Raw genomic sequence first — 230,686 nt, 5'->3', positions numbered from 1 at the left:
CCGCTTCAAACGATTCATCATTGGGAGTAAGAATGGGCTCGGGAAGCCATTGTCCGAAATACAGTTCCCGCCGTTTACGCGCCGATTTGAATAAATCCCGACAGCGATTAGTCACCATTTTGCACAGATATGCTTTCGGTTCAACCAAACTCGCCAGATCTACGTCATTTATCTTCAGGAATACGTCCTGCACAACATCCTCCGCATCGGAAGCCGACCCGGTCAGTTGGTAGGCAAGCGTAAACAGCAGCCCTTTATACTGCTCATATAACTCTTCCATCTTGCCACTTCCATCCTTATCCTCTAATAATTCTCTGTTTGCATTATTTTTTCAGACTTGCAGAGTCCCATGTGAACTTTCTCATTCTCCAACCCAGCTTTCCTGTAAAAATAATATCTAAACCCCATTGACGTGTCCATATCATTCCCTTCCCCGGACCTAAGCCAAAGCAGAATAAGTCAATAAACCCCTTATGTGAGGGTGCCGGACGCCCTGCAATATCCGCCGACAAAATCTTTCCAAGCCTTGCCGCTTGAGCGGTCGCTTCCTTACACGTCTTCCCGTCTGCCCGTCCGCTAGCAGGATCTACGATTCGCGCGCAGTCGCCGATACTGTATACACACTGAGCCCCTTGAACCCGATAACTTGCATCAACGATCACGTATCCTTCTGGAGTGACCGGCAACCCGATGCTTTGCAGCATTGGATTGGGTAACAGCCCCAGCGTCCAGACACATAGGCCGACGGACATCGTTTCGCCGCTAGATAAGGTTAGCGTCCCCTCTTTCTCCTGTAACACCCTGCTCCCATGTAAGATAGTTACTCCACAAGCGTTAAGTGAACGTTCCAGTTTAAGTCCTACCTTAGCCGGGCCTTCCGAAAAAAGCCCCTTGTTCGCGTTAAATAATTTTATCCTCACAGCACCCGGATCAAGTCCCAATTGCTGCGCATCTTCTCGAACGAAATGAGCCAGTTCGGCAGATGTCTCAATGCCGCTTATGCCCGCTCCCGCAACGGCAATGGTCATTAATCTCTGACGCTCTTTCGCGTTTGTTTCCTTAGCAGCCTTCTTTATATTTGCTCGCCACGCCTCTCGGATCTTCCACGCAGCGTCTAAACTCGCTAATGCCATACCTCCTTGATCAGGGTCGGGTTGCCGCACGACGCTGCCCACCGCCAAAACGAGGAAATCATAATTTATCGAATTCTTATTTCCTTCAGCATCCTGACAAAGTAGCCTTCTTTCCCCTGATTCGATTTTCGTTACAGTAGCCTGAACGAATTCAACCCCCTCGGGAAATAACCTAGTCAGAGGGATAGTAATCTCTTCATCACCGACCGCGGGCTTAAAAAGCAATACTTTGCGAAAGTGATAAGGGTTCTTATCGATTAAAATAAGTCGCAGTGTTCGTTTACTTGCTTGACCCTTAAATGTTTTCCGAATCGCTTTAACGGCATTAATGCCCGCATATCCTCCGCCAATGACGATGCATGTCAATTCTTTCAACACAACCACCCCTTATTCTATTTGCATATAAAACGAGATAAGGGATCGTTTTGTGACAACAACGTTATGTTGACGACTGCCGATTATTTGTGCTCGAAAAATTTAGCCGTCACTTGTGGCACGGTCCACTGCTTTGTAGCTTGAGCAATACTGTCACATCTCATCAATTCATTCAGAACCATCAATATTAAGCACTCCACATGCGTGGAGTGCCGAGCGTTGCATAATTTCCCAAAAATAAAACCGCCAAACGGTCGGCATAACCTTACATGGATTACCATCAAACGAGCAGTCCGAGAATTTCTGACGTACCCGCAAAACGATAGTAAAACTTAACCGTGCGCTATCCCTCGACACCACGATCTTCTCAATAAACCCATACTGTACAACTTCATATTACGCGGAAACTCGTTGGCAAATGGTACCAGGGAACTGGAAATATCAGTTCAAAGACTCTGTCGAAATCGTCTTACATCCGTTGAATAATGAAAAATTTTGGAAACATTTATCTAAGGCTGTTCGCATTTGCCTTGTTGGCTTTATGCCGCACTCGTACCAGATGTTTTTAACAACAAGTGTCCCGGTTTTTCGCTCCGCGATTACCTCAGCTCGTCCAATGAGGCTTTCTCCGTATAATAGAGGCAGCACATAATAGCCGAACTTCCGTTTGATTGCAGGCGTATAAATCTCCCAAGTGTAGTCGAATCCAAACAACTCGTTGATCAGTTTTCTATCCCATATGAAATTATCTAGCGGGGCAATCAGCTCGCAGCGCAATTTCGGCGCCGGATTTTGCAGGACGACTTCAATAAGCGGCAAATCCTCCGCGCGGCAGTACAGTGTATCCTTCATTTGTTCCACGGCAACAGCAACAATGCGAGCTTCGTGCAACAGCTGGCGGAAAACCTCGTTGCGCTGCTCCGCTCTCAATCCCCATATGTTCAGCCAGGCATCGGATGCGCGATTCCATAAAAGGCCAACAGCGCCGATTCGACGCAGTACCCTCCACTTATGATGCTCAAGCTCGTCCTTCAACGGCTCCGGCGCATTCAGCAGATTTGGCTGTATGTACTTCCCGGCGATATCGTAATATTTACGCGTTCCTTTTTTGTGATGGATAATCAACTCGCCTGTCGAGTACATCTGCTCCAGCACCGACCGGGATGAATTGTTTCCGCTGCTCCAGTGGATGACCGATTGCCAATTGAAATTTCCATCCAATTTTAGATCATTCGAACTTAGCACACCGTGATTTTGGATTTGAGCCAGCACTTGCTCTGCCAACGCTTCCATTTCGGGATAGCGCTTGGCATGTTGTCTGGCAGCCTGCCTGTACCGCTCAAAGTACGGCCAGTCCTCGACAGGGATAATAGCCAGATTCTTGTCGGGATAATCAACCAGGAATCTATCTTTATACAGCAACTCGTCGAGCATGTTCTTGGTAAATCCTTTTATTCGAGACTGCAGCACTAGTTCGGCGTTTTTTCCGCAAACATCGATGGGATCGTATTGAATACAACCAACCTGCCGCACAAAATCCAATACTCCCTGTTTTCCGGTAAATTGATATTTGCCCAACAGCCCGTGCTTCAATAACATAAACTGCCGTGCCTGGCGGTTCGTCAATTGGATCATGTACGTATCAGCTCCTTAACGAAACAAACGGAAGCCACTTGCACATGAAAATGGATGGCGAGGTTGATTATCTCAATAAAGTTACTGATAGTTCCTTGCCATAATGGTCGTATCCATTGGGGATCTTCATCAGCAAACCCCTTTCCTAATTTTCCAATAACCGAACTTTGCTCTTTTTCAACAATTCCAACCACGCCTCTTCCCCCTATCCTTTGGAAAATACATACACAATAAATTAAAAAAACAAACACATGTTCCCGTATGATTTTACCATTGTCCTGAGCATAAAAACAAGAGATATTGAAATGCTGCCCGTGTCCTAAGTGTACGCAATCTTTAAATCAATGTAATTGAGCGAATCTGTCACATCTCATTTATTAATTAAGATCATCAATATTACACACTCCACATGTGTAGTATGGGAAGACAAGAGTATCGCTCTTTCTTACCGTCAAAAAAAAACTACAGTTTCAGGATAGGACTCTCCACTCCTATCCAAAACCTTAGCTTTCTTTTTTTACATATTGCCGGTCAACCGGTTCTGGTATCTGGAAAGGAATAAAACGAGACTGGCCGCTATAACAACCATGAGTGCGATGAATTGTGAGGTCGAAAGTAAACCAACTTGGCCTCGAATGATATCCCCTCTGTAAAACTCAATAACAAATCTGCCCAGACTGTAAAGGATCAGATAGACGGCGGCAACGAGTCCATCTTTATTGATTCTTTTGGCCAAAAGAATCAATACGAGACAGAGGGCAAAGCTAAACAAGCTCTCCATAATTTGTGTAGGTACCAGTGCTACATCATTCGGGGCAATATCGGAGTGGTGGAATGTAATTCCGAACCAGCCGTGTGCTTCTTCGCCATAACAGCAGCCTGCGAGCAGACAGCCAATTCTTCCAAACCCTTGCGCTAACGCAAGAGAGGGTACAAATAGATCAAGGTGTTTCAGGAAATTTATTTTCTTAATCCTGCAATAAACTAAACCAGCCGCAATTCCGCCTATGATTCCGCCGTACACAACAAACCCACTAGAAAGGTTGAGTAGGATGCCCGGATTACTCATAATATTTTGGATTTCGATCATCCAATACAAAAGTTTTGCTCCAATAAATCCGCCCACCAGGCCCCAAGCGGTCAGAGAGAAAACATGAGACAATTCGAACTGGCGATTTGTGGCTCGGTAATCAACGAGCCGGTAAGCTAATAAAACACCAAGCGCGATCATTAATCCATACCCGTAAATGGTTACTGGTCCGATCTTGAACAGCTCATTGTACATATTTTATCCCCCTAGAACGATTTCATTTTCGAGTGTGACTCGTTGCTTCATAGCTCCGACTCATTCCACTCCAAACAAACCGTAAACAGGGGTGCATGATATTCTGCATGAACGCGATAGCCCATTTGCTGCATTAATCCCTTCACGACCGCCAGTCCCAATCCGGTGTTGCGCTCCGTCCGCGCCCGATTTGCGGTGAAGCTTCGTTGAAACAAATGCGGGAGATCTTCTTCCATCAAGGATGATGTTTCATTCGAAATCACTGTCACAAGCTTTCCATCCTTTACTCCTTGAAACAAGTGTAGAGTACGTTGTCCGTGATTCAGAACATTTTGCAGTACATTCAAATAAATGCGCATCACACTTTCCTCATCCGCTATCACAAAGCAATTCTCATCCGAAAGCTCAAGAACGACCTCGAAGCCTGCTGCAGAAATTTCAGGATAATGATCAGCCAATGCCCGTTTCAACAGAACCTGCAGATCAATTTTTTGTAGCACTATGAGATTATCGCCAGCTTCAATCAGGGATAAATCATAAAAACTGCTGATTAGCGAACGCAAGGCCTTCGCACGCCTCTCGACAACTAGCAAATATTCCGCAGCTTCTTCACTAGAGATATGTTCCTCTTGCAACAGTTCGATATAGCCCAGCATCGAAGTGAGTGGGGTGCGCAAATCATGTGAAATGTTGGCAATCTGCTTACGAATTTGTCCTTCCTTCCTCTCATGAAGAATTCGTTCAGCCTGTTGAGCGGATAACATATGATTCACTTCGACCAATAGAGCTTCTAACTGCCTGTCAGGCGAATGAAAGTGAATGTGTCGGTTGGTATGTCGATCCATTAGGACTTGTTTCATTTCATCAGTCGCCAATCTTACGGATCTGCGGAGCAGCCAATAGAGCGCAGCAAAAAGGATCGTCGCACCTGCAAGCACAAACGTTACCATTTTATCACGCTCCCTTAGTCTTATTTGAATTCTTTCACCATTACCCGCTTGGTGCTGACCAGAAAAGCAAGGAGTACATAAGATGCTCCAATTATCCAGCAGAGCAGCAATCCGTTCGGGTTCTTCCAAAATAAATCATGTGCCGCAGCATAAGGGAACAACGGTAGTGTCTCCACAACTTCTTTTAATGCGGGTACCCCATGCGCAAACCTGAAATACAGTTCGGGCAGGACAATAATAATAACAACATAGGAAACCAGATGGGACAACGACTTTTCCGTCAAAAAACAAAGACAATGTGAAACAGTTAAAGCCGCGAGTACAAGCGGCAATACACCTAAGATTGCATATGTAAAATCCAGGAAATAAGATATTCCGGTATTGGGCAACATTAGGAATACACTAGCTGTCAGTGAAATATACGTTACCATCCAAGAAACGATCAATAATAACAGCTCTATGATCCATTTTCCATAGAATAAAGTGTTGCGGGATATGCCATAGGCAACGGTATTTTTGAATGTTCCATCTGTAAAATCATCAGACACCAGCAAACTGACTAAAATCGGAACAATAAAAAAAAGCAAGCTCCACATCCTCAACGCAGCCTTAAAGGCAAACTCCGTGTTCGCATATAACTCGCCTCCCGTAGATGCTGTCAATACTGTTATGAAGAACGGTCCGAGAATGCAGAGTGCCAGAAAGAAAGAAACCGCCTTTTTGCGAACAAGTCGGTAGAGCTCGCTTTTCAAATAATTAGGCATCTTTTGTCCCTCCTACTAAGGATAAAAAATAATCCTCAAGATTCGTTCCTCGCGTCTCCATTTTAGAAAGCCGAATGTTGTTCTCCACTAGTATTCGATTCACTTCATCCGCCATTCCTAAGAAATCATAAATATGGATAGACTTGTCTGGCTGGATGCTGTAGTGAATGTGCGGGAAATGTCTTTCCAGTAGAGCCGCTGCTGCAGCTTCACGATCTACGACTATCCTGAGATATTGTTCGCAGCTTTCCTCAATTTGCTGGGCTGTCATCGTTTTGATCAATTTCCCACGCTCGATAAACACAAACACAGATGCCAAACTCTGCAGTTCCGACAGCACATGTCCAGAAATGAGCATTGTGATCTGTTTCTCACGGTTCAAGGTCAACAACAATTCTCGAATTTCCACAATACCCAATGGATCAAGACCGTTAATCGGTTCATCTAATACAAGAAAATCAGGATGATTCATTAGCGCAAGGGCAAGTCCCAACCGTTGCTTCATCCCTAGGGAAAAGTCCTTGAACTTTTTCCCGCCTGTATCGGTCAAACCCACATCTTCCAAAGCTTCATTCACACTTTCTTTACCGGGAATTCCACGTTGAATCCTGTAGTACTCCAAATTTTGCTTGGCCGTCATATCACGGTAAAAGCAAGGTGTCTCCACGACTGCACCCATCCGCTTTCTTCCCTGCTGTAGCCCATCCGGAGTCATCGTCGAAAACAATTGCAGTTCCCCGCTCGTAGGTAGAGACTGTCCCGTAATTAGCTTCAACAGTGTTGTCTTACCGGCACCGTTTTTGCCAACCAGTCCAAGAATCTCTCCCTTGGCTATAGACAGGGTAGTGGGATAAAGAGCAGTAAAGGTACCGTACTTTTTCATCAATGATTTTGCCGCCATAATGTCGTTCTTTTGCATAATTATGTTCACCTCGTACCTTCACTCTACCTAATCAGCCAGCCTAAAGTCCTTAACAAAGCATAAATAAACATAAAGAATTCATAAAGTCAGATCAATTTAAACCCAATACCCCACACCGTTTCGATATAGGTTTGATCCAGAATTTTTTTAGAGAGCTTGCTTCTCAGGTTGCTCATATGAACGTTAATCGTGTTATCTTCGATCGCATACTTTTCATGCCACACAGCTTGATACAGATCCTCTCTGGTAAACACTTTGCCGGGGGATCGTACCAATATAGCCAACAGTTCAAATTCTTTGGATGTGAGCGATAAGGGCATGCCCGCAACTTGAACTGTTCTTGAATAGATATCCATAATAAGGTGCTGATAAACCAGTCGTTCAGACGTTTGCTCAGGAGTAATGAAATTTTTATAGCGCCGCAGTTGCGCCTCAACCCGGGCCAGGACCTCTTCTTTATCAAAAGGTTTCGTTATATAATCATCCGCACCACCTTTAAGCGTGTCGATTTTGTCTTTCATACGCCCCTTGGCTGAAATGACGATGATCGGCACATAAGAGTGGCTGCGGAGTTCTTTGATTAATTCTTCTCCGGACATGCCTGGCAGCATCAGGTCCAGCAATATCAAATCATAACTCCGCATGGATGAAAGCAGCTTTGCTTCACTTCCGGAAAACGCCGGTTCTGTCAGATACCCCTTTTTACCAAGGAGAGTGCATAGCAATCGATTAATGTCTGCATCATCCTCAACTACCAGTATGCTGAATGACATTGTTTCCCCCCTCTTTCAAGAAATATAGATTTTTGCGATTCTGCCGCAAACAAAATGCATCTTCTTTAAATACTTCATCCCATCTTTTATTCCTGCTAGATACATCCATTATTTTCACGCTGCTCTTGAGTCGTTGTTGCGTTGCCATGATCGAGGTTAAGCTTGCAGTAATATCTTGCAGTTTCTACTTGGGGAAATGGCGCGGTTATTAACGAGGCAGTTAGAGAAAGTATTGAAGAATTACGTCCGTGGATGCCATGCGCGCACAACAATCCAACTATCGAAGAATCCTAAGCAGGAATACGGCGTTCTAGATTACAATTTATTGAGCGAATAGACCTGAGACTACTTTTAGTACACAAAACGACAGGTCAGTTAGTAGGTAACAGTGGTCTTCATCGAATTGATTGGCAGGCACGTAAGTTTGAAATTGGATATTGGGTGCGTACCTCTTTTGAAAAACAAGGATACGTGACCGAAGCAGTAAATACTATTAAGCGGAACGCTCGGGAATCACATTAGAAGGTATTCTTCGCAACGATAAGTGCAATGTGAATGGTTCGCTGAGGAATACAATGATATTTTCTAAAGTTCGCGGTGTTGAATATTAATAATTGCAATCATCAATCAATTAATCAGAAAAGCAAAAATATTAGGAGCTCGCTCCCCCTCTTTGCTAATTCCTCCAATACATCTCCGATTTAATTGTCATTCCGCACAAGAAAGCTTCTGACTAATGGCAATTGAGGTTTATATAATTCTGACTATATTTTTTGAAATCGCAGAATGTTCTTCAAATATTTTCAAATCATGAAACGGTAAGGGGATTAATTCTTGTTTATGAGCATTTGATAAAAACTTCTCATTGTTTTCTGTATCAGAATAAATCCCAATTGGTCTATTACTTATTAAATTATCACACCAATAACACTCATCACCAGTGATTACGTAGTCTTTGTTATCATTTGTAAAATAGATAACAGAGGAACCATTGCTATGACCACTAATGACTTTAAACCTAAAAAGATTTTCGTAAAAATATTCATCTTCAACGGTTACTACATTACATTGTAAAAGTTTTTCTTTAATAGAATGAGAGCAATTGTTAATTGCAAAATCGTAGTCAATTTTAGAAATAATAATAGTAGGGTTATCCAATAGATCCAAATTTTCAATATGGTCAAAATGGCTATGTGTGATAATGACAACATCAGCAGATACTTTATTGTTTAATATCATTCCTAATTCATTTTCGACGTCTGTAAATGTAATCCCCCACTTAGATGCAGTTGTCGCATCTCTAAACCCTGTATCAATAAGTATAATTTTATCATTATACTTTGCTATATAATAAGACCACGAAATAGTTGTTACCCTTTCTGAATTACCCATATCACGATAAATATACTTATAGTAAAATGGCGATTCTCCGAATTTAACAGCATAAAGTTCCATTAATTCTGTTATCCCCTTTAGAATTCTTATTTTTAGTATTCGATAATCTTTTTAGTAATCCTTAATAAATCTTTATTCAGCTATGAAAGGCTATTTGTTATTCGAGAATTTCATCAATAAAACGTTTTATTTGTATCCAATTAACTGTCTCTTCCTCATCATATCACGCTATGTAAAAGAAAGGTTTATTTTCTAGTTAAAAGGACTAATAACCTTGAGACCCAAGGTCCCAGAGGCGCATCAAATCCTTTAAATCACACTATCATGTACATTCCCTAGGCATACCAACACCTAGTATTTTTCGCCGTCACTTATGATAAGGTTCACCGCGATTTACCTTAACTGCTAGTTAGTCTAATAATACACCTAAGTGTACAGAGACATTAAAATCAATGCATTTGAACGATACTGTCACATCTCATTTTCGAACCATCAATATTAAGCACTCCACATGTGTGGTGTGCTGCAACAAAATCAAATCAATACAAAAAAACGGCATCTCTGCCGTTTATGTTTAAAGTGTTTGTGGAGAATAGGGGGATCAAACCCCTGACCTCATCGCTGCCAGCGAAGCGCTCTCCCAGACTAAGCTAAGCCCCCACGAAAAATCAACTTGCAATTTCCAAGGTAGTGTAACCAACCATACTTGGACTCTCAACTGAGCTTCTTCAACTCTTAATAGATTTTTTTGAGCAATACTGTCACATATTGTATATTCGTTTCGAACCATCAAATATTTCTGATTCCACATGTGTCGAGTTTCATACCGACATTTAGCATCCAAACCCCTACACTTAACACATATCTCTGCTTTACCACTACTCATGATACGGTTCGGCGTAACATAAATAGGACGTAATCGAAGAGCACCCGCTATCTTACTCTCTAGTTATACCTCTTTTTACGTTGATACGTGGATAATACAACTCCGCCTACAATGAACATGGACCCTAACATTTCTACTCCAGCAATTGGTTTGTATAGTAATATTAACCCCATAATCATTGCTACAAAAGGCTCTAAATTAGATAAAATGGATGCCTTCGAAGCATCAACATGTCGTATATTGTTATTCCAAATAAGTGCAGCAATACCATGTACAACAACGGCTGTTCCAATTAACAAAGCCCAATCAAAAATATCAGTACTTATTCGTAAAGGATTGTCTAGTGTAAAAGCAAATGGTATTGATACAATAAATCCCACTACATTTGAATATAAAGTAATCGTGAGCGCATCGATTCTTCGCGAGAGTACCCGAGTCATAACAATCATAATCGCGAATGTTATCATCGTTACAACAATCCATAATAAGCCCTTATCAAAATGTACAGCTGATAAACTGCCTTTCGCTACAACAAAATAAATGCCTAAAATGGCAACAATGGACCCTAGCAACATGCGTATCGTTAATTTTTCTTTTAAAAAAACAGCGGCTAAAAAGCCCGTTAAAATAGGAGTCATTGCTAAAATTAACGCAGATGTCGTTGGATCGGTAGTTTGTAAACCAGCAAAAAAAGACCATTGATTTATAAAAACGCCAATAACACCTAGCATAATAATTGAAAATAAGTCTGTTTTATTCACTCGTTTGAAATGTTTCTTATAAGCTGATAAGCCAACTAATAAGATTACAATAAATAAAAGTCTTAACGATGTTAACAGGGATGGTGAGAAATCTTGGACTAACATCTTTCCAAATACAAAATTGCTCCCCCAAACCACTACACAAATAATGAGCCATATATAAGCCTTTAGCATCTATAATTACCCTCCTTAAAAAAGGATGGTTGTACTCTTCCGTTAGCTTCAAAACCACAAGAAAGACCGCCCCTTGCACCAAGGTACGCGGTCTATATTTGATCGTGTTTCCTTTTGCTTCTTACTTTGAAGTGTTTGAAACGTCTATTGTGCTGTGGGTCGATAACCATCCAGTATGCTATTATAACTTCATTCCCTCATACATGCAAAAAGAAGAGCGGCCTGAAAAGGCAAAATTGCCAATTCCAGACGCCGCGCCCCCGACTGGTCTAACACCTAGACACCTTTCAACATACAATAGAATCATTTTCAATCTGCGAAAAAACAAAATAAGCTTAAGCACATTTCTCTGCTTAAGCTTAATAATTAATCATGCAGATGAGCTATTTATTCTACGCATCCTTACTAGTTGTTCATTTTCATAACGTACTAAGTCGCAATTCATAAAAGTACTGCACAATCGGATGCTTCAACTTCATCTTCTCTCTCATGTTTAAAATTCGCTTTTTTCCAACTCGTCTATCTACTAATGCTAGAATATTCAATAAGATATCATTACTCTCTATGCTATCCTCTATTGATAGGGATAAAAACCTATTAGCTTCAACAATAAAGTTTGATTTACTTAATGATGACTGTGCTGACAAAAGCTCCCTTGCAAATCCCGATATTTTTCTACCTCTTGCAATGACTTTTAGACGATCCTCCGGAACTACTCCCTTGGTATCTTTTCTGACCTCTTCAATTTCTTCATTGCTGATAGGAATTTGGATATCTGAATCATTCTTAATTTCCAGCTCCGTCTGATACCATCTGATTAAGGTAGTTGTATCACTCATATTGAGTACATTCTTTTTATCAACTGCAATATAACAAATTCCTGCTTTATCAGGTAAATAACGATAGCCAGTTGCACGGTATTCGACCCTTCCATATAACGCAGGACAGAGAAAACTCTCAAGTTGTTGCTTCAATTTGCTCCAGGACATGTAATCCTCCCTTTTCTAAAATCATCACTGCCGACTTATCTTTGCCTATTATACTTGAACTTAAATCATCAATGTAACGAAATTTTACATGTCTGGATTCTAGTAATAAAAACCAACACAAAAAAACGACATTGCTGTCGTTTTAATGTTTCCTTCAACAAGTTGTTGACTACTCCAACTTAACGGCTAACCGATAAAACACCCGATTCTTCACGCAGCTCAACAGGAGCATTCATTTTTTTCGCTTCACGCAGCATCAGTAATCCGATTAATAAGGACGTAATGCCAATAATGACTATCAGTGCCCCGATCTCCATACTGTAGGCTGTAAGCGATCCATGCCGAAATGCCATTCCACGGATTAAACGGTTAAGCCAGTTCATCGGCAATGCCCCTGCAATGACCTGAAAAAACATTGGAAAAGCAAGCGGGGTCAACTGAATCCCCGTAGCCAGAAATGACGGATATAAGATTAGACTTGTCCGCGTACCTACTTTCGATACATCTTTGGCTGTATAACCAATCAATATCCCCATAAGAGATAATGCAAAAGAATAAACGAGCAATGGGATAATAAAAAGATAAATTTCCGTTTCAAACCGCATATTTCCTACTTGCTTTAGGAGTCCATAGCTTAGGATTAAAGAGAATGTACTCAGAATAGCGTAAGGTACGCTGCGAACCCAAAGCTGGACAGGTGATACCCCATTTGCAAGAAGCTTCCCTTCTTTGCGTAGACGAGGTGCGATAGACCCGGTTGCGCTAGTTGTTATCATTAGCACGATAATATTCACAAATCCAAGAACCATAAAACCGACATAGCTTGTCGTCGGATTAAACAACAATCGCTGTTGGAGAGATAAGGGAGTAATAAGTCCTTTGACCATTTCCGCATCCATCCCGCTCTGCACCAGACGTGTCATGGAAAGAGATATATTTTCCGTTGTGATAATCTCTTGTATGGCGGTTCGGATACCCATCAGACCTGAAGGCATTGTGTTATCCATTAGAATCCCGATATTCGAAGACTTCCCTTGCAGCTTTAGCTGCTCCAGTTGATTAGGAAGCATAATAACTGCTACTGCCTGCTCATTTGCAAGCAAGGTTTCGGGGTCCATGCGGCTCGCAAATACATTCGTTACTTTCATATATTGAGACGCATTCAATTTCGAAATCAATTGTCGTGAATAAGCACTGTGGTCCTCGTCAATAACAATTACCGGTGATTTGCTAATTTGATTTTTCGAAAACATCAGCCCAAAAAACAAGGCTGCAATCAGTGGGCCAATAAAAATCATAAGAAGGAACTTGCTTCCCGCTGCGTACCTCCACTCCTCAATCAGCGATTTCATCAAGGTCCACCTCCGCAGTCATACCCGGAAGAAGTTCGGTGTTTGAATTTACGAATATTCTGACTAGAAACATACTTAAATCCGCTTGCCCTTTCTCGCGAGACATGCGCAAGTTAGCAAATTGAGGAGCAGCCGAGATTGAAGTGACAACGCCATCGACCTGGGAAGAACGCTTCAAATATGGAAAATGAATTTGGACGCTTTTATTGACCTCAAGCTTCTGAATCTCCTCTTCTTGCACATAGAGGTCCGTATAATAAGTGGTCTTTTGTACAACTGCAACCGGCATACCTTGCTCGAGCTGATCTCCCTGCTTTATTATGATTTTGCTAATCAATCCTTCATCAGGAGAAGACACATCTAATTCGGCTCCTTCAGCTGATTTCACCTTGAATAGAGTGTCCCCCTGTTTGATGGAATCGCCTGCAGCTGCGCTAATTTCAACGATTGTACCCGGACTGTTTTCATATACGATCATCCTTTGCTCCGCTTCAAGCAAGCCTTGTTTTCTGCTTTGTGCCTGACTAACTGCATCTTTGCCTTTAGCGGCAAGAAGCGCACCTCCTGCAATAACCACAACGGCAATTCCGATATACAAACCTACTTTAAGTTTCATTGTTTGATCTCTCCCTCTCCCTGAATACTTCTAAACGAGCAGCTCTTTATTTCTATTCATTCTGATTTTTCGAACGGCGTTCTCGGCAGCCTCCATGATCACCTCTCCCAATGTGGGATGGGGATGAATCGTCATAGCCAAGTCCTCCACGGTCGCTCCCATTTCGATAGCCAAAGCAAGCTCCGATATGAGCGTTGACGCCTCAATGCCAACGACTTGCGCGCCTATTACGATTCCCGAATCTTGATCCGCAATTAATTTGACAAAGCCTTCCGCTGCTTGAAGTGCCAATGCTCTTCCGTTAATACCAAAGGAGGATTTGCCAATCACAACTGGAATAGCTTTTGCCTTTGCTTCCGCTTCGCTTAAACCAACGCTTGCAAGTTCAGGCTCGGAAAAAACAACCAGCGGGATCGCTTTGTAATCCACGATAGATGGTTTATCTGCAATGGCTTCTACTGCAACTTTTGCTTCATAGGAAGCTTTATGAGCAAGCGATGGTCCCTGCGTAATATCACCAATTGCGAATATATGCGGAATTGTCGTTCTGCACTGTTCGTCTGTTTCAATCAGACCTCTGCTCGTTACAGGCAGATCGATGCGCTCAAGTCCTAAGTTCCCGTCTGTATTAGGTTTTCTTCCAACAGTCACTAACGCATACTCCGCTTTAACCAGATGCTGCTCTTGATTTTTCAAATAATGAAGGGTTATGGCTTCGACATCCTGCTCTGCTTTTACGGCTGTTGCCCCCGTTATGATGGTTATGCCGTCGTCTTTCAATTGCCGAATTACAGGTGCCGCAAGCTCCGCCTCGAATCCTGGCAACACTTGTCCCCCTCCCTCCAGTATCGTTACATCTGTTCCGAATTTCGCATACATCTGCCCAAGCTCTACCCCTATGTATCCACCCCCTATAATAATCATGCTGGCTGGAATGTGAGAAAGCGATAACGCTTCTGTGGAGGACAAAATACGTCCGCCAAACGGCAATGCCGGCAGCTCAATTGGACGTGAACCCGTCGCCAGTATCGCGTGCTTAAAAGAAATAAATTGATCTGCTCCTGTTTGCTTGACGACAACGGTATGCTCATCGATAAAGCTGGCCTCTCCCTCCAGAATCGACACTCCGGCGGTTTTTAACAAATACTGAACGCCTCCGGACTGTTTCTTCACGACCTCTTGTTTGAAAGCCTGAGCATTCCTAAAGAATGCAGAGCCATCAGACTGATTCCACTGCCTGTGTAAGTCATAGCGATGTGCTTCTGCAATCAATGCTTTAGAAGGAATACAGCCTACATGGGTACAGACTCCGCCAAGCTGGGAACGTTCAACAACTAACGTCTTCAACCCAAGCTGCGAGGATCGCTGCCCCGCTACATATCCTCCCGGGCCCGATCCAATAACCAATATGTCAACCGTTTCAAGCTGACTCATACCATGACACCTCCAAATAAACTGTCTCACCAAAATATGATGATCGTAATATATTATAGTCATCATATTTTAACCGCGTCAATAGCTTCGTTTATTCTTCTTGTATAGCTAAAGGCAGCCATAAGAAATATTGACACGCTTTATTATGATGACTATAATATTTTAAAGTAGATTTTTTATTATCGGAGTGATTGATATGCCTTATCCTGAAGGCCATAAGTTGAAAATTAGGGGCAAGATCATCGAAAGTGCCGCTCAAGCCTTTCGTACGAATGGAATTCGCGACATAAGCGTCCCTTTCATTATGAAAGGAGCCGGACTGACTCATGGAGGGTTCTACGCGCACTTCGACAACAAAGAACAACTGGTCGCCGAAGCCTGTCAGTATGCCATCAGCGATACAATTACACTATTGCAAAAAGCCGCTGACCAGGAAAAGCAAGAACCAAAAATCAATGCCATCATTGATTATTATTTAAGCCCGCATCACCGTGACAGAACAGAGATGGGCTGCATCCTGCCTGCCCTTTCCAGTGAAATTTCCCGATCCTCGGATGAGGTTCGGCAGGTGTTCACTCATGAGTTGGAACGAATGATTGACTTTATTTCCAATACTGCAGAGGTAGACACAGCCACAGGCAGCGTACTGCTTAGTATGATGGTTGGAACGCTAGTACTGGCACGGTCTGTTAATGATATTAAACTCAGTGACAGCCTTCTCATGACAAGCAGGCATCATGCCAAAGAGATCATTAAACCTCATGTTGCAACCGAGCTTTGAGGAGCAAGCCCTAAAAAGCGTGAAATCTTCCGCTTACAACAAAAAAAGCACAAGTATTGTACCCACTTGTGCTTTTTCACGTTTTATTATCAGTACATATAATCCAAATCACTGGCTGCTACTTACTAAATACTGGGGCTGGATGATTGTTTCCTATATTCACCCGGTGTCACCCCGACGACCTTTTTGAATACCCGATTAAATGAAAAATAATGTAGATACCCTACTTGTAACGAGATATTTTGAATCAGATCATCCGTCGTCTTTAATAGATGCTTGGCATGTGCAATCCGTATGCGAGTCAAGTAATCAACGAAATTCTCACTGAATTCATCCTTGAATAACCGACTAAAATAGCTTTGATTGATGTTATATCGATCGCTAAGCAACTGTAAGGATAATTCCGGATCATTAAAATTTTGTTCGATATATACTTTGGTTTCATGTATTAACTCTTGGCTGATACGACCGATCCGAAGCTTCTCCATTTGCTCAGTTGCTAAGCATAACAAAACAATAAAAGCTTCACGCAAGTCATCAACAGAGTCAAACGATTTTAATTCACGGTTCAATTCTATCATTGTACGATCCCAAATCTCTTGATAGGGAGTCGGAAGCTCCGAGATCTCCTTGGAAATATGGAAAATCATAAAGTTCAGTAGGTTAACGATATCTTGGAGAAGATAATACTTGCTCTGTACAAGCTCCATTAATTGTACAAAGCTAGTCTTCCATGCTACGTTACGATGTTTGAATGACTCCGCAATATCTCGTATTAGCTGAAGATGCTCGAACATCCCCGACATAACATTTCCTTCTAGCTCCCAATAAGGAATAACTCTATTACCTCCAACTGAGGTTTTATAGGCTAACGCTTCTTCCGCTTCATTGAAAGATTGCGCTACATCCATCAACTCGCTCACTACCGAGCCAATTCCAATTGAAACCGAATAGTCAAGATTCTCCTTAATCCATATTCTAATCTTGTTACCTATTTCACTTATACTCGAGTTATTCAGCTCATGTTCACCGTTCATCTGGATCAACATGGTCAGTCGACCATTCTCCAGCCACTCTGCCCATATATGGACTTTGCTGGATTCAGCAATTTCCTCCACTACATTAGACATCACATATTTAATTAGATACTGATCACGCGAGCTATAAACACTGCAGAAATCACTATATTTATCGATTTCAATTATACCTATGAGGAAATTCTGATCATGCACAAACTTATTGTAAATAAGAAATTGCTTCTCACTCCGTTCCGAATTCATCGGTTGTTCACCAGTAATAAGGTCGATAAAAAACTGTTTCCTTCGATGCAAAGTATTCTCTTTATTTACATCACTATATTGATTGGCCAGTTCAATTAGATGATTGACTGCCTTATCAATAAAATGCGGATTATCGTTAAGTATATCGGGAAGTTCACCCGATTTTGATTTTATGTATTGCGTAATCCCAATCATCATACTGTCGATGGGAGAAGTATACTTTCTGGCCAAATATATAATAATTAACGTTGCAAATAATATGGAGATAACTCCCAATGCTACCCAACCATAATACAGATTTGTTACAATACCATAATTGAATTTATCCTTTATCCCGTTACGAATTTCCCAATTCATATATTCGGAACGAATAAAAGATATTCGATCGCTCTTATCTCCAGCAACATCAACAATCGCATGACCTTCCTGATCATACACAGTCGTATAGCTGACGTTAAGCGTGTTCATATCCTGTACCATCTTTTTAATAGCATTCGTAGATACATTCACAACAAGAAAGCCGCTAGGATTGGAAAACAGCGGTATTTGCTTTACTAAAGAAACAACAGGATAAGAAGCTGTTTGATCTAAAAATAATTGGTAGGGTCTACTCCCCGTCCATTTATGAGGTATATTCCCCACTAGCAATTGTTCAACGAATGCTTGATCACCGAAGCTCTCCAAGGAAATTGAGGCACTAGTGCTCAGCACTTTCTGATCAACCGTACGAACCATATAAATAGAAGATATCAACGGGAAATCGATCATAAAGCTATTAAACTTATCGGATAATCGTTTTTCAATTATATAAGGATTACTATTCTCTTCATCATTTAATTGATACAAAAACCTTTTCAGATCTTTATTATTATTCATTTCTGCAATCATCAGTCGCTCAATATTTTGAAGGGATGATTCGAGTTGCTGTGTCACATACTTTCCATAATTTTCACTCGTGTTGACCATTTGGCGGTCCATCATCTGGCTAATCGTCATAAAGAATAGAAATATAAGAAAACCGACTACTAGATAAAAAACAGGCAGATAAGTGAAGAGCAATCGTTTGAACCATGATCTAGATTTCATATTCCTTACTTTACCCCCCAAAAAAGAGAAAACGTTTACAAATAAACAATGATTCTATCGGCAGCCAAGCTCCGCTACCGATAGAATCCATCTATTTATATTTTAGAAATCCATATCGTACAAATCTTTTGTAAAGACCCATGTATCCTTATTCTCTTTGTACCAATCTTTATAGAATTGCTCGACCTTTTGACCATCGGATTTTTTCCAGATCGATTTCGCATCCTCTACAGCTTTCTCCACGGTCACCTTGCTGCCGCCAACAACCGCTCTACTCCATACATCTGAGATCGGTTCATTTGCATTCGACAAGATAAACTGAATATCCTCTGGAAGACCTGGCATGTATTTAGTGATTTCGGGCAATGGTCGTTCCTTACTAATATAAAGCTTGTAGGCTTGCTCCAGTATAGCATATACTTCCTTGTCGAATGGATTCGATTGATCCAAATCGTCCATATACTTAGTGAATTCATTAATAATATGCTGTGATCCCAGCATACGGAAATCACCGAGCCAGCTCACTTCCTTCTCATACTTTTCCTGATCAATCGTCACTTCTTTTCCGTCTTCCATTTTATAATGGACGCCTTCTTGACCATATTTCAACGTGTGAGCCATTTTCTCGCTGCTTAAATAATCTACGTACTTCATGATCGACTGAGGATCGTCGGCCTTGATATTAACAACACCTGTCATTTGGACCGGATCATTAAAGAATGGACTGAACTGACCAAACTCACTGCTCGGCAAAGCAATAACTGCCAGCTTAGCATTAGGATTATTTTTCTTCAATGTTTCATAATTGTTGTAAACCTGCAAAGCGTTACCCATAAACCCAAACATCATCGTCTTGCCCTGCAAGAAATCCTGCAGTGCCTTCTCGCCATTCTTGTCCGTTAAGAAATCCTTATCGACTAAACCTTCGTCAAACAGCCTCTTCTTATAGCTCGTTACGGCTGCGATGCGATCCCAGTCCCTAATGATTTCATCATTTTCAACAACCCAGGTAGTATTCTGAAATGCTGTATCCATCCAGTTGTAACCGCTTAAGTTTGTAGCGTAGTTGCCTTTATTTTCACTGACAAACTCCTTCATGACTTCATATGCATCTTCCATGGTTTCAGGAACTGGCATTCCTAGCGTATCAAGCTGATCCTGACGAATAAATAGATAGGCACCAGGTATATAACCAAGCAATCTTCCGAATTCATACAGTTTGCCATCAGCCTTCGTACCCAGTTGTCTTAGAAGCGGAAATTCATTCATTAACTCCTTATAGTCTGTACTATACTGCTCGATCATGTCGTCAAGCGGCATAAGCTGCTTTTGCAAGTACAACTGGTTGCGATAGCCGCCGTCATAATCCAAGATAAGGTCCGGGCCATCCCCTGCTGCAAGCAGCGCATTCAGTTTCTGAACAGATTCCCAGCGTGGAACTGGGACGTAATTAACCATAACGGTTTGGTTGATAAATTCAGTCCATAGATTTTTTTCTACCGTTCCTATTTCCGGAGGAATATTGCCTCGGTCATACATCGATACCGTGATCGGCTTCGTTTGTTTCGCTGGTGTAATCTCTTTATCACCATTATTTACAACCGGTTCACTATTTTTATTATTGTTAGTAGAACAACCTGCGAGCACTAACGTGAATACGAGCATTATACTCATGAACATAACTAATGCATTTTTATGAGTCTTCAATATGAGTACCTCCCTATTTTTTCAATTATTTCATAATAAATCAACCTTTAATAGCTCCAATCAACATTCCTTTAATAAAGTACTTCTGCATAAATGGATAAACAATTAACATCGGTAGGATCATTACTATGATGCCGGCCGCCTTTATAGATTCGGGTGTAATCGTATTAAAGTCATCTGGCGAAAAGTTTCCAATCTCTTGCAGTATAGATTGACTTTGAATCATTTGCTGCACCATCACAGCTAAATTTTGCTTGTCAGCGGAATTAATAAAGATCAGCATATTAAAGAAAGAATTCCAATGACCTACCCCATAGAACAATCCCAGCGCAACGATAACAGGTATGGATAATGGTAAGAAAATCCGGAATAATATCGTCCATTCTCCGCCCCCATCCATCCGCGCTGACTCTACCAGCTCCTCGGGGATGTTCGTGAAGAATGTGCGCATAACTAACATGTTATAAACACTCACAAGACCAGGGAGCCAGATCGCGCCATATGTATCAATGAGTCCCAATGATTTCACCAATAAGTAACCAGGGATTAATCCACCGGAGAACAGCATCGTAAATACGATTGCCAGGGTAAAGAAGCGTCTCCCGTACATATAATTACGTGATAATGGGAATGCGCATATAATAGTGAATATTAAATTAAGACTAACACCCACCAGCGTGATCAAAATACTGTTTTTCATGGCTGATACAATTCTAGTACCGACTATCAACTTGTCATAGGCTTGATCGGTAAATCCAACGGGCCAAAGACTTACAGCGCCAGAAATAATGGCTGACTGATCGCTGAACGATAGGGCGAGGAGATGAATCATCGGTAGAATGCAACTAGCCGCGAAAAAAAACAACAGGATGTTATTTAGGCTGCCCCATACTTTATCTGCAAAAGAATCTTTCAAGCTCTTTCACCCCTACCATAATCCATTGTTATATTTCCTTGCGATTCCGTTGGCTGTAATGACCAGAACAAGTCCCACTATTGATTCAAAAAAGCCAAGTGCAGTAGCTAGGCCGAATCGTCCGCCATTAATCCCAACCTTATAGTTCCAGGTGGAGATAACCTCGGAAATATTAGATACTACTGGGTTCTGCAAGATATACACCTGATCAAAGCCAACCTCCATAATGTTGCCGATTGATAAGATGAGAACGATAAAGATGACTGGCTGGATAGATGGAAGTGATATATGCCATAATTGTTTGAATCGGGATGCCCCATCCAAGCCGGCAGCTTCATACAGGGACTGATCAACTGCAGAAAGTGCTGCCAAATAAATAATCGCGCCCCAACCCGCTCCTTTCCAAATACCAGAACTGATAAAGATCGCAATCCACGATCCTGCATTATAAAGAAACGGGAAGCTATCTCCGAATATTAGTTTCACCACATGATTGATAATCCCGTTCTCTTGCGAAAAAATAGTCATTATAATGCCGCCGACGATGACCCAGTTTAGAAAATGCGGTAGGAATACAGCGGTCTGAACTCCTTTCTTAAACCAACCGTTTCTAATTTCATTTATCATAAGTGCTACAATAATTGGAAATGGAAAACCAATCACAAGCTGTAAGATGCTAAGCATCAGCGTGTTTCGCAATATGTTTAACATATTAGGGTTCGTAAATAACAGCTTGAAATTATCAAATCCGATCCACGCACTTCCCCAGATTCCATCGGTGAAATTATAATTTTTGAAAGCGATGATGAGTCCGACCATCGGTGAGTATTTGAATACTAGGAAGTATACAATGATCGGAGTAAACATGATGAACAAAGGGATATTAAGCTTAAATCTCCGATTGTAAAGGTTCATTTATAACCCCTTTCATAATCTTCATATGGCTGCAGCCAAATCTAATTATTGGGAAAAACACGATAATGATCAAGTAGCACATTTTTTTCGAACCACACTTTTTAACTAATGGCTGCGTTTTTATAGATTTTGCTCTCTAGTTAAAAATTGTCACCCTCGAAAAAAAGGTGATATTCGCCTTTCGGGGAACAATTTGCCCGTTATACAGTCAGGGGCAACAACGCTTTACCTTAACCCCTTATACATCAAAATAAAAAGAAGGAATCTATCTCCTAATACGGAGACAGATTCCTTCATCGGTCGCTGCTTATTTAAATTGAACTAGCTAGCAGGCTTATTCAGCCAACAGCTTACCAAGCCGATCAAGGTTCTGTTCATTAGCTTCTTTGCAGATCGACTTAACTTTTTCAAACTCCTCTTTTTCCTTGAAAAGTTGACGGAATGTAACCCTAGTGCTACCCTCAAAGTCCTCTAAGGTAGCCGTTATCCGAAATTCGTGGCCGGATAGATGATCAAGCACGATCCGCTCTGGCGATACGATTTCAACAAAGACGTTATGGTTAGGATAATCCACGCCATCCGGTCCGTGCATAGTGAACAGCCACGTACCTCCCGGCCTTATATCACACTCGTGAAACGTATTTGTAAAACCATCCGGCCCCCACCATTGGACTAACAGATCAGGAGTTGTCCAGGCACGAAACACGAGCTCCCGCGGGATATCGTACTCGCGCATAGCAATAAGTTCATTATCGCCTATAGTCATGTTCCAAACTCCCCTTCTACTACCTTACCCAGTGCATCCAACATAACATTTGTACCATGTTCCCGTATTTCTGGTGTATCATGTCCATCAAAGAACACACCTTGCTCCGTAAAAATCAACTTCGTACCTTCTTCTAACTTAATAAGCTCGACCGTTGTGATCGAGACGGAGATGCGTATGCCGTCAGAATCCAGGGTGTACGTATAGACAATGCGCTGCTCTGGAACAAGCTCTTGGTAATTGGCGTCAAAGGTAAAGATCGGCCCTTCCGGCGGCCCGCCGCTGCTGTACTCACGCCCGCCAACCTGGAAATCGAAGATATCTGGCTTCGAAAACCACTTGGCTTTGGCAATCGGGTCGGCCCATGCATGATAAACCCTCTCCGGTGAAGCGGCATAAGTCCGCTCGACGACGAAGGTTCCATGCTTGACGAATCGTTCATTCATTGATTTTCCTCCTTATTTTTCGTAACTCCGCTCTCTTCGGCAAGAAAGTCCCCCAACAGGTCCAAATGACGCTCCCAACTCGTTTGCCGCTCAATGATCGGTTTCTCAAATCCCATTTTCATCGCTTGCAGAAGACTCGTGAAATCCTCAACCGTTAATTCAGCTTTGCCCTGCATAAGCTTAGATACATGTCTGAGCTGCTCCAATAATTTCTGTTGCAGTTTAATCTGTTCCTTTATTTGGTTTATCTGTAAATTGACGATCTCAAGCGGACTGATCTGCCCGCCAATTAAGGTCAACTTAATCTCCTCGAGAGATAACCCCAGCTCCTTAAGCGATAATATTTGGTGCAATCGCGACAAGTCCAAATCATTGTACAGCCTGTGACCGGATTGCGTATGTCCCGACGGAGAAAATAACCCGATTTGATCATAAAACCGCAAGGTCCGTATGGTAAGTCCTGTAAGCTTGGCGAGATCTCCGACCTTCCAAAGTTTATTCATGAACCATCTCCACTCTTTGGTGCTAGCTATGTACCGGTAGCTCTATTGTAAAACATTACGTTACGTAAGGTGCAAGCAAAAGCGTGAAACTTTACAAGAATTTTTTCCGCTTCTGATTTTGAATACAAGCTATTATGTCTAACGACAAAACTACATCGCGGCGCTCATTAATGCTATTTCTTATGAAATATTCGTTTGAAAATCCCAAGTTTCTATTCGAATATTTTTGAAAATTTCGCCGTCAATTAATGATAAGGCTCGGAGTATCATTTTTAAGCACAAAGTACGATTTGATCATAACATTCACGTCTTTATAAAAAAAGAAGCCATTCCAAACAAATGGAGTAGCTTCTTTGAGCAGATCTCTCTTTATTTAACCCTCGTGTCCAGTTAACTCAAGGCAGAAAATCAAATCAATCTGATATTAATTTAGAATAAATATTAAGATCGTTAAACTTTCCTTCTACTTTTTCATATTGTCTAAGTGTTCCTTCAAACGTAAAGTTGAGCTTTTGCAAAAGCTTTATAGAATTCGCATTTTCGGGATCAACCTTTGCTTCGATTCGATTCAGCTTTAAAGTTGAGAATGCGTAATCTAACAAAGAACAGATAGCCTCTGAAGCATATCCTCTTCCCCAAAATGATTTAGCCATGTCATATCCAATTTCTGCTTTTTCATTTTCATAATCAATGGAATTAAACCCACAAGAACCTATAATTTCACTGGGCTCTTTTTTAATGATGGAGAAACGAATTGCCTTACTGTCACGAGAAAGATCATCAAGAATATTAATCATCTCTTTGGCTTGATCTTCATCAGTAAAACAACTAACATTCATAAATTTAGTAACATCTGGATCAGACCAAATTTTAAACAAGCTAGATGAATCTGAAATCTTCATTTTTCTTAGATGTAAACGTTCTGTATGTAACTCTGTAATCAATACTTTTACCTCCATTATATTTTAATAGTTAGGTTTAAAATATTGACATCTGCGCATAGTTCAGTCCCTTCATTTTTGAAGTCAGTATCATTATACAAGAGCATAAAGGATTTCTCTACGCTAACCCGATATTGTTTCATCTGATAGTTTTGTTATTTATTAGGAATGATATAAAGCGTTCCATCTTCTTTATATTCGGCATAGGCAATATCCTCAATACGGTCATACCCCTGCTCCCTGATCCATTCCTGAATCTGCTCCTTTTTCATCGGCCTGCCACGCATGGACTCTTCCAGCAGCCTGCCCTTATCTATAACTGTAATGGAAAAAGCAGAATGATCCTCTGATTGCTCATGTTCGGACTTGCGCATGACCGACAGAGAACCGTTCGTCTCCAACAGAGCGTACTGCACTTCGCTGAGAGAGAAGATATTTTGTTGGCGCAACATGAAAAGCAGTTGAGTATACTCAATATCGTATTTTTCCATTAGACCTTGATTCACCTTGCCTCGGTCAATAAGCAATACAGTCCGGCCTTCCGCCATATTCCCGAATTTCACAAAATGAATAGTCGCTTTTTCAAACAAAAAGGATAAAACACACCAGATGAAAAGAGCAAACAGCAGATGCCAGATCTTTATCTCGCTATCGTATATCGTATTGCCGACAATTTCACTTAATATCAAAGAAGTTAGAAAATCGAGCGGTGTCAATTGGCTGAGCGTCTTGCGGCCTGTTATAAAGGTAATGATCCACAAAGCAAAAAAGCTGATGATTAGCTTGACGCCTATAGTAACAAATATCTCCATAGCTGTACCTCCTGATGGAAACTGAGTGAGATTGGGCAAGTTTTTCGCGAAACCCTTTCTTGAATAGTTATTACACGTACCTGCTTCTGAATAAACAGTTGAAGCTAAAATTACGATTATCGACAAGCGGAGCTACACATGCCCAGAATAAATGACTGTCAATTCTCTCCACGTATAGAGCTATGAACCTTTTGGTGTTTCATTTAATCATAGAAAAAACTGCACCTTCAATTGTTAGTTCGTATCTAACAATTGGGGTGCAGTTCAGATAAGGCGGTTTGGTTCCACTCGATAATCTTAAATAATCCTTCGCTCCTATTCGATTGACTGAATAGATATATTTATTAATAGTTGTGATTCAACCCATTACTAGATCGCTTTCATACGATTATTTCTTGGATTATGCTCTACTTCCGCAAGACCCAGCTCTTCCATCAACGGCGGGATGTACATTCCAAATCGTCCACGAAGTCCTTTCTTTAAGCCATACCAACCACCAACAGGATTCTCGGACGAACGCCCCCATGCTTCTACTGTATCTTCTTTTGCTTGTTTCTGTTCATCAGCGCTGCCTAATACCATCCAATCACCATGTTTTGTAAGCATGGCATGTAAATCCTCAATACAGCGGTAATCATAATGTAAAACCGTTTTTCCTACTGTGCAAACTATAATCTCATTGCCGTCTTTTTCGTCCTTATACATCTCATATGCGGAAGTACCCGGTGGTGTCTTTAATTGCCATGGATTTTCCTTTGTACCTTTACTAGCAGACATAAATTCAACCCCAACATTTTATTTTTAATTGAATAAGCTCTACTATTCTAGAACCCTGTTCATTTAATAACTCCATTCAAGGTTATCATATCTCCTCATAAAGGAAAAACACATTTCAATAAGATCATTATCAAATGAGCTATTTATTAGCAATCATTATCATGAAGAAACACTTAGAAAGTAATGCAAATTTTTCCGAAATATGAGCCGGTATCCATGAAATGCAGCGCATCTACAGCTTTCTCAAAAGGAAAGACACAATCAATAACAGGTCTAAGCTTGTTCTGCTCAATAGCATGATTCATCTGCTCAAACATGTCTCGACTGCCAACGTTTATTGCTTGAAGCTTAGCTTTCCTTAAAATAGCAGGAATGATATCAAAACCCTCTACATGGAACCCCGAGAGTCCACCGATTAAACTGATTCGTCCACCGACACGAAGGGCTGAAATCGAGCGGTTCAACGTAGCTGCTCCCCCAAGATCAACGATATGATCTGCTCCGCTGCCATTCGTAAGTTCAAGAACCTTTTTATCCCATTCAGGTGTATGCTTGTAATTTATTCCGAAATCCGCTCCGAGACGCTTGGCCTGTTCCAGTTTCTCGTCACTACTAGATGTAATAATCACAGTTGCACCATGAAGCTTAGCGAATTGCAGTGCGAATAGAGATACACCACCGGTTCCTTGAACAACAACGACCTCACCTGCTCTAACTTTGTCTTCCTCTACGATAGCATGCCAAGCTGTTACACCTGCACATGGCAATGTAGCAGCTTCTTCATCTGTCAAATGATCTGGAACATGTACTAATCCATTCTCGGGAAGAAGGACATATTCTGCAAGCAGTCCTTGCAAGGGGAACCCTAGTGTGCTGACCCAATTTTCTTTCGTTGGCAAACCGCTAATCCAGCTCTGAGTAAAAATACCACTCACTCGTTCACCTAATTTGAATCTTGTCACTTGGTTTCCAATAGAAACAACTTCACCTACACCATCAGAAATCGGTACAAATGGCTCTGAAAAATGCGAGTTATAAAATCCATTAATTACGCCTAAATCTCTAGAGTTAAGCGATACTGCTCGAATTTTGATCAGTATTTCATTAGGACCCGGTACGGGCATAGGGCGTTGGACTTCTTGAAGGTGAGCAATTCCAAGTCCACCTTGTAATGTATATACTTTCATGAAGAATCTCTCCTTTTTGAATGGTATAGACATACAATAATACATGAACTAAAATCAGGTAAGTAGGCACTTTGTAGTGTCCAGAGAACCAAAAAGTGCATAGGAGGAACAAACTAATGACATCTCCTGCTAATAACATAAAGCCCGATATCTCTATATCTGCTTGCTCATATAGCAAAGTACTCGAAATCATATCCAATAAATGGTCGGCGCTAGTCATCTACGCATTGGAAGACGGAAGTATCCGATATGGAGAAATGGGAAGACGCATCGAGGGTATTTCAAAGAAAATGCTGACCCAAACCGTACGACAATTGGAAAGAGACGGACTAGTCTTGCGTGTTTTAACTCCAACTATCCCTCCGATCGTTGAGTATTCACTCACACCTCTCGGTGAAAGCTTGCTCCAACCGTTGCGGCAGCTTAAGCTATGGACTACAGCTCATTACTCACTTGTCCAAGAGGCAAGATCAGCATATGATCAACTGAATGATAAAGATCCCATCACATAAAAAGAATGACTTCACTTAAACTGAAAAGAGAACGCACCTTAGTTCGTCTTTATAAGCAAATCAAAAAAAAGCCTCTCATATAGACGAGGCTTTCCTCTTATTAGACTAAATATTTACTCACTCTTATAATTGTTCATCTGCAAATGTGCCTTAAACATTTCCATAGTAACCGGCAACTTTTCTTTTGACGGCCATTCCTCATGTTTCCATATTCCCGCTTGCTTAAAGGCTCTTGGACAATGAATAAAACATTCCTCTACCTCAATAATGACAGCAATTCCAGTTGTTTTCCCTTCACTTTGCAGTTCATGAATGAATGTTTCATTTCGAGTTAGAGTTGCTCGTCCATTAATGCGAAGAACTTCTTCTAATGGTGGAATCACAAAAATCATGCCTACTTGTGGATTCTCAAGCATATTGAGCATAGAATCGATACGCCGGTTACCTGGTCGATCAACGAAAGCGATTCTTTTATTATCCAACACTTTTACGAACCCTGCCCGATCCCCTCTTGGTGATACATCTGCTCTACCGTTCGCAGCAGAAGTAGAAAGAAAAAACAGTGGTGATTGGGCGATAAAATTTTCTATGTGTGAATCAACTTGGCTGACTGTCTTCTTAACTACCGCCTCATGAGGCGCTCCTATCATTTCCTTCAATTCATCAGCTGATCGTATTATATCGTCTTTCCATAATTCATTCATCGGATTATCCTTTCCATCGGCGCTACGTTTTCATAAATCATGATTTTTATTTCTATCTTTATTTTTATTTTAACAGATTGAAGTCGAACTATGAATTCCACATCGAACTTAATGAAAAAATAACCACATAGGGTCAGAGAAATGAATCCTTGTATTTTCCCAATTCAGTTAAAATACCGATAAAACGTCAATATATTTTTTAGTATTTCTATAACAATAAAGAGGAAAACCTTATTCATTTTATTCTAGTTTTTTTCATATGCAACTATTCAATCGTGATTGTAACTATGCTATAATGACGCTTATTCAAATTGAAGTGAATTAGAATAAGTTTCAAAAGCATATAGCGATTAAAGGAGCTTGATGATGATGGTACATACAACAAAGGGATCGTATTATGCAGTTATTTTTTCGAGTAAACGCACTACTGGTGATAACGGATATGGCAATATGGCTGATAAAATGGAGCAGCTCGCAGCTGAACAGCCTGGTTTTATAGGAGTGGAAGGTGTTCGAGATTCTTCAGGATCTGGCATTACCGTTTCTTATTGGGAGAGCCTAGAGGCGATAAGCAACTGGAAACAGAATGAAGCCCACAAAATTGCTCAAGAAAAAGGTATGCAAGAATGGTACCAAAACTATCATATCAAGATTTGTAAAGTTGAACGAGAGTATTCCAGCTAAATTCATTCCATTACTTGAAAAGTTGTTGAAGCCATTGGGAGCCCTATAAACCTGCAATAGCTCTCGGCAGCAGCTAATATGCTTTCTTTTCTGTCAGCTTTGGCTTCAAATACTATGAACTCGATATCTATGCCTTTACTTTTAATCGTTCGTTTCCATATGCCGACAATTTGCCCATTGATGATAATGGTCGGCATAAATACGCCGTTATTACCAGGGACAACTCTCGGTGCGTATTCCGCTCTTAATACGGAACTTCGGTCCTTATAGCCGAGCATATGCTCGTCAAATCCTGGTAGCAAGTAAACGGTCGACTCAGCATCTGACGGCCCGCGTTGGATACGCTTAATCTCCCAGTACACCCCGTTCCCAATTTTCTCTGAGACTAGCTGGGATTCAATACCTTCCATTCCTTTTCTAGCATCCGAGAGCGTAATGCCTCCCCACCATGCAAAATCATGAACAGTAGCTGGTCCATGACTTGTAAAATAACGTTGTGCCAACTTAACATGTGATTCGTTTAAAGATAATTCTTTGGTGTATGGCACCCATTCATCCAACAATACAAAGGTCTGCTGTTTACCTTGCTTCGGTCCTATACAAATGAAGCCTGTCCGAGCCAAGTACCATAATATAAAATAACCACGTTGATTATACGTGCTGATACCCGATTCTTCCAACAATTGCATAAGTTCATCCCGTGATATTCGCTTATGGCCATGTAGTACGTTATAAAAGATCTGTTTGCAGCGATCTATAATTCCTTGATTGAGCTCTAATTGCTCCATCCTGCGGTTATCTTGCGTCTGAGTACGCGTAGCGGAAAGCTTAATCATCCACCTAACATCCTCCGGGGATACAAAATGGATGGTTCCGCGAATTGGCCAAGTTAGTATGAGCTTACCTTGCTCAATGGATTGCTCAATATCCGCTAAGGTCCCAGCGTTTGTTCGCAAACCAACTGCCCATACCGCTTGATGATAATCTTGAGCTTGCATACACCCTAGCTGCTTCACGACTTGTTCAGGCGTATCAAGCCTCCCTCCACTTATGTGAAGATTGTACAAGCGTCTATAAGGAATCATTTGATCATTCATCTTTAAAGCCTCCCAGCTCTATCTGACACAATTATCTTTTAAAAAAATATTATGATAGACGATATGGAAAAGCAAATATTTGGAACATGTATTGGAAAAATGCTAACAGATCATTTGTAGTCATCTTTTGCTTAGCCGATAATGATATATGGCTCTCAGATTTCAATCCATCTGAATGTATCCGTAAGTATACAGGAGATTTGATTTATAGATGCAAACAATGGTTAGAGATTTAGAGCAAAAGCAGCCCATCTACATAAGAGATAGAGCTGCTTTTGTTTATTTATAAAGAACCGCTTACCATTCGCCCTTTGTAGCATACCATCTGCCGCTTAGCTCTTCTTGCCACCGTTTCTGCTGAACAGCTAGCATGAACCAATACGAAGCTTGCTTCATCTCCTGCCTTTGGCCACAATTGATCACCCTGATGACTCAGCGGCGTTAGGCCTCCTGTAATAAAACTGAGAGACTGAGACAATGATTTTTCGTCATTACAACCATACAATTCTGCAAATCGTCCTACCTTCTCCAATTGATCCCCATTGCCAAAAGGAGACCAGTGGTCTGTTAGACTGTCTGTCGCAAGCTTCACTTTAACCCCTTTTTTGTGCAGCATAGGCAGCGGCATCATCGTTCTGCCAATCGGTACGGTCGATGCAATTGACATTCCCAGCAAAGCCATTCGTTCAGCTATTCTCTCCGATTCTTGCTGCTCTGCGCTTGCAAACCAGAAGGCATGACTAACCGTCACTTTATTTTGAAGTCCAGCTTCCTCAGTCAGATCAGCTAACCGTGTTAGCGTTTGTTTTCCTGCTTGTCCGCCTTCATGCAAGTGAATATCTATGCCTGCATGATTCATCACCGCAAGCTCTACCATTGTCTGAAGTGACTTCTCGATATCACCATCAATCGTGTGAGGATCAACGCCTCCTACATGAGTTGCGCCTTCTTGCAGCGATTGCTTCATAAGCTGGGCAGAATCAGAACGAAGAAGTCCATGCTGCGGAAAAGCTACAATCTCATGAGAAATTTTACCCGAAAACGTGTCCAATGCTTGCTTTGTTGCTTCTAAACGACGCAGCCCGCTTACAGGCTCAATATTACAATGACTTCGAACATGTGTAGAGCCAAATTGTTGAATAAGCGTCAATATACTCTCAGCCTGTTGTTTCGCCGTAGGCAAGAGCTTAGGCAGTAATACCTTCTCTTCCTCAATTCGCTCGAAGATGCTTGAGATAGGTTTCACAGCTTTCCATGGCGCATTAAAATACGTTTTATCTAAATGTATATGCGCTTCTTCAAATGAAGGCAGCATTAGTAACTCTTTACAATCGTATTTTGGAAGGTTGCTAAGGTGCTCCGTCATGTTCGCACTTATTTCTGCGATAACACCATCCTCAATTCGAATATGACAAATCTTCGTTTGAGTGCCAGTAACCTGCCCATCTTCCATGACATAACCATGCTCTAATTTTACGTTCGTTAGCCAATATGAAGCACTCAACATGTTATCCCATCCTTTTCCATCGTACTTGCTTTTAATATTCCTTACTCCTATAACCAAGTATGATAGCTTTGGATCATGCTGTCCAATCAAAATTATTTAATCTTCACTGACAACTACATGATAGCTTCTAAATCTCTTCCCTGTTCAAATCATCAATCGGCATTGCCAGTTCTCTCCAGCACAACGGTACACTTGCACAATCTTTTACGTAAATCGATCGTAAATATTTTGATACGCTGCTAACTTCATCTTCTACGAGTATCTCTTTTATTTCAGACACTTTTGTAGGTACTGTATTATTTAATTGGATCTTAAACAAAGCTAATGGCAAAAACATTTCTGGACTCTTCCTATATGAACAAAGATGAGGAAACCGCGGTGAGCTGCCTGAGTCATATTTCGTTAGTTTGACTGCTGAATCATGTTCAGATAATAATGAATAGGCATCGAAGGCCAAAACAGCAAAACCTTCCTCCGGTTCTCTACGTGCGTAAGTATTCATCATTTTCTGACAATCCTTTAATGTAGGCCAAAAAAACACATGTCTATCTAGACATGATCGAAATATTTCCTGTGTGGTCTCACTATCTATCATCCCATCAGGGATCCTGAGATGAGCATTTATTGTAATGGAATATTGAAAATCCAAAACATCCACAGCAACTAATCGCCGATCTCCAATAGAAGATGGGTTAATTTTTAAGCTGGACCATAATGCATTGTAATGTGCTATTGCCGCTAAATTGCTTACTCTTGTAAAATGATAAAGAAGCTTTCTATTCTTCCCTTTTGTTATTAAATGAATCGCTTCAACATTCATTTTTCCACGCCTTCGATTCGGTTTTGTTATCCATATGATTCCAATATCTAGAGGATTTCAAACATTCAAATGTTGAACGCTACTTATAAATTCGCTTCAACTTACTCCTAACTGCTTCCTTTCCTATTACTTTTGTCCTTCCTTCTGTCGCTAATTATGTCGATTTATGAGATTCCATTGTCATGATAGAGCATACACAAAGAGTCCAGAAACTGAATACTGCTGTTATACTTCAAAAAAAAAGAGGTGAACCAGAATGTAGCATTCTAGTTCACCTCTTTTTAACTGCATTCCTTAAAATGGCTTCATGCCTAATGTATCGATTTTCTCGCCAGTAATATCTACACCCATTCTTTCTGTAATATCGCGATAGTGACCAGCACGGCGCTTAACTGAGCTGCCTTCTGTCTCGCCTAGATTAGCTTCTAAGCCATTAAGAACCATGATCGTAATACCAAAGCCTGGCTTGCCAAGGCCCTTCGCAATATCTGCCTTCGAAGGCTTCCATTTATTAATAATAACATCATGAGCAGAAGGCTTCGGTGCTTGTGGTGTCATCCAGAATAGGATCGCTGTCATAAAGCCTACTTTTCCGTCTGCTGCAACGATTTCCGGTTTGCTTAGGAGTACATTTTTGTCTCCATAAATGATGGAGCTGAACAAGCCATAGTTGAAATTCCAACTCATCATGATAGGTCCGCGTCCATAGTAGCGTTTATCCTTCACACCTGGATAGAGCTCACTCGTTGCTGGATCTACAAAAGTGGATGTATTGACGCCCGTTCTGCCTGCAATATTCTCATTCCAGAACAGTCCCCATTTCAATTCACCACCCGGAGCAGTTGCCCACCCACCGCCGGTCTCATGTGCAAGATTCGCTAGAAATGCAGCAAGCTCACGCTTACGATCCTTCTTGAATCCTTCCTTCAAGAACGTGCCGAAATCAATGATAACGGTTTCAATTTCTTTCTTCTTATTTTCCGCTGAATTAAAGTCAGAGGAACGAGAAATCAGTGTCTCAATTCTTGCATCCTTATCAAATCTATGAATTTCCTGAGCGCTAGTACCTTTGCGAGTACTAACCTTTAGCTTTATATTGGATACTTCCGTTACAGCTGCAATAAGATTTTCATAAGAAAAATAATCCGTTTGATCTTCTTTATAATACTCCTTGCCTTTAGCTACTTTAAACCACTCGGGAGAACCTAGACGATTTGGAAATAATTCTTCGTATTCGTTTTTAGGGAGCACGGCTTTAACCGCATCAACGGCCTGGTCTGGTTTATATTCAGGATCAATACCATCCCAGATCTTCTCAATCTCCTTGAGAGTTAGAAAATGGTTTTCACCTACAGCAAGGACGCTTCCATTGTAAATCGTTTCATTTTTTACAACAGTCTGGCTTCCCCCACTCTTCTGCTCTGTTCCCGCTTTTGTTTCTGCGGCTGAGACTGAGAGAGGCACTGTCATCAATACAGCTCCCAGCGATAAACAGATCGTTCGATGAAGCACTTTTCCCGATAGAAAATAATTCCATTTAGACACGTGCATTCTCCTCTTTTATCTTGAATTGGATTTCAACAGTATAATATATTATCCATATTATCCTTTCATATAGTTCTAAATTACCAAAATAATGTTTTTGTATAATTTATTGAAACTTAATTAGTAAATAACACGTCATAAATATATCGGAATCCATATTAAGTAAATAACTTTGTTAGGGTCAATAAAACACTTTAAATAACAAGGAGAACTCGTGTTCATGAAAACAAAACAAATCATTTTCATTTTATCAAGCTTCATTCTAGTCGTAATTATCCTGTTCGGACTATGGGTATACGTTAATAAATCCTATTACCCAAACCTTCCTTTTGAAGAGGCTTCCAAGAAGATAGTGGTTGAGAAAATGAAAAAAAGTAATGATCAGCTTGTTGAATTAGCTAATAACAACGAGTATTACTGGTATGGGTTTAAAGGGAATCAAGGCGATGGAAAAGACAAAATCATTCAAGAAATGGAAAAGCAAGGTTTGAAATATGACTACTATGAAGGAGCCGGCATCTTTTTCAAAAATGAACATGAAGAACGAATCGTTGTAACGGGGACAATGTGGACTAGAAATTATGTTATGTATAAGGTTCCACAAGAAAAAGATGAAGCAGAATGACCTGCTTCATCTTTTTTTTGTAATCTTTATACGCCTAATCTCTAATCTAACTATTCCAAGCTTCATCCAGCAACTCCATATTTATAGCAACAGCAGCCAATGCCCCTAATGAAGCAGCAGTAATCGCCTGATATAGCTCAGATGCAGCATCACCAGCACTGTAGACTCCCGATACATTCGTTTTTCCAAAGCCATCGACGATAACCGTCCCGGCTTCCGACATTTGGCAGCCTAATGATTTTGGCAATTCTGATCCAGCAACAAGCTTCGGCGCAAAGAAAATCCCTGTGCATGGAATTTCATTGCCGTCCTCCAAAATAACTCGCTCTACCATGCCAGCATTAGATTCGATTCGCTGAATTGGTGAATCAAAGAATGAAACATTATGTTTCTTAAGTGTCTCGCGTTGTTCCTCCGTCCATTCATCAGGACCATTCGTACAAATGGTATATTGACTGCTCCAACCAGCAATTGTTTTCGCCAAGTGCATCGCTTGCGCACCTTTAACGATTAAGACAAGCGGTTGATCTCTTAATTCCCAGCCATCACAATAAGGACAGACAAAGGCGCTTTTACCATACACTTCAGTCAAACCGTCTATTTCCAGCGGCATGTCCTTCTTACCTACTGCAAAGAGTAGTTTTTTACTCTGATAAACCATACCCTTTGCAGTCGTAATCTGAAAATATCCATCGGTTCCCGTAATCGCTTCAGCAGCTTCCTCTACTACATGCACGGAGGGATAAGCTTTGATCTGCTCCTTCGCAATTCGCCGAAATTCACTTGGACTAGTACCATCTCTCGTAAGAAAGTTATGGGTTTCACGAGTAACTCGATTACGCGGTCTACCTTCATCGATAATTACCACACTTTTTCTTGCTCTTCCTAGTACAAGGGCTGCGTTCATTCCTGCTGGTCCGCCGCCAATAATAGCTACATCAATACGTTTCTTCATTATAACCATCCTCCTGGATCTTTAATATCTATAATAAAGGCGCAAGAAGGTTAATCCTTCTTGGTTCTTACATCGTTGCGATCAAAAGCTGAAGAATCAAGAACCCACTGGAGTGTATGCTCCTGTAAATATTGATTCATATGCTGCTCGGCACCGGTCATTACCTTTTTCACTAAACATTCTTTGTTATCTAGATCATAAGTGGTATCAGATTCCAATGCTTCCGCATCAAAAAACAAATGGTGATGCTGCTCATCTATATTGAAGCAATCATATAGATTCTGCCGGCCTTCGATAACTTGAATAACATCAAGAAAAGTAATTTGATCAGCTGCTCTCGCTAGCTCGTAACCTCCACTTGCACCTGTCACAGCATGCACAATTCCATCCTGCCTCAGCTTAGACATGATTTTGGATAAATAACTCTCCGAAACGCCGAGTGAAGCAGATAATTCCTTTATCCCTACATTTTGACCACCCTTCTTATGGGCTAAATGAATTAAAGCATGCAGGGCATAACCAGTGCTTTTGGAAAATTGCATGAGAAACACCTCCATTTAATACAACCTTTAATCTATTATAGATCCGCAATGTCCATTATAGATCTTTCGGATTCATTATTCAAGTTATACGAGCAAATTGTCTGTTCACCTCTGTACTAATTTGATAGCTAGTAATTGAAGAGATAATAGTCCTCCTTTGTTTCATCTGATAAAAGTAAAAAAAAATATGGATTTTTTTGAAAGGAATCTGATATAATAGCAAAAATATGCAAAAAGGAGATCATCTGATGAATTCAGGACGTGTTTCATTTCAAGCTGTACAGCGTCGTCAAATCGTTGATGACGTTGTAGAACAGCTTCAGAACAAGATTTCACTTGGCGAACTACCTGTTGGCGCTCAAATTCCTACAGAGCCGGAATTGATGAACCAATTTGGTGTTGGTCGATCGACGATCCGTGAAGCAGTTCGGGTTCTTGTCCACGCAGGTTTATTGGTCAAACGTCAAGGTCATGGTACTTTCGTTATTGGTGCGACAGTCGAACAAGAGTCTCTCGATTACAGGTTGCGCCGAGCAGAGGTGCTAGATGTGTATGAGGTACGATTAATGCTGGAGACTGAAATTGCTAAACAAGCAGCTAAACGCAGGGATATGAATGATTTAAAGCTCATTCATGAACATCTAGAGCTTCGCAATAAACATTTGGCGGCAGGTGAATTTGCAAGCTATCATGATGAGGATATCGCTTTTCATCTGGCTATTGCAGCGGCAACGAAAAACCCCGTCACCGTTGACTTGTACCGAACGTTCTCGGAAGTATTGCGAATTGCAATTAGTAAGCATACTGAGGATCCAGAGCTTAATAATCATTACACGGAACAGCATGTTAGGCTGTATGAAGCAATTCGGGACCAAGATATGGATGCTGCTGTAGCAAGTACGTTGGAGCATTTGGAAGGATCGAAAAGAGAGCTTGAGCTATTACTTCGTTAAGCTTTTTTTCGCACTTAAACGTCTGATGATATGATGAATGATTTAGGAGAGATGAAAATGAATATTCAAACTGGTGCTCAAACGATAGAACGACAAGCGAACACGATGGCATTCTCGATCCTATTTGCAGTTAGCTTTGTCCATTTTTTGAATGATACGATTCAATCTGTTATCCCTTCGATGTTCCCTGTGCTGCATGAATCCTTGAACCTTACGTTTAGTCAAATTGGCTTGATCGGTTTTGCGTTAAACATTACCGCCTCCCTGCTTCAACCTCTGATTGGGATGTACACAGATTCTAAGCCTACACCTTATTTACTTCCAGCCGGCGTCGTTTTTTCAATGATAGGCGTTACTGGATTAGCTTATGCAAAAAGCTTCACCGTACTAATCTTGTTCGTCATTTTAATCGGCATAGGCTCCGCAGTGCTTCATCCTGAAGCATCACGAGTCGCGCACTTGGCTTCCGGAACTCGCAAAGGATTAGCTCAATCTATCTTTCAGCTGGGCGGAAATACAGGTCAGGCAATAGCGCCTGTATTAACAGCTGTTATTTTTGTGCAATATGGTCAAAAAAGCTTGATCTGGTTTAGTTTGTTTGCAGCAATAGCTGTAATAGTGCAGCTCCGTGTGGCGAGATGGTACCAGCAGGATTTGACGCATCGGAAAATGAAAACAAGCAGTAAATCTGTCATTACCAAAGAAAAGAGATTAGATAAAGGACTTATTGCCTTATCCGTATCGATATTGATTGTAATGCTATTTTCCAAATTTGTTTATCTAGCTAGTATGAACGGATATTATTCTTTTTTTCTCATCGAAAAGTTTGGATTAACAATAAAGGAATCACAGCTTTATTTATTCGTACTTTTGTTTGCTGGAATGGTTGGAACCTTTTTTGGAGGCCCGCTTGCAGATCGATTCGGCAAAAGAAATATAATATGGTTCTCCATTCTAGGGACGGCTCCCTTCTCCTTGCTCCTGCCTTATGCTAACCCTACTATAGCGATCATCCTGTTATCGTGTATCGGTTTGATTCTGATGTCTGGATTCTCGGTTATCATTGTGTATGCGCAGCAGTTGCTGCCAGGTCGAGTCGGAATGGTAGCTGGATTGTTCTTCGGATTAGCTTTTGGTCTAGGCGGGATTGGATCTGCTGTATTAGGATCAGTTGCGGATGCAACGAGTGTTGCTTATATCATTAAAATTTGTGCATATTTACCTCTCCTTGGATTGCTGGCGGTATTCCTGCCTTCCGATAAGAAGATAGCTGGAAAATGAAAAGTTTGAAATAGAGAGCTTGAAATGGAAAAGGAGTAGCCTTAATAGGCTTCTCCTTTTCTTCGTTTTCCTTTAGCACATCTTTTTTTCTAAATGTATGCAAAAGAGACGTCAGGTAGAAAACCCAACGTCTTCGGATATTTTTTTATTATTTTTGGTAAATAGCCATTAAGCACCCGTTGGTATATACACCATGCAATACTGTTCGAGTGAACTGTTTGGCAGCGGAATGACCTTCACCGTTCGGTAATGATAATGCTCATATATAGGCAAATTACTCAATGTTTGCGTCTCAAGCGTACAAACGAGATTTTTGGGGCGGCATTCAGCGAGCAGTGGTTTCATTACTTTCGATACATAACCTTGCCCACGATATTTTTCTTGTACAACAAGCATATCGAGATGCATATAGGACTGATCACCAAGCATCGTTAACCACGAGGAATTCATGTTTTTCAAAATGGTTATGCCTCTAACGAAACCGCGCAGCCCAATGATTCTACAAATCGGAGCTGATTTCATAACGGCAAGTAAAATCAGATTCATATACTTGACCTTGGATCGAAATGTACCTGCTTCACGATCTGAATGGAATACAAGTGCAACAGCCTCGTAGTTTTCAGATGTTGTCAGCAAATCGGAATAGGGATAAAGCATTTCGATATAGCGATGAAAAAAGATTTTCAATACGCGAAGCCTCGTGCTTTCATCCGGTAAAATATGCTCGTACAACGGATCATCCTTAGCGAACGCTTCAGCCATAACACTGGCGGCCTTTGGAATGTCTTCTCGTTCGATTTTCAACAATGTACTACAAATAGTTCCACCTCGTAACATTATTTATTCCCTACAAGCATAATTCATTACAGGGAAAGGGGCAAATGGAGACTATATGAAGGATGTATTTTTAGTTTATTTTGACAAGCATCTTCCCAATATTTTTACCTTCAAATAATTGAAGAAATGCTTGTGGAACCTGATCAAAGCCCTCTACGATTGTCTCTTCATACTTCAATCTGCCCTCAGTAAGCCATCTCCCCAGAGCCACAACCCCTTCGTTCGACCGATCCATATAATCACCAAGTACAAAGCCTTTGATGAGTGAACGGGTTTTTATAAGTTTCGTCTGAATACGTGGGCCAAGGTCTCCATCCGTGCTGTTATATGAGGATATGGCTCCGCATAGAGCGATTCTCGCATGAGTATTAAGCAAATTCATAACCCAATCAGAGATCGTTCCACCCACATTATCAAAGTAGACATCAACCCCATCGGGACAAGCCTTCTGAAGAGCCTGATCTAAATTTTCAACTGTTTTATAATTTATGGTCTCATCAAAGCCGATTTCCTGCTTCAAAAATTTAGTTTTTTCATCGGAGCCTGCAATACCAACAACACGAGCCCCTTTCAGCTTAGCAATCTGACCGACAATCATACCAACAGCACCTGCTGCGCCGGAAACGACAACCGTCTCTCCATCTTTCGGTTTTCCGATATCCAACAAACCAAAATATGCAGTAAGTCCCGTTAGTCCAAGCACACTCAAATAAGCAGACAGAGGTGCAAGCTTCTCATCAAGCTTACGCAGTAATTTTGCATCTACCACATTATACAAATGCCAGCCTAACATGCCCATAACCTTGTCACCCACAGCAAATTGATCGGAGTTGGATGCTGTAATTTCGCCAACAACTCCTCCAACGATTGGCTCACCAAGACGAAATGGTTCAATATACGATTTGGCGTCACTCATTCGGCCTCGCATGTATGGATCCACAGATAAATAGAGCGAGCGGACAACAACTTGTCCTTCTTCTGGTTCCCTAATTGGGGCATCCTTGAATTCAAAGGTTTGTTCTGTAGGCATACCTGTAGGACGTGAACGCAATACAATCGTACGGTTTATAGTTTGACTAGTCATTCGATTTCACTCTCTTCATCTGTTTTCTCCATAAGTTCCCCATTAGCATGCATGTATATCCACTTACTGACTATTGGATCATTCTAAATGAAAAGGTATTGAAATAAATGCAATTTTTTGGAAAGACTAAATGTAAAAAAGGAACAGGTGAGATAATGAAAAGCAAACTGCTTCTGTTTTTATTTTCATTCTTTTTTGTAAGCGCAACTCCGATACACGCTTATTGGTCACCTTCACATGAACCAGAGCCCTTTGAGAAAATGTTTATAAAGTACGGTTATCAGTCCATTGATGATGCTGTATGTCAATGTGAAAACTATTTTAAGAGAAACATCGAGCTCCCTGTCGTACTTCTGCCTGTGACTTTTACGCATGCCTTTGGTCAATGCAATATAGATAAAACCAATATTATTAATGATCATTTAAACATTGAATATCTTACTGATACTCGCATTATTCAAGAACCTAACCATTTTACAATTGATATTCGGCGGTACAAAGATGGAAGTGAAGATCATATTCAAAAAAATGATGTCATCCAAAAATACACATTAGAAACAGGAATGACTGCAGTATATGGCACAATGTTCAGAGGGCGTGTTAATGCACTTGTTTTTGAGAAAAATGGATGGCAATATTGTCTTTGGATTGATAAGAGAATGGAAAACAGAATTACACCGAATATGTTAGTCCAAGTTGCCAATTCGATCGGTTTATCAGCCCCTTAAGTTCTATATTGTTCTCATTCAAAATAGGTTTCAAGTGAGTCTATTTTTTAGCCATTTGAGTTTTATCATAATCATAGAGAAAGCAAGCAATGAAAATAAGATGCCACTCCAAATGAGCTGATGTATCCCCCATTGAGAGATAAACCAACCTCCAATCGATGCTCCTAACGTAATTCCAAGGTTTGAAAATGAGATAAACAAACTATTGCCGAATTCAGGAGCTTCTTGCGCCTCCATAGTAAGCCACGTTTGGCTTACAATTAACCCTCCAGAATGGACAGTTCCCCAAATCAGTATGATTATAATCATTGGAATGAAAGAAGATCCCAAATAATATACAAGTAAATAAGATACGATATAGGCTAAAGGAAAAATCATAACGGTTTTAATCATGCTCTTTTGCAAAAGAAATCCAAATAAATAGTTCCCTAAAATCATAACTAAACCAAATGCCATCAACAGGGCACTAATCCAGGAACTATCCATTTTTGTTACACGACCGAGATATTCGGCAAAATAACTGTACACAGAGAACATACCTGCAAAAGTAAACATGACTGTCGCAATATTTACCCATAATTGTGGTTTTCTTAATATACTCAGCTGCTCGCCATATGTCATTCTTTCCTTAACAGGCATAGAAGGAAGCCAAATGAATATCCCTACGAAAGCAATCAGGCTTACAATTGCGCTAAATAAAAATCCTGCTTCTAGGGAAATTTGTTCTGCAAGATAGGATGTCAGTGGCACTCCAAATGCAAATCCGACTGTAATGCCTGCAAAAACCTGCGTGATTGCTTTACCGCTTTTTTCTGGTGAGACAAGTTTACTAGCCGTAACGAGAGCTACAGAAAAGAAAACAGGATGAAAAATGGCAGGTATGATACGGAAAAGCAGCATCACATTGAATATTGTAGTATAGGCATAAACCAAATTTGATATTGCAAACATAAGTACTGCGATTAATAGAATGACTTTTCGATTTATTCCAGATACAACTAACGTTAGAAAGGGTCCTGAAATCGCAACGACGAGAGCAAACACACTTACTAATAATCCGGCTTCGGAAGTCGAGATATGAAATTTGCGAGAAACTTCAGGTAGAACACCTACGATTCCCATTTCCGTTGTAATGATGCCAAAGACACCTAAAGCTAGTATAAATATAAGGAATGGATTAACCTTCTTCAATGTAAATCAATCTCCGTTTCTGTTCGTGAATTATGATCTATATATTTGGATTTATAGATATTAAAACCATCAATGTTTGTAAAGCAACTAATCAATCACACTTGCAATGTGTAATTACTTGAGAGCACTAATGAAATCCATGATATGAACGAAAAAACGCCTTCTCTATCTTCCTACACTTTATCCTACATATCTGTATATTTAGATATGATTAAATAAAAAAAAGCTCCCTCCTCTCTACAATTCATTTCGAATATAATCGGAAAATTCTAGTACTGTTTTATCATTCCGGCGGTAATAGGTCCACTTCCCAATGCGCTCAGATTGAAGCAGCCCTGCTGTCTGCAGAGTTAACAAATAACTAGATATAACCGATTGCGCGAGTCCCGACTTAGCTTGAATATCTGCTACACATACGCCAACTTTGAATGAGATACCCTGTTCAGCATATTTCGCTTCATCAAAATACTCCTCTGGTTTCTTTAACCATAGCATAATTTGACGGCGTGTCTCATTCGACAGTGCTTTATAAATCAATGAAGGTTCCATACACAAAATTATATCTATAAATCTAGATTTGTAAACATATATTATTTAAAAATTTAACTCACAATCTTTATTCTCCCATACATCAAATAGGTTTCCATCCAAGTCTTCAAATACAAAAAACTTACCATATATACCTTCATCACTCATATTTCTAACCGTTACACCCTCTGAAGATAATCTCTTATGTAATGCTTTAATGTTATCCGTATAGAACGTAACAACCCATCTAGTCCGCCCATTGACTTCAAATACCGCTCTTGTGTCATTGTCTGATTCCGTTAAAACAATTATAGGTCGATCATCCTTGAATAAACTTAATTCAGTTCCTCTATCATTCCTAATATTGAAACCAAAATGTTTTGCAAACCATTCCCCGGATTTTTTGACATCCGCAACAGGAATCACATTGTATGCAATCTCCATAATTCTTCCACACTCCATTTTAACCACTCCTTATACTATGTTTTTTCATAATATACTAAAGTCATTTTGTCGTTAATAACTTTTGTCTTTCCCGTTTTTTTAAAACCTAGCTTTTCATATAAGTAACAGTTCCCTTGCTCCTGCAAGATCGTATCCAATTCCCACTTTTTCGCATCGTTATAGATCCCATCAACTAATTCAAAGACCTTTTGAGCAATTCCTCTACCCTGATATTCTGGTAAAATAAAAATCGGACTGACACGATAGCTTTTATTGTCCATTTTGACAATTCTAATCCCGCCAATAGATATATCTGAATATTTGATTATGTAGTAGTCTGTGAAAGATTGATTAATTCGATCAGCAATTCTTTCTACAGATTCATTTGCTGGGCTTGTTTCATAATCCAGATATTTTTCCAATAAGGGCATAAAAGATTTAACTTGTAATTCATGAATGGCAGATGCATCATCAATTCCTGCTTCATACAATGAAATCTCCATAAGTACCTCCAAACACATATCTATTAAAATATTTCCTATAATCATACCATATACTGGGATAATTTGACTTGAAGTATTAAACAAAAAAACTCTATAATGCAGTCGTTTTTCTCAATAAAAAAAGCAGGCTAATATTTAGCCCGCTCTCCATCATGAAGGTAAAACTGTGTCTAGTTTCATTTTTTACTCCAACTATCTTTTAACGGTACGATACGGTTAAATAGTAGTCGGTGATCAGAACTATACTTCTTGTCTACGCAAAAATAGCCATGACGAAAGAATTGGAATTTTTGTTCAAGTTGAGCATGCTCAACGTAAGGTTCCATTAAGACATCCTTTATAGTAAACAAAGAATTAGGGTTAATCACAGTCGTCCAATTCTCGATGTCCTTCGGAATTTCTTGATCAAGCAGCAGCTTCTCAAAGAGTTGAACATCAGCCTTAACGGCATGTTCTTCTGAGACCCAATGAATCGTACCTTTTACTTTACGTCCGGTAAACCCCGTGCCACTTCTCGTGAGCGGGTCATAGGTACAACGAAGCTCTATAATTTCACCATTAACTGGATTCTTGATTACTTCCTCGCATTTAATGAAATATGCCCCCTTCAGCCTCACCTCAGCATTCAGACTTAAGCGGTGAAAGCCTTTAGTCGGCTCCTCCATAAAATCATCACGCTCAATATAAATCGTTTTAGAAAATGGAACCTCTCTTTTCCCTAATATCTCGTTTTCGCTATTATTTCCAATCGTTAACAGCTCCACGGCATCCTCAGAATAGTTTGTAATGACGACCTTTAAAGGGTGTAAAACAGCCATGACACTAACCGTTTTCCCCTTTAGATCCTGCCTGAGACAATGATCCAATAGAGAGATATCTACGGTGCTTTGGGTTCGAATGCTGCCAATCTCCTCGATAAAGCTGCATATACTCTCTGGAGTGAAGCCTCTTCTTCTTAGCCCTCGAAGGGTCGGTAGTCTAGGGTCATCCCAACCATCTACGTATCCCCCTCTTACAAGTGATCTTAGAAACCGTTTACTCGTCACAACACCCGTTAAGTTCAGCCTGCCAAATTCCCTTTGTCGCGGAGGTTCTAAGAAACCAAGCTCATTTAATACCCATTCATACAACGGTCTATGGTCTTTGAATTCAATTGAGCATAAGGAATACGTGATACCTTCAATTGCATCTTGGATAGGATGAGCAAAATCATACATCGGATAGATGCACCAATCATTTCCCGTCCTATAGTGCTCAGCGTGAATGATACGATAAATAACGGGGTCACGCATATTTAAATTAGGCGAGCCCATATCTATTTTTGCACGAACAACCTTTGACGAAGTCGGGAAGTCACCATTTTTCATTTTCGCAAAAAGGATCAGGTTTTCCTCTACTGACCGATTTCTATAAGGACTATCCATCCCCTTCTCCGTCAGAGTTCCTCGATACTCCTTCACTTCTTCCGGCGTCAATTCACATACGTAGGCCTTCCCATGCTTAATCAATGTGACTGCCGCATTGTAAATATCGTCCGAGTAGTCCGAGCCGTAGTAGATATGATCTCCTGGATCGTATCCAAGCCATTTGATATCCTCAATAATCGCATTCACATATTCGATATCTTCCTTAAGGGGATTCGTATCGTCAAAACGCAAATGAAACGCTCCTTTAAACCTTTGAACCATAGAATAGTTGGTGTGAATGGCGTAGGCGCTTCCGATATGAAGGTAACCATTGGGCTCAGGAGGGAATCGGGTGCACATCTCTCTGCTAAATGGGCTTCTTTCAAGCTCCTCACTTATTAGCTTATATAGAAAATTTTCGTTTCGATACTCTTCAAGATTACTCATGGTCGGCTCCTCCTAATGAATGTGATTAATGTTATTCCGAAACAAAAAAAACTTCACCCCCAAGACATCATGTCTTGGGGGCGAAGTTTTCGCGGTGCCACCCCAGATTCATTAATATGTCGCCATATTAATCTCTTCAAGTACGGCATTCAATCCGATGCTTATACTCTAGCTCTATAACGGGAGCTCCCGTCATGCCATCCCCGCTGTGGGTTCCGACATACTGCTCAAAGACTTGTTTCGAGGAATAGCTCTTTGCTCCTTTTCAGCTTCCGGAGCTCTCTGTGCAAGAACCTTTTCCACTACTCTTCTCATCATCGCGTTTTAATTTGTTTATATAATAACAAATCATTTCCTTTTTTGTAAACAGATATTCTTGATTGCAACTTTACCAATTATATGGTATTACCAACTGAAGACTAAACCATTTTCTAATCTCCTTTTTATATAAATTTTTATTTTTCATTCCGTAATTCAAGAATGGAGTGCCCCGCTCTCATTTATCCACGAATTGAGGTAATCAATGAACTTTTTCGTAGCTGGAGCAAGGTTTTTAAAAGATGTAGCAGCGATTCCAATCGTACGATAATTCTCTTTTTCGAGGTTAAGAATACGGACGTTATTCGGCACTCGATATAAAGCCATTTCCGGAAGTATAGCGATCCCCATACCATGTTGAACCATTGAAAATATAGCTTGATCATCTGCGAGTTCAAATTTTATATGAGGTGTTATGTTGTTTTCTTGTAAAAGCCGCCTTAAATCATTATCACTTCCTTTCTTTGACATGATTAATGGCTCCTCTTTGAGCATTTCAAAACTAATCTCATTATGTTGAACAAGAGGGTGTTCTTCATAAAGGAGGCAAAGCATTTTATCTTCTTTCAGAGGGATCACTTCAAAGCTAGACATAGTTGGTAAAGACACAAAACCAAAATCAACAATACCGTTTGAAATCCAATACTCAATATCATCATAGTTACCTTCTAGCAATTTAATTTCAATAGAAGGGTAATATTCATTAAAGTTTTTCAGAATTTCAGGCAACCATTGAGCAGATACACTTGAAAATGTTCCAATACGTACTTTACCAACTGTCAGGCCATTGATATTAGCTATTTCTTGAAGCATTTCTTCATTCCATTTTAAAATTTCTCGAATGTATTTCAAGACATGCTCTCCGTTGCTTGTCAAATTAATACCTGATCGTCCTCTATTGAGTAGTGAAAATCCCCATTCCGATTCAAGACTGGCAATGGCATGACTGACTGCGGACTGAGTTAATCCAAGCCTTTCTCCAGCCTTAGTAAGGCTCCCTAATTCTACAACCGTTCTGAAAATTTCAAACTTAGCAAGAGACAATCTTCTCACTCCTTTAAATGAATTATTTTCATGTATGTACTTAAAAACATTCATTTTTGTTATTTAAATTTTACTTTTATACTAATTAATATTCAATACATAAGAACAGGTCAGGTGGAACAAAATGAACGGCTCAAAAATGTTCGATTTCACAAAGGGTATTGGTACAAATACACGACTAAAAGCAGATCTTCTTATGCTGCTAGTCACTATTTTTTGGGGCGCATCCTATTTATTTATGAAGATGGGACTTGAATCTATTCAAGCTTTTAACTTGATTGCATTGCGGTTTGGAATAGCCTCTATTTTAGCTGGTATTCTGTTTTACAAACGCTTCAAGCGGATGGATTTGCAAACGATCAAATATGGATTTTTATTAGGAACCATCTTATTCTCGGCAATGTCAGTTGTCACTATAGGTGTAAAATCTACGACTGCTTCAAATGCTGGATTTTTATTTAGTCTTACCATTGTATTTATACCTTTGTTCTTAGCTGTCTTCTTTCGAAAAAGGCCTGAAAAGAAAATCATTTTCGGTATAGGCTTCTCATTAACAGGTATCGCTCTATTAACTTTAACGAATGGGTTAAAAATAAGTTCTGGAGATTTCCTCATTATTATAGGTACATTGTTATATGCCACTTACATCATTCATACAGATAAGTTAACAAAAAACTCAGATTCTATTATGCTTGGCATTATACAACTTGGCGTTACCGGGGCATGGGGGCTGCTATTTTCATTCAGTTTTGAAAATCCACATCTTCCTAATACTACGGGATCTTGGGTTTCTATTTTGGCATTGGCTATACTTTGCAGTGCATTTGGGTTTATAGGTCAAACCGTAGCCCAAAAATACTCCACTCCAACGCATACAGGTCTCATATTTTCATTAGAGCCCGTTTTTTCAGCAATATTTGCTTTTATCTTTGCAGGTGAAATACTAACCACTCGAAGTTATCTAGGTGCGACAATTATCTTAATAGGTATCTTAGTTGCCAAGATAGATTTTACCAAAAACCCAAAAAAGATAACGATATTGCAAAGCAGTTGACGGATCTGAAACCTACATTATGTCACCACCCAAAGCTTTATCAACTTCATTTTACATTGTATTCAAGGTATCCGTTAATTGAATGAACGTTTCTGATTTTCGAAACCCACTGTTATTTCTCCTTCATGATAAAATTCAACAACAAATCTGGAAGGAGAAAATATAAATGTATCGGAACTTACTACCAATACATCATCAATTGCCTTTATCGCTTTATGAAGCTGCGTTTGTAATACAGGAAAATTTCCATAGCTCCAAAGAATAAATACTTCATCCTCAATTAGCAGCTGTTTTTTTGACAGTAACGTCATAAATTCACTTAAATTCTCTATTACTATCCTAGATTCAACTTCTCCCCAATCTATCCTGGAGTATGGGGAGAATGGATACGATTTTTGGAGATCATCATATATTTCCTCGCTTTTTCCTTCTGACAAAATGATGCTTCCCTCACCTAGCGCATCCAAACATTCGTTGAAAAATTCTCCATATTCATTTTTTTGCTTCATCTTTTGTTTGTGAAGCAATTGTTCGAGACGCCACTTTCTATCCATAACTTCCACCTCTTATTAGACCATTAGTGTTGTTGCACATAATGATATACATTTATTGTAAGTCAGTGAAATGGATAAGCTAACATGCCCGTAGCTTAATAATGAAAGGAAGCAGCTATCGCAGCAAACTTCTCCTTGTTTATTAAGCTATCGTTACCCGTTAGCAGAACAATATTTTTCCTTCAAAACACCCAAAAATTTAGTATCAATTCCAGTTATGTTAGATATAATTGTTATCTCAAGCCCCTCTTTAATTGCTGTTCGAGCAATTCTTAAAAAATGTTTTATCTCTAAAATTCTTTTTTCAAATAGAACATTATCGAAATCTAAATATTCGTCGTTAACCTCTCCATCTAAATTAAATTCAATGTCGTAAGTACCGATGTGAATTTCCAAATAAAATATATTAACGGAACAAAAAACAACTGCCTCACCAGCATTAAATCTATATTTCAAGTAAATTTCTCGTTCTTCTACACTTATAAATTCTGGATATAATTTTCCATGAAAAGTCTTGAGATAGTCCTCCCTATTCTCTTTAATCCATTTACTAAAACATCTCCAAAAACCATCAACTGTTCGTTTAATTGCATTATGTTTGGCTTCCCAATCAAGCAAATTTTTTTTGTTCACAGATTTTACTCCTCGCTGTGTTTTTCCTTGATTTCCATTATAGGTTCTTTCCTTATATTATATTACCCGGTAGCTTAATGAAGAAAGGAACAGCTGCCGTAGCAAACTGCTCATTATTTGTTGAACCATCGTTCCCAGTTTTGTCAATCCTATTAGACTCCATAGAACTCTTTTATCTTCATCCAAGACTCATACCAAAATGTTTTCGATTTATTTGGTTTCGTAATCTCTACCTGTTCATCCTTTTTTATTATAAAAACTGCATTTTCTTTTGTTTCCAATCTGTCTCCAAAACCAAATACGATATCTTGGCTGTCTTTTCTATAACGTTCTTCTCTTGTATCTGACCACTCCGCTTTAGCAATCGAGGACCTTTCTTTCATTTTTTTGTCCACTCCCACCCATTATGATTTGTCTTTAACTTTTCGTTATCGAGAGAAAAAATAACATTCCTATCTTCTAAGGAAGACAGTCATCCCCTAAATAAGAACGCTAGAAATATAGCCCATTAGTTGAGAAAAGGCTCCCGTGCAGCACCCTTGACGTTATTAAACTATCGTTACCCTTTAGCTGAATTCGATAACGGCTAAATGACTGACTTCTTCGCTAGTTTTAACCCAACAGTCAGGACCGCTGATCAACTGTCCCACTATATGGAAAAATCAGCCATATAAATGCGTACCCTCCTCATTTTCACAGTATTCAGAGACTTCACCTTCTTTGGTTGGGTCTATTCCTAGACTTCGAAAAGTGTCTAAAACTCGCTTAGGTAGTAGTTCAACTGAAATCACGAAATTTTTGCAGAAGATACAATCACATCCATCTGTAATTTGATGATATGCTTGGTAAAAATCTTTGGTTCTTTCAACATCTACTTCAAAAATCCAATCCCCAATATTCATCTGTTCCATGGAAATATCCCCTTTAAAGAGTTTTTATCACAATCATATACCACGGGTTCTGCTACTACACTATCCTGCCCGTTAACTTAATACTTGTCTAAGAATTGTGATGTTCATTGTGAAGAAAATCTATATACTCATCTTTTGTTAAACCGAACAAGATGGAATCATGATATCTTCCGTTTATGTAAAAAACTTGACGTCGGACTCCTTCTTGAACACATCCTACTTTTCTAAGCATAATAGCCGATGGTTCATTTCCTTCAAGAACATAATCATTGAATTTATTAAGTCTACGCTCGAAGAAAGCATATTTTAAGAGCATGTGTACTGCCCTGGTACCATATCCCTTACCTCGGTAGGGATTATCAATGACGATCCCTATACTGAATGTACCATTCCTCTCGTCAATGCTGTTTAAATTAATACCGCCTACACTTTCACCATTCAAGTCCTCAATGGTAAACATAATTCTACTGTTTGTTGATGAAAACTCCGCATTTGCCTCAACAAACTTTTTGGATTCTGAAATAGTAGGCGGCAATTCTATCGCACATTCTAACAACCGTCGCGCAGGAGTGTCATATGCACTTACGTAACAACTTTCCCAATCTTCTAGTGAAATCCCCCGTAATCTTATAGCCTCATCTTGCCAAAAGTAATTGCTGTAATCTATTTCTCGCACAGTTACACCTCCATTTAGTAAATAATTGTTATAATTATAATCAAAAAATTCTATGTGTGAATAATAATTTTTGATTATAAGTATTCTGCCCGGAAGCTTAACGAGTCTACCGTTTCATGCTGACTGGTTATAGTTAAGCAATAATTAATCATTAGTTCGATTGCGAACAAACTTGAACTCAAACATTTTCCATTCTTATAAAGGGAGCATCAACTCTATTAAAGGACTATAACACTCATATCCTTTTCTCAGGGCTAGAGAAGTTAACAGCAACATTTTCTGTTGAATACACAGATTCAAAGGGCGATAATTATCTTTCCGAGATTGAAGGGGTGATAGTAAAGTCTGGAGTTAATTGGAAGGTTACTACTCTCAAACAAAGCAAAAGAGACATGCTCCCACCTCATTGAAAACGCCCATCCGATAACCGGATGAGCGTTTTTACATACTACTTCTCCTGCTCCTTTATCACCTGCTCAATCCCCAACAGAATCAGCTTCAGGCCGAACTCAAACGCTCCGTCGGTCCCCATCATCTCAAACAGCCCGCTCTTGTACATTCTCCGGAACAGTCCCGCTTCCGTCTCGCTCATGGAGTCAAGAAGGTGGATCATCTCCACGCCTGGAAGCGCTCCCTGATCCTTATGGATAACGGAGATAGTGCGCTGATGCTGATAATCGTCCAGAACGAAGTAGAAAACATAGTTCACAAGCGTAAGAACCGCTTGCAATTTCTGCTCTTGCTCAAGTGGCGTTGATTCCATGCAGAGCAGCATACGGTTGGTGAAACGGATCATGTCCGGCTCGTGGGGCAGCGTCAGCATCATAAGCTGCGTGGAGCAGGGGTACCGGCGGAGCACACTCCGTACCGTTACCGCAAGCCCCGCCATCTGCTCCTTCCACTCCCCCTCGGAGTGGAACTCTTCAAGGATAATTTTCGATATCTGGTCGGCTAGACGCTGGTAGAGATTCTGCTTGCTCTTGAAGTACCAGTACAGAGAGGGAGCCTGAATCCCTAGCCGATCAGCCAAACGTCTCATGCTGAATTTCTCGATCCCCTCCTCCCCAAGAAGTTTCCATGAGGTTTCCAAAATCTTATCCTCCGAAATCTGAGGCTGTAGTTTTTTCATCGGTATCCGCCCTTTTATCTAACAGTGTAAGTTTATGCTTTACAGGTTCATAAGTTCATGATATCATCTAACACTGTAAGGCACAACCTAACACCGTTAGACTGGGAGTTGAATATATATTTCCGAATTCCAGGTAATTTCAAGAACAAAATAAATGAAGAAAGTAGTGACCCACATGGATGCAGAAAACCTCCATTATTTTGAAAGAGCACCAATCGCAAAAGCCGTAGCTCACTTCGCTGTACCTATGATGCTAGGCACGTCAATGAGTGTCATATATTCCATCTTGAATGCCTATTTCCTTGGTACACTGGGCAATACTTCCATGTTAACCGCACTCGCATTAACCTTGCCGTTATTCGCGGTGATTATGGCGCTAGGCAACTTGATTGGCATGGGTAGCGGTACATTCATCTCTCGTTTGCTAGGAGAAAAAAAATATGATGATCTAAAGCATGTATCTTCATTCGCTTTTTACAGCAGTTTAGTTCTCGGTCTTATCGTGATGGCCGTTGGCCTCCCGTTGATCGATCCAATCGTTCATGGCCTGGGGGCAACCCCTGAATCCTTCGGATTTACGAAGGACTATGTCACGATTATGCTTATTGGTTCACCATTCGTCATATTATTTTTCACGCTGGAGAATATCGTGCGCTCGGAGGGTGCAGCAATCACGTCGATGATCGGTATGATCCTCAGTGTTGTTGTAAATATTATTCTCGATGCTCTAGTCATCTACATCTTCCATTGGGACGTGATCGGCGTTGCGTCTGCTACGGTCATCTCTAACTTGGTAGCGAGTGCATTTTATGTCTTTCATATGGGATATAAGAGTCAGTTCTTAACCGTCTCCATAAAATGGTTCAAGGCTACCAAGGACATTCTGAGCAATGTATTCAAAATCGGAGTTCCTGTCTTTGTTATGAGTATCTTCTTGGGTGCAATGTCACTCATCTTTAACCATTTTCTTGTCGAATATGGGGATCAGGCCATAGCGGGGTACGGAATTTCATCACGTTTATTGCAATTTCCTGAGTTTATTCTGATGGGCTTATGCGAGGGAGTCGTACCGTTGATTGCCTTTTCTTTTACAGCGAATAAATTACGCATGAAGCAAACCATTGGATTCACGATCAAAGCGATTGTGGCATTAGCAGTCGTGTTCGGTGTTATCGTGTATCTGATTTCCGACCACTTAATTGGTTTATTTACGAATGACCCGCAATTAATTGAAATGGGCAGCTACATTCTTCATGTGACGTTCTTGTCCATGTTCATTACAGGAATGACCTCGTTGTTTATGGGGATCTTCCAAGCAACAGCGCAAGGAACCGCCGCGTTTATTATGTCAATCATTCAAGGAATTACTCTGATTCCTGTGTTGTATATCGCCAATCGAATGAACGGCTTCCATGGGGTGGTCTGGTCGCTAGTCATTTCGGATGCCGTCGCGTTCCTTGTTGGTGCCATCATGCTATATGTTCTGCAGACCAATTTGCAGCCTGATTTGGATAGTTTAGTACAGTAGAAAACATATAACACGCAAAAAGGCAGGATAATGGCACTCCCGATCCTGCCTTTTTAAAATACAAGGATAGGGAATAGGCTATGGCTATTGTCCCGTTTGCTCAATGTAAATTTTGCTAAGATGAGAACTATATCGTGCTTCCTCAAATGTCATTGTAGGGATCTTATCAAGCCAATCAACTTTCGTACCAAACCCTTCGCATCCCAGAAGCATATCTTCCCTTGTACTCATATCAATACCGACATGAGTCCAGGTAATATAACCATCTGCTTTAACTACATTTGCAACAATTACTGTACACCACAAATCGCAATCGTCTGGGCACATTAGTACTGGCAAAACAACCTCTTTGCTTGCTGAATTGAACCTTCCCTTAATACATTCTTTCTCTTTTGACTCGTTGACCCAATCAATAATAGTTGGGCTTATGCCCAGAAGGTTATATGAAGGATAATAATTGTGAAGCAATAAATCCAGAGGTTTTATAAGCCTCACTTTAATCAAATACCGTACAATATTAAATCACTATTTATTCTGCTATCCTCTTTGTTCAACGAGGCTCCGATTTATGCCGGCAGCCTCGTTCTGTTGATTATTGAGCTAACGTTACCTGATAATGGTTAACTACTTTTAAAGTTAACAGTTGTGCCTCCACCAATGGTATCTTATTGATCCAGTCGCAAAACAGTTGTTAGCTCGTTTTCTATGATCTCGCCGTTGTCACGGAAGCCGAAGCTTTCATAAAGCTTTTTGGCAGCCACGTTTTCATTCTTATAAGAAATCCAGCAGTATTGTGCAGGCCCTGCCGGTAAAGTACGGATAAATTCTAATATTTTTTTCATAGCTTCCCTACCATAGCCCCTGTTCTGGTGTTGCTTGTCAATCATCAGACGCAAGATGCAATAGCTGTCGTCTGCGATTGTTGGTAGTTCGTATCCGGTGATTTTATAAGTAATCATAACAAATCCGACCGGCTGTTCATCCTCGTAAATGGCAAATGGAAATGGATGTCCCCCATTGGTTGCAAGGACATAACACGAAGCTACGCTTGACAGATTGGACGCCACGAAGCGTCGTTGATCTTCTGAAACTTCCAGGTTAAATATAGCACGTCGGTTTTCCAACGTGATTTTTCTGAGTGTAATCATGTAGAGCTTCTCCCTTCAATCTCTATGGTAATTTACTTATTAATTCCCCTTCGTTTTTGCGCCGCGGTCGCTTAATTAACATACAATATATGCAAAAAAAGTAATAGACTTATGTTGGATTTTTTTATATACTATTATTTATCCATGGCTTTTTTAGGCTTAATCCTTGGTTAGTATTATTCGTTTACCGGCACATAAATGTGTCGGTTTTTTTGTTAACGTAAACTCCCCGTTTGCATAAGGAAATACGAGTGTCAAAAGCTGAGTCACATACTTTTCCACCCTTAAATCATTCAAACATGTAGTAGTTAGAACCAATACGCAACGCATCTCAAATTACTTAGTTCGGATATTGCTTTAAATAAAGGAAAGAAGCAGTTGCCTTAGCAAACTGCTCCTTATTTAATCAACTATCGTTACTCATTAGTGTGAATTGCTCTAATAAGTCATTGAACTCATCACGAACATTACAAGTTGTATCATCATCGAAAGCTCCAGATCCCCATGCCCTCATGATGTAACACTCCTTAAAATCAATTAGCTAATTATTAGCTTAGTAACCATCGGATCAAAGGCTTATCTTCCCATACTTGTACTTCTATGTATCTCTCTGGTCCATAATTCCCTCGGGGTTTCCACTCCTGAGGTAATCCGAATTCTTTTATAACTTCTGTAATCTCATTTAATGTATAAATTTTGACCTCGATATTTCTTTCCATCCTGGTATCTCATCGTTGGAAACAAATCTCCATAAGTAAAGCTGATGGATTTAGAATCGAATTCATTAATTGGTAAGTAAAGTTCCTCTTCCTTTATCAAACCACTCTAAGAGCCACGGACATTCTCCAAAAGTCGTCTTATTCAATCATACCACTAGATTGAACTATCTGAATAACCAACTAAATGATCTAATTCAATAATATGTTCAATTTTCATTTCTAATTTATCTTTTAAATTATAATACTTATTCAATAATTCTACTTCTTCTTCTAATTTATCTGAAATAATTCCAATGATTGAATCATCCTTGTCTTTGTTGCTCCAAACAAATAAATCTTTATAGATTTCAACTATAGATTCATTGTTAGTTAAAGCAAACCTAATTGGTTGATTAGTATATGTCAACTTGCATTCTAACAATTCAGATAATACATCCAAACGGTATGTGAGATCCTTTATTGAAATAACTTCATTTTGAAGTGTTTTTATCTCTTGAATTAATTCCCTAAAGGTTAAATCCACGTGCTGCATTGCAATGTATGACCAAATGCATGTACCAGTACCTCTTCCATGAGCTTCCCAATTCTCATTCCATAAAATATTCTTTATTATGTATTTATGTTCTATTCCATACAAAGCAATACCTAAGATTATTCCTGAAATACAATCAGTTGAAGCATTTTTATCTCCCCATTCAAATAACCTTGAAACCATACTGCTGCTTGAAATTTTATAACTTAGTGCTGGTACGAACTCCTCAAATAGACTCTTTCCAAATGAGCATTCTATTATGGATCTTATCTGATTTTCATAATCATTACATGGTAAATGTAATAATCCTAAAATTGCGTCTTTAGCTATGTGCCAGTTATCTGACGTAATTAGTGAAACAAGGTATTCTGTACACTTTGTATATCCAAGATATCCTAAAACATGTAAGACTTCGCATGGCATTCCTTCCCTTAGCTCGTTTTGATAAAAACAGTTATCATAAATTTCTTGTGCTAATTGTAAATCACCATGCTTCATTATAGGTTGTAAAAGCAAAATTCTATTGTAATCTAAGGGATCCTCAATAAATATCTTGAAGAGGCCGATGGCATCTTCGAGTTCACCGTACTTGCCTATCACATTTGTATACGAAGAAACAATACTCGAATCAATTCTGGGAGATGATTTAATTAATTCTATTAGTCTTTTAGTTGTTGGTATCAATACTGTCTTCTCTCCTTTTAAAGGTATTCATTTTCTGTTCACGATCTAATTTTCGTATAGCTTACAAAATATGCTGCTAACTGCAATCACATTGTTCTTCTATTAATTTATAGATCACAATTTGTTCATTATCAAAAGCAATAAACTCCTTAGATCTATGATGATAGTTATCTGGACTTATTTTCTCGTCTTCGAATAGTAAAATTCCACTATTATAATCATATATTTTAATTCCTGTTTCCTTTAGACAAGTAAACAAATATGTATCAATAAAAATATTGCCTGATGAAATTGGAAACTCCTTAACTAGATTCCCTGTTACTACATTCATCACTCTGAAGAGCCATCCACCTGATTGATCTTCTTCAAGAAAATCAGCGTTTACTCTACCTACTAATCCGATCTCATTATTACTAATCCAGTACAACGGATCGTTCCAATCCTCTTTTCCGTACCAAAGATCTTTTTTGGTCATTCCGTCTTCTGATTCCCATCGATTTTCTATCCATTCAATAATGCTCCAAGCCGTTACACATCCCATGGGGTGCCAAAGCCATCCGTTATCAACAATCCATTTATTATCAAAAGCAAATAGCTCTTTGAACACATTCTTATTTGTATCCAATTCGATAATTTTTCTGGTAGCTGTAAGAATCAGAAATTTGTTACATTCATTATTGATTGGTAGTACGTCAATAATAAGTTCTTCGTTTCCCTGTATTGTTTTCATTTCAAACTGAAATTTTTTGGTTGTCATTAAGATCCCTCTACTATTATTAATATGATTTCAATTAATGTCATATCATCAATACCTGACCATCTTGTTTACTTAATCATTTTCAGTGTTCCAGTCCTTTATCTCTATCCATGGAGACTGCAAACTTTCCCTTTCAAATGCAGAACCGACTTTGCTTTTCAAAGGCACTAATAATGTTGGGTCTTTTTCGAACAAATAGTAAACATTTACTATCGCTATATTTCTTGAATCGTTGTTGTATTCTTCATCTTCATCACCTGCAAATATTCTCCATCCACTGTCCTCTTCTCGATCTCCGATCTCTCGATACATCCAGCGAATTATTTTTCCTTCCTCTAAGCATTTCTTTGAGACTAATGCCATTTTCTCTCCAATATCCAACCATAAAGGATTATCTTCCTTAATTATCGTTCTTGCGATATGTCTAGGCTCAAATTCAATTGTAGTTCCCACATCCAACGTGTTTATATATAAAGGTTGATTAGTAAGTACCCCTGTGTATTTCTTACTGAGTAACCTTTTACCTGTTATCTCAACCCACATTCTTTCAGCCCTTGGACTGTCTTCTTTTGGATTTGTGAGAATGAAGTGTAACCTTACTAAGTCTCCTTTTTTTTGCCCTTTTCGTTCTGCTAGAGAAGGTATGAAAAATGAATCTGGAGCTAATTGATTAGCTTTCTCAACATCCTCTAATATCCATTCCATCGTGTATTCTCCTTAATTGTTTGTTATTTTGTTAAAAATCACTTCAAATTTACTTTGCTATAGTCCTGTCCATTAGCTTAGTGCCAGCATGAATCCAAAAACTGCTAATTCCCCAATATTGTAGTCTCCTCAATCTTTAAACTTTGTTGGAACACAATTACTCTCTCTGGACTTTAATCAAAAAATTCCACTAGTTTATTCACATCATATGTTAAAAATACTATTCCTTTATGATCGAAAACTAGCATAACCGGATATTTTTCAATACTTAGTTCCTTCTGATAATCAACGACGTAGTCCTCTGGGTAAGATACGAAGTTTATCGGGCTCTTGGAAAGAAGCCCCATCAGCACATTTTCCGTATCTGCTGACAACGTGTCGCCTTCTTTAGAAAATACAGTTGTTAGATATCTGTCCTTACTCCTGGATAATAATCGATCATATTTCTCCTTGTAGGTCATTTCAAGCAAAAGAATCTCCTTGGCTTCGTAATTGCTGCCCTTATCATTATTCGGTGGATTGACTAATACTTTTTGTCCGATTTTAATTTGATTTACGTCGGTTATGGTGCCATCCTCGTTCTTAATGACCAAATCATTTGTATTTTCAACTGAAATAGACACTCCGTAGTCTTCAATACCACCTCTAAGATCTCTTTTGTGCCATTCAGAAATATCCACTTCAAGTAAGTTGTTACCGGGTTCCACATGTCGTACTATTCCAATCATTTTATCATCTTCGTAATGTCCATAAGGTTTATAACCGCAAGCAGATAGTGCGAATAAGATGATGAATAAAAGCAAGAGCCTTGATAACTTATTAGCCATTTGTCTATCCCCCTTTTCGGAGTTCCTTTATATTCAAAGCTTAATAAAGAGAAAAGGCTACCGTAGTAACTGCTCAACAATATATGCTTCTCAACTATCGTTACCCTTTTGCGGAATGAACCTCCCATTAGAATAGGAGAATATCAAAGTCTTACTGAATTTAGAAATACCTTTGCTCGATCCACTGAACGATGAATGTAATCAATGATTTCATTGTTGTCATTATTAAACCATTCCAATGGTTCGTTCGTAAGTTCTTCATCCATTGAAAAATCCACTTGCAGGCAATCAAGTAAGATAGGTAAATAGCTGGTATTATATCCTTCAATATTTATATTTGGGATCACATGAGCCTGTAGCATCAGTGAATACTTCTTAATAATTCGTCCATTTAACCTCTCAAAATCACGATAAGCAACTTGTAATTTCCCATCTCTCTGATCGATTGGAACATATTCTAGTTTTTCGAAATAAATATCCAGCCAAAGATCATCTGAAATTAAATGGCATAGATAGCCCAGGTAAAAGGGTTCTTGAATTACAGGCTTATACATGTCGTAAAATCGGTTATAGTTAATAAAACCTCTCCCATTAGCATCTTTATCTTTAAAGTGTGTAACTCCTTTTGCTACACCCATAAGCCCATGAATATCGGGAGCTATCCCGCCGAGCATAAATTCATTTTTATTCTCGATACCAAGTGATTCTGACAAAAGTGATGAAATACAATAATGCATGACCCTTGAGCCCATTAGAGCACCTACTTCCAACAAAATAGTCAAGTCAGACACCAGAATCATTTGTCCATATTTTACCATAATTGTCCTAATAATAAATCTTTTTAAGTCACAAAACGTCTCCAAGGATATATAAAATAACACCATTTTAAGTCCATGCGAAAGTAAGTTTAAATATTGCACCCCTTATACGGTAGTCGGGAAGTGCAATGAGAATGCGGAAATTTATAATAATAGTCTATCTAGACCAATTGCACTAATTAATAGACGCTCTTTCCTGCTGCCTAACATAGTTTGAGTCCAATCTACAAAGCCACCATCACCAATGTAATACTCCGTTCCCCCTATAACTGTCTTTAAAGTGAATTGCAATCCTTTGTAATACTGGTTTTCCTTATTAGGCTCACCTGTACTCACCGACACATTCATTGACAGTTCATGCCCGTGATTTACGATTCTTGAGACAAGACCAGCAGTATCTTTGTAACCACTACGTTCGCTTAAGATAATTTCGATTTCTGAGTTAAAAAGAGTCTTGAAAATACTTTGGTAAACTTTTATATGTTCCCATAATGATTGTTTTTCAAAGCTGTATGATCCTTCATCTAAGCCAGCTGTCACCATACAAAATAAATGGAAATGTGGCAGCATCCCTGGAGAGTCACCAAAGAATTGCGCTCGAACATGCCTATGGGTTGTACAGAACCGAATATAATGATCTCTCTTATTCTCAGAATAATTTGTTTTAATGAATTCACTGATATGTAATGCTAAGAGATTAGTTGCATCTGATACAACTTCCGTTCCTCTAAGTGCTGAGATGGCTTTATTTTGATCAACCGTTCCTAGTACGGAAGCACAACCTAACGGTGCTACGGGAGATAATTGAATTGGCGAAATAGAATATTTTGAAGCAATATCCAAAACGTCCATCTCCAACTTCTTAAGCAGGATTACATCGACCTCAGCTGGATGTACAAAACGGTTTTCCCGATATCTTTTAAGTAGATCATTCGGAGAAGATGTTTTTGTTTTCTCGCTGAATACTTTTAAGAGAAGAGAATTCAAGTCGCTTGAGGATATCCTATCGACTAAAAGATTAATTAAATCAGCTTTTTCAAGTTTTCGCAGTATTCTTTCAAGATCGGCTGTGAGCGTAGGTTCCATAAATTTCTCCTTCCGTTACTAAATACATTTAAAAACCTCGAAATTTGAGGCGAATTATTCGCTTTGCCATCCAAATTGCCATTTACAACTAACGACGATCTACACAAGAAATAATGGATCTAAACCTATTCTTACCGGTTATTAATGGATAATAATATACTATGCCGTTTCTAGAATGTGGAAGCGTAGCAAGCTCAGAAGAGAAAAGTGGAAACCGCACGACTTGTAATCCGTACTAAAAACTAAAGCCAAAGGAGGAATGAAGAAATGATCAAGCGTTTTCTCCAAAAAATATTAGGCTCCGTCCAACATAATAAACATGGACGTCATCGCAACAGCTCCAGTAGTCGGAAACAAGTTTATGGTCGCCGGAATTCGTCCGACCAAGGTTACGGACACAAAAACCAAGGTCACGGCTACTACAAAAATAAATATAAAAGCTCTAGCTAATCAAAAAAGCCGCGTATAGCGGCTCTTTTTTTATATACTCATTGACTCAGCGAATGCTCCAAATCCCTTACAAACTGTTGTGTATTTATATAAGGAGGATCGATCTGGAGAAGCTTGCGAAGCATTTGCTTGGTCATCGGTGATACAGTCAGTTCGTCCTCCCATCCTGAATTTAGTTCAACTTCAAAAGTACTTGAATCATAACCGGAATACAGCATAAAGAGAATAAAATGTCCAACAGCATATAAATCATTGGGTGCCTCCACGGTTCTACTTAGCGTTGTCTCATCATCCGATCCGAGTTCTGTGCGAATCGGCTCCCCTAAGCGACAGGCCAATCCGAAATCAATGAGGTTGATCTGATCTCCATCCAATATAACGTTCGGTATACGGATATCAAGATGAGCGAATCCTTGTTCATGAACATAAGTTAAAACCTCCATCAATTTACGAACGAAACAAAGTGCCTCTTTTTCGGAAAAGACTACCCCTCGCTCGAAAATGAGATCTTCCACCGTCTGTCCTTTCACTCGTTCAGTTACCATATACAACTGATCTTTATACTCAAACGACGCTAAGCATCTCTGAATCGAAGGATGCCGCAGCTGCCCCAGAACATCAATCTCCCGGTACAATAAATCTCGACCAATCTTCCCCTTGCTTGGCTTAGCTTGCTTAAGAACTACCTCTTGGCCGGAATTCATATCTATGCATATATAGGTCAACCCGTAGCTGCCAATGCCAAGGAATCGTTGTATTCGGTATTTGTTAGTGATGACTGTGCCCTCTCCTTTGGGATAGTCGATCCAAGCTTCGTATACCCCTTTCAAATACTCGAACAGATCCATGCTTCCTCCTGAAAACTTGAATTTGTTGAATTCCATTAATTCAAAGCCTTCTTAGTCCCTTTTTGCAATTGGAAACTCCACAATTTGAATGTTAAACAGATCGAAAACCCCAATAATTGCTAACGCAAAACCGCTGTTCCATAAAGCATGAATCCAGTTTTCTTCAAACTTCTTCTTGCAATCGTTAATAAGAGTTTGATTGATAATAATAGGAGATGTTACGGCTATCTCTGAGTAGAGATGTTTTCTTAAATCCAACTTATCAACCACCCAATTCAACCCTGCTTGGATCCCCTTATCGGTTTCAATTGTTGCCTCCTGGTGTGAGGCTATCCAGTTAAGCAACTGATCTACTCGTTCCTGAGTCATCTCCACTGTAACAGTAAACATAAAATCACTCATTTATAGTTTAGTGTGAAACGCCATTAGACTTTATAACAATCGATGACGTTCTATTATTTTAAAAGCCTGATTTAAGCAACTTAGATTGTTTAGCTTTACATCCATCATATCATTGAACACTCTATATATTAGTTTTGCTAATTCTATTTCATTTGTACATGCTATAGACTTTTGTGCTATCTTAATTATCTCAATATTATATTCGTCTTTTGGGGCACCTCCAGCCAAAAGACCAACAGGATCCCAATCATTAATTACTTCAGTTAAAAGCTCGGTACTTAATTCCACCTTTTATCACACCTTATTGTGAGTATCTATTTAGTGAACATATTCTTTCATTTGCTCTACAATCCTGCTCGTGAGCATAATAAAATGAGCAGGTTCCCGCAGCGCCTGCTCAGCGATGAACGCGAACGTATTGTACAATCTAACATGAACAAAAAAAATAACCTTAGCCGACTAGCGGCCAAGGCTATTTGAATACGCGCGAATTGGAGCCGATTCGCGATTAGTGACCCATCGTCACCGCCGGGTCCGGGATCTCCCCAACGGCGGCTCGGTCTTCTTCCTGCTTCTTCGGTTTACGCAGAAGAAGCGACAGTGCGACACCCGCGGTCGCGAGGCACGCGGAAAGAAAGAATGTATCGCCGTAACCCGCAACGATTGCACTTAGCGGATTTGCGTCCGCTCCCGCGCGTGCGGTGTGAGCAGTGATTTGAGACGTCAGATAACCCGTCAGGCCGGCAACCGCGAAAGAGACGACGACTTGCTGAGCTGCAGTTGTCAGCGGTGTAACGCGGCTCACCAGACGGCGAGGCGCAGAATTAAGGACATGCGTGTTGAGCGGCATCATAGTGAAGCCCATGCCGAGACCCATGATGCTGATGCACAGGATGATAACCAATAGAGAGGTATCCACCGATATGCCGGACAAGATGAAAAGTGAAGTGGATACGACGGTAAGACCGGCAAAAGCAAGCGGACGCGCGCCGATCTTGTCGAACAACCGGCCGCTAATGGGCATGCCGATTGCCGCGCATAGCGCATAAGGCATCAGAATCCAGCCCGTTTCAAACGCGGTATAGTGCATGACGCCTTGTAGGTACAGCGGAACGATCAGCATCGCACCGTACATCGCGAGCTGAACGATCCACGTCATGATGATGCTGCGTGTAAAGTCGGACGACTTGAACACTTTCAGCTCAAGCAGCGGCTGCTTCTGTGCCAGTTCCACGAAAATGAAGAGTATGAGCGCAATGCCACCGACGGCCAAGCCCGTGATCGTCGAAGCCGAGGTCCAGTTAGAGCCGCCTTCGCTTACGCCGTACGCCAGCATGGAGAAAGCGATCGGCGCGAGACACATGCCGATGAGATCCAAATGCGGCGCCGCATGGCGATCGGATTTCGGTAAATATTTATACCCAAGAATGAAGGCGATAATGCCGATCGGCAGATTGATGATGAAAATCCAGTGCCAACTGACAGAATCGACCAGCCAGCCGGATAGCACCGGTCCGAACGCCGGCGCTATCAGCATTGGAATTCCGAGTAAGCCCATGATAGATCCGCGGCGCTCTGGAGGCGCGAGCTTGAATACCATGGTCATCCCGATCGGGGCTACCATTCCGCCGCCTAAGCCTTGTATGATGCGGAAAATGATCAATTGTTCCGGCGTTTGCGCGATGCCGCACAGCACGGAGCCGATCGTGAACAGAGCGATCGTAATCATGAAAATTTGCTTAGATCCGAATTTATCGGACATCCAGCCTGCAAGCGGGATAACGGCGGATAAGGCCAGCGTATAGCCGGTGACTGTCCATTGGATTGTCTTCAGATCAGTGTCAAAGTATTCAACGAGTTTCGGAATGGCATTATTGACGACGGTGCTGTCCAAAATAACCATGATCATGGCGACAATAATTGCCATGAGCGGCGGTAGAATGGCTTTCAACGAGAAGCCGTCCCCGCCGGCTGTCATCGGTTTAGTTTGCGTAGGAGCTGACATAAGTTCCTGCTTTCTGCTCATCGAGCTGTGAATGGATGAAAATCATGGTCGTAGAACAAACTGATCTGTTCTTCGCCGGACGCCGACACGTACCCTGATCCGTCAATATGACACTTTTTCGCACAAATTCGCAGGCAATACTTGCACGAACGGTGACCAATCGTCCGTCGTGTAAAGATTTAGCCGGTGCATGGCCCGCGTACACGCCGTATAAAGAAGCTTGCGTTCGTTGTCCCGGCCGTAAGCTTCTAGCGATGCATCATAGACCAAGACTGCATCAAACTCGACACCCTTGGCGAGATACACGGGAATGACCATTACTCCTTTTTCAAAGTGCAGCGTCTCCTTCGCGATGAGCTGCAGAGCTTCGCCTCCATGAATCCGTAACGATTCGTAGGCCTCACGGCTTTCGGCTGCGGTCTTCGTAATGACCGCGATAGAATCAAATCCATCAGCCATGAGTTCCGCGATGTCTGCCAGAATTTGTGTATCACGCTTCTCTCCGCCGTCCAGTCTCGTCAGTAGGGGCTTTTGTCCTCCCCTTTCAAAAGGTGCAATTTCTTCTCCGTCTGGTAGCATCGATTTCGTAAATTCAACTATCTCTTTAGTAGAACGATAACTACGTAAAAGACAGACAAGGCTTGTTTCAGCTTCACCGTAAAGACGGACCAGTGGCGAATCAGATGCGGCCAAACTAGTAGCTTGCATAAAGATTGCTTGCCCAAAATCACCGAGCACCGTCATCCGGGCACGTGGAAACAGCTTTTTTAGATATTCATATTGAAACGACGAATAATCCTGACCTTCATCAACGAAGACATACCGGATTTCCGTGTTCGTACGGACGCCTTCGATCAGTTCTTTTACATACAAATACGGAGTCGCATCCTCGTGGAACAATTTGTTCCGGAGCAGCGTTTCCTTGGTTTGCCTGCATACTTCAGACCACAGCGGTGGGATGACGGCCCCATTCGTTTTCTCCCGATAAGCGGTTTCGTCGATAAACAATTCGCCATATATGCCTTTGACATCAACAAACGAGAGCTTCTTCACACTTTTCCTTAGCGGTTTAAAGCTTTCTCTTACGATTCTTCGGCGGAGCAGCTCTTCCTCCCGCTGGACGAAGTCAAAGTCGCCTTCATCTTCCCGGCGCTTGTTGTTAATCTTCTCCCGAACTACGGCGTATTGTTCCGCAACATCGAATACTTCCTTCTCTTTATGCAGCATTCCGAAGACTTCCATGTATTCCTCGTTGTCGAGATAATTCAATTCTTCCTGTACCCAAGGCGCTTCCCGTTCCATGCGTTCCAGCGAAGCCAGCTCATTCAGCAGCCATTCCTTCAAGAGAACGATACGATTGAGCAACGGCAGGGAATGATCATAACCGTAGAATACCGATCTCATACGCTTCTCGGTAATCAAATCGCGATCCCGAATCCGAATACTGTTGAATCGCATACCTTCCCGTCCCAACCATATTCCATAGTTCTGTATGGCCTTCAGGAAAGCATCGGAAGTTTTATACTCAATTCCCTGAAGACGAGCCTCATAACCCGGCGCTCCATGTGCGGTCAGTACATATTCGATCTGATCAAAGTTATCCTCTGGACGTAACGAAGAACCTAACCAATAGTCGAGATATTCTTGAAAAGTCGTCTGCTGCATGTTCTCTTCACCGAGCTCTGGAAGTACGGTGGAGATATAACTGGTAAACATCGGATTCGGAGAGAAAAGAACGATCTGATCAGCCCTAATCGTCTGGCGGTGTTTGTACAGCAAGTACGCAACTCGCTGCAATGCCGCGGATGTCTTACCGCTTCCGGCCGCCCCTTGTACGATAAGCATCCGGCTTTTGTCATCACGGATAATGGCGTTTTGTTCCTTCTGGATAGTTGCTACGATACTCTTCATTTGAGAGTCCGCACCTGTACCAAGCACTTGCTGCAGCAATTCGTCTCCAATCGTTTCGCTCGCGTCAAACATGTTGCGAATTTGCCCGTTTTGAATCTGAAACTGCCGTTTGAGCTCCATCACCCCTTCGATTCGTCCAGCTGGCGTGACATAAGACGCCACGCCGGGGGAGTAATCGTAATACAGGCTAGCGATTGGCGAACGCCAGTCATAGATCAGAAATCTCAATCCATCTTCGTCAACGAAGGAAGATACGCCGATATAGATCTGCTCGCCGAAGTCCAGACCATCCTCCTGAAAGTCGATGCGACCGAAATATGGAGACGGGAGCAGACGGTTCATGCTCTTCCATTGCTGAGTCAACAGCTTGTGGCCGCGTTCCCGCTCGGCCAATACCGCGGACTGCTGGTTAATCGTGTAGAAGGTCTCTTCGAAATCTTCGTGCGTGCTTGTGTTAATCGTAACTTCTTCCCAAAACCGCTTACGGATGTCCGACGCCTGATCGCCTAGACCTGCAACCTCCGGCTCCAGGTCGGTGATTCTCGCCTGCAGCTTGTTCCTGACTTGTTCCAACCGCTCTTGTTCTTGCCACAAATCCCTCGTATTCATCTCTCCCTGAACACACTCCTTTTTCCATTTATTTGGAATTAAAAAAGAGCATTGACAAATCAAATTTCCAGATGTACAATTAAAGTAGGAATAAAATTAGATACATCTTTTATGTTAAAATGTCAATAACGCTATCGATTATATCATAGCGTTATTTTGAGTTCAATTTATTTTTCTGATCTTCGGCAGAACTAATCACTTCCCCTGATTGTGGAAAGTTTAAATAATCCATTGTAGTGATAAGCTGCCAGGAAATGACTCTTGAAGAATTCAAGAGTCATTTTTTTATGTCCACTTACTCTGAATTGTAATATGTCTGCATAACTTCCTCGAAATGAATAATTTCGCACAAAAAAAGGGTGATCTTTATTTGATAAAGACCACCCTTTTTACGCTAATGTTAAAATAATGAGCTGTCGGTTACTGGGAACTGATTCATGTTAATCCTCCCTACCCGTTTACCTGAGCGTGCTCAATTTGTTTTATTATTCTTGCAGGGCTTCCGCCTACAACAGTATGATCAGGCACATCTTTAGTTACAATTGCACCAGAGGCAATCACAACATTATTCCCGATTTTCACACCAGGATTAATGACAGCTCTTCCACCTATCCATACATTATCACCGATTGTAACCGGTATTCCGTACTCAACACCTGAAATTCTCTCTTCAGCATTAAGAGGGTGGGTCGCTGTATAGATATGAACGCCCGGCGCAATAAAACAATTATCTCCTATCCGAATTTCGCATACATCCAAAAATACACAATCAAAATTCGCATAGAAGTTTTCACCAACATGGATATTATATCCGTAATCACAACGGAATGTAGGTTCTACATATAAGCTCTTTCCAGTCGATCCAAACAGTTCTTTCAGTAATTCAATCCTCTGGCTATCATCCGTTTCTAGTGATTGATTAAATAATCGAGTTAGTCTTCGAGCATTTAGTCTGTCTTTTACTAATACCGGATCGCCTGCAAGATAGAGTTCACCATTCAACATTTTCTCTTTTTCTGTTTTCAATTTAAAAATCTCCTTTTCGCAATCGTACACATTTAATTAGCAGAAATATGGGTATTCTTGTCCCCACGGTGGAGCAGCTTCTTTTTCAAATAGACATTCAGTCTTTCTGTAAACAAGAACATAGCTGCGGCTAACACAATGATATAAAATGGCAAGACTCCCATTGTTGTATAAGCAGCAAGGAACCCTAGAATCGGAGGCATTAGTGTACTACCCGTATAAGCCATCGCCATTTGGTAACCCATAATGGTCTGGGAATGCTTATTACCAAAACGTATAGGTGTTTCATGCAGCATACATGGGAAAATGGGGGCTAATCCAAATCCAATGATTATAAAACCTGCAAGCGAAAACCCAATCGGTAATGGAAGGATTAGAAGTGCTGCACCAAGTAGAGCTATTATTTGACCACTTCGAATGAGATGACGGTTACTTATCTTAAATGTGATAAAGCCAGTTATGAACCTTCCAACTGTAATCCCTGCAAAATAGTAAGAAACCCATTTAGCAGCTGCTGCAGCGGGCAAATCCTTCATATCAACTAAAAAGCTGCTTCCCCACAAGCCTACGCTTGCTTCAATACCGCAATAGAACAAGAAGGATACCAAAGCTAACTTAACGCCTTTAATCTGCAACGGCTTTGTCGTTTTTGTGAGCTCATCCTCTGATCCAACGTTTAAATCTCTCAGTTCCTCGCTTGATTTGTTTTTGCTGATTTTTGCTACCCTAGCCCATAATGGGAGTGTAAAAAGAAGGATAAGTACTAATACAAACTGAATGCCAGCTACATTCAGATAACCTTGTCTCCAAATGTTTTCCTTAGAAATATACTGTGCCATAATGACAGGACCTAACGTAGCTCCAACTCCCCAAAAACAGTGCAACCAGCTCATATGATGTGCTTTGTAATGGGCAGCGACGTAATTGTTTAGACCCGCATCTACCGATCCTCCACCTAATCCAAGTGGAATCGCAAATAAAAACAACCACACAAGTGAGGGAGAAAAAGAGAATCCAAGCAAAGCTCCAGCTGTCATTAGGCAACTTATTAGAGTGACTTTTCCCGTTCCAAAACGCTTAATGACGGTTCCGCTTACCAAACTAGAAACAATGGTACTCGCTGCAATTATCATAAATAGTACACCTGCTGTCTCAGGAGGCGCGTCAACATCCAATTGCATGACTGGCCAAGCAGAACCTAGTAATGAATCAGGTAACCCTAAGCTAATAAAAGCCAAATAAATTATTAATAAAAAGAAAGTAGCCATCGTTTTCACCCATCCATTTTTTTTAGCTGCTCGTTTCAGAAATCATGAGGCCCAGCCCAAGCGTCTGTAATCCATATAAATAATCTTGCTTCCAGTCACTGATGGTAAGCTCTGGGATATGTGCTTCAGGGATATATGTAGCACTTTTTTTGGCAATACGACTTATCAAGGCTTCGTTCACTTCATCTGTACAAAATATAATGGTGTGAGGATTAATAATAGCAATAAATGATGTTAATAATCGGCTAATTGCATCAATTCCATCATCATTCATACGCTCTTTACCGCCCCCAGAAGCTGCATCCATAGCTTGATGAAAATTTCGATCATCATACTGAGGGACGAACGATACCTCACCCGAGAAGAAAGTACTTCCCCGCACAACATCACCATTGATCATGATGCCCGCTCCAGGTCCGTTTTGACCGAAATACAAATAGATTAGTGAGCGATTTTCATTACTTGGCCTGTTAAAGTTATATCCCAGTACTGCTGCATTCATATCATTCTCAACAATGACAGGGATAGATAACCTCTCTTCGAAGTATCCTTTCAAATCAAAATTATGAAATCGTTCATAGCTTGGAATATGAATAATTCGACCTTTGTTCACCGAGCCTGGCACTCCAATTGCCATTGAACTAATTTTGGGGTGCGTCTCAATAATCCCTTCAATTTGTTTCGTTAAGCTAACAACATCATCCATGAGAACACTTGAAGTTTTACCTTGCTCCTTCACTTCACCAAGACAATTAAAAACGATGTAATTCGTTTCATCTTTCTCTAAGAAAATAGCCAAACCGAGCATATACTCTGGATTATAAGCATATCTCTTCGCTCTTCTCCCGCCGCTTGAATCATCCATACCAGCTTGAACAATCTCCCCGTCCTTCTCCATTTGAGTTAGGAACTTGCTGATAGTCGGAAAGCTAATTCCTAATTTGTGACTCAGTTCAACTTTCGTTGCGCTTCCAAGCTCTAGTAGAACGGTTCGTATACCGCGAAGGATGACCTTTTTCATATCTTTTGGCGTTGTAAGTAAATCATTCACAATGTTCACCACCTTATTTCGACAACTTATTAAACATCTTTAATAAGTCTTCGTGATAATATCAGAAATATATCGTTAATGCAATAAGAAAAATATCTTAAATTATGGACTGCAATTCCGTTGTTGGCTTAATAAAATAAGCAGGCCGCCGAAGCGCCTGCTCATTAATTTTTTTATAAGACTAGGTCCCGCAAAAGGTCTGGTAAGGGATTGTTGTTTCCGCAGGCGCAGTGGCATACTCAGCCTGCTCAGGCTCATGCGCGTATGGTTTCGAAAGAACTTCAAGTAGTTGCTCCATTACGTTGTTGACCCCTCGTTTCACAACAGCTTCCAATGCTTCTTCTACCCTGTGATTACGAGGAATGACAGCAGGATTACTGCTTCGCATCAACTCATGTGAGGCTGCTTTTGTTTCCTGCTGCCTGCTTAATCTCGATTGCCATTGCGCATTCCACTCTACAAATTCAGGAGTTCCAAACAGAACCCTATCCTCTAACTTATCAAAAGTTAATGCGAGAAAGGTGTTCGTGTAATCCGCATGATACTTTTCCATCAAAGTAAGTAGACCTTTAATAAGGGATTCATCCTCTGGCTCATCGTTAAAAATGCCGAGTTTCCTCCTCATTCCGCTGAGCCAATTATTGTAGAACAGATCAATGAAATCTGAAATTGCTTTCTCTGCGAGTTTGACAGCTTCATCCTCGTTATCATGAAGCAACGGTAATAGCGTCTCAGCAAATCTCGCAAGATTCCATGCGGCAATATTAGGCTGATTGCCATAGGCATAACGACCATGAATGTCGATAGAACTGAACACCGTTGCTGGATCATATGTATCCATGAAAGCACAAGGACCATAATCAATAGTTTCTCCACTAATAGACATATTATCCGTATTCATCACCCCGTGAATAAAGCCTACGAGTTGCCAATTAGCAATCAACGCAGCTTGACGCTTTATTACTTCTTGAAGAAGTGAAAAATAACGGTTTTCATCAGCATAAACTTCCGGATAGTGTCTTTTTAATGTGTAATCAGCTAAATCCCGAAGATCCTGAACAGAGCCCCACTTTGCAACGTATTGAAAGGTTCCAACACGCAGATGACTTGCAGCTACACGGGTCAAGATTCCGCCAGGCAGCCCCGTTTCGCGCATTACGGTCTCACCGGTTGTCACCACTGCTAAGCTGCGTGTGGTTGGAATACCAAGCGCATACATCGCTTCGCTAATTATGTATTCACGTAGCATCGGACCAAGTGCCGCTCGACCATCTCCTCGACGTGAGTATGGTGTTGGACCTGAACCCTTAAGCTGAATATCAACCCGCTCACCTTTGGGCGTTATCTGTTCACTAAGCAACAAAGCTCGACCGTCTCCTAGCATATTAAAATGCCCGAATTGATGCCCTGCATATGCTTGTGCAAGCGGCAATGCTCCTTCAGGGATCTGATTGCCAGCGAGAATGGCTACGCCTTCTTCGCTTTGAAGCGCTTGAATACTCAACCCCAGTGATGTTGCCAATGTATCATTGAGAATGATCAACTTCGGTGATCGAACAGGGGTTGGGTTGAGTCTGGTAAACATGGATACCGGCAGACCTGAATAGCTGTTGTCTAAATTCCATCCTGTTTCAAATATTTCTTTTTTATATGTCATTTTTACTCCTTCATTCTTTATTTTATTTTCCTTCCACCTATAACAAAAAAATAGCATTATGATATTTTTAATTATCTACATACTATATCAAAACTTACTGTTTTAGGGTTTACTCCTGCCCATAAATTATACCCTTTTCACGCTTAGATAGTGCTTGTAAATACGTTATATATTTATACTTTAGCTAAAAACACTCGAACTTTACAAATCCATAACCTTTTCATTCTTTGATGCAGCCTCCATCAGGAAATCTTTTTAAAGAGTTGATATTTATTATAAAACAATTTTTAGCTATCTTGCTATTCTGACATTTAAATCTCTTCATTTTTGTGGAGAAAACTGGTATTCTTCTAAGAGCAGAGTTTGCTATTTTACATCAGCTTAATTTTGGAGGAGAACCCACTTGTCAAACAGATCATTTCTTTTAACATTACTTATTATTGTAGTATTTTTAACAGGATGTTCAAAAGTAAATCTAGAAGAAAAATACATTGAACAAATGAATAAAAATTTCGATGAATCTGAAAAAGCAATTGATGAGATAAACTCAGTTTTAGCACTAGCATTCGAGGGTGAATACTGGCAACTTAAAGAGCCTGCACAAAAACAAAAAGAAATCTTGGACAATATCTTGCTTCGATTAAAAGACAATCCACCCGACAAGTTTACAGACGAACATAAAACCATTCAATTGCTTTTCAAAACGATCAAAGAATACAACAATATCATGATAAATTTCAGTGAAGACGGCAATAAAGAAGCTTTTAAAAATATCGATGCGGTAACGAATAGCCTCAATAAATATTTGGATAGCTCCGTGTTCTTAAAAGAATATCGAATTGATGGTTATAAGAGTCAGTTTGATTATGAGGCAGCATTTAAACAAATCGAAGAAAATAGCCGTATGAACAAAGTCGATTACAGCAAAAACATAAAAGAATCGTATGAACAATTTATTGTCTTCGTTAATGCTATGATGGAAATAATGAAGACCTATGCTATTGCACCAAATGATCAAACATTATTGGATACAGCTGAAAATACTGCAAAGGGGTTAAAAATACTACATAATAAAATGAACGTAGTAAAACCCCCAGTTGAATATGAAATAAAGAATGGCGATTTTGCTAAACTAGTCGAGCTTTATGTATCTGCATCAGAACTACTCGAAAAGGCAATGAGAATGCCTGATGATGTTTCTATACATGAAAAAATGAACGAGTATTTATTGGAGAGCAACAAATATTTGGAAAGCACTTATTCTTTAGTAAATGAATTAACTGGGGCTAAGTTACAAATTCCATCAACTACCCCTACCATTACAGAAGAAACTAACGAATTGGATGAAGCCAAATGGGAAACCTATAAAAATCAAAGATTTGGATTCCTTATAGGCTATCCAAAAGACTGGACAAAAGGCGAAGAACCGACAAATGGCGATGGTATAACGATTAGTGACGGAAATGGTTCATCGATAAACGCGGCAGGAGGTTTCTATTTCGAAGATCTCCCACCTGATCTTACTGATTATGAGAAAGTAAATACAGGAAAGACAGGGTTCACCACTTATCAAAATACAACTATTGATGGAAATAATGCTATTGTAACGAAGCAAATTCATATCCGAGACGATAAAAGAATTGAGTTTGAAACAATAATCACAATCGCCAATGGTGAAGACATTAACCTAGCATTCGATATTCTTAAAACATTCGAAATATATATTGGAGATGAAGGATAAAACCTGATACATCATCAACCTTAAAAAATGAGTTACAAAGCGAAATTCCACAGGTTTTTTATTGAATGAGCCAAGTTTCAAATATAAAAAAGGTGATCACATTGGTCACCTTTTTTCACTTCATTTATTTTAAATCAATTGACTTAATATCTTAACTTGCGTATCGAGCTTACCCGCAGAATCGCCGATTCCTACGAATTCATCAACGGCTTGCTGTATAAGATGCTGACTATTGTCGATTGTCTTCTGTGAACTTTTGGTACCCGCACTAACCTTGTCGACCTGTTTAGATATTCCCTCAACAGTAGCTCGTATCTCGTTTGTAGCCTCCTCAACTTGATTAGCCAGCTTGCGTACTTCAGTCGCTACAATGTTAAAGCCGCGACCATGCTCCCCTGCATGTGCTGCCTCTATCGCTGCGTTTAATGCTAGAAGTTTGGTTTGCGAAGCAAAACCCCGAATCGTTTGTACAACATCATGAATAGCACTGGTCTGTTGCTCTAAGTCATGAAGCAATCTTAAGTTGCTGTCATTTTCACTCAATACATGCTCTATTGCTTTAGCCACTTGCTGAGTACGACTTATTCCATCTTCCGTACGTTGGTGTAAATTTTCAGCCATTTGTTGTAATTCACTTGTTAGTTTAATGGCAGCCGTTTCTCTTGTCGTTATGTCTGTTGCTACTTTCAGGACACCTACAATCTGTCCATCATCATTACTAACTGGCATGTATGTAGCTTCAAAACAAAGTATTCTTCCGTCCTTCGCTACGCGAACAATCTTCTCTTGAAATTTCAGACCATTTCTCAAGTTATCCCAAAGCTTCACATAGCCTGAGCTTGTAGCAAAATCCGCAGTACAAAATTGACGATGGTGCATGCCGAGTAGTTCGGAGACCTGGTAACCCATTGCCCGAGCAAAATGTTCATTAGCCCAAAGTACATCTCCCTGCGAATTAAACTCTATCATAGCTAGAGATTGCTCTAATGCCGCCAAAACTGCTTTTCCTTCTAACACCTGTGTACTTTCATAGATTCCCTGTTTCTCCATCTACCGATGCACCTCCTCTAATTACTTGAAAAATTAACCACATTGAAAATAGACTCTTGCAAATTATACAAGAAAAAATATATGAAATGAAGAAATATCTTTACTGTCAACTATATTTTCAAAAAAAATAATATTAAACATACATTTCATAAAATAAACCCCATTGGATTTGCTTATCCAGTGGGGTTTATTAGCACAAAAAAAGTGATTAAATTCAAACTAAAAAATAGAAACAATTTTATCAAGTATGCCAGTTACATCAAGAAAAACGATGATAATCGCTAAAGGAATAATAAATCTCATTATAAAAAACCAGATTTGAAATGCAGTAGACCCGAACCGAGAATGCTGCAACAATTCCTCTCGCAAAGTGCTTTTCTTAATTTTTAGCGGAACGAAAATTGAGATCAAAAACACTCCAAGCGGCATTAAAATATTACTAACTAAATAATCGGCTGAATCAAATAAATTTTTCGTGAAAATGATGAAATCAGATAGAACGCTATAAGACAATGCAGAGGGAACGCCTACTACAAAGATTAGAATGCCAATAATATATGCGTATTTTGTTCTCTTCTCCTCTTTCCCTTTCACAACAGATGCTACAATTATTTCTAACATTGAAAAGGCTGAAGTTAATGTAGCAAACAAAAACAATGATAAAAATCCTAAAAAGAAAACTTCTCCAAACATGATTTGATCAAAAACAGCAGGCAATACAACAAACAATAAGCCAGGTCCTTCAGATGGTTCTAAACCAAGTGAAAATACAGCTGGGAAAATAGCTAATCCTGCTAATAAAGCAATCAAAACATTCATTGTAACAATTGAAATTGCCGGTTGAATTAAGCTTTCTTTTTTCGAGAGATAAGAACTATACGTTACCATTACAGATACTCCAACACTTAAGGAGAAGAAAGCTTGGCCCATTGCAAACAGAATACTTTGCGATGTAATATTTGAGAAATCAGGTGCTAAAAAGAATTTTACACCTTCCATTGCGTTATCGAGTGTGAGTGAGCGAATGATTAGAACAATAAATAGTATAAATAAAGCGGGCATCAAAATTTTACTCACTTTTTCAATTCCATTTTGAATCCCTTTTGCTACTACTAAGACAGTAACAGCCAAAAACACAAATTGAGCTGCAATAACCAGTGTAGGATTTCCAATCGTCACGTTAAAGACGGTTCCGTAGTCTGCTCCCTCACTAATTATCCCGCCAAACAAACCTTTAACAAAATATATAACGATCCAACCGCCAATTACACTATAAAAAGACAGTAAAAGAAAGCAAGTAAATACCCCTAGCTTTCCAATCCAATGCCAGTTACTATTAGGCGCTAAACTGCGATAAGCACTAATGGCTTCCTTTTGTGTGCTTCTGCCAATAACAAACTCTGCTAATAACAATGGAAAACCCATAAACAAAGTAAATAAGATAAAAAGAAGAAAGAATGCGCCTCCTCCACTTATACCCGTAACATAAGGAAGCTTCCATATTGCGCCTACTCCAATAGCTGATCCTGCTGCTGATAAAATAAAACCAATCTTTGATGACCACTGCTCTGATGCTTGCACGCTAATCAATCCAATCTAATTTTAATATGTCCTCAACGCAACAATGTAAAAGACAAAAAAAGCAACATCTCTATCATTAACGATAGGGACGTTGCTTATTATGCGGTACCACCCTAATTGGAAAAAAAACTTATTTTTACACCAACCATTAATTTTTTAATAACTGGGAGATCGGCTAAATAATGTGCTTTTCGTCGCTCATTCGATATTAATAATAATAAACGGAATTATAGTATGGTAACAACTAAAGGTCAACCCTTTATTGAGAATTTAATCCCGGATTGTATTTATCTATGCCTGATGTTATTCTAACTATTAGAGATGCAATCAAAGGAGCATAAACCTTATCATGTGGATTACTCTGTAAAGATTAACAATTCGAAAAGATGCCTGTAATAGTGATTACACTATTTTATTAGGCATGCTTTTCTTTAATCTTACAGGGTATGCAGGGAAAGGTAGATCATAGATCCCTACTGCGGATACCTAATGGTATTCGCTTTTTTCATTGGGAAACCGCATCTCTATTGATTCTTACCTGCATATCCTCCCAATAGCGAATGGAGGAATTTTATTATGAGACCGAGGTTAGTTTTGATTGAAGGATTACCAGGATTCGGGAAAACGACAACTGCTCAACTCGTTCATGAAATTCTTACGGATATGCATATTAAATCTCAACTGTTTTTAGAAGGAACGCTAGAACATCCTGCTGATTATGATGGAGTCGCCTTTTTTAAGAAAAATGAATTTAATGAACTAATGAGTACCCATGAAAAATTTAAAGATTTCTTGAGTAATTATATGATTAAACAAGGTAACAATTACTTCTTAGAATATCGGAAAATAAAAAATGAATACGGGGCAAGTTTTCCAGATGAATTGCTGCAAGCAGTTGTCAAACATGATATTTATGAATTGTCACTAGATCAAAACAGGAAACTGATAACAGAAAGATGGAAGAAGTTTACGGAGAGTGTTTGGAATGGAACAGACACCTTTGTTTTTGATTGTTGTTTCATCCAAAACCCAGTAACAATCGGGATGATTAAATATGGTGCAAAGAATGATGACGTTATACGTTATGTTACAGAACTGGCAACAATTGTGGAGCGACTAAATCCGTTATTGATTTACGTAGAACAGAACGATCTTGATCATTCTTTCAGAAAAGCTGTAAAGGAAAGACCGCAAGAATGGTCAGAAGGATTTATTGACTATTATACAAATCAAGGGTATGGAAAAAAGCAGAGTTACAAAGGGTTAGAAGGAACTCTGCAGGTTCTTAAAGCAAGACAGGAACTGGAAAATGAAATTTTTAACAGCGTAACAATAGCCAAGAAAAAAGTGGATAACTCTTTGTATAATTTAAACGATTATAAGCAAGCTCTAGTAGAGATTTTATCAGAATATTTTAGCTCAACAAACTAACGATACACTTTACGTTCAAACAATAAGGAGCATTTTACCGCGTTACCTGCTCCTTATTGTTTTTAATCTACGTGCTGCAAATCCTCTATAAATAGCTGTCATCTTTCCCCTTTAATAAGTCCCTTGAGAAACAATCGTTTTTATGTAACTATACTTATCCATCTTCACTAATCTACACTCTGGAACATGTGGACTTGTTTTCATTTGTAACGTTAAGCGGTTCAATAATTGAACTAAATGATCCCGCTCTTGATCATGGATAGTAAATTCTAAACCATATCGGTATATGTTATTCTCTATTTCTTCTTTCCAAACAACATTACCAATTACATTAATGATTTCAGCTAAAATCTCCGTCTCAAATTCCAATATAATGTCTTCATTCACCGCTAAAATTAAATGCGATAAAAAACGAAGTCCACCCGCCCCAATATCTTCAATTAACACTTCCGTCTTACCTAAATCTAAATCTTTGTCTTTGATTTTAATAATCGTCATTTGTGAACTTAATGGGAAAGTAAGATGGACACGAAAATACTTTCGCCTATTTACAAATGGGATTTGTTGATTGGTTCCAGAGGGTATCAATATCTTATTAGCTAATAGCTTATTAAACTCTGCAGCAGGAACTGGTTTACTAAAAATGTAACCTTGTATTTCATCGCATTCTTGTTGTTTTATAAAAATAAGTTGTTCCTTCGTTTCAACGCCCTCAGCAACTACTTTCAAACCTAAACCATGGGCCAAATGGATGATTGATTTTACGACTGTAGCATTTGAATGATTAGTGGTGACGTTGTGAATGAAATACTTATCAATTTTTAATACATCAACATTGAATTGCGTTAAATAAGCAAGAGAAGAATATCCAGTTCCAAAATCATCTAATGATACTTTAATACCGAGTGTCTTTAACTTTGTAATTATGGATTCAACCAATTTTTGATTATCTAAAATGGATGTTTCAATGATTTCAATTTCTAGCCAGCTTCCTTCTACCCGTGTTTCCTTTAATAACTGTTGTATATACGGGATAAAGTTTTTTGATAAAAACTGATCAGCAGAAACGTTTATAGAAATAGGTACAAACGGGATTCCTTCAACTTGCCATGAGTTAATTTGTTTACATACGGTTCTTCCAACCCATTGGGTCAGAGGGCGTATCAGACCAGTATCTTCTGCTATAGGGATAAATTCAGCAGGTGATAACATTCCCCATTCTGGATGGTTCCAACGGACAAGTGCTTCTGCACTCACAATTTCTCCCGTTTTCGCATTCACTCGCGGTTGATAATGTAATTCCAGCTTATTATTTTCTATTGCTGCACGAAGTTCTTTTTCAAGTGAGAACCTTTTAAAACAGTCAATTTCCATTACTGGATTATAAAATGTATATTTGTTTCTGCCCTTTTCTTTTGAACGATAAAGGGCTATATCTGCATTTTTCACTAAAGTTTGAGCATCTTGTGCATGATGAGGGTAAAAACTAATTCCTAAACTAGTTGTAATATAATTTTCATAATCATCTATACGAAAAGGTCTCTCCTCAATATTTTTAATGATACTAGTAGCTATCTTTTCTACGGCTTCTTTGTTATCGAATTGCTTGTTCAATATTATCGCAAATTCATCGCCTCCTAGACGGGCAACAAATCCTTTATCACCTATAATGCGAACTAATCTAACTGAAAATTCTTTGATAAATTGATCTCCCAAACCATGCCCAAGTGTATCGTTAATCGTTTTAAATCTATCCAAATCTATATATAGAAGCGCAAATGAGTGTTGATTTTTATTGGATTGCTCTAAAAATTGTTCTAACTCCTTTTCAAAAAACCTACGATTAGGAAGATCTGTTAAATAATCATGATAAGCCATACGTTCTATAATTTGTTCATGATTTTTACGCTCTGTAATATTGAATGCATATCCAATTAACCCCCCGTTTGAAGGAATAACTCTAACCTCTAGCCATTCTTTAGTTGGTTCATAGTAATCTTCAAATGTAATGGGGACTTGTTCTTTAATAGCCTTATGGTAGAAATGGTAGAATGATGTGCCAATTGCTTCTGGGAGTACATCCCAAATATTATATCCCATAAGTTCTTCACGGTTTTTTCCAACAAAATGTTCCATTGGCTTATTTATATAACTAATACACCAATTACGGTCAATAATAAAAAAACCGTTGGTTATATTATCGAGAATAGATTCGCTTGGCGGTAGGTAGAATACATTATTTCTACTATCTACAGAATCTTTTATCGATGAATTTCTTTTAAATAAACTCATATGTGCCTCATCATCCTGTATATTTTTTTGTATTGATAACCACATTTTCAAGCTTCTACTAACCTTTATTACATTTAAAAAACAAAAAGTGGCTTACTCGATTAAAACCGAGTAAGCCACTTTTTTTGGTCAACAAGAAATAGAAGTGGTATATCGGTAGCTGGCTGACATGGAATGGATATCCTTTAGTCCCTATAGCTTTGCGTCCCCATCTTTTGATGGGTTTGCCTTTATCAATAAGAAGAAACAATTATGTTGTACCTATTATCTTAGGCATTATTACCTATTAAATCAATATCAAAAATTAAAATATTACTATTCCGATTGTATAGGTGTTCCTTGATGAAAAAACATTTCCAACCTTCGTTGCTTAATTTCCATATTGAACTACGTAATGTATGTTGCATTTTTAAATAATTGAATATTTTGTATGTAGTTAATATTGTTTTCCAGTTCAAACAACCGTTTCTTTATGGATTCGTTACTTTCCATTTCAAGTGACCTTCCTTCATTTACTTTGATTATGATAAAATATGATAATCAACAAAGCGTTTCAGATAGCCTATCAGTGACAATAAAGGAGACGAATTATGTTTCATCCAGAACAATACAAAGGTACACAGGATCAAAATTATGAGTTAGCGCTTCGTCAGCTTCAAGCATTGCTGGAAGGTGAAACTGATGTGATTGCTAACCTGTCCAATGCATCAGCATTTCTCAATCAATTTTTAGATCATATCAACTGGGTTGGTTTTTACTTATATAAGAATGAAGAACTTGTTCTAGGACCGTTTCAAGGTTTACCGGCTTGCGTTCGCATTCCTTTGCACCGAGGCGTATGCGGAAAAGCTGCAAGCTTAAGATCAACGATCAGAGTTGAAAATGTCCATGAATTCCCTGGACATATCGCATGCGACTCCGCATCACAATCGGAAATCGTCATTCCAATCATTCTAAATGGCGAGTTATACGGGGTTCTCGATATTGATAGTCCTGTGCTTAATCGATTCGACGAGGTTGATCAGCATTACTTGGAGAAGTTCGTCAATCAATTGATTACGCACTTAAAATGAATTAAGTTATCAGAGTCTCTTTTTTTGAGGCTCTTTTTTTTAATAAAGCTGTTCATTTTAATAGCTTCTACATTTATATGGATAAACCTGCTGAAATCCAAGTTAAAACAGCCGTCCCATTTAGGGAACGGCTGCTTAAGTTCCATACGTCGTTTAAAGGAGGAGATCCCTTATCGCAATATGGCGTTTAGAAAATTCGTATTATTATTTATAGGATTATTCGTAAAGAACAGCTTTAACATCTTCATTGTCTATGTTTGATTTGTCGTACCATACGAATCCGCTGTCGATAGCTGGTTGAACCGTTTCGCCCTTAGCTGCCGCTACTGCTGCTTTAACCGTTTCATAGCCGATTCCGACCGGATTTTGGGAAATGGCGCCAGCCATCGTACCATTCTTGATCGCATCGATCTGTGCTTTACCGGAATCGTACCCAATAACCGTAACTTTTCCTACTGCCTTGGCTTCCATTACGGCATTGATAACACCGATCGCCGAGCCTTCATTCGTACCGAAGAAGCCTTTTAATTTTGGATACGCTTGCATGATCGCTTTAGCTGCATCAGTCGATTTCAGGTGGTCTCCTCCACCATATTGAATATCGACGATTTTAATATTCGGATATTTTTCCTCAATACGTTTTTTGAAACCATCGCGTCGATCGATACCTGTACGGCTAGTTTGGTCATGGGCAATGATCGCGATCTCGCCTTCGCCACCGATCAGTTCGGCCATTTTATCCGCTGCTACTCCAGCGGCAACTGCGTTATCCGTTGCAACTGTACTGAGTGGAATATCGCTGTCCACGCCGGAGTCGAAAGCAATAACAGGGATACCCGCATCCTTAGCTTTCTTAAGCAGCGGAATCGACGCTTGGCTGTCGAGTGCGGCAAAACCAATAGCGCTAGGTTTTTTATCCAATGCGACTTGCAGCATTTCAAGTTGTTTATCGACTTGGGATTCTGACTCTGGGCCTTCGAAAGTAATATCCACGTTCAATTCGGCTGCAGCCTTCTCTGCGCCGATCTTAACCGCTTGCCAGAATTGATGTTGGAATCCCTTGGAGATAACCGGAATGTACATTTTTTCCGTTGTCACAGTTGCCTCAGGGCTTGAGCTTTCAGCTGCTGGCGATGCGGTGGATGGAGAATTACTGCCTCCTTTAGAATTGTTCGAGCTGCAAGCGCTAACGACAAATACGAGTACCAAAGCGGCAATTATCCATACTTTTCTCATGTTCATATCCCCTTCTTAATGAATGATATTTGCTTTTATATATACTCTCCTTAGGAGACTATACCGTTGTTAAGCCTTGCGTCGGCGCAGGATATCGGCATATACCGCCAGTAATATAACAAAACCGACAACGACTGTCTGCCATTCCTGTGGGACCGACATGATGCGTAATCCGTTCGTCAATACGCTCATAATCAGAGCCCCAATCACCGTACCCAAGATCGTTCCCTTGCCGCCGCTTAGCGATGTGCCGCCGATGATTACCGCCGCAATGGCTTCCAGTTCATATCCCGCACCGAGGGAAGGGTGTGCTGTGTTCAACCGAGAAGCCATTAGAATACCGGCAATTCCGGTAAACACGCCGGTAATCGTGTAAATAACGATTTTCCAATTACGTACGTTAATACCTGAAAGACGCGTTGCCTCCTCATTACTTCCAATCGCGAAGTTGTAACGGCCTACGATCGTTCGGGATAATAAGATGCTCCCTAGAATGGCTACGATGAAAAAAATAAGGACAGCGTTCGGAATATCAAAGCCTGGAATAAGATCACCGAGCACCGATCCTAATGAGATTTCCATAAAAGCTTCATTATCTGTGAAATAGATCGGCTTTGCTCCCGAAATGACTAGTGCTAACCCTTTAGCGATCATCATCATCGCGAGCGTTGCGATAAACGGCGGAATTCCTAATCTAGCAATCGTAAACCCAGATAAGAATCCACATAACGCCCCAGTCAGCAAACCACCAACAATGCCGATCGGAATTGGCAAGCCCCATATCGTAATAAACATGCCGGTCATGACCGCGGACAACGTCATAACGGTACCAACTGAAAGATCGATGCCGCCCGTTATAATGACGAAAGTCGATCCTAACGCAAGTACGCCAATAACCGCGGTCGAGAGCAAAATTCCAATGATATTGGAAAAGTGAAAGAAATTATCCGATGCGATTGAAAAAAAGATAACCAATAAAATCAAACTACCAAAAACTAATAGCTGCTGCAGACCAGACTTGATCGCAAAATGCGATTTACGCTCAACCACCGTTGCTTTATTCATTCTTCTCTTCCTTTCTCTGTCGACCTTACCCGATCCGATCTGTCGCATAGGTCATGATCTGCTCTTGGGTCGCATGATGATCATTCATAAGCTCCCCCGTGATTCGTCCTTCGCACATGACAATAATGCGATGACTGAGCCTTAAAATTTCCGGCAATTCAGAACTGATCATTATGATAGATTTGCCTGAGGCAGCCAAGTTCTCAAGAAGCTTGTAAATTTCGCTTTTGGCTCCGATATCAATTCCTCGAGTCGGCTCATCGAATATCAGGATGTCGCAATCCCGCGTTAACCACTTACCGATAATCACCTTCTGTTGGTTCCCCCCAGAGAGAAATTTCATCTTCTGCTTGATACCGGGTGTTTTCACCTTAAGCTCCTCAACGATTCGAGTCGAAACGTCATTCATGCGTTTTTCATTCATCCAAAATCCCGCACTCGCGAAACGGCCTGCAGTTGCCAGTGTAGCGTTCGTTGAAACATCCATTTCAAGCAGGCAGCCGAAGTGCTTTCTATCCTCACTCAAATATCCAATGCCATGCTTTACGGCCTGATGGGGGCCATTTATCCGCGCCTTGCGGCCATGGACGTAGATCTCACCGGACTCAATGGGATCAGCGCCGAAGATTGCCCGAGCGACTTCTGTTCTTCCTGCACCGACTAGTCCAGCCACTCCAAGTATTTCTCCCTTTCGAAGTGAGAAGCTCACATTGTGAAGAACATTCCTGCGGTTCAAATTACGCACCTCAAGCATCATCTCGCTCGTTTCGTCCTTAATCCGATTCGTCTTATCCGACTGATAAAGCTCTCGGCCCACCATCATCGAAATAATTTTATCAATGGTTGTTTCGGCTGTCGCAACTGTATCAATATAACTGCCGTCGCGCATGACCGTGATACGGTCGGTTATCCGTTTTAACTCCGCCATACGGTGTGAGATGTACACAATCCCCACTCCTTTAGCCCGCAGCTGAACGATAATCTTAAACAATTCCTCGATTTCCGCATCACTAAGCGCCGCTGTCGGTTCGTCCATGATCAGCACCTGAGAATCATAAGAAATGGCTTTTATAATTTCGACCATTTGCTGCTTCGCAACCGTCAGCTTTGAGACGAGTGTAGTCGGATCGATATCTAGATTCATTTGCTTCAGCAAAACAGAGGTTTGTCTATTCATCTCTTTCTCGTCAAGAAACAGTTTTATAGCTTTTCGAGGCTCTTTGCCGATAAAGATGTTTTGCGCAACAGTCAGATCAGCTGCAAGATTCATCTCCTGATGGATCATGCTGATTCCCATTTTTTGAGCGGATCGTGTATCTGTAATACGTACTTCTTTGCCCTTGTAGAGGATGCGCCCCTCGTCCATCTGATAAACGCCCGTAAGCACTTTCATCAGGGTCGATTTCCCCGCTCCATTTTCCCCAACAAGTGCGTGCACCTCACCAGTACGCAATTCGAACTTGCAATCTTTCAATGCGTGAACACCAGAAAAACTCTTCATGATCCCTTCCATCTTCACAATACTTCCACTCATCATTCCATCTCCCATCTCCTTGTTCATGTTGTTACCGTTAACTTTACACGGTTCATTCCATCACTTACATGTGATTTCATCTTATAAGAGTCGAATAATTTTGGAGATTTATACGATCAGCCTGCAATAAGACGCCAACAAAAAAAAGATGGCATAGCAGGCTTTCGCCTACTCTGCCATCTTTCCCACTTACAACAGACCCTCAACTACTCCATACACTAATCACCAATAAACGGAAACAAAAGCTTCTGATTTTCCTCTTCATACATGTTTTCTTTCGTGATGAGCAGCGAGCCCGTATCAATAAGCTTAGCAACCTTCTTGCCCTTGACAACCTCCATTGCTGTCTTGATGCTGAGATAGCCCATCTGAAAAGGTCTCTGGAGTACAGTCGCTTTCATTACACCCTCATCCAGAAGCTTGATTTCATTGAATGAACTGTCGAATCCAATCAATTGCACCTTTCCCTTTAAGCCAAGCTCCTGAATCGCCCGGCCCGCTCCGACCGTAGTCGGCTCGTTCAGACCGATGATCCCGAACACATCTTTATGCACCTGCAGCATTTCCAAAACCAAGTGATAGGCATTTTGCTCAGATCCTTCGCCATAGTAAGTCCCGAGCATCTCGATTTCCGGATAATTCTCAATGACTTCATGGACACCTTTTTGTCTGTCAATATGAGAAGCAGCGTTTTTGACATAGCTGACAATCGCTATTTTGGCCTTATCTTTAATTAAGCCTTTCATTGCTTCTCCCGCTTCCCTGCCTGCGTTGACGTTATCTGTAGCTACGACGCTATCGGCAATGTCAGATTCAATCCCCGAATCAACGATAATGAGCTTAATTCCACTTTTTTTTATTTTCTCGGAAACGGGTACAAGCCTCTCGTAATCGGTTGCAGCCAATACAATCGCGTCCGGCCGGTTCTCTATCGCTTTTTCAACTAGCGCAATTTGTTCATCAACATCCGTTTCCGAATCCGTTCCCCATACTTGAACATTTACATTGAACTCTTGAGCGGCTTCATTCACCCCATCGATTAACACCTGCCAGAATTCTACCGATGTATCAATCGTTTTAATGATTACCGTGACATCGATCTTCTTTTTCGCACTTAATCCATTATACCCATATACAAAAACAACCACTGCGATGAGAAGGAGTGCAACCGCGGTTGTTAACCACTTGTGAATTCCTTGCATGTCTCTCGTCCTCCAGAATCTAGCGTGATTTGGGAATTCGAATTTTTACGGTTGTTCCTACTCCTAGAACGCTATGATAGGTCAATCCGTATTGCACACCGTAATATAACTTAAGCCGCTCTTGAACATTGCGCACGCCTACTCCTCTTCCGCTCTCTGCTACAGGAGATGGAAGATGCAGGGATTTCAATTTTTCCTCATCCATCCCATTACCATTATCTTCGACAATCAGAATAATGTCCGTGTCGGTTTCTTCGTACGCAATTCGGATGAAACCAGGTCCTTGCTTCATCTTAATGCCATGATAGATCGCGTTCTCAATAAGAGGCTGCATGATGATTTTGATGATCCGATATTCAAGTACAGAATCAGATATTTCAATGTGATAATCCAACTTATTTTTATACCGCATTTTTTGGATCATTAAATAGTTCGTAATATGCTCAATTTCAGTTCTAATCGCAACTAACTCTTCTCCCTTGCTGATCGATGATCGGAATAGCTTGGCAAGCGCCGAAGTCATCAAAACAACTTCTCTGGATTTGTTGCTCTCGGCCATCCACACAATAGAATCCAGCGTGTTATATAGAAAATGCGGATTGATTTGAGCCTGCAGCGCGCTGATCTCGCTCTTGCGTTTCAGCTCCTGATCCAATACCGTTTGCAGCATCAACTCTTTAATCTTTCCGACCATCATATTGAATGCTCTTGCAAGCCTTTGGATTTCTACTGTTTTATGGGCCGGCACATGGATATCGAAGTTGCCCTTCTCCACTTCCTTCATATAGCCCTGCAATCGTTTGATCGGTTGACTCACTCTCTGGGATAAGAACAAGGAAATAATAATCCCGATGATGATACAGATAATCCCAAAGAAAACGATAGAAAGCAAAACATTATTCTGATTGTCGGCCAATTCACTCACGTAGGATACACCAACAATTTTCCATCCGAATTCGGAATCTTGAACGGTATACATTCGACTTTCACTGCCTTGCTTGCTTATGAATGTTCCGTTTCTGACTTCGAGCACCTTATCTATCATCTCTGATTTCAAATTACTATAAACCAATTGTTGCTGGGGGTGATAGACGATTTTCCCTTCCGAATCAATGATGAATAAATAACCTCTTTGACCGAGTCGAATGTCCTTAAACATGTCGTTCATGACGCTAAAATTCAAATCAACTAAAAATATACCAAGCTTCTTATTCCCATCCTTGCTAACCAGTTCCCGGCTTAGTGAAACAACCCAAGGATACCGATCTTTAAAAATAGGCTGTACGTGCGAAGAGGAAATAACACTGCGCCCGCCCATGCTCTCTGCGTTCTTATACCAATTCATAGTTGTAATATCAACATTGGGATTCAATTCAAGTTCTTTGCGGCCGGACACAAATTGTCCACCATAACCGAAAATGTTGGCTGAACTTATATCCGTTCGGGATACTAGCATCGCACCCAGCATTTCAGAGATTGTTTCCTTATAGTCTTTTTCCTCCTTCAGGCTATTAAAAGTATCTGAGGATAAATAAGCTTGAACCGCATAATTGCCCGCTACAAGATCAGACATGTACTTCATGCCGTTTATATAGGATTTAATATTGTTGTTTACCTGTTTCACAAGCTCCGTCGTGTAAGTCTGCGCCGTGGACTTAACGGAATCTTTAGTCAAGTAAAAGGAGGTAACGCTCATAATAATACTTGTCATAATAATGAGAGAGACCGAGGCTAGCACCATATTCGTCTGAATACTAGGCAATCGCGAAAACATTCTCACTCGTATCACACTAACCCTTTTATCTTTTTATGGCGATAATCCGTTGGTGTTTCACCTGTATGCTTTTTGAATGCACCGCTGAAATAATGAGGATCACTGTATCCAACCGTATATGCGATCTCGTAACTCTTTAAAGAGGTCATGTTTAATAGTTCCTTCGCTTTTTCCATACGTAAATGAGTTACGAATTCCACGAATGTTTTACCGTTGGTTTGCTTGAATATGCTGCTGAAGTAGCTCGAACTCATCGATACGTGATAACACACCGACTTTAATGATAATTTCGGATCCATATAATGCTGCTTAATGTACTCTATCGATTTTGCTACCTGAAACACGCTTTGATGTTCCCTCATGCTTTTGATGCTCCCGACCACTTTCGCGCATTGAGCCTTCATCCAGACTTCAACTTTATCCATCGAAGCAAGTCGAGTAATTTCATTTAACGGACTTTGAGTTTCTCCGAACACCTGCGTATGTTCAATGCCCATGACATAAAGCGTGTGCATGATCGTTAATACGATTCGTTGAATATACATCTGACAAATATCGAATGGATAAACATGTTCCCGAAACATAATGAAGATTTGCTCGATCCATTCATCCATCTCTTCTGGCGATCCGGTTTTCAGTTTAGTAATTAACTCGCTTTCCCAATCAACTAGCGATAGCAACTCCGGACGCTTACGCTGTTCCATATCCGATATACATATGATTTGGTTGGTTCCGATTACAAAGCGATAATCCAATGCCGAAAGAGCCGATTGATTTAAACGCTGCACTTTGTCCGTTAAATGGCATACATGTCCAATGCCTATGGAAAGTTTAACCGGCAAATAATCAGTAATCTTACTATGAATTTCTTCTGCCACCAACGTAGAAAGATCATGCAATTCCTCTGGTTGATTACCAGAAATGATTAGAAGCACTCGGTTTTCCCGATCCCTGAAAATAAGCGTCCCTGCACGGTTTTCTATAACTTCTTGAGCGATGTTATAAACAGCAAAACGAATAAGTTCCTCGTCGGATAAAGTACTTGGCTGAGTCCATACAAACTCGTCCACCTCTATGGCCAGCTCGATCACGAAGGAGCCGTTCCACTCTATCTCAAAATAATTGAAGCTATCCTTCATTTGTTTTTCTGGTATCGACGTGCTTGCAAAACGTTCTAAAAAACGTTCTTTCAACAGAGGAAGGCTCTCCCTCAGTTGCCGTTTCAACTGCTCGAAATCTTTGATTTGCTTTCTTTCACTGTCCAACTCCATACGAATTTTATTTATAACTTGCTCAAGTTCAGCAGCGGTAATCGGTTTTAAAATATAGTCGACGGCTTGCAATTTCAAAGCTTGCTGCGCAAAATCGAAATCATCGTATCCTGTAAATATGACGACCTTCACTTTCGGATAATGGATGGACAGTTCGCGTGTCAGCTCTATTCCGTTCATGAAGGGCATTCCAATATCGGTCAATACAACATCCGGCGTATGGCGGGTAATAAAATCAAGCGCTTCCTTGCCGTCTTCGCAAGTGCCCACGCACTCAAAGCCAAGCCTTTCCCAGTCCATTTGATCCTCTATCGCTTCACGAACCAATGCTTCGTCGTCAACAATCAGCAACTTGTACATGAGATCCCCGCCTTGTTTCTAAGATACATTGATTGGATAGATCGTTCTAGAATACTTATAAGAGTCCTCATTTAAAACATTCTATACCTGGCACAATTAATTGAAAGCGCTATCAATAAATTCATCTGTAATAGGTTGAAGTAGTTGAAAGCTTGTTAAAATAATGACTCGTCTCTTTTACTTTTTCCTTTAATAATATTAGGGGAATATGGATATGTAAATGCGATTATATACGAAATTAGTTGATTTTCTTCTTATTTTTATTAAAGACCTCCGCAAATGCTTAAATTGCTGCTCCTTACTCAGTATTTTGTATTGGATTTGATTATTCTTGAAAATCAGATGAGCATAAACCAACAAACAAACAAATGACCCGCAGGATGGTCGCCTCCGATTCGAAGCCTCCATTCTTTTGGGTCATTGTTTATATATGGGGACTATTTTTTCGAACGTTTATGGGAAGATGTTTTAGCATGCTTCCGTGGTTTAACACTCGAAACCATAACATTTTTTTCAGTATACGTGTAATGTTGTTTATAGACCGGACAACAATGATGCTGCTTTACTATTTCAATATTTTGAACGACATTCACAAGCTGCGGATGGTAGTAGTCCTCATATTGCGTAATTGGAGGATCATAGACAGTCTGCGTTGGACAATCAGGACAAAATTCAGCTTCATTCACGCCACCAACATTACCCATATTAGCATTAGCCACATTAGCATTGCCCATATTATAGTAATCATTACGGTTCAATATAACTATCCCCTTCCCGTTTTGGAATACACCTCATTATATTCACAGAGTTGTAATCCGACATGTACACTTGACCCGCAAGGCGATAGCCTCCTATGTTCATGTGGGTTTAAGGGCAAGACAATTACTGTGAACCATTTAAGACCTATTTAGAGTTTTCTCTTTTTCAAGTATGGTCTGATCATATCTTGCAATTTTATCATCCAAACGTTCGTACACTTTTTTCATATCCTCTATTTTCTTTGCAAGTTGCTTACGTTGCTCGATTAGAAGATCTTTTCTAACCCCGATGGTTTCATCACCCTGTTGAAACAACCCGACATACTCAATTAACATTTCAACTGGGAGATCTACACCACGCATACATTTGATATATTCAACCCACCTGCAGTCTTCTTCCGTATAATCCCTGATTCCGCTTTTATTGCGATTCACCCGTGGAATAAGCCCAATTCGTTCATAATAACGGAGTGTATCCTGCGATAAATCGAATTTCTCACTTACTTTAGCAATAAGCATGAAGATTTCACTTCCCATTTTCAGATCAAGAACGCCCGTGAAAAAGATTTGGACGCTCTTGTCTTTCCTAATATCTACCTGTCATTACATCGAAATAGCACCGACTACCCGATGAGGAACATACAGCTCTTCCATCGACGCAATTTCTTCTGGTGTTAACGTAATTGAAAGAGCTGCAACTGCATCTTCGAGATGGGACAATTTCGTAGCGCCGAAAATCGGAGCTGTTACTGGTTCTTTCTGCAACAACCAAGCAAGTGCAATTTGAGCACGGGGAACGCTACGTTTTTCAGCAATTGCCGTAACCCGCTCTACAATCAATCGGTCAATATCTGCAGTCGCATCGTATTTAGATTTTTGAGCTAGGTCGGTTTCGGATCGATATGTTGTTTCCGACCAATCACGCGCCAATCTTCCTGATGCGAGGGGACTATAAGGAATCACACCGATTTTTTCCTCCTTACAGAGCGGCAGCATTTCTCTCTCTTCTTCACGGTAAATGAGGTTTAAATGATTCTGCATCGATACGAATCGGGTCCAGCCATTTTTTTCAGCTACATGATTCGCCTTTAGGAACTGCCATGCATACATGGCTGAAGCACCAATATATCTTGCTTTCCCAGCTTTCACAACATCATGCAATGCTTCCATCGTTTCTTCAATGGGAGTATGGTAATCCCAGCGATGGATTTGATAAAGGTCTACATAATCCGTTCCCAGCCTCTTTAGGCTCTTATCTATTTCGGTCATGATTGCTTTTCGAGAAAGTCCAGCACCATTGGGACCTTCTTGCATACGGAAAAAAACCTTTGTCGCGAGTACAATTTCATCACGATTGGCATATTCCTTTAAAGCTCGTCCAACAATTTCTTCGCTTGTACCATCTGAATATATATTCGCCGTATCAAAAAAATTGATACCAAGCTTTAGGGCTTCTTTTATAATAGGACGACTGTTCTCTTCATTAAGTACCCAAGGATGAGTCCAACGCTCCGCTACTCCAAAGCTCATACATCCAAGACAAAGCCGAGATACATCCAAGCCTGTATTTCCGAGTTTCATATATTCCATTTAATAGTTCCTCACTTTCAAATAGATATTGTTTCCTACAGATTTAGTTTACTACTTGGAGTTAACTCCAAGTCAAGTCATTAGGCTGTTTGTTTGTGTATTATACATTATAGAACGGATACCATCCATTTAATCCAATGGGCAGCCGGCACCAGTAATGCTTGTGCAAGAATAGTTCCAAATAATCGAGACAGCATTAATAACCCAAAAACCTTATTAAGTGTTGCGATCTCTTTTTCTCCTCTAAGAACTTTATCAGTAATTAAACCAATTTGCGGATCAATGAGTATGGTAAGTAAAATAGTCGCCATTCCATTTATTAGACCTGAAGATTGTGAGGCGGCAGTCGAGAATTCTATTGTTAATGTTGAGGCAAGTAGAGCCGCTAACACTCCAATTGTGTAAATAGCAGTTACCAAACAATTAAGAAGCACTAGCCTTTTGGGTATGCCTCCGATTCTTAATCGCGACAGCATGGATAGCTTTGGAAAGCGAAAATGATATCTTGCATAATTAATCTTTTGAAAGGAAACTGAAGAGCGAACCATTTGAGGTATAGACCCTGCTATTTCTAAATGGGATATTACCCTCGTAGAAAGCAAAACGGCAGATGGGAAAAGTAATAAAGCTGTAAAAGTCCCTAATGTAGCTGCACCAATAATTATGCGAAACTGATCAATTAGATTATAATCAACATGCTGTTTTGCGAAGTCAATCATTTTACCGGTCATTGGGGCTTGTACCATATTTGCCGTTCTTGAAATAATAAGGATTATCCCAGATAAGGACAAGGCAACCGCCAATTTCTCTACTCGTACACCTGCTAATCGAAGAGAATAAGTAAGAGTCTCTGAAAGATGAATGATAAATGTAAACAAAGCCACAAATACAACTTGCTCCAACAATCGATCACCTCATAACGTTACGAAAGTTCGTATATGATCCAAAAATACCTTTATACTTTTTTCACACTTATGTCTCTAGTTAAATGATAGAGATAAAAACCATCTTTAAAAAGAGAAATTATCTCATTTAATATTTCCTATTTAATACATACTAAACTTTATTTGATTACCTGCTACGCTTATTGACCTTATACCGTTTCCACGATTCACAAAAGCACATAATAAAACCTCCCATTAGACCTATTAAAATCTAGGTTTGCTACTAATGAGAGGTTTTCATCGCAGCATTTGCATCAAAGCGTTGGCTTCGTATACGAAGATGCTCACGCAAATTATTCGGATGTATTTTCAAATATATTAGTTTCCACTTACTGCCAGCATCTTCTATAAGTTTCTTGTTCTCTGTTCTTCTTTTATACTGCCAAAAACTAAAATCAATAACCACATGCTTTTTAACGTGTAAAAAATTACTAATAGCTTGCGCAATTTCAATTCAGCCTCTATTTTGTATGCTCATACTTTTCTATTGGGTAATCAATCCCGTACCGGCCATAAGTGGTCCAAATTTCCTCGTCAATGGAGAGACGAACAAATCCTTCCTTTTCCAACTGTTGAGCAAATGGTATGTAGATACTTGACCTAAATAAAATAAAATTAATTTAAACTATACTGGATATTTAAGTTAAAATAGACATAAATAAGGTGTAAGAATATTTAAACAATCTATTTAGTTAACCACAAAAACCAAGTGATTTTTAGGAGGAATAATAGATGGATATGAAATACCCAATTGGCAATTTTTATTTTGATGGTGAAATTACTATCCGTGTTACAAGTGATTGGATAAATGAGATTGAAGATTTACCAAGATTATTACGAGATACTGTAAAAGACTTAGATAATGATCAGCTTGATACAGCTTATCGTTCAGGAGGGTGGACTGTTCGACAAGTAATACACCACCTTGCGGATAGTCATATCAATGCCTATGTTCGCTTTAAATTGGCTCTTACGGAAGAAAATCCTGTAATTAAGCCCTATGACGAAACGAAATGGGCGGAACTATCCGATTATAAATTGCCAATTGATACTTCACTTACACTTCTCGAATCATTGCATAAACGCTGGACCAACCTTTTACGCAGTCTAACACCTGCTGATATGGAAAAGACATTTATTCATCCAGATTCAGGTAAAGTTTCAGTAGGTAAAAATATAGGAATTTATGCTTGGCACGGTAGGCATCATCTTGCACATATTACTTCTTTGTGTAATCGTAAGGGCTGGTAAAGGATTTTATATACTTTTACACTTAAAGTAATGAATAGCCTTAAATTTAAACTTCAACAGCTTATTCATATGTAAAATTTGATCTGATGTTAAGTAAGCAATTAGACAATCTTGTCCAAGGGATGCGATGACTACTCATTTAGAATTGAAAAGGTTCTTTCTCAAATTCTTGTTGCGAAAATTGTTCAAGCAATGAATTTGTTGTAATTCCAGGGTTCAATGTAATTTCGAACTCAGCTAATTTAGTGAGTTGATCATCAAAAGAAATGGTTTTCTTCTTGAAAAAACCAAACATTTTACGCACCTTCTTAATCATTGATTTTTGGATATGAAACCAAATATTCATCATGAAATTAAACGTTCAACAATTAATGTACTTTGTTACCTTGCCTGTTTCTGTCACTTAATTCAAGAAGACCTCGAACAAAAAAGAACATACTAATAGCCCAAACTACTCCAATGAATGCAAAAGAGAAAGAGTTATATACCGAGCTTGTGAAAGCTCTTGTTTCGAGTATTCTTATCAAATGTACTGCACCAACAGAGAAAAGCAGCAAATGGCCCAATATCCATCCATAACCTTGTCTTCTATTTTTCCTCATCAGATAAATAACCATTGAAGCCACAGGAACCATAACAATTATTAAACCTAATCTCAATAACAAAAGAACCTCTTCTTCCAATAGCATTTAACCTTCACATCCCTATCTTGTAAAAACTTTTCCCTAAACGATTATACATCAAATACTGGATATAATGTAATTAAACAAGCTATTCGTCAGCTTAGTGTTAGACGCCAATAATTTTCTTTGAAATATCCTGTTTCGATGAAGATGTCTGAACACACAAAGAGACCCACATCGCTGTGGGTCTTCGTTTTATATAGGTTCATTTTAGACTTCTATATCGAATGTGAGCTGTCCAATATAGGTCAATTGTTCAACTTCTAAATGATCGGCAGCACCATCCAAGATACGACGGACACCCTCTAATGAATCTTGAAGGGTTAACCATTCACCTGATTTGTTTGTAAAAGATTCTGCAACATAAAATGGTTGAGTGAGGAACGACTCCAACCTTTCACCACGACTATAAATCATTTTATCGGATTCTGGTAAATTCTCTATTCCTCGTGCTCGAACCAATGAACGTAACTCCCGATATCTACGAAGCAACTTTCGTGCTCTTTGTTGTAACGTCAAATGAGTCGCTTCGAGATGAGCTCCTTCTAATACGGTGGAAGTCGAGAATACTGGATCTATCGCCGGGAATAGGTTACGTGATGCCATGTCCGCATCAAATCGCAATAGCGTATCCAATGGACCGTAAGGTGCCTCTTCGTCTGCAGCCTCAAAATTAGTATCCACTAATGCTATGGTTACGGGCCGGGTACCCGCTTCTTGGAGCCTCTCTCGCAAGGTCAATAAGTCACCAGAGAGAACAATCGATCTATCCGCCCCAAGCAGTACATCTCTATCCGAACGGAAGGCAGCTATCTGCTTATATACCTCATCGAGAGTAGAGCAGGTCATTTCGGCCTCAGTTTCCACATCACTGATCCCATCCGTCTCACCCTGCGGCTTCCAAAAAACAGTTACATATCCACGCCTCTTCATCCGACGAAAGAGTTCAGCCAGCATAACTAACTGCCCCATTCCAGGTCCTGCCACAAGGCCAACTGTCCCTCCGCGCACTATCGGAGCAAATAAATCCAACACCTTCAAACCTGTTTCAATCATCGCTACACCACTCCCTCGAATTATTAATTCATCAAGACTGCAATTAGCAAGTGAAGCAAGAGTCACAAGGGTTTTAACTTCTGCCCTACCCACAGGGATTTTACCTGTACATAAGTTTGATACGGTAGCTGGTCGTAAGCCAGCTGCACGAGCAGCTGTTGTAAGATTTGGAACACGACGACGTAAGAGCGAAACGTTGAGTTGCAGATCATCATTCATTGGATATGTCCCCTTACTCTCGAGAGTAATTTGTATTACGCTAAAACCATCTGTTACTTCATAAAGTAAACCATTTTACTTTAAAAAGCAACATAAATTTTTACATTTTTCTAATGGGGATTACTCTACCAACTTCTAATATAAGATTGATGAATCAGCTGCAATCCCCACCACCGCCTCCTGTATGAATAATCATTTGGGATTCAGGTCCACCCTTCCATATATGGCTTATATCAAATTTAAAATGGACTATCAACCAAATATTCGCAACATAAAATGACGAGATTCCGTTTTGTTTTGTAGATAGTGATAAATAGGAGAACACAACCTCAAATAAGAAAAAGTTGCTGGTAAGGAGGAATTATTATTAATTATTTATATTTATTAGGTTTCTTCATCATTTCCCTCATTACAGTAGTGATATTTTTAATTTTTAGTATCCGATTATTTATCTTCTTTATAAAAAAGAAGCCCTTCCCTAAAAAACTATTCATTGCGACTCTGATAGGAATTGGTTTGATTTCTACACAAGTAATCTATAATACAACCTTTTTTACATTCGATAACACTGAAGGTGAATTTTATAAAGGACCCCTGAACTCACCTACAGACAAATATACGGCTAATGCTTACTATCAGTCTTATGGCGGTGCCGCTGGCGGAGTCAATTTATGGGTAGAAGTCACTTATCACGCTGATGATAACAAACTAAAAACGGTTTATAATAGTGATGCGAATAGCAACTTTTCTATGGAATGGAAAGATGAAGATACTCTATACATAGTAAATGAAGAACCAGGGTTCCCAAGTTCAAACAAAAGTATTGAACTCAACATTGAAAAAGAGACTTATCTGGATAGAGGATTAATTTGGAGGATTATCAATAATAAACATTAACAAACTTTCATCTCTAGAGGTTAATACGAGTTGAAAAACAAGCAAAAGATAAGACCGCCATCGGCGGTCTGGGTTAATCTAATTCTTTTCCCTCAAGAAAGCAAGAGCTTCTTCGTAGCTATTCCAGTGACTTTCAGTAGTATGCTCAGATTGCCTAGCAGAACGGTTCAACTGGATTTTTGTTATCGCTCCATCAACGATAACCGCTGCCCTTTGCATGCCAAAGGTTAATAATTCCTTTTGATGCTCGACTAGTTTCGCTTGAGATTCAGGTAAGAAAGCTTTGACACTGCGCATATCAACAACCACGTCAAATTTACCGCCCATATCTTTGGAGAATTTCTCAATTTCTCTCGTAATTCTATCAAAATCATCAGGCTTAGCTTTCTGATCCCAAACAATCTCAATTATTTTATTCGTCTTGTCTATTATCTTTGATGATGACATATGTACATCTCCTACTCAGGACTGTAGTCTAATTACCATCTCATTCTACAGTTCAGCATCCATTTCTTCAATACTCATTAAAATATTTGATCAAGTTGTAAATTTAACATTTTAAAGTAAGAGCAGTAAGAGCATTTCTTTGTAATGAGAAATGCTCTTTATTTTCGTCAAAATTAAAAGGATATAATAAAACGATATTAATTTATTGTATAACGATAAATAATGTGTTAAAGTCATTTTATCATTACATCAGTGAGGTGCTTTAAATGAATGTTAAATAAGGTTCAACTACCTTCTTAAAGGTACTTGCTAAAGTCACAGGAGATGATGCAGCAGGTCCTATATCATTAAGTCTAACGGGTATTATAGTGACAAGTACCGTTGCACCTTTTGTAAGTATTCTTCAAAAACCAAATAAAAATTTCCTGGAAAAAAATGAAATAAAAATGTGAGGTGTTTATTTTGAGAGAAGTCACAACATTGTTTTTAAAAATAGCTGTTTTTATTATAGGACTACCAGTTCTTGCTTTATGTATATTTTTTATGCCCCATATGGCGAATTTCGCAGCAAAATTGTATCCAAATATTGCCCTAATGAAATATCTCGTTTTCATCGTGATGTATGGAGCGGCTGTGCCTTTTTACTTCGCTCTCTATCAGGCTTTAAATCTTTTACGGTACATTGACGAGAACACAGCGTTCTCGGAATTATCTGTAAAGGCGTTAAAGAATATAAAGTACTGTGCGATTACAATCAGTAGTTTCTATGTATTAGGTTTGCCACTCTTCCGTTTTATAGCGAAGAAAGTTGACCCTCCTATTGGATTAATGGGACTCATCATCATTTTTGCTTCGTTGGTTATCGCCGTTTTTGCTGCTATACTCCAACGACTTCTACAAGAAGCGATTATCATAAAATCAGAAAATGATTTGACGGTCTGAGGTGAATAACATGGCGATTATAATCAATATTGATGTGATGTTAGCTAAAAGAAAAATGAGCGTAACAGCACTTTCGGAGCGTGTTGGAATAACAATGGCTAACCTTTCAATATTGAAAAATGGAAAGGCAAAAGCGATTCGATTATCAACTTTAGAGGCGATTTGTAAAGGGCGGTTTTCTTTTGGGGCAAAAAACAACATTAAGATTTAACATAGCCATAATAAAAAGACCATGTTCATCGCCAATAGGCTGAAATGACGTGCTATTCCCTCTAAGTATATACATGCTAATCTAGCTTAATCCTTCAATTCGATTCTATTTCCTTCCAGATCAATTATAACCCCTATATTTCCCCATTCAAAGCGCTTCAATTTAACAATCACTCCGCGTGTCTCTTACTCGGCTACAGCCAAATCATCACCTCAAATTATTTATTCACTGATATGATACAATTGACTTTCTCAATGTCATAACCCCCGCCCTTACAAGGGCAAATCTTTCCGGTGAAACACTCTTATTCCAATCCCATATAAGACGAGAGCTATGGCTGCAAGCAAAATAAACGAAAACGAGTACCCGCTGCCCTTCATAATCGACTCTTTATCGAAAAGGGTATTTAGAGATAAATACTTAAAGAATGACAGGCTTTCGCTCAAGTCACCTACCATCTTTAACAGGAAAAATGCTAAAGGAAATCCAGCTCCAAAGGCCAGTGAGTTTTTAGTGAAATTACATACACATGAGGATAGGAAAGTAATGCTGCTGATTGCAAAATGCAATAAAAAACATCCTAAAATTAATAATAAAAAGGTTTTCGTATCCATGGAATCCGGCTGAAAGATCATTTCCGCAAGAAGTCCCACTCCTGCAACTATCGAAAACATAAGTAAAAGTGAACCGGTCAGAAATACGGCTTGTGTGAGTGTCACTTGATTTCTTTTGATAGGAGTAGACAAAATATAAGCCATAGATCCACGATCGACTTGGTCCGCAATCAGTTTATTTCCTACAATGATGGAATAAATCATTGGAAAAACAGATGCAATGATACCGAAATAGGCATTATTGATAAAACCAAGCAAGCCATGAGCATCTGCCAAGATCGCTCCAAAAGGCGTATTCTCCACTAACCCTTCGAATCCTTCCAAAGTAGAAGGGGTAAAGAAAGAGATAACGATCGTTAAGTACACACATAGAACAAGGGTAAAGATCAAGAACAATTTGTAATTCGATTTTATCGTGCGTTTCAAGAGAGAACTATTTATCATCATTCTCACCCCCATATAGGTGCATGAAATACTCCTCTAACGAAAACTTTATTTCGGAAAGAAACCTAAGGTCGTAATTTGCTATGACTTTTATAAAAGAATTGATGTCGTTATTCTGAACGATAACCTTCACTTGCCTTTTTGTTAAATCAGTCTCTTTAAAAGCCAACTGCTCCGTACAAAATTTATCACAATCCTCTTGCGTATTGAATTCAATCTCATAAGTTTTCTTATTAGTTTGTTTGATTTCATCAGAAGAAATCGTAGAAACGAGCTTGCCCTGTCTAATAATTCCGATTCGATCGCAGGTGCCGCCTACTTCTTCAAGCATATGTGAAGACATTAATATGGTTTTCCCCTGTGCTTTCTCCTCTTGGATCAGTTCAACAAAGGTGCTTTGCATTAAAGGATCTAAACCGCTTGTAGGCTCATCCAGCACCAACACTTTTGGATTATGCATAAACGCACAAACGATGCCTATTTTCTGCTTCATTCCCTTAGACATTCGTTTTAAAGCACCCGTAGGATCTAATTGAAACTTCTGTATAAGATAGTGCGCTTTCGTCATATCTTTTAATCCCCGCATATCACCCATCATTTTGATGAACTGAGTGCCTGTCATATCGTTTGGAAAGGCAATCTCACCTGGTAAGTAACCCAGCTCCCTTTGGATCAAATCTGGCTTCTCCCAGCTATTCAATCCATCGACCCAAGTACTGCCTTTTTGCGGTTTTGAAAATCCTAATATATGTCTTATCGTCGTCGTTTTGCCCGCTCCATTAGGACCAAGAAATCCGAAAACCTCACCTTCTTTTATTTCAAAAGAAACATCAAATACACCCTTGTGATTTCCGTAATCCTTGGTTAAATGGTCCACCTTTAACACTGCCATTCTTTTCAACTCCTTTTATTGAAAAAATAACAGATTAGTATAAGCAGCAAAAATGCCGTTTATGCGATTTCCCAAACTTTCTGTAAGTATGTACGATAAAGCTCATCCAATATTTCAGTAGGGTCTATCTTTTCATTTTTTTGAGCATCTGCAAATGCCGTAAGGCGCTCGAATTCTAATTCAATAAAATCATTGATGATGTCAACACGTTTTTCCAAGTTGAGCTCTTCACCGGCCATCTTTCTTTTTAGAAGATCCTCAATCTCGTATTTCAAGCTTGAATCCGTTACGAGATCAGATACTAGTTCTTGAAAAAGAATCGGAGGATTCGTATTATATTTCTCAATCCATTTACAAGCTAATATCGGACGCAGAACGTAGAAATACTTCTTAATTCGGACTAGATCACCTTGTAAATACTCTCTAAAATTCCCCTTTGCCATGCTCAAATAATGATGAATGGATGCTTTCGGTGAAAACACTTGCTCTCTCAGCCGCAGCATTTCTTCTTTAAAGCCAAATGCCTCATTATAAACAATTTCCGAAACCAACCACTCCAACAAAGGCGGATTGGACTTTCGAAATAGCTTCAAAGCTTTTCTTATATCCCAACCATTGATATCGAGCAGATCATTTATCGGGACTTCAATGACATCCCTTTTCTCATCAATGGATAAATACCATTCTGGTTGTCTGATGTACACAAATCGAACATCATAGTCGCTATCTTGAGAAGGAAAACCCCACGCCCGACTGCCCGATTCAACTGCGAAGAGAACCTTCACCTGATGCTGCTGCTCAATCTCTCTTAGCTCCTTTAAAATAATGCCCTTCATCAGATCTCCCCCTAATTGCTGCTAAGTAAATTTTACCATGCCCTATGAATAAGTGGTACTCGCATTCTAAATCAATACTTGAGAGCTGCCAGTTGCGCTCCACTAGACCTCCTGTTCATACTATAGTTTCTATCAATTCAGCGAGCATGGCAGTTCATGTATATTTGTTAATGCGAAGTCAAATGATATACAATATAAATGTTCCATCTTTACCAGGGTGGTCCATTTCAAATTAGAGGAGTGAAAAAATGGCTGTTGATATTTATATGAATTTTAATGGAAACTGTCGAGAAGTAGTAGAGTTTTACGCTGATGTTTTTGGGACAGAGAAACCACAAATCATGACCTTTGGAGAAACTCCTCCAAACCCTGAATACCCACTTCCAGAGGAAGCCAAAAATTTAGTCATGCATTCACGGCTTAACATCAAAGGAAGCATTATTATGTTTTCGGATGTATTTCCTGGCATGCCATTTATTATGGGCAATAATATTAGCCTATCCATCGTGGACAAGGATATGGATGAAATTAAATCATTATTTCACAAGCTCAAAGAGGGCGGCACCATTGGCATGGAGCTTCAAGAAACCTTTTGGAGCAAATGCTATGGCAGTCTCAAGGATAAATTTGGTATTGAATGGCAATTCAATTATGACAGCGAAGAGTTAAGCAATACATTTTAATAGATGGAAATAAAAAAAAGGATATGGTGCTTTTCTTATGCAGAAAAGCTTCTATATCCTTTTTTTTGTGCAATAAGTGCTATGTAACACCATACTTGTGATACTATCACTATTTGAAAAAAGATTGACAATTCAAGTTGTCATACATATAGTTGTTTTAACAACTAATCATAGGAAGTGATGATTTTGCGTAAAAAAGGTTTAGATCATTCCATCGGTTTTTTACTCGGCATTACCCAGCGAAAACTATCACATCTGTTTATGCTTCGAATCAAATCATTTGATTTAACACCAGAGCAATGGTCGGTACTCTATCGTGTGAGAGAGAATGACGGTTTAATTCAAAAGGATCTTGCTGAGATTTCCGGTAAAGACAAACCTACTACAACAAGAATATTGGACGTACTTGAAGCCAAGGGATTCGTTACGAAGAAAGCCGGAAAAAATGACCGCCGCGCCTACCACGTGTTTATCACCGAGCAAGGTAAAAAAATAGCCGATGCCATTGAGCCGATTGAATATCAGACGGTTGTAGATGTATCGGAGTCTTTATCAGACGAAGAGTATGAGCAAATGCTCCACATTTTAGAGAAGCTTAATCAACTAGCAACCATATGGACGGAGAAAGAAAAGGAGTAATAACATCATGCCTGAACAGAAAGATAAACTATGGACCAAATCATTTCTTACTCTAACAGCAAGCTATTTATTATTGTTTTTAAGTTTGCAAATGCTTTTATCGCCCTTCCCCTCTTATGCCAAAGAGCAATTTCATCCAGGGGATTTTACGCTTAGCTTAGTTACGAGCTTATTTGCTTTAGCAGCGATAGTAACTCGGATTGTAACCGCAATTCTTTTACGCTCCATTCATCGGAATACGATATTGTTTTGGGGTATTTTCATAGTAACAGCGGTAACCGTCCTATATCCTTATGCGGGTTCCATGACCCAGCTCCTTGGCTTGCGTGTCTTATTCGGAATTGGATTCGGAATGACCAGTACAGTATTGCCAACCCTAGTTTCACAGATCATCCCTCATAAACGTATCGGGGAAGGCATTGGCTACTTCGGTCTTTCCACAAGTATCGCCATGTCCATCGGACCGCTGATTGGGCTTAGCGTAATTAAAGACTACGGCTTTACTAAGCTTTCTTTGCTTGGTGCATTATCCACTGCCTTAATTATTCCATTGCTGCTTCTAACACGCAGTATACCTAAACAGCCTGAGAAACCTGCTAAGTTAGCTCCATCAGTCGCAACTTCAGCGATTAGCAATAAAAAACCATCGATGCGACGCATGTGGTTCCCTGCCGTATTGAATTTATTGATGTCTGTTACCTATGGCGGCATACTTGGGTTTCTCGCACTATTTGGTGAAGAAAAACATTTGGATCAAATCGGATTGTTCTTCTTGTTTATTGCTTTTACTGTTCTAATCGTACGCCCCATTTCTGGACGCATATTCGATCGTAAAGGCCCATTTCTTGTACTCGTGCCTGGAGCGTTAATTGTAGTAGCAAGCTTGCTAATTCTCTCCTATTCCACCACGCTTCCATTCGTGCTTATATCAGCTCTTCTGTATGGACTAGGCTTTGGTGCCATTCAACCTACTACACAAGCTTGGATGCTTCGTGAGGCTTCTCCAGAGCAGCATAGTACGGCGAATAGCCTATACTATAACTCCATTGATTTAGGTGTTGCGTTAGGATCTATGATGCTTGGTATCGTCGCATCCGCATCAAACTACGCGATTATGTATCGCTATGCCTCAGGCGTAATGGTAGTATTCCTCATTGTCTATCTTGCAAGTCATTTCCTGAGCATGAAAAAAAATAATACAATCAACTCCGTAAGTGCTAATAAAAGTACATCATCTTGCAAATAATAAATCTTTAAATGGAGCACAATTGAGCAAAGTATTTAGTCTCTGACTAGATACTTTTTTTATATTTATAAAGGGTACAATCCTACTTATTTTATGGCATTTTTTGCTGGAAGAAATTTTACATTTTATTTTATTGAAAAAGTTTGTTTTAATAGTATTACTACTTAATTTTAAATGGCACTGCAAAGGAGTTGCAAACGATGCAAATATCTTCATTTCTATTACCTAAAAATCAAGTCGCCTTTATCACTTCCACCATATCTATGCGAGAAGCAATGGAACAATTGGAACATCATCACTACACCGCTATCCCGATTATTGATACAGAAGGCAAATATATAGGAACACTTTCTGAAGGCGACTTGCTTTGGAAGCTTAAAAACACACCTGGTCTGAACTTTGACAATATGCACGAAGTGTCAGTAAGTACAGTTCAGAAGCGGATTCGAAATGAATCTGTCAATATCCATGCACATATGGAGGATATGCTGACGCTTGCTGCAGATCAAAACTTTATCCCTGTTATCAATGATGAGGATGTTTTTATCGGTATCATCAGACGCAAAGATATTATCGCTTATTATACGAAGAACATAACGGATTAAAAAAAAGACTAGCGTATGCTCCATCGAGTTTTCTCGTGAGCAGCTGCTAGTCTTTTTTTTATATTTTAAATTGTGAGAGCTTCTCTAATAATTCCTGAACCATTGTGCTGAGAGCGTCAGCTGAAGCCGAAATCTCCTCCATCGAAGCAAGCTGCTCTTCCGAGGCGGCAGCCACACTTTGAGAGTCTGCTGAAGCATCGGACGCAAGATCTGCGAGCTGAATAACGCTTGCTGAGATTTGCTCCGTACTTGCTGTCATTTGCTCCGCAGCTGCTGATACCTCTTGAATCTGCTCGTTAACGTTTGTCATTTCCGTAAGGATAGATGTGAATAAGATCTCGCTATCCGATACACTTTGCACACCTAAGCGCACCTTCTCATTACCTACTGTCATGGCTTGTGATGCTTGTTTCGTATCATTTCTTACATGCTCCACCAAGTCCGTAATTTCAGATGCAGCTTCTTTGGTTTGCTCAGCAAGCTTGCGTATTTCCGTTGCAACCACTGCGAAGCCTCGACCATGCTCACCTGCTCTTGATGCTTCTATGGATGCATTAAGAGCGAGAAGATTAGTCTGCTTGCTGATATCCGTAATCAGACCAATCATTTTGCCAATCTGTACGGAACGATCACCTAACCGTTCAATCGCTTTGCTTGTTTCTTCTACTGACTCCTTGAGCTCAGCCATCTGATTTACTGCAGCCTGCAAACCATGACTTCCAAGTCTCGTTTGATTAGCCACTTCATCAGCGGAAGCCGATACTGCGGATGAGGAATCTGCTATGCGCTGCACGCCAAGAGAAAGCTCACTCATCGATTGTGATGATTCCCCAGCATATTCGCTCTGCGTTTGAGATCCCTCTGCTACTCGTCCAATGGAATCCGCTATCGTTTCAGCCGCTATCCCTGTCTGTTCTGCACTTGCTGTCAACTGTTGGGAGGTCGCGCCTACATTCATTGATAAATCGGCGACATGCTGAAACATTTCTCTTAGCTTAGCAGTCATATTATTAAAATGTCCCGCCATGATTCCAAACTCATCACCAGATCGAACCTCTAGACGTTGCGTTAGGTCGCCTTCAGACATGAATTGAAGCTTCACTGACAAGGTTCTCAGCGGTTTTATGACCATAATCCAGAGTAAGAGTGCCAAGATGGCAGCAAGTATCAGCATAGCTATTACTATGATAATAAAAATATTTGTTCTTGCTGTAAGATAGCTTTTCATAATCGTATCTTTAGAAATGGCCGCTTGCGTATACCAAATTTGATCGCTGCCCGGCAAATGGATCGGTTGAAAAACTCGAAGCATTAGGTCACCTTTGGAGTTTAACGTGTAGCCCTTTAATAAATCTCCACTTTTAACTCCCTGCCATAATGCTTCCTTTTCCGGTGTATCACCAAAAGGTTTTAAAATGGATTCTTTATCATTTGGATTAGCAGCATATAATCCGCTCTCAGTAAGAAGTGATACATAACCGCCAAGCGGCTTATATTTCTCTGCATTTTCCTGTAAATAAGTTAAGGATAAATCTAGACCTACCATTCCTAGAAATGTACCTGATTTATCTAGAATTGGTTGAAGGATTGAAATCATTTGAATTTCTTCACCTTGAACCTCATAGGCGTATGGCTCCATATAAGTAAGCTTCTTGCTTGCTTTTGGCAATAAGTAGAAGTCACCTGCCCCCGCCAGCTCATAATCCCTTAAAGGCTCGACCACAATGTCGTCACCTTTTCTGACTACATAAGGAATGAAACGTCCAGTAACGTCGTCATATGCTGTTTTATTAACATTCGCCTTATCATTCCCATCAAAGGCATTGGGTTCCCATAAGGTGCTAAGACCTGTTATTTCTGGCCTTTTCTTCATCATTTCCGTCATAATTGAAACGACATCCTCACGATTCAGCTTGTTAAGCGATCTGGATTCAGTCAAAATATCCCCTAATATCTTAACAGTAGATTGCATCTCTACCATCGTTTTTTCAATCGTAATGGAATATTCATTACCTGCAGTGAACGCTTCAAGTTCACCATTAGATGTGGAAATTCGCAACAGCGGCTTAAGATTAACAACTAAAATAGTTCCAAAAACAAGTGATAATACTACACTTACAATAATAATAAACTTAACGGTTAATGACAGTTTACGTAATGCTTTCATCTGAACCACTCCACTCTGGGCTAATAATCATTAATCGACAAATTGCGACTAATTGATAATAGGACAATAGACCCATAAAAACTTCGTATCTTCACAAAAAAAGACCAGGACAAAATGCCCTGATCTTTCAAATTCAAACGTATTTTGGTTATTCGTGGAAATTCAGACCTGAGGTTGTTGCCTTAACATATCCTGCACGGATGACAAAGTCTCCGAAGTGCTCGCCCTTTTCCCGCTCTTTGGAATAACGGTGAATCATAGGGTCCAAGATATCCAAGATTTCTTTCTCATCTACATTTTCCTTGTAAAGCTTATTCAATCGATCACCCACAAAACCAGCACCCAAATACATATTGTATTTGCCAGGAGATTTACCAATAAATGAAATCTCACCAAGTGCAGGCCTTGCACAGCCGTTCGGACAGCCAGTCATTCGAATGATAATTTCCTCGTCACGCAAACCTGCTTGATCCAAAACAAGCTCAAGCTTATCTACCAGGCTTGGCAAGTAACGTTCTGCTTCAGCCATTGCAAGTCCGCATGTTGGCAGAGCAACGCAAGATAGAGAGCTTCTCCGAAGTGCAGAATGATGAGCTCCATCAGAAAGTCCATGCTGCTCGATCAGCTCCATAACCTTACGCTTCTTCGCTGTCGTCACATTAGCAATGACTACGTTTTGGTTCGGCGTAAGACGGAAATCACCTGTATGAATCTTCGCAATTTCACGAAGACCAGTCATCAATTTATATTCACCAACATCATGGAGACGTCCGCTTTGAACATACAGCGTTAAGTTCCATTTGCCGTTGCTTCCCTTTATCCAACCATAACGATCGCCATTATGATCAAAATGATAGGAGCGAGCTGCCTCAAGGTTAAAGCCCAGACGATTTTGAAGCTCGGCAACAAACCATTCAATACCATGTCGGTCGATTGTATATTTGAAACGAGCGTTCTTACGAACGGAACGGTTGCCGTAATCACGTTGAATCGTAACCGTCTTCTCTGCAACATCAATAATTTTATCTGGTGTACAGAACCCGATCACTCGTCCCAGTTGAGGGTAAGTGGCAGTATCGCCATGAGTCATCCCCATACCGCCGCCAGCTGTAATGTTGAAGCCAACTAGTTTACCGTTCTCAATAATAGCGATAAAACCTAGATCCTGCGAATAAACATCCACATCATTAGAAGGAGGCACTGCCATACCTATTTTAAACTTACGAGGCAAGTAAACTGGGCCATAGATTGGCTCCACTTCTGCATCGTTATCTAGGCTGTCTACTACCTTCTCGCCATCAAGCCAAATCTCATGGTACGCAGGTGTTCTTGGTGCCAGATGATCACTCACCTTACGCGCCCATTCGTAAACCTCGCCGTGAATTTCGGATTGATAAGGATTTGGATTGCTCATTACATTACGGTTAACGTCACCGCAAGCTGCCAGCGTAGTCAAGAGCGTATCGTTGATGCCTTGAATGGTTTGTTTTAAATTCCACTTTAAAATACCGTGCATCTGAAAAGCTTGACGCGTTGTTATACGCAGTGTATCGTTGCCATATTTATGAGCAAGATCATCCAAGACCAGCCATTGCTCAGGTGTAGCAACGCCGCCTGGTGCAACGATACGAAGCATGAATTGGAATGCTGGCTCCAGCTTCTGACGTTCACGCTCGTTGCGTAAATCTCGATCGTCCTGCATATAGCTGCCGTGAAATTTCAGTAATCGGTTGTCATCCTCAGGAAGTCCACCTGTAATCGGGTTGCTTAACGTTTCTACAAGGGCTCCCCGCAAATACCGGCTTTCTTTCTTAATATGCTCGACCTCACTCGGAGGTCCGCCTATCGGCTTAACTAATTGATCATTCGCCATTGTTGCTATCTCCTCTCGAACACAGACAGTCTTTCTCGTTCTCTATTAGTACACGTCACGCTGATAGCGCTGCTGTTGCTGCATATCGGCAAGATACGCCGAAGCTGCATCACGACTCATGCCGCCTTCACGTTCAAGAATGGTAATAAGAGCAGCTTGCACATCATGCGCCATATGCTTCTCGTCACCGCAAACATATACATGTGCGCCTTCTTGAAGCCACTGGAATACTTCTGCACCCTTCTCTAACAAACGTTGTTGAACGTATACCTTCTCGGCCGTATCCCTTGAGAATGCCACATCCATGCGTGTGAGTGAGCCATCCTTAAGCATCCGCTGCCAATCCGTCTGATAAAGGAAGTCGGTAACAAAATGGCGATCGCCGTAGAACAACCACGTTTTTCCTTCGGCACCAAGCTCATCTCTTTCCTCTAAGAATGCACGGAAAGGAGCAACACCTGTACCAGGTCCAATCATAATAACTGGTGTTTCCGAATTCGTTGGAAGTTTGAAGTTAGGGTTATGTTGGATGTATACCGACAATGTATCTCCCGGCTGCACTCTCTCCGCGCAATGTACCGAGCAGACTCCATAACGGTCACGACCATGAGCTTCATAGCGAACGGATCTGATTGTTAAATGTACTTCATCCGGATTAGCTTTGAAGCTGCTTGCAATAGAATAAAGTCTAGCTGGCAATTTACGCAGAACAGAAACAAATTCACGAGCAGAAACTTCCCAAGGCGAATACTGCTGAACGAGGTCTAGAAGATCACGCCCATCCATAAATTTCTTAAGCTCTTGCTCATTTCCAGCAGCTACTAGTTCATGAAGCTCATTATTGGATGAGAGCTTTGCAAATCCTTCCATCAAAGGCTTCGTCAATACGGTGATTTCATAATGATGAATCAGCGCTTCTCGCAAGGAACGTTCTTCACCCTTCTTATTGATTGGAACAAACTCATCAGCATTCCAATTCATTGCTGCAATGAGTGAGTCCACCAATTCAGGGTGATTCTCTGGACAAATGCCCAAGCAATCTCCCGGTTCATATTGCAAATTAGAGCCTTCAAGTGACAACTCGAGATGACGGGTTTCCCGATCTGAGCCGCGTCCGTTCAGATTAATATTCGCTAGTACTTCAGCCTTGAACGGATTTGTACGCGAGTATTCTGATTGTTCTGCAACTGCATTGGCAGAAGAACCAGCGATAACGGAAGCGGAAGCTGCCGGTGCCTGCAAGCGATTATTCAGGGAGCTTATAACTTGCTGGAACCATTCAGCAGCAGGCTCATCATAATCTAGGTCACAATCAACACGCGGAGTAAGACGTTGACCGCCAAGCTCCTCTAGACGTTGATCGAAGTCTTTTCCAGTTTGACAGAAAAATTCATAGGAAGTGTCTCCCAATGACAATACGGAGAACCATAGATTCTCTAATTGAGGCGCACGTTTGCTGTACAAGAATTCATGGAATGATATCGCATTGTCAGGCGGTTCTCCTTCTCCATGCGTACTCGCCAATATCAGCAAATTTTCAATCTTCTTCAAGCTGTTTGGCTTGAAGCTGTTCATTGCTGAGAGCGTTACTTGAAACCCTTGCTCTTCGAGCTTGCGTGATAAGCTTCCTGCCAGTCGCTGGCAATTACCTGTTTGAGAGCCAAAGAGAATCGTAACTTCACGTGAAGCAGCTGGCAGCGCGTTTGTAGTGATCGCTTCTGCTACAACTACTGCTGCGGATGCAGCTTGCTGATCCATACCAATGGGCATAATGGCAGCTGATCTTTGTACAGCGGACAAATACCCGCAAAGCCAAATTTGTTGCGTGTCAGTTAGTGACGGTAGAATACGATTTAATAGTTCAACTTGCTCCTGATTAAAGGGACTGTTCGTTACTTGAAGTTGCAACAAAATCCACCTCTCATAAACATAAAATCTTTTCATTTCATTAGCTTCATTATATTGTTTGTCGAATATCAAACTAACACAATATATGCAAACGATCAATGCAGATATTTCTCCTCATTGTTTCTTTATAAGCCATAATTATGAAAAATACACAATTTCGACTATAATTCGGGGTATTTCACCCTGTTTTACGTAATTTCATTACAAATAATGATGATATCTATTAGAAAAAATGATAGTCCGTTTGTCTCGTTCACTTCGGAAAATGACCAAATTTAATCTATCTCCACCACTCAAATTGACAAAGGAGGTTTATTGGGATAAACTCAATTCCATAAGGTTTATTAGAGTAAACTCTAAGGAGGAAATCAGCAATGGAGCCCTATAAATTATTTGATGCGGAATATAAATTTGCAAGTCTTATATGGGACAATGAGCCCATCAATTCAACTGAGCTAGTGAAACTTTGTTTGGAGAAGCTTGGATGGAAAAAGTCGACGACTTATACGGTATTACGGAAGCTTTGTGAGCGAGGAATATTAAGAAACGAAGATGCAATTGTTTCAGCCATTATCAAAAAGGAAGAAGCACAAAAGTATGAAAGCCAGACGGTAATGGAAAAAGCATTTAACGGCTCATTGCCACAGTTTTTAACCGCGTTTTTGGGGGACAGGAAAATATCTCAAAAGGAGGCTAAAGAATTGAAGCGCATTATTGAGGAGGCAACGAAATGACAAACCTATTCATTACTGTGCTCAATATGAGCATTACAGCAAGCTATGTTGCACTCGCTATTATCGTAATTCGGTTTCTTTTTAGAAAGCTGCCCAAAATCTTCTCATATGTATTATGGTCAGCGGTACTTATTAGGCTTACCTTCCCTTTTAGCTTCAGTTCTGCCTTTAGCTTTCTGCAATTTCTACATCCAAGCGTTCAAGCAAGCAGAGGTGAAATGGCTTATATCCCTTCCAATATCGGTTTCATTCAATACCCTGCTATAGATATTGGATTAAATATTCGTTCATCTCTTCCGCCTGCTACACCGCAATTCAGTGTAAATCCCGTACAAGCCATATTGTCCTTCTCCAGCTTAATCTGGATCATAGGCATACTCGTCTTAATCATTTACAGCGGTGTCTCCTATCTAAACGTAATAAATAAAGTAAAAACAGCTACTCTTGTGAAAAATAATGTTTTTGAAACAGATCATATTGCTTCACCATTCGTATGCGGGCTAATAAAGCCTAAAATATATATCCCTACAGGGATAAGCCAACATGAGCTTGCTTATATTTTGGAGCATGAGCAAACACATATCAGAAGACTGGATTACCTTATAAAACCTATTGCCTTCCTTCTTCTTATCATTCATTGGTTTAATCCGATCATGTGGCTTACCTTTGTTCTAATGAGCAAGGATATGGAGATGTCTTGTGATGAGCATGTCGTCAAAAAAATGGGCAGCCATATCAAAAGAAGTTATTCCCATTCCCTTCTATCACTTTCCGTTAATGAAAGGGGCTTACTGCGGGGAAGTCCGCTTGCCTTCGGCGAGAGCAGTATTAAATCACGAATTAAAAATATATTGTCCTATAAGAAGCCAACTTTCCTTGTAATTTCGGTAACAACCGTTGTTACTTTCGCTCTAATTGTGGGATTTTCTGCTAATCCAAAAATCAATCCATTAGCAGATATACAGTCTCTTTCCACTTATGATACGAAGGTTTTAATGGCAAATAAAACACAGTATGTCGGCGATAACAGTAAAGTTGTTGCCCTCATTGACACCCTTCCTTGGGATAAAGCATTGGTTCGCCAATCAGTTGAGCTGCAAACTGCTAAATCACCTTATGAAATAACTATAAATTTCAAAGGAATGAATCCTTCACTGATCCAAACTGATCCCTTAAATGGGAACATCTCTTTTAAGCATGCTGCACTGCTCTTTAGCCTTATCGATAACGTGGATCAAATTAATTATATGCAATCCGATATCAATACAATAGGAGATCAAATATACGCCGGGATTAGTTATACAAGGAAAGAAATCGAGGAAAGCATCGGAGGCGATGCTCGTGGGTTCGCGGTTAGCGAGAAATCGCTTAAAGATCTGATTAATCGATTAAACAATATGCATCCTGTCGTTAAATAAATGAGCTCATTTCACCTTATTAGGCATTTGACCCGGATTAAATAGATCAGGTACAAATACCCAATCATAGACGAACACCTCCGCATAAAATACATTGTACTCAACAAGTAAGGAGGTGCAATGAAAATGTCAGGATACGTTGGTGGAGCTTTTAATAACACTGGTATCATTCTGGTTCTTTTCATCCTATTGGTAATTATCGCATGTAGTTGTGGAATTTTTGGCGGCGGCTACGGTAAAGGCTACTAATATAGCGTTAGAGACGTAACCTCCATGCGTTCAGACAGCTAGAATCCCATCAAATATGATTCCTTCAAAAGACCCAGTAATGGGTCTTTTGCGTTTTCTATAAAAAGTGTTTTTGCCCGTATGGGGTATCTATTAAGGTCAAATGTCTTAAAAATTCTCGTTTACAATAAGTCAAATTTATTATAAAATTCTCTTTAAAGAACATAATAGTTCTCTATAAGGGATTGGCAGGGGGTGTTGATGTCATGTCCAAATATAAAAAAATAATATGTCTAGCTCTTTTCATTAGCGTAGTAATGCTCCCGACTTCTGCTTTTGCTTCATCAAAAGATTCTGATTCTGAAAATAAAAAAGGTTTTTTTACTAGCATCGCTTCATTTTTTTCAAGCATCACAAAAGGCAGCCAAGCGAATGATTCTAAAAATAACAACGGCAATAATAACAGCAACAGTAATAGCAATAACGGAAACCACAATAATAACAACAATGGTAATAATAACAGTAACAACAACGGCAATAATAATCACAACAACAACAACAACAACAACAACAACAACAACAACAACAACAACAACAACAACAACAACAACAATCATTCGGACAAAAAGGATTGGTTTGATTGGATCAAAGATTTATGCAACAAAAAAGATAAACCTGATAAACCATGGGATGATTCTTGTTTTGATTCCAAGGATCTCTGGAAAAACTTCTATTCTTACTGATATTAAAATACGAAAACCGCTGGAAATTCCAGCGGTTTTCGTATTTCTAATAGCACTTAAACGACACTTCCTTCGCTTTCTTTTCCGAAAGTACCTTGTTTTACTTTTTTCACATCAAACATTTTCACTGATGAATCTATAATATATTCCGGTTTCTTCTCGTCTTTTTTATTACGATGGCCTGCAATATGCACAGGATCCTTTTCCCAGTTTTTCCATGCGGTTTCTGATTCCCATCGAATCATAACCACTATTTCTTCGGATTCCTTCGCTCTTCTATTCACCATAACGGTAATATCAATGAGGCCTTCTTTACCATCTACATAGCCTTCCTTGCTGAATCTCTCTACAACCTGCTCCGCGTTACCCTTTTCAACAACTATCGTTCTCATTTGAATGAACAAGACGTTGCCTCCTATACAGGTTATTGTTTTAATTCAACTATATCGATAACGATTCTCATTGTCAAATGATTTAGAACTCTATTTCAACCTCAACGATCACAAATATGAAGTAATTATATTCTAATTGAAATAAAATTTACCATTATGTATAATTGAAATTAATAAAATTGAAAGTGAGTGATTCTCATGCAAAAATGCACATCCCATTTATCCATTATTAAGGTACGGAAGGGATAATAGAGTGAAATCTCTTCCGTAATACATTTATTTTACGGAGGGAAATACAAATGTCTTTTAGTTACTATGGTGAACTTTGCACAGAGGTCTATGACCTCACCAAAAAAGTAGGCGATTCTTTCGGCGGAGATTTAGAATACTATCGTGATAGACTATTGTCATGTAAAGGACCTATATTGGAAGCAATGGTTGGCTCTGGACGCATTATCATTCCTCTATTGGAAGCCGGTCTAGACGTAGATGGAGTCGATTACTCCGAGCATATGCTTCAATCATGTCGTCAGCGCTTAAAGGAAAGAGGATTAGAAGCCGCTTTATTTCAATCAAATTTGCAGGAGCTGGCCCTTCCACGGAAATATGAAGCCATTATTATTCCTGGCGGATCTTTTTTGCTAATAGAAACGCGTCAGCAATCGCTTCAGGCATTAAGAAGATTATATGATCATCTCCAACCTGGCGGCCGTCTAATTCTAGATATTTTCCTACCTGATACTAATTTCGAGGTTGGAAAATATGTCGGAGCCTCAACATACCATCTTCCTAACGGAGATATAATCACGATGGAGAGTAAACTTGCAGAGGCTGATCTATATCAACAATATAAGGTTTCCTATTTGAAATACGAGAAATGGCGAAATGGTGCGCTTATTGGGACCGAATTACAGCATTTTGCTCTTCGTTGGTACGGCATCGAAGAATTCAAGCTCATTTTAGAAAGCATTGGTTTTTCAGATATTATGCTATCCGCTGATTTTGAATATGGTGTCGCTCCTAATAACGGAAACCAAAAATATATATATGAGGCCTATAAAAAATAATATGATCTTAAAAAAGAACTGCTAGAAGTCTTCTCTTCTAGCAGTTCTTTTTCATAAATGATTTTACGTACGCTCCAACTTCTATAAGTTGGTTATGTCCTGCTTGGATGCTAAACTTATTCTCTAATTATCATTAACTTGCCTTGGTTGTATTAGTATTGATCATGTTATTTTCCGGCACTCTCTTTTATGTGAAGCAAGAAGGTCTTACTGTAATTGATGCATTGTACTTTTGCGTGACTACACTTAGTACGGTAGGGAATTCAAGCTTTGAACCTCAGACGACTATGGGAAAAGTATTTACAATGGCATATATTATAGTGGGTACTGGGCTGTTTCTAGGTATGATCGGACATATCGCTTACTCATTAATTAAAGAACCAGAGGACAAAGAAAAAAAATAATATCAATAAAGATAAAAAAACACCCCCGTCGGGGTGTTTTATTTTTCTATAGCCAACCATTGTTTCACTTTATTCTCCATCTCTTTATGTAAATCGCTTATATTCCCTGTATCTTGCTGTGCCATTTCCAAGAATTTTTTAGGGAACATTTTTTTCAATGAAGATTGATAGAGCGTCCCATCCTTAGCTTCCGTGTACTCAGTCACCGAATATCCATCTGACTTTTTCTGCAGGCGAATGACAGCAGGCAATGAATGCCCTGCTTGATTTTCTAAACCCGTTGACTTAATAAAGCCACCAAAATAGGAATACATATAGACCGTAATCCTATCATTCGATTTTCCTGTACCATATATTTTATGGACTTCGAATAGCTTTTCTTTGTCCGTATATATGGAAGAGTATTTTTGAATTATATAATTTGAAATTTCTTCATTCATTTTTTCAGAAATAAGCTGATCACCGTCATTGAGCTTTATTCCATTATCATTTGCAATTAACATAACTACGGCTAATAATAAGAATATGTTGTATAATCTCATTTTAGTTTTCATCATTCGTGGAATCCCTCTCGCTCTCATGTCCTTTATTTCAATTCAAAATATTGCATGTTGCCCCATACTAACCATTCTGTTTCAATTGTATGAATGTCTTCAGCACCCTCATAGAGAACTTTATCTATGTTCTGTCCCGTTTCCGGATTGAAATGATGGAAAACCGTTCCTTCCATTCCACTCATCGTGGTCACCCAATCATAATGTTTATCGTTCTGTTCTGGCAGCCAACTCCCATTCTCCGATATTATAATAAGCAGGTTTCTTTTTTTATCAATCGTATATAGTCTTCGATCAGTTCCGCTGTTTGTTAGACTTATACGAGCCGGAGTAGTGTTAGTCAAGTCTATTGATGCCGTCGCAATCTGTAAAAGCTGAGTTTTACCTGATTTAACATACAATAATTGATAGCTCGAATTTGCTTTTTTCGGATCCGTCGCTGTACTTCGATCCAATTCATACTCATGCAGGAGAACAACATCATCCTCATTATCGAGCCAGCCTGCAATTTCAATATACCGGTTAGATTTGTTGTCCTTACTCTTTCCTCCCTGTAACGTTCGAATCCATTCACCATCTCGTCCATAGAAACGAATTCGTTTCGGCGCTATAATATATGCTTCGCCGTCATCATTAATAATATGATCTTCGTTTTTCTCTATCGTATCTTGGTTCGCCACATACTGACTATTTGGGCTCCATTGGAATGCAGGATATTGTTCAAACCCTTCACCAAAGCTAATTTTCGATAATGAACGTCCTGTTTTATCATGCAAACGATATTCTTTTTTTGAATAATCACTATACCAAAATCTTTCACCATCAGGTGATTTGGCAATCACAAAGAAAGGCCATGGGTGATCAAATTTCTCTTGTGAGCGGTTGATTTCTCCTTTGACTAGATCAATTGACCATAATTGTCCGCTCTCGTAACTATTCAACACCAAGGTATCCTTTGAACTGTTCAACCAACCCGGAGCAAAATATTCAGTTGTCTTTGCATTGGGGATTTCAGGAATCAGGATCGTCGTTTCACCACTCATAATATTCAATTTCTCGACCCGATAATAATATCCATCCGTACGCTTAGCATCATTCACAACGGATACGTATAACAGATGTGCATCATCAATAAATCCGTATGCAATCGCAATCGAATCCGCTCCATAACTATCTTTAACCTGTGCATTGTATAATGGAAAAGCGTGAAATTCAGCTGTTTTTGGATTTACTATAACAGCGTCCCTCCTCAAGATTATCTGGGGATCACCCGTATACGTACGAATAATATGAACAGCATATGAAGTTCCATCAATGGAAGGAGAAAGCAATGTTTGGGATACATGGAGTCCCTCGATTTCACTGCTCGACACGAAGAACCCATCATTCGTTTTTTTCACGTTCAATTTCAACGTTTCTAAACCTGATTCTGTTCCTGTGCTGTTTCCGGTTGTCATCCCGCATCCCTCACACTCCGTCCGCACAAACTGATCACCCTGCCATGTAAAAAGAGTATCCATATCTTTTCCTTTTTCCATGTCGTAATATCTATTTCTGAAAGAAGTATGGCCTGCTTTCTCAAAAAGGATGGAGTAATCGCTATTAGCAGAAAATAAGTTCTTATGAATAACATTTATTCCATCAGGCAAAAGCGAGTATAAATTATAAACAAATCCATTCGATGTAAAATATTGACCAATTGAAAAATCCATGTATCCGTCATTATTGTAGTCCTCGAAAGAAATATCAAAATCTCGGTCTTGAGAGAAAAGCAGAGTTCCGCCTCCGAATGTCGGATTTAAGTCCAACGTATGAACAAGACTTCCATCATGCGCAACCAGTTCAAGTCGAAAGGTACCTTCCCAGTTTTTCCCCATGTTAGGTCCAGGTTCTGATTCTTCTTTTAACTCGCCTGCTACCAGTCGAACGTAGAGGTTTTCCATAACTCCGTTCCTATCATAGTCAATCTCAGCTTCAGCAATAATTTTTGTGTCATCTATCGTTGTCGTTGATCGCGGAGTGGACTCTTGATTGTTCGAGCATGCCAGGATCAAAAACAGTAAAATAAAACAAACTGCAAGCTGCATCTTTTTCAACATACGACCACCTATTTCCACTATTTGCTATATAGACTGTTTCAAATTAGAAAAGGTTTCAGCAAGAGAGATGTAGTTGCACATTTTACCTAAACTCTTTTTGTTGGTTATGCTTTTCCATAAAAACGAGACTCAGATGATCATTGATTTGTTTTGTCTTAAATACCTGATAGCCCATTTTCTCATAAACATGAAGATTCTTTTCACTTTTATCTCCCGTAAACAGCTCATACTTCAAACAGGAATTGAAAAAAAGCTCAATCTCCAGCATTAATTTTTTACCTATCCCCCTATTCTGATAATCAGGATGAACGATTAATTTTCCGATATAACAAACCCCTTTTTCTAATCGTCCTCTGACAGAGCCAACAAGAATCCCCCCAATCATAGCTTTGAAAAAAACATGCTCTTTAAACTGATCTTTAACATCCCCCAAAGTCTGAACAAGCGGCTCAATAAAAAAATCATTATATATTTCAGCTTCGCTCTGATATGACAGTTGTTGAATGGTAAGTATCTCCTCTGCTTCATCTACAGTCGCTCTCTGAATCGTCATATTCATTTCACATCATCCTTCTCCTTCTATTTTTAGGGCTTGGGTTGTATTAAGTCTTAATAATCATTACAAATCAAAAAATACCATAATATGAATATTCTTTGTTGCAAATCTGTTTAAAAAGGAGGGTGTGATCGCGAACGAATGCCCTACTCCGCGTTAACAACCGAATTTGATTTTGAAAAACATATAAGTAAATGCTTATATATTACTTTTCTTATGCTTTAAAAGAAGCTATAATGATTCTTGAAGTATTTATTAAACAACTCAATTAGTATTACAATATATAGTTATTTTTACATAAAAAGGAGGAATTTAAAATGCTAGAATCTACAGATTCTCTAGCAGAAATTATGAAGCTGCTTTCAGATAAGACTCGCCTTACTATTCTTTCTTTATTAAATGAAAAAGAAATGTGTGTTTGCGATATTGTTACTCGTCTAGAAATGACACAGCCCAATGTAAGCCAGCATTTAAGAAAATTAAAAATAGGCGGTCTTGTCAAAGAGACACGACGCGCCCAGTGGACCTTTTATTCTTTAAATACAGATGATAAACCTTATCTTCATGGTATATTAGCTATACTCCCTTCCACTAAACAGAAGGCTTTCTAACAATGACTTTGCTTTTCATTACCGTTCACGGGACCATTTAATTATTTAAGACTTAATTGCCATGAAACACCATATCTATCTTGAACCCAGCCAAACTTTTCTGAATGAGGATATGCTGCTAATGGCATTAAGACTGCACCATCCTCAGACAATCTGTCATAAGCATTATTTATCTCAACTTCTGTATCGCAAGTTACAAAAAGTGATATAGCTGGAGTAAAAGTAAAGCCATGCTTAACGTAACTATCTATACACATGAATACTTGTCCATGTAGAGAAAAAAGTGCTTGTATAACCGTACCTTCGACACCTGCTTCGTTAGATCCATAACGTTTAATACTAATAATTTCTGACTGGTCAAATATAGAAGTATAGAAATTCATTGCCTCTTCGGCCTTGCCTTCGAACATTAAAAAAGTAGTAATTTTTTGATTCGTATTGCCCATGTAAATTCAACTCCTCATTTTTTTATCAATTTCCATATTTTTAATACTACTTTGACTTCAATCGATAATCAATTTCAATTTAAATAGATCCCCATTACGTTTAAAAAGGAGATATTCAACCCCCCATCTAGAAGAAAAAAGAGGACCTCAAAATATCAGGTCCTCTTTAATCAACTATTTACTTATATACTGAGCCTATTGTTGGCCTTTACCGAAATTTTCATTTCCGGATTTACCGCTTTTGCCTTGGTTGCCAATTGGGCTGTTGTTACCTTGATTTCCTGAATTCGGTCCACCATTGTTTTGGTTGCCGGTTTGACCACCGCCTTTACCTTGGTTGCCAGAATTAGCTCCGCCTTTACCTTGGTTACCGATTTGGCCACCGCCATTACCTTGGTTGCCGATTTGACCGCCACCTTTGCCTTGGTTGCCGATTTGACCGCCACCCTTGCCTTGGTTGCCGATTTGGCCGCCACCCTTGCCTTGGTTGCCAATTTGGCCGCCGCCCTTACCTTCGTTGCCGATTTGGCCGCCGCCCTTACCTTGGTTGCCGATTTGGCCACCGCCAATACCGCCGCCTTTACCGCCGCCTGCACCGCCACCAGCTCCGCCGCCTGCACCGCCACCAGTTCCGCCGCCTGCGCCGCCACCAGTTCCGCCGCCTGCGCCGCCACCAGTTCCGCCGCCTGCGCCGCCACCAGTTCCGCCGCCTGCGCCGCCACCAGCTCCGCCGCCTGCGCCGCCACCAGCTCCGCCGCCTGCACCGCCACCAGCTCCGCCACCAGCTCCGCCGCCTGCACCGCCACCAGCTCCGCCGCCTGCGCCGCCACCAGTTCCGCCGCCTGCGCCGCCACCAGCTCCGCCGCCTGCGCCGTTACCAGCTCCGCCGCCTGCGCCGTTACCAGCTCCGCCACTCTTCGCATTACCTTTCCACTTCTTCGCTTGGCTACGTGCTTTATTCCCTGCTTTTAACGTCGAATATGACGTAGAAATGGAATTAAGCGTAACTGCGTCCACAGAACCCGTTACTGGTAACGAGTGTGTCTTTTGATAATATTTCACTCCGCGAACCGTTTGGGCGTTATAGCGACCATCTATTGGGCCAGAGTAACTACCTAACGATTTCAGCATTCCTTGGATCACGTAAACATCTGGTCCTTTTGCTCCCTTACCAACAGCCAGCCCTGTTTGAGGCATACTGGTCATCAGCATTAACGCAAGCAGCGCTAAGCCTATGTACTTTGCAGCAAACCAGACCTTCTTTTTGCTTTTTTCATTCTTATCAGTTGCCCCATTGTTCTCTTGCATGCAAATTACACCTTCCTATATGTTCATTTTTTTAATTACCCGTTTACTATCCCACATTTTTAATTTTCAATACTTTTTTTTCAAGGATTCATATTCTGCTATATATTTTCGAATCAAGATTTCGTTTAAAAACCATGATGAAATAGGAGGTTGATTCAATAACGGGGAATATATTGGTACAGTTCATATCAGATGATGAGGGTGTAAACAGATGATTGTAGTAACAGGTAAAATATTCTTAGCATTGCAAGTCTGTTCATTTCGTACTATCATTAATTAGATAGGTATCCTACTTATTTTTCAATACTCCTCCAAATCTGAGTATCTACATCACGAAAATACATCACAAAGGATGATTCCATTGATTATTATTCATGCAAACCTTCAAGTTAAACCTGAACAAGAACAAGCATTTTTAAAAGAAATAAAAACGTTGCTTCATGAATCAAGAGCAGAAGCTGGAAATATCAGCTATGATCTCTTGAAAAATACGGAGCAAGCATTTCATTACACTATGGTTGAGCTTTGGAAAGACATGGAGGCTACTGCATTGCATAATTCAAGCGCACATTTTACAGCTTTTATTCAGAAGGCACCAACATTTATGGCCGCTCCTATGGAGCTTAAAGTATTTACCGGAGAAGCAGTCAATCGTTAATCGCTCTTATGTCTTAAATAAAAAAAAGCAGGTTTTCAAGCGTTTTAAGCTTAGGAAACCTGCTTTTTCACTATTTTACGGATTTCAAACTCATGCTCTTTTAATTTTTCGTCCCTTTATATTTACCAGTATTCATTATATTAATTTGTATTTTAACTTTTTCAAGAGATTTATTATCTAAAAGGAATGGTTGGGTAGCTAACAATCGATGAAACTCCTTAGGCGACGAACGGTAGAGTGATTGAGATAGATGAAAAGGATCAAGCTTTAGCTTAATTGCTTTATGAAAAGTGTCCGTAATTTCTTTTCGAATCATTTCAGCTGCTTGAGTTTTCAGTTTTTCCATCGAGACGTCCTCCAACAGCTCCATTATATAACCCTTTGCTTCTACTTTAAGAGAAAATCGTGTCTCTCCATTTCCTTTAAAAGATTGAACTGTCATCTTAGGCGTGGAAAACAATATAACAGCAACAGGCTTTCCTTCAACTGCAACTTCTAGAGGGATACGCTTCAAGCGCTTTTCTGACCATCTCACTCCAGTCAGATCTTTCTCTGACATCCAACCAATCATTTTACTATCACTAAAATAATAAGCTCCCGATAAATAAAACATAGGTTTGCTTGTTGTGTCTTCTGTCCAGTTATTCGCATCAATATCAATCGAAGGAATAATTCCGGGAGCGCCGGGTTCATTCAAATTCGCAATAACACGATTGCCTGTAATGGGTAAGATAGTCGATGCGGATGAACTCATCTGATTATCTGTGAACAAGACTGTTTCAAGCGGCGGTAAATTCAAAAGCGATTTTTGCGTCAATATTTCGGTTAGATTTTTTTTCGTACCATAGAAAAAAATATTGTAACGTACTTCCCTATATCGGTTAATTGCATTATATACATCAACTACGCCTTTCTTTAGAACATTTTCCGTCATAACAATAACTTTTACATGTCCCCAGAATAAGCGAAGTTGAGATGTTCTACTGATGTCAGTCAACGCTAAGGCAAGTGTATCCCCCACGCCCTTCCCGACCCAAACGGGGATGGGCTTGCCAAGATTAGATTGTTCATTATGCGAGATATTCGAAAAATTAAGGATTTGAGCATAAGCGTTCCATTTCCCGTCTTTGAAATCAACTCCGATGGCAGTCGCATAAGCCATGTTCTGAATTTCCGGTAAGCTCGTGCAACCGTTTAATAGTAAGATACTGCACAGAAGCACGCTCATCGTCCGGATAAAATTCATTCCTTATCCTCCTTTATCTTGTCGGTGTCAATCGTGTTCAGAACTGCTGGTCTCTTCGTTATCATAGCCCAAGGCAATCTCAGAAATGAAATAATCACTTCCTTGAGATTGAGCGGTGAGAAAGGTGCTAAATAGGCAACCCCGAACGATTTGAGATTTCCCATATATGCAATTAGCAGCACCATCCCTAAGATGACACCATACAGACCAAGAATTGCGGATAGAAAAAAGAAGAATAAACGTAAAATGCTAACCTGAGTACTTAGCGTCTGATTCACAAGTGTCACTCCTGAAACAGCGGTAATAGCACCCACTACAACGACAGAAGGAGAAACTAAGCCCGCTCGAATCGCAGCATCTCCAATGATCAACCCGCCTATTGACGTTAATGTTTGTCCAATTGCGTTAGGAAGCCTCACGCCTGCTTCTCTAAATATCTCGAGCAACATTAATAACAGAAACATCTCCATATGTGATGAAAGCGGCAATCCTAGCCTAGTAACAGATATAGTCGCCATCATCTGGAACGGGATTTGATCTTGATGAAAGGACATAAGCGCTACCCAAACAGCAGGAAGAAATATAGAGAGAATTAAACTTATTCCTCTAATGATTCTTGCAAACGAAACGTAAGCATAGTTAAAATGTGCATCCTCAGGTGATTTCAAAACTAAGGTCAATCCTGCTGGAGCTATTAGTACCATTGGCAGACCGTCTACAATGATCACAACCCTACCTGTTAACAAGTTTTGAACGGCATAATCCGGTCTACCTGTAAAATCCATAATCGGCAATAATTTAAATTTCGAATCAGTCATTAATTCCTCAAGTTGACTAATGCTTAATATTCCATCAACATCAATTTTGCTCAAACGACTACGAATATCATCCAAAATGGAAGGATTAACGATGTCATAAAAATATAGTATACCGATGCGTGTCCTCGTTCTTCTTCCAAGCGTTATGTTGTCTACATGAAGAGAAGTACTCCGAAGGCGCTTTCGGATTAAGGCAATATTTACAGTAATATCTTCAATGAAACCGTCCCTTGGCCCTTTTACAGAAATTTCTGTACTGGATTCATATGGCTGTCTTATTGGTTTATCAGAAATACTCACATAAGCCGCTTTATTTTCTCTCGTGAAAAAAAGCAAAAGATTCCCATTAAAAATGGTTTCAGTTAAATCATCTTGTGACACCTCTAAAAACTCTGTAATAGATAGAGATTTCGACAAATGTAAAACGGGATCGAGAAATGATCCTTCTTTTATAAATAAACGATTCAACTCCGGCAAGATAAACTTTCCGATATCGGCTGAGAGGCTCAATCCTTCTGCATAAGCCATCACAACTAATGGCATTTCTTCCTCTCCGAAATAGCAAGCCTGAATATGAACATCAGAAGAACCAGAGAAAAGCTCCTTTAGCCGTTCCTCATCCCAGTTTTCAGTTTTTGATTCTGATTGTCCATTCATGTATTTTCCTCCCGGGGAGCAGATCCTACAAACAGGGCGACTATCATCCAAAGGAATGAAAGAGATAACAAAACAGCTAGAGAAATCGGCATGTAATAGTGATCCATCCACAAATAAAATGTATATTCATTCACTGGGAACAACGACAGAACAATATAAGTGATCATTATCACAGCAATAGCCCATTTACGACTGCTCGGGTTTCGAAATGGGAGCAATTCAACGAACAAAAAGACGGACAAGCTTATCCGGATGCAAGCGCCAGACAGCCATTGAAAAATAGATAAAAAATCCAAGTGCTCAATAAATTCACCTACTTTCACCAATCTCCATTGTTCGTATGGGGAAGTCGTTTGGTGAGCTGCTTCTAGAGGTCCAAATTCCGTGATCGCACCGATAATGGGACCTAAGGAAATAATGATGGAGAAAACGCCATACAGGAGCAACTGCCATACTCGAATCTTTTCCTTTAAATGATGCTGAATTAAGATTAGAGCCACTAATTCCACAAAACCAGCTCCTGAATAAACCATTCCATCCAAGACGGGTCCCCATCCATGCTCCAGCACAGGTCTTAAGAGCGCATAATCCTTCATAGGCGAATTAAAGGCACCGACAAATATACCTAAAACAACGACAATAGGAAGCAAAACACCAGAAACAATAGCGATGACTCGAATCCCCCACATAGAAATAGCTGTGCAAAATAACACTAGTGATATCACAAGTAAAATTTTTGGAGTTGAAGGTAAATAATTCGTAATATGCCAGGTAGCTGTATGGATGACGGTCATTCCGCCAATTAAATACATTTGAATGCATATAGGTATAACGAGAAGCCATGATACAAACGGAGATGCTTTTTGAGAAAGCCACACCTTCCACTCTTGATAGCCAGACCGGTTCATCAGCCAAACCAGAAGCAGAATCCAAACAAGGAAAAACACACCTGTCACTAAAACGGTGATCCACGAATCCCTTTTCGATGCAGACAAAATCATAGGATTTACTATAATATGACTGGCAAGGCCATTCATCAAAGCAAACATCATAAATACCTGTACGAAGGTAATTTTATTGCTCGAATTATTCAATTCCATCCACATCCACATCTTTAGCTTTCATGAGTCGCTCGATTATTTTGGTACTATTTTCATTTTTTTATTCTAAATTCGGAAAAATTTTTATCCATACAACCGTCTTTCTTCTCCTAAACTTTTCAGCATTTATTATTATTTGATTGATTATATATAAACATTGTATTCCATTATTAATTTTCTATTATTTATTATTTTCCTACTTTCTCATGATCAACCTAATAAATAATATTTTTTATGATGATATGCTCCAATAAAATACATGCAACATTTTCAATTATTAAACCGTCTATGAAAATGTAAGACAAAGCAACAATAGGCTACATACAAAATCAGTCACAAATTGGAGGAATAACAGATGAAAAAAATGTACAAAGTGTTAGCTGCAACATCACTTCTTGCAATGACAGCTATTCCAATGGCCGCTTTCGCACAGGATATTCCACCAACAACGATTCATAATGGACAAGGAATCATTGTTAATCAAGCGAAGGTTGTCCCAGGCACAATGGGTCAGATTACAGAATTTGTGAACGATAAAACAGGAAAATTCATTACGGTTACAGGTCGGGGACTTGCGCCATCGGATCAAAGCCAAATCATACTCTCTATCACCAAGGACACTAAAATTATTGATTCCAAAGGTAAAACAGTAGCATTAAAAACAATTATGGATAATAAAAAGGTCGTTAAAGCCTTTTATGATGGCAACATCACAAGGAGCCTGCCACCAATCGGCAAAGCCTTAACGCTAGTTGTTCAAGACCAAAGCTTCGTCGGTATTGATGGTAAAGTATCTGAAGTAATTGATGGCGGAATAGTCGTGAAAGGCACAGATATCTATTCTTCAGCAGAAGATACTGTAATCTTACGTTTTGCTGCTAAAGCTCAAATCCTAGACCAAAATGGCAAACTCATCGAAGCTAGCGCTATTGAACCCGGAATGAGTGTTAAAGCATTTTATGGTCCTGAAGTAACCAGCAGTCTCCCGCCTCAATCAACAACGAACTATGTAAGGGTAGACACAAGCAGCACAGGGGCAGTTCATGAAGATTCTCCAGGCACTGACGGCATTATCACAAATATAGAAGATAACCGAATTACAGTTGTAGGAAATCCGATGGAAAAAGGCGGCACAGATTATGTTATTCTTTCGATAGATGATAAAACGCAGATCGTGGATCAAAACGGCGAAACCTTAACTCAAGCCGCATTGAAAAGTAATATTCATATCGATGCTTATTATGGTGAAGTAATGGCAATGAGCTTCCCAGCTCAAACACATGCGGATAAAATCGTGGTGAAAGCTACGGAATCCATTAAAGTTGAAGGTACAATCGTTTCTTCGGATCGCACATCCAAAGACCAAGTTTACGTCAATGTAGGTTCTGACCAATCGACAGACAACGATGTCATTCTTAATATCTCTGACAAAACAAAAGTGATCACGCTGATGGGTGGAAATAATGAATTGAAGGCTGGCTCGAATATTATTGCCTACCACTCCCCTGCTATGACCTTTTCAATACCAGGTATCACAAATGCTGAATTTATACTCATTACTTCTGATGACAATAAAGAGATTCCAAATCAATAATAGAATTTCTGTAATAGTAAAAACGAAAAAATCCGTTCTCACATTGAGAACGGATTTTTTTATACGAATGAGCGATTTTTAATGAGGACGTTATAACGGAATCCTCTATTTATTCATATCGAATGCCATTCGAAAGCTTCTGCATTTTGTCACGATCTATAACATGTATCGAATCACCCTGCTTTTGAATCATACCTTTTTCGGTAAGTTTTAAAATAATTCTATTCAAATGTCTTGATGTCGTACCGATTAATTCTGCCATCTCTTGCGTGTTTTTCGTCCTAATTTCTCTGCTATATTCTTGTTCTGCATTTAATGTTGTCAGTAAATAGCTTGCGAAACGATTTTCGACAGAAGCTAATAAGTTGACACGCGAAGCTGCTGTGCAGGTCTTGAGCTTGTATGTAACATGAGTAAGCAAAGATTGCAAAAACTTGGGTTCATTCATTGCATGCTCTTCAATGTATATAAAAGGTACTGCGATAAGTAATGTTTGATTAACCGCTTCAACTTGTGATTGTACAACGACCTTTTGAATCAGCTCAACATCGCCAATTATGGAAAGCGGCTCGCAAAACCGCAATAACAATGCTTTACCTGTCTCTATACTTGATGAAATTTTCACTTTACCGTCAACTAGAAAGAGAAGGTTATCCATCTGCTCCCCCTCTCTTAAAACAAGCTCCCCCTGATCATACAAGCGTAGTTCAAACGGAACGTCTGCTGCATGAAACATTTTATTAATTCCATATTGATTTATTTTAGTATGCAAGAGTGATGAGTCATAATTGATTTTCATAAAAAATGTTCCTTTCGAGACCGATGTCCTTCTTATTATATCTAAAACTGCTATGATGGAACAAAAAGCAGCAGAGGTGCAGGGTATTGAAATTTGTGTTTGATTTAGACGGTACGATTTGCTTTCAAGGAAAGCCATTAAGCCCAGTAATTATAAAAGCACTGGATGAATTGATTCAACAAGATATTGAAGTGATTTTCGCTTCAGCTCGCCCTATTCGTGATATTTTACCAGTTTTACCTTCGCACATGCACAACTACCCGATGGTTGGAGGAAACGGCGCTATCATTGCAAAAAATGGTCATATCATTTCAACCGTTCATTTTGATGATAATGTGGTAGAAAAAATGCTAGCATTAATTAAACTTCACGGTTTGGAGTATTTACTTGATGGCGAATGGGACTACTCTTATACGGGAAGCGATAACCATCCTATAAAAAGAAATGTTGATCCAGATAGGAGAGCAAATAATGTGTCACTATCCTCTATAAACAAAATTATTAAAATAGTTTTATTGGATATTACCAATCATCCTTTAGTGCTTGATGAGCTGATGGCATTACCCATTGTAGTACATAAACATGGTAATGAGAATATTCTCGATATCAGTCCAAAAGGAATAGATAAATGGAATGGTTTGCAAAAACTCGGTTTAGAAGATCGTACCTTTATCGCTTTCGGAAACGATGCAAATGATATTACCATGTTTCAGCATGCTTACCAATCTATTATGATAGGGAATCATACGGAATTATCCAAGTTTGCATCTGAGCAATTACTAGCTGACGAAAATCATATTGTTCAAAAAATAAAAAGCTTATTATCCGTTCACTAGACGAATAGAAAAATGAGAATTATAATTTAGTCTTACACAAGATTGACGAGGAAATGGGGAAAACACATGGAACAAAAAGCAACGTTTGCTGGAGGGTGCTTCTGGTGCATGGTAAGTCCATTTGAAGAACAACCAGGCATTCATGGCATTCTGTCCGGTTATATGGGTGGAACGCTAGAGAATCCCACTTACGAGCAAGTATTGACAGGAGAAACTGGACATTTGGAAGTGGTGCAAATTACTTTTGATCCGGAGATCTTCCCTTATGAAATGCTGCTGGAGCTCTATTGGCCGCAGATCGATCCTACAGATGCTATTGGTCAAGGTAATGATCGCAAGAGCCAATATCGTGCTGCCATTTTTTATCATAATGAAGAACAACGCCAGCTTGCCATTCACTCTAAGGAAGAGTTAGGCAAGAGCGGTCGTTTTGACAAACCAATCGTAACAGAAATTCAGGAAGCAGAAGTATTTTACCCAGCTGAGGAATACCACCAGAACTATCACCGCAAAAACCCGAAATTTTATAAAGAGTCCAGAGTTTATTCTGGCCGTGATGAAATTATTGAAAAATACTGGTCCAAATAAATTCCCACCGCTACTGGAGCACTCTAATTAATTTACACTTGTAAAATTTTTCAAACAAATAGCTGTCGAATTTCTGACAGCTCTTTTGTTATTCATTCCTATACGTTACCGCATAGGATTCCTGTATTTTACTTTATCTAGATTTTACTGGTTCTCGTGATAGTCGTCCTACATATAATGGTGGATGCTAATGAAAAATCAAAGAGGAGGCGAAGTAACAACATGACTGAAGAGCAAAAGACACCATTTGATTATAAGACGTATTGGGAGAATAATTATGCCCAAGGCGGCACATCCGGCAGTGGATCCTATGGTGTGCTGGCTGATTTTAAAGCAGAGGTAATCAATTCTTTCATAAGCAATAATGGCGTCCAAAAAGTAATTGAATTCGGTTGCGGCGACGGCAACCAAATCTCCCTCATGAGCTATGAACAATATTTAGGCTTAGATGTAGCTAACTCTTCTATTGAGGTGTGCACAAAAAAGTTTGCCGGAGATGACTCCAAAAGCTTTCTGACCTACAATCCTAGTCATTTTGTAAACAAAGGATTTCTAACTTGCGATCTCGTCGTCTGTTTGGATGTCTTGTACCATATTACAGATCCTAATGATTTCCACAAAACGTTAGACGACATTTTCTCGTGCAATGCCAACCATGTCATTTTATACACACGAATTACAGGCTCCGACGAGCCCGACATTGTACCCATGATTCAGGACAGAGATATTATCCAGCATTTGGAGGCATATAACGATTATAAAATTACGCAAATAATCGAACAAAAATATAAGCATCTATCATCCGCAAGCTTTATTATTCTGCATAAGAGCTGAATGAGAGAGCCTGCATTCGTATGATATCTGATTTCGTTAAGCTTTTCATTTCTATTGATGGCATATGTAGCACTAAATAGTAATATTGCTTATACAAATAAGAAAAGCCGTCAGTATTGGCGGCTTTTTCTTGTACTCCTTCACTTCGCTACCCTTGCTTCACCAGGTTTTCTGCAGTGCGGAAAGCTAAGGCTAATATCGTTAATACCGGATTTGCGCCGCCATTGGTAACGTGTACAGAGCCGTCGCTTACCCAGAGATTGTCATATCCATGTACCCGCCCCATTGGATCGGTTACGGATGTTGAAGGGTCATCTCCCATGCGCAGTGTACCCGCTTGATGCTGTCCAGCACTGAGCCCGCCCCCAGGCAGGGTTGGCCATACCTCTCGTGCTCCTGCGCTCCAGAGCCATTTCTCCGCTTGCTCTGCCAGCATGACAGAAGCTCGAAGAGACTCAGGATGGACACTGCCGGAGAGTTGAGATACAGGTATGCCAAATCGATCTTTGACCGATTTCGATAGTCGTACTCTGGACTCTGCGCTCGGGATTTCTTGGATCGGCCCTTGAATATGGCTGGTGCGTAAGTAACTCTCGCGCATCGTCTTCTTACCTGCGCTCCCCCATCGCTCGGCACCGGGGGCAAGTGCTCGATACCAGTGAGCGAGCGGCAACCGAGTGAACTCGTTGGCAAGCAATCCTCCCCCAATAATTCCGTCTTCGTTACTATGTTCAAAGCGGAAGGTGGCAATACTTACCCCCGGACCAAGACCATCTTGAACCGGGTCATCAAAAAGGCCGTAAGCACCAGAATAGACATGGCCTTGTAGGTTTCTTCCTACTTGTCCGTTCCGATTGCCTATTCCATGCGGTTCCGAATCATTTGCCGAGTTGAGAAGGAGACGTGCACTTTCTATGGCTCCGGCAGCGACCACGACGTGCCCAGCCCGAATTTGTCGTCGCTGGATTGAGCCCTCTATCTGCTGCACAAGACGAACCCCGGTGGCATGCCCTCCTCCCTCCGTATCGATGTGCTCCACCATGGTCTCACAGATCAGATCACAGTTACCGGTTGCAATAGCTCTTACTAACATCGTATTGTGCCCGCCATTCTTACTGTTGGTCGGACAGGCAAATCCGACACATTGTCCGCACCGTCCACAAGCTGGACGACCGTCCCGATCAATGGAGTTGATAAGGAGAGGCACAGGTCCCACTTCCCATCCCAACTTCTTTGCCGCCTGAGCCAGGCGCTCTGCTTCGAGTGTAGGAGACAATGCTGGCATTGGAAAAGAGCGTTGTCGCTGCCCGCGTCCAGTGTGGGCATCCCCATCACCGGAGACGCCGACTTCCCACTCAGCCCGCTGATAATAGGGTTCCAGATCCTCATAGCTAATCGGCCAATCGCTTAGCGAACTCCCCTCCGGTACCCCATAACGACTAGCCATACGGAAATCATCCCGATGAAAACGCCATGCTTGCGCCCCGTAGATCCTTGTTCCCCCGCCCAACGTCATTGCATTATTATGATAGTCGCCTTCAAAGGGTGCGGTGATCCGCTCTTCTCCGCCCGCCAACAGAATCGTACGAGGGTTACCATCCAATTCCGGTCCCGTGTTATGACCGTACTTGCTGAAACGATGGTTACGCAAATGGTCGCTCCCTACCTGATCGTATCGAAGCCAGCTGCCCCGTTCGACGACGAGAACGTGAAGTCCAGATTCAGCCAATACCGCTGCCGATACCGAACCGCCAGCCCCAGCTCCTACGATGATAACATCATAACGATCTCGAAGCTGATCAAAGGTTTTTTGCGGTAAATTGGTTTCTTGGATCGGCGCATCGCTTTCGGATACGTGTCCAGGACGAAATCCGATCATATCCCATGATCTTGCCCCATTATTCCCGCCCGCCTCAGGACTTCCATAGTAACCTTCGATGACTAGACTCAACAATGTGTCAAAAAAGCGCTTAGATGAAACAGGCCAGTCCCGAACCGAATCCTGCTCGACTTCGTGCAGCAGTCTATCTTTCTCATGATCCGAAAGTTCCGAAAATGGTTGGCCATGGTGTGCTAATGCTTCTAGATCCAATGCGCGAAGTCCAGGTTCTATCACGTCCGTCCATGTAGCAATATCTTGGGCGGCACGACTTTTCAGGTATGACAGTACTCCTCCAGCGGTCGCCGACGGCCATTCATCTTCGGGAATCATCCGATCGGTAACCGCTTCCAAAATCAGTCTGAGCTCGTTTGAAATAAAATTCTGATCGCCATTACTCATCCAACTTCCACCACCCATCGATATTCAGCTGCATCATATTGACTCATCCTCATGAATGCACGCCATTTTATTCATCCAATCGGTACCGTATCAGCGTCTTGTGTGCAAATCGAATGATTTACCTTCTTCACTAACCTTATTTTAAAGGCAAGCGTACGCAGGTAGCCTCGCAACGTCAAACTATCAAATTTATGTAAATATACCTTCATATCCATATTATACTTTTCAGCGAGTTAACTACAAATTATTATACTGTCTATTAAACTACCACATAAAGTAGTAACCCGTATGCTTTTTATTATTTGCTAAAAACATAGCCAAAGGAATGGCAGCTAATATAATGTATAATCCTATAAAAACGGGTGTGTGAATGATGTTCTTACTTTCAACTACTCCCATAGTAATCAAAATTATTCCCCATAAAAAATAGGGTAAAGCCAGTCCTTTTTGAAATAAGATAAGATCGGTTTCACTTAGATTATTTCTTACATTTTTACCAATAAATAATTTATATCTTAATAAGTGACAAGTCCCAGTAACAATCATAGCAATTCCTAAAAATATTTGTGCAAACACTCTCTCACCCCTATTAAACCTCAAGATACGAATAACACGACAACAGCACGTTCTTGAAAATCATTTTCCCATCTACTTATTGTATCATAAATTTGGATTTAATACCCATGTATTCCTCCGCTATCCTGCACGTTAGCTTAATGAAAATGGTGTGAACAGATGTATTGGCCATAACGATTATGTTACTCTATTGTAAAGATCATTTAAGTGCACGTAGGAGGAATATCAGATGAATGAAGGACAACGTTTAATGCGTTCCAAGCCAAAGCGAAAAATTGGCAAATGGGTACTCATCTCATTTGTTTCACTTGTTATTCTTCTTGCATTAGGATTATTGATCGCCTATTCAATATTGAAGTACGAACCGCTTGAGGAAACAAGGCAAACGATGGTAAGTAATCCAGAGGTCGAAGTGAAATTAGGAAAGAATAGCTTGCTTTTCGAACCTGCTAATAAAACAGTCATACAGCCGAGCCTGATCTTTTATCCCGGAGCTTTGGTAGATGCAGAAAGCTATGCGCCGCTTGCACGTAAGATAGCTGAAGCAGGGCATCGCGTGTATATTGCAAAGATGCCCTTCGATCTAGCTATCTTCGGACAAAACAGAGCTAATAAGTTGATTGATGAGCATCCGAAAGATAGCTATGTGATCGGTGGGCATTCACTAGGCGGAGCATTTGCAGCCAGATATGCAGCAGAGAATACGAGTAAACTTACTGGTGTGTTCTTCCTTGGGGCATATGCGGATGAAGGAGGCAATTTGAAAAATTCCGGTTTGGATGTCTTGCAAGTTACAGGTTCTAAAGATGGAATTTTAAATTGGAATGTATGGGAAGAAAGTAAACGAAATTTACCTGTGGACACTACACAGTACGTATCCATTGAGGGAGGCAATCACGGACAGTTCGGTACATACGGGAAGCAAAAAGGTGATCTAGATGCAACGATCTCGCCACAGCAGCAGTTGGATGAGGTTAGCGGTGCAATAATCGGTTGGATGAAGACACTCAAGAAATGAGCATTCGAAACTCACAAGTCAATTGGAGAAATCACAATATTCCTATTGTTGATTTTACGTGAGTTAGTCTTGCTATCCTGCTAAAAAGCTAAATAATAAAATGGAGCAGCTGCAAATGCAAGCTGCTCCTTGTTTGTTCAACTACCATGTCCCATTAGCTAGCTTAACGATGAAAAGATCAAATCTCCCTTATTCTTTCCCACCCAATGAACGAATGAATAAGATTCCAGAAATAGAAGTTCTTTCTTTTACGACTGCAGTTCCCGGTTCATTGCTTTACGTATGTCATAATCCGCTAAATCGATATCTAATTCCATCCCTAGTGCTAACTTAGCTAACTGGTTTCCGATATAAGGTCCCATTGTCAATCCTGATGCTCCGAGACCATTTACCGCAAGCAGTCCTTCCCAACCTGGAACGGCTCCTATGACAGGAAGAAAATCGGCTGTAAAAGGGCGAAAGCCCACCCTTACTTCTTGGAACGTGCTATTTGCCAGATCAGGTGAAAATGTAAGACATTTACTTAAAATTTCGTGCATTCCGCCTGCCGTGATCCTCGTATCGTAGCCTTCTATATCATTTTCATGAGTCGCTCCTATGACGATTTTCTGCTGTTCAAAGGCGAGCAAATATTGATCGGAAGGTGGCATAACGACAGGCCAGTTGCCAGTATTTTGTTTAACGTCAGGAACCTGCAAGTGCATGATTTGCGCTTTCTGATAACTTACTTTAAAATCAATGCCTAATGGTTGCAGCAACGGTCCAGCCCAAGCTCCTGCACAAACGATTACCCTATCAGCCGGGTAGCGATTTGTCCCCACCGTTACGAACGTTACACGGTTGGACTCAAATTCAAGCTTAGCATCTCCATATATAAGCTCAGCCCCGTTCCTCTGTGCAGATCGAAGCAAAGCATCCCGTAGTGCACGGCCATCCACACGTGCAGCACCGCTAATATGAACGGAAGAATACCCTTCTGCGAGAAGCGGAAAGAGCTCTCGGGTCCTATGTTCATCAAGCCTAGTAATCTCACCGATTTCTGTCGCGTCTTCTAGACGCTTATAAGCTCGTTCTTCCATTTTGCGAATCTTCTCCTGATCCACATGTATGCTAAGGGCTCCGACTCTGGCATAACCGGTTTCGGTTTCCCCTTCGCTTTCAAGCTCTTCAATTAGCTCAGGGTAATAACGCGCACCTGCTTTTGCAAGCCGATACCAAGCCTGATTTCTCCGCTGTGACAGCCATGGACAAATAATGCCGGCAGCTGCATCCGTAGCCTGTCCTTCATCTTTCCGATCTATGATGAGGACATTTGCTCCCTGCTTAGCCAATTGGTATGCGGTTGATGCCCCAGCAATACCCGCTCCAATGACAATTACCTTCATGATGATCTCATTCCTTTCTGCAATCACTCATCCCATTATAACGAAATCCCTATCCAATAGAAAAAGCCCTTACATTAGTGCCTGCTCTTCCCTTCGTGTTATTCAAGTATTCCTCTGTATTATTATATTGAGACAGAAACTATTTTTTAGTGAAACGTCCCTGTTATATTGTCCTCACTACCATTTAATAATTTTGTTAGAATTACAATTTGACCAGCATGATAACTGTAATGCTCACATACTTGAATTAGCATTGTTTGTAGATCCCTCGAATAATTGGACTTTGTTTCAAAAACGGGACGCACAATCATTTTATTCCAATCATCGATTGTATATTGTATCGTGATGCTGGTTTTTAGATCTCTCTCCGTTATCCCTTCAAGTATGCTTGAAGACTGTCGTCTCACGTCATGGAGGAGTCTTATTAATTCTTTTCCGGACTTGCCATTGCTTATAGAAAACTCCTCTGACCTCATTCGATTAAAAGGCATCTTACCAATACCGCTTACAAAATGTTGAAATTCATTCCCCGCCAAATGCATACATAAGTTTCCAATACTATTCATGTTCGGTTTAAGTCTGTGCCATACTTGTTCGTCTGACAATAGAGTTAAACAGGTTTCTATTCGTTTTAACTGTTTGTTCATTTCATTTAGAACGATGTCATTTAATTTCACTAAAAAACCGCCTTCTTTATTAGAATGCTAGGAATGGTTTATTGAGCTCTCGTTCACTATTACCGGAAAAACTATATCCTAAAATGATTTAGTATACCAAACTATTTCCTTCATCGAATCCAAGCATAAGATTCATATTTTGTACTGCAGCACCTGATGCCCCTTTGCCTAAATTATCGTATCTTGAAATAATATTTATCTTGTCTTTTTGTCCAAAAACAAATATTTCAAGTCGGTTTGTATGATTACATTCAGATATTTTAAAGTGCCCTTCATCGTGGTAAGCTTCTGAATCGTATGGCATCACATGTACGAAACGCTCTGTTTCAAAGTACGATGATAATGCTTCATGTACATCTTTTGCGGAAGGGTTTTTCGGCATATACCTACTCATTAATGGAACTGACATTGCTAGTCCTTGCGCATAATTAGCTTTAATGGGTGTAAATAATGGCTCATATAGAAGACCTGAATACAACAACATCTCTGGGATATGCTTATGATTGAGTTGCAATGAATAATGTCTTGGAACATTGAGTTTCTTTTCTGTTACTAAAGTTGAATTTTCATATTCTTCAATTCCACTTCTTCCAGCTCCGGAATAGCCAGTCAATGAATAACAAGTAACGGGATAATCTTGTTGAAGCATACCCGCTTCGATCAACGGTCTGACGGTAAGGATAAACCCGGTAGCATGACAGCCAGGGACAGAAACTCTTGATGCGGATCGTATTAAATCTCTTTGATTTTTTAACTCCGGCAAACCATATACCCAATTTTTATCCGTTCTAAAGACAGTGCTGGTATTAATGATTTTGGTTTTTTCATTTTTCACAAGAGCAATGGATTCTTTTGCAGCCGAATCGGGAAGACAAAGAAAAACAATATCTGCTGCATTTAGGAATTTACTTCGTTCTTTAGGATCTTTTCTTTTAGCGTAGTCAATCCTGAGGATCTCTATGTCTGATAGTTTTGATAGATACTCAAAGATCTTCAAGCCTGTTGTACCTTCTTGTCCATCAACAAATACTTTAAATTTCATATTCACTCTCCTTGCATTGCATAAATATGCTTTACTTAGAATAATTATACACATAATCTCATTTCAATCAAATATAACCTGCGAATAATTACAATACCTGTATTAATCTTTTCGCCCTATTAGATTTACTGTTAATAGAGTCTACGATTAAAGGTCTCCACAACCAAATGAATACTAAAAAGCATTCAAGGACAAAACCTCGAATGCTTTTTTTGAGTGATATTGAATACAATACATTTATTTTTGTGTCGGAAAACCAACACGGAACACACCAATTACGACTTCACCATCAACATCGTATAGGGGGATTTCTCGAACACCGCCTGCTTCTTCAAGCTTCGCCTGTATTGCTAATGCCTCCACAGGCGTCTTGGGAATCTACCATTGAAAAAAAGTTGTTTTCCATTGCTAAATTGAGTATCTGCCAAATCCCAGTGATAATTCCTCGTAGATGCAATAAACAAATAAACCAACAAGAAAGAGTGCTTGAGTGGTTCTATCCCTCTCAAGCACTCTTTCAATATAATGCTGAGGTTACTCTATTAGGCAACAGCCATCTTTACTTGCTTAATATAGAAGTAACGGACAATGAAGAAGTATATGACTTGAACCATAAAAAATAGACCGAGAACTAGCAAGGATTCCTTGAGCAGTGAGTATTGAAACATGTTGGATAGTGTTGCAAGGGCTACAGACCCATGTACTAGAGCAACAACGATTGGCGCAAAGAAAAGCAATATAATTTGCCGGTTCAATATTTTTGCAAGCTCCTTTTCGGCCAGGCCCAACTTAGAAACGGATTTAAACTTCTGTCTGTCATCATCTAAATCACTATACAGACGGAAATAGAGAAAACTGCCAGCGGAGACAAAAAACACGATACCAATAAATAAACCAATGAACAGTATGGGACCAAAGTTCTCAGCGAGAACGAAATTTTGAAATTCAAGAGCGTGAAATCTATAGCTTTCGGAATAGGGAAGTAGATTCATAAGCTTACCGCCTGCCGCTATGGCTTCTTTTTGTCCTAGTGGTCCATGCCATGCATAGTAATGTTCTTCTAGTACAGGAGGCGGGAGTTTTGCGTATTGGTCATCCGGTACAACGAAAAATCCACTGGAATAAATTAGTGCTGGTGATACAACAGCTTGGTTTGCTTCAATCACAACTTTGGATTGTAAGGATATAGGTTGGTTAAGCATTTCTTTACCCATACGCGACATTCCAAAATCAACAAACGCCGCTTTCCCATCTGAAAGCTGTATCGTGTCGATTTTTATCAAATCTGCCAAACGGTTATAGTCGGATTGTTTAACTGTGACAATCATTTTGTCGCTATTGGAAGCCGTGAAAGATCGAATCAGTAGAGTTCCTTTTTCGATATCTAGGTTTGAATCTTTAAGTACCCGATCAATCTGCTCAATATGCGTTTTTTCGCTGCTTTTACCGCTCGATGTCAAGTAGGTGAATAAATAGGGAGCTTCTTTGGTACTCCCATCGATTATGGATTGGAATCCGTAAAGCGAGCCTATCGCGCTAAACGAAACCGTAGAGATAATAGCGACTAGAAAAAACGAACGCGCATTATCCTTCATACGATAAGCAAGATCAGAAAAAAGCAGCATGTTCGTTTTCAGCCAAAAAATCGATTCCATACTCTTTAGCTTCCGAATGATATAGACGCTGAGCTGTGTAAACAACAGGTATGTGCCGATGCAAACCATAATAACAACAGGAATGAGTAAAAAAATAGCCTCTGTTCCTTGGGCTCGCAAACTAAGAAAGTAGCTTGTTCCCAGCAGGATCGGTACTAGCAAAGAAAGAAGTACGGACGACTTAGGCTCACTCTTTGCTTGCCTGTTTCCCTTTAATAACGTAACTAGCCTCCCGCTGCGCAGTACAGCAGAAATAAAAAAGGAAATGAAGATGAATAGGATTAAGAATGAAACTAAAGTGAGCGCAATTGCCTTATAGGGTATATAAAAAGATAGCTTTTCATGGACGGTAAGAACATTTTCCCCTGCAAGCAAAATAGCCTTGGCAAATACAAGCCCCAGACCAATCCCGCCTATTATGGCAAACACACCAATAATCATATTTTCTATAAAAATCATCAAACGAAGCTGCACAGTGGTCATGCCCTGCATGATCATCAGCCCAAATTCCCTTTTTCGCGATTGCAGGAATGCACTCATGGAGTAAAGAACAAAAAAGAAAGAGAATACATAGATAATCCACTTGGATACGGAAAGTGCAAATCTCGCACTTGAATTGGTACTAACCCCACTAAGGACAGGGTGGTATGCAAAAATAGAAAAGGTAAAGAAAACCATAACAGTAAATAGACTACTTAAGAAATATCCCCCATAAAGTCTTTTATTCCGGGAGACGTTACGGAATGCGAATTGTCGAAACGTCATTGTGATAGCCTCCTAACAACGAAAGCGTATCAATAATTTTTTGGAAGAAGGTTTGACGATTGTCGCCTCGATGTATTTCCGTGTAAAACCTACCGTCTTTAATGAAGACAACACGGTTGCAATAGCTAGCAGCCAGCGCGTCATGTGTGACCAGCATCATTGTTGCTTTCTGCTCGCGGTTAATTCGCTCGAGCAATTCCATGACATCCTTGGCTGATTTGGAATCAAGATTGCCAGTTGGTTCATCTGCAAGAAGCAGCTTGGGAGAGTGAATCATAGCTCTGGCAATAGCAGCCCGCTGAGCCTGTCCGCCTGATATTTCATATATGCGTTTTTTCATAATCTCGGTAATTCCTAATTTTTCTGCTATGGTTTTTACTTTTTGCTTCATTTCACTGAGCTTGTTTCCATCAAGTGTTAGCGGCAGCACGATATTCTCCTCAACGGTCAAGGTGTGAAGTAGGTTAAAGTCCTGAAAAACAAACCCAAGCTCACGGCGACGAAATTTAGCTAACTCATTTTTATTCAGCTTGTTGGTGGTTTTTCCCTGAAATAAAATTTCTCCAGTTGTTGGCTCATCAATTGTTGCAATCAAGTTTAGCAACGTTGTTTTTCCACTTCCAGAGGGGCCCATAATGCCGACAAATTCACCGTCATCAATCGTTAAATCTATGTCGGTTAAAACCCGATAAGCTACTTTACCTTCATAAATTTTACTAACCTGTCTTACATGCAGCATACTAATATCTCCTTTCAAGAGGAAAACAGTTAATGTGTGATCAGTATACTGTAGACGGTCAGCCCCTAACTATCGATTTCACTTTCACTTTTATTACACGCTTGTAAGCTTTTGATAGGCGGCAAAAACAATACGTACCTCTGTACCACTATTGACCTCTGACGTAAACTCAATTCCATGACCAAGACGATCAGCAGCCTCTTTCGTCAAATAGAGCCCCATTCCTGTTGATTCACGCATGCCACGCCCATTCTCACCAGTAAAAAAGGGATCAAATACCCGTTTGATATCCGCAAGAGGAATACCTATCCCTCGATCTATAACGTCAATGACGGCTTCGCTTCCACGCAAATAACAGGAAATTACGACCTTTTTCCCTTCAGTATCTTTGTTTGCAGAATATTTAATCGCATTTATGACTAGCTGTGAAAGCATGAAAAACAGCCATTTCTCATCTGTTTCGACCGTTATCTCAGGCGTACAGTTCCGAACTTCTGGATACACCTGGTTGCGGATAAATAATCTTTTGTTATCATGGACAACGGCGCTGATTATTTGTGATAAAACAACTGGTTTGACATGAAAATCTTGTTCGAAAGCGCGAAGCCGGGCCATATAGAGTACCGTATGCAATCCCGAACGCATTCTCTCCAATTCCTCACGAATGCTGGCAAACTCAGGTTCATCGATATTCTGAACCGTGAGTTCAATAACAGACAGAGGTGTTTTCATCTGGTGCACCCATTGGTCCATGAAGGTCAGGTGCTCCTCCTGTTGTTTCTTTACCGTGTATAGTTGTTGCTGATAATGGCGGTACTGAGTATGTAATAGTTTCTGAAGTGCCTCTGATAGGGGTGATTGTCCTATTTCCTGAAATGAGGCATCAAGTGATTCGAGAGGCTGGCTAAGGCGTAGGTAATAGTTTTTTCGACTTAGAAATTGATACACAAGGTATCCGCCCAGAATGAAGAAACCAAGAAAGACAGAGTAAAGGCCTGTCTTAAGATTGTGATAGCCATCGAGCCAATAAATCGAAAAAATGATACCCAATTGCAAAAACTGAATGACAACTAGCAAGGCATGTTCTTTTAGGAACAGTTTCACTCGTAACTCTCCTTCGCCCACGTAACGTTTAGTTTATAGCCTGTACCTCTAACCGTCAGTAAAGCATCTTCGATTCCTAGCTCCTGAAACTTTTTTCTAACGCGATTAATATTCACGTTGAGTGTGTTTTCATCCACATAAGCTTGATCATCCCACAACTTCTCAAGTAGGGCCTCCCGGCTGGATACCCTTGGATAGCGCTCCATAAGACTTTCTACTATGTCAGACTCTTTTTTCGTGAGCGTTATGACTGCATCAGCAAGCTTCAGCTCCAGCCTTTCTGGATAGAGCATGAGCCCTGTGTTTTCAAGAACCAGTTCTTCACGTCTGGATGCATACTCCCCATAAGCGCGTCGAAGATGGCTGTGTATTTTGGCTAACACAACACCAGAGTGAAACGGCTTGGTGATATAATCATCACCTCCATTTTCAAGAGCCATGATCTGATCCATTTCACCATCACGAGCTGATATGAAAAGAACAGGGCAGATAGATGCGATGCGGATTTGCCTGCACCAATAATAGCCGTCATAGCTAGGTAAATTCACATCAAGGAGAACCATATCCGGCTTGGCCTGATGGAACTCTTCTAATACATGTTGAAAATCATTCACTCGTATTCCATCATAGCCGTATTTCATTATTGTAGACAGTAGAAGTTCCGCAATTTTCGGATCATCTTCTACGACCATTATTTTATGCATTTCACACTCTCTCCTGTCATGGATCATTAATGATGCAAATAAGAAATATGGATCAATTTATTCCAAAATATACCCAAAAAGTCTAGCGATTACTATCCTATTAATTTGTATTTATTATACAATACCAATTATAAAAAAACTCCCTACAGTAAAATAGCTTCACTGTAGAGAGACGTATAGGATAACTTTGACCTAGCCCACTGATGACACCCGTTAGCTTAATAAAATGAGCAGGCGACCGCAGCGCCTGCTCATCCATTTGTGTTATTCAACTATGGTGTCCCATTAGTTTAACGAGCTAATTATACAAACAGCTACTCTTCTTGTTTTACTTTTTTTCGTCGAGAGAGTGATATCCCCCCAAAGCCGCTAATAACAGCAATGTAAAAACCCAAATCGTACCACCAGCCAGAGTTATATATTTCATATACTCTAATATCGTGTTTGAAAATACCAATTATGAGTGAAACAGGAGCAACCCAGCCATGCCATATCCCCCAGAAAAAACCTGCAGGATGTTGATCATTATTTGCTCCATCTCCAGGTACACACCCTGTTAATGAAAGAACAGTAAAAGTCATTAGTACCAGTATTAATAAATACCTTATTTTCATATCTCAGCACCATCCAATAACAAGTTGAACTCAGCAATTAGTAGAATATATCATTGCTCTTCTATAATATGGAGTCTGCTCTATAAATATTCTCAATCTCTTTTCCTATATTAAACAAGCTGCCTATCATCCCATTTAAAAATGGATTATAGGAGATATATTCCACAAAAATCCCCATTTCCCTTCCAACACTTCTAAATAATCAGTAATGACTGTTGAGAACAGGAAAATTTGCACTCTCTACTGCCCCTTAGCTTAACAACCATCCGGTCAAAGGCCTATCATCCCAAACTTGTACTTCTATGTACCTCTCTGGTCCATAATTCCCTAGGGGATTCCACTCCTGAGGTAATCCGAATTCTTTTATAACTTCTTTAATCTCATTTAATGTATAAATTTGACCTCGATATTTCTTTCCATCCTGGTATCTCATCGTTGGGAACAAATCTCCATAAGTAAAGCTGATGGAATTAGGATCGAATTCTTTAATGGGTATGTAAAGTTCCTTACCTTTATCAAACCACTCCAAAAGCCACGGACATTCTCCAACAGTCATATAATGTGGATAGTTTCGAATAGGCTTTCCGCCCTTTATTATAAACCGTTCTCTTGCCTTTGCTTCAAGACTTCGTCGAATTGTTAGATAGTCAGTGGATCTTTTGCTTGCGAATCCTATGTTCTGGACTCGAATATCGTTAAGTATTCGCTCTGCTTCCGCTGGTTCCAAATCTGATAAATTTTGAAAAGGACCTGTTGATTTATCAAAATAATGGTATAGAAAATTCATCATTAAATTACCTCACAAAATGTAAATTATTGTCCTATTCAATCATACCACTAGATTAAACTATGTTTCTTAAAGTCATTTACTTTAAAAGCAGTGATTCTATTTCTGACTCTATATCAACTGGTTCCTTCGTAGTTTCGTATCTTGCTTGAACATTACCGTTTCGATCAATCAAAAATTTTGTGAAATTCCACTTGATCCCGTCACCAGCGTAATTTTCTGGATACTTTTCTTGCAGAAAATTTTTCATCCATTGACCTTCGGGAGTCTCGGTATCGAAACCTTGAAATGGTGCTTGCTTCGTTAAAAATTGAAATAATGGATGAGCAGTCTGACCCCTAACGTCCACTTTCTCAATAACAGGAAAAGTCAATCCGAAGTTAATCTCACAATATTCCCGTATTTCTGAGTTGCTCCCTGGCTCTCTCTCATTGAATTGGTTACAAGGAAAACCGAGTACTTCAAACCCATGCTCATGGTGACTTTCGTAAAGCTTCTGAAGACCCGCAAATTGGCGAGAATAACCACACCTACTGGCAATATTGACAATCAGGAGGACTTTCCCACGAAAATTTGACATATCAATGAGCTTATTGTTAATTGTGTTCATCTGAAAATCGTAAATAGACATCAGTCGTTTCCCCCTCAATGGCGTTTGTATACCTATCATAATATGGCAAAGGCGTTCTATTGGTCTAATATATAGTTAGAATATGATTTATAGGTAATACCAATAAATTGACTCTCGACTAGTAAAATCAATAATGATGTTCATTGACTATTGCCTCACTATACAGCCTTTCGATGCTGCTACAGCCGAATGCGGTCTCCGTCCTTAATCGGAATGCTGCTTTCCGTTATAACCTGTTCCTTTTCGAACAAGCCCTCGCTCAAGGCGCTTATATGCTCATTGGCATTCAAGATTGTAATTGGTCTCCGAACCGCGTAATACGCATTACCGAGCGCTCCTTGTCTAATTTCAACGGTAAAGACATAGGTTCCCGTACTGTCTTTGCGAATAGCACTGCTTGAAATGAGCAGCGTATCTGAGCTCCCTTTTTTGGTCATATTGACCTGCAAGCTCTCGCCCCCTTGAATCGTTTTGTCTTGGACGGTTACAAGAACTCGCGCTGCAGACTCGCCTGATCCAGCTGCTCCTTGCTCGGACTGGCTGCTTTCTTCATCTATATCCTCTATTTTTGATATTTCTCCTTGGATCAATCGGTCTTTCTTCCCTAACAGCAGTGCTTCCATCGTTTCGCCTACCATTAGCTCAGCTGTGAGGCTTGCAGCCATTTTCAGTTCATATTGGAATCCTTTGCTGCTGTTTGCAATTCGGATATCCGCTCCCCCAGCCGTTCCAGCCAGACCCTCTGTTGCTTTTATATCCTTAATGATACCATCGAACGGAGCGAATAGTTCCTGATTCAACAACAGCTTTTTTTCGAATGCTTGAATACGGTCCTTTTGCATGTCCAAATCGATTTTGGCGATTTTTACGGCGGTTTGAGCATGAAGCAGCGCGGTATGGTCTTCATTGTGTGCCGCTTCGATATAATCATTTTCTAATAGGCTCATCGACAGCTCCAGCTTTTTAAGTGCAGCCTGCTCATCTTCAATTTGCTGTATAGCATCGATACTATCATATGTAATAAGCGGCTGCCCTTTTTGCACTTTTTGCCCTACTTGCACGAGCACCTTCGATACCTTCCAGCCCATGGGGCTTATTAAATCAACCTCTTGCACGGGCTTCAATACCGCACTGCCTTTATAGGAATAAGAAAGCTCCCCTTTTGACGCCTCATCGGTAATCACTTTAGGCAGTGTCAACGCAAGCAGCGTGTTCCCAAGCAGCGTAAATATAAGAAGAATCCCTATAAACAAACCTCCAATTAATCGGAGCCTCCGTTTGCGAATGCTATTGATTTGTTCCATTGTATTCACTTCCAAGTCAATCACTCCTACCCCTTAATCCCCGATTGCTGGATTCCCGCGACAAAATAAGATTCCGCATACAAAAACAGCAGCACCAAAGGCATCATATATAACACGGAAGCTGCAAAACCAACACCGCGCGCCTCTTGATTAATGTGAGCCAAATAAAGCGACAGCGGCTGCTTGAATGTATCCTGCAGGAAAATAAGCGGCTGCTCAACCATATTCCAATAATCAACGAACAACAGTATCATCAATGATGCTAGACCTGGCTTAACGAGCGGGATGATTATTTTTGTAAAAATAACTATATGTCCCGCACCGTCAATTTTGGCTGCTTCCATATAAGAGTATGGAATATGCGCCATAAATTGACGCAGCATGAACACCCCGAATGCACTGAAGATGCCGGGTAAAATAATGGCAGACCCCGTGTTCATAAGACCAAGCTTCTCCACGATCATATAGTTAGGAACAAGCGTTACTTGAAATGGCATGAGCATCGTCATCAAATAAATAAGAAACAGCTTGTCACGGCCTCGGAAGCGCAATTTGGCGAAAGCATACGCCGCGAGGGCAGCAATCAGCGTCTGTCCTGCTATGATCGGTACCACCATTCCTACAGAATTCCAAAACAGCTTCAGAAACATTGGCTTTTTGTACAGAACCTGTGCATATTGTTCCAATGAAAACCAATCGGGAAGCAGCTTTAGGTTAACGAAAGCATCCTTCTCCCCCGCAGCCGCGTTCGTCATTTTACCAATTAAATCATAATTCATGCCGATCTCGCGCTCTGTCATTAATGAGTTCGTAAACGTAAGGACAATTGGTAATACAGTAACGGCTGCTATAATGGCTAATACAATTGTCATAGCCATCCTTAAAACCCACCTTGATTTCTCCATACTTTCCTCCAAAACGATTCATTCCATAAATGCTCGGAACCGACGCTCTACAGCAAGCAGGACGGTTACCAAAATAACGATGCAACCGACCATAAGGGATGCGGCAGTTGTCAGCTTCTGAATATCTAATGAGAAAAACATATTGTTCATATAGTGCTGCATCATATATATGCGATCATAAGGATATTCCCCGGCAAGCAGGTAGGTCTCCCTGAATACTTTAAACGAATTGACGATTGAAATGAGAATAATAAAAAACATCGTTGGCGTTACATACACTAGTGTGATGTGAAACAGCTGCTGTGCTCTGTTCGCCCCTTCGATTCTGGCCGTTTCATAATATGATTGCGGAATCGATTGCAACCCTGCCAAAAACAGAATCATATCGTAGCCGACATTTTTCCATATATACATCATGATTACTATGACCATCGACCAATCCGACTGCAGCCAATCTATTCTTCCCAAACCTAAACTATTCAGCCAAGCGTTCAAGCTGCCATTCCAGTCCATAAAAATTTGCCATACCATGACAATAGAGGCAATGGGGACGACCAAGGGCAGCACAAAGGCTGTTTGAAGCCAATTGCGAAAAAAAAGTCGCTGATTCAGCAATAAGGCTAGGCCTAGGGACACCACTATGAGAAGTGGTACGCTAACCCCCGTGAAAAGAAGAGTATTCGATGCTGCATTCTGGAAAGAGCCGCTGCTCAGCAGCTCTTTATAATTGTCGAAGCCAACGAAAGTTCCCCCAATGGTCCGATCTGTAAACGAGTAGAATACCCCCATGCCAAAAGGAAGCAAATAAAAAACCATAAAACCGATCAAGCTGGGCAGCAAAAACAGTAATGCTGCAAACCATTCCTTTCGCAGCAGGAAAGAATAACGAAATCTATTCATTAAGATAGGTCGTGACTTTATTTTGAATGAGCTTCGCGACTTCATCCGCTGATTTCTGGCCGCTAAAGAACGCCTCTGATTCTTTCGTAATGATTTCGTTAAGTTTAGTTGACTTAAACGCCACTTCATGGACTGCACCTGTTACGTAAGCTTCAAGCTGCTGAAGGATCTCATGATCAACTTTAAACGTCATGCCCTGAAGCGGACCTTCTTTGTAAGCTTGAACCTCTCCCTTCTCCTTAAGAAGCTTCACCTGCTTTTCAAATATGCTTTTACGGATCGGAATGCCTGCAGACTCAGGAGCATGCTTGATTTCTTCTGATGTAAGAAATTTAACAAAATCCCATGCTTCTGCTTTGACAGTCGACTTTGAATTAAGTCCTATCGTCTTATAGGTTCTAAAATATCCGCCCGGCTCATCAGATTGAGCGTTCGGTTTCGCGTATAGCTTTGCATGCTCGGCAAATTCCCTAAGCGTAACTAAGTAATCCCAAGCTGAATTGATTTGGCTTTGCTCAAAATACGAATTTTCCCACCTTTCACTGGATATGATTTTATCGTCATACATCTTCTTCACCTGCTGCATCAGCTCGGTAAAAGCCTTCGTCTCGAATTTAGCCCTCCGGTTCTCCTCATCTACGAACAAAGAGTAATTATCGGTTACCATTTGGTCCAACAAAAACTCCGGCTGTGCGTTGAAAGCATATTTATATGTACCGTTTTCCGCTAATTTCTTAGAGGTCTCCGTAAATTCATTCCATGTCCATTTGCTGTCATCCACCTTTACACCAGCTTTCTCAATGGCAGCCGTGTCCCCAAGCAATCCATATAAGAAGAACGAAAGCGGCATCCCGTAAAGTCCTTCGCCTACCGTTGCGTGATCCAATATATTGATAAAATAATCATCCTTGCGGAAAGATGAATCCTGCTCCATCATCGTATTCCAATCAACAAGGAGCCCCTTATTCACGTACTTGTCCACTGGCAGCTGATCCATTTCAATTAAATCGGGACCTTTTCCAGCTAGCATCGCCGTATTCGTAGTTGTAATGAACTGCTTTAAGTTAGCCTCGAGATGCTGATCATCGCTCTCTACATACTCAAGCTTGATCTCGATATTCGGATGCTTCGCTTCATATTTTTTCTTCGCTTCCACAAAACTCTCATCCGAAAAAAAAGTTCTGAATACGATTTTTTTCTTTTCACCCTTCTCAATTGAAGCTTCTTGATCATCCTTCTCTTGGTCGATTGTCTCACCTCCATTTGTTGACGTTTGCTGTTGTGGTGTGTTGCTTGTCACTGAACTGCTGCAAGAAGAAAGAGAAATCATAATCAGACAGTATACTATCCATAAACCTTTAATTTTCATATTCACTCACCTTTCCTCATTTGCTGTTATTCGTATCCAGCTCAATAAATGTAAAACAAAGATGTGAACGTAACTTCATCAAGTTGTGTACAAAATGTCTCCGAATATCCTATGTAAGCGTAAAAAACCGAAAACCAGCACCTTCTTTAAGGCGCTGGTTTTCGGTTCAAAATTCTGTATCAAGAGATCAGGGTAAGTTATTTGAATGCTATAACAAACGGCTGAGAGTTGAGAACACGCGGTGCTGCCGGGCGTGGATTTGTCAGTTCGTAAGGCTTCCAGCCATCAATCAGCAGCTTGCTGTTGTCTGGACTCCAATCCATCTGTGCAGGTACTAGTCCTTGATAAATAGATTTCTTATTTAAAATGTTATTGCCTTGAAGCTTGCCCGCATAAACGGAATCACCCTGCGAATATGCAATATACTTTCGGTCGTGCGAGATCTGGTAGCTCCCGACTTTCTCCAGCAAATTCGAGGCTGCTCCATTTCGCCGATCATAAGTAACTAAAGATCCTTCAGGGGCAACAAAAGTAATTTGATCGTTAGTTAACCAATCGACTGAGCCGATATCATCACTTAAAAAATGCTCGTATTGACCGCTAAATTCGTTTCCTTGAAGCGAGCCTAACACTACTTGAGATTGCCCGTCGCTAGCTTTAACAATGACAACGCCAAGTCCGTCGTCCGATGCTTTTGCGCTTAATATAATGTCGGTTTTCTGCCAGTCTTCAAGAGAAAACTGATTCAAGCTCATCTCTTTGATATCGTACACGCTTATCATAACTTGTGAATTTTGAGGACTTTGGACGACATACGTAAGGTAACGGCTGTTGTTGGACCACATGATTCGTCTAGACTTTAGCCCTGTATCCGTAAGCTGCTCGATCTTAATCTGCTTTTGATCGGATATTGAAAACAGTGAAATTGCATGCTGCTTGTCTCCAAACTCAATAGCAGCAACATATCGACCATCTGGCGATATGTTGTCGATAACAACATTCTCATCAAAATCCCACAGCTTCATCACCGTATCATAAGGATAATTAGCTCGTTCAATGCCTTTGGTGCGGCCGTCTGTTACTCCGTAAACACCGAGTATCGCATCGGTGTCCAGCCAGCCCAACCAATTACGAGTATCTTCTTCCTGTAGCGGCAATCGATAAATCGTTTTGACCTCGATCGCTTCATTTCGCGAATTAGATATGATTTCCTCCTCTGAATCAGGAATAATGATCGTTTCGGTGTGAGGCGTTCTCAAGCAGCCAGGCAAGATCGCGATTAAGAGGACAAGCCCTAAGAACATCACAGCAAGACGTTTGCTCATCGAAGCTCCCTCCTTTCCTGCATAGAAGGCATAGCGATATATACAGTCGTTTGCTGATGCTCGCTGTCCAATCGGATGCTTCCGCCATGCTCATCAACGATTTCTTTGCTAATAGCCAAACCTAGACCGATGCTGCCTGCCTCTTGCTGTTTCGTATCAGCCCGATTGAATGGCTCGAAAATATGAGATAAATACGATGGGGTGATCGTCTCGCCCTTGTTGTTGAAAATAAACTGAACAAGCTGACCTTCTCGCTTCGCATTTACAATGATTTCGGAATGGGCAAAACTATACTTAATGGCATTATCGATGAGGTTGATAAACAGCTGCCTAAGCTTATCTCCGTCTCCATAGACAAATAGTCCATCCTCTGCTGTGCAGTGAATGATTTTACTGTAGCGTTTTGCCTTTACCTGCATCGTTTCGCAAACATCCCCTACGATTTGTCCTGCATCAACAAGCTCAAAAGAATCTTTATTTAAGACTCGCCTCGACATCTCAAGCAAATCCAAAACCATACCATGCAGACGCTTGCTTTCATCTACGATATGATCCATCCCTTTAATGAATAGCGTTTTGTCTCTCTCACCTAGCTCGCGTATCATCTCCGCATAGCCAAGAATGGTCGTAAGCGGCGTTTTCAGCTCATGCGTGACGTTGTCGAAAAATTGCTTTCGCTCTATATTTACTTCCTCAAGACGATCTCTATCCTTCTCGATTCTCGTAATTTGGGCTTTAATTTTCTCAATCATGCTCTTGAAATTGTCTGCAAGCTTGCCGATCTCATCCCTTCTTTGAAAGGGGATCCTTATATCCAAATTTCCGTTCATCACCTCTGTAGAAGCCTTCGTCAACTGAATTAATGGAATGGTGATATGTCTGGAGAGGAGATAAGAAAATAGGAAGGCTACAGCAAAGATCGCCATCGCGATATAAAAGATGATAGCAAGCGTATGATCGCTTTGTTCATAAAGCAAAGAGAAATCTTTTGCAAATCGCAAGATACCTACATTCGTTCCATCAATGACGACCGGATAGGAATAGAGTACAGATCCTTTACCCGCTTCATACGAAATGGTATACGCCGTTTTTCCGAGCAGTGCCTGCTTCAAATCGTCATCTGTTCCCGAAAAGGGACGCTTATCGGAAGCATACAGCATCTCGCCGTTGACGGAATACGCGCTTACACCGCTGCTTGTGGAGTGGCTGAGGTCCAGTACCATTTCTTCAGCCATTTGCCCAAAATAGAGCTGATCATTCGAAAAATGGTTTATCAAGAAAGCTTGGCGTACGTAAACGCTGCTGTTTTTCTTAAGTCCGATCAAATCCTCCGTGATGATCTTCTTGTTGCTAGTTTCAATACTCTGCGAGACCAGCTGATTAAGCAGCAGAAAAGAAATACAAAAAATAAGGAAAAAACCAATGATAAATTTGGCTCTAATGGTTCTTATCATGCTACGAGACTGCCTGTTTCTCAAATTTATAGCCGATGCTGAACACGGTCGTAATCAAATCATTCACATCTAATTTTTTTCGCAGGCGCTGAATATGCGTATCAACGGTTCTCGTATCGCCAAAATAGTCATACCCCCACACAAATTCCAGCAACTCCTCACGGGTGAAAATTTTACCTCTGTAGGTGTACAGCGTCATCAAAAGATCAAATTCTTTTGGCGTTAAATCAATAATCTGATTGTTTTTCTTTACTTGCCTCTCGTTCTTCACCACTTCTATGTCTTTGAAACGAATGATGTCATTTGCGATCTCGCCTGCTTGACGATTGGCTTGCATAAACCTTCTAAGGATTGTCCGTATTCTAGCAATGACCTCCCGAAGATCAAATGGCTTCGTAATATAATCATCCGCCCCAAACTCCAGACCTAATATTTTATCTTTAATGTCGGATTTAGCTGTAAGCATGAGAATCGGTATATTGTGAGTAGCTGTTACTTTTTTGCATATGTCTAAGCCACTTTGATCAGGCAGCATCCAATCCAGCAGAAGCAAATCCGGCTTGAATCGCTCGACCTCTCTTAAACCGTCTTCTCCCGTATAAGCCGTCAGCGTCTGAAAGCCCTCATTGCTTAATCCATAAGCGAGCAAATCGGCGATTGCCACTTCATCTTCAATAATTAAGATTCTAATTTTCTCCATAGATACTCACCAATTGCTCCTCTCACCCTCTGCTTTCAATATAGCCTATCATAAAAAAATGAGATGCCTCCCGTCAAATAAGTGGCGGTCAGTATGTTATACAATGCCATTTCATGCAGTCTGTGACCTCATTCGTCTTTTACAACCGCCCCTCCCCCAAGTATAACGGTCTTGAGTGCTTCGTTATCATAGAGTTCGATCAAAAAAACCTCCCTGCAGCCAAGCTTCTCTGCTGAGAGGACGGTTATTAAAAAATCTTCTCTTCCTGTTTTTCCTAAAGAAGTTCTAATTACTTTCATGTTTCTTAAATTTCATCAAAAAATTCCCTCTAAATGTTGCTAATCCTTTTTCACCTATAACTAATGAATTATAGAGTGACACCTTCAATACATGAAGTTCGATTACAGAATTTCCGTAGTTTATAATAGCAGAATAACTATCTATATTTCCCCCCATTCCAAAGGTTCTTTCAAGCTTTTTGTTTATAATTCTACATTCAATTATCATTTTAGGATTCCTATAGTAAAAAAACAAAAAAACACAAACAACTATAGAAATAAAAATTAATATTTGTAAAATATAAATAAACACGGAATTATACCACCTACTTTTTTGAAAAAATAAAGTATTACAATCGCTGCTGCAACATATTTTTTCAAACCCTTTGGAATTCGTTCATCTTCAATTGTATTCGCAAGAATTTAGTTTTGCACTACACAAATCCTTTTAAGCGCTTTCAAAAACCTTTGAAGGAGTGTAATTTGCGAAAAATGGAAGGCGCAGCCTTCGGCCGCGCCCGTTTTGTTATGAATTCATTGTTCTTGCCTGTTAATGCTACTTGCCAAGAAAGCGCCAAAAATTCTGGTTCAACATATCATCCAAATCTCTCTGTATTTCTTCTTCTGTAACATTCCAGCCGCTGTGATGCAGCTTCTCGTATTTGTCCGCCAGTACGTTCCCGATAATTCTTCTGGAATGTTCCCATTTATAGATCAACTGCTCAAAGACGCGACAGTCAGAGTGCTGCGGAATCATCGATGTACCAAGAAGCTCTAAGCGGAATCGCGTCATTTCTTCGACCATCGACTCGATGTGAAGAAACCACCAGCAGCCGAAAATCATCAGATTACGGAACTTGCGGGCAAGCACCGTCAGTTCATGCTGGTTTTCTCTTGCCAGCATCGTAATAAGAAACTTCTGCTCCGGGTATCGACGGCATAATGCTTCAACTGCCGACACGTCGGACTGCATACTCATATCGCCTGCCAATCCCAGTGATGGATTTACTTTTCTCCGAACGCCAATCATCAGTGCAAACGGAATGTTTTGCTCTTGGCATACCGGAATCATAACCTCATCTATCATTTTGCTTCGATGATCATCGGCAGGATATGTGAAATCGCCCGGCATGGACACGGCAAGGTAGAGCGCATCCATGCGAATGATCCATTCCGATAGAAAACGCCGGGTCTCCCCTTTGGTCCGTTCTGTCCATTCCGCCTGCACATCAAAACCTAGACTTTGAAGCTCGCTCACGGCATGAGGCCAATCATTGAGCAGTGCATCCACTCGAAGCGCCGCATAAAAACGGGGATCCGTTTTACCTTTGCCTGATTGCCAGACAGGACGTTCTACGTGGTCGAACGGGTCGTTAGTCATAACGATTTTCTCAATCCCAGCGATTTGCATAACCGTATCGACCTGTTCATGTACGGTGCGTTTCTCGAGTGCTTGACGGTAATCGTCCAAGTTACGGGAGGATACGTCCAGTCCCAGCCGTTTGAGAATCGTAATGAAGCCGGTTGCCGCCTCGCTTACTGGAGAATGATCAAGGAATAGTAATTTCCATATCCAGTCCGCTTGCTCACGCTTAGACATAGACCAGAAGTGGTTGTACTCTTCCTCCGACCACCTGAAAGACTCTGAAATCAAATAATGATAGGTCAGCAACTCATCAATACCCCACAAAAGCAAACTACCGAATTCAGGTGCATATAAATGCGTATGCATATCGGTGACGGGCGTGCTGAGAGCCAAGCGCTCAACCGTCTGTCGAAGATCAAACAAACTCATATCCATTTGTGTACTCATTATCATTTCCCCTTTTCTTAGCTATTCCATTGATAGTGAAAACTGCCGTCTTTATCAATACGCTCAAATGTATGGGCTCCGAAATAATCACGCTGAGCTTGAAGCAGATTTGCCGGAAGATACTCTGTGCGGTACGCGTCAAAGTAGGATAAAGCCGAAGCGAATGCAGGTACAGGGATGCCATTCAGCGCTGCTGCTGCAACCACTTCCCGCCATGCTTGCTGATAATCATTCACAATATTTTTAAAATAGCTGTCTACGAGCAGATTAGGAAGATTCGCATTGTTATCAAAGGCATTCTTAATGTTTTCAAGGAATTGCGCACGGATAATACAACCTCCGCGGAATATCATGGCAATGCTCCCGCAATTTAATTCCCATTGATAAGTATCGGAAGCCATTTTCATTTGAGCAAAGCCTTGCGCATAGGAGCATATTTTGCTTGCATACAGCGCTTTCCGCACTAGCTCTATGAAATCATCCCGATTTCCGCTATATTTTGTTACAACAGTCTTGTCAAACATAGCTGAGGCTCTCTTTCTCTCTTCTCCCAAAGACGATAAGTAACGCATGAAAACAGACTCCGTGATGACTGGCAATGGAACACCCAGATCCAAGGCATTTTGCGAGGTCCATTTTCCTGTGCCCTTCTGTCCGGCAGAATCCTTAATAATATCAACCACTCTTTTACCCGTATCCGGATCGATCTTGGTGAAGATATCCTGCGTAATCTCAATCAGGTAGCTGTTCAGTTCCCCTTCATTCCATTTCTTGAAAATATGATGAAGCTCCTCCGGTTCCGCGCCGATGACTTCTTTAAGGAGATGATAAGATTCACAAATCAGCTGCATGTCTCCATATTCGATACCATTGTGTACCATTTTGACATAATGGCCCGCTCCGTCCGGACCGATATGCGTACAGCAAGGCACTCCCTCGACTTTGGCAGAAATAGCAGTCAAATACGGCTCAACATGAGCATAGGCCTCCTTGGTTCCGCCCGGCATTATCGCGGGTCCCTCCAACGCGCCCTGCTCGCCGCCGGATACACCTGAACCGATAAAATGAATGCCCAGCGCCTCCAGCTCATTCGTTCTCCGCTGTGTATCTACAAAGTACGAATTACCGCCGTCAATAATAATATCTCCTTTACTCAGGAATGTAAGGAGCTGTTTAATCGTATCGTCCGTTGCATTCCCGGCTTTAACCATCAACAGGATTTTCCTTGGCAGTGCGAGCGAAGCGACAAAGTCCTCTAAAGCTTCATAGCCGTGTAGCTTTCGACCGTGAGCTTCTGCAAGTAACTCTTTTGTTTTTTCAAATGATCGATTGTAGACAGCAACTTCAAATCCACGACTCTCCAAGTTTAATGCTAGATTTTTCCCCATGACAGCAAGACCAATTACACCAATCTGTTGTTTATTCACGTACTTTCTCTCCCTTTATTCAAATGAGGTTCATTTTTTCTATTGCTTATATAGAGAAGGACGACAGAGATCTTATCAATAACAACGTTGTTAAAAAAGACCGCGCTTACTCTATCAAATAACTTACCCCGAGAACAAAACTGAATAAACAAGCGGCGTACATCGTAATTGGAAGCAGCGGACGAACTTTTTTGGCAAGATCATGAAACCATATGCTGACAATCGCTATGAGTGCGTGAGAGAGAAGCAACCCTATGCTAAATGCGGCTACCGCAAGCATACCGTGGTTCGTTGCGGCTGCTCCGGCTACCGTGGTGAACAAAAGAAGCTGCGTCGGCGTTTCCGCACCGATGCCATGGATGACTCCGACTGCAAATACATTCCGGCGCGTAAAAGTAAACGGCTCGCCGTTTTTTCGCTTAAGCTTCTGAAATATAGTGATACCACGGCTCCAATAGGCACCGTTCCCATTTCTTCTTCCAATCAAAATAAGGATTGCCATAAAGATCAAAGTAATGCCTACCGCCTTGCCCATCCAGTAATCGGCCCAAATCGGCACGGTCCAGGCAAATAAAAGAATACTACAGCCGAGAACGAAAACGACTGCTTCATGCCCGCCCGCATACCAGAGAGACAGCTTCATCCTCTCTTTCTTCGACCCCAAGCTTCCTCCCGTTATATCAGCTAAAGCTGCCACATGGTCCAAATCTATACCATGGCGCAGACCTAGTATTATAGACAATGCTAACAAACCTATCAACTCCACTAGTATCCCTTCTCCTATTCGTTTAACTGTTTATAGACTTCACTGTAGACGGTTTCGAGAGGAATACCGAACGTTCTTGCAGCTTGAGCCGCATCCTCATATTCTGGCGATTGGCGTATTATTTTTTCTCCGTCTAGAGCCTGCTTCACTCTCACGGACCCGAAAGGGGTTTCCACCTGAATCCACTGACGAGCAAGCGCCCTACGCTGCCATTCGCTGCGGCGTACTCCGAAAGTAGATGTTTCTGCAAGCATCGTCTCCTCGCAACGCGCGCTGTTTGCCTGATGGCATAGAACGGTGACAAGGACGCCTGGACGGTTTTTTTTCATATAGACCGGAGTATGATATACATCGAGAGCTCCCGCTTCGAACAGCCTTTCCATGGCAAAACCAAGTGTCTCTCCCGTTGAATCATCCACCTGCGCTTCGAGTACGACAACCGTCTCGTTGAAACTTTTCTCTTGCTCCAGCTGATATAAAACAGCTCTGACCACGTTCGGATGATCAAAATTTTTAGTACCTGCACCATATCCGATTCGATCAATCGTTCCCGCGGGTAATGGACCAAAGCCTGAGGCAAGCGCTTTGACGATCCCAGCACCTGTTGGCGTTGTCAATTCTCCTTTAGCTGTGAACTCAGATAATGGTACGCCGCGCAGCAACTCTGCTGTCGCAGGAGCAGGTATCGGATATAAGCCGTGGGCCATACGCAGCTTGCCCGTTCCTGTTGGTACGGGAGAGACTATAATTTTGCTGGCATCAAGGTTCTCCAGTGCAAGGCAAACGCCAATGACATCTAAAATGGAGTCCATCGCTCCCACTTCATGAAAGTGGACATCAGCTGGATCCATGCCATGTATCTTGCCTTCCGCTTCAGCGATTAAGCGAAAGATGGACAGACTTCTCTCTTTCACCCGATCCGGCAGACTTGAAATCTCGATCATTCTCATGATGTCAGATGCTTTTCTATGTTCATGCGAATGCTCGTGATGATGGTCATGTGCGTGAGCATGCGAATGCTCGTGATGATGGTCATGTGTGTGTGCGTGCGAATGCTCGTGATGATGGTCATGTGTGTGTGCGTGCGAATGCTCATGATGATGGTCATGTGCGTGATCATGCGAATGCTCGTGATGGTGATGGTCGTGTCCACCGTTATGCTCGACGGTGTCGAAGCTTAGCTTCAGCCATTTCGCAGTTATGCCTCTCCGGTCCACCTTTACGAATTCCATCGTGAAGGGATCGATCGGTAGTTTCGATAAATGGCTTACAATATAATCCGCATCTGCGCCTAGATCTACAAGTGCCGAAAGTGTCATATCTCCTGCGATGCCAGAAATACAATCCAAATAGATCGTTTTCATTTTAAGTACCCTCCGCTACCAATTGTAAGATCATTGCTGCTTGAAACCCTGCCCCGAAGCCGTTATCAATATTGACTACCGTCACGCCGGCTGCACAGGATGTCATCATGGCTAAAAGCGTTGTAATCCCTTGAAGATTAGCGCCATAACCGACAGACGTAGGTACTGCAATAACCGGCCTGCGAACGAGTCCACCGACAACGCTGACTAAGGCGCCTTCCATACCGGCTACACCAATCACAACAGACGCTTCTCGGATTCGATCCTTTTGACTCAGAAGCCGATCGATTCCTGCGACTCCGACGTCGAAAATGCGATCGACCTCACAGCCCATCCACTCCGCTGTCCCTGCAGCTTCCTCTGCCACCGGTATATCCGAAGTCCCTCCGGTCAGCACCGCCACTTTCCCTGGGAGTTTGCGCGCGGATTGACCTAGCGAGATAAGACGAGATCCGCTATCATAACGCGCCTCAGGATACCTTGCAATTACTCGCTCCGCCATCTCAGCTGATGCTCGTGTGACAAGCGCTCTATCATGAATCTCCACGAGCCGTGAGAAAATAGTTTCTACCTGATCCACGGTCTTTCCTTGTCCAAAAACGACTTCCGGATGTCCCGTTCGTTCGTTGCGTCCCACATCCAGCTTGCAGAAGCCCAAATCTTCAAACTCGTTCATATCGCCGATCCTCCAAGTTCAAGCACTTTATTCATACTGCCGCTGCGGTAACCGGAAAGATCCATAGCAACGTAGATAAATCCTAGCTCTTTCAATCGATCTGAAATAATGGAGGCGTGGCTAATGAGCTGCTCCATTGCTCTTGGTTCTACTTCGATCCGGGCGATATCGCCGTGACTCCTGACTCGTACTTGCCCAAAACCAAGTGACCGAATAAAGCGTTCAGCTTCTCCAACACGTCCAAGCTTCTCGATCGTAATCGTCTCGCCATATGCAATCCGGGAGGAAAGACAAGCGAATGACGGCTTATCCCAAGTGGGTAGCCCGTGCTCACGGGATAAATCACGTATTTCTTCTTTATAAAGACCCGCTTCCTGCAACGGCCCTCGTACGCCTCGTTCTTTCGCTGCTTGAACCCCAGGCCTATGCTCATTCATGTCATCTGCGATGAGTCCGTAGACAATATGACGGTAAGCTCCGTCCTTGACGAATGGCTCTATATGCTCGAAAAGACTCTTTTTGCAAAAATAACAACGGTTTGCATTATTCTCTTTGTAGCCTGGAATACTTAATTCAGACGTTTCGATCACCTGATGAGTCGCGCCAATGCTTTTTGCCAGCCGGATCGCTTCTTCAAGTTCTTCCGTCGGATAGGTTTCTGAATCGGCCGTGACTGCCAAGACCCTCTCGCTTCCTAGTGTTTTTATTGCAGCATCCAGAAGAAAGGTACTGTCAACGCCTCCGGAGAACGCCACCACAACCGATTCCATTTCCATTAGAATCGCCTGCAGCTTGCTGTATTTATCATGCATAGTAATTGACACCGCCTTCCGTTAAATTCATCCAACCGACGTTTACTGCAGTTTCGATATTTCCCTCATTGGCTCTTTCAATCGATCATATAAACTTAAATATAGCGGAAGTATTCTTTGATAAAGCATATGATTGGTCAAATCTGGTTCATAGAGGCTGCCCTCTTGCTCCTTCCACCTCAGCAGCGGGCCGCGGCAGCCGTCCATAGCGTACAATCCGAGCTGAGCGGCTCCAAGTCCTGAGCTTTCTACTGATTCGGGTATCCTTACGGGCACGCCCAGCATATCGGCCATCATTTGACACCATAAGGTAGAACGGGCAAAACCACCGGATGCTCTAACCTCTTTAGGCTTTTCACCAGCTTCCTTCATTAAAGAAACGATTGCCGTAATCTGAAATAGAACGCCTTCCATTGCTGCGCGAAGCATATGCAATTCCGTATGCGCAAGCGTCAATCCGAACATGACACCTTTGGCCTGGGCATCCCAGAAAGGAGCCCGTTCTCCCGATAAGAGAGGTAGAAAGAGCAGCCCGTTTGATCCCGGAGGCACAGCATCAGCTAAAGGAAGCACCTCATCTATAGGTTTCCCCGGGAATAGGCGATCCGATATCCACCTGGCTACGATAGCACCGTTATTGGAAGGTCCGCCTACAATCCAATGATCTTTCGTCAAAGCGTAGCAGAACAATTTCCCTTCTGCATTGAAGGTAGGCCGTTTAACGGTTGTCCGCACAGCTCCGCTTGTGCCAATCGTTACTGCCAGTACTCCTTCCTCCACCGCGCCAATCCCAAGATTGGCTAATACTCCGTCCTGTGCCCCGACAATAAATGGCGTGTCCGTTCCAAGACCCATTCGTTCTGCCGCTTCCCTATTGAGCCCGTCGATTCGCTCCGTAGAAGGAACTAGCCGAGGCAGTTGATTCTCACGAATACCTGCTAGAATTAAGGCATCCTTATCCCATGTCAACATTTCGAGATTAAATAAACCTGTAGCGCTAGCTATCGAATGGTCCATCATCATAATTCCAAATAATTTATTCAAAATATATTCCTTTATTCCGACGAAAAAATGCGCGGAATGAAATAGATCCGGCTGTTCCTCTCTCATCCAGATCATCTTGACGAGCGGCGACATTGGGTGGATCGGCGTACCCGTCCGTGAATAGACCGATAATCCCGTTCCGTCATTCATCAATCGTTCGGCCTGAGCCGCGCTGCGCAGATCTGCCCAGGTGATGCTGGGAGTGAGCGGAAGCCCGTTCGCATCAAGCAGTATCAAGCTGTGGTTGGCTGAGCTAAAGGAAACACAGTGTATTTCCCCAGCCTGAAAGCCGCCTTTCTTCATAACATGACCAACACTATCAATTACAGCCTCGCAGATGACATCGGGATCCTGTTCCGCATACCCTTGCCTCGGAGTGTGCAGCGGATAATCAATCGAGTGGCTTCCAAGGATCTGTCCTGTCCGGTCGACGGCCAACGTCTTTGTACTCGTCGTTCCGATATCAATGGCTATGACTATTTTCGCATGTGCACTCATTTTGGCAAAAATCCTTCCGCGTCGAACTTCCACTCGTAAGGTCCTTCCAAAATCTCGATACGCGAACTTCTTTTTGCTTCCTCGAGCAGTGATTCGGAAATTTCAATCGTTCCAAGATGCAAAGTATCCCTAATACGAACCAGCTTGCACTGTGAGTAATCCAAAATGTTGCAGGTTTTGATCGCTGCCTTAATGGCATCGCGGTCATTCTCAAGCGTTGTTGCTTGTTTCGTAGGCGCACAAACCGTAGAGGTTAGTCCATTGGCATAAGTAGCTGGCCAATCCGTCTTGCTAACTAGTCTGCTTGTCGTGAAATCGGCTGTGCCCACCCCGTTTGCATTCCCCTGGGACTCTGGCGTCAGGTCGAGAACGACCATCTTGTTCACCTCAGGTCCCCCGTGCGCATAAGGCGTTGGATACCTGCCTGTGATATTTGGATCCGCTCCGTCTCCGCTGATGTTTTTACCAATGTAATCAATTACAAGAACATCCAAGTCAGTGAAAAGGATTTGCGGGAGTCTGCTCTTCGCTTCTATTAACAGCTCTTTCTCTCTTTCTTCCATCGTATCCGTTCCGAGAACCTCAATCCGGCAGATTTGGTCATACGCATTTTCCACGACAGCGACCCCAAACCGAATCGGAAGCTTCTCGATCATAACCCTTGCCATTGCCGGTACATTCTCAGCCATATACTTAAAGCCCAGCTGATGGCAAGCCTCCGCTCCTTTTTGCTTCCCTAGTCCGATCGAGATCATTTTAAACATGCCGCTTTCAATCGCTCCTCGAAAAGCTGTATGTGGTTTTATGCGGTTAATGACGATGATGGCATCCGACTCCGTAGCAGCGATTTTGTCACAGTAAATCGGTAAGCCGTTCGGCAATCGATCAAGCTCTACGACCTCCATCGATGAACGGACAGGACAACCCATTCGCTCCTCGTCTATGCCAAGATGGGCAAGCACCTCCGTTTGTCCTTCTGCTGTCGCTCCTCCATGACTTCCCATACAGGGCACAATAAAAGGTTCAGCGCCTATTCTCTTTAGCTCTTCGATAACTGTCTTTGTCAGCTCAGCGATTCGTGAGATTCCTCGGCTTCCGACAGCCACGGCAACCTTCTGCCCTGCAGTAATCCCAGTCATTGAATCGGCACTACGAAGCTGCTCAATCAATTCTCCAATGGGATCCTCAAGTATGGTGTCATCAAACGACTGACGAATTTTCACCAGCTTCGGAATTGGCGTATTTTCAACTAAACTTCGAAGTAAATCACTCATATTGTCATCGCTCCAAACCCTCCGTCAACCCGGATCATAGCTCCGGTGACAAATGATGAGCCTTTTGCTGAGGCCAAGTAAACAATGGTTCCCTTAAGTTCCTCTGGATCTCCGAATCGATTCATTGGCGTGTGCTTCATTATTGATTCAATTCTGTCCGGCGATAAAATTTTTTTGTTCTGTTCTGCAGGGAAAAAGCCGGGAATGATGGCATTAACCCTTACCTTGCTAGGAGCAAATTCTCTGGCTAAATATTGGGTTACACTATTTACTCCCGCTTTTGATACCGAGTAAGTAAATACCCGGGACAGGGGCGGCGAAGAGGATACGGAAGAAATATTGATAATGGAGCCGCCATCCCCCTGCTCGATCATCCTTTTACCAAAAACTTGGCTGGCCAACACTACGCTTTTGAGGTTAACATCCATAATTCGGTCCCATTCCTCCATTTCGAGATCAAAAAACGGTGTCGCGCTATTCGTCCCCGAGGCATTAACAAGCGTATCCACACGACCGCCCCATTCAAGCACTTTATCCAAAACCGACTGCAGCTCCTCTTTCTTTGTCGCATCCGCCTGCAATGCAATCGCCGTTCCGCCATTTCGTTCTATCTGCTCGCAAACGATCCGAGCTTTCTCCATGTCCCTGCCGATGACCGCTACTTTTGATCCTGCTTCTGCAAGCGCAGCTGACATGGCACTGCCTAACACGCCATTTCCCCCGATAACGACTGATACGGTATTTTGTAATTCAAACATATATAAACCACCTTTGAATCCAAATTAACAACGTTGTTATTTTTATGATATCCGAATATCCCATTGCTGTCTATACGAAAAATATGCCGCTTTCATTTGCAAAAAATGTATTCTATGATAAAGTGAACGAAATAAATGAGAACTCGGACTAGCTCCATTCGGAGGGAATACATGGTAACCATCAAAGATATCGCAGACCGAGCAGGCGTCAGTTTCTCCACTGTCTCCAAGGCATTGAGAGACAGCCCGCTCGTACAGAACAAAACAAAACAACATATTCTTACAATCGCAAAGGAAATGGGTTACCAACCCAATATCGCAGCCCGAAGTCTCGTCTCTAGAAAAAGCGGAGCGATAGGCGTTGTATGGCCATCCATTGAACGTGCTGCCCTTTCCTCACTGATCACAAAAATTAATGAACAGCTCGAGAAAAAGGGTTACATCACTTTGTTATCGATAAGCCATTTGGAATCAGCGATCGAAATCTTCCGCAGATACCAAATAGACGCCATACTCGTCTTCGGTGACAAGGATAACATTTCCAGCTTTAATAACTTAAGTAATCTGCAGATCCCCATTCTCACCTATGGCGCTGCAGGCTACACACCGTACTCTGCCGTTGACGTCAACCGTGGCCAAGCCGTTCGACTTGCCGTACGTCATTTGGTTAAACTCGGTCATAAAGATATCGCCTATATTGGCGAACCTAACTCGCAAGATCCGCTGCAGGCCGTTAAGATCGAAGCTTTTCGCGACGAAATGACCCGTCTGGGCTTACCTGTCAGGAACGACGCGGTGCTTCAGATGAACGGCTTAGAATTTCACGACGGATATATGGCCGCACGTACGATGCTGGAGCAAAAGGCATGTCCCACAGCCGTCATCAGCGGCGGCATCGATTTGACACGCGGTATCATTCGAGCAATAGGAGAGCATGGACTTCATGTTCCGCAAGATATTTCTGTAATCAGTTATGACAACCTGCCTCAGATGAAGGATCTTGAACCTCCGATGACCGTTGTCGGCGTAGCCATAGATACGATAACATCCGTCATTTCAACAACCATTCTCGAGCTTATTGAAAACCCGGAATCACATAAAACCGTATACTTGGAACCGGAGCTCGTGATCCGCAACTCCACCTCCCATAGGTGATTGGAGATGGATGAAACCGATTATTCCTTTCTCGTATAGCCCTTCCCTTTTGCGATAAGTGGAGGTAAGTATCGAAGCACCTGTTTCATTCATTGAAAGCTGCCTGGTCGAAATCGTGCTTCGATGCTCCGTACTTCCGCCCCCTTCAGTTTAGTTAATTTAATAGATGAAATCCCCCTTCACTCAATGGTCTATATACGAAAACAGTTTTAAAAAACCTCGATCCTTTTCCAAACTAAATAAATAAGCCCGAGGCTATGCCCCGGGACAATCAAAAACGCAATCGCATATTCTCTATAACCGATTATTATTTTTCAACTGCTCATTTAACCAGAGCAAACGCTGCTTCGATAAATTATAAATCCACACAATAGCAACTAACGAGATCAATGAACCAAGTGCAGGAATCAGCGTGATCAAACTCTTTATTCCTCTTGCAGCCTCCTCCGTTTGAATCTGTAATCCAGAATTATATCCGACAGCAACAAGCGCAAAACCTCCGAGTCCTCCTGCAACCCCTTGTCCAATTTTACGAACTAACGAGTAGACGGAATAAACGGTCCCCTCTTCGCGTTTGCCTGTTATGAATTGCTGATAATCGATGCTATCCGATACCATAGCCCAAACCAAAATATTTAAGAAGGCTATACCAAAGCTTGAAACAAAGTAAAAACCAATGTACACATAAGGACTTGTTATAGGAAGAACAAACATAATGAAATTAAACAAAACCGCAATAATTAAGCCGATGATAGCAGTCTCTTTCTTCCCGTATTTCCTAACCAAAGGAGAGACAAATGGCATAGCAAGGAGCGCTGAACCCAATCCAATTATACCAGCCAAAGATATTAGTCCCGGTGTTTGGAAATAGTCTTTGAATAAATACGGTGTTAATGCGGAAACAACCATAAATGAGACCATCATTCCGAAGGATGCGAGCATGATACCAATAAGTGCTTTGTTTTTAAATAAGCCTTTCACTGTTTTGAATAGATTTATTTTCTCAGAGAGAGGCTTAACTGTTCTTATTCTTTCTACCGTCATCCGATAAGAGCTTAAGTAACAAATAATAGCCAATACTGCGCAAACGATGGCTATCGATACAAATCCGTTTGCCGTAGGTGTTTTTCCACTGCCGAATATAATGATCGGTGCCACCGTCATAATAAAAACATTAGCTAGAATAGCACCCATCGTCCTGAATGTAGAAAGTGATGTTCTTTCCACAGGATCTGATGTGATTACGGATGCTAAAGAACCGTAGGGTATGTTTATTGTAGAGTAAGCTAAGCCCCACATAATGTAGGTTGCCGTTGCCAGAAAAACCTGCCAGCCTGCTGCGACTGGAAAATAAGTAAATGTCAAAACACCGAAAGCGGTTACAGGAATTGCGCTATATAACAGATAAGGCCTAAACTTACCTTTCGCTCCGACTGGCCTAGAATCGACATAAGCCCCCCATGCAACATCAAATAATGCGTCTAATACTCTCGCCACGAGTAAAATCATGCCTGCAGTCGCAGCCGATATTCCATAAATATCCGTATAGAACAACATTAAATAACCGCTAATTAATATAAAAAACAAATCATTCCCAACGTCTCCGAACATATAGCCGATTTTATCTCTGATCCCAAACTTTCTGATGCCTTGAACGGCCTGAACTTCCGTCTTTTCCAGCAGCTTCGCAATTTGTTCCATGACTTATCCCCCGTGTAGGTACAAAATCTCAGGACGGGAAAGACGTTAGCCAGCGGCCTTCATCTATCCCCATTCCCGAGTTGACATTTTCGTTTATTACATGGTGCAAGGGCAATTGCAATTATCGCTTATATCCGAAATCTGGAATGGCAGACCATCTTTCGCGCAGTGCGAGAGCTGCGTATTTTGGTTTTCTGTCCCTTGTGAAAATCCCCTTCTTGTTACCCTGCACACGGATAAATCCTTGGCTTGTATTAAAATCAGCGAAATTCCACACTTGCTCGCCAACGAAGTTATCGAATTCATCAAAAACTTCGTGATTCGCGCGCAAGTACTCCACTTGGTATTCTTCTGTGAACATGACGGCATCGATATCATGTAAACCCGAAACAGTATCGGCGCCGTACTCGGTCATCACAATTGGTTTGTTTGGACAGCGCTCACGCCAGCCATTCAGTTCTTTACGGAGATTCATTTTAGCACTCTCCAAATCCCCGCCATCCACATACCATCCATAATAACGATTTAATGCAAGTACATCGATAAGCTCTGCTACTTTGCATGTATCGGGTGTTGACATTAAATGAGTTGCGATGGTTACAGGTCTATGTTGCGGGTCAATGGCTTTTGTCAGTTCTACTAACGGTTTAAAATACTCGTATGCCCCGTCTTCCTCAGAAGCCGGTTCATTCGCAATCGACCACATGACCACACACGCATGGTTCTTATCCCTAGCAATCAGCTCTTTAATCACTTCTTGATGATGCTCTTGTGTTTTAAGTTCAGCCCATGTATTCCTTTTTGGACCTCCTCCAAAAAGAGCGGCCATGAAATTCAAGTGCAGTCCTACAGCAGGAGTCTCATCGATAACGACTAGGCCTTCTTGATCAGCTAATCTCATTAGCTCTTCCGAATATGGATAATGTGCCGTACGGAAAGAATTGGCTCCGATCCATTTCATTAAATGGAAATCCATTACATTGACCGATTCGTTAAAACCTCTTCCATTAATAGGAGAATCTTCATGTTTGCCGAACCCTTTGAAATAAAATGGCTTGTTATTTATCAGAAATTTTCCGTCGACTACCTCAACCGTCCTTACTCCGAAGGGCTGTAAATATACATCAACGATTTGATCGCCATTTAATAGTTCTACTTTAAGGTTATATAAGTATGCGTTAAGCGGCTCCCACAGCTTTACATCGGAGATTCTGATTTCACCTTGCACTTCACTGGCTTCCCCAACACTTACACCGTTTGCATCTAATACACTTACTCTAACGCCAGCCTCACCCACTACATCCAAAGAATAATTCACAATCCCTGACTTCTCATTTATTGAAGGAATGATCGTAATGTCTTTGACATACGTTTGGGGAGTTGAATAGATTTTAACGGGTCTATGAATTCCTGCGTAATTAAAGAAATCGAAGTTAGGCTGATTCCGTGCAACCTTGCCTACGCCAGGAATATCTTTCTCCGTGTAGATCCCAATTGGGAGCGTTGTTTCGTCTACGATACTATTTACGGCAACCGTTACACGGTTTGAACCTCCTACCAGATTAGAGCTAAGCTCTGCTTCAAAAGGGGTAAAACCGCCTTTATGCTCTGTCAAGAGCTCCCCGTTCACATAAACCTTAGCAGTATGCGTAGCTGAACCGAACCGAAGCACGATTCGCTGGGATCGGAAGAAGCTCGGCACCGTAAATTCTTTCTCATACCATACCCAGCCAACGTGATTGCGAATATCAGCGGTTACGCCTAAATCATTAAAGGATGATGGAACCGCCATATTCATCGTATCGCTAAGCGTAGATTGAAACCATTTCTCTTCAAATCCTTTTTCTGTATCCAGCTTGAACTTCCAAATACCGTTTAAATCAATAATCGCACGGGAATCACTAACAATGGGATATAACATCTCTCTACTCCTTTGTGTCCTTAATTGTGTTTCTGTAAGATAAAGCTTATACTAAAAGCGCTTACAAATATAAGCACTGCATTAACACCTTAAGGACTAAATTAGCATTAAGGAGACACGTTTCAACATGGGATATGATTTTCTCCAAATCACTCCGATCAGTACGACCGTTTATCATTTGACAGGTATTAATACTTTAGTGTTAGACGAATACGGCTCTACCCTGTTCGCTCATGAACATGACCAACTGTTGGATTTTCTTTTTGAAGAACAGAATGAAACTCTTCAACATCTTAGCAAGGAGGCAGTAGAACTTGATCAATGCTGCCTCTATACGAACGACTGGGGACTCTCCTACTTGGCTCGACGTTTTCAATCCAGTAATAATGGCACTCTTATTTTGGTTAACGGCCCCTTCTTATTGCAAATCCCGGATACGAGTAAACTAAACATTCAACAAAACAGTCGATTTGCGTTAGAACAATTTTTTAAAGGTCTAACCCTTCTTGGGATCTCCAAAGTGCAAAGTATTATCAACATTCTCGATAAGGCAGAGACGATTTACCATGTTCCGATGAAAGTTGTTCCCGCAAGACAAAAACGAGAAGAGCAGCACCAAAAATCAATCACTGATACTAACTATTATCAACCTGATGAACAAGATGTAGAACTAATCGAACATAAATATCGTTTTGAGAAAGAAGTCATGCATGCTGTAGAACTTGGAGATACGAAGCTTATAAATGATTTGATAATAAAAATGAATAACATGTACGATCTCTCCGAAAGGTTCCCGAACCAACCGGTCAGAGCCATGAAAAATGGCTTAATCATTTTCAATACACTTTTACGCATTGCCGCAGAAAAAGGAAAAGTGCAGCCTTTTTTTCTGAACAAAATATCCGAAAAATTTTCTAAACAAATCGAGCGTACCGATAAAATTGAAACTCACAATATATTAATGGCTCAAATGAGTAATGAATATGGCGAACTAGTGAAAAATAACGCTATTACTGGCTATTCCCCTGTCATAAAGAAGGCAATGGAGTTCTTAAACATTTATATGGGCAAACCTCTGGATTTGGAAAAAATGTCTCAGCATTGTTTTGTTCATCCTGTTCATTTATCAAGACAATTCAAAAAAGAAACAGGAATGACCTTGACGGACTATCAAAACTTAATTCGAATAAGAGAAGCGAAACGTCTATTGAAAAACGCTCAAGAAACAATCGCTAATATTGCTGGAGCGGTCGGTTTTAATGATTCAGGATACTTCACTCGTATATTCAAAAAAATCGAAGGCATAACACCAACGGAATACCGCTGCTTACAATAAGAATATTATTCATGCAAAACAGACCAAAAGCCGCTGGGCAGCATTTGGTCTGTTCATTGAATTCAATGCATAATAGCTTCATTTGCTCTTCGAACTATAAATGGTTTTATAAATTCACTAAATTCCGGTAAAAAAACCTTACCCTCAGTGCAAAAAACGTACCCTTCACCAGCACCGTTCGTGAAGGTAAAATGTTCATTTGAACTCGTCGATAAACTTACTTGAAGTGGTCCTCCTTTTGGCATGGGACCGTAATATGGTTGTATGTCTTCCTTTCTTACTTTTCGTAATATTATAATAAGCGAATCAATCTCATTTTTTGTGAGTATCCAGCTAAATCTAGGACCCCATTTTACATGTCCTGCTTGGACTTCATTTGCAGTTAAACTAAAAACTCGCATATCAGAACTACTTTGGGGTGCACTAGATGGAGATGAATCAGCAAAAGCAGTGGAAGTACTAACCAGAAGGCAGATAACCAAAATCATGAACATTTTTCTTTTCATCATTCCACCTCATTTTTTTGACTATTTTACCCTGAATGAGGAGAATCATTACACTAATCTGCCCTTTAATTGAATAGTGGCGGAACTCTAAAGGTGATCCAACGCTATATCGTGCTAAAATAACACAATCGTAACATCATCCTTTATTTACATTTTCGAACGTTTTTTATTGAGAAAAACTGCTCGTTAGTTAAATAAAAAGCTACCTCTCGGTAGCCCTTTCATTATTGAACTATCGTGTTCCTTTAGCACAATGATTCTCTATAAAACGAAGCTTGATCTATACTTCTCCCCAAAATATCTCAGTTTCATAATCGAATAGAACAATACCATTCTGTTTATTCCTATCAAATAGATTTCGCAGTTCCTCCATCATCGGATTGTAATTCGGATGCCCAAGTACAGGGCTGTAGGAAGATGATAGCAACCGGCCTCTCAATCCCTCGAAATCGAACTCCTGACTCATTCTGAATCGCACTTCATGCATCGTACCTTCCTTGAAAAAAGAGAGCAACATCGACTCAGAAATATTTTTATGATTGACTTTTTCGTAGTCGGTTCCGTATGTATGAAGCAGTTGATCGTACTCTTCACGAAATGAATTACCGTTTGTAAGACGGGAATTCCAGATTAGTATTACTCTCCCGCCCGGCTGTAAAATTCTACGGAACTCGGTTTGCGCTGCTAAGCGATCAAACCAGTGAAACGCTTGTGCACAGACAATAAACTCAACCGACTGATCAGGTAATCCAGTAGATTCTGCAGATCCTAATAAAGTCTGAAAGTTCGGATTGTTTTCTAACATTTGCTCGGCGGCAACCCGCATTGCCTGATTCGGCTCGACCGCGATCACATAGCTTCCCTGTTCAAGAAGTAGCTTTGAAAAAATCCCTGTACCGGAACCGATATCAGCTATTTTACCGTTCGAACGCAAACCGACGATGTCGTACAAATAATCAACAGCCTCTTTCGGATAGCTCGGGCGGTACTTCAAATATGAATCGACTCGGTTCGAAAACCTTTCTCTGCTATTCATCTCTCGTCATCTCCCAGAATTTTATTAGTTTCATTTAGTAGAGTATTGTTTTTTGATTATTAAACTCTTATCTCCCAATAGTGGTAAACGTTCGTTGACAACGTCGATTTCTGAAGTAACCATGTTACTACCTTCCACACTAGGTTCGGCTATCTAAACTTCCTTACACTACTTTTCTCTCTTTATCTTAGAATCCCTTCCTGTTTATTCCATCATACTGCCCTTTAGTTGAGTAACTACGGCTAATATTCTGAATAAAGTACCGTTAATTAATGGGTCAACAAGGCACTAAGTGCTAAAATAATCGGCGATATAGCTCACGTCTCCGCTCTCCATATTGAGCAAATATTTGAGTGGTTGATGATTTCTCATGACCCAGCATGCCTTGGATAAAATCCAAAGGCGCTCCTTTCTCCAGCAGTTTACAGCATAGGTGTGGCGAAAACGATGCGGATATACATTTGCTTCAAATTCTCCTCGAACTGCAAGCTCGTGCCATTCCCACAGGATGGGTCGGTCATTTCTGCGAGACCAAATGAACGCTGGTGGATGATTTTGGGATGATTTTGGGATGATTTTGGATTGATTTGTTCATAAAAAATGGTATATTATTTTGGGGCTAATAGCGCAGAGAGTTCGTGTTCGATATGTATTATTGGGATAACGCGCTAGTCGGAATATACGTTTAGGCTCATATTATTTATATTTGGGGAGGGCGTCGGCATGGACAAGAATTCTGTTTATAAAACAAACATTATAGGCGCTGGCGAGGTTGGCAGCGCCATCTCAGTCGACATGGATAAGAATTCTGTTTATAAAACAAACAGCTTCTATTGGGATACAAAAGGAAATGAATTCTTAGGAGCAATCGTACTTCCTTTTTACGGAGCATTTGTCTCAGAAGAAACATGCCAGCTTTTTGGTGATGTCTCAGGGAAAAAGATGCTGGAGATAGGCTGTGGTAATGGTCAATCCTTGCAATATCTGGGGGAACGCAAAGCATCTGAATTATGGGCTGTAGATATATCAGAAAAACAAATCGAAAAGGCAACGCAACATTTGAAGGCATGCGGTCTTTCAGCAAAATTGATCTGTTCTCCCATGGAAGAAGAATGCGGCATACCCGTGGATTATTTTGACTTTGTTTATTCGATTTATGCCATAGGCTGGACCACCGACCTTGAGGGTACTTTTTGCCGGATCGCTTCTTACCTTAAAAAAGACGGTGTATTTATTTTCAGTTGGTCTCACCCTATACACAAATGTGTTGTTGCAGAAAATAATATGCTTGCTTTTAAAAAATGTTATTTCGATGAATCTTGGTATTCGGTATCTCTTGATGAAGGTGCGCTAACATTATCGGACCGTAAACTATCAACCTATGTGAATGCGTTGGCAAAAGCGGGATTTGTAATTGAGCAAATGATTGAGCAATCTGATGATGAAATTATGCAATCGCGGGACGATAACAGCGATTTTGCAAAAAAAGCAAAGATGCTTCCTGTAACTTTTGTAGTCAAAGCAAGAAAACTATAGTATCCGATAGCTTAATCATGACTAGCAAATTCTTAATACATCGCCATTCAAATTCAACATTTCCCATCGTTTTATCTCATCTTTATCTGAGCATCCAATCGAAATATTATAGTGATCATAGTTTTCCTTAATATTCATTCTACTCTACATGAATTTCCTTTCCGTTACGTATTTGTCCCTCCAACAAGATACCTTTGAAGATAAAAGCACGAGTCTGCCGTTACATGCCGGCAGACTCGTTCTGGTGATTGTTAAGCTTTAGTGTTCGTTAGCGTAATAATATTATCTACCACATCAATAAACCGTTATATATATTCAGATTCTTTTCTGTTCAGCAACATATAGCTGCTTGATAATTAATTATTATTCTGTCTTGCTTTAACAACTCTCGGTATTTGTTTCTCATAAATGGTTAATACATTTGAAATCAATTGTTCGCTCGGGATCATGTTATCTTTCAAAGCAGCATATATAAGGTTCAAGAAAGTCTTCGCATCATTCTCAGTCAAACTTTTGATTGATTCCATGGTTCTATCATTTGAGAAATTTTCTTCCTTCGTCTCCATAACTATTCCCCCATATCTATGTATCATTTATTCTTCCTACACGACATTATATATGTGGATATAATAGGTTATCATTTTACTTATATCATTATTTAAAGAGATATTTATAATATGCTGGGAATTCTCGTATTAATGAGTAAATATCTCTAATCTCAAAGATTTTGGCATGAGCTGAATATACTTCATTAATATCCATTTTTCTAAAAGCTAATTTTGTCCTAGATATATGAAAATATTGAGTAATAACCATAACGGAGTCTAATTCTAATTCATCCATAATCTTGCTGGTACTCTGGGCGGTCATATATGAGTTGTACCCATTATTATCCTCTATAATTTTTTCTTCCGGTATCTCTTTATCTATTAAGTAAGATTTCATAACCTTTGCCTCATCGAAACCTTCCTTACCAATACCACCACTTACAATGATAAATGTAAAATAGCCCTCATTATAAAGTTCTACGGACTTATCTAATCTTGCTTTTAACCGCTCAGAAGGCTGTCCATTAACTTCTACTTTATTTCCTAATACCACAGCTGCGTCAACAGGTTTCAATTCATCATTCAACCCATCTATTATCACGAAAGTAGTGTGAATGATAAACCAGATAAAAAGACCTGCTACTACTATTAATAATCGTTTAATGAAAACAAAGTTCAATCTCTCACCTGCATTCTCTCATTATTTATCTATAATCCCTCCTAAATATTATCACACTTGGGCGCATGAAACATTCCACGCAGACGCACCATTACTCTCCTTTAATTTACCTCCTTGAAACAAGAACTATTTTATTATCCGGTCATGCTCCTTGCGAACACCTCAACATTTAAATATTTCTCGCATCCATTAAATTATCCTGCCCGTTAGTTTAATGAAATGAGCAGGTTAACGTAGCACCTGCTCATCAATGTCTATCATTCAACAATAGTTCTCCGTTACTTCAATAAACGCTGCTTATTTCTTTATAATGGGTATCCATATTTCGCTTTTAAATTGCGGCGATGCTACATCTTTGTGCTCATTCCAGAGCATTTCCGGCCCTTCGCTTAGCTCATATTCTGCGGACGGAAACCATTCGGAATAAATGCGTCCCCAGATCTCTTGAAGCGCAGTCGGAAAAGGGCCGACGGCTGTGAATACAGCCCATTTAGAAGCTCGCACCTCCAGCTGGGCGAAGCCATCTCCATCTTTCGTTGTAGCCGCCCCGATGTAATGATCGAGCTCTCCTTTTTCCTCAATCCGCCCTTCACTGAAATTCGTGGAAGCACTGATTAGTCCTGAAGGTTGAACATTCGAAAAGTCCTTAATCTTATCAATCATTTCTGGGGTGAGTCCTTCAAACATCGACGCAATCTCCGGATTCACCCCTTGAAATACGATTGGCACTCTTTTTTTGATCCCCACGATGCGAAAAGCCTCTTTGTCTTCAATTCGATAGTTCATTTCACTTCCTCCTTTGATAGTCAGTTGAAACGTCATCCGCGGGAAGGCTTTGAGGGACTGTCCATGGTTCCGGGCTTCCGAGGGCGTAATCCCATGCATGCTTTGGAATGCCCTAGTAAAGGAATCCGGCGAGGTATATCCGTATTTCATCGCAGCATCGATGATCTTGATGCCACTATGGCTTAACTCTAGTGCTGCCAAAGTTAAACGTCTTCGGCGGATGTATTCCGACAGAGTAATGCCTGCAAGGAATGAGAACATCCTTGTAAAATGATATTCTGAACAGCATGCAATTTTCGCTGCCTCCTGATAGTCCACACGATCAGTAAGATTCTCCTCAATATAACTTAAAGCTTTGTTCAGTTGCGCCAACATATCCATGATATCGCCTCCCCTCGTTACTAAAAGCATAGCAGAGAAGGTAATTCCCTTCCCGACATTTAGTGCACAATCCTGTAGGGTCTTTCTCAGCTCAGTCAACAGAAAACAAGTCTGGTAAGAATGCCATATGCTTCTTTGTTGTCTCTTTGAAGTTGGCCGGCAAATCCGTAGGATTGGGTAAACGGAAAACTTACTGTAGAGTAACAGAAAAAACAATGAGCAGCTGCCGCGGCAGACTACTCATTGTTTTTTCACTATCGTTACCCGTTAGTTTAATAAATTTACTTAGCACTTTGAAAATTAATCACAATTGCGGTCTTGTCATCCGATTTCTTAAAGCGGATATGGTCAATACACTCGGAGTCGCTTTCTTCAAGTTCTATTAACTCTTGAGTATAAAGTTTGATACCCTTATTTAATAGTCTATGCGCAACTAAGCTCCAATACGAGCTCTGTTCGGGCACGATATTAATAGGCAAAAACATCCCATCTGTCAACAAAATGATATGTTTTAGACATGTCAGATTAATTTTCCCGTATTCGAAGAAACGAACTGCATTCTTTTCCCCGTTTAGGACTCCGTAACCTCCATCAGTATTAGACTGATATCGGTTCTTTCTTATTGTATCAATAACGGTTTCATGAAGCTCTTTCTGGCTTTTCAAGCCTTTCGTTATTCCTTCCTGCCATTTAGCCAATGCCGGTGCTTCTAAGTGAGAAACTTGTCTCCATGTTAATGGACGAACCTCCTCATTTTCATACACGGCTAGAATCATGCAATCGCCCGTCTGTATGAACTCCACACCATCATCCTGAACACGTACGATTGACACTGCGGCTCCCCAAAGTTCTTCTTTTTTCTCCATATCAATATTGGCGAGCACCATTTGTTCCCTAAGAAGATCATTTACTTCAACCATGTGGTCCTTTAGACTTCCAAGATAAGAAATAGATTCAAAGTAGTCTCTTATCAAATTCGCCGCAATAAAACCACCAGTTTCCTTTTTGGAATTTAAATAGGGTACCAATGAAGATACTCCATCCAAAACTCCATACAAATTTGCTTTAGGAAGAGTAATAACGGCATCCTCATTTAGTAACCCAACTCCTTTCTGGGTGGCCTCCTCATAAGTTACAATCAAATTGTCACTCCGTTCTAAAATTATAATAAAATTTGGAACCTACTTTACCCTATTTCCCTATTACCAAGTATTGGAGCTATACCGCCCGTTACTTCAACGATAATAAATGTGCATAACCACCAAGCCAGTTCTGCTCCAAGTTCATTACACTAAAGTTCACCGTCAGCGCAATATGGCGCCGATTCTAAATCAAAATCCTTTGTGATTCAGCAGAATTGCCGAACCTTACCAACACATGCCACATGAATTTTAATTCCTGGAGTACCTCTTCATAATTTCCTCTATCGCTCCATGAATCGGGAATGTGTTTCAAATCATTAACAGCAGCTCCAACGATCCTGGCATCAATAAGATTTTCCCTGGCTATTCGTTTAGCCAGTGAGGACATAGTTGGCCCCCTAAAATCTGATGGTACTTCATCAACCTCAATAGAAAATCCCTTATGCCAATGAAGTTCTATTGAATATTTCGAGCATAGCTTCTCTAAAGTTCTCCCTATGTCTGTTCCTTGAAAAGAAGGGTCAGCCACCAGTATCTCCACATCAGCTTCAAGGGAAATATCACCATGGACTTGGGCCTCAATAAAGTGATTAAGATTTCGGCTTGGCATTTGTTTTACGCGATTAGTGATAGGCAACTCTAAGCAGAACAATAGTCGATCGATCACTTTTCGAGGTGACAGATCTTTTTCTCCAAGGGCATAATCTCGAAAGAATGCGTCTTTAAGAACGGCGGCAAAAATGTCATCGAACTCTTCATAGGTGCCTCTTTCTGCTGGATCATCCTGGGAACCACCGTAAGTATATGAACAATGATAGGATACCTGTGGATAAAGCAGGAAATAACACGACCCAAACCTCGGTGACGGACCATCAGAATGTAACATTAAATCCAATGCTCCGTATTTTGGTCTCTCACTATTGGTGACGCCCTCCAACTGATAAACTCCTCCAAACAGCCTCTTCTCCCAAATGTCTCGATCACCACCTGGGAATGCAGACACGCTTCCATTAGAAATCTGCGTTTCAAACTGACTCTTATAGATGCCTTGCTCATGTAATGCTTGTGCTACACTCTTCATGTTTGCAAGTGGACGGTCAGGATGGAAATGTAACGCTACTCTCGCATGTGATCTCAGTTTCGAGACAGCATCCTCAAATATACTCAAAGGGATATTCGACAGCTGGAGTATTTCTTGGATAGATGCTTGTGCAGCTACCCTTCGGCAACTGGCATACTGTTTGATATACTGAATTGCCATGGCCTGTGAACTCGTAAGGCGACTATTCTTTGACATCACATCACCAGCCTTAAAGATCATTTGATAGGTAGACTCTCCAGCGCGTTAGCGGAACAAGGCCGCCGATCACGGGCGGCAGCCTTGTCAGGTTATCCTTATCCCTAACTATTGCTTCCAATATTTAGACGTGCATTTATCGAGTTTGTTACGCTAAACTGCCCGTTCACTTAATAAAATGAGCTGGCCACCTCAGCGCCTGCTCATCCATGTGAATTATTCAACTATCGTTACCCGTTAGTGCAACGACACTACTGACACTAACACTTGCAAATCATCAACATGTTACCATCTGGATCTTTAAGATTAAACCAGTGGCCATTCTCTATATCGGTGACGAGTTCAATTTTACGGTCTTTAATGAATTGGTAAGCCTTATGTATATCATCAGTGTTAAAATGGAAGACAGGATTTCTAAAGTATGAATCCCCATTGTAAATATTGCTGTCTAAGACAAGATTTAATCCATTATTATCCAAAGGTATACAACAAAGATGGCCAGCGATAATATCAAACGTAGGTTCCAGACCAAGAATGGAGCAATACCATTCTCTCGCTTCTCTAATGTCACTCACAGGGATAAAAACAGCTCCAACTTTACTTAAAATAATACTCACATTTTCACACTCCTAAATTATCGTAATACAAAGATTTAAGATATATTGTACCATCCACTTGGTAAAATAAGGAGATATATTTATTGCTTTAATCTGCCCGTTAGCTTAACCATTTGTTCCTCTAATTTCTCAATTCACTCAAAAAGACATTAAGTGAATTTACTTCTGTATTTTCCACAATTACCTCATCTTCATCTTTCACTTCATCAAAAGGAATACCATTATGATGCGGGTATTTTAAAAACTCATTTATTATCGAATCAATGTTTTCAACAATTTCAATTTCACATTTAAAAGGTAGTTTTGTATGTATGTCTGAAATAAGATTAAAGCGTAACCTTCCAGATTGCCAATCAAACCATAAATAAAAAAGCATTCCGTGATTACAATCTGCTTTTGTCATTTATTCAACTCTATTAGTAATTACATCACAAATAAAAGAAGTTACTTCTCAGGAAGAGGTTTCCACTTCTCATCACGTTTTTCATTAGCAGCTGGCTTGCGATTAACACGTCCCAATAAGAAGGAGTTTTGATATTGCCTTAATGACTGAGTATTTGCTCCCCCCTCATAATCGGGGTCGTTATATTGAATACCATCATCTTCCCAAAAACAAATATCACAGATGTCATAAGTGCCTGGTGGTTCATAGTCCAGAGTTTGATAACCACAGCAAGGACATGTGTATTTCATATTTAGTGCTCCTATTTAATCTAAATTACTAAGTTCAGAAAATTAAAGTATTCGCGATATGATTAAACTAACCTGGCCGTTAACTTAATAAAATGAGCAGGCCACCTCTGCGCCTGCTCATCTATGTGAATTATTCAACTATCATATCATGTTAACTCAAGCGCAAATGAATTAGAACTCGTTATTTCTCCCAAAGCTCGATCAGTCGACCTTCAGGATCTTCAATCCAAATAAACTTTCCAAATTCACTAACCTCTTTTTTCTTTGCAAGAGGTACACCAATTTGTTCAAGATGCTTAATAGTCTCATTTAGATTATGGACTTGGAAATTCAACATCACTTGTTGTTCTGTTGGAAAATAACTGTCATTCTCGGAAAAGAAAGAAAAGATAGTCTCGTTTCCTAATTGGGGTTTAATCACAGTACCATTCCAATCATCTGTTTCAATCTTCAACACTTCACTGTACCATTTTTTTACAACTTTAAGATTCTTAGTCCTCCAAAATATTCCTCCGAAACCCTTTATCATTGTATCTAACTCCTGTCTGCCATCAAATTTTTAGCTATCCGATTACATTAGATATTCGAGATTTAAATTTAAGCTCCTTTTTCAACTATACTGACCATTAGTTGAACAAAGGTTGGGGGATTAATCCTTATTTCGTAGCCTATTTCAATTTCAACTTTATACTTCCCATCATTAAAGAGAAAATAACACTTGGTTCCCGTTCCTGCAATCTCTGCATAATTATTTGATTCCAAGTATTCTTATAGTGGATTTACTTAAAAGTCACCCTTGTCCACCGGCATTATTTTGTCATTTAACTGAATGACAATGCTTGTTCTCGACTTCACTTTTTTATTCCTTTTTATGCTCTCAGACGCTTTATATCTTGTCTTGGTGGGAAACCAAACAATCGGGAATATTCGCGGCTAAATTGTGAGGGGCTTTCGTAGCCAACTCGAAATGCCACATCAGTAGCATCTGCCGACTCGGTTAAAAGCAGGCGACGAGCTTCCTGAAGTCTCAGCTGTTTTTGGAACTGAATAGGGCTCATAGCCGTTACTTCTTTAAAATGCCTATGAAACGAGGAGACGCTCATATTCGCTATGTCGGCAAGTTCCTCAATCCGAAAAGTATGAACATAATGATTCATGATGTGCTCAATAACCTCTCTGATGTGATGGATTGAGCTCCCCTCCATTACAATTTGCTCTAAAATACTTCCATTCTCACCTTTCAGTACCCTATAAAGAATCTCCTTCGTAAATAATGGAGCAAGCACCGGTATATCTTTGGGATTATCTAACAAACGAACTAACCTGAGGACCGAATCCAACAAAGACGATTCCATCTGGCTGACAAACATAGCCCGCTTAGGATTTACTTTCGCTTTCACTTGATTTTCAGATTCATGTAGAACCTCTAGAATTTGGCTGGGTGTAAATTCAAGTTTGAAACCCAAATATGGAGTGTTGGGAGACGCATCAGTGACTTGGGCTGTAACCGGCAAGTGAACGGATGCAACAAGATAATCAGCCGGACTGTATGTAAAGCGCTCCTCCGCTAGCCATACCTCCTTCGCACCTTGGACCACCATACATAAGGAAGGCTTGTAAACGCCATGCCTTGGTACGTCAGCATTTGAGACACGGATGAAAAATAAGGATGAAATAGCGGTGGGGTGAACACCGTCTTTTTCTGTATATCGACCAATGATTTTGGCAAGTTCATTCTGTTGTTTCATAATTATTTCAGACATTTGCCCCTCCACTACGTCATTTTTATAGTTTGATTATAGCCCATATTCTTTTGTTATATAAGAGGAAGTGAGAGGATTAGGCAAACATTTGACACGAATGGGATAACGTTATCTTTTTCATCCGGTGCATAATAAGGATGTAATGAATGTATGTACAATGCATCATTAGATATGCGAGTTGCTGAATTTGGGTCCCTATACTTATACTTTAAAAATACTGGAGGATTTTATCATGCAAAAAGTAATTTTGAACAATGGTGTCGAGATGCCTATACTCGGTTTTGGTGTTTTTCAAATTGCAGATGCAAATGAATGTGAACAAAGCGTATATGACGCTATATTGTCAGGATATCGTCTAATTGATACTGCTGCCTCTTATCTAAACGAAGAAGCAGTTGGCAGAGCGATTAAACGAAGTGGCGTGGCAAGAGATGAATTATTTATCACTACAAAGCTTTGGGTTCAGGATACTGGTTATGAGCGTACAAAGAAAGCATTTGAAAGATCACTAAAACGATTGCAACTTGACTATCTGGATTTATATTTAATTCATCAGCCTTTTGGCGATGTGTATGGCTCTTGGCGCGCTCTGGAGGAGTTGTATCGTGAAGGCAAGATCCGTGCAATTGGCGTAAGTAATTTTCAAGAGGATCGTCTAATCGATTTGATTATTCATAATGAAGTAGTTCCTGCCGTAAACCAAGTGGAAACACACCCTTTCAACCAGCAAATTGAAAGTGCAACATTCATGAAAGAGAACAATGTTCAGATCGAATCTTGGGCGCCATTTGCTGAAGGGAAAAATAACTTGTTTCAGAATAAGGTATTGATAACTATAGCTGAAAAGTATAATAAATCCGTTGCCCAGGTTGTTTTGCGTTGGCTAACACATAAAGAAGTCGTTGTAATACCAAAGTCGGTTCGTAGAGAAAGAATTATCGAAAACTTCAATATCTTTGATTTTGAATTAGACAATGAGGATATGGAGTCGATTGCTGCGTTGGATACGAAACAGAGCCTATTCTTTTCACACCGGGATCCTGAAATGGTGAAGTGGATCGGTACCCGAAAACTCGATATTTAATTATGTTGGGGAGGGTCGATCCAATCGTATATCCGTTTTTAGTAAAGCAGTTGATTTGGAATAAGTTTCAGAAAGTTACATCGGGTTGGGGACACCATTCCTCAACCTGATTTTATTTCCTATAAGGCAATGTAATGAATCCTCACCACGTTTACATAACCGCATAACTCCAATAAAAAACTCCCTACAGTAAAAAACTTCACTGTAGAGAGTTAATTTCTAATAAAAAATCTTCTCATCCCGCTTTTCCTTAAGTATTTCCACCGCTTCCCGGAATCTTAACGAATGCACGATCTCCCGCTCCCGCAGGTACTTCAAGCTATCCTGCAAATCCACATCATCCGTAAATATCGAATAGGTACCCGATAAGTGTATATATCAATCCGGGTAGCATGTGTAACTGTCACAAACAATGCTTTACAGGAGTCCTCACTACTTGCGAGGTACTTCTTCAATCAAACCTTGCATTCAGCGGTGAAGTATATCTCTCTCTGATTGGATCCCTTTCCGTTTACAATCGCAGAGCAATTCTCCTAGTTAAGATCTTCATTTGTAGATTTGAAATAAAGTTGTACCTTTTGTAAAAAAGATATACCGTTTAAAATAAAGTTAATTTTAAATCGCATAAATTAAGTGAAATAATTCATCTATTTAATTGAGAATCGTTATCACTTGTTGTATACTTAATAGTAACGATAGCTATAACAGAATAAGGAGAATGTATAATGCAAATATATTGGACTAAAATAAATAAAATTATTGAAGAAACGCCAGAGGTTAGAACGTACCTGCTCGACTGTCCGGAAGGCTTTACATGGGAAGAAGGTTCCCACACCCACTTCGCACTGGAAGGTTTTAATACTGGAGATAAACCAAACCGCAGCCTAATCCGCCATATGTCAATCTCCACTTTACCGCGCGAAAATTCAATCGGTATCACTACACGCATCAGAGAACAGTGCTCTGAGTTTAAAGCGATTTTAAGAAATCTTGAAGTCGGAAATGAAGTTGCAATATTTAAAATCCATTCGAATGTACCGCTTAAAAGAGATGATAAAAATGTCTACCTGCTGTCATCAGGTGTCGGACTGGCAACCTTCAGACCACTTGTACTTGATTATTTCGAACGTTCTGAAAACGTCAATCAAATTCATTCCCTAAACATCGATTCATCAAAGGATTTCTTATTCACTGATATTTTTGAATCCGCACCCGACAAGAAGTTCACATCACAGTTCGTGGATAACCGTAAAGACTACTATGAAGTAGTGAAAAATCTTACTGGAGACAAGGATGGACTCTTCTATGTTGTCGGCAGCGACGAATTCCTCGTGCAGAACATTGAAGTACTACGAGAACAGGGCATCAAGCCGGAACAGATTGTGCTCGATAAGCATGAAGAACAACGCTCTAAGTTTTTATCATTGCCAATTTAAGCGAGATAAAATATTTTCTTGGTAAATGTTAAGTAGATGTTCCATTAACGGGCACGATTGCAGAACAACACAGGTCGAAAATGATCAATCTTTTATATAAAAAATGTATAGTACTTTATAGAGAATGACCCCGTTTTGATCAATTCTTTTTTTCAAAACGAGGTCATTTTATTTAACGTAAAATATGAGTTTGAGAGATATTTTTAGTAAAACTTTATTTAAAGCAACATCAATATTTATTTTCTGCGCCTCTCCAACTCGGCAGCCAGATCCCCTTCGGTACAGCGGCGACTGCTTTTACATGACGACGTTTGAACAATCCTCCATAATTTTATGATTTGAATGGATATTAATACTTGTGAGTGGTCCGAACTAATTTATATCAATCCAAGAGTAATTTTCCTATCGTTTTCGGGTTCTTCGGCATTTTCTCTCTCTTCTCTGGATAAGTTCAATCACTCGATTACATAGAAAAAAACCGAGGAATCATTATGCAATCCCCCGGCAATACCCACTGTCTATTACGTATTACGTATTACGCTCATTACGTTCACTACTAAATAGAGCTGTTCACCTGTGCCTGCTCATAAGCATGAAGTCCAAGGGCTAATGCTCCGTATAACCCAGTTTGATGTCCAAAACCCGGCGGCACGATGTACTGTTCCATATGATTATTAATTTCGCTTGTACTTACATATCCATTCAAGTTGTGCTTCACAGCTTTCCTAATCAGTGGGAACAACTGGGATTGCTGCATGACACCTCCCCCGAGAATGACTTTCTGAGGTGAGGTCATCAGAATCGCATTCTTAATCGATTGTATTATTTTATTCACCTGTAATACCTGATTTATCTATACTTTCCACAAACCATCTCTGTACATATAAATACATAAGAGCGAGAGGAATAATGGACAGAAGGGTTCCAGCAAAGATTTTAGCTTCTGTAAAATTAAGATTCGGATTTTTGCTTAAATCACCCCCGCCGCTCGCATTGACCACTTTCCCGAACGAATTCTGCAAATCTCCTAGCAGCATAGGAACCGTCTGTATTTTCCCTTCTAAGTAAAAGGAGGTTAAAAACGTTTCGTTCCAATTAATCGAGAATCCATATACGCCTACGATAATAAAAGCTGGACCGACCATCGGTAGTGCTATTTTCAAAAATGTCCTTATAGCCCCTGCTCCATCTAGAAATGCCGCTTCCTCCAGCGCCTTTGGGATCATTCTAAAAAACTGAAAGAATATAAGAATAAAGAGAGCTGCTTGTTCCCCTTGACCGGTTAATGCAGGGACGATAAGAGCCCCGATATTTCCTTTTAATTTTAATTCCATAAAAATTTCGAATCTCGGGATAAAGAATAATGTTTTTGGAACGATGTAAGTAAATAACAACAATACAAATACGATATTTTTACCTTTGAAATCGAAGCGTGCCAAGCCATAGCCTATAAGCGCGGAAGAAATAATAACGCTTAGCGTTGTAGCGCCTGCCAGTAAGGTCGTTGTAACAAACGCATTCGGCAGCTTCAAAGCCTTCCATGTCATCTCATAGTTGAAGGTATAGAGACTGGATGGCAGCCATTCGATAGTGTTATCAGCTAAATCTAAGTTGGACATTAAGCTTGCCGACAACATGTAGAGTAACGGATATAGGAACACAAATCCGAAGACTGATAAAATGGCATAATTGGCTACTTTATATAACAGCCCATCGCTGACTTGCATTCCGAAAAAAAACTTTTTAACTGACGGGGAGTATCTTCCGATCTGATGTTTAACACGGAAATACATATCTAGCAACTATCTCACCTCTCTTTTGAAGTCCTGCTGCGAGTCGCATAGTACAGAATCGAAATTAATACGATTTGAACAATGGAATAGAGTATGGAAAGTGCGGAAGCATATCCTTCACGCCTAGAGCCATCAAACTTGGACTCCATAATAATTGTATTGATCGGATTAGTTTCGAAATTCGCTAGAAAAACGACAACATATACTACACATATGCTTACCAGTGGATATATGGTAGGTAAGGTGATCTTCCAGAAAGAGGTCCATGGGGAAGCCCCATCGATTGAAGCAGCCTCATACATGTCTTTGCCGATTTTTTGAAGCGCCGCCAGGAAAACCAATATCGGAATGGCACTGTACCACAATAGTTGAATAATCAGTTCAAAGAGATCACCAATTAGCAAAACTACACTTTTTGACGGTATAACCGTATAGAGCGTATCCAAAACAAATCGATTTGCGATAATTGACATTCCCCCGTATGTGCTCATATTTTCCATAAGCTCACCATTTAAAATAATGATAGGCAAGAAAAACAGCAATCGAAAGAATGACTTTCCTCTTATTTTTTGATTAAGCAGCATGGCAATGATGATCGACAAGGCGATGATGACCGGGACATATAACAGAGTTCCAACAAAGAAGTTCTGCGCTTCTACGACAAAGTCGATTTCTTCAAACATAATCCTATTGTAGTTTTCCATTCCGACCCATTTATATCGCCAACCTGTTTTGAGTCCAAAGGAAACCGTATAGAAGCTCATGAAGATGGTTTTGTACAACGGATAAGCAACAAAAGCCAAAAACCCGATAATCCAAGGGCTGATAAAGAGTAATCCTGTTAAGCCTTGCTTGCTCTTCATGCTCAAATGGGGCTTTGCAGGCTTAGCTTTAACCTCTCCCGTATTACCTTTAGCAGTAACAGTTGTCATAGTATCACAAACCCTTTTGATTTAATGTTCACACCTTCATGGCTGTAATCCGTATCATTGTAATTAAGAAGGATTTTCTTACCATTGTCATACTCGACCATAATTACCCCGTCACTAATAATCGAATGATTAATCATTTCACTGCCTAATACTTCATTTAATGCCTGACTTAAATTTTTGTAATAAAAATCAATACGATCCTCCAAATATTTTAATTCAGAAGTGTAAATATCATTGGATGTGGTACGTTTAATCTTATATGTCGATTCGCCCGTTAATACGAATGACGGATAAATACCGAACTCTATTAATCTGAGCATTGTATCCCTGTCATTGGATGAAAAATTCATATACGGCGAATACATATCTACATATCCACTTAAAACTAGCGGTACCAATGGAATCGTAGCATCAATGAATATGAGCTCAGATGAAGTGATCGGCGCTTCGTAATAATCGCTGATATATTTATACAGATAAGCATCTGGAGAATAAACACCGGTTTTAATCCCGTTGCCATTCAAATCCTTCAATAAATTTTCCGTATAGGCCATTCCCTCGTTCGCATAACCGATTACCCCTTTGTCGTAATGGGTAAATTGATTAGCCCCAAAACCATCCAATGCCAGCGATTGAATCCCAAATTTCTTATATACATTCAGATCTTTCTCCGCTAGAACATGATAATATTTGGGATTGTTCAAGTAGTTATATAATGATTTCCTTTCATTTAATACATTTAAATCTTGTCTGTTTAGTTTACTCGCCGTATATTTCGTTTTATCATAATAGGATTTGGCGTAATCCACATAATAGTTAAACTTAATATGATTGGCGTTAAAAAAATCAGTCGTCTCCTTAAAATCATCACTACCGCCCAGATTCTTCAACACTTTAAATCGGTAGGCAAGATCATCCTCAATAAAAGATTTAAAAGTAACGTTTAAATCATCATATCCTTTATCCAACAGCGACTTCACAAGCGTCTCAGCTTGTTTATACTTTGTCGCTGTTACATTTTCTACACCCAGCGTGCCCATTGTGACTTCGTTATTAATAAAATCAATCTTCATAGGGACTTCATCAAAGGTATCCGTCCTCTTCTTGACTAGCCCGTCTTTCTTCTCCAGAAAATTACGATATTCCTTAGCAACCCCGACATAATTTGCTTTGTCTTCGTTTAAGAAAACATATCGTTGAACTAAATCAAATTGATTAGGGCGCTCCTGAAAGCCCAATACATGCTGATCTTTATTTGTCCTGCTTTGGAACTGGGCATATGCAGTACGATAATTATAAGTAAAGTACGATTGATAATATTTCGTCTGCAAATCTCTCGACACATAATTGTATGAGGCGTAACTAGCCCCATCCTCCGCTATAACCAACATACCAGAATGATCTGTCTCGTGAATGATTCCGTATATGGGCAGTGTTACTCTTTCTAGAGGCTTGACGGCTATTTTTTTGGAATTTTGAACAGCCGTATTTTCATAACCGGAATCATGGCCATAGACTGGGGCTGAATATCCGGTTGCAAATTTAGGCGTTTCATCTAATTTAACGATTGCTCCCGATCCGTCTGGAATTACGATATATCCGTTTTCCTTATGAGTTGTACTTCCAAAAAACGGATACACAATAATCTCACTTAATGAAATATCATCATTACCAGGCTTCCACAGTTTGGGGCTGTACTCCTTTATGCTTTCACGAGGAACATTAACAATTAAGTCTCCTTGCTGCAGCGTAACAACAACATCAAATTTAATTTGAGCCTTTGTGAAGTCAATTGTTGCGGTAAATCCATCATTTCTTATTTCATACGTCTTTTCGACTTTATCACTAAGTACCGTTCTCCGGCCTGGAGTGAATTTATCATACGTAATCAAAGAGATGCCTGACTTCATATACCCGACAACTTCAGCGCTATATCCTGCCTCTTTCATATCCAAGTTGACATCATAGGAAAACCAGATATACCCGTTACATTTATCTTTGACGGCAATCGCAACGCTCTCATCTTCGAGATAAAGCTCCAACTGATTGTTCTCGGCTACCTTTCTGAAGGTAACTGGCAATTTCGCTTCAGGTGCTTTGTCCATGCAGACATTCAGCTTATCATTGACAGTAATATCTTCGTAATGGCTCTTAGAGACCACAACCCCATAATCTACCTTCTGGTAATGATTCAGAAAATAGTTCACACCAAGTGCTGCTAGTATTAGCAATATAATTCCATATTTCAATATTTTTTTTACCACCTGTTGATCGCCTCCGTAACGACATCATGCGCGAAGCCAACGAGTTGATTTCCTAATGAATAAAAGACGAATATGAACAATCCAATTATCAGCATCGTAAATAAACTTCTAAATATAACACCGGCAGTTTCGCCTACTTCATAATTATGAATATCTTTTATCTTAAAAAACATTAAAAATGCAATCCAAATTGTCATGGCCTGAATCGGAAGATGATAGAATACTGACTGTTCTAGCGTTAATCCGTTGCTAATTAAAATAAGCGGCGGCATAATGACAAGCACTGGACTCAAGGAGTATGCCGTAGCATTATAGACATCCCTGAACTTCCCCTCGCCATCCGTAATCGAACAAATTAAATAATTAGACAGTATCCACAGAGCAGCAAGCCCGATCATAACCAATAATTCATTCAGGAAGTAACCATGTTTAGGTACAAACAATAAGTTAGCGAATTCATAATGCATAATGAACAAAATGATTACTAGAATGTATATTACAGTTGATGATTTTCTTGAGACTCTGTTTTCGGATTGGATTTGGTAGAATCCCTCTAACGGTTGCTTTAAAAATGTAAATATGTATAGCAAATCGTCAATTAATTTGATCCTTCTAACAGCCTTTAGCGGCCCTAATATTGTTGCACCATACCCAAATCTTTTATTTAATAATTTATGAGCATAGCCAATAAACAAAATCGCAAGAAAAATAGAAAAGATAAGATTCAAGTTTTTTTGCAACCAGGACTGGCGAATCTCCCAGAAGGATTCTGATATGCCCGTATTATATTGCGCATCCCGGAATTCTTTATTAGCTCCTGATGCATCGCCTTCACGGATATAGGCATTGCCTAAACCAATATGAGCGTTATCAAATAGCGAGTTATGCTGGAGCGTATACTCCCAAAGCTCTTTACTCTTTGTATAATCGCCATCTTGATAGGCATCCATCGCATTATGAATGGCGTCTGAGAACTCCGTTGAGCGATAAGTTTGAATCAGCTTCATTCCCTGATCAACGACAATCAGTTCATCGGAAGAGTTGGAAGCCATGCTGACTGGTCGGTTTAGAAGTCCTAACCGACTAGAGCTAAAGTCTTTCCCTCCAAACAGGAATAACAAATTTCCATTTGTATCATATTCATAAATCCAGCCATCCGAGCTTACAGATAAAACGTTATTGTGCTTTCCTACCCACACGCTTTCCATTGCGAAAGATCCAACCATACCATCCGGAAAATAGTTCGTTCCCGATACGTTAAACTTCTTTATCGGATTCGTTTCGACAGATGAAGTTACCGTATAAATAAATCCTTTCTTATCAATCGCAATATTGCTAGGCACATCAGGAAATACCTTCTCCAACTTCGCCTCTTGTGCTTCCGTCAGAAAAAATGACCTTAGCCGATCCAGAAAAGGTACCTTTAGCGGATTGGCCCCGAAAAAGGTAATAAATTCTCCATCTCTGCTTAACATAATCAAGCCATTCAAGGAACCGGTGCTTCTAATATAAAGATTGCCTCTCACGTCAACCGCGATATGAGTCGGCTTAAACTCATATCCTTCAGCGAATATCGGTGAATCCGGACTTCCTATTTCCTTTATAAAAGCGAGTGTTTCTTTATTAAAAATGAAAATTTTATTTTTTTCGGCATCTACCACATAAATCGATTCTTCTGTTACAAAGGTGCTTTTTATTGCTGAAAATTTATCGCTTGCCAATTCTTTGTAGTACCGATAGTTCCTATCCAAGATATAAACTTTTTTCTTCAGACTGTCTGTAATGTACACATAATCCTGGTCATCGACAAAGACGTGCTCAGGCATCTCTAACTTCTCACCGTTAATTATGCTTATTTGATTATTAGGGGTATAAGCAGCTTGAGTCTTAATCAAGTAACCTTCACTATCGCTGGTATATGTGTAATAGGGAGTATCAGCAGAAGCATAGGCATAAAACGTAAAAAAATAAAGAAAAACAATCGCTACAACAAATCTCAACGGACCCAGTATCAAGTTTTTTTTCATATTACTTAATCCCCGTATGAGCCATGGAATCCATAACTTTATTTTGTAAAATAATAAACAATATTAAGTTAGGGACAAACATTACTAGACCAGCTACAGCTCCCAATCCGGCGCCTGCTACAATGTTTCCCGACTGAGCGATTAATGTATTCATGTAGAACGGAAGCGTTCTTAGCGATTCATTATCCATAAAAATAGATGAGCTTTCGACGTTGCCCCAAACTGCCTGAAAGGTTAATATGGCAACAGTTACTAGCGCAGGTTGTACTAGAGGGAGCATAACATTCCAATATACTCTCCAGCTCCCGGCGCCATCGATTTTCGAAGCCTCAATAAGATCTTCCGGAATTTGATCCATGAATTGTTTAACCAAGAAGATTCCGATCGGCATCGCTAACATCGGAATGATGTGTGCGAGATAAGTATTGTATATTCCCAAGTTGTCGATAATCAGAAATCTGGGTATCGCAACCGCCACAGGAACGAACATCAAAGCCAACGTGTTTACTTTATTAAAGGTATGCTTCCCTTTAAAATGCAGTTTCGATAGAGCGAATGCCGCTGATGAGCTTACGAGAATTGTAAGTAAAATAACGATTGTCGTAATGAACAAGCTGTTAAACACGTATCTGGATAAAGGGATTCCCGATTCTTCAGAAAAAGTGAAAAGTAATCGAAAATTCTCTAATGTTGGTTTGTTAACCAGAAACCGAGGTGGATACGCGAACAACTCCGTGAATGGTTTGAACGCATGATTGACGATAAATAGGATAGGAAGCGCTACAAAAACAGACAATATTAATAAAAACAGATGGAAATTCAATTGATCCTTATGAAGTTTATTAGGGTTAATTTTAACCAAATTTCTCACCACGCTAACGAAAAGGATATAGGCTAATTGTTATCTCCGAACAATTTGTAACTGATCTTATTAAACAAAATAACGATATACAGAAGAACAACGGTGACTGCAGAAGCATAGCCCATCTCATACCGGACAAAGCCGAAATCATTAGCATGGTCTACGATTAACCAGCCCGCATATTGCGGAGGAGGCGTTCCTCCACTAAGTGTTGCTGCAATTCCTGATGCATTAAATGTACCGATAATAGCCATAACCGCTCCGAACAACATCTGCGGTCTCATAGAAGGAATGGTGATATAGAAGATTTCCTGCCAGCGATTTTGAATACCGTCAATGTATGCTGCTTCATAGAGTGTTTTATCAATATTGAGCAATCCTGCTAACATTGCTAGAAAGCCAACACCCATACTTCCCCAGACACCAATTAAGACCATGATCGGCATGAGCAGTTCTGGTGACTTTAAAAATTGCAGAGGCTCTTGAATAATGCTCATATTTAGAAGCCAATAGTTTAAGTAACCTGTTTGGTCTCCGCTGAACAACACCCTCCATACAACCGTCATCATAATCGGTCCCGTCACGGATGGAGAATAAATGATAACGGTATAAATAGTTCTAATTTTATGAGGCACCTGCGAGAGCATCCACGCAAGCATAAAAGCTAACATATACCCTATTGGTCCTACAATGACGGCATATAGCAATGTGTTGGTTACGGCATTTTGCAGAAATACAGTGTCGCCTGTAAACAAATCGATATAATTTTGAAAGCCGACAAATTGAGGAGCCTGTACGGTATTAAAATAAGTAAAAGACATTGCCATTGCTATCGCTACTGGCAAAATGATCAATAGTGTAAATAGTAGTGCATAAGGTAAAATAAACAGATAAGGAGAATCTGACAGCCTCTTGAGGCTATGTTTGAATGATAGGTTTCTCCTAATACTATTTTCCATTTATTTTCACCCATTCTTCGACATTATTTATTGTTGGAACAATATAGGATTCGGCTAGTTCACCGTTCTTGATATAACCAAACTCTTTCAATTTCCGTTCCAATTCTCTGTTGATTATTTTCACCGCATTGTCGATCGCAACTCTCGGATTCTGCTTATCGAACACCACTTTATTCCAAGCATTGCTGATTTCACGCTCCAGCACATAATCTCCAGGCACTTTGCCGGTTGCTTGAATCCATTTCCATTGCTCCAAAACAACGTCTTTGGTGTCGGAAGGCCAGGCGCTCTTCTCAAACCCTTCCAGGTTTGCCGTCATGTATAAGAATTTTTCTCCTAAGGTAGCTTGGATATCGTATGAAAACGCACTTTGAGTATCAGCGCTCGCCCACCACTTGATGAATTTCCATGCCGATTCCTTCTTCTCACTGTCTTTGAAGATGATGCTCGAGCTTCCATAGGTTGGATCCCAGCGCTCGATTACACCCTGTTCGTTCTTAATCCCTGGAATCGGGAGTACGCCCCACTGTCCGGCTAATTCAGGCGCAGCATTCTTCAACTGAATATAGGTATTCGCATCGCCTATTCCAATCGGCGTTTTACCGTTCCTGAAGTTTTGGAAAAACTCAGATGTAGTAATCGGTATATTGTATACGGTAAAAAGGTTTGTCATAAATTCAAATGCTTGATAGGCGCCTTCTTTATTGACGACCGTTTTACTGCCAGTCGTGTCATATAATTGGCCGCCGAACTGATAAATAAATGGTGTGGTAACGTCAAAGCCTTTGTAGGCATTATCCGAACCAAGCGGTGTATAGAAATTCATATCATACTTTTGAAGCATCGGAACGAGACTAATGACTTCATCCCAAGTTTGAGGCGGCTCTTCTCCTAGAAACTTTAAAATATCTTTACGGTAAAATAATAACTTGACGTCTTGTGTCTCCGGGAAAGCATATACGCCCTGGTCATAAATGAATGGTACAAATGCGCTGGGATCGAATTCCTCCGCTAATTCATAAAATCCGTCATAGGTTCTTAAATCTTCTATGATACCCCGCAAAGCCAATTCAAAAGGTTTCCCATGGCTTATGCCCAATGCCGCGTCAGGCGTGCTGCCTGCTGCATTCGATAACACAATTTTATTTTCATCCGGTAATAGCGACAAATTGATTTTAATGCCTGTTTCAGGTGTGAATTCCTCATCGATCATCCGCTGCATAATTTCTACATATAATCTGGATTGATTCACCCAAATGTTAACAGCTTCCTTTTCAGCTTTGGCAGACTGGATAAATCTTGGATTATAAAAGGAATAGAAGAAAGCTTTTGTGCTTTCCACTGCATTGGTAAGGACTCCGGCTTTAGGTGCTGGCAGAGTGCTGCCGTTATGAAAATATATTTTATCTAAATGCATTGGATTATAAATCAACATAGGGAGTATTGTTTTTATTCTTCCGTATGCAGAAGATTGTCCCTCATTAAACTTGTTCAGATAATGAGGCAATTCTTCAGGATCTTTGATAAAGCCGTCTATCAGCTCTTCGGCAATGTCAAGTTCAGCAATAACAGGCAAATCTTTGTTGCCCGTTTGAGCAATTAAGGCAAGCTTTTGCTCATGAATCTTACTAGCAATTCCTTGCAAATAGGTGGTGATCTCAGGGATATATTTTTCTATTTTCCACTTTCTTTTTTTGTCAACAAGACCTCCGGTTAATCGTTTTACGTCCTGAGCTGTAGAATCAATAGCATCCAAAGCCATCAACAGCTCATGATAAACGTCTCGTATTTCTGAATTGTCTATGGACAGCGTTAGCGTATGCTCGCCTTTTTCCAAATATATTTCATAGGGCGACCCTTTTTCATCCTGTAGCGTTTCGTTTTTCCAGCCGCTGGAGTAGTCGAAATTATATTGCTTTAACTCCTCAAAAGGAACATCACCGTCGATTTCAATTTTCCGATGTGTCGGCATCCCATTGTTTGTATTTTGGGAGTATTTGAACGAAAGATGATAGTATCCACTCTCCTCGACAGTGAATAAATACGATACGCGATCACCGCTGTCTCCGAACGAATAGCCATCTAGTACATTCATTACTCTGCGTTTATATTCATATGGTGTAACTTGCGGATCTCTAACATATTTAGTGCGAATACTTTGTCTGTTTTTAACAGAAATGTTCTCTGCTTCAATCGTAACGGGTTTATTTAATGCTGCTCCCGACACCTTCTGATCTGCACGGTAGTTTTTATAAGTCACAATAATGGATTCTGTATTCTTAATCTCTATCTTTCCAATCAATAAATATCCTTCGTTCAGTGTGATGCTGATCGAATTTCTCCCTTTATTCAATTTAAACTTCAAAGGTTCGGTGAAAAAGAAATTGGGATCAACCAAACCTTCTGTTTTCCAAGTTGAGAGAATTTGCGATTTCGGTGTCAATTCATCACCAAATCGATCAAGCTTAGATCCGTCCACTGTTGCCTGCCAATCGATAGGGAGTCTTAATTCATTCATCTCGTTATACTGATTCTCTCCATTTATATCGATGTCGAGCTCCGGTTTTAAAGCCGTTTGTTCTAAAACGTAATAATCTAGCCATATTTCATAAAGCCCGTCTTGATCTACATCTACATCAAAGGTTAAGACATCTTTCGGTGCTAGATAAGTAACATCACTTCCATAACCTTTGCTTTGTGTCTTGTCATATACTTTCCCGCCATCCATCCTTGTAATTGGAAGATTATCATTAAGAATAGGAGCTTTCACATTCGTTTCTTCCCACTTTTTAAGGACACTGTAATAATTACTAGCATCGCTATAGCTGTTCGCATAGGCTTCTACAGTTGCTATATTGCGTTCATAATCGGCTTTAGATAATGCGACAGTATCCTCATCCTTCAAATTAATGCTGCCGATAAAAAAAACCACTGCAATCGCGATCATGAAAATTCCGGTAATGAAATACAAGATTTTCTTATTTTTCTTCATTTGATCACAACCTAACAGAATCAATTTGACTAAAGAAATCAATAGTTCCTAATTAATTTCTAATTAGAAACTATTGATTGTTCACTACGCATATTTAATTATTTATTATATTCACGTAAATAATCATCCAGGGTCTTGTTCAGAACTCCGTCCCATTCAGATGAAATATCGCTGTATTTTTTACCCTCATCACGAATTTGATTTCTTATTTTCCACGGATCCAATGTTTCGTAAGCCTTAACTACAGCTGGAATATTTCTTGGGAATGGTACAGGATTTGATAACATTTGCTGGAAATCAACATTTTGGAATGCCTGAAAGTTAAAGATTGCCAAGTCACTATCTTCTGGAAATCCCTTAACAAGAGGATGATTTTTGAGTACTTCAGGATTCGTTGTAATTGGCCAGCCTTGAATGAAATCCATTAATCTATCTTCAGCTCTGAGAGGAGCATCCTCGGGATGCCCTATATATTCATCAATCAATGCCCACCGAGATTTCAAGCCTTCCTCTCCGTATGTCAGCCATTTCAACAATTGATAGGCTGCTTCTGCTTTCAAAGGATCTTTCGCTAGTTCACTGGACAAGCTTAAGGTATCATAGAAGCCTCGGATATTGGTCGTTCCGCCTTCCGGAGCCTTCGGCATTGGATATATGTCGATTTCCATTTTTCGAGTTTTCACTAATTCGTTAACGTCACCACTTAGCGAATACATCCATACATTATCGATTGCTTGAAGGCCGTCACCCCAAGGCCAACCTAAATTGCCTGTCTTCTTCGCTCTCTCTTCCTCCGAAAGATCATAAAAGTGCAGGCCCTGCTTTCCTTCCTTAGAAACCAAATCCAACCATTCCCCAAATTTCGGGCTATTGGCGTAGTCAAATCTTCGCGTATCGATATTGAATCCTTTCCAACCGTTTGGGATACTGTCAAAGTAATGCGTTCCGATCTCGATGAAATCAATCATTCCTGGAAAAACCGGATTATTGGGCGTTAGTTTTGCGACTTCCGCGCGCAAATGCTCATAATCTTCATATGTCCAGTTATATGGTGGAATAGTGATATTGTTTTCTCTGAGCAGCTTTAAGTTCAATGCAGGGAACTGTGCGACAGACATCCAAGGAATACCATAGATTTCTTTATCGTCATACGTTTTCATAAAATTTTTCGCATTCTCAGAAATCCATTTCGATTCGGAGTCAGTTTCAAGATATGATGTTAAATCTAGCGTTAATTCCCTGTCGTAGGCTTCAGCAGAAAGAGGCGAATAGAAAATATCAGGCAAAGTCCCTTCCATCGCTCTAGCTGTAAGGATCTCAAGCTCATCCGTATCCGATTGCTCAACTGCAAATTGACGATCTCGTACGACACTGATATTTGGATACTTTTCCGAGAATTTTTGAGCGTTTAAGAACAAAGGGTTTGTCTCGTCGTTTTCACCATAATGTCTGAAGGCAATTTCCAATTCAATCTGTTTTTCTTGCCAGTCGGCAACCCCGTTGCCGTCTTCGTCAATACCAGATTCAGCATTTTGCTTATTTCCACCAACGGCTTCATTTTTATCTGATCCAACCGGATCGGTTGATTCAGGTTCTTTCGAGCAAGCAGAAAGCAGGAGTGAAATAATTAATGTGAACGAAATGAACAATGACACTCTCTTTTTCATAGGACCCTCCATCTAATTTCTGTTTAATAGTTAGTTGTTGCTTATTTAGTATAAGTGCACTTAAGTGTTTGATGAGATAGGAAGCCGTCGTGTGTTATGGTAGATAAATGATTTCATCCTTAACGACATTTTTCTCCCTGTTTCCAAAACATTTGTCTACTAGACATTCACTTTACCAGCTTCATTTGGTTCCCTTATGGGATTAATGTTGCTCCTCATAGCTGACTTTAATCAAATCCCAATACTTCAGTTTCGGCAGCTTGAATAACACTTTTCCGTCTTTTTGTTCAAATGTCAATTGTACGGGAGAGCCGTTATAATAATCAGGAGACGCAAACATGATATTGCTCACCTTTCTTTCCTCCTGAAGGGCAATGCTCACATCCTGAAGCTCATCTGGTTCGGCCTGATTCGCCTCATTATCCTTCCATTCCATAGTGTTCGCATTAGTGAAATTGATGAAATGAACAATATCACTCCCGTCTTTTTGCTTTGCAAAAGACCATATTTGCCCCTGTTCGGCTTTAGAAGATATTTCAGGCCCGCCTAAGCTCATTACTTTTAATGGCGATTCCTCCAGACCATCCCTTAAAATATTCTGGTATGCGGTTTGGAAATCATAGTAATGAATCAATTTTTCTTCTAGATTTGGTGAAACAGATAAATTATTGTTAGGAAAATACTCACTGGAAAGCATATTTTCTCCAATCTCCAAGTGAGATCCCCCTGAGGCAAAAATCACTGCATCAGTAAGCAGGACACCAGGTTCATTGAAAATCCCCCGGTTAGATTTGGAATAATCGTAGTTCATATATGCAGCAAGAACGGTGTTCAATTTATTTCTGCTTAATTGGCTGTTTTGATCAATAACATCTTTCAAATTATCATATTTGGGATGGGACCAAACTTCGGTGTAGAGAAAATTCAAGGGTGCTAAGGCTGCCAGCAATCCCTGTCCATACTGGTCAACGGCATTCATGACATAATCGACGTTCAATCCAATCTTTGCTGCTTTTAGAAACGAAACGTACCCTTGCGAAAGCTTTACAACGTCCCCCGAAGCATTGAACAAGGTCCCCCGATCCCCTAACTGGTCAACATGCCATCCATCGAAGGGTAGTTGCTTAAACACGCCTTTCTCTTTCTCTATGAGATAATTTTGCCATTCCTCGTTAGCAGGATCGTACATCATAATATCGCTTGCCCAACCTGTAAGCGGGTGTTTATCCTGCTCAGATTGTTTGCGATCTTTAAACAAACCCCACTCTTTCATGACGCCATCATTCTCCGCATCCTCATATGCTCCGAATATGAGGTTATAATTCATTGCTTTCATATTTTTACTGTGAGCCAAATCAATATATCCCTTCACCGTTTTAAATGCGACCGGGCGATTCGCAATATCAGGCCATGCTTCTGCCGGCTTACCGTCAACCATTTTGATGGGATCATGATGCTTATATTGCCAGTCATAGAATTGGATACCGTTGATATGGAATCGGTTAAGACGTTCAATTACTTTCTCCATCGAAGATTGACTCATCTGAGGGAAATTACCCAAATATCCATATCGTGGGAATTTACTCCAATCCGAGGACACATCCACTGCAATATTTAGATGATCAATTACTTTATCCTTCTTCGATACGAAGACTTCCGCCATGTAGCCTTTATAGTCATCTGCTGGCGGTGTCCACTCCCAAATAACTTGATTACCTTCCACTTTAATTTCCTTCTCTCCGATTTTCTCTCCGAGATGACGGTATTGAACAAGCAGTTTGGAATCAGGCTCAGAGGCTTTCAACTCAAGTTTAAAATTCACGGAATCTCCTGGGCGATATGCAGCTTTGTCAGTCGTAATCAGCTTCATAGTATTCTGTCCTCCCACCTTCTCAGCATTAATCTCAATAGTCTTTTTTTCTCTCTCGCTGCATCCGGCAGCAGAAATCGTCACCAAGCATATTAGAATAATTGCATATGGTTTTGCTTTCATAAGCTTAAAATTCATTCAGCCATCTCCTGTCTCAATCAAGAAATTCTCGTACGCTATTCATCATAAGGGAAAAAACAAAAATCCGAGATAGAAAGCGGTGGATAATTAAGGTAGATGAATGACCGCAATCTCGTCGATATCTTCCTCTAACTGTCGAAAATTGTCTATGGTTTCAGAGTCTTCTCAGTCTTTATTAACTTTTAAATAGAAAAAAGACTCACCATAAAGTCGCTATTAAAAGCAGACTCTATCGAAAGTCTCGTCATCCGATTGGTATTAACTTCCTTTTCATTAGATGGTATACAGCATGAACTTAATTCTTGTAGAGCTGAACATCGTCTATCTGTAAGGATGTTGAACCTGGTGAATCCACATAAAAGCCAATATCAAGCTGCCCGTTGGCTACATTTACAGTAGCGCTATACTCTCTCCACACTCCGTCTACTGTCATATTGGTAAATGAATCGGTACCACCAAAGTTTATTGCTTCCATCCTTATGGCAGTAGGAGCATCGCCGTAAGCTGAAGCTTTTGCCCATGCCTTTAACGTATACGAACCATTGGCAAGACCCGTCTTCACCTGATGAACACTCTGCTGATACGTACTGCTATTCCAGAAATACAGCTTTTTGTATCCACTGTGGTTATCACTATAGTCTACACCATAGGAAAGTGCTTGACCTGTTGGATGCCATTCCGTCCATCCGTTAATGTTTCCTTTTTCAAATCCTTGGTTGATTAATTCGATCGACGTCGGCGAAGATGCTTTTCCGATGTAAATCATATCCCAATACGACAGGCTCGGCACTGTAAACGATACATAATTTCCATTGGCATCCGCACCTGTTGTATAGCTGAGAATGTTGCTGCTGCCATTCTCATAGTCAGGGGAAGCCCATGCAACCGAATTGACCGTTCCTTGATAATAGTATTTTACAGCTACATTTGTTTTTGCAGTTGGAGCAGGATAATTAGCATTCGTATCTCTCCAGTTGTTTGAGCTTTCTCCAAGCAGATTGATTAAGTGGACAACATCATATCCATTTCCTGTCTTCGCGAATGTCCAGACTTTATTGGCCTCTGCAGTTTCGCTTGTCGCAATACCAGTCAATTCAATCCTGTTCCAAATATTCGCAAGTCCGCCGCGCAGCAGATTCTCATAGGCAACCATGAAGTCATAATAATTGCGCAGCCTTTTCTTTAATGTGTCGGTCATCACCAGGTTGCGGTTGGGGAAGTATTCATTACTGAGCATTCTGGTATCATCGCCAAGCTCAATATGGGAGCCACCGCTCGCAAAGATTGCAGAGTTAGCCAGTAATACACCGGGCAAGTTAAAGTTACCAGGAGCTTGTTCAGACTTTGTATTCGAATAATTATAGTTCATGTAGCCTGCTATGGTTACGGGCTTTGTGTTATTCGTGTTGGCAGCCCCTGCATCAATGACCCTTTTGACGTCATAGTAAGTGTTCTGTCCGCTGCCATCCCACATTTCGGTGTACATTCCGTCAACATTGGCTCCCGCTGTTTCAATCTGTCCATAGTTTGCTACGTTGTTGAATACGATTGTTTTGTTAAGTGCAGTCTTCGCGCTGTTGAGGAAGCTCGCAAACGTATTCTTAACCGTAACTTCAACACTGTTATAATCATACATTGTACCCCAGTCCCCTAGCTGATCCACATGCCATCCATCGAAGGGATAGGCAGCAAATACTTCACTCTCTTTCGCATTCAGATAGTTCTGCCAGCTTGCATTTGCGGGATTGAACATATAAATATTAGTGGCAGCCCATCCGCCAGGTAAACCTACATTCCACTGATTGGTATGATTGACTTTAGTAAACAATCCCCACTGCGGGTTAACGCCGCTTCCATCCTCGCCATATCCGTTAAAGGCGCCGTACATCAGGTTGTAATTCATAGCTGCTATATTTCTGGAATGTCCAGCTGAAATGTAATCTAAAATAGTTTGACGGTATGTCGCCCTGTTGGCTATGTCATTCCATGTTGCAGTTGGGTTTTGCACAGTTCCTGCAAGAGGCATATGCTGCTTCCATTGCCAATCATAATACTGGAGTGCATTAATATGGTATTTGTTTAATTGGTTAATGGTATCGCTTGATACAGAATCGGTCTGGCCTGAGAAATTTGAAAGGTATCCATAGCGCGGGAATTTGGTCCAAGTCGAAGATACATCCACAGCTGTATTGAGACTGTCTAATTGTGTATCTGATGAATTTTTTGCTACCGCTTCTACCATATAACCATTAAAATCAGTCATTGGCGGTGTCCATTTAAAGGTTAAGGTTATCATTGCGTTTGGATTAAGAGTGAAAGTCTGTGTCGAAGGCGTACCAATTGTTGTAGTTAACTGCTTGTAGGTCAAGGTGATCGCTGTATTCGTTAAACTTGAAGTCGTATTATTCTTAAGATCAACATAAATCGTAACAACTTCTCCCGGACTGTACATCGCCTTATCGGTATAAATATCCGAGATGACATTACCTGTGCTGGCAGCATGTGCAACTTCCTGTACATGCACCAGACCGAGCGATGATAACAACACAGCAACCAAAAGAAAATATACAATCAGCTTTAACGGATGCGCCTTGCTTGACATATATAATACACCCTCCAACTTGTGTTCTTCCTAATAAACATGACTTTACATTCTACCGCATGAATGGAACCGTCCATTTGATGTGTATCACCAGAATTTTGTGTGTCTCTCCATTCATTTTTATTTTACAAGCATGATTAAACGTTTCATTTTTCTGCACCTCCTTTCATTTTGGTCATATTGCAAATGAGAGATATAAAAGCAAACGCTTTCACTAATAAAAATATAAGGAATCAGTCTCTTATTGAGATGGGCTATCGTCGCGAGTTAGGTGTGATATATGATCTTAGATTTTGAATCACAATCCAAATCGCCTCATTTCAGATGACACATCTCCCCCTATCTACCAAACATTGTTCTAACGGTGAACCAGATTCGCGAAAAACCACCCTTTCAAGACAGTTTCTCGATTATTTCAATATAATAAAAAAGCCGCTTCCTAAGGAAGCGGTTTCTAATTAAGGCACTACTATATGTTGTTATTGATTTATCGCATCTGCAACTTCAGCTGTAATTTGATCGCCGCCATGTCTTTTCCAATCCTCAACCCATTGGTCAAATGCTGTAAGCGGAGTGACTCCCATAATAATTTGAGTAAGCACATCCACTTCCGAGTCCATCAGATGTCTCCACTGGGTCTCCATCGTATCCGTATGCAAATAGTAAGCACTCTTTACCTTGTTGAGATTTGGATCAAGTAAATTTCTCCCGCCAACCAATAGAGAATATGCCCGTTTGAAATTGTTGTCCCGTATATTCCAATATTGAATGTCCATATTTTCATAGGGGGTTAATTTCGTATTTCTAATGGTGTTCAAATCGTTATGGAGTAAAGGATACTCACTATGGTCTTCAAAATCTTCAGGCTTTCGGCTTCCTGTTAACACATCATTTAGTGCTTTTACAGAAAACGAAATTTCATCACGCAGAGCTACTGTGTTACGCAATGGCTGAAAGTCTATTCCGTATTTATACTCATCTCTTAAAATAAGATTCGCAAGTTTAATTACCGCTTCAGGGTGCTCGTAGCCTTTTCGAACAACAACAAAAGATTTCGTCGGCTTAAACACCTTGGCATTAAACTTGCCATTTGTATCGAGCGGCAAGGCATATGCTTGCCAATTCGCTCTCGGATTGTTCTTCAATGCTTCAGGAATGGGCCAATATCCAGCAGAGAAAGGCGCAAAAAACATTCCCGCTTTACCATCAATCACAACTTCGGCAGCAGATTCCCGAATGCCCATTTCCTGATCAATTAAACCTTTCGCATACAAATCACGAAGTTTAGCAAGCGCCGCTTTCATCTCAGGTTGAACGGAGCCGTATACCGGCTTTCCATTAGCACCATTCAACCAAAAGCCAGGGTACGCTTGATAAGCAGAAAAAATCGGATTTAGATTAAAACTTCCAGGTCCGGCATGAAAGTCATCATACAGCGAAGTACCTGTTGCAATTCCTACTGTATCTGCTTGACCATTGCCATCAGGATCCTGTTCTACAAAAGCTTTTGCAACTTGTTCCAATTCATCCATTGTAGAAGGCGGCTGAAGGCCAAGCTGGTCCAGCCAGTCCTTGCGCACCCACATCATACTGATATCTTCCGCAAAAGCAGATGGAAGAGCCAGCATTTTACCATTGAATGTAACGTGTTCTTCTGCAACCCCGTTTGTACTGTCAATAATAGTTTTCATAACTGGTGAAGCATAGCTTCGATAAGCTTCAGTCAAATCCTCAAGCTCATCTGCTTTTACCATCTGATTAAGTTGAAATTGAGATACGACCATTGCATCCGGCAACGTATTACTTGAGATTGCTAAATCAACTTTTTGCTCAATATTCTGATTAACAACAAACCAAGCAATTTTAACATTCACATTTAACGTTTTTTTAATGGCAGTAACCCAAAGGTTGTTAGCAGGGGTTTCCCCAGTATAGGTCTTATAATTTGGATCTACTCCCATACCGATACTTAACGTGACTGGTTGCTTGTATTTCCCCAATGGAAGATACTCATCACTTTCTGGAATGAAATTAGGATCAACTACATTTGATTTGTTACACGCAGTTAACAATATTAGAAATATTACGATGAATATCATGCAGTTTTTTTTCAACATGATGTGCCTCTCTTTTGAATAGACGTTATTTATATTTCTGTGCGTTTACTAATCCGATATTCACTCGGCAGTATTCCGACTTGATTTCGGAAAGTACGACTAAAATACTTTTCATCCATATACCCGATATTTTCTGCAATCCATAGAATCGTCTTGTTTGTGCTAAGCAAATATTGCTTCGCTTTTTCCATTCGAATTATACGAATATGCTCATTAAAAGTATTTCCGATAATCTCCTTAAAACACTGGCTGAAATAGCTTCGACTCATATTCACCCTGTTAGCCACTTCGGCTGCTGTCAACGGTTGATCCATTTCCGCACGAATAATGCGTTCAGCTTTTAAAATTAAATTGATTATTTCTTGCGAGTAATTATTTTTTTCTGACGCAACCTTAATCAATTCACGAATGCCAACCAACCACAATTCAATTTGAAACCATGAGTTTACAGGTTCATTAAGTGTTATTTTCCCAAATTTAGTTTGAGCAAACAAACGGTTCCACTCATTTACAAAGGCGTATAATATTCCGACAAGCTTAACTTTAGGCAATTTGAGCAGCTTTATTTTTCTGACGAGTTTCTGAAACAAGAAATCATTGTAAAGCCACTCCACCGACAACCATAACTCTTTTAGTAAATCTAAGTCTTCATCCGTTACTTCAAGCTGATGTTGATATGCTTTATGAATGCAAACCTTAATAATTTTGTTGTCTGGATGAAAATTATAAAACAATTCTCTTTCTGTAAATTCCCTTATCCATCGCTGAATTTCATTTTTTGTCATGCCGTTAACATCTGCTAATGCCACTAATACACCGCTTTCAAATGTTTCTACTTTTCTTGATAATTGTTGGATAAGAACACTGTCATCCTCTTCTTCTGAAAATAACAGCCAACTATTTCTATCTGCTTCTATTATGGGGTATTTCAAATCTAGCGCCCAATCACTATTAAAATTACTGTCTAGACAAACAACAACATATCCCTTATTGAGCATCAAGGGCATTGAGTCATTCTGAATACGTTGAACTGTACTGCTCTTCGTCTGTTCAGAAACCCGACTTGCGATTCTTGCAAGAACTTCGTCCAATTGTTCTTTCTCAAGCTCCACCTTTGCAATATAATCAATTGCTCCTAGTCGAAGAGCTTCCTGTATATATTCGAAATCTTGGTGTAAAGTCAGAACGACGATATGGATCTCAGGAAACCGTTTGCGAACGTTTCTCATCAATTCAATTCCAGACATCACGGGCATAGCAAGGTCTGTCAGCACTAAATCAACTGCCTGAACTTCTAGCAGCTCCAGCGCTTTCTCCCCGTTATTCGCTTCTCCAACTACCTGCATACCGAATTCCTGCCACGGCATCACAGAAATGAGTCCCTTCCGGACCAATTTATCATCATCTACAACGAGTACTTTGATCATCCTATCTTCACCTCTTCAATTGGCAGGGTTAAATAAATGCTTGTACCTTTCCCGATTTCGCTTTTTATTTCCAGCTTAGCTTTATCCTCGTATCGAGACTCTATTGTTCGTTTGACATAATTCAATCCGATTCCGAGTCCAATCTTCTGATTTTCAGCCGTCTTATTATTCAGCAATTTATGAATCGTTTCCTCCGACATCCCCGAACCGTTATCATGTATCGCAATTTCAATTCCTTGATTTAATTTTACATTTACCTGAATGTAGCCATCGTCGCTTAGACCATGATAAAGCGAGTTTTCCACGAGCGGCTGCAGGATGAATCGCGGAACCTGTTTTTTCAGCAAATCCTCCTCCACTTGAATTCGAACGTCAAATTTAAAATCATATCGAATTTGCTGTAATACTAAATAATGTTTTATTGCATTAATTTCTTCTTCAATAGTTGAAGGTCGACCTAATTTACCCAAATTATAATAAAGTAACTTATTCAAAGATTGTACAAGTTTATCGATTTCATTCTGTCCGTTCATTACAGCAAGCCAGTGTACGGTATCGAGCGTATTCATCAGGAAGTGAGGGTTAATCTGATAAAGCAGTTTTTCCACTTCAAGATCTACCCGTTGCTTCTCTTTTTGTCCTATCTCATTGAATAATTCCCATATCTGTCTCTTCATTTGTTCAAACTTACGCAACAATGAATCGAATTCAGGAATCTTAGTCCGTTTGAGGCTGTCTTTGGATTGTGTTTGCATAATCGTTTTGATTTCTAATTGAAATTGGTTGAGAGGCTTGTATACCATCTTCCACAATAGCCATGCCAATAAAAGCGTTACTGCAAGAAAAACTAAGGTGAACAGAATAATCTGCACAATCCATCGATTTTTTTCTTTGTTGAAGTCTGCCTCAGGCATGACTGAGACAACATTCCACCCTTGGCTATTCGCTTGCTTGTACCAGTAATAACCTTTGTTATAGCCTGATGTATCTTCTTTTGAAAATTCAGAATAGGTTTTTCCAACCCTGAATAATTGAGGCGCTTCGCTATAAATAATTCTTCCGCTGTTATCCAAGATCAAATGGGAAAGATTATTTTGAGACTGATCATTATCTAACATATTCTCTACCAATTGGAGTCCCATCTCGACATATACATACACATCACTGCGTCCAGGGAAATCCACCTTTCTTAATGCCGATATCACATATTTGTTATCAAGGCGATTAAAGCTTTCATGAGGCCCATAATAAGTAATTCCGTAATATTGGGCAAAAAGAGGCAGTTTCTCGGGAGAGAAGCTGTTTTTCACTGGTAAATTTTCGAAATAGTAAGTCTTATCATTATCAAAATAATACATCGTCAACCCGATATCCGGATTTGTGAATGTTATCAGGTTCATCTTGCTTTTGAACTGGTGTTGCAATTTCATTCGTTGAAAAGGCTCTTGTGTTCGCATAAGATCATCGAGTTCTCTTACTATAGTTCCTTCATAAGCGAATTGCTGGGAGATATGATTGAGACTGTTGATTGAATTCTCTAATGATAATGAGACTTGCTTGAGATTGCTTCTAATACCTGTTTCAATTTTATTGGACAGGATTGAATTAATTGTAAAGTAAGAAATCACGCTGATGCTAATAAATGGAATAAGCGAACTAAATAGAAAGATGATAAAAATTCTTCTTTTTAAAGTCATTGAAGACACCTTTTCCCGGGCTATTTTTCGATATTAAATGGCATCAACATGAATCATATCATAGAAAAATTATGTTTTGATATAATATATAACAGATTGTAACTCATTCAAAAAAAGAGAAGTGGGTCATGCGCCCGCTTCCCTTTTTTTATTCATCAATGATCAAGCCTTCAAAGCAAAAGCTTCATACGGGTTTAAAATAAGCTGATTAAAGTTAATAGATGTTCTTTCATAGTTACTGATGATTACATCGTCACTTTGACCGAAATCAGGCAACTCCAAGGTAGTCATTTCCGCCCCGAGGTTTGCCACAACTACCCAGGCTTCGTCTTCATAACGCCTTACATACATAAAGACTTGATCCGGCACGCCCATCACTAACTCAAAGTCGCCCCAAACTACAATTGGATTAGTCTTTCTTAAATGAATTAATTTCTGATAGCAGAAAAAGATAGAATCCTGATCCTCAAGATTAGCTTGTACATTAATTTCTCTATAATTAGGATTTACGTGTAACCAAGGAGCTCCAGTTGTAAAACCCGCATTCTCTGAATTATCCCATTGCATTGGCGTCCGGGCGTTATCCCTTCCCTTTGCATTGATAGAAATCAGAATATCTTCTCTCTTGTAACCATTGGCCAATCGTTCATGATACATATTCACACTTTCAATATCATTAATTTCACTAACATCACTAACCGGGTAATTGGTCATTCCAATTTCTTCACCTTGGTAGATGTAAGGCGTTCCTCTCATCAGATGCAGCAAGATTGCAAACATTTTCGCGCTTTCCACGCGGTAGGTTGTATCATCTCCCCAGCGGGACACAATTCTTGGAAGGTCATGATTATTCCAGAACAAGCTATTCCAGCCTTCATTGCCTAGAGCAGTTTGCCACTTGCTAAGAACCTGCTTCAACACATTGACATCTAGCTCTTTAAGATCCCACTTTTCTTTTCCTTCTTCTTGATCCAAACCAATATGTTCGAATTGAAAAACCATTGAAAGCTCATTCCGTTTCGGATCCGAATAGAGCTTGGCAATTTCTGGCGTTGCTCCCCAGGTCTCTCCTACCGTCAGAACATCATGTTTTCCAAATGTCTCCCTATTCATTTCCTGCAAATAATCATGCAATTTCGGACCATTGCCCGTTATCTGTTGATCCGGAATTTTTCCTACCAAATCAATAACGTCCATTCGGAATCCCCCAACGCCTTTATTCAACCAAAAATTCATCATGTCCCATACTTCATGCCTTACCTTCTCGTTCTCCCAATTTAAATCTGGCTGTCTTTTGCTGAAGAGATGCAAGAAATATTGACCACTCTCTTCGTCATATTTCCAAGCAGGACCACTAAAAGTCGATTTCAGTGAATTGGGAGTTCCGCCGTTTACTGGATCTCTCCATATGTAATAATCTCGATAAGGATTGTCCTTGCTTTTACGGGATTCAACAAACCATTTATGCTCATCGGATGTGTGATTGACGACCAAATCCATAATAATCTTGATGTTTCGTCTATCCGCCTGACGAATTAATTCATCCATGTCAGCCATCGTTCCAAACTCAGTCATAATCTCTTCATAATCGCTAATATCATAACCATTATCATCATTAGGCGATTGATAGACTGGGCTGAGCCAAATAGCCGTAATCCCCAACTTTTCTAGATAGTCTAAACGTTGAATAATGCCTTTCAAATCACCGATTCCATCTCCATTGCTGTCTTGAAAACTACGAGGATATACCTGATAAATCACAGCAGTTTGCCACCACTTCATTTTCATTAAAATTGCTCCTTCTTGGTTATTTGTAAATGTATATTTGATTATGTAGGATGAATCTTTTTTAAAGCAAAGGGTATAACTACTAGAGTTATACCCTTTGCTTCAAATGCTTATTTACCGTTTTCCTGGCGCCATGCATCAAGTTGCTTTTGCGCTTCGGCGATAACTTTATCACTGCCCGCCGCTTTTAGCTTCCCAAGCATCTTCTCAAGATTTTCTTCTGGGTCTAGTTGGCCGGATTTAAGTCCATCCGCAAAAGCTTTTTGTGCAGTATCTATGGCAATCATCTCGTTCTTGACAGGCTCTGGATCAAAGATGAACCCGAATATACGAGATGGGTTGCTCGACACCATTTCATTAAATTTTTCGTAATTCTCATATTTCTTTGGATCTTCTCCTATACGAGTATAGTTCAGCATTTGATTCCCAATTTGCCACATTATATCGTGATAAAATCCGACGTCATTGTTTGTCTTGCCTTCCGGCAATCCAATCTGATCATCTTTCAGCACATAATGCTTGCCTTCAACACCGAAATTAAATAAAGTCAGCAGGTTTTTATCCTTGAAGAATAAATTAAGCAGCATCATGGCACGCTCAGGGTCTTTAGATGTTTTGGAGATTGCCTGCATCGTAGCCGTCATCTTCCCGGTCTGCAGTCTATCGATCTGCAGAGGTATTTGAAGAATCTCTCTTCCGCTCTTCAATGAACCATTCGGCGATTTGGAGACAGAACCGATTTCCATATTCGCAAGGATATCAACATCACCTACAAGTGCAAACCCTTTGCCTGCTTGTATTTTTTTCCAAGCATCAAGCCCTGGTGTTAGCGCATCTTTATTAATATAGCCTGCTTTAAACCATTTGTTGGTCAACTTAGCCAATTCCAAATAACGGGGAGTCTCGAAGGTATTTATAACTGTGAAATCATTAGCTTCGATATCTAACACATTCAAAACAGCTACACTAGCAATCGAGTCGGTGGTTCCCGAAGAGTAATATGCCTCAAGCGGAAAGCTTGGCGCAACTAGCGGTGTAATACCCGGCTCATTATCTTTAATCGTCTTCAGCATAGGTTCCAGAGCTTCAAGTTTGCCCGATTTCAGAACACTGAGATCAAATTTGTACTTGTCAACAAGTGCTTTATCCAGATAGATACCTTGAGCTCCGCCCAGCTCCTGATGGGTGTGGATACCATACAACTTACCTCCACGCTTGGCCGGTTCGTGATAATCTTTCTCTACCACTTCGATATCAGGACCGTATTTGGCAAGCAAATCATCAAGAGGAAGTAGACCTCCCTTGGTTACCTGCTGGTTATAGCCCATCCAATCGGCAGTAAACAGTAAGTCGAACTTTTCACTCGAAGCCATCATTAGATTGGTTTTGTCATTCCAAGCGCCCCAATCGATAGGATTTAACTTAACTGTCATGTTCATTTCCGGGTAGGTCTTTTTTAAGTAGACGTTCATTTCGTTTTGGACGGTTTCCAAATCATTTTGCGGTGCATCCGGATAAACCATTACCACTTCGTACGGCGCCAAACTATTTGTGTCTCCTGCTGCTGGTGAAGCGTCAGGTGAGTTGGAAACTTGACCGTCTGAGCTATTACTAGAACAACCTGTTGTTGCTAGCATGACTGAAAATACAAGAGACATCAGAACAACAGAACTCTTTTTAAACCATTTCATTAAAAGTACCTCCCTTTTTTTAGAACACTTTTTTTCTCTATACTAAACCGAAGCAAGCCGGATTTAGCCCTTCACTGCGCCTACTGTTAAGCCCTTTATGAAATACTTCTGCAAGAATGGGAATACAAGCACCAGCGGGCCAATCGCCACCATTGCCATAGCCATCCGAATAGATTCAAGAGGCTGTGTCACATTGGCAGTGGAACTGTAAGCTTTATTCGCAATGGATTGAAGGAAAGCCGCGTTCATAAGCGTTTTGTTAAGTAAATATTGCAGTGAATACAGCTTCTCATTATTGATAAAAACAAGGCTTGTGAACCAATCATTCCAATAAGCTACAACAGTGAATAATCCAATCGTCGCCATTACAGGTAGTGATAGCGGAATAATGATACTGAAATAGGTCCTATACTCGCTTGCACCATCGATTTGTGCGGAATCAATTAACGAAGGAGGAATGCTGTTCGTAAAGAAAGTCCGGATGATGAAAATATTGAATCCACCTATCAATCCAGGAATGATCAGCGCAAGCAGCGTGTCTTGCACATGAAGAAACCTTGTATATACCAAATACCACGGCAGCAGTCCGCCCGAGAAGAGCATTGTAAAAAACACATAAAAGTTCAATCCATTCCGATAAGGAAGATCACTTCGCGAGAGCGCATACGCCATTGAAGAAGTAATTAATAAACTTACTACGACACCAACAATCGTGACGAGTATGGTAACCCCGTAGGCACGCAATATATTAGCGGAATCTTGTAACAGATATTGATAAGCAACAAAATCCAATTTCTTCGGTAAAAAACTATAACCGTGCCTAATAACCTCATTCTCATCAGATATGGACACGGTCAGGACGAGCCAGAAGGGAAGAATACATGCCAGACTAATGAGACTTAAAAAAATAACTATAATGGGATTCGTACGTTTTTTCACCGCCATCCTCTGACCTCCTAAAATAACGCATTCTCTTTGCTGAATTTCTTCACAATGAAGTTGACCGAGATGACAAGCACAAATCCTACAACGGATTGAAGAAGACCCGCAGACGAGGCTAGTCCCGTATCGCCTGTTACGAGCAAAGCGTTGTAAACATAAGTGTCTATGACTTCTGTCGTTTCTTTAAGCATCGAAGAGGCCATTGTGGCTTGATAGAACAATCCGAAATCCGCATTAAAGATTCGACCAATCGCAAGAAGGGTCAGAATGATAATGACAGGCATGATTAGAGGTATTGTAATCTTCGTCATTTGCTTCCACTTGCCAGCACCATCAATCAACGCTGCTTCGTAATATTCTTGATCAATCCCGATTATTGCTGCCAGATATACGATTGCTGCATATCCGACTGTTTTCCATGTATTAACGATTGTCAGAATATAAGGCCAGTATTCTGGGGAGGCATACCAAGCTACTGGGTCTTTCGCTAATGGTTCGAGTATGGATTTGTTTACGAAACCAAGCTCCGGATTTAAGAAGCCAAACACCAAATATCCTACAATAACCATGGAGACGAAGTTAGGAAGAATTACTGTGCTTTGAAAAAATTTAGATAAAACCTTGTTCTTCACTTCGTTTAACAAAATAGCCAATAATATCGCCAATGTTGTGTTAATGGCAAGGAAAGCGAGGTTATATAGAAGCGTGTGCTTAATAATGATCCAAGCATCATTGGAGGCGAACAAAAACTCAAAGTTTTTCAAGCCTATCCAATCGCTGCCCCATATGCCTTTGGTGTAATTCAAATCCTTAAAGGCCAGAAAAACTCCAAACATGGGGAGATAGTTATTTATAAAAAGTATCACTATTCCCGGTAAAGCAAGAATGATTAGCGCTCGATGCTTCCATAGCTTCTCAAGCACATGATTCAATCTCTTGCGTGTTGTTGCCTCCTTCGTTACGGCTAAATTGACTTCGTTCATATGCTCCACCTGCTTGTTTAGTTTATATGACCTTAGTATACTTTCGCAGATTTAGCCTCACTACCGTTTTTGTAACCTCACACTAGTCGTTTTATGACATTACGATATTCTTGTGGGTTAATACCATATTGCTTCTTAAACATTTTTGTGAAATGGGAAAAATTACTGTACCCGACCTGTTGAGCTATTGAGCTTACCGTCATTGAAGTCGAGTCAAGCAGTTGCTTCGCCCGACCCATCTTCGCTTCAATCAAATAATCAATCAGATTTTGACCGGTTTCTTTCTTGAATAATCGGGATAAGTAAGCAGGATTAAGATTGACATGGGCAGCGACATCTTCTCTTGACACATCCTCCTCTACATTTTCTTTCATATATTGAATGGATTTTCGCACCACACTGTCAGTCTCTTTGGCCGCAAAAACAGTATCCATAGCGGTTGATATCAAATTCACAGCCCAATGCCTATATTGAGATAAGCTGCGAATTTGGGCAGATGCCCACATTGAAAAATCAGGAACTTGATTGGCACTAATCTCTTTCACATGAAGAAAATGATAGACAACCTGCAACGTTTCATGATAGTAGGTCTCGAGTTGATTCTGATGAATAACCTTATTTGCTTCCAATTTTTCAATGCTTCGATGAATAAGCTCTATTACCTTTTCACGCTCACTGTTCAACATATAATTAGACCATTCAGAAACATTAATGCTGTCTGGCACCGTCTGTAGCTCAGAAGTAATCGTTTGTCTGACATACATAATTACGGATTGTGTTTGACTCACATTGTTACGCTCCATATTTTTCAAACCCTCGCAAAGAAGGGACAAATCCTTAAGATACGCAAAACTGCCGACATAACAACTAACCTGGCAGTAGAATAACTCTCGGCATACCGTGATAAATCGAGAACCTGCCTGCTGCCACCAGTCGGTGCCTAAGTGATCTTCCGGAGCATAGACCACAACGAACATTACACCATTTCTATCTACAATGACATCCCCCGAAAAATCAGAAAGAAATAGTTCTCCCGCTGCCTTTTTTATAGCATATTCCATAATTTCTAGATCACGTGCGCTCAGGGGCTTCTTCCATTCCTCAATACTAATCAGAATAGGTAGCACCTTATTGTCAGTCGTCAATTCGATCTGTGCATCTAAAAGCGCCCGCCCCAAAAAATCTCCGATTGATAAAATACGACGTGACAAAAGATCCTGCCAGAACCGCTCTGCCAAAAGCGGCTGCTGTTTATTCCACAATTCCTGGTATTTATGATACATTTCGTTATACTGTGAGTTATCCTTCTTTTCTTTAATAGCTTGCATCATACGTGAGACTACTTGGAGTAGCTCTTGTCCATCGGCGGGCTTAAGTAAATAATCAAAGCTCCCTAGGTTAATGGCTTGCTTGGCATATGTAAACTCCGAATGGCAGGTCAGGATTAAAGATTCTGTATATGAGGAGTAATCCTTAACCCAACGGACTAAAGAGAGTCCGTCCTCATCTGGCATTTCGATATCACAGATCAGAATGTCAATCCGTTGCTCCTCCATGATCCTTCTCGCTTCATCAGCATGATTCGCCTTAAACACAACATCAATACCAAGAGTTTTCCAATCATTGGATTGGCAAATACCTTCCACAGCAAATCTTTCATCATCCACAACCAACATCTGAGCCATGTGAATCTCACTCCTTCATATTATCTATAGGCAGGCTTAACCGTACTTTAAATCCTTTAGGCTCGTTATGGCAGAATTCGATCTGCGCGGCATCCCCATAACGCATGCTCACCCGTTTTTTGACATTCCATATTCCAATATGGTTGCTTTCTGAGACCGGAGTATATCTCTCGGAAGATAGCTCTTCCAACTGCCATTGTGCGATTCCCTTCCCGCTATCCATCACTTCGATACACATTCTATCAGTGGTATCTTCCAACAGATTCACTTGGATTTGCAACACAAAAGGATCGGTTTTGACGCTCATACCATGAATCATCGCATTCTCTACAAAAGGTTGCACAATGAGAGGCGGGATCCGCGCATCCAACAGTTCTTCCGGAATCCTGATCTCAAACTCGAATGATTCCTGATAACGCATCTTCTGAATTTCTAAATAATTCCTAATATGTCCTAGCTCTTGGGCTATTGTAATCGAATCTTTGTTAGCGCTAAGCATAAAACGGAAATACTGCACCATATGTCGGACCGTTTTTTTCACTAGTTCATATCGCTTCATGTCCGCTAGTTGAAAAATGATATTCAGGGTGTTCAGGAAGAAATGAGGATTAATCTGTGTTTGCAGATATTTCAGCTCCGCATTTTTCGCGTTTAACTGCTCTTCGTAGACATCAATTTTTAGGTCTTTGATTTCATCGACCATGTTATTCAACGTGTGATTGATAATATCAAATTCAGTTATGGGTGAATGCGGCAATTTCATCTCCATGTCCCCATCTTTTATCCGTCGAATAGCCCCTAAAAGCTGAAGTATGGGACTATAAATAATCCTTCGAAAAATAAACAAATACACAAGAAGGATAGCGAGAACAAACAAAGGCAACAAGTTTATGGCTGTTTGAAAATATTTTAATCCCCGCAACAGATCGGAGTATGGAAGAATGACTGCCATGCTTATTCCACTTTTTAAGGAAACGCTCGTAATTACAAAGAGTTTTTTTTTCTCATCTGAGAATGAGAAGGAAGCTTTAGACGACAATTTATCAGCTGGCAATTGAAATCCCTTACTAAGCTGTGGAGAGGGATCGGATAAAATAATACCATTCTCATCAACGAAGACAACATCCCCACCGTCCCTCAGGTCGAGTGTGCCTAAATGAATCTTCAACGTGTTGATGTTAATCAAGGCGCCAATAAATGTATTATTGTTAAGATCATCACTAACAACGCGATGCAGAAAATATTGGTTTCCAATACGGATGACCGTCCATTGATACATTAAAGAATTTCGCGTCTCAGGGTTACGTAGGGAATCCATGATCCATTCACTTACCTCGTCATGATCCGTCGTTGGAATCACATTGGTTGTCGCCAAAAAATCATTGCCTTTGGAATAGATATAGAACATATCAACCGTATGGTAATAAGAACGATACGCCGTATTTCTCTGAAGCAGTTCCATTTGAGCAAAATAATATTCGGAATCCGATAGACCAGGCTGTCCGAATTTCTGAAAGTTTTCATCATGATCAACGATATATACCATATTGGTGGTAATATCATCCATGCTTCTATCGATCATATGAAGATTTGAATTGACTAAATTCTGATAGGAATTTGCAACCTGGGTTAGCACTACGTCCTGGGCATAATGGCCTGCCCCGAAAAGAATGAGCAACAGAGGCACGGTGACCGCAGAGAAAAGAATGATGAAACGAAAGCCAAGTTTTTTCGTTTTTGATTTTAATTTCATTAGGTAGATACGCTCCCGTGGTAGAATAAAAATAGAGAAAAATGCATGACAGATTTACTAGCATTAGTCTCGCCAAGCATTTTAAAGCTAACAATTAAGTTTGTTCATGTCCTTTACGGTTTGACGCTCAACTATATGATGAGAAACAATGCTGCTTGAGACCAAGCTGTCCGTTTCAATCATTTCGATTAATTTGCTAACGGCCCCGAGCCCTAGCTCCGACAATGGCTGGTTGACAGTAGTCAAAGACGGTTGAATCATTCTCGAGAGCCTGATATTGTCGTAGCCGATAATCGATAGCTCCTCCGGTACATGGATTCCATGGCTAATAGCGCAGTTCAATGCGCCGATGGCCATTTCGTCACTTGCGGCGAATACAGCTGTTATCCCTCTAGCTTTTCTTAAAAGAGTTTCCATTGCCGAAATACCACTGTCAAAGAGGAAATCGCCGTATGCGACTCGTTCTTCCCGAAATGACAGCCCGTTATCCAACAAAGCTTGTTTGTAGCCCGCAAGTCGAGGAGCCCCTGCAATGGGATCGCCTTTAGTCCCGCTGATCATGGCAATTTCCTTATGGCCCTTCCCAATCAAATGACAAGCTGCATCATAAGCAGCCTTCTTATCATCTACTTTTATGAACGGAAATCTTGGATCACTCGACTCGGAAGCCACCAATACAACCGGAATATTCATAGAATCAAGCGCTGTAATATATTCCTCTTTTAGCGCTTCGCTGGCAAATAGTAGACCATCTACCTGTTTTTCCCTTAATACCTGTAAGTATCTTAATGTTTGATTCCCATCCGCAGCCGTATTACATACGAGCACGCTATAATTGCAGCTTTGAGCGTATTCTTCAATCCCCTGCAGTATCGCTGATGAGAATTCATTGGAGACAGCCGGAAACATGACTCCGATTGTTTGAGTACGTCTAATACTTAATGAACGTGCGATGGCGTTCGGATGATAGCCCAATTCATCAATAGTATCTAATACCTTTTGCTTCGTTTTTTCGGAATACCCGTTTAAGCCATTTAATATTCGGGAAACAGTCGCAACAGACACATTTGCTTGTTTCGCTACATCTCTTATTGTTGGTATCATAGATACCTCCTTCATTTCCTATTGGAAGTCACCTTATTTTCAACGCTTACGTAACCGGTTACTCAAAGTATATTTCGATAAAAAACATTCTGTCAATCTACCTAATACCGAAAAAAGATACTGACCTGGTCAGTATCTTTTATAGGCTTTATATATTTTGGATATTTTCAATGGGGGATACTCGGCCATAGTGTACTTTCGCTCCTTGAGTGGGAGCTGCCCAGTGCACTGCGTTCTTAATTACCAGTTGCACTTCCGGCTGGTGGTAGACGGGGAACGTTTCATGTCCCGGTCTGAAGTAGAATAATTTCCCTTTGCCCCTGCGGTAGCAGCATCCGCTGCGGAACACTTCTCCTCCTTCGAACCAGGAGATGAAGACTAACTCATCCGGGGATGGAATCTCGAACCGTTCCCCGTACATTTCTTCCTTTGAAATTTCAATATATTCGCCTAGACCGTCCGCTATGGGATGTCCATGCTCAATGACCCAAACACGTTCTTTTTCACCGTCATCCCGCCATTTGAGCGCACCGGTCTTGGTACCCAGTAAACGTTCAAACACTTTAGAGCCATGCCCTGAATGCAATACGATAAGTCCCATACCCTGGAGCACGCGATCTCTCACTTTGTCTGCAATTTCATCTTGAACTTCATCATGCGCCATGTGCCCCCACCAGATAAGCACGTCAGTATTGTCTAATCGTTCATCCGTTAACCCATGCTCCGGTTCATCCAGCGTCGCTGTCGCAACTTCCAACCCATTTAGTTTTTTTAAAAAATTTGCAATCGTGCTATGAATGCCATCAGGATAAATATCCGCCACATGCTGATTAATTTTTTCATGCCGGTACTCATTCCACACAGTTACTTTAATCGTTTTCATCTTAATGCCCTCCTATTTAATGGCTATCCATTTTTGTTCGTTAAAGGACTGGACTATCGCGTCAACTGTCAGTTGATTCACATATCCATCCTTCATTGCAGCGTTGTTCCCATCATCACGACCATTTATGAGATCAAAAAAGGATTGCATTTGACCCAGCTTGAACGAATCAGGGATTTCAACCTCATGAAAATCAATATCATCAGTCAGTTTGACGCTAAGCACATCTTCCGCCTCAAGATTATAAACTAGAGCGCCATTCGTTCCATAAATTTCAACTTGTTGATAATTGCCACGCCCATAAGCAAATCTCGAGATGCTCATTGTGGAGGATACTCCACCCTCCATCCGGGAAAGAATATGGCAATAATCATCTACGTCTACTTCTCCCGTTCCCAAGCCATCCAGACGATTCCGCTTTTTAATGATAGTACCGGCATCAGCGATAACGCGCTCTGTATCACCGACCAAGAATCGGGTCAAGTCTAGCATATGACAACCCAAATCCCCCATCGCCCCGGATCCGGTAAACTCCTTCTGGAATCTCCACACAAGTGGAATCTCCTTGTTAATGCCCCATTCCTGAAAATATTGGCTATATACATGATTAATGGTGCCAAGCTTGCCTTCTTTAATCAGACTTTTTGCGTATCGCGCAGCCGCTTTATATCGGTAAGAGAAACAGATTAAATGAGGAATAGGTTTTCTTTCCAGAGCCTTCATTAGAATTAACGCTTCTCTAGCATTTTGGGTTACTGGCTTCTCAAGAGCGAAGGGTATGCCATGCTCAATCGCGGCTTGAGCAATTGCAAAGTGATTATAGTTTGGCGTACCGATGGTTATTGCATCTAATTCTGGATCTTTGAGCATGTCACTATAGCTCAAATAAGATCGTGATTCCGGGATATTCCACTCCAGACTTCTCGCTGCTAGCGTCTCATCACTGCTGTCGCAAATCGACCAGATTTCCGCGTCATCGCTCAATAAGATTCCCTCGCTATGAAAGTTGGCGATTCCGCCTAATCCGATAATACCGATTTTTAATTTTCTCATATCCACCATCACCCTAACGATTAATATTGATAGAAGCTTCTTAAATAGAATAGTCTGTGATAGAATGTTTGGAAATGGTGGATCTAGACATTTTTTGTACAATAGCGACTTTTTTTGATTTCACTTGCGAATGGGGGTATCCTTTTGCTCGCCATCAATATTGATTTGGTTCCGCGGATTACTTGGATGGGGTTTATTTCCTATAAGAGTCCTTGGATTCACTTTAAACGTAGCGTTAATGAATATGTTCTCTATTTAATTAAAAGTGGTGAGCTTCATATTGAGGAGAATGGTATGCAGTTTGTATTGAGGAAAGGTGATGTGCTAGTACTTGAACCCAATCTGATTCACGAAGGCATCAAGAAGCATGCATGTGACTACTACTATATACATTTTAAGCATTCTGATATTACAAACATTTGGATTGAAGATCCGGAGTCTTTTGCCAAAGGGTTTATCCTCGAGGACGAAGATACAGAAGAAAGCAGCCCCTGCTGCTTTCCTAAATATTTCACTATAACTGATAATACGGTTTTGTCACAACTTTACTACAGCCTGAATGAAATGCAACAGTTGTATCGGCGCAAAAATTATAATCGAAGCTTAACGGCACTCAAGCTTTCCGAGTTCTTCATAAGCTTATCCCGTGAAAATATGCTGGCGGTGCTGCAGCAGAATAGGAAACGAACGACAAAAGCACTTCTTAAAGCCAATGAGATACTGGACTATATTCATCATCATTATCAAAGTAAAATAACTAGCCAAGATATCGAGGCTAACTTCGGATACAACTTCGACTATCTAAACCGAACCTTTAACAAGCTAACTGGCTACTCGATCACTTATTATATTAACAAGGTTAGGATTAACCATGCTCAGGAGTTGCTGCATGCCACGCATCTAAGCATTGGTGAAATATCGTTTCTCGTTGGCTTCGGAGACATTTATTACTTCAGTAAAGTATTCAAGAAATATGTCGGGCTTTCGCCCACAGATTATTTTAAAGGAATTCGGGAGACAAACCTTTCGATTAAGCAATCGAACTAATTCGATCTACTCACCAGCCGCTTATAATAGCCCATTAAGGATCAAGTTCATATTATTAGACATGAAACATTTGTAAAAACACAAGACTGGGCTTTCATAAAAATCTTTTTTTGAAATATTAGCTCCCACTTTTCAAGAAATATGAGATTAAAAAAGAACCTTCAGTTCCACATTCATAGTGGTGCAGAAGGTTTTTTGCGCTTTTGGGAATGCCCTCTCCGGTTTGCCCTCTGGGACAATCCAACTCTTTCGTTATACTATCATTACTACTTTTTTTCAATAGTAAAGAGAAGGCGCCTCTCGTTATTCACTTTCTCATGAAGCTCTAAAATACCCGATAAGATCATGCTTTACAGATCTCAAACTCCGAATTCCCTTGATAATTCCTGCTTCCGTACGCCTAAACAGATTAAAGTCAAGCACGGCTCAAAACGTCCATTTCGGAGTAAATGAGTGGGGTGAAATCCTATGATTAAGCGAGCATTCATAAGAAATCTCGCGCTGTTCCTAGCCGTTCGTTTTATCTTCAGACTGTTAGTGAACAAAAAGATGAAAGCATTTATGATTAGATACGGCCCGAGGGCAGAGGGCAAAGGGCTCACTAGGAAGCCATGTTAATCGAAGTGAATGGGTCAGCTTTTGTTGGAGCTGCATTTTCTGCTTATAGCGAAGTCTTTTCTTTAAAATTAGGGATGTGAAGGGATGATATCAATAAATAATTGACTATTACATACTTTTTTTTGCTAGTACTGCTTATCGTTCGGAAAGATTAAGCAACTCTCATTATTTTTTAATAAAAGGATTCATTCTCCTATTCATGCTAGGTTTTTGTTCTCATAGGAATTATTTAGGTAACTTAATTCCTGCTATATTTGTTACTAACCAAACGAATGGGAGGCAACAAATAAATGCAGCTAGAAGTACTGAAAAAGAAGTTTGTTATTGTAGGGATGAGTGCGATAATCGGGTTTAGTGCATTAGGGATAGCACCGGCACCTTTTGCATCTAAAGTTGAAGCAGCCGTGACCTATGAAACTAAAGTCAAGATCGGGGTATATATTAGATCCCAGCCGAGCACCAGCGGAAAGAAGATTCGTATTATCTCCAAAGGCGAGAGTATTAACGTAATCTCTAAGGTCAACAGCTATTGGTTGAAAGTAAGCACTAAAGATAATAAAACCGGGTACATATCGGCTAATTCAAAATATACGAATTATAAAAGTGGAAGTAGCGGCAGTAGTCAAACAGATTCAGTCTCGAAGGCCGATAAAGTCATCAGTCTAGCCCAGAGCTACAAAGGAAGGGTGAGCTACGATTTCGGTACGAGAAATCCTAGCCGTCTTATTTTTGACTGCTCGTCCTTTACGCAATTCATCTTCAATAAGGTTGGGATAGATCTAAAGTGGGGAACGAAAGTTCAGAAAAATCAAGGGTCTGCTGTAAGTAAGAGCAATCTTCGCAAAGGCGATCTGGTCTTCTTTGATACGATTGGCAGCAATAACCGTGCTATTAATCATGTTGGGATTTATATGGGCGCTGGGAAGTTTATTCATAATACGCCCTCTGTCGATGGGATTTCCATTAACAGCTTAAGCTCTGGCTGGTGGTCAAATCATTATGTCAGTGCACGTAGAGTTTTGTAATGGATAGATAATAAAATAGATAGACTTAGAACTCCGTCCAATAGTGGGCGGAGTTTTTTGATCTATTGGCGGTTTTTCAGCGATAGACATTATATATCAACCTTTTCCACTTTTTATAGGTCAGGAAGTTTAATTGCAGTCATTGGCATATTACTCATATTTAAAATGATATCTGTAACTTTATTATCAAAAAATCCGAGAAAATCCCTAATATCCCCAAAATCATTCATGCATTTTCTCCATCAGAAATTTGCTAAGTAGTCGAAATTACTTATTATTATTAAATTTCCAATAGTGTAATTCTACATCGCTGTGTTCAATTTGAAATCCTAACTTCACTAATACATTTTTAGAACTGATATTGTCAGTATCACATCTTGCGGTGATACATTTGACTGCATCCTGAGTTAAGGCCCAGTCTAATAATTTTTGTGCAGCTTCAAAACAATAACCTTTACGAAGGTGGCTTTCGTTAGTAGCAAAACCGATTTCGATTATACCGTTCGGATCGGGATTACCAAAAAAGCCAATACCACCAACTATTTCTTGGGACTCCTTTACAACAATGATCCAAGAGTCGAATCCTTTAGTACCATTGTTTTTAATTAATATTTCCCGAAAGTAGGGTATAGCTTCAAAAAAATCGTGGCCTGGCCATTCGCCGTTGGTTTTGTATCCTAAGGCTTCGATTGCCTGCTTATCACGCCGGGCTGCCAACTCGATAAGATTAAGATCAAGAGTTTTTAATAATAACCGATTAGTTTCAAGTTTCATATTTAGGCTCCTCTCTCATATCTGAATTTCTCATTTTGAAAATTCCATATATTTTTCAGCATTCATACATATTCTTCCTTCCCTATAGATTACAACATTCTGCCACACAGACTTTGGTAGAGTACATTTATAACTAAACTTTCCTGCTCTTTAGTTTAGCTATCTATATGGGATACCTAGATAACCAAATCCCGTTACACGCTGCCGCTGCAAAATCATATTCATTGAATTCTGATATAAGTTTCAAGAGGCATTCAATCGACTCTTGATAAAATGTGCTCATTACCAAATTACGATAAATAGAACTTTTATTACGATATGTTCCAAATAATTATACTTTATTAGAAGAGTATTTATTTATCACTTCATCATAAACTAGAATCCTCACCATGAATCCAATATTGTATTGCTCTAATAAAAAAACTCCCTACAGTAAAAAACTTCACTGTAGAGAGTTTACATTTAATAATAAATCTTCTCATCCCGCTTTTCCTTAAGTATCTCCACCGCTTCCCGAAACCGAAGCGAATGCACAATCTCCCGCTCCCGCAGGTACTTCAAGCTATCCTGCAAATCCACATCATCCGTAAGATCAATAAGCCACTGATACGTTGCTCTCGTTTTCTCTTCCGCTGCAATATCCTCATAGAGATCTGCGATTGGATCGTCTTTTTCTTGAATATAAGCTGCCGTCCAGGGTACTCGCCCAGCGTTCTCATAGTATAAAGCACTGTCGTGCGCCACATAATGTGCGCCTAGCCCCGCTGCTTTTAGCTGATATGGCGTTGCGTCTTTTGTGAGTTTATAGACCATCGTTGCAATCATTTCGAGGTGTGCATATTCGTTGGTACATTGTAATTAACAGTGATGATTCTCCTAGACACAGCAAGGATTTTCGATTTTTGATAATTCGGAATTAATGCCTTTTTATTACAAATCGTCAACTTGTTAACCAAAAATCTCTTCTCGCGCTGCCGATACAACTTATCAATTCACATCTTTAAAAGCCGTTCAAAGATGCTTATCTCTACAGAAATAACATTTTTGATAACAATCAACCGTTATACTTCAATTGTCTTCCACCGCATTGCCTTCTCATCGTTGTGTACTATTGAACTAATGTTCCCCGTTAGTTGAATCAAGTTTGGGGAATTAATCTTTATTTCGCAGCCCATTGAAATGATTTATTGTAGATTTCACATCAAGAACATCATTCAAATCAACTATTCTACGAAGTTTCATGCTCCAGCAATTTAAAATCAAGGAATCGCATAATATCCTACATATACGTAATGCTTCAGTTACACTACCCTCTTCTTTATAAATATTAATTCTGACAGATATCTCTTCAGCTTTTTCTGCTTCAGTGCCTGTATTTAGTTCAATTTCAACTATGTACATTCCATCATTATAGAGAAAATAACACGCATCATTTAATGAATTTCAAGATTTCAATGTTGGGTCATTCTTTATATAAGCTGAGTTTTCTAGCAATTCAACTGCTTGGACAAAGTCAAAATTGTTCTGCCCAACAAACTCCATTCCATCTTCCGTCAAGGTTGGTACATTTCCAATTGGAAAAAGAATAAATTGATAATCCCAAATTGCCGTAATAATCACCTCCGAAAATGGATGTTAAACACTTTTATATATGCTGATCTTTAATTCAAGATAGTTTCCACGTTATCCTGCTCGTTACCTTAATAAAGAAAAGGTGCAGCTGCCCGTAGCAAACTACCCCTTGGTTGTTCAACTATAGTGTCCCGTTAGCTTAACGACAAAGTGGGTTTCTTTGAAAAGCACAAGTATATCGTCTGAATTGTCCTATATAAACTTATAACTCTATATCTTTCCAAACACCATTTTCAAGTATTTCATATTGATGATCATTAGGCTTTTCTTTTCGGCGTATAGGTCTAATTAGATCATGTTGGCATCCTTTGCTTGGATCATCGATGGACAACCAGTCCGAATTTTTGATTCCAAAATATTGATTGCTAAAGTCTTCTGCATCTTGCACATCATCAAACCAGAAATCATTATGTGAAGAAGTATCGTGTTTCGACTTATAAAGATACACGTATACCCCGCTATCCTCAGTTTCATGAATCATTACTTTAGGAATCTCATGAGACGGATTATTTTGTGTTAAAGCATATTTCCGCAATAGACATCCTCCTGACGATATCCATACTGTTTAGAATCCTAATTATAACAATTCAATAAATTTGTGGATGTTAATTTTCCTGCCCGTTAGCATAATGAATCTTGCCGAATAGCTCGATGTTTAAAAACGGTGTTAGAGGTTGTCGGTGGCTTCGGAGAAATACATAGAAATTCTCATAATCTCCCCCATTCTCTTTCAATATTATCCGACGCTTTTCTTGTTTCCTTACCCATATATCTATAAGCAATTTCTAGTATTTCCTTTTCGTCCCCAAGCCTCTCTAAAATAGTGCAAGACAAAACTTCTTTAACTAAAGTATCCCCCTTTAGTTCCATCCTCTCATAAAATTCAAACAATCTTATAAGTAACTCGGTTTCTATATCTTTTCTTAGTAATTCGATCAAAGGTATTCGTGAAGTGATTTAACTATCCTGCCCGTTAGTTTAATGAAGCACCGTCAGTCTCTTTAATTTTTCTAGTCTACAACAAAATTTAATTGATTGCTGAAGTGTAATGGAAATATTATCAATCTTTATTCCAAATTATCAGACTTTGTTTTAAGTCTACAATATGGCCTTGCAGGAATCCTCGCGACTCGCGAGATACTTCTTCAACCAAACTTTACACTCGGTTGTAAAGTAAACTTCTCTTTGTTTTGATCCCTTACCATTTACAATTGCGGAGCAGTTCTCCCAATTTAGGTCTTCGATGTTTAACTTCTCCACCTCTCCAATCCGGCAGCCGGTACTGTAGAGAAACTCTAGAAGAGCCCTCTCTCTCAGAGACTGGCAAGAGATTTTCAAATGAATGACATCCTCCTCGATCAAAAACTTAGGAATACGCTTTTCCATTTTGGATTCGCGTAACTTCAAAGAAGGATTTGATGTTAAGTATGTAAAAATAAAAAAAAACCGCTATAAGAGCGGATTTCAAATTATTTTCTAACCGTTTTGATATATCACGACAGTGATCTCGCTTAAAGGAACCAAAGCAACGTCATCCTTTGTTTTATCTCTTTCTTTCCCTAAGTGAGTATTCAATTATTAAATCCAACAGTTGACTGAATGCAATTCCCGCGGCTTTGGCACTTTTGGGCAGGAGGCTATTTTTCGTCAAGCCTGGCAGTGTGTTCACTTCCATTACATAAGGAATTCCATCTTTAAGAATCATGTCGATTCGGGCATAAACGCTGCATTTCAATGCTTTATAACAACCTAGTGCAGAAGCACGGACTCTCTCAAATATATCGGGTGGCAATTGGATCACTTGTTCATCAGCCCCGCCGTCGTCATACTTGGAAGAGTAATCAAAAAATTCGGATTGAGACCGAATAGCGATGATGGGAAGAAGTTTTCCGTTTATAATGGAGCAGGTTATCTCTTCACCTCTAATATATTGCTCGATCAACACTTCATTATCCCATCGAAAGGCTTCTTGTACCTCAGATATTAACGTTTCTTTGTTTTTAACAATTTCGATTCCTATACTCGAACCGCCTGAATTTGGCTTCACAATAACCGGATATCCCAGTCGTTCTACGTCTTCAATAAATAATTCATCATCACTGCTTAAATGAACCCAATCAGGGGTGTGGATGCCTTCATTACGAAATAGTTTTTTGGATATATTCTTATCCATGCTCAGGCTGCTCGATAAAACGCCACACCCGGTATAAGGAACGCCAAGTGTTTCAAGTGCTCCTTGAATCGTTCCATCTTCACCATACTTTCCATGAAGCGCAAGCAGTGCCACATCCATATTTTTCACTTTTTCAACGATTTCGTCCTTACTATTGATTTCAATCGGATACAACTCATATTTTTCGCTATCCAAATTAGCAATCATTTCTTTTCCAGTCATAAGGGATACTTCTCTTTCTGATGATATCCCTCCCATAATTACACCAACTCTCATAACTGAACCCCCCACATCATTTGTTTAGCTGTATCACCTATAATTTGAATCCCTTTTATGATGTCCTCATCTGCAACACGTGAGAAACCAAGACGCATCGTATGATGGCCTTTATTATTCGTAAAAAAAATGTTGCCCGATGTAAATATAACCCCTTTATGACGACAGCATTCTAACAGGACATTGGTATCAAATTTATCATCGAATTCAATAAACACGTGAAGTCCCCCGTCTCCTGAAAGCCGCTTTAACGGAATAAACGCTCTACAGCACCGAATGACTAATTCACACTTTCGCTTATATTCAGATTTAGCTTTTTTTAAATATTTCTCGAAGTTGCCATTATGAAGATATTGATAGAGCAAGGATTGATCTAGGGTGGATGTGTGAATGCTTCGCGCTCTCTTTACGCTTTCAAGATAATAAATGAACTCTTTATCAGCTAAAACCCATCCAACCCGTAGGCCTGGGAAAAGAATTTTAGAAAAACTGCCTATATATATGACACTGTTTCCATTACCGTTGCATGCAATTAAAGGGGCAATGTGGGATCCTGAATATCTTAGTTCCTCGTTGAAACCGTCTTCTATAAGCGGGACTTGATATTTATGGAGCAGCTTGATAACTTCCGTTCGTTTATGGGGAGACATCACTATACCAGTTGGATTATGATAAGAAGGCACAAGATAAGCTAAATCAAATGGTCGTTCTGACAATTCTCTCTCCAGTTCCACAAGATTGATCCCATCTTGTTCCATCTCAATACCCGTAATATCAAATCCATGCATTTTAAAAATTTTAATTGCTGCATGATGAGTAGGATTCTCGCAAATGATACGCCCATTTTTCTTGATTAAAGCCGATAAAATGAGTTCTAATCCTTCTGTAAAACCGTTCGTAATCAGGATTTCCTTACCCTCCAGATTAACCCCTTTATTCTCCAAGTATCGAAGCAAATATTCCATTAACGGTTTATAGCCTTGCGCATATCCATAGTTTAAGATGATTTCACCCTCAATGGACATCCGATCTAAAAAAGCTCGTTTGACATTATCCAGATCAAACAATTTTTCATCCGGTGCGATACTTGTAAAATTGATTTCCCCTTTAATCGAGCGAATCCCATGCTTAATAAGATCCAGTTCTTCAGCAATCTTCGCTTGATCACTAATGTTCTGCTTCCAATTAAATTGCCATGATTGTGCAGTTACTGCCTCGCCCCATATTTGAGCAACAAAGCTCCCTTTTCCTTTATCTACATATACGAATCCTTCGTCTTTCAAATCATCGTAAGCACTAACAACCGTATTTCTACTGACATTCAACAAAGAACTGAGTTCACGCGTGGACGGGAGTTTCTGATTCGCTTGCAATACACCTACAGTAATTAAACGTTTCATGTAATCCTTTACCTGGGTATAGGCTGGGCGCTCATCCGTCAAATTGAATTCAGTAAACATCCAATCACCCCTAGAAATATAATGGCATACATTTAACAATAAAATAAGAACCACGACGTGTGATTATCTACCCACTTGTGGATATGTAACAAGCTTGCTAGTTACGTATTTAACAATTAATGCATAAAAACATAACGGAAATCCTCCTGAATTTTATCGGAATCTCTATACGGGAATGGATTTTCTAATTCAATGCTCATCAATTCATGAACCATTTTATCCATGAGTTACCCCTTTATTAGCGTTTTTGCCATTCTCTATTTGTGAATTTCATTCTTTATCTTCAAGTAGTTTGTGCTGCTTCATATAATCTTCATATGCTTCATTTACTTTCTTTTTACAAATATTTTCCCATGATTCTTTTAGTTCCGATACCATCTTATCGTTATAAGGATTAGGGTCCATATCGCCTCCAAATCCTATCCACGCATCAGGGGCTACTTCACCCTTTTCATCTGAATAGGCTATTTCAAGTGGCGCTGGTGCATGCCCTGAAAACTCACAATTTTCCGATAAACAATGGTACCCTGGTTTACGAACTCCGTTTTTACAAAAAGGTGGAACAGGATTAATTTCATCTTGGTCACCTATCCCGTAAAGACAGTGCAACTCCACAATGAGATGTGCAAATACCACGTATTAACAACCTACTTTCTCAATAAACGTTCATGGTTATAATTCTTGCCACGTTCGAAGTATCCTGCCCTTTAGTTTAATGAAAACGGCAGCCGCTTTCTAGGACGGCTGCCGTTAAGTCATATTCGAGTTATCCGTCTCCCGTTTGCGTAATGAATAACTATTACTTCAATCTTGTAGCCAAAATACTTGTAAAGGCCGACGGCACGATGGCCTGAATGGGGTTATCCCAACGAGTGAATGGTTTGATCTTTGACACGCTGAATAAAAGCCTGCAATTCTTTAATAAATAATTTCGCTGCTTTACCCATAAATTTATCCTTACGATATAGGATACAGATATCCTGAGTAGGCGTTGGCTTGAGCAGAGTCACGGCAGTAATATTCTCATCGTTGATATAATCTAGCAGCATCTTTGGGAGAATAGTCGCTCCTATTCCTTGATGGACCAGTGTTAGAAGCGTTGATAAGGATGAGCTTACAATCGGATTGTTCACCACAATTCCCTGTTCTTGACAACAGGCATGAATGACCTTGGTCATTTGATGATCTGGGCCGAACATGACCATCTTTAGATGCTGAAGTTGCTCGAATGGAACCGCCTTTGACTTTGCAAGGGGATGATCGGATCGAATAGCCAAAGAAAACTCCTCATGAAACAAAGGGACAACGGCAATACGTTCATCTGCCTTCTGCGGTACCGTGGTAACTCCAAGATCTCTTGTGCCATTAAGAACTTGTTCGTAGACATCCATAGACTCCGTAACGCTTATTGATAACTGAGGATACGTTTTATGGAGATCGATAAGTAAAGCGTCAAACAGTAATTCGCCATCTCCAGGCAAAATGCCGATATCCAGCTTGCCGCCTTCGATCGATTTAAGATCCGCAATCGCCTTCTTTGCATAGTCAACATGTTCAAATATATGGTGGCTCTGTTCGAGTAAGATCTTGCCTGCATCAGTTAGCGTAATTCGCTTACTTATGCGATTGAATAGAGGGTAGCCGATCTCGTTCTCCAGAAACTTAATCTGTTGACTCAGATTCGATTGTGTGGTATTAAGGTTCTCAGCAGCTCTGGAGAAATGCATCTCCTTACAAATCGCAGCAAAGTATTCAAGCTGTCGAAGTTCCATTATTTATCTCCTTCCGATATCCGATCTTCCACTGCCATTATATCGGCTACAACCTGACTTCATCAAATTACGAGTTATTGATTACTGAAACCGATCAATTGCATCGGAATTTCGTGATGGTTGCACAGAAGCCGGAAATGTAAGCTAGAAATGTGAAAGGAACGATCCAATCTTGAGGAGGAGTCAACTATGGCACAATCAATCATCAACACGGGACGAGTACTTCGTCAAATCATCATCGGTCAGGTTCAGAAGGTAACCGAAACGCAAATGGACATTCAGCCCAAAGGCCTTAATAACACGGTTCGATGGAATGTAGGGCATATCGTATATTGGATGGATAAATACGCTACGTTATGCTTCGGTTCACCAACTGAAATTCCGGAGCACTACGGAAAAATGTTTGGCTCGGGTACGAAACCATCGGATTGGACAGAAGCTTCGCCATCGCAGGAAGAACTGATTGTGCGGTTGTCGGCCCAACTTGCCCAACTGTCCGAATTGACACCTGAAATGCTTAATCTTAATCTTCAATCACCTTTTGAGATGGGGCCATTTATATTTCATACATCCGGAGAATTGTTTAATTTTGCTTTGCTTCATGAAGCGATTCACCTTGGCGTCATAACGAGTCAGCTCAAACTTGTCAATTGAATAGCGATAGTCACGCTTAGACTAAAGGAGAGATAAACGATATGAAACCAGCGCAGGTACTGAAACTTTATATCGAAAATCTGAAGGACAAGGACAGCGCGTTACAATATGTCCACAGTGAAGCAACATTTATTGCTGGGTACGATACGGAGTCTGACCGACACCACTTTTATGGAACTTATTGCGGCATTAACGGCGTAAGAAAGCTTTTATCCAAATTCGAGAAAGATCTTGATACCCAGGAATTCGAGATCGTTAAGATATTAGGTGATGATAGATCTGCTTTTGCTTGGGGCAGATTTAAGCATCGTATCCGTCCTACTAATAAGCTATTCGAAAGCTACTGGGCGGTGCTTTGTGAAGTTGAAGAAGGGAAGATCAAGTACTTCAGAGGCTTCGAAGACACCGGTGCCTTGGAGGCCTCTTTTAGAATGTAATTACCTTTCAATGAACAGTGGTTTTTCCACGATTTCGACGTCGAATAACCAGCCTAACAGCAAGTCCTGTCCATATGCCTGTCATGTGATCATATTACTGACAATTAAACTCGAATCTTCCGAACCGAGCCACGCGGAACATTTAGCCCTAATTGTGATACGATTCATTAATCTTAAACTATCCTGCCCGTTCGTATTATGAGGTCACCAGAACTTACTGGTCGACCTCATTTTTTCGTGGTCGTATGATTTTGGTAGCCGGGGATCGAACGTTCCTGCCCGTGGGACTCGGATCCCGAGAGCTATTCTGTTCATCCCCCCTACTTGTTACACCATGATTAGGCTAGTTGGGGCGTTACCCCGAATCATATGCAATAATGTGGACGACAAGAAGGTTAGGGGTTGCCGGCGAATATTAAACAAGGAGTGGTCAAATGAATCCCGTCATTGGACTGGATGTTTCCAAGGGAGAAAATCATGCTCAAGCATTTGCTAATCGGGGAATTCCTGGCCATCCGCGCCGCCTGACGTATAGATTTCCGTTTTGTCGAGCATATCGAGACCCTGGAAAGATCCGTTCGGCCTGATGATCGAGCTTCCCGACTGCTTAAAGCTTCCTACGCAAGCGCTTTTCGCCGCCTTGCTGTCCAGGCGTACCTGTACGTTGCTGTCCAGAAGCTTATTCAACGCCGCGGTATTAAAGATAGACCAAGCGACGGTGCCTTCCGACGTTTGCACGCGGAAGATCGTATAGACTCTGTTGCCGCCGCCATCGACGCGGTAGGTCGTGCCTAATCGCGTTCCGGTTTTGTTGG

Annotated in this window: 218 protein-coding genes, 1 tRNA gene, 3 pseudogenes, 1 riboswitch and 1 other annotated feature (2 of these 224 only partly in view); of the genes and pseudogenes, 43 read left to right on the top strand and 179 right to left on the bottom strand. The window is 40.3% G+C overall.

Annotated elements, in window-relative coordinates; genetic code table 11:
• From AC0YOD_RS09755 to AC0YOD_RS09710, 10 genes are all read right to left on the bottom strand, one after another.
• Positions 1 to 280: the 5' portion of an RNA polymerase sigma-70 factor gene (locus AC0YOD_RS09755; RefSeq protein WP_475799072.1), read on the bottom strand. It extends 584 nt beyond the left edge of the window; 280 of the gene's 864 nt are visible here — the first part of the coding sequence; it begins with the start codon at positions 278 to 280; the stop codon falls past the left edge of the window.
• A gap of 43 nt (positions 281 to 323) precedes the next feature.
• Positions 324 to 1,508, bottom strand: coding sequence for an NAD(P)/FAD-dependent oxidoreductase (locus AC0YOD_RS09750; RefSeq protein WP_475799071.1), 1,185 nt, complete (start codon positions 1,506 to 1,508; stop codon positions 324 to 326).
• Positions 1,509 to 1,949: 441 nt separating this feature from the next.
• Positions 1,950 to 3,143 carry a winged helix-turn-helix domain-containing protein gene (locus AC0YOD_RS09745; RefSeq protein WP_475799070.1) on the bottom strand — a complete coding sequence of 398 codons (1,194 nt, stop codon included), beginning with the start codon at positions 3,141 to 3,143 and terminating at the stop codon, positions 1,950 to 1,952.
• A complete protein-coding gene (locus tag AC0YOD_RS09740; RefSeq protein ID WP_475799069.1) occupies positions 3,140 to 3,337 on the bottom strand; it encodes a hypothetical protein in 198 nt (65 codons plus the stop codon). The genes AC0YOD_RS09745 and AC0YOD_RS09740 overlap by 4 nt, the downstream gene beginning before the upstream one ends.
• A gap of 323 nt (positions 3,338 to 3,660) precedes the next feature.
• Complete coding sequence (locus tag AC0YOD_RS09735; protein WP_475799068.1) at positions 3,661 to 4,428, bottom strand: prolipoprotein diacylglyceryl transferase; 768 nt, start codon at positions 4,426 to 4,428, stop codon at positions 3,661 to 3,663.
• 47 nt (positions 4,429 to 4,475) lie between these two features.
• Positions 4,476 to 5,378 (bottom strand): sensor histidine kinase, encoded by a 903-nt coding sequence (locus AC0YOD_RS09730; RefSeq protein WP_475799067.1) that lies wholly within the window; start codon positions 5,376 to 5,378, stop codon positions 4,476 to 4,478.
• Between the two features lie 20 nt (positions 5,379 to 5,398).
• Positions 5,399 to 6,142, bottom strand: a complete 744-nt coding sequence (locus tag AC0YOD_RS09725) for an ABC transporter permease (protein ID WP_475799066.1) — start codon at positions 6,140 to 6,142, stop codon at positions 5,399 to 5,401.
• Positions 6,135 to 7,061 (bottom strand): ABC transporter ATP-binding protein, encoded by a 927-nt coding sequence (locus AC0YOD_RS09720; protein ID WP_475799065.1) that lies wholly within the window; start codon positions 7,059 to 7,061, stop codon positions 6,135 to 6,137. The genes AC0YOD_RS09725 and AC0YOD_RS09720 overlap by 8 nt, the downstream gene beginning before the upstream one ends.
• Before the next feature lie 89 nt (positions 7,062 to 7,150).
• Entirely contained in the window at positions 7,151 to 7,837 is a 687-nt protein-coding gene (locus tag AC0YOD_RS09715) for a response regulator transcription factor (RefSeq protein WP_475799064.1), read from the bottom strand.
• Positions 7,812 to 7,985, bottom strand: coding sequence for a hypothetical protein (locus tag AC0YOD_RS09710; protein WP_475799063.1), 174 nt, complete (start codon positions 7,983 to 7,985; stop codon positions 7,812 to 7,814). The genes AC0YOD_RS09715 and AC0YOD_RS09710 overlap by 26 nt, the downstream gene beginning before the upstream one ends.
• A 152-nt stretch (positions 7,986 to 8,137) precedes the next feature.
• Between AC0YOD_RS09710 and AC0YOD_RS09705 the strand changes: the two genes are divergently transcribed.
• Positions 8,138 to 8,359, top strand: coding sequence for a GNAT family N-acetyltransferase (locus AC0YOD_RS09705; RefSeq protein WP_475799338.1), 222 nt, complete (start codon positions 8,138 to 8,140; stop codon positions 8,357 to 8,359).
• A 228-nt stretch (positions 8,360 to 8,587) separates the two neighbouring features.
• On the opposite strand, the gene AC0YOD_RS09700 is transcribed toward AC0YOD_RS09705, so the two are convergent.
• From AC0YOD_RS09700 to lpdA, 7 genes are all read right to left on the bottom strand, one after another.
• Positions 8,588 to 9,292, bottom strand: a complete 705-nt coding sequence (locus AC0YOD_RS09700; protein WP_475799062.1) for an MBL fold metallo-hydrolase — start codon at positions 9,290 to 9,292, stop codon at positions 8,588 to 8,590.
• 526 nt (positions 9,293 to 9,818) lie between these two features.
• A tRNA-Ala gene (locus AC0YOD_RS09695) sits at positions 9,819 to 9,892 on the bottom strand.
• Positions 9,893 to 10,177: 285 nt separating this feature from the next.
• Positions 10,178 to 11,053: a DMT family transporter gene (locus AC0YOD_RS09690; protein ID WP_475799061.1), complete on the bottom strand. Its 876-nt coding sequence runs from the start codon at positions 11,051 to 11,053 to the stop codon at positions 10,178 to 10,180.
• A 419-nt stretch (positions 11,054 to 11,472) separates the two neighbouring features.
• On the bottom strand, positions 11,473 to 12,042 hold the full coding sequence (locus AC0YOD_RS09685) for an SF0329 family protein (RefSeq protein ID WP_475799060.1): 570 nt from the start codon (positions 12,040 to 12,042) through the stop codon (positions 11,473 to 11,475).
• A 179-nt stretch (positions 12,043 to 12,221) separates the two neighbouring features.
• Positions 12,222 to 13,394 (bottom strand): ABC transporter permease, encoded by a 1,173-nt coding sequence (locus AC0YOD_RS09680; protein ID WP_475799059.1) that lies wholly within the window; start codon positions 13,392 to 13,394, stop codon positions 12,222 to 12,224.
• Positions 13,378 to 14,010, bottom strand: coding sequence for a biotin/lipoyl-containing protein (locus AC0YOD_RS09675; RefSeq protein WP_475799058.1), 633 nt, complete (start codon positions 14,008 to 14,010; stop codon positions 13,378 to 13,380). Before AC0YOD_RS09675 ends, AC0YOD_RS09680 begins: the two co-directional genes overlap by 17 nt.
• Positions 14,011 to 14,040: 30 nt before the next feature.
• Positions 14,041 to 15,444 (bottom strand): dihydrolipoyl dehydrogenase, encoded by a 1,404-nt coding sequence (lpdA, locus tag AC0YOD_RS09670; RefSeq protein ID WP_475799057.1) that lies wholly within the window; start codon positions 15,442 to 15,444, stop codon positions 14,041 to 14,043.
• 196 nt (positions 15,445 to 15,640) lie between these two features.
• Between lpdA and AC0YOD_RS09665 the strand changes: the two genes are divergently transcribed.
• On the top strand, positions 15,641 to 16,225 hold the full coding sequence (locus tag AC0YOD_RS09665; RefSeq protein ID WP_475799056.1) for a TetR/AcrR family transcriptional regulator: 585 nt from the start codon (positions 15,641 to 15,643) through the stop codon (positions 16,223 to 16,225).
• Positions 16,226 to 16,350: 125 nt separating this feature from the next.
• Here the strand turns inward: AC0YOD_RS09665 and AC0YOD_RS09660 are convergent, their stop codons facing one another.
• The 11 genes from AC0YOD_RS09660 to AC0YOD_RS09610 form a co-directional block, all read right to left on the bottom strand.
• A complete protein-coding gene (locus AC0YOD_RS09660) occupies positions 16,351 to 18,591 on the bottom strand; it encodes a helix-turn-helix domain-containing protein (protein WP_475799055.1) in 2,241 nt (746 codons plus the stop codon).
• A gap of 102 nt (positions 18,592 to 18,693) precedes the next feature.
• The gene (locus tag AC0YOD_RS09655; RefSeq protein ID WP_475799054.1) at positions 18,694 to 20,298 is read right to left on the bottom strand and encodes an extracellular solute-binding protein; all 1,605 of its coding nucleotides are present in this window, start codon (positions 20,296 to 20,298) and stop codon (positions 18,694 to 18,696) included.
• Positions 20,299 to 20,338: 40 nt separating this feature from the next.
• Positions 20,339 to 21,214 (bottom strand): carbohydrate ABC transporter permease, encoded by an 876-nt coding sequence (locus AC0YOD_RS09650; protein ID WP_475799053.1) that lies wholly within the window; start codon positions 21,212 to 21,214, stop codon positions 20,339 to 20,341.
• A gap of 12 nt (positions 21,215 to 21,226) precedes the next feature.
• Positions 21,227 to 22,129, bottom strand: a complete 903-nt coding sequence (locus AC0YOD_RS09645) for an ABC transporter permease (RefSeq protein WP_475799052.1) — start codon at positions 22,127 to 22,129, stop codon at positions 21,227 to 21,229.
• Between the two features lie 334 nt (positions 22,130 to 22,463).
• Entirely contained in the window at positions 22,464 to 22,895 is a 432-nt protein-coding gene (locus AC0YOD_RS09640; RefSeq protein WP_475799051.1) for an SRPBCC family protein, read from the bottom strand.
• Positions 22,892 to 23,341 (bottom strand): SRPBCC family protein, encoded by a 450-nt coding sequence (locus AC0YOD_RS09635; protein ID WP_475799050.1) that lies wholly within the window; start codon positions 23,339 to 23,341, stop codon positions 22,892 to 22,894. The genes AC0YOD_RS09640 and AC0YOD_RS09635 overlap by 4 nt, the downstream gene beginning before the upstream one ends.
• Complete coding sequence (locus AC0YOD_RS09630) at positions 23,338 to 23,844, bottom strand: MerR family transcriptional regulator (protein WP_475799049.1); 507 nt, start codon at positions 23,842 to 23,844, stop codon at positions 23,338 to 23,340. Before AC0YOD_RS09630 ends, AC0YOD_RS09635 begins: the two co-directional genes overlap by 4 nt.
• Positions 23,845 to 24,257: 413 nt before the next feature.
• Positions 24,258 to 24,788, bottom strand: coding sequence for a GNAT family N-acetyltransferase (locus AC0YOD_RS09625; RefSeq protein WP_475799048.1), 531 nt, complete (start codon positions 24,786 to 24,788; stop codon positions 24,258 to 24,260).
• A 152-nt stretch (positions 24,789 to 24,940) separates the two neighbouring features.
• Complete coding sequence (locus AC0YOD_RS09620) at positions 24,941 to 25,597, bottom strand: DUF421 domain-containing protein (RefSeq protein ID WP_475799047.1); 657 nt, start codon at positions 25,595 to 25,597, stop codon at positions 24,941 to 24,943.
• A 369-nt stretch (positions 25,598 to 25,966) separates the two neighbouring features.
• The gene (locus AC0YOD_RS09615; protein WP_475799046.1) at positions 25,967 to 26,374 is read right to left on the bottom strand and encodes a DUF6855 family protein; all 408 of its coding nucleotides are present in this window, start codon (positions 26,372 to 26,374) and stop codon (positions 25,967 to 25,969) included.
• 173 nt (positions 26,375 to 26,547) lie between these two features.
• Positions 26,548 to 27,561, bottom strand: a complete 1,014-nt coding sequence (locus AC0YOD_RS09610; protein ID WP_475799045.1) for a zinc-dependent alcohol dehydrogenase family protein — start codon at positions 27,559 to 27,561, stop codon at positions 26,548 to 26,550.
• 116 nt (positions 27,562 to 27,677) lie between these two features.
• Between AC0YOD_RS09610 and AC0YOD_RS09605 the strand changes: the two genes are divergently transcribed.
• Positions 27,678 to 28,073 carry a winged helix-turn-helix transcriptional regulator gene (locus tag AC0YOD_RS09605; RefSeq protein WP_475799044.1) on the top strand — a complete coding sequence of 132 codons (396 nt, stop codon included), beginning with the start codon at positions 27,678 to 27,680 and terminating at the stop codon, positions 28,071 to 28,073.
• Positions 28,074 to 28,186: 113 nt separating this feature from the next.
• On the opposite strand, the gene AC0YOD_RS09600 is transcribed toward AC0YOD_RS09605, so the two are convergent.
• Entirely contained in the window at positions 28,187 to 28,777 is a 591-nt protein-coding gene (locus tag AC0YOD_RS09600) for an MSMEG_1061 family FMN-dependent PPOX-type flavoprotein (RefSeq protein WP_475799043.1), read from the bottom strand.
• 369 nt (positions 28,778 to 29,146) lie between these two features.
• Here AC0YOD_RS09600 and AC0YOD_RS09595 point away from each other — a divergent pair, with 369 nt between their 5' ends.
• Positions 29,147 to 29,461: an antibiotic biosynthesis monooxygenase family protein gene (locus tag AC0YOD_RS09595; protein ID WP_475799042.1), complete on the top strand. Its 315-nt coding sequence runs from the start codon at positions 29,147 to 29,149 to the stop codon at positions 29,459 to 29,461.
• A 2-nt stretch (positions 29,462 to 29,463) separates the two neighbouring features.
• On the opposite strand, the gene AC0YOD_RS09590 is transcribed toward AC0YOD_RS09595, so the two are convergent.
• From AC0YOD_RS09590 to AC0YOD_RS09575, 4 genes are all read right to left on the bottom strand, one after another.
• Entirely contained in the window at positions 29,464 to 30,558 is a 1,095-nt protein-coding gene (locus tag AC0YOD_RS09590; RefSeq protein WP_475799041.1) for a winged helix DNA-binding domain-containing protein, read from the bottom strand.
• Between the two features lie 283 nt (positions 30,559 to 30,841).
• A complete protein-coding gene (locus AC0YOD_RS09585; RefSeq protein ID WP_475799040.1) occupies positions 30,842 to 32,065 on the bottom strand; it encodes an amidohydrolase in 1,224 nt (407 codons plus the stop codon).
• A gap of 127 nt (positions 32,066 to 32,192) precedes the next feature.
• Positions 32,193 to 32,885 (bottom strand): DUF7002 family protein, encoded by a 693-nt coding sequence (locus AC0YOD_RS09580; protein ID WP_475799039.1) that lies wholly within the window; start codon positions 32,883 to 32,885, stop codon positions 32,193 to 32,195.
• Between the two features lie 294 nt (positions 32,886 to 33,179).
• Positions 33,180 to 34,430 (bottom strand): chitinase, encoded by a 1,251-nt coding sequence (locus AC0YOD_RS09575; protein ID WP_475799038.1) that lies wholly within the window; start codon positions 34,428 to 34,430, stop codon positions 33,180 to 33,182.
• 220 nt (positions 34,431 to 34,650) lie between these two features.
• Between AC0YOD_RS09575 and AC0YOD_RS09570 the strand changes: the two genes are divergently transcribed.
• Positions 34,651 to 35,055, top strand: coding sequence for a hypothetical protein (locus AC0YOD_RS09570; RefSeq protein ID WP_475799037.1), 405 nt, complete (start codon positions 34,651 to 34,653; stop codon positions 35,053 to 35,055).
• 46 nt (positions 35,056 to 35,101) lie between these two features.
• Here AC0YOD_RS09570 and AC0YOD_RS09565 read toward each other — a convergent pair whose 3' ends face one another.
• Both AC0YOD_RS09565 and AC0YOD_RS09560 read right to left on the bottom strand, forming a co-directional pair.
• Positions 35,102 to 36,010, bottom strand: a complete 909-nt coding sequence (locus AC0YOD_RS09565; RefSeq protein ID WP_475799036.1) for an NAD(P)/FAD-dependent oxidoreductase — start codon at positions 36,008 to 36,010, stop codon at positions 35,102 to 35,104.
• A 50-nt stretch (positions 36,011 to 36,060) separates the two neighbouring features.
• The gene (locus tag AC0YOD_RS09560) at positions 36,061 to 36,552 is read right to left on the bottom strand and encodes an RrF2 family transcriptional regulator (protein WP_475799035.1); all 492 of its coding nucleotides are present in this window, start codon (positions 36,550 to 36,552) and stop codon (positions 36,061 to 36,063) included.
• A 248-nt stretch (positions 36,553 to 36,800) separates the two neighbouring features.
• Here AC0YOD_RS09560 and AC0YOD_RS09555 point away from each other — a divergent pair, with 248 nt between their 5' ends.
• Both AC0YOD_RS09555 and AC0YOD_RS09550 read left to right on the top strand, forming a co-directional pair.
• A complete protein-coding gene (locus AC0YOD_RS09555; RefSeq protein WP_475799034.1) occupies positions 36,801 to 37,505 on the top strand; it encodes a FadR/GntR family transcriptional regulator in 705 nt (234 codons plus the stop codon).
• A 57-nt stretch (positions 37,506 to 37,562) separates the two neighbouring features.
• Positions 37,563 to 38,786, top strand: a complete 1,224-nt coding sequence (locus AC0YOD_RS09550) for an MFS transporter (RefSeq protein ID WP_475799033.1) — start codon at positions 37,563 to 37,565, stop codon at positions 38,784 to 38,786.
• A 168-nt stretch (positions 38,787 to 38,954) separates the two neighbouring features.
• On the opposite strand, the gene AC0YOD_RS09545 is transcribed toward AC0YOD_RS09550, so the two are convergent.
• Both AC0YOD_RS09545 and AC0YOD_RS09540 read right to left on the bottom strand, forming a co-directional pair.
• Complete coding sequence (locus tag AC0YOD_RS09545; RefSeq protein WP_475799032.1) at positions 38,955 to 39,590, bottom strand: GNAT family N-acetyltransferase; 636 nt, start codon at positions 39,588 to 39,590, stop codon at positions 38,955 to 38,957.
• 103 nt (positions 39,591 to 39,693) lie between these two features.
• Entirely contained in the window at positions 39,694 to 40,707 is a 1,014-nt protein-coding gene (locus tag AC0YOD_RS09540; protein WP_475799031.1) for an NADP-dependent oxidoreductase, read from the bottom strand.
• Between the two features lie 107 nt (positions 40,708 to 40,814).
• On the opposite strand from AC0YOD_RS09540, the gene AC0YOD_RS09535 reads away from it, so the two are divergent.
• Complete coding sequence (locus AC0YOD_RS09535) at positions 40,815 to 41,435, top strand: hypothetical protein (protein ID WP_475799030.1); 621 nt, start codon at positions 40,815 to 40,817, stop codon at positions 41,433 to 41,435.
• Positions 41,436 to 41,465: 30 nt separating this feature from the next.
• Here AC0YOD_RS09535 and AC0YOD_RS09530 read toward each other — a convergent pair whose 3' ends face one another.
• From AC0YOD_RS09530 to AC0YOD_RS09505, 6 genes are all read right to left on the bottom strand, one after another.
• Positions 41,466 to 42,626: an MFS transporter gene (locus AC0YOD_RS09530; protein WP_475799029.1), complete on the bottom strand. Its 1,161-nt coding sequence runs from the start codon at positions 42,624 to 42,626 to the stop codon at positions 41,466 to 41,468.
• Positions 42,627 to 42,863: 237 nt separating this feature from the next.
• Positions 42,864 to 43,175 (bottom strand): ArsR/SmtB family transcription factor, encoded by a 312-nt coding sequence (locus tag AC0YOD_RS09525; protein ID WP_475799028.1) that lies wholly within the window; start codon positions 43,173 to 43,175, stop codon positions 42,864 to 42,866.
• Positions 43,176 to 43,220: 45 nt separating this feature from the next.
• Entirely contained in the window at positions 43,221 to 43,616 is a 396-nt protein-coding gene (locus tag AC0YOD_RS09520; RefSeq protein WP_475799027.1) for a VOC family protein, read from the bottom strand.
• A 17-nt stretch (positions 43,617 to 43,633) separates the two neighbouring features.
• On the bottom strand, positions 43,634 to 44,101 hold the full coding sequence (locus tag AC0YOD_RS09515; RefSeq protein ID WP_475799026.1) for a GNAT family N-acetyltransferase: 468 nt from the start codon (positions 44,099 to 44,101) through the stop codon (positions 43,634 to 43,636).
• Positions 44,102 to 44,277: 176 nt separating this feature from the next.
• Positions 44,278 to 45,954, bottom strand: coding sequence for a glutamine--tRNA ligase/YqeY domain fusion protein (locus AC0YOD_RS09510; protein WP_475799025.1), 1,677 nt, complete (start codon positions 45,952 to 45,954; stop codon positions 44,278 to 44,280).
• Between the two features lie 73 nt (positions 45,955 to 46,027).
• Positions 46,028 to 46,281, bottom strand: a binding site (T-box leader).
• 147 nt (positions 46,282 to 46,428) lie between these two features.
• Positions 46,429 to 47,316 (bottom strand): LysR family transcriptional regulator, encoded by an 888-nt coding sequence (locus AC0YOD_RS09505; RefSeq protein WP_475799024.1) that lies wholly within the window; start codon positions 47,314 to 47,316, stop codon positions 46,429 to 46,431.
• A 124-nt stretch (positions 47,317 to 47,440) separates the two neighbouring features.
• Here AC0YOD_RS09505 and AC0YOD_RS09500 point away from each other — a divergent pair, with 124 nt between their 5' ends.
• A complete protein-coding gene (locus tag AC0YOD_RS09500) occupies positions 47,441 to 48,370 on the top strand; it encodes a DMT family transporter (RefSeq protein WP_475799023.1) in 930 nt (309 codons plus the stop codon).
• Between the two features lie 74 nt (positions 48,371 to 48,444).
• On the opposite strand, the gene AC0YOD_RS09495 is transcribed toward AC0YOD_RS09500, so the two are convergent.
• From AC0YOD_RS09495 to AC0YOD_RS09470, 6 genes are all read right to left on the bottom strand, one after another.
• A complete protein-coding gene (locus tag AC0YOD_RS09495; protein ID WP_475799022.1) occupies positions 48,445 to 48,924 on the bottom strand; it encodes a CDI toxin immunity protein in 480 nt (159 codons plus the stop codon).
• A gap of 153 nt (positions 48,925 to 49,077) precedes the next feature.
• Complete coding sequence (locus tag AC0YOD_RS09490) at positions 49,078 to 49,557, bottom strand: hypothetical protein (RefSeq protein ID WP_475799021.1); 480 nt, start codon at positions 49,555 to 49,557, stop codon at positions 49,078 to 49,080.
• Between the two features lie 152 nt (positions 49,558 to 49,709).
• Positions 49,710 to 49,940, bottom strand: a complete 231-nt coding sequence (locus AC0YOD_RS09485; RefSeq protein WP_475799020.1) for a hypothetical protein — start codon at positions 49,938 to 49,940, stop codon at positions 49,710 to 49,712.
• A 279-nt stretch (positions 49,941 to 50,219) separates the two neighbouring features.
• Positions 50,220 to 50,468: a hypothetical protein gene (locus AC0YOD_RS09480; RefSeq protein ID WP_475799019.1), complete on the bottom strand. Its 249-nt coding sequence runs from the start codon at positions 50,466 to 50,468 to the stop codon at positions 50,220 to 50,222.
• 88 nt (positions 50,469 to 50,556) lie between these two features.
• A complete protein-coding gene (locus tag AC0YOD_RS09475) occupies positions 50,557 to 51,144 on the bottom strand; it encodes a GNAT family N-acetyltransferase (RefSeq protein WP_475799018.1) in 588 nt (195 codons plus the stop codon).
• Between the two features lie 448 nt (positions 51,145 to 51,592).
• On the bottom strand, positions 51,593 to 52,273 hold the full coding sequence (locus AC0YOD_RS09470) for a TetR/AcrR family transcriptional regulator (RefSeq protein WP_475799017.1): 681 nt from the start codon (positions 52,271 to 52,273) through the stop codon (positions 51,593 to 51,595).
• Between the two features lie 175 nt (positions 52,274 to 52,448).
• Here AC0YOD_RS09470 and AC0YOD_RS09465 point away from each other — a divergent pair, with 175 nt between their 5' ends.
• Positions 52,449 to 53,801 (top strand): MATE family efflux transporter, encoded by a 1,353-nt coding sequence (locus AC0YOD_RS09465; protein ID WP_475799016.1) that lies wholly within the window; start codon positions 52,449 to 52,451, stop codon positions 53,799 to 53,801.
• A gap of 84 nt (positions 53,802 to 53,885) precedes the next feature.
• Here AC0YOD_RS09465 and AC0YOD_RS09460 read toward each other — a convergent pair whose 3' ends face one another.
• The 17 genes from AC0YOD_RS09460 to AC0YOD_RS09380 all read right to left on the bottom strand — a co-directional run bounded on the left by AC0YOD_RS09460 (position 53,886) and on the right by AC0YOD_RS09380 (position 72,304).
• Positions 53,886 to 54,296 (bottom strand): hypothetical protein, encoded by a 411-nt coding sequence (locus AC0YOD_RS09460; protein ID WP_475799337.1) that lies wholly within the window; start codon positions 54,294 to 54,296, stop codon positions 53,886 to 53,888.
• A 170-nt stretch (positions 54,297 to 54,466) separates the two neighbouring features.
• A complete protein-coding gene (locus AC0YOD_RS09455) occupies positions 54,467 to 54,949 on the bottom strand; it encodes a GNAT family N-acetyltransferase (protein WP_475799015.1) in 483 nt (160 codons plus the stop codon).
• 873 nt (positions 54,950 to 55,822) lie between these two features.
• On the bottom strand, positions 55,823 to 56,884 hold the full coding sequence (locus AC0YOD_RS09450; protein ID WP_475799014.1) for a hypothetical protein: 1,062 nt from the start codon (positions 56,882 to 56,884) through the stop codon (positions 55,823 to 55,825).
• Positions 56,885 to 56,960: 76 nt separating this feature from the next.
• Positions 56,961 to 57,641, bottom strand: a complete 681-nt coding sequence (locus AC0YOD_RS09445) for a hypothetical protein (RefSeq protein ID WP_475799013.1) — start codon at positions 57,639 to 57,641, stop codon at positions 56,961 to 56,963.
• A 72-nt stretch (positions 57,642 to 57,713) separates the two neighbouring features.
• Entirely contained in the window at positions 57,714 to 58,346 is a 633-nt protein-coding gene (locus AC0YOD_RS09440; protein ID WP_475799012.1) for a DUF2185 domain-containing protein, read from the bottom strand.
• A gap of 173 nt (positions 58,347 to 58,519) precedes the next feature.
• On the bottom strand, positions 58,520 to 59,173 hold the full coding sequence (locus AC0YOD_RS09435; RefSeq protein ID WP_475799011.1) for a hypothetical protein: 654 nt from the start codon (positions 59,171 to 59,173) through the stop codon (positions 58,520 to 58,522).
• 143 nt (positions 59,174 to 59,316) lie between these two features.
• Positions 59,317 to 59,991, bottom strand: coding sequence for a hypothetical protein (locus tag AC0YOD_RS09430; RefSeq protein WP_475799010.1), 675 nt, complete (start codon positions 59,989 to 59,991; stop codon positions 59,317 to 59,319).
• Positions 59,992 to 60,135: 144 nt separating this feature from the next.
• Positions 60,136 to 61,077: a hypothetical protein gene (locus AC0YOD_RS09425; RefSeq protein WP_475799009.1), complete on the bottom strand. Its 942-nt coding sequence runs from the start codon at positions 61,075 to 61,077 to the stop codon at positions 60,136 to 60,138.
• Between the two features lie 488 nt (positions 61,078 to 61,565).
• Positions 61,566 to 62,411, bottom strand: a complete 846-nt coding sequence (locus AC0YOD_RS09420; protein ID WP_475799008.1) for a serine/threonine protein kinase — start codon at positions 62,409 to 62,411, stop codon at positions 61,566 to 61,568.
• A gap of 15 nt (positions 62,412 to 62,426) precedes the next feature.
• Positions 62,427 to 62,777, bottom strand: coding sequence for a hypothetical protein (locus tag AC0YOD_RS09415; protein ID WP_475799007.1), 351 nt, complete (start codon positions 62,775 to 62,777; stop codon positions 62,427 to 62,429).
• A gap of 30 nt (positions 62,778 to 62,807) precedes the next feature.
• The gene (locus AC0YOD_RS09410; protein ID WP_475799006.1) at positions 62,808 to 63,065 is read right to left on the bottom strand and encodes a hypothetical protein; all 258 of its coding nucleotides are present in this window, start codon (positions 63,063 to 63,065) and stop codon (positions 62,808 to 62,810) included.
• A gap of 220 nt (positions 63,066 to 63,285) precedes the next feature.
• Entirely contained in the window at positions 63,286 to 64,755 is a 1,470-nt protein-coding gene (locus AC0YOD_RS09405) for an MDR family MFS transporter (RefSeq protein ID WP_475799005.1), read from the bottom strand.
• A 129-nt stretch (positions 64,756 to 64,884) separates the two neighbouring features.
• A complete protein-coding gene (gene helD, locus AC0YOD_RS09400) occupies positions 64,885 to 67,302 on the bottom strand; it encodes an RNA polymerase recycling motor HelD (protein WP_475799004.1) in 2,418 nt (805 codons plus the stop codon).
• Between the two features lie 450 nt (positions 67,303 to 67,752).
• Entirely contained in the window at positions 67,753 to 68,328 is a 576-nt protein-coding gene (locus AC0YOD_RS09395) for a maltose acetyltransferase domain-containing protein (protein WP_475799003.1), read from the bottom strand.
• A 32-nt stretch (positions 68,329 to 68,360) separates the two neighbouring features.
• Positions 68,361 to 69,596, bottom strand: a complete 1,236-nt coding sequence (locus AC0YOD_RS09390; protein ID WP_475799002.1) for an MFS transporter — start codon at positions 69,594 to 69,596, stop codon at positions 68,361 to 68,363.
• Between the two features lie 22 nt (positions 69,597 to 69,618).
• A complete protein-coding gene (locus tag AC0YOD_RS09385) occupies positions 69,619 to 70,647 on the bottom strand; it encodes an ROK family transcriptional regulator (protein ID WP_475799001.1) in 1,029 nt (342 codons plus the stop codon).
• Positions 70,648 to 70,828: 181 nt separating this feature from the next.
• The gene (locus AC0YOD_RS09380) at positions 70,829 to 72,304 is read right to left on the bottom strand and encodes a protein adenylyltransferase SelO (RefSeq protein WP_475799000.1); all 1,476 of its coding nucleotides are present in this window, start codon (positions 72,302 to 72,304) and stop codon (positions 70,829 to 70,831) included.
• Between the two features lie 403 nt (positions 72,305 to 72,707).
• On the opposite strand from AC0YOD_RS09380, the gene AC0YOD_RS09375 reads away from it, so the two are divergent.
• A complete protein-coding gene (locus AC0YOD_RS09375; protein WP_475798999.1) occupies positions 72,708 to 74,045 on the top strand; it encodes a hypothetical protein in 1,338 nt (445 codons plus the stop codon).
• A gap of 129 nt (positions 74,046 to 74,174) precedes the next feature.
• Here AC0YOD_RS09375 and AC0YOD_RS09370 read toward each other — a convergent pair whose 3' ends face one another.
• Positions 74,175 to 75,095, bottom strand: a complete 921-nt coding sequence (locus tag AC0YOD_RS09370; protein ID WP_475798998.1) for a methyl-accepting chemotaxis protein — start codon at positions 75,093 to 75,095, stop codon at positions 74,175 to 74,177.
• A gap of 219 nt (positions 75,096 to 75,314) precedes the next feature.
• On the bottom strand, positions 75,315 to 76,676 hold the full coding sequence (locus AC0YOD_RS09365; protein WP_475798997.1) for a sodium-dependent transporter: 1,362 nt from the start codon (positions 76,674 to 76,676) through the stop codon (positions 75,315 to 75,317).
• 576 nt (positions 76,677 to 77,252) lie between these two features.
• On the opposite strand from AC0YOD_RS09365, the gene AC0YOD_RS09360 reads away from it, so the two are divergent.
• Positions 77,253 to 78,107, top strand: a complete 855-nt coding sequence (locus AC0YOD_RS09360; protein ID WP_475798996.1) for a P-loop NTPase family protein — start codon at positions 77,253 to 77,255, stop codon at positions 78,105 to 78,107.
• A gap of 111 nt (positions 78,108 to 78,218) precedes the next feature.
• Here AC0YOD_RS09360 and AC0YOD_RS09355 read toward each other — a convergent pair whose 3' ends face one another.
• Positions 78,219 to 80,444 (bottom strand): EAL domain-containing protein, encoded by a 2,226-nt coding sequence (locus AC0YOD_RS09355; RefSeq protein WP_475799336.1) that lies wholly within the window; start codon positions 80,442 to 80,444, stop codon positions 78,219 to 78,221.
• Positions 80,445 to 80,551: 107 nt separating this feature from the next.
• Positions 80,552 to 80,638, bottom strand: a riboswitch (cyclic di-GMP riboswitch).
• A gap of 351 nt (positions 80,639 to 80,989) precedes the next feature.
• On the opposite strand from AC0YOD_RS09355, the gene AC0YOD_RS09350 reads away from it, so the two are divergent.
• Positions 80,990 to 81,472 carry a GAF domain-containing protein gene (locus AC0YOD_RS09350; protein WP_475798995.1) on the top strand — a complete coding sequence of 161 codons (483 nt, stop codon included), beginning with the start codon at positions 80,990 to 80,992 and terminating at the stop codon, positions 81,470 to 81,472.
• A gap of 216 nt (positions 81,473 to 81,688) precedes the next feature.
• On the opposite strand, the gene AC0YOD_RS09345 is transcribed toward AC0YOD_RS09350, so the two are convergent.
• The 10 genes from AC0YOD_RS09345 to AC0YOD_RS09300 all read right to left on the bottom strand — a co-directional run bounded on the left by AC0YOD_RS09345 (position 81,689) and on the right by AC0YOD_RS09300 (position 93,167).
• Positions 81,689 to 82,714: a substrate-binding domain-containing protein gene (locus AC0YOD_RS09345; RefSeq protein WP_475798994.1), complete on the bottom strand. Its 1,026-nt coding sequence runs from the start codon at positions 82,712 to 82,714 to the stop codon at positions 81,689 to 81,691.
• Positions 82,715 to 82,777: 63 nt separating this feature from the next.
• Positions 82,778 to 83,773 carry an ABC transporter permease gene (locus AC0YOD_RS09340; RefSeq protein WP_475798993.1) on the bottom strand — a complete coding sequence of 332 codons (996 nt, stop codon included), beginning with the start codon at positions 83,771 to 83,773 and terminating at the stop codon, positions 82,778 to 82,780.
• A 25-nt stretch (positions 83,774 to 83,798) separates the two neighbouring features.
• Positions 83,799 to 85,307 (bottom strand): sugar ABC transporter ATP-binding protein, encoded by a 1,509-nt coding sequence (locus AC0YOD_RS09335; RefSeq protein WP_475799335.1) that lies wholly within the window; start codon positions 85,305 to 85,307, stop codon positions 83,799 to 83,801.
• Positions 85,308 to 85,525: 218 nt separating this feature from the next.
• Positions 85,526 to 86,509: a substrate-binding domain-containing protein gene (locus tag AC0YOD_RS09330; protein WP_475798992.1), complete on the bottom strand. Its 984-nt coding sequence runs from the start codon at positions 86,507 to 86,509 to the stop codon at positions 85,526 to 85,528.
• Positions 86,510 to 86,528: 19 nt separating this feature from the next.
• Entirely contained in the window at positions 86,529 to 88,283 is a 1,755-nt protein-coding gene (locus tag AC0YOD_RS09325) for a sensor histidine kinase (protein WP_475799334.1), read from the bottom strand.
• An 11-nt stretch (positions 88,284 to 88,294) separates the two neighbouring features.
• Positions 88,295 to 89,914, bottom strand: coding sequence for a response regulator (locus AC0YOD_RS09320; RefSeq protein WP_475798991.1), 1,620 nt, complete (start codon positions 89,912 to 89,914; stop codon positions 88,295 to 88,297).
• A gap of 437 nt (positions 89,915 to 90,351) precedes the next feature.
• A complete protein-coding gene (locus AC0YOD_RS09315) occupies positions 90,352 to 90,672 on the bottom strand; it encodes a hypothetical protein (protein ID WP_475798990.1) in 321 nt (106 codons plus the stop codon).
• Positions 90,673 to 90,810: 138 nt separating this feature from the next.
• Positions 90,811 to 91,191: a MerR family transcriptional regulator gene (locus AC0YOD_RS09310; protein ID WP_475798989.1), complete on the bottom strand. Its 381-nt coding sequence runs from the start codon at positions 91,189 to 91,191 to the stop codon at positions 90,811 to 90,813.
• 84 nt (positions 91,192 to 91,275) lie between these two features.
• On the bottom strand, positions 91,276 to 92,262 hold the full coding sequence (locus AC0YOD_RS09305) for an aldo/keto reductase (RefSeq protein ID WP_475798988.1): 987 nt from the start codon (positions 92,260 to 92,262) through the stop codon (positions 91,276 to 91,278).
• Positions 92,263 to 92,369: 107 nt separating this feature from the next.
• Positions 92,370 to 93,167 carry a lipid II flippase Amj family protein gene (locus tag AC0YOD_RS09300; protein WP_475798987.1) on the bottom strand — a complete coding sequence of 266 codons (798 nt, stop codon included), beginning with the start codon at positions 93,165 to 93,167 and terminating at the stop codon, positions 92,370 to 92,372.
• A 771-nt stretch (positions 93,168 to 93,938) separates the two neighbouring features.
• On the opposite strand from AC0YOD_RS09300, the gene AC0YOD_RS09295 reads away from it, so the two are divergent.
• Complete coding sequence (locus AC0YOD_RS09295; protein WP_475798986.1) at positions 93,939 to 94,457, top strand: YfiT family bacillithiol transferase; 519 nt, start codon at positions 93,939 to 93,941, stop codon at positions 94,455 to 94,457.
• A 139-nt stretch (positions 94,458 to 94,596) separates the two neighbouring features.
• On the opposite strand, the gene AC0YOD_RS09290 is transcribed toward AC0YOD_RS09295, so the two are convergent.
• The 3 genes from AC0YOD_RS09290 to AC0YOD_RS09280 form a co-directional block, all read right to left on the bottom strand.
• The gene (locus tag AC0YOD_RS09290) at positions 94,597 to 94,806 is read right to left on the bottom strand and encodes a hypothetical protein (RefSeq protein ID WP_475798985.1); all 210 of its coding nucleotides are present in this window, start codon (positions 94,804 to 94,806) and stop codon (positions 94,597 to 94,599) included.
• Between the two features lie 19 nt (positions 94,807 to 94,825).
• Positions 94,826 to 95,146: a hypothetical protein gene (locus AC0YOD_RS09285; protein ID WP_475798984.1), complete on the bottom strand. Its 321-nt coding sequence runs from the start codon at positions 95,144 to 95,146 to the stop codon at positions 94,826 to 94,828.
• 204 nt (positions 95,147 to 95,350) lie between these two features.
• On the bottom strand, positions 95,351 to 96,196 hold the full coding sequence (locus tag AC0YOD_RS09280; protein ID WP_475798983.1) for an ATP synthase beta subunit C-terminal domain-containing protein: 846 nt from the start codon (positions 96,194 to 96,196) through the stop codon (positions 95,351 to 95,353).
• A 636-nt stretch (positions 96,197 to 96,832) separates the two neighbouring features.
• Between AC0YOD_RS09280 and AC0YOD_RS09275 the strand changes: the two genes are divergently transcribed.
• Entirely contained in the window at positions 96,833 to 97,312 is a 480-nt protein-coding gene (locus tag AC0YOD_RS09275; protein WP_475798982.1) for a DUF5412 family protein, read from the top strand.
• Positions 97,313 to 97,390: 78 nt separating this feature from the next.
• Here the strand turns inward: AC0YOD_RS09275 and AC0YOD_RS09270 are convergent, their stop codons facing one another.
• Positions 97,391 to 97,759 carry a hypothetical protein gene (locus tag AC0YOD_RS09270; protein ID WP_475798981.1) on the bottom strand — a complete coding sequence of 123 codons (369 nt, stop codon included), beginning with the start codon at positions 97,757 to 97,759 and terminating at the stop codon, positions 97,391 to 97,393.
• A gap of 462 nt (positions 97,760 to 98,221) precedes the next feature.
• Here AC0YOD_RS09270 and AC0YOD_RS09265 point away from each other — a divergent pair, with 462 nt between their 5' ends.
• Complete coding sequence (locus tag AC0YOD_RS09265) at positions 98,222 to 98,701, top strand: DUF2975 domain-containing protein (RefSeq protein WP_475798980.1); 480 nt, start codon at positions 98,222 to 98,224, stop codon at positions 98,699 to 98,701.
• A 10-nt stretch (positions 98,702 to 98,711) separates the two neighbouring features.
• Positions 98,712 to 98,912: a helix-turn-helix domain-containing protein gene (locus AC0YOD_RS09260; protein ID WP_475798979.1), complete on the top strand. Its 201-nt coding sequence runs from the start codon at positions 98,712 to 98,714 to the stop codon at positions 98,910 to 98,912.
• Positions 98,913 to 99,184: 272 nt separating this feature from the next.
• On the opposite strand, the gene AC0YOD_RS09255 is transcribed toward AC0YOD_RS09260, so the two are convergent.
• From AC0YOD_RS09255 to AC0YOD_RS09245, 3 genes are read right to left on the bottom strand one after another with little or no spacing between them, the layout of a single operon-like run.
• Positions 99,185 to 99,970, bottom strand: coding sequence for an ABC transporter permease subunit (locus tag AC0YOD_RS09255; protein WP_475798978.1), 786 nt, complete (start codon positions 99,968 to 99,970; stop codon positions 99,185 to 99,187).
• A complete protein-coding gene (locus AC0YOD_RS09250; RefSeq protein WP_475798977.1) occupies positions 99,960 to 100,862 on the bottom strand; it encodes an ABC transporter ATP-binding protein in 903 nt (300 codons plus the stop codon). The genes AC0YOD_RS09255 and AC0YOD_RS09250 overlap by 11 nt, the downstream gene beginning before the upstream one ends.
• A 59-nt stretch (positions 100,863 to 100,921) precedes the next feature.
• Positions 100,922 to 101,698 (bottom strand): nucleotidyltransferase domain-containing protein, encoded by a 777-nt coding sequence (locus tag AC0YOD_RS09245; protein ID WP_475798976.1) that lies wholly within the window; start codon positions 101,696 to 101,698, stop codon positions 100,922 to 100,924.
• Between the two features lie 248 nt (positions 101,699 to 101,946).
• On the opposite strand from AC0YOD_RS09245, the gene AC0YOD_RS09240 reads away from it, so the two are divergent.
• From AC0YOD_RS09240 to AC0YOD_RS09225, 4 genes are all read left to right on the top strand, one after another.
• Positions 101,947 to 102,381, top strand: a complete 435-nt coding sequence (locus AC0YOD_RS09240) for a VOC family protein (RefSeq protein ID WP_475798975.1) — start codon at positions 101,947 to 101,949, stop codon at positions 102,379 to 102,381.
• A gap of 180 nt (positions 102,382 to 102,561) precedes the next feature.
• Positions 102,562 to 103,020 (top strand): MarR family winged helix-turn-helix transcriptional regulator, encoded by a 459-nt coding sequence (locus AC0YOD_RS09235; protein WP_475798974.1) that lies wholly within the window; start codon positions 102,562 to 102,564, stop codon positions 103,018 to 103,020.
• A gap of 7 nt (positions 103,021 to 103,027) precedes the next feature.
• Positions 103,028 to 104,266: an MFS transporter gene (locus AC0YOD_RS09230; RefSeq protein WP_475798973.1), complete on the top strand. Its 1,239-nt coding sequence runs from the start codon at positions 103,028 to 103,030 to the stop codon at positions 104,264 to 104,266.
• A 200-nt stretch (positions 104,267 to 104,466) separates the two neighbouring features.
• Entirely contained in the window at positions 104,467 to 104,871 is a 405-nt protein-coding gene (locus AC0YOD_RS09225; protein ID WP_475798972.1) for a CBS domain-containing protein, read from the top strand.
• A gap of 58 nt (positions 104,872 to 104,929) precedes the next feature.
• Here AC0YOD_RS09225 and AC0YOD_RS09220 read toward each other — a convergent pair whose 3' ends face one another.
• From AC0YOD_RS09220 to AC0YOD_RS09210, 3 genes are all read right to left on the bottom strand, one after another.
• On the bottom strand, positions 104,930 to 107,038 hold the full coding sequence (locus tag AC0YOD_RS09220) for a methyl-accepting chemotaxis protein (protein ID WP_475798971.1): 2,109 nt from the start codon (positions 107,036 to 107,038) through the stop codon (positions 104,930 to 104,932).
• Between the two features lie 148 nt (positions 107,039 to 107,186).
• Positions 107,187 to 108,911: an assimilatory sulfite reductase (NADPH) hemoprotein subunit gene (gene cysI, locus AC0YOD_RS09215; protein WP_475798970.1), complete on the bottom strand. Its 1,725-nt coding sequence runs from the start codon at positions 108,909 to 108,911 to the stop codon at positions 107,187 to 107,189.
• A 45-nt stretch (positions 108,912 to 108,956) separates the two neighbouring features.
• Positions 108,957 to 110,819 carry an assimilatory sulfite reductase (NADPH) flavoprotein subunit gene (locus AC0YOD_RS09210; protein WP_475798969.1) on the bottom strand — a complete coding sequence of 621 codons (1,863 nt, stop codon included), beginning with the start codon at positions 110,817 to 110,819 and terminating at the stop codon, positions 108,957 to 108,959.
• A 374-nt stretch (positions 110,820 to 111,193) separates the two neighbouring features.
• Between AC0YOD_RS09210 and AC0YOD_RS09205 the strand changes: the two genes are divergently transcribed.
• The 4 genes from AC0YOD_RS09205 to AC0YOD_RS09190 all read left to right on the top strand — a co-directional run bounded on the left by AC0YOD_RS09205 (position 111,194) and on the right by AC0YOD_RS09190 (position 113,942).
• Entirely contained in the window at positions 111,194 to 111,553 is a 360-nt protein-coding gene (locus tag AC0YOD_RS09205) for a BlaI/MecI/CopY family transcriptional regulator (protein ID WP_475798968.1), read from the top strand.
• Positions 111,550 to 112,971, top strand: a complete 1,422-nt coding sequence (locus AC0YOD_RS09200; RefSeq protein WP_475798967.1) for a M56 family metallopeptidase — start codon at positions 111,550 to 111,552, stop codon at positions 112,969 to 112,971. Before AC0YOD_RS09205 ends, AC0YOD_RS09200 begins: the two co-directional genes overlap by 4 nt.
• Before the next feature lie 126 nt (positions 112,972 to 113,097).
• Positions 113,098 to 113,220, top strand: coding sequence for a YjcZ family sporulation protein (locus AC0YOD_RS09195; RefSeq protein WP_475798966.1), 123 nt, complete (start codon positions 113,098 to 113,100; stop codon positions 113,218 to 113,220).
• A 245-nt stretch (positions 113,221 to 113,465) separates the two neighbouring features.
• Positions 113,466 to 113,942 (top strand): hypothetical protein, encoded by a 477-nt coding sequence (locus AC0YOD_RS09190; RefSeq protein ID WP_475798965.1) that lies wholly within the window; start codon positions 113,466 to 113,468, stop codon positions 113,940 to 113,942.
• Positions 113,943 to 113,998: 56 nt separating this feature from the next.
• Here the strand turns inward: AC0YOD_RS09190 and AC0YOD_RS09185 are convergent, their stop codons facing one another.
• Positions 113,999 to 114,346 (bottom strand): antibiotic biosynthesis monooxygenase, encoded by a 348-nt coding sequence (locus AC0YOD_RS09185; RefSeq protein WP_475798964.1) that lies wholly within the window; start codon positions 114,344 to 114,346, stop codon positions 113,999 to 114,001.
• Between the two features lie 287 nt (positions 114,347 to 114,633).
• Between AC0YOD_RS09185 and AC0YOD_RS09180 the strand changes: the two genes are divergently transcribed.
• Positions 114,634 to 115,401 carry a class I SAM-dependent methyltransferase gene (locus tag AC0YOD_RS09180; RefSeq protein WP_475798963.1) on the top strand — a complete coding sequence of 256 codons (768 nt, stop codon included), beginning with the start codon at positions 114,634 to 114,636 and terminating at the stop codon, positions 115,399 to 115,401.
• Positions 115,402 to 115,565: 164 nt separating this feature from the next.
• On the top strand, positions 115,566 to 115,805 hold the full coding sequence (locus tag AC0YOD_RS09175; protein ID WP_475799333.1) for a potassium channel family protein: 240 nt from the start codon (positions 115,566 to 115,568) through the stop codon (positions 115,803 to 115,805).
• A gap of 38 nt (positions 115,806 to 115,843) precedes the next feature.
• On the opposite strand, the gene AC0YOD_RS09170 is transcribed toward AC0YOD_RS09175, so the two are convergent.
• The 3 genes from AC0YOD_RS09170 to AC0YOD_RS09160 form a co-directional block, all read right to left on the bottom strand.
• Complete coding sequence (locus tag AC0YOD_RS09170; protein WP_475798962.1) at positions 115,844 to 116,362, bottom strand: hypothetical protein; 519 nt, start codon at positions 116,360 to 116,362, stop codon at positions 115,844 to 115,846.
• A gap of 29 nt (positions 116,363 to 116,391) precedes the next feature.
• On the bottom strand, positions 116,392 to 118,455 hold the full coding sequence (locus tag AC0YOD_RS09165; protein WP_475798961.1) for a TolB-like translocation protein: 2,064 nt from the start codon (positions 118,453 to 118,455) through the stop codon (positions 116,392 to 116,394).
• A gap of 85 nt (positions 118,456 to 118,540) precedes the next feature.
• The gene (locus AC0YOD_RS09160; RefSeq protein WP_475798960.1) at positions 118,541 to 119,017 is read right to left on the bottom strand and encodes a GNAT family N-acetyltransferase; all 477 of its coding nucleotides are present in this window, start codon (positions 119,015 to 119,017) and stop codon (positions 118,541 to 118,543) included.
• 314 nt (positions 119,018 to 119,331) lie between these two features.
• Between AC0YOD_RS09160 and AC0YOD_RS09155 the strand changes: the two genes are divergently transcribed.
• Complete coding sequence (locus tag AC0YOD_RS09155) at positions 119,332 to 119,625, top strand: ArsR/SmtB family transcription factor (RefSeq protein WP_475798959.1); 294 nt, start codon at positions 119,332 to 119,334, stop codon at positions 119,623 to 119,625.
• Positions 119,626 to 119,666: 41 nt separating this feature from the next.
• On the opposite strand, the gene AC0YOD_RS09150 is transcribed toward AC0YOD_RS09155, so the two are convergent.
• Both AC0YOD_RS09150 and AC0YOD_RS09145 read right to left on the bottom strand, forming a co-directional pair.
• Entirely contained in the window at positions 119,667 to 120,071 is a 405-nt protein-coding gene (locus tag AC0YOD_RS09150; RefSeq protein WP_475798958.1) for a VOC family protein, read from the bottom strand.
• Positions 120,072 to 120,266: 195 nt separating this feature from the next.
• On the bottom strand, positions 120,267 to 121,379 hold the full coding sequence (locus tag AC0YOD_RS09145) for a peptidoglycan-binding domain-containing protein (protein WP_475798957.1): 1,113 nt from the start codon (positions 121,377 to 121,379) through the stop codon (positions 120,267 to 120,269).
• Between the two features lie 361 nt (positions 121,380 to 121,740).
• On the opposite strand from AC0YOD_RS09145, the gene AC0YOD_RS09140 reads away from it, so the two are divergent.
• Positions 121,741 to 122,037 carry a putative quinol monooxygenase gene (locus AC0YOD_RS09140; RefSeq protein ID WP_475798956.1) on the top strand — a complete coding sequence of 99 codons (297 nt, stop codon included), beginning with the start codon at positions 121,741 to 121,743 and terminating at the stop codon, positions 122,035 to 122,037.
• Between the two features lie 100 nt (positions 122,038 to 122,137).
• On the opposite strand, the gene AC0YOD_RS09135 is transcribed toward AC0YOD_RS09140, so the two are convergent.
• Genes AC0YOD_RS09135 through AC0YOD_RS09125 form a run of 3 tightly spaced genes read right to left on the bottom strand, consistent with a single transcriptional unit; the run spans position 122,138 to position 125,858 of the window.
• Positions 122,138 to 123,265 carry a Ger(x)C family spore germination protein gene (locus tag AC0YOD_RS09135; RefSeq protein ID WP_475798955.1) on the bottom strand — a complete coding sequence of 376 codons (1,128 nt, stop codon included), beginning with the start codon at positions 123,263 to 123,265 and terminating at the stop codon, positions 122,138 to 122,140.
• A gap of 14 nt (positions 123,266 to 123,279) precedes the next feature.
• The gene (locus AC0YOD_RS09130) at positions 123,280 to 124,758 is read right to left on the bottom strand and encodes a spore germination protein (protein ID WP_475798954.1); all 1,479 of its coding nucleotides are present in this window, start codon (positions 124,756 to 124,758) and stop codon (positions 123,280 to 123,282) included.
• The gene (locus AC0YOD_RS09125; RefSeq protein WP_475798953.1) at positions 124,755 to 125,858 is read right to left on the bottom strand and encodes an endospore germination permease; all 1,104 of its coding nucleotides are present in this window, start codon (positions 125,856 to 125,858) and stop codon (positions 124,755 to 124,757) included. Before AC0YOD_RS09125 ends, AC0YOD_RS09130 begins: the two co-directional genes overlap by 4 nt.
• A 355-nt stretch (positions 125,859 to 126,213) precedes the next feature.
• Between AC0YOD_RS09125 and AC0YOD_RS09120 the strand changes: the two genes are divergently transcribed.
• Positions 126,214 to 127,452 carry a peptidase gene (locus tag AC0YOD_RS09120; protein WP_475798952.1) on the top strand — a complete coding sequence of 413 codons (1,239 nt, stop codon included), beginning with the start codon at positions 126,214 to 126,216 and terminating at the stop codon, positions 127,450 to 127,452.
• Between the two features lie 109 nt (positions 127,453 to 127,561).
• On the opposite strand, the gene AC0YOD_RS09115 is transcribed toward AC0YOD_RS09120, so the two are convergent.
• A complete protein-coding gene (locus AC0YOD_RS09115) occupies positions 127,562 to 128,251 on the bottom strand; it encodes a Crp/Fnr family transcriptional regulator (RefSeq protein ID WP_475798951.1) in 690 nt (229 codons plus the stop codon).
• Between the two features lie 95 nt (positions 128,252 to 128,346).
• Here AC0YOD_RS09115 and AC0YOD_RS09110 point away from each other — a divergent pair, with 95 nt between their 5' ends.
• The 3 genes from AC0YOD_RS09110 (at position 128,347) to AC0YOD_RS09100 (ending at position 130,509) form a co-directional block, all read left to right on the top strand.
• Positions 128,347 to 129,087: an HAD-IIB family hydrolase gene (locus AC0YOD_RS09110; protein WP_475798950.1), complete on the top strand. Its 741-nt coding sequence runs from the start codon at positions 128,347 to 128,349 to the stop codon at positions 129,085 to 129,087.
• 66 nt (positions 129,088 to 129,153) lie between these two features.
• The gene (gene msrA / locus AC0YOD_RS09105) at positions 129,154 to 129,675 is read left to right on the top strand and encodes a peptide-methionine (S)-S-oxide reductase MsrA (protein ID WP_475798949.1); all 522 of its coding nucleotides are present in this window, start codon (positions 129,154 to 129,156) and stop codon (positions 129,673 to 129,675) included.
• A gap of 222 nt (positions 129,676 to 129,897) precedes the next feature.
• Complete coding sequence (locus AC0YOD_RS09100) at positions 129,898 to 130,509, top strand: methyltransferase domain-containing protein (RefSeq protein WP_475798948.1); 612 nt, start codon at positions 129,898 to 129,900, stop codon at positions 130,507 to 130,509.
• Positions 130,510 to 130,657: 148 nt separating this feature from the next.
• Here AC0YOD_RS09100 and AC0YOD_RS09095 read toward each other — a convergent pair whose 3' ends face one another.
• Positions 130,658 to 132,790 (bottom strand): GMC family oxidoreductase, encoded by a 2,133-nt coding sequence (locus AC0YOD_RS09095; protein WP_475798947.1) that lies wholly within the window; start codon positions 132,788 to 132,790, stop codon positions 130,658 to 130,660.
• Between the two features lie 264 nt (positions 132,791 to 133,054).
• Positions 133,055 to 133,366: a hypothetical protein gene (locus AC0YOD_RS09090; protein WP_475798946.1), complete on the bottom strand. Its 312-nt coding sequence runs from the start codon at positions 133,364 to 133,366 to the stop codon at positions 133,055 to 133,057.
• 229 nt (positions 133,367 to 133,595) lie between these two features.
• Between AC0YOD_RS09090 and AC0YOD_RS09085 the strand changes: the two genes are divergently transcribed.
• On the top strand, positions 133,596 to 134,384 hold the full coding sequence (locus tag AC0YOD_RS09085) for an alpha/beta hydrolase (RefSeq protein ID WP_475798945.1): 789 nt from the start codon (positions 133,596 to 133,598) through the stop codon (positions 134,382 to 134,384).
• 248 nt (positions 134,385 to 134,632) lie between these two features.
• Here the strand turns inward: AC0YOD_RS09085 and AC0YOD_RS09080 are convergent, their stop codons facing one another.
• The 28 genes from AC0YOD_RS09080 to AC0YOD_RS08945 form a co-directional block, all read right to left on the bottom strand.
• Positions 134,633 to 135,772, bottom strand: coding sequence for an NAD(P)/FAD-dependent oxidoreductase (locus AC0YOD_RS09080; RefSeq protein WP_475799332.1), 1,140 nt, complete (start codon positions 135,770 to 135,772; stop codon positions 134,633 to 134,635).
• 143 nt (positions 135,773 to 135,915) lie between these two features.
• Positions 135,916 to 136,446, bottom strand: a complete 531-nt coding sequence (locus tag AC0YOD_RS09075; RefSeq protein WP_475798944.1) for a DinB family protein — start codon at positions 136,444 to 136,446, stop codon at positions 135,916 to 135,918.
• Between the two features lie 88 nt (positions 136,447 to 136,534).
• A complete protein-coding gene (argC, locus tag AC0YOD_RS09070) occupies positions 136,535 to 137,488 on the bottom strand; it encodes an N-acetyl-gamma-glutamyl-phosphate reductase (RefSeq protein WP_475798943.1) in 954 nt (317 codons plus the stop codon).
• Positions 137,489 to 137,725: 237 nt separating this feature from the next.
• A complete protein-coding gene (locus tag AC0YOD_RS09065; RefSeq protein WP_475798942.1) occupies positions 137,726 to 137,851 on the bottom strand; it encodes a hypothetical protein in 126 nt (41 codons plus the stop codon).
• Positions 137,852 to 138,030: 179 nt separating this feature from the next.
• Entirely contained in the window at positions 138,031 to 139,908 is a 1,878-nt protein-coding gene (locus tag AC0YOD_RS09060) for an FtsX-like permease family protein (RefSeq protein ID WP_475798941.1), read from the bottom strand.
• Entirely contained in the window at positions 139,880 to 140,647 is a 768-nt protein-coding gene (locus tag AC0YOD_RS09055) for an ABC transporter ATP-binding protein (protein ID WP_475798940.1), read from the bottom strand. The genes AC0YOD_RS09060 and AC0YOD_RS09055 overlap by 29 nt, the downstream gene beginning before the upstream one ends.
• A gap of 93 nt (positions 140,648 to 140,740) precedes the next feature.
• Positions 140,741 to 141,751, bottom strand: a complete 1,011-nt coding sequence (locus AC0YOD_RS09050) for a sensor histidine kinase (protein WP_475798939.1) — start codon at positions 141,749 to 141,751, stop codon at positions 140,741 to 140,743.
• Entirely contained in the window at positions 141,748 to 142,455 is a 708-nt protein-coding gene (locus AC0YOD_RS09045; protein ID WP_475798938.1) for a response regulator transcription factor, read from the bottom strand. Before AC0YOD_RS09045 ends, AC0YOD_RS09050 begins: the two co-directional genes overlap by 4 nt.
• 314 nt (positions 142,456 to 142,769) lie before the next feature.
• Positions 142,770 to 143,036 (bottom strand): hypothetical protein, encoded by a 267-nt coding sequence (locus AC0YOD_RS09040; RefSeq protein WP_475798937.1) that lies wholly within the window; start codon positions 143,034 to 143,036, stop codon positions 142,770 to 142,772.
• 283 nt (positions 143,037 to 143,319) lie between these two features.
• The gene (locus AC0YOD_RS09035) at positions 143,320 to 143,859 is read right to left on the bottom strand and encodes a hypothetical protein (RefSeq protein WP_475798936.1); all 540 of its coding nucleotides are present in this window, start codon (positions 143,857 to 143,859) and stop codon (positions 143,320 to 143,322) included.
• A gap of 76 nt (positions 143,860 to 143,935) precedes the next feature.
• On the bottom strand, positions 143,936 to 144,487 hold the full coding sequence (locus AC0YOD_RS09030; protein WP_475798935.1) for a glutathione peroxidase: 552 nt from the start codon (positions 144,485 to 144,487) through the stop codon (positions 143,936 to 143,938).
• A 179-nt stretch (positions 144,488 to 144,666) separates the two neighbouring features.
• Complete coding sequence (locus AC0YOD_RS09025; protein ID WP_475799331.1) at positions 144,667 to 145,800, bottom strand: efflux RND transporter periplasmic adaptor subunit; 1,134 nt, start codon at positions 145,798 to 145,800, stop codon at positions 144,667 to 144,669.
• Between the two features lie 17 nt (positions 145,801 to 145,817).
• Entirely contained in the window at positions 145,818 to 146,669 is an 852-nt protein-coding gene (locus AC0YOD_RS09020) for a carbohydrate ABC transporter permease (protein ID WP_475798934.1), read from the bottom strand.
• 45 nt (positions 146,670 to 146,714) lie between these two features.
• Positions 146,715 to 147,596, bottom strand: coding sequence for a carbohydrate ABC transporter permease (locus AC0YOD_RS09015; RefSeq protein WP_475798933.1), 882 nt, complete (start codon positions 147,594 to 147,596; stop codon positions 146,715 to 146,717).
• On the bottom strand, positions 147,589 to 148,965 hold the full coding sequence (locus AC0YOD_RS09010; protein ID WP_475799330.1) for an ABC transporter substrate-binding protein: 1,377 nt from the start codon (positions 148,963 to 148,965) through the stop codon (positions 147,589 to 147,591). Before AC0YOD_RS09010 ends, AC0YOD_RS09015 begins: the two co-directional genes overlap by 8 nt.
• 197 nt (positions 148,966 to 149,162) lie before the next feature.
• A complete protein-coding gene (locus tag AC0YOD_RS09005) occupies positions 149,163 to 150,290 on the bottom strand; it encodes a hypothetical protein (RefSeq protein WP_475798932.1) in 1,128 nt (375 codons plus the stop codon).
• Positions 150,287 to 151,744, bottom strand: a complete 1,458-nt coding sequence (locus AC0YOD_RS09000; RefSeq protein WP_475798931.1) for a sensor histidine kinase — start codon at positions 151,742 to 151,744, stop codon at positions 150,287 to 150,289. The genes AC0YOD_RS09005 and AC0YOD_RS09000 overlap by 4 nt, the downstream gene beginning before the upstream one ends.
• 1 nt (position 151,745) lies before the next feature.
• Positions 151,746 to 152,444: a response regulator transcription factor gene (locus AC0YOD_RS08995; protein ID WP_475798930.1), complete on the bottom strand. Its 699-nt coding sequence runs from the start codon at positions 152,442 to 152,444 to the stop codon at positions 151,746 to 151,748.
• Positions 152,445 to 152,572: 128 nt separating this feature from the next.
• Positions 152,573 to 152,743, bottom strand: a complete 171-nt coding sequence (locus AC0YOD_RS08990) for a hypothetical protein (RefSeq protein ID WP_475798929.1) — start codon at positions 152,741 to 152,743, stop codon at positions 152,573 to 152,575.
• Between the two features lie 535 nt (positions 152,744 to 153,278).
• Positions 153,279 to 154,541: a glucuronate isomerase gene (locus tag AC0YOD_RS08985; protein WP_475798928.1), complete on the bottom strand. Its 1,263-nt coding sequence runs from the start codon at positions 154,539 to 154,541 to the stop codon at positions 153,279 to 153,281.
• Between the two features lie 11 nt (positions 154,542 to 154,552).
• Entirely contained in the window at positions 154,553 to 155,962 is a 1,410-nt protein-coding gene (gene gndA / locus AC0YOD_RS08980; protein WP_475798927.1) for an NADP-dependent phosphogluconate dehydrogenase, read from the bottom strand.
• Positions 155,963 to 156,068: 106 nt separating this feature from the next.
• A complete protein-coding gene (locus AC0YOD_RS08975) occupies positions 156,069 to 156,704 on the bottom strand; it encodes a HoxN/HupN/NixA family nickel/cobalt transporter (RefSeq protein ID WP_475798926.1) in 636 nt (211 codons plus the stop codon).
• A 38-nt stretch (positions 156,705 to 156,742) separates the two neighbouring features.
• Positions 156,743 to 158,092: a nickel pincer cofactor biosynthesis protein LarC gene (gene larC, locus AC0YOD_RS08970; RefSeq protein ID WP_475798925.1), complete on the bottom strand. Its 1,350-nt coding sequence runs from the start codon at positions 158,090 to 158,092 to the stop codon at positions 156,743 to 156,745.
• Between the two features lies 1 nt (position 158,093).
• The gene (gene larB / locus AC0YOD_RS08965; RefSeq protein WP_475798924.1) at positions 158,094 to 158,768 is read right to left on the bottom strand and encodes a nickel pincer cofactor biosynthesis protein LarB; all 675 of its coding nucleotides are present in this window, start codon (positions 158,766 to 158,768) and stop codon (positions 158,094 to 158,096) included.
• Positions 158,765 to 159,580 (bottom strand): ATP-dependent sacrificial sulfur transferase LarE, encoded by an 816-nt coding sequence (gene larE / locus AC0YOD_RS08960; protein WP_475798923.1) that lies wholly within the window; start codon positions 159,578 to 159,580, stop codon positions 158,765 to 158,767. The genes larB and larE overlap by 4 nt, the downstream gene beginning before the upstream one ends.
• A gap of 42 nt (positions 159,581 to 159,622) precedes the next feature.
• Positions 159,623 to 161,155 (bottom strand): gluconokinase, encoded by a 1,533-nt coding sequence (locus AC0YOD_RS08955; protein WP_475798922.1) that lies wholly within the window; start codon positions 161,153 to 161,155, stop codon positions 159,623 to 159,625.
• On the bottom strand, positions 161,119 to 162,396 hold the full coding sequence (locus AC0YOD_RS08950; RefSeq protein WP_475798921.1) for a nickel pincer cofactor-dependent isomerase, group 22: 1,278 nt from the start codon (positions 162,394 to 162,396) through the stop codon (positions 161,119 to 161,121). Before AC0YOD_RS08950 ends, AC0YOD_RS08955 begins: the two co-directional genes overlap by 37 nt.
• On the bottom strand, positions 162,393 to 163,154 hold the full coding sequence (locus tag AC0YOD_RS08945) for an SDR family oxidoreductase (RefSeq protein ID WP_475798920.1): 762 nt from the start codon (positions 163,152 to 163,154) through the stop codon (positions 162,393 to 162,395). The genes AC0YOD_RS08950 and AC0YOD_RS08945 overlap by 4 nt, the downstream gene beginning before the upstream one ends.
• Before the next feature lie 171 nt (positions 163,155 to 163,325).
• Here AC0YOD_RS08945 and AC0YOD_RS08940 point away from each other — a divergent pair, with 171 nt between their 5' ends.
• The gene (locus AC0YOD_RS08940) at positions 163,326 to 164,309 is read left to right on the top strand and encodes a LacI family DNA-binding transcriptional regulator (protein ID WP_475798919.1); all 984 of its coding nucleotides are present in this window, start codon (positions 163,326 to 163,328) and stop codon (positions 164,307 to 164,309) included.
• Positions 164,310 to 164,603: 294 nt separating this feature from the next.
• Here AC0YOD_RS08940 and AC0YOD_RS08935 read toward each other — a convergent pair whose 3' ends face one another.
• Both AC0YOD_RS08935 and uidA read right to left on the bottom strand, forming a co-directional pair.
• Positions 164,604 to 166,010, bottom strand: a complete 1,407-nt coding sequence (locus AC0YOD_RS08935; protein ID WP_475798918.1) for an MFS transporter — start codon at positions 166,008 to 166,010, stop codon at positions 164,604 to 164,606.
• 121 nt (positions 166,011 to 166,131) lie between these two features.
• Positions 166,132 to 167,931: a beta-glucuronidase gene (gene uidA, locus AC0YOD_RS08930; protein ID WP_475798917.1), complete on the bottom strand. Its 1,800-nt coding sequence runs from the start codon at positions 167,929 to 167,931 to the stop codon at positions 166,132 to 166,134.
• A gap of 127 nt (positions 167,932 to 168,058) precedes the next feature.
• Here uidA and AC0YOD_RS08925 point away from each other — a divergent pair, with 127 nt between their 5' ends.
• On the top strand, positions 168,059 to 169,267 hold the full coding sequence (locus tag AC0YOD_RS08925) for a helix-turn-helix domain-containing protein (protein ID WP_475798916.1): 1,209 nt from the start codon (positions 168,059 to 168,061) through the stop codon (positions 169,265 to 169,267).
• Positions 169,268 to 169,329: 62 nt separating this feature from the next.
• Here the strand turns inward: AC0YOD_RS08925 and AC0YOD_RS08920 are convergent, their stop codons facing one another.
• From AC0YOD_RS08920 to AC0YOD_RS08910, 3 genes are all read right to left on the bottom strand, one after another.
• Complete coding sequence (locus AC0YOD_RS08920) at positions 169,330 to 169,773, bottom strand: hypothetical protein (RefSeq protein WP_475798915.1); 444 nt, start codon at positions 169,771 to 169,773, stop codon at positions 169,330 to 169,332.
• 280 nt (positions 169,774 to 170,053) lie between these two features.
• Positions 170,054 to 170,809 (bottom strand): class I SAM-dependent methyltransferase, encoded by a 756-nt coding sequence (locus AC0YOD_RS08915; protein ID WP_475798914.1) that lies wholly within the window; start codon positions 170,807 to 170,809, stop codon positions 170,054 to 170,056.
• A gap of 295 nt (positions 170,810 to 171,104) precedes the next feature.
• Positions 171,105 to 171,209, bottom strand: a complete 105-nt coding sequence (locus AC0YOD_RS08910) for a hypothetical protein (RefSeq protein WP_475798913.1) — start codon at positions 171,207 to 171,209, stop codon at positions 171,105 to 171,107.
• A gap of 323 nt (positions 171,210 to 171,532) precedes the next feature.
• Between AC0YOD_RS08910 and AC0YOD_RS08905 the strand changes: the two genes are divergently transcribed.
• Entirely contained in the window at positions 171,533 to 172,345 is an 813-nt protein-coding gene (locus AC0YOD_RS08905; RefSeq protein WP_475798912.1) for a class I SAM-dependent methyltransferase, read from the top strand.
• A 356-nt stretch (positions 172,346 to 172,701) separates the two neighbouring features.
• Here the strand turns inward: AC0YOD_RS08905 and AC0YOD_RS08900 are convergent, their stop codons facing one another.
• The 10 genes from AC0YOD_RS08900 to AC0YOD_RS08855 all read right to left on the bottom strand — a co-directional run bounded on the left by AC0YOD_RS08900 (position 172,702) and on the right by AC0YOD_RS08855 (position 180,251).
• On the bottom strand, positions 172,702 to 172,911 hold the full coding sequence (locus tag AC0YOD_RS08900; protein ID WP_475798911.1) for a hypothetical protein: 210 nt from the start codon (positions 172,909 to 172,911) through the stop codon (positions 172,702 to 172,704).
• A gap of 88 nt (positions 172,912 to 172,999) precedes the next feature.
• Positions 173,000 to 173,572 carry a YdcF family protein gene (locus tag AC0YOD_RS08895; RefSeq protein WP_475798910.1) on the bottom strand — a complete coding sequence of 191 codons (573 nt, stop codon included), beginning with the start codon at positions 173,570 to 173,572 and terminating at the stop codon, positions 173,000 to 173,002.
• A gap of 297 nt (positions 173,573 to 173,869) precedes the next feature.
• Entirely contained in the window at positions 173,870 to 174,739 is an 870-nt protein-coding gene (locus tag AC0YOD_RS08890) for an AraC family transcriptional regulator (RefSeq protein ID WP_475798909.1), read from the bottom strand.
• A gap of 281 nt (positions 174,740 to 175,020) precedes the next feature.
• Positions 175,021 to 175,881, bottom strand: coding sequence for a protein phosphatase 2C domain-containing protein (locus AC0YOD_RS08885; protein WP_475798908.1), 861 nt, complete (start codon positions 175,879 to 175,881; stop codon positions 175,021 to 175,023).
• Positions 175,882 to 176,065: 184 nt separating this feature from the next.
• Positions 176,066 to 177,202: a DUF3626 domain-containing protein gene (locus AC0YOD_RS08880; protein ID WP_475798907.1), complete on the bottom strand. Its 1,137-nt coding sequence runs from the start codon at positions 177,200 to 177,202 to the stop codon at positions 176,066 to 176,068.
• A gap of 236 nt (positions 177,203 to 177,438) precedes the next feature.
• The gene (locus tag AC0YOD_RS08875; protein ID WP_475798906.1) at positions 177,439 to 177,795 is read right to left on the bottom strand and encodes a VOC family protein; all 357 of its coding nucleotides are present in this window, start codon (positions 177,793 to 177,795) and stop codon (positions 177,439 to 177,441) included.
• A 121-nt stretch (positions 177,796 to 177,916) separates the two neighbouring features.
• The gene (locus tag AC0YOD_RS08870) at positions 177,917 to 178,198 is read right to left on the bottom strand and encodes a hypothetical protein (RefSeq protein WP_475798905.1); all 282 of its coding nucleotides are present in this window, start codon (positions 178,196 to 178,198) and stop codon (positions 177,917 to 177,919) included.
• A gap of 41 nt (positions 178,199 to 178,239) precedes the next feature.
• Positions 178,240 to 178,488, bottom strand: a complete 249-nt coding sequence (locus tag AC0YOD_RS08865) for a CPCC family cysteine-rich protein (protein WP_475798904.1) — start codon at positions 178,486 to 178,488, stop codon at positions 178,240 to 178,242.
• Positions 178,489 to 178,669: 181 nt separating this feature from the next.
• A complete protein-coding gene (locus AC0YOD_RS08860; RefSeq protein ID WP_475798903.1) occupies positions 178,670 to 179,017 on the bottom strand; it encodes a VOC family protein in 348 nt (115 codons plus the stop codon).
• Between the two features lie 340 nt (positions 179,018 to 179,357).
• Positions 179,358 to 180,251: an AraC family transcriptional regulator gene (locus AC0YOD_RS08855; protein ID WP_475798902.1), complete on the bottom strand. Its 894-nt coding sequence runs from the start codon at positions 180,249 to 180,251 to the stop codon at positions 179,358 to 179,360.
• A 232-nt stretch (positions 180,252 to 180,483) separates the two neighbouring features.
• Here AC0YOD_RS08855 and AC0YOD_RS08850 point away from each other — a divergent pair, with 232 nt between their 5' ends.
• Positions 180,484 to 181,335 carry an aldo/keto reductase gene (locus AC0YOD_RS08850; RefSeq protein ID WP_475798901.1) on the top strand — a complete coding sequence of 284 codons (852 nt, stop codon included), beginning with the start codon at positions 180,484 to 180,486 and terminating at the stop codon, positions 181,333 to 181,335.
• Between the two features lie 219 nt (positions 181,336 to 181,554).
• Here the strand turns inward: AC0YOD_RS08850 and AC0YOD_RS08845 are convergent.
• Positions 181,555 to 181,680, bottom strand: a pseudogene (locus AC0YOD_RS08845) (manganese catalase family protein); the annotation flags it as partial.
• A 380-nt stretch (positions 181,681 to 182,060) separates the two neighbouring features.
• Between AC0YOD_RS08845 and AC0YOD_RS08840 the strand changes: the two are divergent.
• Positions 182,061 to 182,771, top strand: coding sequence for a dihydropteridine reductase (locus AC0YOD_RS08840; protein WP_475798900.1), 711 nt, complete (start codon positions 182,061 to 182,063; stop codon positions 182,769 to 182,771).
• Positions 182,772 to 183,327: 556 nt separating this feature from the next.
• Here AC0YOD_RS08840 and AC0YOD_RS08835 read toward each other — a convergent pair.
• The 23 genes from AC0YOD_RS08835 to AC0YOD_RS08725 all read right to left on the bottom strand — a co-directional run bounded on the left by AC0YOD_RS08835 (position 183,328) and on the right by AC0YOD_RS08725 (position 218,003).
• Entirely contained in the window at positions 183,328 to 183,606 is a 279-nt protein-coding gene (locus AC0YOD_RS08835; protein ID WP_475798899.1) for an ROK family protein, read from the bottom strand.
• A complete protein-coding gene (locus AC0YOD_RS08830) occupies positions 183,599 to 184,498 on the bottom strand; it encodes a carbohydrate ABC transporter permease (protein ID WP_475798898.1) in 900 nt (299 codons plus the stop codon). Before AC0YOD_RS08830 ends, AC0YOD_RS08835 begins: the two co-directional genes overlap by 8 nt.
• 80 nt (positions 184,499 to 184,578) lie before the next feature.
• Positions 184,579 to 185,496 carry a carbohydrate ABC transporter permease gene (locus AC0YOD_RS08825; protein WP_475798897.1) on the bottom strand — a complete coding sequence of 306 codons (918 nt, stop codon included), beginning with the start codon at positions 185,494 to 185,496 and terminating at the stop codon, positions 184,579 to 184,581.
• Entirely contained in the window at positions 185,493 to 187,760 is a 2,268-nt protein-coding gene (locus AC0YOD_RS08820; protein WP_475798896.1) for a DUF5696 domain-containing protein, read from the bottom strand. Before AC0YOD_RS08820 ends, AC0YOD_RS08825 begins: the two co-directional genes overlap by 4 nt.
• Positions 187,754 to 189,787, bottom strand: coding sequence for a YIP1 family protein (locus AC0YOD_RS08815; protein WP_475798895.1), 2,034 nt, complete (start codon positions 189,785 to 189,787; stop codon positions 187,754 to 187,756). Before AC0YOD_RS08815 ends, AC0YOD_RS08820 begins: the two co-directional genes overlap by 7 nt.
• A 1-nt stretch (position 189,788) precedes the next feature.
• Positions 189,789 to 190,583 carry a carbohydrate ABC transporter permease gene (locus AC0YOD_RS08810; RefSeq protein ID WP_475798894.1) on the bottom strand — a complete coding sequence of 265 codons (795 nt, stop codon included), beginning with the start codon at positions 190,581 to 190,583 and terminating at the stop codon, positions 189,789 to 189,791.
• Between the two features lie 98 nt (positions 190,584 to 190,681).
• Entirely contained in the window at positions 190,682 to 191,608 is a 927-nt protein-coding gene (locus tag AC0YOD_RS08805; protein ID WP_475798893.1) for a carbohydrate ABC transporter permease, read from the bottom strand.
• Positions 191,598 to 194,600 (bottom strand): extracellular solute-binding protein, encoded by a 3,003-nt coding sequence (locus tag AC0YOD_RS08800; protein WP_475798892.1) that lies wholly within the window; start codon positions 194,598 to 194,600, stop codon positions 191,598 to 191,600. The genes AC0YOD_RS08805 and AC0YOD_RS08800 overlap by 11 nt, the downstream gene beginning before the upstream one ends.
• 98 nt (positions 194,601 to 194,698) lie before the next feature.
• The gene (locus AC0YOD_RS08795) at positions 194,699 to 196,267 is read right to left on the bottom strand and encodes an ABC transporter substrate-binding protein (protein WP_475798891.1); all 1,569 of its coding nucleotides are present in this window, start codon (positions 196,265 to 196,267) and stop codon (positions 194,699 to 194,701) included.
• Between the two features lie 202 nt (positions 196,268 to 196,469).
• The gene (locus AC0YOD_RS08790) at positions 196,470 to 198,275 is read right to left on the bottom strand and encodes a glycoside hydrolase family 66 protein (protein ID WP_475798890.1); all 1,806 of its coding nucleotides are present in this window, start codon (positions 198,273 to 198,275) and stop codon (positions 196,470 to 196,472) included.
• A 298-nt stretch (positions 198,276 to 198,573) separates the two neighbouring features.
• Positions 198,574 to 200,880 carry a glycoside hydrolase family 66 protein gene (locus AC0YOD_RS08785; RefSeq protein ID WP_475798889.1) on the bottom strand — a complete coding sequence of 769 codons (2,307 nt, stop codon included), beginning with the start codon at positions 200,878 to 200,880 and terminating at the stop codon, positions 198,574 to 198,576.
• A gap of 479 nt (positions 200,881 to 201,359) precedes the next feature.
• Positions 201,360 to 202,952 carry an extracellular solute-binding protein gene (locus AC0YOD_RS08780; protein ID WP_475798888.1) on the bottom strand — a complete coding sequence of 531 codons (1,593 nt, stop codon included), beginning with the start codon at positions 202,950 to 202,952 and terminating at the stop codon, positions 201,360 to 201,362.
• A 74-nt stretch (positions 202,953 to 203,026) separates the two neighbouring features.
• A complete protein-coding gene (locus tag AC0YOD_RS08775) occupies positions 203,027 to 204,424 on the bottom strand; it encodes a response regulator (RefSeq protein ID WP_475798887.1) in 1,398 nt (465 codons plus the stop codon).
• Complete coding sequence (locus tag AC0YOD_RS08770) at positions 204,421 to 206,121, bottom strand: cache domain-containing sensor histidine kinase (protein WP_475798886.1); 1,701 nt, start codon at positions 206,119 to 206,121, stop codon at positions 204,421 to 204,423. The genes AC0YOD_RS08775 and AC0YOD_RS08770 overlap by 4 nt, the downstream gene beginning before the upstream one ends.
• A gap of 162 nt (positions 206,122 to 206,283) precedes the next feature.
• The gene (locus AC0YOD_RS08765; RefSeq protein WP_475798885.1) at positions 206,284 to 207,909 is read right to left on the bottom strand and encodes a glycoside hydrolase family 13 protein; all 1,626 of its coding nucleotides are present in this window, start codon (positions 207,907 to 207,909) and stop codon (positions 206,284 to 206,286) included.
• Between the two features lie 110 nt (positions 207,910 to 208,019).
• Entirely contained in the window at positions 208,020 to 209,600 is a 1,581-nt protein-coding gene (locus AC0YOD_RS08760) for an ABC transporter substrate-binding protein (protein WP_475798884.1), read from the bottom strand.
• 63 nt (positions 209,601 to 209,663) lie between these two features.
• Complete coding sequence (locus tag AC0YOD_RS08755) at positions 209,664 to 210,545, bottom strand: carbohydrate ABC transporter permease (RefSeq protein ID WP_475798883.1); 882 nt, start codon at positions 210,543 to 210,545, stop codon at positions 209,664 to 209,666.
• A gap of 11 nt (positions 210,546 to 210,556) precedes the next feature.
• The gene (locus AC0YOD_RS08750; RefSeq protein ID WP_475798882.1) at positions 210,557 to 211,525 is read right to left on the bottom strand and encodes an ABC transporter permease; all 969 of its coding nucleotides are present in this window, start codon (positions 211,523 to 211,525) and stop codon (positions 210,557 to 210,559) included.
• Between the two features lie 77 nt (positions 211,526 to 211,602).
• Positions 211,603 to 213,210, bottom strand: a complete 1,608-nt coding sequence (locus AC0YOD_RS08745) for a response regulator transcription factor (protein WP_475798881.1) — start codon at positions 213,208 to 213,210, stop codon at positions 211,603 to 211,605.
• Between the two features lie 7 nt (positions 213,211 to 213,217).
• On the bottom strand, positions 213,218 to 214,963 hold the full coding sequence (locus AC0YOD_RS08740; RefSeq protein ID WP_475798880.1) for a sensor histidine kinase: 1,746 nt from the start codon (positions 214,961 to 214,963) through the stop codon (positions 213,218 to 213,220).
• An 87-nt stretch (positions 214,964 to 215,050) separates the two neighbouring features.
• Positions 215,051 to 216,067: a LacI family DNA-binding transcriptional regulator gene (locus AC0YOD_RS08735; protein ID WP_475798879.1), complete on the bottom strand. Its 1,017-nt coding sequence runs from the start codon at positions 216,065 to 216,067 to the stop codon at positions 215,051 to 215,053.
• A 148-nt stretch (positions 216,068 to 216,215) separates the two neighbouring features.
• Positions 216,216 to 216,950 carry a ThuA domain-containing protein gene (locus AC0YOD_RS08730; RefSeq protein ID WP_475798878.1) on the bottom strand — a complete coding sequence of 245 codons (735 nt, stop codon included), beginning with the start codon at positions 216,948 to 216,950 and terminating at the stop codon, positions 216,216 to 216,218.
• Positions 216,951 to 216,962: 12 nt separating this feature from the next.
• Positions 216,963 to 218,003: a Gfo/Idh/MocA family protein gene (locus tag AC0YOD_RS08725; protein ID WP_475798877.1), complete on the bottom strand. Its 1,041-nt coding sequence runs from the start codon at positions 218,001 to 218,003 to the stop codon at positions 216,963 to 216,965.
• Between the two features lie 144 nt (positions 218,004 to 218,147).
• Here AC0YOD_RS08725 and AC0YOD_RS08720 point away from each other — a divergent pair, with 144 nt between their 5' ends.
• Positions 218,148 to 219,050 (top strand): AraC family transcriptional regulator, encoded by a 903-nt coding sequence (locus tag AC0YOD_RS08720; RefSeq protein ID WP_475798876.1) that lies wholly within the window; start codon positions 218,148 to 218,150, stop codon positions 219,048 to 219,050.
• Positions 219,051 to 219,958: 908 nt separating this feature from the next.
• Positions 219,959 to 220,693, top strand: coding sequence for a C40 family peptidase (locus tag AC0YOD_RS08715; protein ID WP_475798875.1), 735 nt, complete (start codon positions 219,959 to 219,961; stop codon positions 220,691 to 220,693).
• Between the two features lie 267 nt (positions 220,694 to 220,960).
• Here AC0YOD_RS08715 and AC0YOD_RS08710 read toward each other — a convergent pair whose 3' ends face one another.
• The 10 genes and pseudogenes from AC0YOD_RS08710 to AC0YOD_RS08665 form a co-directional block, all read right to left on the bottom strand.
• Complete coding sequence (locus tag AC0YOD_RS08710; protein WP_475798874.1) at positions 220,961 to 221,467, bottom strand: GNAT family N-acetyltransferase; 507 nt, start codon at positions 221,465 to 221,467, stop codon at positions 220,961 to 220,963.
• A 462-nt stretch (positions 221,468 to 221,929) separates the two neighbouring features.
• A pseudogene (locus AC0YOD_RS08705) lies at positions 221,930 to 222,316 on the bottom strand (manganese catalase family protein); the annotation flags it as partial.
• A gap of 594 nt (positions 222,317 to 222,910) precedes the next feature.
• Positions 222,911 to 223,087, bottom strand: a complete 177-nt coding sequence (locus AC0YOD_RS08700; RefSeq protein ID WP_475798873.1) for a hypothetical protein — start codon at positions 223,085 to 223,087, stop codon at positions 222,911 to 222,913.
• 214 nt (positions 223,088 to 223,301) lie between these two features.
• Entirely contained in the window at positions 223,302 to 223,634 is a 333-nt protein-coding gene (locus AC0YOD_RS08695) for a hypothetical protein (RefSeq protein ID WP_475798872.1), read from the bottom strand.
• A 173-nt stretch (positions 223,635 to 223,807) separates the two neighbouring features.
• On the bottom strand, positions 223,808 to 224,038 hold the full coding sequence (locus AC0YOD_RS08690) for a DUF7674 family protein (protein WP_475798871.1): 231 nt from the start codon (positions 224,036 to 224,038) through the stop codon (positions 223,808 to 223,810).
• Between the two features lie 159 nt (positions 224,039 to 224,197).
• Complete coding sequence (locus AC0YOD_RS08685) at positions 224,198 to 224,485, bottom strand: tyrosine-type recombinase/integrase (protein ID WP_475798870.1); 288 nt, start codon at positions 224,483 to 224,485, stop codon at positions 224,198 to 224,200.
• Between the two features lie 157 nt (positions 224,486 to 224,642).
• Positions 224,643 to 225,548 carry a D-alanine--D-alanine ligase gene (locus AC0YOD_RS08680; RefSeq protein WP_475798869.1) on the bottom strand — a complete coding sequence of 302 codons (906 nt, stop codon included), beginning with the start codon at positions 225,546 to 225,548 and terminating at the stop codon, positions 224,643 to 224,645.
• Positions 225,545 to 227,008, bottom strand: coding sequence for a MocR-like pyridoxine biosynthesis transcription factor PdxR (gene pdxR, locus AC0YOD_RS08675; RefSeq protein ID WP_475798868.1), 1,464 nt, complete (start codon positions 227,006 to 227,008; stop codon positions 225,545 to 225,547). The genes AC0YOD_RS08680 and pdxR overlap by 4 nt, the downstream gene beginning before the upstream one ends.
• Positions 227,009 to 227,278: 270 nt before the next feature.
• Entirely contained in the window at positions 227,279 to 227,644 is a 366-nt protein-coding gene (locus AC0YOD_RS08670) for a hypothetical protein (RefSeq protein ID WP_475798867.1), read from the bottom strand.
• A 224-nt stretch (positions 227,645 to 227,868) separates the two neighbouring features.
• Positions 227,869 to 228,780: a LysR family transcriptional regulator gene (locus AC0YOD_RS08665; RefSeq protein WP_475798866.1), complete on the bottom strand. Its 912-nt coding sequence runs from the start codon at positions 228,778 to 228,780 to the stop codon at positions 227,869 to 227,871.
• 189 nt (positions 228,781 to 228,969) lie between these two features.
• Here AC0YOD_RS08665 and AC0YOD_RS08660 point away from each other — a divergent pair, with 189 nt between their 5' ends.
• Both AC0YOD_RS08660 and AC0YOD_RS08655 read left to right on the top strand, forming a co-directional pair.
• Complete coding sequence (locus AC0YOD_RS08660) at positions 228,970 to 229,434, top strand: DinB family protein (RefSeq protein WP_475798865.1); 465 nt, start codon at positions 228,970 to 228,972, stop codon at positions 229,432 to 229,434.
• A gap of 41 nt (positions 229,435 to 229,475) precedes the next feature.
• Positions 229,476 to 229,871: a nuclear transport factor 2 family protein gene (locus tag AC0YOD_RS08655; protein WP_475798864.1), complete on the top strand. Its 396-nt coding sequence runs from the start codon at positions 229,476 to 229,478 to the stop codon at positions 229,869 to 229,871.
• Between the two features lie 507 nt (positions 229,872 to 230,378).
• Here the strand turns inward: AC0YOD_RS08655 and AC0YOD_RS08650 are convergent.
• Positions 230,379 to 230,686 (bottom strand): annotated as a pseudogene (locus tag AC0YOD_RS08650) (hypothetical protein); its annotated part runs 10 nt beyond the window's last position; the annotation flags it as partial.

The organism is Paenibacillus sp. J31P13 (assembly GCF_056269295.1).
This window is presented reverse-complemented; position numbering and strand designations above follow the sequence as displayed.

What these genes read in the sequence shown, in the direction of transcription:
- AC0YOD_RS09600 (WP_475799043.1), bottom strand. Translation starts at nt 28,777, where the DNA reads ATGAATGAATTATGGAAAGACGATATAATACGATCAGCTGATGAATTG.
- AC0YOD_RS09135 (WP_475798955.1), bottom strand. Translation starts at nt 123,265, where the DNA reads ATGAGCGTGCTTCTGTGCAGTATCTTACTATTAAACGGTTGCACGAGC.
- AC0YOD_RS09285 (WP_475798984.1), bottom strand. Translation starts at nt 95,146, where the DNA reads ATGCTATTGGAAGAAGAGGTTCTTTTGTTATTGAGATTAGGTTTAATA.
- AC0YOD_RS09435 (WP_475799011.1), bottom strand. Translation starts at nt 59,173, where the DNA reads ATGGCTAATAAGTTATCAAGGCTCTTGCTTTTATTCATCATCTTATTC.
- AC0YOD_RS09345 (WP_475798994.1), bottom strand. Translation starts at nt 82,714, where the DNA reads ATGAACATGAGAAAAGTATGGATAATTGCCGCTTTGGTACTCGTATTT.
- AC0YOD_RS09180 (WP_475798963.1), top strand. Translation starts at nt 114,634, where the DNA reads ATGTCTTTTAGTTACTATGGTGAACTTTGCACAGAGGTCTATGACCTC.
- AC0YOD_RS08710 (WP_475798874.1), bottom strand. Translation starts at nt 221,467, where the DNA reads ATGAAACTTGAAACTAATCGGTTATTATTAAAAACTCTTGATCTTAAT.
- AC0YOD_RS09440 (WP_475799012.1), bottom strand. Translation starts at nt 58,346, where the DNA reads ATGGAATGGATATTAGAGGATGTTGAGAAAGCTAATCAATTAGCTCCA.
- lpdA (WP_475799057.1), bottom strand. Translation starts at nt 15,444, where the DNA reads ATGAGTCAGCTTGAAACGGTTGACATATTGGTTATTGGATCGGGCCCG.
- AC0YOD_RS09660 (WP_475799055.1), bottom strand. Translation starts at nt 18,591, where the DNA reads ATGAAATCTAGATCATGGTTCAAACGATTGCTCTTCACTTATCTGCCT.
- AC0YOD_RS09675 (WP_475799058.1), bottom strand. Translation starts at nt 14,010, where the DNA reads ATGAAACTTAAAGTAGGTTTGTATATCGGAATTGCCGTTGTGGTTATT.
- AC0YOD_RS08725 (WP_475798877.1), bottom strand. Translation starts at nt 218,003, where the DNA reads ATGAGAAAATTAAAAATCGGTATTATCGGATTAGGCGGAATCGCCAAC.
- AC0YOD_RS09320 (WP_475798991.1), bottom strand. Translation starts at nt 89,914, where the DNA reads ATGTACAAGTTGCTGATTGTTGACGACGAAGCATTGGTTCGTGAAGCG.
- AC0YOD_RS09150 (WP_475798958.1), bottom strand. Translation starts at nt 120,071, where the DNA reads ATGGGCAATACGAATCAAAAAATTACTACTTTTTTAATGTTCGAAGGC.
- AC0YOD_RS09360 (WP_475798996.1), top strand. Translation starts at nt 77,253, where the DNA reads ATGAGACCGAGGTTAGTTTTGATTGAAGGATTACCAGGATTCGGGAAA.
- AC0YOD_RS09045 (WP_475798938.1), bottom strand. Translation starts at nt 142,455, where the DNA reads ATGCATAAAATAATGGTCGTAGAAGATGATCCGAAAATTGCGGAACTT.
- AC0YOD_RS09190 (WP_475798965.1), top strand. Translation starts at nt 113,466, where the DNA reads ATGTCCAAATATAAAAAAATAATATGTCTAGCTCTTTTCATTAGCGTA.
- AC0YOD_RS09480 (WP_475799019.1), bottom strand. Translation starts at nt 50,468, where the DNA reads ATGGAACAGATGAATATTGGGGATTGGATTTTTGAAGTAGATGTTGAA.
- AC0YOD_RS09500 (WP_475799023.1), top strand. Translation starts at nt 47,441, where the DNA reads ATGAACGGCTCAAAAATGTTCGATTTCACAAAGGGTATTGGTACAAAT.
- AC0YOD_RS09220 (WP_475798971.1), bottom strand. Translation starts at nt 107,038, where the DNA reads ATGAAAGCATTACGTAAACTGTCATTAACCGTTAAGTTTATTATTATT.
- AC0YOD_RS08840 (WP_475798900.1), top strand. Translation starts at nt 182,061, where the DNA reads ATGCAAATATATTGGACTAAAATAAATAAAATTATTGAAGAAACGCCA.
- AC0YOD_RS08745 (WP_475798881.1), bottom strand. Translation starts at nt 213,210, where the DNA reads ATGGCTCAGATGTTGGTTGTGGATGATGAAAGATTTGCTGTGGAAGGT.
- AC0YOD_RS09525 (WP_475799028.1), bottom strand. Translation starts at nt 43,175, where the DNA reads ATGGAACCTTCATTGATTTATAAAGCACTGTCGAATGAGACACGCCGT.
- AC0YOD_RS09735 (WP_475799068.1), bottom strand. Translation starts at nt 4,428, where the DNA reads ATGTACAATGAGCTGTTCAAGATCGGACCAGTAACCATTTACGGGTAT.
- AC0YOD_RS08920 (WP_475798915.1), bottom strand. Translation starts at nt 169,773, where the DNA reads ATGAAAAGAAAAATGTTCATGATTTTGGTTATCTGCCTTCTGGTTAGT.
- AC0YOD_RS09455 (WP_475799015.1), bottom strand. Translation starts at nt 54,949, where the DNA reads ATGATTACACTCAGAAAAATCACGTTGGAAAACCGACGTGCTATATTT.
- AC0YOD_RS09640 (WP_475799051.1), bottom strand. Translation starts at nt 22,895, where the DNA reads ATGACTATAGGCGATAATGAACTTATTGCTATGCGCGAGTACGATATC.
- AC0YOD_RS08925 (WP_475798916.1), top strand. Translation starts at nt 168,059, where the DNA reads ATGGGATATGATTTTCTCCAAATCACTCCGATCAGTACGACCGTTTAT.
- AC0YOD_RS09605 (WP_475799044.1), top strand. Translation starts at nt 27,678, where the DNA reads ATGACATCTCCTGCTAATAACATAAAGCCCGATATCTCTATATCTGCT.
- AC0YOD_RS09100 (WP_475798948.1), top strand. Translation starts at nt 129,898, where the DNA reads ATGACTGAAGAGCAAAAGACACCATTTGATTATAAGACGTATTGGGAG.
- AC0YOD_RS08680 (WP_475798869.1), bottom strand. Translation starts at nt 225,548, where the DNA reads ATGAGAGTTGGTGTAATTATGGGAGGGATATCATCAGAAAGAGAAGTA.
- AC0YOD_RS09710 (WP_475799063.1), bottom strand. Translation starts at nt 7,985, where the DNA reads ATGGCAACGCAACAACGACTCAAGAGCAGCGTGAAAATAATGGATGTA.
- AC0YOD_RS09465 (WP_475799016.1), top strand. Translation starts at nt 52,449, where the DNA reads ATGGATGCAGAAAACCTCCATTATTTTGAAAGAGCACCAATCGCAAAA.
- AC0YOD_RS08865 (WP_475798904.1), bottom strand. Translation starts at nt 178,488, where the DNA reads ATGAAATACACATGTCCTTGCTGTGGTTATCAAACTCTGGACTATGAA.
- AC0YOD_RS09690 (WP_475799061.1), bottom strand. Translation starts at nt 11,053, where the DNA reads ATGCTAAAGGCTTATATATGGCTCATTATTTGTGTAGTGGTTTGGGGG.
- AC0YOD_RS09535 (WP_475799030.1), top strand. Translation starts at nt 40,815, where the DNA reads ATGCAATTTTTTGGAAAGACTAAATGTAAAAAAGGAACAGGTGAGATA.
- AC0YOD_RS09420 (WP_475799008.1), bottom strand. Translation starts at nt 62,411, where the DNA reads ATGGAATTCAACAAATTCAAGTTTTCAGGAGGAAGCATGGATCTGTTC.
- AC0YOD_RS08935 (WP_475798918.1), bottom strand. Translation starts at nt 166,010, where the DNA reads ATGGAACAAATTGCGAAGCTGCTGGAAAAGACGGAAGTTCAGGCCGTT.
- AC0YOD_RS09130 (WP_475798954.1), bottom strand. Translation starts at nt 124,758, where the DNA reads ATGAATGGACAATCAGAATCAAAAACTGAAAACTGGGATGAGGAACGG.
- AC0YOD_RS09555 (WP_475799034.1), top strand. Translation starts at nt 36,801, where the DNA reads ATGAATTCAGGACGTGTTTCATTTCAAGCTGTACAGCGTCGTCAAATC.
- AC0YOD_RS08915 (WP_475798914.1), bottom strand. Translation starts at nt 170,809, where the DNA reads ATGAATAGCAGAGAAAGGTTTTCGAACCGAGTCGATTCATATTTGAAG.
- msrA (WP_475798949.1), top strand. Translation starts at nt 129,154, where the DNA reads ATGGAACAAAAAGCAACGTTTGCTGGAGGGTGCTTCTGGTGCATGGTA.
- AC0YOD_RS09255 (WP_475798978.1), bottom strand. Translation starts at nt 99,970, where the DNA reads ATGATAAATAGTTCTCTCTTGAAACGCACGATAAAATCGAATTACAAA.
- AC0YOD_RS08860 (WP_475798903.1), bottom strand. Translation starts at nt 179,017, where the DNA reads ATGATAAAGGGTTTCGGAGGAATATTTTGGAGGACTAAGAATCTTAAA.
- AC0YOD_RS09125 (WP_475798953.1), bottom strand. Translation starts at nt 125,858, where the DNA reads ATGGAATTGAATAATTCGAGCAATAAAATTACCTTCGTACAGGTATTT.
- AC0YOD_RS08905 (WP_475798912.1), top strand. Translation starts at nt 171,533, where the DNA reads ATGGACAAGAATTCTGTTTATAAAACAAACATTATAGGCGCTGGCGAG.
- AC0YOD_RS09745 (WP_475799070.1), bottom strand. Translation starts at nt 3,143, where the DNA reads ATGATCCAATTGACGAACCGCCAGGCACGGCAGTTTATGTTATTGAAG.
- AC0YOD_RS08805 (WP_475798893.1), bottom strand. Translation starts at nt 191,608, where the DNA reads ATGGAAAATAGTATTAGGAGAAACCTATCATTCAAACATAGCCTCAAG.
- AC0YOD_RS08715 (WP_475798875.1), top strand. Translation starts at nt 219,959, where the DNA reads ATGCAGCTAGAAGTACTGAAAAAGAAGTTTGTTATTGTAGGGATGAGT.
- AC0YOD_RS09225 (WP_475798972.1), top strand. Translation starts at nt 104,467, where the DNA reads ATGCAAATATCTTCATTTCTATTACCTAAAAATCAAGTCGCCTTTATC.
- AC0YOD_RS08825 (WP_475798897.1), bottom strand. Translation starts at nt 185,496, where the DNA reads ATGACAACTGTTACTGCTAAAGGTAATACGGGAGAGGTTAAAGCTAAG.
- AC0YOD_RS09145 (WP_475798957.1), bottom strand. Translation starts at nt 121,379, where the DNA reads ATGCAAGAGAACAATGGGGCAACTGATAAGAATGAAAAAAGCAAAAAG.
- AC0YOD_RS09340 (WP_475798993.1), bottom strand. Translation starts at nt 83,773, where the DNA reads ATGAATAAAGCAACGGTGGTTGAGCGTAAATCGCATTTTGCGATCAAG.
- AC0YOD_RS08665 (WP_475798866.1), bottom strand. Translation starts at nt 228,780, where the DNA reads ATGGAACTTCGACAGCTTGAATACTTTGCTGCGATTTGTAAGGAGATG.
- AC0YOD_RS09035 (WP_475798936.1), bottom strand. Translation starts at nt 143,859, where the DNA reads ATGATGAATTTTCTATACCATTATTTTGATAAATCAACAGGTCCTTTT.
- AC0YOD_RS08770 (WP_475798886.1), bottom strand. Translation starts at nt 206,121, where the DNA reads ATGACTTTAAAAAGAAGAATTTTTATCATCTTTCTATTTAGTTCGCTT.
- AC0YOD_RS08660 (WP_475798865.1), top strand. Translation starts at nt 228,970, where the DNA reads ATGGCACAATCAATCATCAACACGGGACGAGTACTTCGTCAAATCATC.
- helD (WP_475799004.1), bottom strand. Translation starts at nt 67,302, where the DNA reads ATGAATACGAGGGATTTGTGGCAAGAACAAGAGCGGTTGGAACAAGTC.
- AC0YOD_RS08685 (WP_475798870.1), bottom strand. Translation starts at nt 224,485, where the DNA reads ATGGAAAAGCGTATTCCTAAGTTTTTGATCGAGGAGGATGTCATTCAT.
- larE (WP_475798923.1), bottom strand. Translation starts at nt 159,580, where the DNA reads ATGCATGATAAATACAGCAAGCTGCAGGCGATTCTAATGGAAATGGAA.
- AC0YOD_RS08800 (WP_475798892.1), bottom strand. Translation starts at nt 194,600, where the DNA reads ATGAAGAAAAATAAGAAAATCTTGTATTTCATTACCGGAATTTTCATG.
- AC0YOD_RS09240 (WP_475798975.1), top strand. Translation starts at nt 101,947, where the DNA reads ATGGCTGTTGATATTTATATGAATTTTAATGGAAACTGTCGAGAAGTA.
- AC0YOD_RS09560 (WP_475799035.1), bottom strand. Translation starts at nt 36,552, where the DNA reads ATGCAATTTTCCAAAAGCACTGGTTATGCCCTGCATGCTTTAATTCAT.
- AC0YOD_RS09085 (WP_475798945.1), top strand. Translation starts at nt 133,596, where the DNA reads ATGAATGAAGGACAACGTTTAATGCGTTCCAAGCCAAAGCGAAAAATT.
- AC0YOD_RS09510 (WP_475799025.1), bottom strand. Translation starts at nt 45,954, where the DNA reads ATGAGTAATCTTGAAGAGTATCGAAACGAAAATTTTCTATATAAGCTA.
- AC0YOD_RS09230 (WP_475798973.1), top strand. Translation starts at nt 103,028, where the DNA reads ATGCCTGAACAGAAAGATAAACTATGGACCAAATCATTTCTTACTCTA.
- AC0YOD_RS09515 (WP_475799026.1), bottom strand. Translation starts at nt 44,101, where the DNA reads ATGGAGATTTCATTGTATGAAGCAGGAATTGATGATGCATCTGCCATT.
- AC0YOD_RS09305 (WP_475798988.1), bottom strand. Translation starts at nt 92,262, where the DNA reads ATGGAATATATGAAACTCGGAAATACAGGCTTGGATGTATCTCGGCTT.
- AC0YOD_RS08765 (WP_475798885.1), bottom strand. Translation starts at nt 207,909, where the DNA reads ATGAAAATGAAGTGGTGGCAAACTGCTGTGATTTATCAGGTATATCCT.
- AC0YOD_RS09585 (WP_475799040.1), bottom strand. Translation starts at nt 32,065, where the DNA reads ATGTTGAGTGCTTCATATTGGCTAACGAACGTAAAATTAGAGCATGGT.
- AC0YOD_RS08855 (WP_475798902.1), bottom strand. Translation starts at nt 180,251, where the DNA reads ATGTCTGAAATAATTATGAAACAACAGAATGAACTTGCCAAAATCATT.
- AC0YOD_RS09715 (WP_475799064.1), bottom strand. Translation starts at nt 7,837, where the DNA reads ATGTCATTCAGCATACTGGTAGTTGAGGATGATGCAGACATTAATCGA.
- AC0YOD_RS09580 (WP_475799039.1), bottom strand. Translation starts at nt 32,885, where the DNA reads ATGAATGTTGAAGCGATTCATTTAATAACAAAAGGGAAGAATAGAAAG.
- AC0YOD_RS08730 (WP_475798878.1), bottom strand. Translation starts at nt 216,950, where the DNA reads ATGAAAACGATTAAAGTAACTGTGTGGAATGAGTACCGGCATGAAAAA.
- AC0YOD_RS09425 (WP_475799009.1), bottom strand. Translation starts at nt 61,077, where the DNA reads ATGGAACCTACGCTCACAGCCGATCTTGAAAGAATACTGCGAAAACTT.
- AC0YOD_RS09325 (WP_475799334.1), bottom strand. Translation starts at nt 88,283, where the DNA reads ATGTTTTCGCGATTGCCTAGTATTCAGACGAATATGGTGCTAGCCTCG.
- AC0YOD_RS09020 (WP_475798934.1), bottom strand. Translation starts at nt 146,669, where the DNA reads ATGGCTATGACAATTGTATTAGCCATTATAGCAGCCGTTACTGTATTA.
- AC0YOD_RS08990 (WP_475798929.1), bottom strand. Translation starts at nt 152,743, where the DNA reads ATGAAAGTAATTAGAACTTCTTTAGGAAAAACAGGAAGAGAAGATTTT.
- AC0YOD_RS09015 (WP_475798933.1), bottom strand. Translation starts at nt 147,596, where the DNA reads ATGAATAGATTTCGTTATTCTTTCCTGCTGCGAAAGGAATGGTTTGCA.
- AC0YOD_RS09725 (WP_475799066.1), bottom strand. Translation starts at nt 6,142, where the DNA reads ATGCCTAATTATTTGAAAAGCGAGCTCTACCGACTTGTTCGCAAAAAG.
- AC0YOD_RS09155 (WP_475798959.1), top strand. Translation starts at nt 119,332, where the DNA reads ATGCTAGAATCTACAGATTCTCTAGCAGAAATTATGAAGCTGCTTTCA.
- AC0YOD_RS08850 (WP_475798901.1), top strand. Translation starts at nt 180,484, where the DNA reads ATGCAAAAAGTAATTTTGAACAATGGTGTCGAGATGCCTATACTCGGT.
- AC0YOD_RS09335 (WP_475799335.1), bottom strand. Translation starts at nt 85,307, where the DNA reads ATGAGTGGAAGTATTGTGAAGATGGAAGGGATCATGAAGAGTTTTTCT.
- AC0YOD_RS08750 (WP_475798882.1), bottom strand. Translation starts at nt 211,525, where the DNA reads ATGAACGAAGTCAATTTAGCCGTAACGAAGGAGGCAACAACACGCAAG.
- AC0YOD_RS08940 (WP_475798919.1), top strand. Translation starts at nt 163,326, where the DNA reads ATGGTAACCATCAAAGATATCGCAGACCGAGCAGGCGTCAGTTTCTCC.
- AC0YOD_RS09390 (WP_475799002.1), bottom strand. Translation starts at nt 69,596, where the DNA reads ATGGCTACTTTCTTTTTATTAATAATTTATTTGGCTTTTATTAGCTTA.
- AC0YOD_RS08890 (WP_475798909.1), bottom strand. Translation starts at nt 174,739, where the DNA reads ATGGATATGTTGGCGCAACTGAACAAAGCTTTAAGTTATATTGAGGAG.
- AC0YOD_RS09520 (WP_475799027.1), bottom strand. Translation starts at nt 43,616, where the DNA reads ATGGAGTGTGGAAGAATTATGGAGATTGCATACAATGTGATTCCTGTT.
- AC0YOD_RS09370 (WP_475798998.1), bottom strand. Translation starts at nt 75,095, where the DNA reads ATGGAGAAACAGGGAATCTATGAAAGTACACAGGTGTTAGAAGGAAAA.
- AC0YOD_RS08795 (WP_475798891.1), bottom strand. Translation starts at nt 196,267, where the DNA reads ATGAAAAAGAGAGTGTCATTGTTCATTTCGTTCACATTAATTATTTCA.
- AC0YOD_RS08830 (WP_475798898.1), bottom strand. Translation starts at nt 184,498, where the DNA reads ATGCAAGTCAGCGATGGGCTGTTATATAAAGTAGCCAATTATGCCATT.
- AC0YOD_RS09445 (WP_475799013.1), bottom strand. Translation starts at nt 57,641, where the DNA reads ATGACAACCAAAAAATTTCAGTTTGAAATGAAAACAATACAGGGAAAC.
- AC0YOD_RS08755 (WP_475798883.1), bottom strand. Translation starts at nt 210,545, where the DNA reads ATGGCGGTGAAAAAACGTACGAATCCCATTATAGTTATTTTTTTAAGT.
- AC0YOD_RS09665 (WP_475799056.1), top strand. Translation starts at nt 15,641, where the DNA reads ATGCCTTATCCTGAAGGCCATAAGTTGAAAATTAGGGGCAAGATCATC.
- AC0YOD_RS09700 (WP_475799062.1), bottom strand. Translation starts at nt 9,292, where the DNA reads ATGGAACTTTATGCTGTTAAATTCGGAGAATCGCCATTTTACTATAAG.
- AC0YOD_RS09720 (WP_475799065.1), bottom strand. Translation starts at nt 7,061, where the DNA reads ATGCAAAAGAACGACATTATGGCGGCAAAATCATTGATGAAAAAGTAC.
- AC0YOD_RS08950 (WP_475798921.1), bottom strand. Translation starts at nt 162,396, where the DNA reads ATGAGTGATTTACTTCGAAGTTTAGTTGAAAATACGCCAATTCCGAAG.
- AC0YOD_RS09330 (WP_475798992.1), bottom strand. Translation starts at nt 86,509, where the DNA reads ATGCAAGGAATTCACAAGTGGTTAACAACCGCGGTTGCACTCCTTCTC.
- AC0YOD_RS08785 (WP_475798889.1), bottom strand. Translation starts at nt 200,880, where the DNA reads ATGTCAAGCAAGGCGCATCCGTTAAAGCTGATTGTATATTTTCTTTTG.
- AC0YOD_RS09005 (WP_475798932.1), bottom strand. Translation starts at nt 150,290, where the DNA reads ATGAGCAAACGTCTTGCTGTGATGTTCTTAGGGCTTGTCCTCTTAATC.
- AC0YOD_RS09175 (WP_475799333.1), top strand. Translation starts at nt 115,566, where the DNA reads ATGTTATTTTCCGGCACTCTCTTTTATGTGAAGCAAGAAGGTCTTACT.
- AC0YOD_RS09280 (WP_475798983.1), bottom strand. Translation starts at nt 96,196, where the DNA reads ATGATTGAAACAGGTTTGAAGGTGTTGGATTTATTTGCTCCGATAGTG.
- AC0YOD_RS09485 (WP_475799020.1), bottom strand. Translation starts at nt 49,940, where the DNA reads ATGAAAGAAAGGTCCTCGATTGCTAAAGCGGAGTGGTCAGATACAAGA.
- AC0YOD_RS09235 (WP_475798974.1), top strand. Translation starts at nt 102,562, where the DNA reads ATGATTTTGCGTAAAAAAGGTTTAGATCATTCCATCGGTTTTTTACTC.
- AC0YOD_RS09415 (WP_475799007.1), bottom strand. Translation starts at nt 62,777, where the DNA reads ATGAGTGATTTTATGTTTACTGTTACAGTGGAGATGACTCAGGAACGA.
- AC0YOD_RS08735 (WP_475798879.1), bottom strand. Translation starts at nt 216,067, where the DNA reads ATGATACCAACAATAAGAGATGTAGCGAAACAAGCAAATGTGTCTGTT.
- AC0YOD_RS09495 (WP_475799022.1), bottom strand. Translation starts at nt 48,924, where the DNA reads ATGGATAGAAAGTGGCGTCTCGAACAATTGCTTCACAAACAAAAGATG.
- AC0YOD_RS08985 (WP_475798928.1), bottom strand. Translation starts at nt 154,541, where the DNA reads ATGATAATGAGTACACAAATGGATATGAGTTTGTTTGATCTTCGACAG.
- AC0YOD_RS09610 (WP_475799045.1), bottom strand. Translation starts at nt 27,561, where the DNA reads ATGAAAGTATATACATTACAAGGTGGACTTGGAATTGCTCACCTTCAA.
- larC (WP_475798925.1), bottom strand. Translation starts at nt 158,092, where the DNA reads ATGAAAACGATCTATTTGGATTGTATTTCTGGCATCGCAGGAGATATG.
- AC0YOD_RS09430 (WP_475799010.1), bottom strand. Translation starts at nt 59,991, where the DNA reads ATGGTAAAATATGGACAAATGATTCTGGTGTCTGACTTGACTATTTTG.
- AC0YOD_RS09380 (WP_475799000.1), bottom strand. Translation starts at nt 72,304, where the DNA reads ATGACATATAAAAAAGAAATATTTGAAACAGGATGGAATTTAGACAAC.
- AC0YOD_RS09200 (WP_475798967.1), top strand. Translation starts at nt 111,550, where the DNA reads ATGACAAACCTATTCATTACTGTGCTCAATATGAGCATTACAGCAAGC.
- AC0YOD_RS08995 (WP_475798930.1), bottom strand. Translation starts at nt 152,444, where the DNA reads ATGGAGAAAATTAGAATCTTAATTATTGAAGATGAAGTGGCAATCGCC.
- AC0YOD_RS08655 (WP_475798864.1), top strand. Translation starts at nt 229,476, where the DNA reads ATGAAACCAGCGCAGGTACTGAAACTTTATATCGAAAATCTGAAGGAC.
- AC0YOD_RS08880 (WP_475798907.1), bottom strand. Translation starts at nt 177,202, where the DNA reads ATGATCTTTAAGGCTGGTGATGTGATGTCAAAGAATAGTCGCCTTACG.
- AC0YOD_RS09630 (WP_475799049.1), bottom strand. Translation starts at nt 23,844, where the DNA reads ATGAATAAACTTTGGAAGGTCGGAGATCTCGCCAAGCTTACAGGACTT.
- AC0YOD_RS08870 (WP_475798905.1), bottom strand. Translation starts at nt 178,198, where the DNA reads ATGACAAAAGCAGATTGTAATCACGGAATGCTTTTTTATTTATGGTTT.
- AC0YOD_RS09645 (WP_475799052.1), bottom strand. Translation starts at nt 22,129, where the DNA reads ATGAACCTTTACAATCGGAGATTTAAGCTTAATATCCCTTTGTTCATC.
- AC0YOD_RS08815 (WP_475798895.1), bottom strand. Translation starts at nt 189,787, where the DNA reads ATGAAAAAAAACTTGATACTGGGTCCGTTGAGATTTGTTGTAGCGATT.
- AC0YOD_RS09680 (WP_475799059.1), bottom strand. Translation starts at nt 13,394, where the DNA reads ATGAAATCGCTGATTGAGGAGTGGAGGTACGCAGCGGGAAGCAAGTTC.
- AC0YOD_RS09260 (WP_475798979.1), top strand. Translation starts at nt 98,712, where the DNA reads ATGGCGATTATAATCAATATTGATGTGATGTTAGCTAAAAGAAAAATG.
- AC0YOD_RS09310 (WP_475798989.1), bottom strand. Translation starts at nt 91,191, where the DNA reads ATGCTTATTGCTAAAGTAAGTGAGAAATTCGATTTATCGCAGGATACA.
- AC0YOD_RS09470 (WP_475799017.1), bottom strand. Translation starts at nt 52,273, where the DNA reads ATGAAAAAACTACAGCCTCAGATTTCGGAGGATAAGATTTTGGAAACC.
- AC0YOD_RS09030 (WP_475798935.1), bottom strand. Translation starts at nt 144,487, where the DNA reads ATGTCTATTTACGATTTTCAGATGAACACAATTAACAATAAGCTCATT.
- AC0YOD_RS09685 (WP_475799060.1), bottom strand. Translation starts at nt 12,042, where the DNA reads ATGTCCTGGAGCAAATTGAAGCAACAACTTGAGAGTTTTCTCTGTCCT.
- AC0YOD_RS09565 (WP_475799036.1), bottom strand. Translation starts at nt 36,010, where the DNA reads ATGAAGAAACGTATTGATGTAGCTATTATTGGCGGCGGACCAGCAGGA.
- AC0YOD_RS09540 (WP_475799031.1), bottom strand. Translation starts at nt 40,707, where the DNA reads ATGACTAGTCAAACTATAAACCGTACGATTGTATTGCGTTCACGTCCT.
- AC0YOD_RS08790 (WP_475798890.1), bottom strand. Translation starts at nt 198,275, where the DNA reads ATGAATTTTAAGCTTATGAAAGCAAAACCATATGCAATTATTCTAATA.
- uidA (WP_475798917.1), bottom strand. Translation starts at nt 167,931, where the DNA reads ATGTTATATCCCATTGTTAGTGATTCCCGTGCGATTATTGATTTAAAC.
- AC0YOD_RS09350 (WP_475798995.1), top strand. Translation starts at nt 80,990, where the DNA reads ATGTTTCATCCAGAACAATACAAAGGTACACAGGATCAAAATTATGAG.
- larB (WP_475798924.1), bottom strand. Translation starts at nt 158,768, where the DNA reads ATGAACGAGTTTGAAGATTTGGGCTTCTGCAAGCTGGATGTGGGACGC.
- AC0YOD_RS09010 (WP_475799330.1), bottom strand. Translation starts at nt 148,965, where the DNA reads ATGAAAATTAAAGGTTTATGGATAGTATACTGTCTGATTATGATTTCT.
- AC0YOD_RS08945 (WP_475798920.1), bottom strand. Translation starts at nt 163,154, where the DNA reads ATGTTTGAATTACAAAATACCGTATCAGTCGTTATCGGGGGAAATGGC.
- AC0YOD_RS08900 (WP_475798911.1), bottom strand. Translation starts at nt 172,911, where the DNA reads ATGGAGACGAAGGAAGAAAATTTCTCAAATGATAGAACCATGGAATCA.
- AC0YOD_RS09595 (WP_475799042.1), top strand. Translation starts at nt 29,147, where the DNA reads ATGGTACATACAACAAAGGGATCGTATTATGCAGTTATTTTTTCGAGT.
- AC0YOD_RS09615 (WP_475799046.1), bottom strand. Translation starts at nt 26,374, where the DNA reads ATGTCTGCTAGTAAAGGTACAAAGGAAAATCCATGGCAATTAAAGACA.
- AC0YOD_RS09170 (WP_475798962.1), bottom strand. Translation starts at nt 116,362, where the DNA reads ATGATGAAAACTAAAATGAGATTATACAACATATTCTTATTATTAGCC.
- AC0YOD_RS09635 (WP_475799050.1), bottom strand. Translation starts at nt 23,341, where the DNA reads ATGAATGAACGATTCGTCAAGCATGGAACCTTCGTCGTCGAGCGGACT.
- AC0YOD_RS09730 (WP_475799067.1), bottom strand. Translation starts at nt 5,378, where the DNA reads ATGGTAACGTTTGTGCTTGCAGGTGCGACGATCCTTTTTGCTGCGCTC.
- AC0YOD_RS08760 (WP_475798884.1), bottom strand. Translation starts at nt 209,600, where the DNA reads ATGAAATGGTTTAAAAAGAGTTCTGTTGTTCTGATGTCTCTTGTATTT.
- AC0YOD_RS09590 (WP_475799041.1), bottom strand. Translation starts at nt 30,558, where the DNA reads ATGAATGATCAAATGATTCCTTATAGACGCTTGTACAATCTTCACATA.
- AC0YOD_RS09195 (WP_475798966.1), top strand. Translation starts at nt 113,098, where the DNA reads ATGTCAGGATACGTTGGTGGAGCTTTTAATAACACTGGTATCATTCTG.
- AC0YOD_RS09040 (WP_475798937.1), bottom strand. Translation starts at nt 143,036, where the DNA reads ATGACTTTTACTGTTCTTTCATTAACAGGGTGTGTACCTGGAGATGGA.
- AC0YOD_RS09245 (WP_475798976.1), bottom strand. Translation starts at nt 101,698, where the DNA reads ATGAAGGGCATTATTTTAAAGGAGCTAAGAGAGATTGAGCAGCAGCAT.
- AC0YOD_RS09205 (WP_475798968.1), top strand. Translation starts at nt 111,194, where the DNA reads ATGGAGCCCTATAAATTATTTGATGCGGAATATAAATTTGCAAGTCTT.
- AC0YOD_RS09095 (WP_475798947.1), bottom strand. Translation starts at nt 132,790, where the DNA reads ATGAGTAATGGCGATCAGAATTTTATTTCAAACGAGCTCAGACTGATT.
- AC0YOD_RS09355 (WP_475799336.1), bottom strand. Translation starts at nt 80,444, where the DNA reads ATGTGGTTATCAATACAAAAAAATATACAGGATGATGAGGCACATATG.
- AC0YOD_RS09115 (WP_475798951.1), bottom strand. Translation starts at nt 128,251, where the DNA reads ATGAAAATCAATTATGACTCATCACTCTTGCATACTAAAATAAATCAA.
- pdxR (WP_475798868.1), bottom strand. Translation starts at nt 227,008, where the DNA reads ATGTTTACTGAATTCAATTTGACGGATGAGCGCCCAGCCTATACCCAG.
- argC (WP_475798943.1), bottom strand. Translation starts at nt 137,488, where the DNA reads ATGAAATTTAAAGTATTTGTTGATGGACAAGAAGGTACAACAGGCTTG.
- AC0YOD_RS09295 (WP_475798986.1), top strand. Translation starts at nt 93,939, where the DNA reads ATGGATATGAAATACCCAATTGGCAATTTTTATTTTGATGGTGAAATT.
- AC0YOD_RS09000 (WP_475798931.1), bottom strand. Translation starts at nt 151,744, where the DNA reads ATGATAAGAACCATTAGAGCCAAATTTATCATTGGTTTTTTCCTTATT.
- AC0YOD_RS09060 (WP_475798941.1), bottom strand. Translation starts at nt 139,908, where the DNA reads ATGACGTTTCGACAATTCGCATTCCGTAACGTCTCCCGGAATAAAAGA.
- AC0YOD_RS08740 (WP_475798880.1), bottom strand. Translation starts at nt 214,963, where the DNA reads ATGAAATTAAAATCAAAAACGAAAAAACTTGGCTTTCGTTTCATCATT.
- AC0YOD_RS09620 (WP_475799047.1), bottom strand. Translation starts at nt 25,597, where the DNA reads ATGGAGATATTTGTTACTATAGGCGTCAAGCTAATCATCAGCTTTTTT.
- cysI (WP_475798970.1), bottom strand. Translation starts at nt 108,911, where the DNA reads ATGGCGAATGATCAATTAGTTAAGCCGATAGGCGGACCTCCGAGTGAG.
- AC0YOD_RS09250 (WP_475798977.1), bottom strand. Translation starts at nt 100,862, where the DNA reads ATGGCAGTGTTAAAGGTGGACCATTTAACCAAGGATTACGGAAATCAC.
- AC0YOD_RS09120 (WP_475798952.1), top strand. Translation starts at nt 126,214, where the DNA reads ATGAAAAAAATGTACAAAGTGTTAGCTGCAACATCACTTCTTGCAATG.
- AC0YOD_RS08775 (WP_475798887.1), bottom strand. Translation starts at nt 204,424, where the DNA reads ATGATCAAAGTACTCGTTGTAGATGATGATAAATTGGTCCGGAAGGGA.
- AC0YOD_RS09270 (WP_475798981.1), bottom strand. Translation starts at nt 97,759, where the DNA reads ATGTCATCATCAAAGATAATAGACAAGACGAATAAAATAATTGAGATT.
- AC0YOD_RS09055 (WP_475798940.1), bottom strand. Translation starts at nt 140,647, where the DNA reads ATGCTGCATGTAAGACAGGTTAGTAAAATTTATGAAGGTAAAGTAGCT.
- AC0YOD_RS09405 (WP_475799005.1), bottom strand. Translation starts at nt 64,755, where the DNA reads ATGACAGCCGGCGGGGACGGCTTCTCGTTGAAAGCCATTCTACCGCCG.
- AC0YOD_RS09550 (WP_475799033.1), top strand. Translation starts at nt 37,563, where the DNA reads ATGAATATTCAAACTGGTGCTCAAACGATAGAACGACAAGCGAACACG.
- AC0YOD_RS09290 (WP_475798985.1), bottom strand. Translation starts at nt 94,806, where the DNA reads ATGATGAATATTTGGTTTCATATCCAAAAATCAATGATTAAGAAGGTG.
- AC0YOD_RS09160 (WP_475798960.1), bottom strand. Translation starts at nt 119,017, where the DNA reads ATGAATATGACGATTCAGAGAGCGACTGTAGATGAAGCAGAGGAGATA.
- AC0YOD_RS09570 (WP_475799037.1), top strand. Translation starts at nt 34,651, where the DNA reads ATGAAAACAAAACAAATCATTTTCATTTTATCAAGCTTCATTCTAGTC.